128 protein-coding genes, 3 tRNA genes and 3 pseudogenes are annotated in these 196,704 nt (G+C 39.7%); 52 read left to right on the forward strand and 82 right to left on the reverse strand.

The annotated features are described in order from the left end of the window. The first annotated feature begins 605 nt into the window (after positions 1–605). The 12 genes from PHO71_RS03135 to PHO71_RS03190 all read left to right on the forward strand — a co-directional run bounded on the left by PHO71_RS03135 (position 606) and on the right by PHO71_RS03190 (position 18,265). Entirely contained in the window at positions 606–2,060 is a 1,455-nt protein-coding gene (locus tag PHO71_RS03135; RefSeq protein WP_300198781.1) for an IPT/TIG domain-containing protein, read from the forward strand. Between the two features lie 21 nt (positions 2,061–2,081). Beyond that, on the forward strand, positions 2,082–5,195 hold the full coding sequence (locus PHO71_RS03140; protein ID WP_300198784.1) for a TonB-dependent receptor: 3,114 nt from the start codon (positions 2,082–2,084) through the stop codon (positions 5,193–5,195). A 12-nt stretch (positions 5,196–5,207) separates the two neighbouring features. Further along, a complete protein-coding gene (locus tag PHO71_RS03145; protein ID WP_300198787.1) occupies positions 5,208–7,244 on the forward strand; it encodes a RagB/SusD family nutrient uptake outer membrane protein in 2,037 nt (678 codons plus the stop codon). Between the two features lie 33 nt (positions 7,245–7,277). Further along, positions 7,278–8,288 carry a DUF4973 domain-containing protein gene (locus PHO71_RS03150; protein WP_300198790.1) on the forward strand — a complete coding sequence of 337 codons (1,011 nt, stop codon included), beginning with the start codon at positions 7,278–7,280 and terminating at the stop codon, positions 8,286–8,288. A 386-nt stretch (positions 8,289–8,674) separates the two neighbouring features. Further along, on the forward strand, positions 8,675–10,714 hold the full coding sequence (gene metG, locus PHO71_RS03155; RefSeq protein WP_300198793.1) for a methionine--tRNA ligase: 2,040 nt from the start codon (positions 8,675–8,677) through the stop codon (positions 10,712–10,714). Positions 10,715–10,718: 4 nt separating this feature from the next. Continuing rightward, positions 10,719–12,164: a lipopolysaccharide biosynthesis protein gene (locus tag PHO71_RS03160; RefSeq protein ID WP_300198796.1), complete on the forward strand. Its 1,446-nt coding sequence runs from the start codon at positions 10,719–10,721 to the stop codon at positions 12,162–12,164. A 7-nt stretch (positions 12,165–12,171) separates the two neighbouring features. Beyond that, on the forward strand, positions 12,172–12,987 hold the full coding sequence (locus PHO71_RS03165; RefSeq protein ID WP_300198799.1) for a hypothetical protein: 816 nt from the start codon (positions 12,172–12,174) through the stop codon (positions 12,985–12,987). Between the two features lie 4 nt (positions 12,988–12,991). After that, a complete protein-coding gene (locus PHO71_RS03170; RefSeq protein WP_300198802.1) occupies positions 12,992–13,897 on the forward strand; it encodes an alpha-1,2-fucosyltransferase in 906 nt (301 codons plus the stop codon). Positions 13,898–13,902: 5 nt separating this feature from the next. After that, complete coding sequence (locus PHO71_RS03175; protein WP_300198805.1) at positions 13,903–15,003, forward strand: glycoside hydrolase family 99-like domain-containing protein; 1,101 nt, start codon at positions 13,903–13,905, stop codon at positions 15,001–15,003. Positions 15,004–15,265: 262 nt separating this feature from the next. Next, positions 15,266–16,177: a glycosyltransferase gene (locus PHO71_RS03180; protein ID WP_300198808.1), complete on the forward strand. Its 912-nt coding sequence runs from the start codon at positions 15,266–15,268 to the stop codon at positions 16,175–16,177. A gap of 71 nt (positions 16,178–16,248) precedes the next feature. Continuing rightward, entirely contained in the window at positions 16,249–17,514 is a 1,266-nt protein-coding gene (locus tag PHO71_RS03185; RefSeq protein ID WP_300198811.1) for a glycosyltransferase family 4 protein, read from the forward strand. Then, positions 17,507–18,265, forward strand: a complete 759-nt coding sequence (locus tag PHO71_RS03190) for a glycosyltransferase family 2 protein (protein WP_300198814.1) — start codon at positions 17,507–17,509, stop codon at positions 18,263–18,265. The genes PHO71_RS03185 and PHO71_RS03190 overlap by 8 nt, the downstream gene beginning before the upstream one ends. 617 nt (positions 18,266–18,882) lie before the next feature. On the opposite strand, the gene PHO71_RS03195 is transcribed toward PHO71_RS03190, so the two are convergent. Genes PHO71_RS03195 through PHO71_RS03210 form a run of 4 tightly spaced genes read right to left on the reverse strand, consistent with a single transcriptional unit; the run spans position 18,883 to position 26,534 of the window. Then, a complete protein-coding gene (locus PHO71_RS03195; protein ID WP_300198817.1) occupies positions 18,883–19,893 on the reverse strand; it encodes a DUF4973 domain-containing protein in 1,011 nt (336 codons plus the stop codon). 32 nt (positions 19,894–19,925) lie between these two features. Beyond that, entirely contained in the window at positions 19,926–21,995 is a 2,070-nt protein-coding gene (locus tag PHO71_RS03200; RefSeq protein ID WP_300198821.1) for a RagB/SusD family nutrient uptake outer membrane protein, read from the reverse strand. Between the two features lie 11 nt (positions 21,996–22,006). Further along, complete coding sequence (locus tag PHO71_RS03205) at positions 22,007–25,069, reverse strand: TonB-dependent receptor (RefSeq protein WP_300198824.1); 3,063 nt, start codon at positions 25,067–25,069, stop codon at positions 22,007–22,009. A 22-nt stretch (positions 25,070–25,091) separates the two neighbouring features. Beyond that, positions 25,092–26,534: an IPT/TIG domain-containing protein gene (locus tag PHO71_RS03210; protein WP_300198827.1), complete on the reverse strand. Its 1,443-nt coding sequence runs from the start codon at positions 26,532–26,534 to the stop codon at positions 25,092–25,094. Positions 26,535–27,230: 696 nt separating this feature from the next. On the opposite strand from PHO71_RS03210, the gene PHO71_RS03215 reads away from it, so the two are divergent. The 4 genes from PHO71_RS03215 (at position 27,231) to PHO71_RS03230 (ending at position 34,861) form a co-directional block, all read left to right on the forward strand. Continuing rightward, positions 27,231–29,300 carry an acetate--CoA ligase family protein gene (locus PHO71_RS03215; RefSeq protein WP_300198830.1) on the forward strand — a complete coding sequence of 690 codons (2,070 nt, stop codon included), beginning with the start codon at positions 27,231–27,233 and terminating at the stop codon, positions 29,298–29,300. 300 nt (positions 29,301–29,600) lie between these two features. After that, positions 29,601–30,782, forward strand: a complete 1,182-nt coding sequence (locus tag PHO71_RS03220) for an FN3 domain-containing metallophosphoesterase family protein (protein WP_300198833.1) — start codon at positions 29,601–29,603, stop codon at positions 30,780–30,782. A gap of 65 nt (positions 30,783–30,847) precedes the next feature. Beyond that, positions 30,848–32,842: a glycoside hydrolase family 97 protein gene (locus PHO71_RS03225; RefSeq protein ID WP_300199133.1), complete on the forward strand. Its 1,995-nt coding sequence runs from the start codon at positions 30,848–30,850 to the stop codon at positions 32,840–32,842. 24 nt (positions 32,843–32,866) lie between these two features. Further along, positions 32,867–34,861 carry a hypothetical protein gene (locus tag PHO71_RS03230; RefSeq protein WP_300198835.1) on the forward strand — a complete coding sequence of 665 codons (1,995 nt, stop codon included), beginning with the start codon at positions 32,867–32,869 and terminating at the stop codon, positions 34,859–34,861. Positions 34,862–35,140: 279 nt separating this feature from the next. Here PHO71_RS03230 and PHO71_RS03235 read toward each other — a convergent pair whose 3' ends face one another. Then, the gene (locus PHO71_RS03235; RefSeq protein WP_300198838.1) at positions 35,141–39,118 is read right to left on the reverse strand and encodes a hybrid sensor histidine kinase/response regulator transcription factor; all 3,978 of its coding nucleotides are present in this window, start codon (positions 39,116–39,118) and stop codon (positions 35,141–35,143) included. 350 nt (positions 39,119–39,468) lie between these two features. Between PHO71_RS03235 and PHO71_RS03240 the strand changes: the two genes are divergently transcribed. From PHO71_RS03240 to PHO71_RS03250, 3 genes are all read left to right on the forward strand, one after another. After that, on the forward strand, positions 39,469–41,502 hold the full coding sequence (locus PHO71_RS03240; protein ID WP_300198841.1) for a hypothetical protein: 2,034 nt from the start codon (positions 39,469–39,471) through the stop codon (positions 41,500–41,502). Between the two features lie 62 nt (positions 41,503–41,564). Continuing rightward, positions 41,565–43,598, forward strand: a complete 2,034-nt coding sequence (locus tag PHO71_RS03245) for an arylsulfatase (RefSeq protein WP_300198843.1) — start codon at positions 41,565–41,567, stop codon at positions 43,596–43,598. 56 nt (positions 43,599–43,654) lie between these two features. Further along, positions 43,655–44,647, forward strand: coding sequence for a glycoside hydrolase family 43 protein (locus PHO71_RS03250; protein WP_300198845.1), 993 nt, complete (start codon positions 43,655–43,657; stop codon positions 44,645–44,647). A 268-nt stretch (positions 44,648–44,915) separates the two neighbouring features. Here the strand turns inward: PHO71_RS03250 and PHO71_RS03255 are convergent, their stop codons facing one another. The 6 genes from PHO71_RS03255 to xerD form a co-directional block, all read right to left on the reverse strand. Next, on the reverse strand, positions 44,916–46,124 hold the full coding sequence (locus tag PHO71_RS03255) for a 6-bladed beta-propeller (RefSeq protein WP_300198848.1): 1,209 nt from the start codon (positions 46,122–46,124) through the stop codon (positions 44,916–44,918). A 636-nt stretch (positions 46,125–46,760) separates the two neighbouring features. Continuing rightward, the gene (locus tag PHO71_RS03260; RefSeq protein ID WP_367279876.1) at positions 46,761–48,557 is read right to left on the reverse strand and encodes a hypothetical protein; all 1,797 of its coding nucleotides are present in this window, start codon (positions 48,555–48,557) and stop codon (positions 46,761–46,763) included. Next, positions 48,481–50,019 (reverse strand): YifB family Mg chelatase-like AAA ATPase, encoded by a 1,539-nt coding sequence (locus PHO71_RS03265; RefSeq protein ID WP_300198851.1) that lies wholly within the window; start codon positions 50,017–50,019, stop codon positions 48,481–48,483. The genes PHO71_RS03260 and PHO71_RS03265 overlap by 77 nt, the downstream gene beginning before the upstream one ends. A gap of 12 nt (positions 50,020–50,031) precedes the next feature. After that, complete coding sequence (locus tag PHO71_RS03270; protein ID WP_300198854.1) at positions 50,032–51,099, reverse strand: TlpA disulfide reductase family protein; 1,068 nt, start codon at positions 51,097–51,099, stop codon at positions 50,032–50,034. A 107-nt stretch (positions 51,100–51,206) separates the two neighbouring features. Beyond that, entirely contained in the window at positions 51,207–52,901 is a 1,695-nt protein-coding gene (locus PHO71_RS03275; RefSeq protein ID WP_300198857.1) for a hypothetical protein, read from the reverse strand. A 136-nt stretch (positions 52,902–53,037) separates the two neighbouring features. Then, positions 53,038–53,997 (reverse strand): site-specific tyrosine recombinase XerD, encoded by a 960-nt coding sequence (gene xerD, locus PHO71_RS03280; RefSeq protein ID WP_300198860.1) that lies wholly within the window; start codon positions 53,995–53,997, stop codon positions 53,038–53,040. Between the two features lie 146 nt (positions 53,998–54,143). Between xerD and aroQ the strand changes: the two genes are divergently transcribed. Genes aroQ through PHO71_RS03305 form a run of 5 tightly spaced genes read left to right on the forward strand, consistent with a single transcriptional unit; the run spans position 54,144 to position 58,277 of the window. After that, positions 54,144–54,566, forward strand: coding sequence for a type II 3-dehydroquinate dehydratase (gene aroQ, locus PHO71_RS03285; RefSeq protein WP_300198862.1), 423 nt, complete (start codon positions 54,144–54,146; stop codon positions 54,564–54,566). A 30-nt stretch (positions 54,567–54,596) separates the two neighbouring features. Beyond that, on the forward strand, positions 54,597–56,054 hold the full coding sequence (gene pyk / locus PHO71_RS03290) for a pyruvate kinase (protein ID WP_300198865.1): 1,458 nt from the start codon (positions 54,597–54,599) through the stop codon (positions 56,052–56,054). A gap of 12 nt (positions 56,055–56,066) precedes the next feature. Then, positions 56,067–56,705: an O-methyltransferase gene (locus PHO71_RS03295; RefSeq protein WP_300198868.1), complete on the forward strand. Its 639-nt coding sequence runs from the start codon at positions 56,067–56,069 to the stop codon at positions 56,703–56,705. A 16-nt stretch (positions 56,706–56,721) separates the two neighbouring features. Beyond that, positions 56,722–57,054 (forward strand): 30S ribosome-binding factor RbfA, encoded by a 333-nt coding sequence (gene rbfA / locus PHO71_RS03300; RefSeq protein ID WP_077152867.1) that lies wholly within the window; start codon positions 56,722–56,724, stop codon positions 57,052–57,054. Further along, positions 57,051–58,277 carry an FtsX-like permease family protein gene (locus PHO71_RS03305; protein WP_300198874.1) on the forward strand — a complete coding sequence of 409 codons (1,227 nt, stop codon included), beginning with the start codon at positions 57,051–57,053 and terminating at the stop codon, positions 58,275–58,277. Before rbfA ends, PHO71_RS03305 begins: the two co-directional genes overlap by 4 nt. Positions 58,278–58,542: 265 nt before the next feature. Here PHO71_RS03305 and PHO71_RS03310 read toward each other — a convergent pair whose 3' ends face one another. Both PHO71_RS03310 and PHO71_RS03315 read right to left on the reverse strand, forming a co-directional pair. Further along, on the reverse strand, positions 58,543–59,553 hold the full coding sequence (locus PHO71_RS03310; protein WP_300198877.1) for a 2-oxoacid:ferredoxin oxidoreductase subunit beta: 1,011 nt from the start codon (positions 59,551–59,553) through the stop codon (positions 58,543–58,545). Between the two features lie 3 nt (positions 59,554–59,556). Next, positions 59,557–61,407, reverse strand: coding sequence for a 2-oxoacid:acceptor oxidoreductase subunit alpha (locus tag PHO71_RS03315; protein ID WP_300198879.1), 1,851 nt, complete (start codon positions 61,405–61,407; stop codon positions 59,557–59,559). 203 nt (positions 61,408–61,610) lie between these two features. On the opposite strand from PHO71_RS03315, the gene PHO71_RS03320 reads away from it, so the two are divergent. Then, a tRNA-Arg gene (locus PHO71_RS03320) sits at positions 61,611–61,685 on the forward strand. Positions 61,686–61,857: 172 nt separating this feature from the next. On the opposite strand, the gene secDF is transcribed toward PHO71_RS03320, so the two are convergent. The 5 genes from secDF to PHO71_RS03345 all read right to left on the reverse strand — a co-directional run bounded on the left by secDF (position 61,858) and on the right by PHO71_RS03345 (position 69,832). After that, on the reverse strand, positions 61,858–64,881 hold the full coding sequence (gene secDF, locus PHO71_RS03325) for a protein translocase subunit SecDF (RefSeq protein ID WP_300198882.1): 3,024 nt from the start codon (positions 64,879–64,881) through the stop codon (positions 61,858–61,860). A gap of 164 nt (positions 64,882–65,045) precedes the next feature. Continuing rightward, positions 65,046–67,130 (reverse strand): M3 family metallopeptidase, encoded by a 2,085-nt coding sequence (locus PHO71_RS03330; RefSeq protein ID WP_300198885.1) that lies wholly within the window; start codon positions 67,128–67,130, stop codon positions 65,046–65,048. A gap of 28 nt (positions 67,131–67,158) precedes the next feature. Next, complete coding sequence (locus PHO71_RS03335) at positions 67,159–68,244, reverse strand: endonuclease/exonuclease/phosphatase family protein (RefSeq protein WP_300198888.1); 1,086 nt, start codon at positions 68,242–68,244, stop codon at positions 67,159–67,161. A gap of 3 nt (positions 68,245–68,247) precedes the next feature. Then, the gene (locus PHO71_RS03340; RefSeq protein WP_300198891.1) at positions 68,248–69,150 is read right to left on the reverse strand and encodes a rhomboid family intramembrane serine protease; all 903 of its coding nucleotides are present in this window, start codon (positions 69,148–69,150) and stop codon (positions 68,248–68,250) included. Then, the gene (locus PHO71_RS03345; RefSeq protein ID WP_300198893.1) at positions 69,131–69,832 is read right to left on the reverse strand and encodes a rhomboid family intramembrane serine protease; all 702 of its coding nucleotides are present in this window, start codon (positions 69,830–69,832) and stop codon (positions 69,131–69,133) included. The genes PHO71_RS03340 and PHO71_RS03345 overlap by 20 nt, the downstream gene beginning before the upstream one ends. Positions 69,833–70,047: 215 nt before the next feature. On the opposite strand from PHO71_RS03345, the gene PHO71_RS03350 reads away from it, so the two are divergent. Together PHO71_RS03350 and argS are read left to right on the forward strand one after the other, a co-directional pair. Then, entirely contained in the window at positions 70,048–70,320 is a 273-nt protein-coding gene (locus tag PHO71_RS03350) for an HU family DNA-binding protein (RefSeq protein WP_300198896.1), read from the forward strand. Between the two features lie 83 nt (positions 70,321–70,403). Continuing rightward, the gene (argS, locus tag PHO71_RS03355) at positions 70,404–72,197 is read left to right on the forward strand and encodes an arginine--tRNA ligase (protein WP_300198899.1); all 1,794 of its coding nucleotides are present in this window, start codon (positions 70,404–70,406) and stop codon (positions 72,195–72,197) included. A gap of 331 nt (positions 72,198–72,528) precedes the next feature. On the opposite strand, the gene PHO71_RS03360 is transcribed toward argS, so the two are convergent. Together PHO71_RS03360 and topA are read right to left on the reverse strand one after the other, a co-directional pair. Then, positions 72,529–74,562 (reverse strand): LruC domain-containing protein, encoded by a 2,034-nt coding sequence (locus tag PHO71_RS03360; protein ID WP_300198901.1) that lies wholly within the window; start codon positions 74,560–74,562, stop codon positions 72,529–72,531. A 183-nt stretch (positions 74,563–74,745) separates the two neighbouring features. Further along, complete coding sequence (topA, locus tag PHO71_RS03365; RefSeq protein ID WP_300198904.1) at positions 74,746–77,169, reverse strand: type I DNA topoisomerase; 2,424 nt, start codon at positions 77,167–77,169, stop codon at positions 74,746–74,748. A gap of 255 nt (positions 77,170–77,424) precedes the next feature. Here topA and PHO71_RS03370 point away from each other — a divergent pair, with 255 nt between their 5' ends. After that, entirely contained in the window at positions 77,425–81,345 is a 3,921-nt protein-coding gene (locus PHO71_RS03370) for a hybrid sensor histidine kinase/response regulator transcription factor (RefSeq protein WP_300198907.1), read from the forward strand. A 116-nt stretch (positions 81,346–81,461) separates the two neighbouring features. Here the strand turns inward: PHO71_RS03370 and PHO71_RS03375 are convergent, their stop codons facing one another. The 22 genes and pseudogenes from PHO71_RS03375 to PHO71_RS03480 form a co-directional block, all read right to left on the reverse strand. Further along, positions 81,462–82,502: a glycosyl hydrolase family 18 protein gene (locus PHO71_RS03375; protein ID WP_300198909.1), complete on the reverse strand. Its 1,041-nt coding sequence runs from the start codon at positions 82,500–82,502 to the stop codon at positions 81,462–81,464. Between the two features lie 17 nt (positions 82,503–82,519). After that, positions 82,520–83,215, reverse strand: a complete 696-nt coding sequence (locus PHO71_RS03380) for a hypothetical protein (protein WP_300198912.1) — start codon at positions 83,213–83,215, stop codon at positions 82,520–82,522. A 159-nt stretch (positions 83,216–83,374) separates the two neighbouring features. Beyond that, positions 83,375–84,496 (reverse strand): DUF4971 domain-containing protein, encoded by a 1,122-nt coding sequence (locus PHO71_RS03385; RefSeq protein ID WP_300198915.1) that lies wholly within the window; start codon positions 84,494–84,496, stop codon positions 83,375–83,377. Between the two features lie 82 nt (positions 84,497–84,578). Then, a complete protein-coding gene (locus PHO71_RS03390; RefSeq protein ID WP_300198919.1) occupies positions 84,579–86,054 on the reverse strand; it encodes a BACON domain-containing protein in 1,476 nt (491 codons plus the stop codon). A gap of 28 nt (positions 86,055–86,082) precedes the next feature. Next, a complete protein-coding gene (locus PHO71_RS03395) occupies positions 86,083–87,567 on the reverse strand; it encodes a BACON domain-containing protein (protein ID WP_300198922.1) in 1,485 nt (494 codons plus the stop codon). A 31-nt stretch (positions 87,568–87,598) separates the two neighbouring features. After that, positions 87,599–89,323 carry a RagB/SusD family nutrient uptake outer membrane protein gene (locus PHO71_RS03400; protein WP_300198925.1) on the reverse strand — a complete coding sequence of 575 codons (1,725 nt, stop codon included), beginning with the start codon at positions 89,321–89,323 and terminating at the stop codon, positions 87,599–87,601. Between the two features lie 22 nt (positions 89,324–89,345). Continuing rightward, positions 89,346–92,123 (reverse strand): SusC/RagA family TonB-linked outer membrane protein, encoded by a 2,778-nt coding sequence (locus PHO71_RS03405; RefSeq protein ID WP_300198928.1) that lies wholly within the window; start codon positions 92,121–92,123, stop codon positions 89,346–89,348. A 26-nt stretch (positions 92,124–92,149) separates the two neighbouring features. Further along, entirely contained in the window at positions 92,150–93,904 is a 1,755-nt protein-coding gene (locus PHO71_RS03410; protein ID WP_300198931.1) for a RagB/SusD family nutrient uptake outer membrane protein, read from the reverse strand. Positions 93,905–93,916: 12 nt separating this feature from the next. Continuing rightward, entirely contained in the window at positions 93,917–97,093 is a 3,177-nt protein-coding gene (locus tag PHO71_RS03415) for a TonB-dependent receptor (RefSeq protein ID WP_300198934.1), read from the reverse strand. Between the two features lie 333 nt (positions 97,094–97,426). Further along, a complete protein-coding gene (locus tag PHO71_RS03420) occupies positions 97,427–97,585 on the reverse strand; it encodes an AraC family transcriptional regulator (protein ID WP_300198937.1) in 159 nt (52 codons plus the stop codon). Further along, positions 97,582–97,905: a hypothetical protein gene (locus PHO71_RS03425; RefSeq protein ID WP_300198940.1), complete on the reverse strand. Its 324-nt coding sequence runs from the start codon at positions 97,903–97,905 to the stop codon at positions 97,582–97,584. Before PHO71_RS03425 ends, PHO71_RS03420 begins: the two co-directional genes overlap by 4 nt. Before the next feature lie 621 nt (positions 97,906–98,526). Next, entirely contained in the window at positions 98,527–98,982 is a 456-nt protein-coding gene (locus PHO71_RS03430; protein WP_300198944.1) for a hypothetical protein, read from the reverse strand. Positions 98,983–99,068: 86 nt separating this feature from the next. After that, positions 99,069–100,292: an RHS repeat-associated core domain-containing protein gene (locus tag PHO71_RS26150; protein WP_367279877.1), complete on the reverse strand. Its 1,224-nt coding sequence runs from the start codon at positions 100,290–100,292 to the stop codon at positions 99,069–99,071. Between the two features lie 292 nt (positions 100,293–100,584). Beyond that, entirely contained in the window at positions 100,585–101,067 is a 483-nt protein-coding gene (locus PHO71_RS03440; RefSeq protein ID WP_300198947.1) for a hypothetical protein, read from the reverse strand. Next, positions 101,057–101,671 (reverse strand): HNH/endonuclease VII fold putative polymorphic toxin, encoded by a 615-nt coding sequence (locus PHO71_RS03445; protein ID WP_300199138.1) that lies wholly within the window; start codon positions 101,669–101,671, stop codon positions 101,057–101,059. Before PHO71_RS03445 ends, PHO71_RS03440 begins: the two co-directional genes overlap by 11 nt. Next, positions 101,651–102,500, reverse strand: a pseudogene (locus tag PHO71_RS03450) (RHS repeat domain-containing protein); the annotation flags it as partial. The pseudogene PHO71_RS03450 and the gene PHO71_RS03445, both read right to left, overlap by 21 nt. Before the next feature lie 503 nt (positions 102,501–103,003). Continuing rightward, the gene (locus PHO71_RS03455) at positions 103,004–103,390 is read right to left on the reverse strand and encodes a hypothetical protein (protein WP_300198950.1); all 387 of its coding nucleotides are present in this window, start codon (positions 103,388–103,390) and stop codon (positions 103,004–103,006) included. Positions 103,391–104,109: 719 nt separating this feature from the next. Further along, positions 104,110–104,694, reverse strand: a pseudogene (locus PHO71_RS03460) (RHS repeat domain-containing protein); the annotation flags it as partial. A gap of 186 nt (positions 104,695–104,880) precedes the next feature. Beyond that, positions 104,881–105,411 (reverse strand): hypothetical protein, encoded by a 531-nt coding sequence (locus PHO71_RS03465; RefSeq protein ID WP_300198953.1) that lies wholly within the window; start codon positions 105,409–105,411, stop codon positions 104,881–104,883. A gap of 161 nt (positions 105,412–105,572) precedes the next feature. Further along, on the reverse strand, positions 105,573–108,944 hold the full coding sequence (locus PHO71_RS03470) for an RHS repeat domain-containing protein (RefSeq protein WP_300198956.1): 3,372 nt from the start codon (positions 108,942–108,944) through the stop codon (positions 105,573–105,575). 136 nt (positions 108,945–109,080) lie between these two features. Then, positions 109,081–112,245, reverse strand: a complete 3,165-nt coding sequence (locus PHO71_RS03475; protein WP_300198959.1) for a hypothetical protein — start codon at positions 112,243–112,245, stop codon at positions 109,081–109,083. Positions 112,246–112,476: 231 nt separating this feature from the next. After that, entirely contained in the window at positions 112,477–112,572 is a 96-nt protein-coding gene (locus PHO71_RS03480) for a smalltalk protein (RefSeq protein WP_300199141.1), read from the reverse strand. An 848-nt stretch (positions 112,573–113,420) separates the two neighbouring features. Between PHO71_RS03480 and PHO71_RS03485 the strand changes: the two genes are divergently transcribed. Beyond that, positions 113,421–114,023, forward strand: a complete 603-nt coding sequence (locus PHO71_RS03485) for a DNA-binding protein (protein WP_300198962.1) — start codon at positions 113,421–113,423, stop codon at positions 114,021–114,023. A 143-nt stretch (positions 114,024–114,166) separates the two neighbouring features. Then, positions 114,167–117,025, forward strand: a complete 2,859-nt coding sequence (locus PHO71_RS03490) for a sugar-binding domain-containing protein (protein WP_300198965.1) — start codon at positions 114,167–114,169, stop codon at positions 117,023–117,025. A 62-nt stretch (positions 117,026–117,087) separates the two neighbouring features. Here PHO71_RS03490 and PHO71_RS03495 read toward each other — a convergent pair whose 3' ends face one another. From PHO71_RS03495 to PHO71_RS03520, 6 genes are all read right to left on the reverse strand, one after another. Then, positions 117,088–117,216 carry a hypothetical protein gene (locus tag PHO71_RS03495; RefSeq protein ID WP_300198968.1) on the reverse strand — a complete coding sequence of 43 codons (129 nt, stop codon included), beginning with the start codon at positions 117,214–117,216 and terminating at the stop codon, positions 117,088–117,090. Between the two features lie 143 nt (positions 117,217–117,359). Further along, entirely contained in the window at positions 117,360–119,021 is a 1,662-nt protein-coding gene (locus PHO71_RS03500; RefSeq protein ID WP_300198970.1) for a fimbrillin family protein, read from the reverse strand. Between the two features lie 42 nt (positions 119,022–119,063). Further along, complete coding sequence (locus PHO71_RS03505; RefSeq protein WP_300198973.1) at positions 119,064–120,050, reverse strand: fimbrillin family protein; 987 nt, start codon at positions 120,048–120,050, stop codon at positions 119,064–119,066. A 25-nt stretch (positions 120,051–120,075) separates the two neighbouring features. Further along, positions 120,076–120,927: a fimbrillin family protein gene (locus PHO71_RS03510; protein ID WP_300198976.1), complete on the reverse strand. Its 852-nt coding sequence runs from the start codon at positions 120,925–120,927 to the stop codon at positions 120,076–120,078. 16 nt (positions 120,928–120,943) lie between these two features. After that, positions 120,944–121,819, reverse strand: a complete 876-nt coding sequence (locus PHO71_RS03515; protein ID WP_300198979.1) for a FimB/Mfa2 family fimbrial subunit — start codon at positions 121,817–121,819, stop codon at positions 120,944–120,946. 8 nt (positions 121,820–121,827) lie between these two features. Next, on the reverse strand, positions 121,828–123,093 hold the full coding sequence (locus tag PHO71_RS03520; protein WP_300198981.1) for an OmpA family protein: 1,266 nt from the start codon (positions 123,091–123,093) through the stop codon (positions 121,828–121,830). A 335-nt stretch (positions 123,094–123,428) separates the two neighbouring features. On the opposite strand from PHO71_RS03520, the gene PHO71_RS03525 reads away from it, so the two are divergent. The 3 genes from PHO71_RS03525 to PHO71_RS03535 all read left to right on the forward strand — a co-directional run bounded on the left by PHO71_RS03525 (position 123,429) and on the right by PHO71_RS03535 (position 127,847). After that, a complete protein-coding gene (locus tag PHO71_RS03525) occupies positions 123,429–124,541 on the forward strand; it encodes a helix-turn-helix domain-containing protein (RefSeq protein WP_300198983.1) in 1,113 nt (370 codons plus the stop codon). A gap of 279 nt (positions 124,542–124,820) precedes the next feature. Then, positions 124,821–126,410, forward strand: coding sequence for a glycoside hydrolase family 31 protein (locus tag PHO71_RS03530; protein ID WP_300198986.1), 1,590 nt, complete (start codon positions 124,821–124,823; stop codon positions 126,408–126,410). 342 nt (positions 126,411–126,752) lie between these two features. After that, positions 126,753–127,847 carry a hypothetical protein gene (locus tag PHO71_RS03535; RefSeq protein WP_300198989.1) on the forward strand — a complete coding sequence of 365 codons (1,095 nt, stop codon included), beginning with the start codon at positions 126,753–126,755 and terminating at the stop codon, positions 127,845–127,847. A gap of 237 nt (positions 127,848–128,084) precedes the next feature. On the opposite strand, the gene PHO71_RS03540 is transcribed toward PHO71_RS03535, so the two are convergent. The 3 genes from PHO71_RS03540 to PHO71_RS03550 form a co-directional block, all read right to left on the reverse strand. Next, a complete protein-coding gene (locus PHO71_RS03540; RefSeq protein WP_300198991.1) occupies positions 128,085–129,770 on the reverse strand; it encodes a TonB-dependent receptor in 1,686 nt (561 codons plus the stop codon). A gap of 13 nt (positions 129,771–129,783) precedes the next feature. Beyond that, on the reverse strand, positions 129,784–132,795 hold the full coding sequence (locus tag PHO71_RS03545) for a tetratricopeptide repeat protein (protein ID WP_300198994.1): 3,012 nt from the start codon (positions 132,793–132,795) through the stop codon (positions 129,784–129,786). 100 nt (positions 132,796–132,895) lie between these two features. Then, entirely contained in the window at positions 132,896–133,414 is a 519-nt protein-coding gene (locus PHO71_RS03550; RefSeq protein WP_300198997.1) for an NUDIX domain-containing protein, read from the reverse strand. Positions 133,415–133,659: 245 nt separating this feature from the next. On the opposite strand from PHO71_RS03550, the gene ahpC reads away from it, so the two are divergent. From ahpC to PHO71_RS03565, 3 genes and pseudogenes are all read left to right on the forward strand, one after another. Next, a complete protein-coding gene (gene ahpC / locus PHO71_RS03555; RefSeq protein WP_300198999.1) occupies positions 133,660–134,226 on the forward strand; it encodes an alkyl hydroperoxide reductase subunit C in 567 nt (188 codons plus the stop codon). Between the two features lie 84 nt (positions 134,227–134,310). Beyond that, a complete protein-coding gene (gene ahpF, locus PHO71_RS03560; RefSeq protein WP_300199002.1) occupies positions 134,311–135,861 on the forward strand; it encodes an alkyl hydroperoxide reductase subunit F in 1,551 nt (516 codons plus the stop codon). Positions 135,862–135,965: 104 nt separating this feature from the next. Then, positions 135,966–136,724 (forward strand): annotated as a pseudogene (locus PHO71_RS03565) (endonuclease/exonuclease/phosphatase family protein); the annotation flags it as partial. 412 nt (positions 136,725–137,136) lie between these two features. Here the strand turns inward: PHO71_RS03565 and PHO71_RS03570 are convergent. The 13 genes from PHO71_RS03570 to PHO71_RS03630 form a co-directional block, all read right to left on the reverse strand. Beyond that, positions 137,137–138,186 (reverse strand): nucleoside hydrolase, encoded by a 1,050-nt coding sequence (locus tag PHO71_RS03570; RefSeq protein ID WP_300199005.1) that lies wholly within the window; start codon positions 138,184–138,186, stop codon positions 137,137–137,139. 36 nt (positions 138,187–138,222) lie between these two features. Next, a complete protein-coding gene (locus tag PHO71_RS03575) occupies positions 138,223–139,227 on the reverse strand; it encodes a GRP family sugar transporter (RefSeq protein WP_300199008.1) in 1,005 nt (334 codons plus the stop codon). Positions 139,228–139,253: 26 nt separating this feature from the next. Then, entirely contained in the window at positions 139,254–140,165 is a 912-nt protein-coding gene (rbsK, locus tag PHO71_RS03580) for a ribokinase (protein WP_300199011.1), read from the reverse strand. Between the two features lie 31 nt (positions 140,166–140,196). Beyond that, on the reverse strand, positions 140,197–141,126 hold the full coding sequence (gene rbsK, locus PHO71_RS03585) for a ribokinase (protein WP_300199013.1): 930 nt from the start codon (positions 141,124–141,126) through the stop codon (positions 140,197–140,199). Positions 141,127–141,386: 260 nt separating this feature from the next. Continuing rightward, positions 141,387–142,925: a hypothetical protein gene (locus PHO71_RS03590; RefSeq protein ID WP_300199016.1), complete on the reverse strand. Its 1,539-nt coding sequence runs from the start codon at positions 142,923–142,925 to the stop codon at positions 141,387–141,389. A 129-nt stretch (positions 142,926–143,054) separates the two neighbouring features. After that, positions 143,055–143,528 carry a DNA-binding protein gene (locus PHO71_RS03595; protein WP_300199019.1) on the reverse strand — a complete coding sequence of 158 codons (474 nt, stop codon included), beginning with the start codon at positions 143,526–143,528 and terminating at the stop codon, positions 143,055–143,057. Between the two features lie 194 nt (positions 143,529–143,722). Continuing rightward, positions 143,723–144,418: a M48 family metallopeptidase gene (locus PHO71_RS03600; protein ID WP_300199022.1), complete on the reverse strand. Its 696-nt coding sequence runs from the start codon at positions 144,416–144,418 to the stop codon at positions 143,723–143,725. Beyond that, complete coding sequence (locus PHO71_RS03605; RefSeq protein ID WP_300199025.1) at positions 144,415–147,633, reverse strand: type I restriction endonuclease subunit R; 3,219 nt, start codon at positions 147,631–147,633, stop codon at positions 144,415–144,417. Before PHO71_RS03605 ends, PHO71_RS03600 begins: the two co-directional genes overlap by 4 nt. Before the next feature lie 57 nt (positions 147,634–147,690). After that, positions 147,691–148,167, reverse strand: coding sequence for a phosphatase (locus PHO71_RS03610; RefSeq protein WP_300199028.1), 477 nt, complete (start codon positions 148,165–148,167; stop codon positions 147,691–147,693). 5 nt (positions 148,168–148,172) lie between these two features. Continuing rightward, the gene (locus tag PHO71_RS03615) at positions 148,173–149,354 is read right to left on the reverse strand and encodes a restriction endonuclease subunit S (RefSeq protein ID WP_300199031.1); all 1,182 of its coding nucleotides are present in this window, start codon (positions 149,352–149,354) and stop codon (positions 148,173–148,175) included. A 4-nt stretch (positions 149,355–149,358) separates the two neighbouring features. Further along, a complete protein-coding gene (dinD, locus tag PHO71_RS03620; RefSeq protein WP_300199034.1) occupies positions 149,359–150,198 on the reverse strand; it encodes a DNA damage-inducible protein D in 840 nt (279 codons plus the stop codon). A gap of 19 nt (positions 150,199–150,217) precedes the next feature. Continuing rightward, a complete protein-coding gene (locus PHO71_RS03625; protein ID WP_300199037.1) occupies positions 150,218–151,747 on the reverse strand; it encodes a type I restriction-modification system subunit M in 1,530 nt (509 codons plus the stop codon). Continuing rightward, positions 151,737–152,303, reverse strand: a complete 567-nt coding sequence (locus PHO71_RS03630) for a restriction endonuclease subunit S (RefSeq protein ID WP_300199040.1) — start codon at positions 152,301–152,303, stop codon at positions 151,737–151,739. Before PHO71_RS03630 ends, PHO71_RS03625 begins: the two co-directional genes overlap by 11 nt. Before the next feature lie 373 nt (positions 152,304–152,676). Here PHO71_RS03630 and PHO71_RS03635 point away from each other — a divergent pair, with 373 nt between their 5' ends. The 5 genes from PHO71_RS03635 to PHO71_RS03655 all read left to right on the forward strand — a co-directional run bounded on the left by PHO71_RS03635 (position 152,677) and on the right by PHO71_RS03655 (position 157,788). After that, the gene (locus PHO71_RS03635; RefSeq protein ID WP_300199043.1) at positions 152,677–153,276 is read left to right on the forward strand and encodes a type IV toxin-antitoxin system AbiEi family antitoxin domain-containing protein; all 600 of its coding nucleotides are present in this window, start codon (positions 152,677–152,679) and stop codon (positions 153,274–153,276) included. Between the two features lie 155 nt (positions 153,277–153,431). Then, complete coding sequence (locus PHO71_RS03640) at positions 153,432–154,235, forward strand: inositol monophosphatase family protein (protein ID WP_300199046.1); 804 nt, start codon at positions 153,432–153,434, stop codon at positions 154,233–154,235. Positions 154,236–154,279: 44 nt separating this feature from the next. Next, positions 154,280–154,987, forward strand: a complete 708-nt coding sequence (locus PHO71_RS03645; RefSeq protein ID WP_300199144.1) for a ComF family protein — start codon at positions 154,280–154,282, stop codon at positions 154,985–154,987. A gap of 106 nt (positions 154,988–155,093) precedes the next feature. Next, positions 155,094–155,726 (forward strand): RyR domain-containing protein, encoded by a 633-nt coding sequence (locus tag PHO71_RS03650; protein WP_300199049.1) that lies wholly within the window; start codon positions 155,094–155,096, stop codon positions 155,724–155,726. Between the two features lie 25 nt (positions 155,727–155,751). After that, positions 155,752–157,788: a hypothetical protein gene (locus tag PHO71_RS03655; RefSeq protein ID WP_300199052.1), complete on the forward strand. Its 2,037-nt coding sequence runs from the start codon at positions 155,752–155,754 to the stop codon at positions 157,786–157,788. 218 nt (positions 157,789–158,006) lie between these two features. On the opposite strand, the gene PHO71_RS03660 is transcribed toward PHO71_RS03655, so the two are convergent. Continuing rightward, positions 158,007–158,080 (reverse strand) — tRNA-Asn (locus tag PHO71_RS03660). Between the two features lie 28 nt (positions 158,081–158,108). Continuing rightward, a tRNA-Asn gene (locus tag PHO71_RS03665) sits at positions 158,109–158,182 on the reverse strand. Positions 158,183–158,259: 77 nt separating this feature from the next. On the opposite strand from PHO71_RS03665, the gene PHO71_RS03670 reads away from it, so the two are divergent. Beyond that, the gene (locus tag PHO71_RS03670) at positions 158,260–159,249 is read left to right on the forward strand and encodes an adenosine kinase (RefSeq protein WP_300199054.1); all 990 of its coding nucleotides are present in this window, start codon (positions 158,260–158,262) and stop codon (positions 159,247–159,249) included. Between the two features lie 44 nt (positions 159,250–159,293). Further along, entirely contained in the window at positions 159,294–160,982 is a 1,689-nt protein-coding gene (locus PHO71_RS03675) for a S41 family peptidase (protein ID WP_300199057.1), read from the forward strand. Positions 160,983–161,206: 224 nt separating this feature from the next. Here PHO71_RS03675 and PHO71_RS03680 read toward each other — a convergent pair whose 3' ends face one another. Next, positions 161,207–162,376, reverse strand: a complete 1,170-nt coding sequence (locus tag PHO71_RS03680) for a PAS domain-containing sensor histidine kinase (protein ID WP_300199060.1) — start codon at positions 162,374–162,376, stop codon at positions 161,207–161,209. A gap of 184 nt (positions 162,377–162,560) precedes the next feature. On the opposite strand from PHO71_RS03680, the gene ahcY reads away from it, so the two are divergent. Together ahcY and PHO71_RS03690 are read left to right on the forward strand one after the other, a co-directional pair. Then, on the forward strand, positions 162,561–163,979 hold the full coding sequence (gene ahcY / locus PHO71_RS03685) for an adenosylhomocysteinase (protein WP_300199063.1): 1,419 nt from the start codon (positions 162,561–162,563) through the stop codon (positions 163,977–163,979). Positions 163,980–164,035: 56 nt separating this feature from the next. Further along, positions 164,036–166,537, forward strand: a complete 2,502-nt coding sequence (locus PHO71_RS03690) for a YfhO family protein (RefSeq protein ID WP_300199065.1) — start codon at positions 164,036–164,038, stop codon at positions 166,535–166,537. Between the two features lie 277 nt (positions 166,538–166,814). On the opposite strand, the gene PHO71_RS03695 is transcribed toward PHO71_RS03690, so the two are convergent. Together PHO71_RS03695 and upp are read right to left on the reverse strand one after the other, a co-directional pair. Beyond that, the gene (locus PHO71_RS03695) at positions 166,815–167,408 is read right to left on the reverse strand and encodes a hypothetical protein (protein ID WP_300199068.1); all 594 of its coding nucleotides are present in this window, start codon (positions 167,406–167,408) and stop codon (positions 166,815–166,817) included. A gap of 353 nt (positions 167,409–167,761) precedes the next feature. Further along, positions 167,762–168,415, reverse strand: a complete 654-nt coding sequence (upp, locus tag PHO71_RS03700) for a uracil phosphoribosyltransferase (RefSeq protein ID WP_300199071.1) — start codon at positions 168,413–168,415, stop codon at positions 167,762–167,764. A 283-nt stretch (positions 168,416–168,698) separates the two neighbouring features. Here upp and pckA point away from each other — a divergent pair, with 283 nt between their 5' ends. The 5 genes from pckA (at position 168,699) to PHO71_RS03725 (ending at position 174,739) form a co-directional block, all read left to right on the forward strand. Further along, entirely contained in the window at positions 168,699–170,306 is a 1,608-nt protein-coding gene (gene pckA, locus PHO71_RS03705) for a phosphoenolpyruvate carboxykinase (ATP) (RefSeq protein ID WP_300199073.1), read from the forward strand. A gap of 176 nt (positions 170,307–170,482) precedes the next feature. Next, positions 170,483–172,273 (forward strand): alpha-1,3-galactosidase B, encoded by a 1,791-nt coding sequence (locus PHO71_RS03710; RefSeq protein WP_300199075.1) that lies wholly within the window; start codon positions 170,483–170,485, stop codon positions 172,271–172,273. A gap of 43 nt (positions 172,274–172,316) precedes the next feature. After that, positions 172,317–172,874 (forward strand): chromate transporter, encoded by a 558-nt coding sequence (locus tag PHO71_RS03715; protein ID WP_300199078.1) that lies wholly within the window; start codon positions 172,317–172,319, stop codon positions 172,872–172,874. Continuing rightward, positions 172,871–173,395 (forward strand): chromate transporter, encoded by a 525-nt coding sequence (locus PHO71_RS03720; protein ID WP_300199081.1) that lies wholly within the window; start codon positions 172,871–172,873, stop codon positions 173,393–173,395. Before PHO71_RS03715 ends, PHO71_RS03720 begins: the two co-directional genes overlap by 4 nt. Positions 173,396–173,437: 42 nt before the next feature. Next, positions 173,438–174,739, forward strand: coding sequence for a DNA mismatch repair protein MutS (locus tag PHO71_RS03725; protein ID WP_300199084.1), 1,302 nt, complete (start codon positions 173,438–173,440; stop codon positions 174,737–174,739). 77 nt (positions 174,740–174,816) lie between these two features. Here PHO71_RS03725 and PHO71_RS03730 read toward each other — a convergent pair whose 3' ends face one another. From PHO71_RS03730 to PHO71_RS03775, 10 genes are all read right to left on the reverse strand, one after another. Continuing rightward, positions 174,817–175,947 (reverse strand): aldose epimerase family protein, encoded by a 1,131-nt coding sequence (locus PHO71_RS03730; protein ID WP_300199087.1) that lies wholly within the window; start codon positions 175,945–175,947, stop codon positions 174,817–174,819. A gap of 47 nt (positions 175,948–175,994) precedes the next feature. Then, positions 175,995–178,403, reverse strand: a complete 2,409-nt coding sequence (locus PHO71_RS03735; protein WP_300199090.1) for a beta-L-arabinofuranosidase domain-containing protein — start codon at positions 178,401–178,403, stop codon at positions 175,995–175,997. A gap of 325 nt (positions 178,404–178,728) precedes the next feature. After that, a complete protein-coding gene (locus tag PHO71_RS03740; RefSeq protein ID WP_300199093.1) occupies positions 178,729–180,051 on the reverse strand; it encodes a sugar porter family MFS transporter in 1,323 nt (440 codons plus the stop codon). A gap of 41 nt (positions 180,052–180,092) precedes the next feature. Then, entirely contained in the window at positions 180,093–182,162 is a 2,070-nt protein-coding gene (locus tag PHO71_RS03745) for a pyruvate formate lyase family protein (RefSeq protein WP_300199096.1), read from the reverse strand. Next, entirely contained in the window at positions 182,159–182,917 is a 759-nt protein-coding gene (locus PHO71_RS03750) for a glycyl-radical enzyme activating protein (RefSeq protein WP_300199099.1), read from the reverse strand. Before PHO71_RS03750 ends, PHO71_RS03745 begins: the two co-directional genes overlap by 4 nt. A 249-nt stretch (positions 182,918–183,166) precedes the next feature. After that, on the reverse strand, positions 183,167–184,162 hold the full coding sequence (locus tag PHO71_RS03755; protein ID WP_300199102.1) for a DUF4973 domain-containing protein: 996 nt from the start codon (positions 184,160–184,162) through the stop codon (positions 183,167–183,169). Positions 184,163–184,197: 35 nt separating this feature from the next. Further along, complete coding sequence (locus tag PHO71_RS03760) at positions 184,198–186,189, reverse strand: RagB/SusD family nutrient uptake outer membrane protein (protein ID WP_300199105.1); 1,992 nt, start codon at positions 186,187–186,189, stop codon at positions 184,198–184,200. A 24-nt stretch (positions 186,190–186,213) separates the two neighbouring features. Next, complete coding sequence (locus tag PHO71_RS03765) at positions 186,214–189,321, reverse strand: TonB-dependent receptor (protein ID WP_300199108.1); 3,108 nt, start codon at positions 189,319–189,321, stop codon at positions 186,214–186,216. Between the two features lie 17 nt (positions 189,322–189,338). Then, the gene (locus tag PHO71_RS03770) at positions 189,339–190,604 is read right to left on the reverse strand and encodes an IPT/TIG domain-containing protein (RefSeq protein WP_300199111.1); all 1,266 of its coding nucleotides are present in this window, start codon (positions 190,602–190,604) and stop codon (positions 189,339–189,341) included. A gap of 124 nt (positions 190,605–190,728) precedes the next feature. Further along, on the reverse strand, positions 190,729–190,872 hold the full coding sequence (locus PHO71_RS03775) for a hypothetical protein (RefSeq protein WP_300199114.1): 144 nt from the start codon (positions 190,870–190,872) through the stop codon (positions 190,729–190,731). Positions 190,873–191,263: 391 nt separating this feature from the next. Here PHO71_RS03775 and PHO71_RS03780 point away from each other — a divergent pair, with 391 nt between their 5' ends. Beyond that, complete coding sequence (locus PHO71_RS03780; RefSeq protein ID WP_300199117.1) at positions 191,264–192,241, forward strand: GntR family transcriptional regulator; 978 nt, start codon at positions 191,264–191,266, stop codon at positions 192,239–192,241. Positions 192,242–192,409: 168 nt separating this feature from the next. Here PHO71_RS03780 and PHO71_RS03785 read toward each other — a convergent pair whose 3' ends face one another. The 3 genes from PHO71_RS03785 to typA all read right to left on the reverse strand — a co-directional run bounded on the left by PHO71_RS03785 (position 192,410) and on the right by typA (position 196,386). Further along, on the reverse strand, positions 192,410–193,432 hold the full coding sequence (locus PHO71_RS03785; protein ID WP_300199120.1) for a hypothetical protein: 1,023 nt from the start codon (positions 193,430–193,432) through the stop codon (positions 192,410–192,412). Positions 193,433–193,462: 30 nt separating this feature from the next. Then, the gene (locus PHO71_RS03790) at positions 193,463–194,473 is read right to left on the reverse strand and encodes a hypothetical protein (RefSeq protein ID WP_300199124.1); all 1,011 of its coding nucleotides are present in this window, start codon (positions 194,471–194,473) and stop codon (positions 193,463–193,465) included. Between the two features lie 113 nt (positions 194,474–194,586). Continuing rightward, positions 194,587–196,386, reverse strand: a complete 1,800-nt coding sequence (typA, locus tag PHO71_RS03795; RefSeq protein WP_300199127.1) for a translational GTPase TypA — start codon at positions 196,384–196,386, stop codon at positions 194,587–194,589. Positions 196,387–196,542: 156 nt separating this feature from the next. On the opposite strand from typA, the gene PHO71_RS03800 reads away from it, so the two are divergent. After that, on the forward strand, positions 196,543–196,704 hold a 162-nt coding region (locus PHO71_RS03800; RefSeq protein ID WP_300199147.1), incomplete at its 3' end, for a 30S ribosomal protein S15.

A 196,704-nucleotide genomic window follows, 5' to 3' on the forward strand; every position in this document is an offset into this window, starting at 1 on the left:
ATCAAGCTTTATTTCTTTTGTTTTATAAATAAAGTATTGCAAAAACGAAAAAAAACGATTTTTCTTTTGATTTATATATTTTTTGTTCTATTTTTGTAGCAACAATAGAAATGAAATAAAACGATTTGTTAGCCGAATTTTTTTTAAAAAGAATATTATTATGAAAAAGTCACATCTATCCGTAATATTCATGATTTTAAAAGTAGCAAAACTTTTAAAATCCATATTCGTTGTATACAAATTAAATCCAATATTCGTCAAATTCTTAGAAATATTTAATTTACATATAATTCGTAGATTAAGTCTTGTTATGCACAGCTTTGATTTTTCAAAATCAAGTTTACATAATTTGCCTTATGTCATGTTGGCAAGAAAAACAGCCTTACAATATGCCGGAAGCTACTCAATCAAAGAAAAAAAACAATGTTAGTGTGGATGTTCATTTAAAACAAATAAGATTGGAGAAAGAATAGAATATTTAATTGACAAGTTAAATATAAGTCTATTTAGTTTATCTTATATACTAAGATAGCCGATATTTTTAATGTAATCATTATGATATATATATAATATACCTTTTTATTAACCTTTTAATTGTTTAATTTATGGATAAACACCTGCTTCACACATTTGCAATGTGTAGTATGTTTTTAGCTAGTTGTGGTAGTGATGATGTTGCGCCGGGGACGTGGGTGACTACACCGGTCGATCCATCAAAACCAACGGAATTTGCAGACTTCACTCCTAAAGAGGGTGGTGTGCGAACCCGAATGTACATTACCGGATCAAATTTTGGTACGGATGAGTCTAAGATTCATGTTACTGTAGGCGGACAAAAAACACCAGTTATCGGATCGAACGGTTCGAAAATCTTTTGTATGCTACCACCACGTGCCTATGATGGTGACATTAAAGTAGTCATCGATGACAAAAATGGTAATGCTGTAGTAGAATATGCATTTGAGGAACGCTTTACTTACATTCCCAAAAAAGTAGTAGGAACATTATTAAGAAATTATAATGCTAGTACCGGATCAGCACCGTTCCAGGACGGTGCTTTTGCTGATGGTGCCGGGCTTCCATGTAGTGACTGGATGGTGTTCGATCCCAAACCGGCTGGGGGGGATAAAATAATCTTTACCAGTAACTTTCAAAAAGGAAGTGAAGGCCTTCGTACGATTAACCTTACTAAAAAAGAGGTAAGAACACTTTCTACTGGTGTTCGAGGTAATAAGCAACAGTGTTTTACATTTTCTACTGATGGTGATACTTTGTTGATTGCCGATGATAATGGTAAGGGTAATTTAGGAGATATCACAATGGCTAATCTTTTCTATGCATTACGCACAGAAAACTTTACTAAATTCCGTCCATACAACTACCAAGCGTGCGCTTACGGTGTTGTCTATATGCCCGATGGAACAGTCTTTTATACAACTTATCCAGGAGGACGTATTATGAAAATGGTACGTAATGGTGGAATACCGAACATCGATACCAGAGCATTTTCTTGTTTCAGTTTCCAATCTCTCGAGGGTATTGGTGGCCGACAGATAAAGATGAAGGCCCATCCTGATGGAAAATACGTCTACGTATTTGGTATTTATAGTGGTATCATCTGGAAAAGTATGTATGATCCTGTGGCAAAAGTACTTTTGACTCCGACAACTGTCGCAGGACAATCTGCATACAATAATGAAAAACTTCTTGCTGAAGGAACTGGATCATTGGCCCGTTTTGGAAATATCTGGAGTGGTACATTTGTGAAAAATCCGCAATATGTGAAAGATCAGACTTATGGTGATGATTACTATGATTTCTATTTTGCAGATCAAAAGGGACATTGTATCTGGAAAGTCACTCCAGACGGAATTGCTTCCATTGTTGCAGGACGTAGTAATTATACGGTAGATAGCAAATATACCGGTTATGTTGAAGGCGATCCACTGATGGAAGCTCGCTTTAATGGTCCTCGCTCTATAACCTACGACGAAGAGGAAGAAACCTTTTATATTGGTGATGAGGGAAATAAGTGCATTCGTTATTTAAGGACTGAGTAATACTATAAAACACATATTAATATGAAGAAAATATTTTTTCTATTCTTGTTGGTGGTAGGAAGTATCAGTGCCTCCTATGCTCAAGAACAACAGCAGGTAGAAGTAACGGGTACTGTTACTGACATAAATAAAGAGCCTCTTATCGGTGTGAATGTTACAGTGAAGAACAACCCCGGATTTGGTACTATGACTGATATTAATGGTAAATACAAAATAAAAGTTCCAAACTACTCTTATTTGGTATTCTCCTATGTTGGTTTTGATCCTCAAGAATTGATTGTGAAGGACAAAACTGTGATTAACGTTATTATGAAAGAGAGTGAGGCCAATGTATTGGATGAAGTAACCATTACAGGTACCGGGGCACAGAAGAAAATTACAGTGACAGGTGCAGTAACAACAGTTGATGTGTCTCAGTTAAAAACTCCTTCTTCGAGCATTACAAATGCATTAGCAGGTACTGTTCCGGGAATTATGGCGCGTCAAACTTCAGGACAGCCGGGTGAAAACATTTCCGAATTCTGGATTCGTGGTATTTCCACGTTTGGTGGTGGATCGAGTGCTTTAGTGTTGGTTGATGGATTCGAACGTGAACTGAGTGATATCAATGTAGAAGATATTCAAGACTTCTCTGTATTGAAAGATGCTTCTGCGACAGCTATTTATGGTTCTCGTGGTGCTAACGGCGTTATATTGATTACAACTAAACGAGGAAAAGAAGGAAAGACGAAAGTTAATGCTAAAGTAGAAGCCTCATACAGCACCCGCACTCAAACACCTGAATTTGTAGACGGTTTGACTTATGCCTCAATGTTGAACGAAGCCCTAACGACTCGTAACTTGCCTGCAGCATATTCGGAGGATGATCTTAACCTTATCGAGAATCAGCTTGACCCTGAACTCTTTCCAAACATAGACTGGATGAACATGATTCTTAAGAAAGGTGCGCCTATTTATCGTGCAACGGTTGATTTAAGTGGTGGTGGTACTACAGCGCGTTATTTTGTTTCTGCCAGTTATGTAGACGAAGGAGGTATGTATAAGACCGATGATGGGTTGAAAGATTACAATACCAATGCCAATTATCGTCGCTGGAATTATCGTATGAATATTGACTTGAATCTGACAAAGACTACTCTACTTAAAGTTGGAGTATCAGGTTCATTAGATAAGAAGAATCAACCTGGAGGATCAGCCGATCAGATCTGGATTTCTACATTAGCATACAATCCAGTTATGACTCCTGTGAGATATAAGAATGGATATTGGGCCGGACAAGGACCAGACTACTACGAGGATAAACCACTAAACAACCAAATCAATCCATGGGTATTGGTTACACAATTGGGATATAACGAAACTTGGAGCAACAAAATACAAACCACTGTTAATCTGGAACAAGATCTGAAATTTATCACTGAAGGATTGAAGTTTTACGGACGGTTTGGGTATGATACCAATACGAGGAATAATAATATACATAGGAAATGGCCTCAAATGTGGCAGGCAGAACGCCAACGAAATTCTGAAGGGGCATTGGAGTTTAAGAAGAAGTATGAAGAGCAAATGATGTTTATAGTTCCAATCTCAAGTGGTGACCGAAGGGAATATCTCGAAGCTGAACTGCACTATAATCGTTCATTTGGTGCCCATATGGTAAGTGGAGTAATGAAATATACACAAGACAAGACCGTTAACACTTCGGAGAATTTTAATGCAATTGCCATTCAAGCTATTGATGTTCGTCATCAAGGATTAGCCGGACGTTTTACTTACGGATGGAACTATCGTTATTTTGTTGATTTCAATTTCGGTTACAATGGATCGGAGAACTTTGCTACCGGACATCAATTTGGTTTCTTCCCTGCTTATTCTGCTGCATGGAACATTGCTGAGGAACCTATTATTAAAAAGAATCTCAAGTGGATGAATATGTTCAAACTACGTTACTCATACGGTAAAGTAGGTAATGATAATTTAATGGCTGGTGGCACTAAGGTTCGTTTCCCTTATCTATCAACATATAAAAACGAGAATAAATATGGATATTATTATGGGGACTTAGGCACGAGTAGCTCTCCTGGTGCTTTCTATCAAGGACTGACATATCAAAATTTTGCCTCAGAAGGTATTACATGGGAAATAGCCAAGAAACATGACGTTGGTATCGATTTCTCCATGTTCAATGATAAGTTTAGCGGTACTATAGATTATTTTAATGAACGCCGAGACGGAATTTATATGCAACGTACTCATTTACCTTACAGTACCGGTTTGTTGGAATACTCCCCTTATGCTAACATAGGATCTGTAGTATCAAAAGGTTTCGATGGTAATATCGCTTACAGTCAAAAGCTGGGAGAAGTCAATCTTACATTCCGTGGCAATATGACCTATAGCAAGAATGAAATTAAAGAATACGATGAAGCATATAGCCATTATAGCTATTCAAGTAACAGAGGATTTCGTGTAGACCAGCTAAGAGGATTAATTTCAAAAGGTTTATTTGTGGACTATGATGATATCCGCAACAGCCCTAAGCAGACATTTGGGGATGTGGCTCCGGGTGACATTAAGTACAAAGATGTAAATGGTGATGGAAAAATAGACGATAATGATAGAGTACCTATCGGTGCAACAACTAAACCAAACTTGATCTATGGATTCGGACTCTCAGCTCAATGGAAAGGGTTTGATTTCAATCTGCATTTCCAGGGAGCAGGAAAGTCTTCTTTCACTATGTACGGAGCAACTTCTTACCCTTTCACTTCAGGGTATTGGGGTAATATTCTGACTGATGTAGTTGATAATTATTGGTCGCTGGGTACTAATGAAAATCCGAATGCAAAATACCCACGTCTGAGCTTTGGAGGTAATTCGAACAACTACCGTACTTCTACTTTCTGGATGCGTGATGGTTCCTATCTCCGTTTGAAGAACTTGGAAGTCGGTTACACTTTACCTAAGAATTGGACAAGAAGTCTGTTCTTAAACAAAATGCGTATCTATTTCATGGGAACCAACTTATTGACTTTCTCCAGTTTCAAACTGTGGGATCCAGAAATGGGAAGTGGAACAGGGGAAAAATATCCTTTGTCTAGAACCTATACATTGGGATTGACAATTAATTTATAAAAAAAAGGAACTATGAAGAATATATATATTTTATTAGGAGCGATAGCTATCGCTTTCCAATTGTCCTTCACTTCCTGCTCCGACTATCTGAGTGTAGATAAGCATTTCAGAGATGTACAAACGGAACAGAAGATTTTCGAAGATGATCTGTATACCTTGCAATGGCTGTCTTATTGTTATTGTCGGTTGTTAGGTGACAATATTGAAATAGGTCATACTCGTTTCGCTCCTCAGAATTTTGCGGATGATCAGGTTTTTAGTGAAACCTATGGTCGGTACAAAGCATATAAACTTGGAGAAATTGGATATGGATATGGGTACAGTGGCTATTATCAGAATACTTGGAAATGGTCGTATGCCGCCATTCTTCAGGCATCTATCCTGATTAATAATGTAGATATAAACAAAGACTTTACTCAGGAGGAAATTCAGGATGTGAAGGGTCAGGCACGTTTCCTGCGAGCTTATTTTTATTGGATATTACTTAGAAGATTTGGTCCGATACCTCTTATGCCAACTGAAGGTGTTGATTATGCCAAGACTTATGATGAATTGAGTTACCCGCGTAATACGTATGACGAATGTGTTGATTTTATTGCTTCAGAGATGGCACAGGCAGCGAAAGAATTACGGGAGAAACGGGATAACCTAAATCTTGCCCGTCCTACCCGTGGAGCAGCTTTAGCAGTACGTGCCAAAGTCTATCTTTATGGGGCCAGTCCACTAGCAAACGGAAACACAGAAATGGCTGACTTTGTGGATAAGACTGGACGCATCTTGATTCCGCAGGAATATGATGAATCTAAATGGGCGAAAGCTGCTGCAGCCGCAAGAGACGTGATAGAAGGTGGGTGGTACAAACTGTTCACGTTACCTAGACGTGATAAATCTAGTGATATCGCTAATCCGGTAACTGTAAAACCACCTTATAATGAGAAGTTCTCAGATAAGAATTTCCCTGAAGGATGGGCAGACATCGATCCATTCGATTCTTACCGTACATTGTTTAATGGTGAGGTATACTTGTATAATAATCCGGAAATTATATTTGGTCGTGTTACAAATGATGCAGCATATGATAAAGATTATTTAGTAGATGCTTGTGACGTTGCCGATATGGCGAAACATCAGATGCCTCAATCCATTGGAGGATGGAATATCCACTCCATGACTATGAAGCAATGTGATGCTTATGATATGGCAGATGGAAAACCATACGACCGCGAAACAGGTCTGACAGGCTTTACAAACAGTACGAATAAAGACCTTCATCCCTATGATAATCTGGAGAATAATGTTTGGTTAGGATATGCCAATCGTGAACCACGTTTTTATGCTTCTGTAGGCTATAACGGTGCTACATGGTATTGCCAAAGTGCTACAGCAACTGGTTCTACCGAGATAGTAAACAAACAAGTATGGTATTATCGTGGTGATACGGATGGACGTTCTAACGGTACTGAACGTTGGCTGGTTACAGGTATCGGTATTAAAAAGTATATCAATCCGGCAGATTGCGATAAATATTCAGGAAGCATTGTGAAAAAAATAGAACCGGCACTTCGCTATGCGGATATACTAGTCTCTTATGCAGAAGCATTAAATAATTTGACGACAACTTATGAAATACCTTCATGGGACGGAAGTAAGACCTACACCATTAGTCGCGATGTTGAGGAGATGCGTCGTGGTATAAAACCTGTCCGTATGCGTGCCGGAGTACCTGATTACGAAGATGATGTATATGCTGATCGTGATGCGTTTTTTGAGAAGATCGTGCATGAACGCCAAATTGAATTCTTCAATGAAAGCCAGCGTTACTATGATGTACGTCGTTGGAAGATTGCCCCGGAACATGAAGGAGCACAAATTTATGGGTGCAATATTATGATGGATAAAACACATAGGGAGGCATTTTATACACCGGTCAGAGTCACAGGAATACAAACTGCATTCTCTAGGAAACAGTATTTCTGGCCTATGAATTATGATGAATTGCAACGGAACAAAAATATGACCCAGGCCCCGGGATGGCAGGATTATGATTAAGGGTATATAACATAAATAATGAAGTAATATAATATGAAAAAAGTATATATTTTAGGAATCATATTGGGTGCATGTACTTTATTTAGTTCATGTAACGACGAATGGACAGACGAATTATTTAGTCAGATGATTTCATTCAAAGCACCGATAGGTAGCAATGGTGTATCTGATATTTATATGCGTTACCAACCTGACGGAAGCGGATCCTACCAGTTGCCGGTAATTGTTAGTGGTTCGCAAACAAATGGACGGGATTTCAATGTAAAAATAGGAGTGGATAACGATACACTCGAAGTTTTGAATACAGAGAAATACTTAAGTCGTAAGGATTTGTGGTATAGACAATTGCCTGAAAAGTTTTATTCTTTTCCTATGGGGAATACCTGTCACATTCCAGCAGGAACAGATGTACAATCGTATAATATTGACTTTCATCTGGAAGGATTGGATCTGAATGAGAAATGGGTGCTTCCACTAACTATCGAGAAGGATCCTTCTTATATGCAGAATGTCCGTAAAGGAATTTATAAGGCTTTACTTAATATACATCTTTTTAATGATTATTCAGGTACTTACTCCGCAACAGGTATGAATGTCTATTTGGGAGAAAGTAATAATGATCCAGCTACCACAAGTACCCGTACTGCTTTTGTAGTCGATGATAAATCTGTCTTTTTCTATGCCGGTACATGGTGGGAAGAAGAAGAAAATCGTAGCAAATATAAAGTTATCGTTGAATTCGGTGAAGGAGTGAAGGATGATGCGGGAGTAATCACAGGTCTCATTAATCTAAGACCGGGTGATGTAGCTAATGAAGCACAAATCGCACCTTATGGTGAATGCAGGTATAGAAGAGAGTTCAAGAAACACGATACCAAACCGTATCTGGAACTTGAAACCACAACAATGTATTTAAATTATTATTTTACTGATTTTACTTCGGATTCCGCTAATCCAATTCTTTATCGCGTTACCGGTAATATGTCTATGCAACGTCAAGTTAATACATTGATACCGGATAAAGATCAAGCTATTCTGTGGTAGATCATGTTTGCGATATAACATAATTTAAATTTATAGAAAGAGGATGTCTGTGGTTTACCAGACATCCTCTTTTATTTAATAGAAAACTTTCCGACTATTTGTAGAAAACTCTTTTGCCTTAATAAAAAACATATTTTTTATTAAGCCCAAACTATGACCGAAAACTTTGAATATATAATCAGAATATTCGTATATATATTTAGAACTTCCGGATTTATATTCGAAACTTCCAATTAAAACTCTTCTTCCTTTAAATATAAGATTTATTTCGGAGGTAAAGAAGTATTCTTCCCTTCGAAGACGTTTAATGATGTCAGATTTTCCTTATCTTTGCACATTATTATAAAGGCAAGTATTGCAGAGAGTAACAAAATACACACTATATAATGGAAAATAAATTCAAAAGAACCACCGTCACATCGGCGTTGCCGTATGCGAACGGACCTGTCCACATTGGTCATTTGGCAGGCGTATATGTACCTGCGGACATCTATGTACGCTATTTGCGACTGAAAAAAGAAGATGTATTGTTTATCGGAGGTTCGGACGAACATGGAGTACCTATCACCATCCGTGCAAAAAAAGAAGGGGTCACTCCGCAAGATGTAGTAGACCGTTATCATTCGCTGATTAAACAGTCATTCAAAGATTTCGGCATCTCATTCGACATATATAGCCGGACGACTTCGCCTACCCATCACCAACTGGCTTCCGATTTCTTCAAAACACTCTACAATAAAGGAGAATTTATCGAAAAAACTTCCGAGCAATATTACGATGAAGAGGCTCACCAGTTTCTTGCCGACCGCTATATTACCGGAGAATGTCCTCACTGCCACGCAGAGGGTGCTTATGGTGATCAATGCGAAAAATGCGGTACTTCTTTATCACCGACAGATCTGATTAATCCGAAAAGTGCCATCAGTGGCAGCAAACCGGTAATGAAAGAAACCAAGCATTGGTATCTTCCTCTCGACAAGCATGAAGGATGGTTACGCCAATGGATTCTGGAAAATCATAAAGAATGGCGTCCGAACGTATATGGACAGTGCAAAAGCTGGCTTGATATGGGGTTGCAACCACGTGCCGTAAGTCGTGACCTTGAATGGGGTATTCCTGTTCCTGTAGAAGGTGCGGAAGGTAAAGTACTGTATGTATGGTTCGATGCTCCTATCGGTTATATCTCCAACACGAAAGAGCTTCTGCCGGATAGCTGGGAAACCTGGTGGAAAGATCCCGAAACCCGCCTGGTTCATTTTATCGGAAAAGATAATATCGTGTTCCATTGTATCGTATTTCCTGCTATGCTGAAAGCAGAAGGTAGCTATATCTTGCCTGACAATGTACCAAGCAATGAATTCCTGAATCTGGAAGGTGACAAAATCTCAACTTCACGAAACTGGGCAGTATGGTTGCACGAATACCTGATTGATTTTCCCGGTAAACAAGATGTGCTCCGTTATGTACTAACTGCCAATGCACCGGAAACCAAAGACAACGATTTTACTTGGAAAGACTTCCAAGCACGCAATAATAACGAGTTGGTAGCCGTTTATGGGAACTTCGTAAATCGTGCTATGGTACTGACTCAAAAATACTTTGATGGGAAAGTCCCAACTTGTGGCGAACTGACAGATTATGACAAAGATACACTGAAGGAATTTGCTGATGTAAAAGCAGAGGTTGAGAAACTACTCGATGTTTTCAAATTCCGTGATGCACAAAAAGAAGCGATGAATCTGGCGCGTATTGGTAATAAATACCTCGCTGATACTGAACCTTGGAAATTAGCCAAGACAGATATGGAGCGTGTAGGAACCATCTTGAATATTGCTCTTCAATTGGTAGCCAACCTGGCTATTGCCTTCGAACCATTCCTGCCGTTTAGTTCGGAAAAGCTTCGTCGGATGCTGAATATGAATAATTTCGATTGGGCAGAGCTGGGACGAAGCGATTTGCTTCCGGAAGGTCATCAATTAAATCAACCGGAATTACTGTTCGAGAAGATTGAAGATGCAACGATCGAAGCTCAGGTACAAAGATTACTTGATACGAAGAAAGCAAACGAAGAAGCGAATTATAAAGCAAACCCAATCCGTCCGAACATCGAGTTTGATGACTTCATGAAGCTGGATATCCGTGTGGGGACTATTCTTGAATGCCAAAAAGTGCCAAAAGCAGACAAACTGTTACAATTCAAGATAGACGACGGACTGGAAACACGTACCATCGTTTCGGGTATTGCCAAACACTACCAACCGGAAGAATTGGTCGGCAAGCAAGTTTGCTTCATTGCTAACTTGGCTCCACGCAAACTGAAAGGCATTGTCAGCGAAGGCATGATTCTAAGTGCTGAAAACAATGACGGTAGTCTGGCGGTGATCATGCCGGGGCGTGAAGTAAAACCGGGTAGCGAAGTAAAATAAGCGCATGCCGGAACAGTCACTGAAGCAGAAAGCAGCAAAAGGAATATTATGGGGAGGATTCAGCAGTGGACTACAGCAACTGCTGAGTGCCCTCTTCGGAATTGTTATTGCCCGTTTACTGGACAGTACCGATTATGGAATGTACGGGGTGCTCGCTATCTTTATCGCCATAGCCAGTACGCTTCAGGACAGTGGATTTGTAACAGCTTTAGTCAATAAACGACACGTTACCCAAGAAGACTACAATGCTGTTTTCTGGTGCAGTTTAAGCATTGGAACAACCATTTATATCATATTCTTTTTCTGTGCTCCGCTTATTGCCGACTTTTTCAAGGCTCCCGAGCTTATACCGCTTTCCCGCTATGTGTTTCTAGGCTTTCTGATGTCAAGCACCTCCGTTGTCCACAATGCCTATTTTCTTCGCAACTTGATGATAAAGCAGAGAGCAATGGCACAATTACCTGCGCTCGTTATATCCGGTACGATAGGAATCATCATGGCATACAATGGAATGTCGTATTGGGGTATAGCAACACAAAATCTGGTATACATTGCTGTCATTAATCTTTGGTATTGGTACTTTTCGCCTTGGAGACCGACTTTCCATATTGATTTTCGCCCATTAAAAGGGATTTTCGGATTCAGCAGTAAAATACTCGTTACAAGCATATTCCAGCAGATTAATAACAATCTGGTATCAACCATACTTGGTGCATTTTACACCAAAGCGGAAGTGGGTAACTATACACAATCCAGTAAATGGAATTATATGGGATATAGTGCTATAGATGGAATGATAAGCAGTGTGGCGCAACCTGTTCTGAGAGAAGTTGCCGACGATCCGGGACGACAACAAAACGTATTTCGTAAAATGTTACGTTTCACTTCTTTCCTTTCTTTTCCTGCCATGTTTGGTCTGGCATTGATAGCCAAAGAATTTATTATTATTACCATTACCGATAAGTGGCTGTCATGTGTCCCTATTCTGCAAATTCTTTGTGTATGGGGAGCGTTTATGCCTGTTATTTCTTTGTATTCCAGACTGATTCTCAGCAATGGGAAGCCTAATATATTTATGTGGAACTCAATCTTGTTGTGTATCCTGCAACTTATTATCATGTTACTTGCCTATCCATACGGTATTCATGTCATGTTGATGATGTTTGTCGCCCTTAACGTCATCTGGCTCGGTGTATGGCAATATTTTATATGGCAAGAGATACGTCTCAGTCTGTGGAACGCACTGAAAGACACCGTACCTTTTGCCGGAATTGCGGCTGCTACTATGATAGCCACTTACTATATAACGATAGAAATCAGCAATATCTATCTCATGCTGATTGCAAAAATAGGACTGGCCATCACTATCTATTCACTTATCATGTGGTTTAGCAAAGTAGCCATTTTTAAAGAGAGCATTAAATACCTCTCCGGACGTTTTAAAAAATAAAAGACACATGGATAAACTAACTTTAATTCCCATCGGAGGACTTGCTAACAGAATATACGCAATCACTTCTGCCATAGCATATTGTCAGGCACACACCATCCCGTTAAAGATAGTGTGGTTCAAGGATTGGGGTATGGGAGCTGATTTCCATTCTCTATTCAAACTTTCCCCTGCAATCGAAAATGTGGAAATAAAAGACGGTAAATGGTATGATTACCTGATGCTCGATAAACCCCGACGTAGGAACTTTTGGTTTCCTATTCTCTGGCAAATGATAGCTTACGATTATCGTATTTATGAAAAGGATATCTACAGATATAAAGATCCGAAGGACATCTTCAACGATTTTAAAAAAGGGAAGTTTATCTATCTCATTCATTTGGCAAAGTTTTATGATACTCCCGATATGCTGAAAGCCGTTGAACCTAATGAACAGATACAGGGCCGGATTATGGAACGCATAAAAGACTTCCCCGACTATACTGTCGGAATTCATATCAGGCGGACGGACAATATCGCTTCTATTCAGCATAGCCCTCTCACTTTTTTCATTGAAAACATGGAAAAGGAAATCAGACTGCATCCGGAGGTTGCCTTCTATGTGGCTACCGACTCGGAAGAAGACAAAGCGATACTGAAAGAGCAATTCAAAGAACGTATTATCACTTCGCCCTATAAAGCGGAACGTTCAACGAGTGAGGGGATTATTGAAGCGATTACAGAAATGTATGCATTGAAATCTACTCAGAAGATATACGGTTCTTATCGTAGTAGTTACTCTATACTTGCTGCCCATCTTTCGAACATTCCACTTATTATTTAAGATCATGAAACAGATTGTTGCCATACAAAACGGGTTGGGAAACCAGATGTTCGACTACGCTTTTTATCTGGCGTTGAAAAGGACCTATCCCAAAGCCGGAATAACTACTTATCTGCTTGCCAGACGTTGTGACCACAACGGACTGGAAATAGATAGGATATTCTCGCTCCCTCTATCCGAAAAGAAGAGCGATCGGATCGTGATGAGAATGTACAGAAAGCTATATTATCTAAGCAAGAAACAGACCTTCACGGGTATATTCGGCAGATATACGTTAAAGCTACTCTATGCGCTTCATCTGGGATTATGTATGGATAAGCCCGAAATACCTTATCAAGGCGCACAGTCATATATCTGGAAAAGAAACTACAAGGTATATTGGGGAGGTTGGATGTCCGAGAAATGGTTCTTACCCGTAAAAGAAGAGGTACGCAAATGCTTCTCATTCGATTTTGGGAAACTATCTCCCAAATCTGCCGGGCTGTTGGAAGAACTTTCGCAAACCGGGACTGACAGTATATCTATTCATGTACGCCGGGGCGATTATCTGAAAAATCCACAATATTTCGATATCTGCAACACGGCTTATTACCGTGAAGCGATTAATTTAATTAAGGGAAAAACCGATAATGCGCGATTCTATGTATTCTCTGATGATATACAATGGGTAAAGGAGAATCTGGAACTTCCCCAAAATACGGTTTACGTGAATTGGAATACAAAAACTGATTCTTGGCAGGATATGTGTCTCATGTCACACTGCCGGCATCATATTATCGCTAATAGTACATTCAGTTGGTGGGGTGCATGGCTGAACAGGAACGAGGAGAAAATAGTAGTCTGTCCCAAGATGTTTTCACGGACGGAGAACCTCGTAAACGTCATGCCCGATGAATGGATCAAAATATAAAGAATATGGAAGAGAAGGAAATTCGTGTCATTGCATTTTATTTGCCGCAATTCCATCCCACGCCTGAGAACGACCAATGGTGGGGAAAAGGATTTACGGAATGGACCAATGTAGGCAAGGCAAAGCCATTATTTCGTGGACACTATCAGCCACGGGTTCCGGCAGACTTGGGATACTATGACTTGCGAGTATCCGAAACTCGCATCGAACAAGCAGAAATGGCAAGAAAGTACGGAGTGGAGGGATTTTGTTACTGGCATTATTGGTTTGGTAATGGTCGCCAACTTCTTCAACGTCCTTTTCAAGAGGTACTTGCTTCCGGACAGCCGGACTTTCCCTTCTGTCTTTCCTGGGCTAATCATAGTTGGGAAGACAAACAATTCAGTAAGGAAGGTACACACAAAATGTTGATGGAGCAACTATATCCCGGAGAAGCCGATGAAACAGCTCACTTTAACTATTTGCTCCCTGCATTTAAAGATCATCGCTATATACGGGTCGATGATAAACCTGTATTTATGGTATATGCACCGTTCAGCCTTCCTGATGCGAAACGTTTTATCCAGTTATGGCAGAAACTTGCCCGTGATAATGGATTGAAAGGTATCCACTTTATCGGTCAGACAAATAACGCCGGAGATGTACAGACATTGAAAGATATGGGATTTGATGCTGTGAATATCGTCAGACTATTCGAATTCTTTAAACAGGACTATTCTATCTTTGAGAAGATACACATGAAAATCATGCGCATCGTTTTCAAAAGAGGACGTATCGTTGAATATGCCAAAGCGGCCAAATTCTTTTCGGGCAGTGAAGATCGGGAAACGGATTGTTATCCCACCATTATCCCTAATTGGGATCATTCTCCGCGTTCAGGACGCATGGGGCATATTCTGGTCCATTCCACTCCAGAGAAGTTTAAGAAGCACGTGCTTGAATCCTTCTCCAATGTAGTAGATAAACCTGCGGACAAACGTCTGGTATTCCTCAAGTCATGGAACGAATGGGCGGAAGGGAATTACATAGAGCCGGATTTAAAGTTTGGCTTGTCCTATCTCGAAGCACTGAAAGAGGCAATCAAAGAAATTAAGTATGAGGTGTAAATTGGAAAATAATAGATTCTAATGATGAACAAGTACTTAATCATAGATAAATTAAGATTCACAATGATTGAAATTATAAATAAATAACAACCCTATAACGGACTATAGGTAAGTACCCAAACTACCTAGTAGTAATGACTCAATTACCCAGTAGTAGTTGCTCAATTACTACTGGGTAGTTGGTCCACTACTACCAGGTAGTTGAAAACCCTTTAGTAATGTATCCTTGCGGAATTCGTTATTGATTATAAATGAATAAGTTATGACTAAAGCACCTGTTTTGTTATTCGTATACAATCGCCCCGTTCATACACAGCAAACCATCACTTCCTTGTTAAGAAATGAGATGGCGGCTGAAAGTCCTTTGTATATCTACTCCGATGCCGCTAAAACGGATGCGGATCAGAACGCGGTAGAAGAAACCCGTAGTTTTGTCCGTCAAATAACAGGCTTTGCATCCGTTACTATCATCGAACGGAGTGAGAATTGGGGATTAGCCCGCAACATCATCGACGGAGTTACTACACAAGTGAATCGTTTTGGTCGTGTCATCGTATTGGAAGACGATCTGATTGTGGCGCCTTATTTTTTGCAGTTCATGAATGATGCACTCGAAACTTATAAAGACGAACCACGTGTCGGACACATTCAAGCTTGCGATTTCACCAATGATTCTTCTTTACCGGATACTTTCCTTATCAAGTTTACCGGAAGTTGGGGCTGGGCAACCTGGGATAGAGCTTGGAAATACTTCAATCCCGACGGAGAAGCACTATTGAAAGAAATGGAAGAACGAAAGCTCACATATAACTTCGATTTCAATGGTAATTACCCATTCACCCGGATGTTACGTCGTCAAATCGAAGGGAAGAACAATTCCTGGGCAATTCGCTGGAATGCAAGTTTGTTTCTGAATAATATCCTTTCTTTGAATGTCGGTCGGTCGCTGGTACAAAACGACGGATTCGATGGAAGTGGCACCAATTGTGGAGGTGGAAATTTATACCGATCCTCTCTTTGGCTCGAACCACTACCTGTAGAACATCTGCATCCGATAGAGGAAAATCAGCAGGCGCGCAATTCCTTTGCCCGTTATTATCACCGCACCAATTGTTTCATGGCAAAGGCTATTCGACGCTTAAAACGAACATTAAAAGGAGATTTTGGTGCTTAAAAAGAAGCGGTTTGCCGAGAAATACATACTTTTGCAAAAAGTTTCTTTTCCACGATAGTAAATGATAGGGCATGAGAATACTGATTATCAATACTTCCGAGCGAATAGGTGGGGCTGCTGTCGCTGCCAGTCGCCTGACGGAGTCGTTGAAGAACAACGGCATTAAAGCAAAAATGTTAGTACGCGACAAGCAAACTGATCAAATCAGTGTTGTCGGCCTAAAGCGTAACTGGATGCATGTATGGAAATTTATTTGGGAACGCGTTGTCATCTGGAAAGCCAATTGTTTTAAGAAGAACAATCTATTTGCTGTAGATATAGCTAATACCGGGACAGACATTACTTCTCTTCCCGAATTCCAACAAGCGGATGTTATCCATTTACATTGGATCAACCAAGGGATGTTGTCACTCAAGAATATTCGTAAAATACTGGAATCTGGCAAACCGGTAGTCTGGACAATGCACGATATGTGGCCTTGCACGGGTATTTGCCATCATTCACGCGAGTGTGTGAACTATGAAACAGAATGTCACCACTGCCCTTTCATCTGTGAAGGAGGCAGAAAGAAAGATTTATCCACCCGTATCTTCCGAAAAAAGAAAGAAATATATAGCACCGCTTCTATCACTTTTGTAGCTTGCAGCAGGTGGTTGGAGAAAAGAGCTAAAACCAGTGCATTATTCTCCGGTCAGACTGTTACATCTATTCCGAATCCTATTAATACCAATCTGTTCAAACCTCGGAATATGCAAGAAGCCCGTAGCAAATGCCGGCTTCCTCAAGACCGTAAATTGATGTTATTTGGCTCCGTTAAGATCACAGATAAACGGAAAGGGATTGATTACCTGATTGAATCGTGCAAAATATTGGTAGAGAAACATCCGGAATGGAAAGAGTCATTGGGGGTAGTTGTATTTGGCAACCAGTCACAAGAACTACAGAGCTTGCTCCCTTTCCGGGTTTATCCACTCCCTTACATTAAAAATGAGCATGAGCTGGTTGATATATACAATGCAGTGGATATTTTCGTTACCCCTTCTCTTGAAGAAAATCTTCCCAATATGATTATGGAAGCAATGGCGTGCGGCGTGCCTTGCGTAGGATTCAATATCGGTGGTATTCCTGAAATGATTGATCATCTGCACAATGGTTATCTGGCACAATATAAGTCTTCAGAAGATTTTGCTAACGGTATTCAATGGATACTGACCGAACCGGGATATGATGAACTTTCTGAACAGGCTTGTCGGAAGGCTGTTGCCAATTATTCTGAAAGTGCTATAGCTAAGAAATACACAGATATCTATAACAAAATAACTGGAAAGTATGCATAACGGTCATCCAACACCTAAGTTCTCGATTATCACTGTAACCTACAATGCCGGGAAAGTATTGGAGGATACGATTCAGAGTGTTATTTCGCAGACTTACCATCGTGTGGAATATATCATTGTAGACGGAGCTTCCACGGATGCTACTTTATCTATTATTGATAAATACCGTGCACAGATACATACGGTTATCAGTGAGCCGGACAAAGGATTGTATGATGCCATGAACAAGGGAATATCACTTGCCACCGGAGATTACATTTGTTTTCTTAATGCGGGAGATTGTTTTCATGATGATGATACCTTGCGAGAAATGGTACATACGATGAATGGGAACGAACTTCCCGACATTCTATATGGTGAAACAGCAATTGTAGATACCGAAAGGCATTTCCTGCATATGCGCCGGTTATCTACTCCTGAAAAGCTGACTTGGAAAAGCTTTAAACAGGGAATGCTGGTTTGTCATCAGGCCTTTTTTGCCAAGTGTACTCTAGTAGAGCCATACGATCTGAAATATCGCTATTCTGCTGATTTTGATTGGTGTATACGTATCATGAAGAAAGCGCATAGTTTGCACAATACTCATCTCACTATTATTGATTATCTGGAGGAAGGGCTTACGACTCAGAATCACAAAGCTTCTTTAAAAGAGCGATTCCGCATCATGGCAAAGCATTATGGTTTGTTTAGTACCGTGATGTGGCATATTTGGTTCGTGATACGAGCAGTTACGCATCGCAAGAAGGTATAATCCTCTTCATTAGCTTCGCCATGTAGTAACTAATTGCTAATCTGTCGATTGAGGTGAGACTATAGTCGATTTTCACTCTTCTTTCGCCTTCATTCTCTTCACCTTTATGTTCTTCTTTATATGTTTCTTTCTATACTCTAATATCTTCCTTCCTGTCTTTTCTGTACCTGATTCATTACTTTTGGTTCCAAGTGATAAATAGCAAGCCGATTGTAATTGTCTAATTAGCCAACTTGTGTTGTCTGATTATTTGATAATAGTCATCTAATCAGCCGACCTCAGTTGTCTGTCATAATAAGAAAACTTAATTTGAAAGATAATAATGATTTTTATATTCAACTAGCATGAAAATACAGACAAGTGTTCTCTTTATAATATTGTTTATTGGAACGTTTTTATGGTGAAGATAGTGAATGAGTGAAAAATACATATTCACCTTTTGCTGTCTCTATAAATATTTGATAAACAAAACTTTAAATCTTGGTGAAGCAGGTAAAGAGTAGATATGGAATAGGTTTATGGAATAGAAAGAAAATGGAATATAAAAGAAGAGAATGCGCTGGCACATCCTCTTCTTTAATTTATGCATCAAACTTGTGATACTTACAAATAATGTATTACCAAAGAATTGCCTGATCTTTATCCGGTATCAATGTATTGATCTGACGTTGCATAGTCATACTACCGGTAACGCGATAACGAATAGGGTTATTAGGATCAGAAGTGATGTCCGTGAAATAATAATTCAAATACATTACTGTTGTATGCAATTCTATATACGGTTGAGTTTTATGTGGTTCCACGCTTCTCATATACTTACATTGACCATAAGACTTAATCTGCGCCTCATTAGCCGTATCTCCCGCTTTCACAGTAAGCTGACCTGTGACTACTCCATCTTCATCAGTTACTCCATCGCCAAATTCAACGATAACTTTATATTTGTGGCGATTTTCATCTTCTTCCCACCAAGTGCCTGCGTAGAAGAAGATAGATTTGTCATCTACTACACGAACACTGCGAGTATTCACGGTAGCCGGATCGTTGTTACTCTCTCCTAAATAAACATTCATTCCTGATGCGGTGTAAGTACCCGAGTAATCATTGAAGAGGCGAATATTTAATAAGGCTTTATAATATCCTTTACGAATATTTTGGGTGTAAGAAGAGCTTTCTTCTATAGTGAGTGGGAGCACCCATTTCTCATTCAGATCCAACTCTGCCAAATGAAAATCAATATCATACGTCTGCACATTCTTTCCGGCAGGAATGCGACAAACATTTCCATTAGGAAACGAATAAAATTGATCGGGTAATTGCTTATACCATAAATCTTGCCGATTTAGATATTTTTCCGTATTCAAGATACTGAGTGTATCATTATCTACTCCAATTTTTACGTCTATGTCCCGATTGTTATCTTGGGAGCCACTGACAATAACCGGTAATTTGTATAAACCGCTACCGTCAGATTGATAACGTATGTAAATATCATTCACCCCATTACTCGCTATTGGGGCTTTGAATGAAATCATCTGGCCGTACAGTTCATCCTTCCATTCATCGTTGCATGAGCTTAATAAGACACATACCCCAAGTGCAATCCCTAAAATATATACTTTTTTCATATTATATTCATTCGTTAGTTATGTTCAATCCCTTAATCATAATCCTGCCATCCAGGAGCCTGAGTCATATTCTTATTCCGTTTGAGTTCATCATAACTCATGGGCCAGAAATATTGTTTCCGAGAAAAAGCAGTCTGTACTCCAGTCACTCTGACAGGGGTGTAGAAGGCCTCTCTATTTTCTGTATCCATCATGACGTTACAACCAAAAATCTGTCCTCCCTCATGTTCCGGTGCGATTTTCCAACGGCGTAGGTCGTAATAGCGCTGACTCTCAGCAAAGAACTCAATCTGGCGTTCATGCACGATCTTCTCAAAGAACTTCTGGGAGTCTCTATACACATCATCCTCATAATCGGGTACTCCGGCACGCATACGTATGGGTTTCACACCGCGACGCATCTCTTCAACATCACGACTAATGGCGTAGGTTTTACTTCCGTCCCATGAAGCAATATTGTAAGTGTTGTTTGAAGTCAAATTATTCAATGCTTCCGCATATGCCAATAGTATATCTGCATAGCGAAGTGCCGGTTCCGTCTTTTTTACGATCGTTCCTCCGTAATTCGTACAATCAGACGGATGAATGTATTTCTTTATACCGATACCGGTAACCAACCAACGCTCAGTGCCATTGGCACGTCCATCGGTTGCACTGCGATAATACCATACCTGTTTATTTATAATTTGATCGGCTCCGTTTCCGGTGGCACTCGTGCAATACCATGTTGCGCCATTATAACCTACGGATGCGTAGAAACGTGGCTCACGATTGGCATATCCCATCCATACATCGTTTTCCAAATTGTCATAGGGATGAAGGTCTTTGTTCGTACTGTTTGTAAAGCCTGTCAGACCTGTTTCGCGGTCGTATGGTTTTCCATCTGCCATATCATAAGCATCACATTGCTTCATGGTCATGGAGTGAATATTCCATCCACCTATGGATTGAGGCATCTGATGTTTCGCCATATCGGCAACGTCACAAGCATCTACCAAATGATCTCTATCATATGCCGCTTCATTTACGACACGGCTAAAAATAATTTCCGGATTATTAAATAAAAAGACTTCTCCATTGAACAAGGAACGGTAAGAATCAAACGGATCGATGTCAGCCCATCCTTCGGGGAAAGGTTTATTAGAGAATTTTTCATTGTAAGGAGGTTCGACAGTCTTCGGGTAAGATAAGTCACCAGCCACAGCTGTCTCTCTCTTTTTTACTGTATACAATTTGTACCATGGACCACTTGCTCCGCCCTCTATCACATCTCTTGCCGCTGCGGCAGCCTTTGCCCATTTCGATTCATCAGGTTCCTGCGAAATCAACACACGTCCGCTCTTATCCGTGAAATCAGCCATTTCCGTATTTCCGTTCATTAATGGGCTAGCGCCGTAAAGATATGCTTTGGCACGTACTGCCAATGCAGCTCCACGGGTAGGGCGGGCAAGATTTAGGTTATCCCTTTTTTCTGGAAGCTCTGCAGCTGCCTGTGCCATCTCTGAAGCGATAAATTCCACACATTCGTCATACGTATTACGCGGATAACTTAACTCATCATAAGATTTTGAATAATCAACGCCTTCAACCGGCATCAAAGGGATGGGGCCGTATCTCTTCAGCAACATCCAATAGAAATATGCACGTAGAAAACGCGCCTGCCCTTTTACGTCAGTAATTTCTTGTGGAGTAAAATCTTTATTTATATCCACTTTGTTAATCAAAACAGTAGCTTGATATATGGCGGCATAAGACCATTTCCAAGCATCTTGGTAAAAACCACTATAGTCATAACCATATCCGATTTCACCTAGTTTGTATTTACGATAACGGTTTAAATTGTCACCTTCGCTAAATACTTGATCATCCGCAAAGTTTTGGGGACAAAAACGGGTATGTCCTACTTCAATGTTATCACCCATTAAACGGCAATAACAATAAGAAAGCCATTGTAAGGTATACACGTCATCTTCGAAAATTTTATCCTCAGACTGCATATCTTTAAAATATTTTTCCACACTTAAATAGTCGGAACAAGAGGATAAGGATAGCCCGCAAACAATAACTATTGCTCCTAATAATAGATATATTTTTTTCTTCATAATCTTCTGTTTTATAAATTAATGGTCAATCCTACTGTATAGGTTCTAGATAAAGGATATCTTTCACCCGATCCGCTTCCCATTTCAGGATCCCACAGTTTGAATTTGGAGAATGTCAGCAAATTGGTTCCCATCAAATAAATACGCATTTGGTTTAAGAACAGACTTCTTGTCCAATTCTTAGGCAATGTGTAACCTAATTCCAAATTTTTTAGGCGAAGATAGGAACCGTCGCGCAACCAATAAGTAGATTCACGGAAGTTGTTACTGTTGCCTCCAAAACTCAGACGCGGATATCTCGCGTTCGGATCTTCGTTGGTTCCCAGTGACCAATAATTGCCGGGAATATCAGCTAGGATATTACCCCAATAACCATCCACTAAAGGATAAGCAACTGTTCCATAAAGACCGAAGGTAGATTTTCCAGCCCCCTGGAAATGCAGATTGAAATCAAACCCATTCCATTGAGCTGAGAGTCCGAATCCGTAGATCAAGTTCGGTCTGTTAGTAGCACCGATAGGTACTCTGTCATTATCGTTTACCAATCCGTCTCCATTTACGTCCTTATATTTAATGTCGCCCGGAGCCACTTCACCAAACTCTTGTTTAGGGCTGTCCCGAATATCGTCATAATCTACAAATAATCCTTTCGCAATTAATCCTCTCGACTGGTTTACACGGAACCCTTTTTCACGGGTATAACTATAATGACTATACGATTCGTCGTACTCTTTGATCTCGTTTTTGCTATACGTCATGTTGCCACGGAATGTAAAATTGATTTCACCCAGCTTCTGATTATAAGCAATATGACCATCGAAACCTCTTGATAAAACAGCCCCTACATTGGCAAATGGAGAATATTCCAGCAAACCGGTACTATATGGTAAAGAACTACGCTTTTGATAAATTCCGTCACGTTGTTCATGAAAATAATCTACAGCACCACTTAATTTATCGTTTAACAGAGAAAAATCAATTCCGACATCATGCTTCTTTGCAATTTCCCATGTAATACCTTGTGAAGCAAAATTATCGTACGTCAGCCCCTGATAGAAGGAACCGGTAGAATTATTAGTGCCTATATCCCCATAATAGTAACCGTATTTATTATCAGTCTTATATCTGGATAGATAAGGGAAGCGTACACCCAAATTATCATTACCTACCTTACCGTATGAATAACGGAGTTTGAACATATTTATCCATTTAAGGTTATTCTTAACAATGGACTCCTCAGCAATGTTCCATGCTGCAGAGTAAGCAGGGAAGAAACCGTACTGGTGACCGGGAGCAAAGTTCTCGGAACCATTGTAACCAAAGTTGAAATCAAAGAAATAACGGTATTTCCATCCATAGGTGAAACGTCCGGCTAACCCTTGATGGCGTCCTTCGATAGTTTGCATCGCATCTCCGCTTTGAGTATTCACTATTTTATCCTGCGAATATTTCATTACTCCACCTACCATATGGTTGCCAAACGTACGGTTATAGTGTAACTCCGCTTCCAGATATTCTCTACGACCACCGGATGATCCCGGAGTAACCGTCAGTAGCTTCTCTGTTTCTACTTTGTCAAACTCTAATTCTCCTAAAGCATTACGTTTATTTTGTGCTTTCCACATATCAGGCCATTTGATACGGGAGTTACTATTATTTGCACTGTTATCAAACCCGAACCGTCCATAAAAATTCAATCCGGGGGTGATAAACTTCAGGTCTTGCTCCAGATTAACAGTAGTCTGAATATTATTACTCCAGTTTTCAGCATATCCCATTTGCGTAACTAACATCCACGGATTTCTTTGGTTATTTGTTCCTTGTGCAGCCCAATATCCATTTTTATATCTTACTGGTGTAGAAATTGGATTGTATGAAAATGTAGAAATCCATATTTGGTCAGCAGATCCTCCCGGCTGATTCTTTTTATCTAGCGAACCGGATACTCCGACCTTTAGTAAAGTACTCTTTGTCAGATTCAAGTCTACGTTCATACGATAATTCCAACGCCTATAATTGGCATTAGTATTGTAATCTTTTAACCCATCGTCGGTCTTATACATACCTCCTTCGTCTACATAGCTGGCAGAAACGAAATAGCGTGCTGTAGTACCACCACCACTTAAATCAACTGCAGCATGATAGATAGGTGCACCTTTTTTTAGGATCATGTCCATCCAGTTCACGTTCGGATAAAGTTCGGGGTCAAGCCCGTTAGTGAAAAGCTCTACTTCAGCTTCTGTATAAGGAACAGGTTTACTACGTGTTGCGAAAGCTTCGTTCACCATATTAACATATGTCACACCGTCTACAAATTCAGGAGTCGTAGTTCGTGTACTATAAGATGTTTCTACTTTTACATTTACTTTTGTCTTTCCTTCTTTTCCTCGTTTAGTAGTAATCAATATAACACCGTTTGCACCGCGAGAACCATAAATTGCTGTTGCAGAAGCGTCTTTCAATACAGAGAAGTCCTGAATATCCTCTACGTTAATCTCATTCAGGCTACGTTCGAACCCATCAACTAGTACTAATGCACCCGATCCCGCACCAAACGTGGAAATACCACGGATCCAGAACTCTGAAATGTTTTCCCCAGGCTGTCCGGAAGTCTGGCGTGCTAAAATACCAGGTACAATACCTCCTAGTGCATTTGCTATGCTAGAGGTCGGAGTGCGTAATTGGGACACATCTACCGTAGTTACCGCACCTGTCACCGTAATTTTTTTCTGTGCGCCGGTACCCGTTATGGTAACTTCATCTAACACCGTTTTTTCATCTTCTTTTAAAACAATATTAACCACCGGTTTATCCTTCACCAAAGCTTGTTCTGATTTGAACCCTACATAAGAGAATACCAATGTCGAGTAAGCCGGTATTTTTATTTTGTATTTACCATTAATATCAGTCATCACGCCAAACCCCGGATTATTTTTCACGATAACGTTTACACCGATGAGTGGCTCTTTATTTGGGTCAGTAACGATACCCGTTACTTCTATTTGTTGCTCTTGGGCATAGGAAGCACTGATACATCCTATCACTAACAAAAATAGAAAGAATATTTTTTTCATATATTTTATGTCTTTTATAGTATTACTCAGTCCTTAGATAACGAACGCAATGATTTCCTGTATCACCAATATAGAATGTTTCTTCACCTTCTTCGTAAGTTATAGCACGTGCTCCATTGAAGCGTGCTTCATGTAATGGATCACCATCAATATATCCAGTAAAACTGTTGTCTACTGTATAATTACTACGTCCTGCAATGATAGTAGCAACTCCTTCAGGAGTGATTTTCCAGATACAATGTCCTTCCTGATCCGCTAGATAGAAATCGTAAACATCGTCTCTACCTTCCTGAACATATTTAGGATTCTTCACGAAATTTCCTCCCCAAGGACGACCGAAACGAGCCAACGCACCGGGGCCTTCTTTAACTAATCCAGCGTTTTCGTAGTTGTCATATTGTCCCACTAAAAGTGTAGGAGCCTTAAGATCTTTAGCTATAGGATCATATTCACTTTTATAAATAGCACCATTATACCGACCAAATATATAGACGTACTTTCCTTCCGGATGAGCTTTCAATTTTATTTGCTGACCTCCTCCTGTAACAAAATGGAAACAAGTAGTGGCACTCCCGTCTATAAAAGGAACTCCGCCTTTACGCATCAGTTTCATGACAGCTCCGGTTTTCCAACTTGTAAAGAACGTTGTACCATCCGGCATATAAGCTATAGCATAGGTACATGAACTATAACAGTACGGACGTAATTTCTGAAAACCTTCTGAACGTAGTAGATAGTGGATGTTAGGCATTGAAACATTACCCAGATCACCTTGACCGTTGTCATCTGCGATCAGCAATGTATCACCATCGGTAGAAAATGTAAAAGTCTGCATCTTATCTGCTCGAGAGCCCGCATAGAGTGTTTTTACTTCTTTTTTGGTTAGATTAATAGTACGAAGACCATGACTTCCACCTTCATAATTGCAAGTGAATATTATCTTGTCTCCATTTTCCGGTTTAGGATCGAACATCATCCAGTCGGATGTTGGCACTCCGGCGCCTTCAGAAAATAAACCGTCTTGAAAAGGTGCAGCTCCGGTTTGGGAATTAAAATTCCTCAACAACGTTCCAACTACCATTTTAGACAAATAATTAAAGCGTTGGTCAAATGTGTAATCTACCGCTTTATTACCGTCTTTGTCGTCGATAATAATTTTAATGTCGCCATCGTAAGCACGTGCAGGAAGCATACAATGGATTTTTGAACCGTTCGACGCAATAACCGCTGCTTTTTGTCCACCAACAGTTACATGAATCTTAGACTCATCGGTACCAAAATTTGATCCGGTGATGTACATTCGAGTTCGTACACCACCCTCTTTAGGAGTGAAATCCGTAAACTCTGTTGGCTTTGATGTATCAACCGGTGTGGTTACCCACGTCCCCGGAGTGACTTCATCGCTACCGCAGCTAGCTAAAAACATACTACACATCACAAATGTGTAAAGCAAGTGTTTATCCATAAATTAAACAATTAAAAAGGTTAATAAAAAGGTATATTATATAAGTATTTAGTATTCTACAGAGCTTGCATTATAACACCAACTGTTTGCAATTTTTCGGATAACTAAAGTGACCTGTATTTATTGTATCCAGTAGGTATTTTATGTTACTAGTTCTCAAATAATATTTAAGTTTAACATCCACACTAACATTGTTTTTTTCTTTGATTGAGTAGCTTCCGGCATATTGTAAGGCTGTTTTTCTTGCCAACATGACATAAGGCAAATTATGCCATCTTGTGCTGAAAAATTAAATGAATAGATAACTGGTATTAATACGTTGATTACTTGGTGTGTATATATTATATTGTAAAATATATATTATGCAATAACTATAGATTGACGATGTAACAATTACTCAAAAAAGTACATGGATAAATGAAGGAACATTTTTAATATTGTGTACTACATAAAATATACTGCATTAGAAATTTATAAAGATTTTATAAAATCAATTAGAAAATGAGTAAAAAGAAACCGTAATGTTGTTGTTTGTGTAATAAGAAGAAATTCAAGGATATGATAGTGACAAAAGATTAATTGAGATATGATATAAATAGCTAAATAAACAAGTATATCAATCTTTCTGCATATTTTTTCATATTTCTTTCAGAAAAAGATATATTTGTACCTAGTTAAATAAAACCTGTATATGATATGATAACAACCCAGTTGCTGTGTCCCGAAAGTATCGTAGTTGTAGGGGCTTCGAATAATGTACATAAGCCGGGTGGCGCTATATTAAAGAATTTGATAAATGGAGGATATCGTGGTGAGCTTAGAGCTGTGAATCCGAAAGAAAAAGAAGTGCAAGGAGTTCCGGCTTTTGCCGATGTAAAAGATATACCTGATACGGATTTGGCTGTATTGGCTGTTCCGGCAGCCTTATGTCCGAATGTAGTCGATGTGTTGGCAAAGGAAAAAAAGACGAGAGCATTTATCATTCTTTCCGCCGGATTTGGTGAAGAAACACAAGAAGGGGCATTACTTGAACAAAAGATATTAGAGACTGCTAATCAATATGGGGCATCTTTGATTGGTCCCAATTGTATTGGATTAATGAATACTTGTCATCATAGTGTGTTTAGCCAGCCTATTCCGAATTTGAATCCTAAGGGGGTGGATTTAATTTCCAGTTCCGGTGCTACAGCTGTATTTATTCTGGAGAGTGCGGTAACGAAAGGTTTGCAGTTTAACTCTGTATGGTCTGTAGGAAATGCCAAACAAATTGGGGTAGAAGATGTACTTCAGTTTATGGACGAACATTTTGATCCGGAAAGAGATTCTCATCTTAAATTACTTTATATTGAGAGCATCAAAAAACCGGATAGATTGTTGTTCCATGCCTCATCTTTAATCAGGAAAGGTTGTAAGATAGCGGCTATTAAAGCTGGAAGTTCGGAAAGTGGAAGCCGTGCAGCTTCTTCGCATACAGGAGCAATTGCTAGTTCGGATTCAGCAGTTGAAGCTTTGTTCCGTAAGGCGGGAATTGTTCGTTGCTTTTCCCGTGAGGAACTCACTACTGTGGGATGTGTTTTTACTTTACCGGAACTAAAAGGAAAAAATTTCGCAATCATTACTCATGCCGGTGGCCCCGGAGTGATGCTGACTGATGCCTTAAGTAAAGGTGGTTTAAATGTTCCCAAGTTGGAAGGAGCGCAGGTGGAAGCGCTGAAAGCCCAACTTTTTCCCGGTGCAGCAGTAGGCAATCCGATTGATATTCTTGCTACCGGAACGCCGGAACATCTCCGTACTTGTATTGATTATTGTGAGGAGAAATTTGAGAATATTGATGCTGTGATGGCTATCTTTGGTACACCTGGCCTAGTGACGATGTTTGAAATGTACGATGTACTTCATGAGAAAATGCAGACTTGCCGCAAACCCATTTTTCCGATCCTCCCTTCTATAAATACTGCCGGAGCAGAGGTTGCTGCATTTCTGGCAAAAGGACATGTGAACTTTGCGGATGAAGTGACCTTGGGAACTGCCCTTTCTCGTATAGTGAACGCTCCCAAACCGGCGGCACCGGAGATTGAACTTTTTGGAGTAGATGTTCCGAGGATTCGTCGTATCATTGATTCTATCCCGGAGGATGGTTACATCGAACCTCATTATGTACAAGCTTTGCTCCATGCAGCCGGAATTACGATTGTGGATGAATTTGTATCTGATAAGAAAGAAGAAGTTATTGCTTTTGCTCATCGTTGTGGATTTCCGGTTGTTGCTAAAGTAGTAGGTCCCGTACATAAGTCGGATGTCGGGGGAGTTTCTCTCAATATTAAAGGAGAACAATATTTAGCTTTAGAATTTGATCGAATGATGAAGATTCCCGAAGCTCGTGCGGTAATGGTTCAGCCAATGTTGAAAGGAACCGAACTGTTTATCGGTGCCAAATATGAAGAAAGATTTGGTCATGTAGTACTTTGTGGATTGGGAGGTATTTTTGTAGAAGTACTGAAAGACGTATCTTCAGGTTTGGCTCCCCTTTCTTATGAGGAAGCCTATTCTATGATTCATTCTTTGCGTGCTTATAAGATCATTCAGGGAACTCGTGGACAAAAAGGAGTGAATGAAGATAAATTTGCAGAGATTATAGTCCGTTTGTCTACACTTCTCCGGTTTGCAACAGAGATAAAAGAGATGGATATCAATCCACTTCTGGCCACAGATAAATCTGTGATAGCAGTAGATGCACGCATTCGGATTGAGAGAACAGATCAGTAATTGTATTGATTGGGATGCAAGCTATATCGTTATGAAAATGATGTTTACAGCTTGTGCTTTTTAATATTAACCGTTTCACTTTCGTGTTTGATATTTTGGTATTTGAAACGAACAAATGTTGCGGTTTTTATTAGAATAGGTAGAATAAAGATGAAATATGAACGAGTATAGTGTACTATTTGTTTGATTCAATTTTTTTAGATTTTGATTCAAATGTTGCATTTGTGTTAAAAATATCAAGTTAGCTTTGCAACAATTAATCGAAATTCTTTTAAGTAACTATTGTAAACTGAAAATGTAATGATAAACACACTTTTACATCTTAAACGATTAACTTTGGCTTTTTCGCTCATAACGGGGCTTGTTTTTAGCCTATCTGCCAAACAAACCGAGATCTTTAAAATTTGTCATGGACCTTATTTACAAGAGATTACTTCCGATGGTGTAAGTTTTATTTTTACTACGTCACTTCCTGCTTTTTCATGTATCGAACTACAAAAGCAAGGAGAAACACAATCTAAGATATATCGTCATACAGAATATGGTTTGCATGATGCATATAATACTTTCCATTCAATTCGGGCGGGGAAATTAGAACCGGGCACTACTTATAAATATCGCATCCGCACTAAAGAGATACGTGAATTTAATCCTTATAAGATTGTTTTTGGTGATAGTATTACTTCTCAATGGTACTCTTTTCAAACTACCGACCCTCAAAGTAAAGGAGGTTCATTGTTCATTGTGAGTGATACTCATAACGATGCCAAAAAGTTGGAAACATTACTGAATCTTTGTGATTATAAGACCTGCGATGTTTTTCTTTATGCAGGTGATCTTATGAATTATATGGAGAATGATGAAACACCGTTCGAAGCATTCATTGATACCAGTGTGAAACTTTTTGCAACTTCTATCCCTTTTGAGATGGTGAGAGGTAATCATGAAACGCGAGGAAAGCTGGCACGTACTTATCCGAAATTATTTCCGAAGACGACAAACAAAATATATAGTAGCCGTTTGGTGGGAGACATCATGATAGTGATGTTGGATTGCGGAGAAGATAAACCTGACAAAACTCCTGTTTATGCCGGATTAAATGATTTCGACAATTATCGCACTGAACAGGCAAAATGGTTAAAAGAACTGGTGAAAACAAAAGAATTTAAGAAGGCTAAATATCGAATCGTAATATCACACTTCCCAATGGTTAATTCTATTTCCGAAGGTCAGGATACTGATCATGGAATAGATGATCTGGCAGCTAAAATGTTACCAATTCTAAATAAAGCGAATATTAATATTATGATTTCCGGACATACTCATCGCTATGCTTTCTTTGAAACGGGTAGTGGAGGGAATAATTTTCCGGTTATTGTAGGAAGCAATCAAAGTGCTACTCGATTAGATATTCAAGATGGAGAGATTAAAGCAAAAGTAATAGATAAAGATGGAAAGATATTACTGGATACTAAGTTTTAATGAGATTGATAAAGTTATATCGTAAATTCTAAATATAAATTATACTTTTTATGAAAAATAATAAAATGAAGAAGCTGATACTAATGATCACATGTGGAATGCTAGTGCTTTCCGCTCATGCACAGAAAGTGTTTAAACTTAATTCTCCGAGTGATAACTTGTGTGTAACAATTACTCCCGGCAAACAGTTGGCATATGATATCACCTGTAATGGAAGACAAATACTTGCTCCTTCTCCAATTTCTATGACATTGGATAACGGACAAGTTTGGGGAAAGAATGCTCGTTTATCCGGCAGTAAACTAAAAAAAGTCGATCAGGTCGTTCCTTCTCCTTTCTATCGTGCAAAAGAGATAAAAGATCGCTATAATGAATTGGTACTGCGTTTTAATGGTGATTATTCGGTTGAGTTCCGTGCATATGACGATGGAGTGGCTTATCGTTTTGTCAGCCAAGTGAAAAAGCCGTTCAATGTGGTGAATGAGCAAGCGGACTTCTGTTTTCCTTTTGATGCGTCGGCAACTGTCCCTTATGTAAAAAGAGGAGATGACGGTGATTTTAATTCACAGTTTTTTAATTCGTTCGAAAATGAATACGCTACAGATAATCTGTCGAAGTTGAATGGAAAACGTTTGATGTTTCTCCCTTTAGTGGTAGATGCCGGTGAGGGTGTTAAAGTGTGTATTACTGAAACTCATTTGGAGAATTATCCGGGACTTTACCTTTCTACAGCGAAGGGTGGCAACAGTTTGAGTGGTGTATTTGCTCCTTACCCCCAAAAAATGGTACAAGGCGGACATAATAATCTTCAAATGCTGGTGGAAGAACGCGAAGCGTATATTGCTAAAGTAGATAAGAAAAGGAGTTTTCCGTGGCGTATTGCTATTGTTACTACTTCGGATAAAGAGCTTGCTGCTAGTAATCTGAGTTATCTTCTGGCTGCTCCTTCCCGATTGCAGGATCTCTCTTGGGTTAAACCTGGAAAAGTTGCCTGGGACTGGTGGAACAATTGGAATCTGGAAGGTGTCAATTTTGAAACAGGTGTAAATAATGCTACTTATAAAGCGTATATTGATTTTGCTTCGAAAAAGGGTATCGAATATGTGATTCTTGATGAGGGTTGGGCTGTAAATAAAAAAGCAGACTTGATGCAAGTAGTGAATGATATTAATCTGAAGGAACTGGTGGGTTATGCTAAAGCACAAAATGTAGGAATTATTTTGTGGGCTGGTTATCATGCTTTCGATCGTGATATGGAGAATGTTTGCCGTCATTATGCCGAGATGGGTGTAAAAGGTTTTAAAGTGGACTTTATGGATCGTGATGACCAGTTGATGGCGGATTTCAATTATCGCGCCGCGGCCATGTGTGCCAAATACAAATTGATCCTCGACTTGCATGGCACTTCTAAACCTGCGGGGCTGAATCGTACTTATCCCAATGTACTTAACTTTGAAGGTGTAAACGGATTAGAACAATTGAAGTGGAGTCCCGCTACGCTTGATCAGGTCAAATACGATGTGATGATTCCTTTTATTCGTCAGGTGTCGGGGCCGATGGATTACACGCAAGGTGCTATGCACAATGCGGCTAAAGGAAATTACTACCCTTGCAATTCGGAGCCAATGAGCCAAGGTACTCGTTGCCGCCAGTTGGCTTTGTATGTTATATTTGAATCTCCATTTAATATGTTATGTGACTCCCCGAGTAATTATATGCGTGAACAAGAATCTACTAATTTCATAGCAGAGATCCCTACCGTATGGGATGAAACTAAAGTTTTGGATGGTAAGATGGGTGAATATATTGTAACAGCACGGCGTGACGGTGATGTATGGTATGTTGGAGGAATCACTGACTGGAATATGAGAGAAATGACAATCGACCTTTCTTTCTTACCGGATGGAAACTATCAGGTAGAAGAATTCCGTGATGGATTGAATGCCCACCGTAAAGGTACAGATTACTGTAGGGAAGAGAAAAGTCTATCTGCGGATAAGCAGTTGAAAGTGAAGATGTATCCGGGTGGAGGATATGCCGCTAAAATTCAAATCAAGTAATTTTGTAATATTTGAAATATAATAATGAAGAAGATAAGTTTGTGGTTACTTTTCTTGTTTTGTTTGAATTCCACTAAGGCGCAACAATTCTGGAAGATTGATAGCTTGGGTAGCAGTATTACGTGGCAGGTAAGAGCGGGAGAGGCTCATTTTGATCATATTGAGATGGCAGGTAAACAGCTAGCTACAGTGTTGCGGTATGGAGTAAATAAAGAAGGAACTTTCAAGCTGAATAAGAGTTTGGTCTGGCCAATGCTTCGTACAATACCTAATAACACACATGGTAATGTGATTCGTCGTTTCGACTGGAACCCGTTGGATGCCGTGACAGTGAACGGTAACAGTATTCGTGAGCAAGTGAAGACTGTGACTTTGAACGGAACTATGGAGGTAATCAGTGAGATTTTGTTAGGGAGAAATGCCTCATTATCTCTGAAACGTACTTATTTCCCGTCTGTGGATTCACCTTCCTTGGTGGAAATCTATGAGTTTACCAATACAGGGAAGGATATGGTGAATCTAGAAATTCCTGAGATCCATTCTGTACTTTCTACAGATCCCAATCAGGGGGTAGAGGGTGCTTATACGATACACTTACAGACTTGGAACTCAGGTTATGTTGCTTTAGCACCCGGGAAAACATATATGTTTCCTGCATCTATTTCAGCCTGTAAGTCTTCGGAAAAAGAACAACGGATAGATGGATTGGTAGAAATGGCAAAACGTAAAGAACTGGTAGCGGGATGGATGAATAATCTGGTTTTGGAAACTCCGGAACCTATACTTAATGAAATGTTTGCTTTTTCGAAGATACGTGCATGCGAAAGTATTTATGAAACGAAATCAGGACCGATGCATGGTCCGGGTGGTGAAGCATATTATGCTGCTATCTGGGCTAACGATCAGGCTGAATATGTTGATCCTTATTTCCCTTTTGTAGGTTATCCCTATGGAAATGAGTCTGCATTAAATTCATTCAGATTGTTTTCGAAATACATGAATGATGAGGGTAAACCTATGCCTAGCTCAATAATTGCCGAAGGACTTGATCATTTTGGAGTAGCGGGTGACCGTGGAGATGGTGCTATGGTTGCCTATGGGGCAGCCCGTTATGCTCTGGCCAGAGGGAATAAAGAAGAAGCTGAAGAATTATGGCCCTTGGTAGAATGGTGTCTGGAGTTTTGTCGTCAAAAGCTGAATGATCGAGGAGTAGTAACTTCTGATTCAGATGAATTGGAGAATCGTTTTCCTGCTGGCAAGGCAAATCTATGTACCTCTTCTTTATATTATGATGCGTTGGTTTCAGCTGCTTATTTGGCGGAAGACTTAGGAAAAGGAAGTGCTATAGTGAAAAAGTATCGTGAACAGGCTGCTCAAATGGAAAAGAATATTGATAGCTATTTTGCGGCAACAGTAGAGGGATTTGATACTTATGCATATTATGAAGGGAATGACATTCTGCGTTCGTGGATCTGTATTCCTTTGGTGATGGGGATTGATAAACGTGCTTCAGGTACAGTTGAGGCACTCTTTTCACCGCGGCTGTGGACTGAAAACGGTCTACTGACACAGGCGGGTACAAATACTTTCTGGGATCGTTCCACGTTGTATGCATTGCGTGGAGTGTTTACGGTTGGTGAGATAGAGAAGGCTTTGACATTCTTGAAACGCTATTCTGTTGCACGTCTGCTGGGTGGTCATGTCCCTTATGCAGTTGAGGCATGGCCGGAAGGTAATCAGCGTCATCTTTCTGCAGAAAGCGGATTGTATGGTCGTATTTTTACCGAAGGAATGTTTGGCATTCGCCCTACCGGGCTTCATTCATTCTCTTTAAATCCACGCTTGCCCAAAGACTGGGATCATATGGCATTTCGAAAGATTAAAGCTTTTGGGGCTGATTTCGATATTGTGGTAGAACGTGTGAAAGGAGAAACAATTAGGGTCAAGGTAGAGAAAGGTGGAAAAACGATTCTGAATAAGAAGGTGAAAAGTGGTACGACAATCTTGTGTAAACTTTAAATAGTGAACATTCAAAAGTGCTATTAATAGTCCTAAAGATGTGGACTATTAATAGCATTGAATAAATAATATTATATATGTCACACTGACGATTATGGATATTAAAATTAAGGATGGAAAATTTGAAGTTCTTGATAATAATCCGGTGTTTGGAGAGAATGTCCCCAATTCATTTTTAGAAGACTGAGAGAATAAAAATATGCTGTAACCCGGGATAAGATTCCTAAATCAGATGTGGCAATGTTTTGATTTTCAAATAAAGCAATGTCCCATATAATTTTAGAAATCCTTAGGCAAAGTACCAAATTGTTTCTGGAAACATTTTGCAAAATAGGATGGAGTATTGAAACCTACCATATAGCATACTTCATTAATCCTATATTCCCCTTTCTTCAGAAGAAGTGCAGCTTTTTTAAGCCGTTCCAGACGTATATAATCATTGGGAGTCATGTTCAAGATCCCTTTAATCTTACGGTTCATACTTGACCGGCTCATGTTCATCCATTCAGCCATTTTGTCTAGGTCGAATTCCGGATCTTGCATATTTGCTTCAATAGTTTGCGATAATGTTTGTAGGAATTTCTGGTCCGCTTCGGTCATTCCTGCCGAGTTTGTTGGAATAAAAGGTGAATTTGCAGAAGCTGCATATAATCGTTTGCGGCTTTCCAGCAAGTTATCTATGGAAGTCTTTAAAAGTTCCAGAGAAAAAGGTTTCTCAATATAGGCATCTGCCCCAGATTTTAAACCATCTATTTTAGCTTGCAACGATACTTTGGCTGTTAATAATATGATAGGTATGTGACTGTAGTTTACATCTTCTTTTAGTCTATTGCATAGTTTCAGTCCATCCATTTCAGGCATCATCACATCACTGATTACTAGTTTGATTTCCTCATGTTTAAGTACTTCTAACGCCTCAATACCATTTTTCGCAGTCACTACGTTATACCACGAAGATAGTTGTCGGGTAATAAACGTTTGCATATCTATATTATCTTCCACAACCAATATGGAAAGCAACTTTTTATTGTCTGCATCAACTTCAGCCATTTTTATAGTAATAGGCGCTTCATTTCTTTCGACAATTATATTTTTCTTTTCGCTTAAATCTTTTACATCGGACTGATGATGAGTAATGGGAATTGAAAGGATAAAACGGTTACAATCCATAGATTGGTCTATGATTAAAGTGCCATAATGCAATTCCGTTAGAGAACGGGCTAATGCTAAACCTATGCCCGTACCTGATATCAGGTGGTTCTGCTCATTTTTATATTGAATGAAAGGTTTGAAAATTTCTTCTTTCATATTTTCAGGAATAGGTTTTCCGTCGTTACATACAGATAGTAGAAAGCAATCTTTTTCAGTCCATAGTCTGATGTGTATGTAAGTCTCTGAATATTTAATAGCATTTGTCAGTAGGTTGCTAATGATTTTGATTAGTGCTTCCTGATCGACTGATGCACTGATTTGTTCGTTTCCCTCAATGGTGTATTTTAATTTTTTCTGTAGTGCTAATGATGTGAACCTTTTATTAGTTTGCTGTAGGATTTCTGTAATATTACACTCTTCAAACTTTAGCCGGAAACCGTGGATTTCTGCTTTTCGGAAATCAAGGAGTTGATTGACTAATTCCAATAATCGATTGGTATTCAGGTTCATAATTTCGAGATCTTCACGAATTTCATCGGGAAGCTTTTGGTAGGATAGAACGTTTTCCAATGGTCCTTTGATTAAAGTAAGAGGAGTACGAATCTCATGAGTCACATCTGTAAAGAAGTCAATCTTTGCTGAGTACAGATCTCGTTCCTTTTCTTGCTTAATTTTCTCTATTAGTTTAATTTGTGTTTCCTTATTTCTTTTCTGGAAATAATAGAGCAATAAAAAGACAGATACTAAGCTGAATAAACCATAAATGAAATAGGCCCATTTTGACAGATAGAAAGGAGGAAGAACTTCAATCTCGAGGGTACGTTCTATGTTTGCTCCGGAAATGTTTTTATTCTTAGCTAGTTTTAGCCGGAGCGTGTAAGTGCCATATGGCAAATTTGAGTAATTGATGATAAAGTTATTTTCTACCGGAGTCCACTTATTGCTGAATCCGTCTAATTGATAAATTAATTGTTGCGTTGAGGGTGATTGGTAATTCAAAGCAGCGACATGAAGTGAGAAAGAATTCTGATTTGGTTGTAGTTGAATCTTATCGGAGAACAAAATACTCTTTTGTAAGGGAGAATTTTCGTCACCCACAACTACCCGGTTGTTAAATAAGGAAAGATCAGTTATTATTATAGGAGGATTAAAAGGATTTTCCATTAACATATCAGGTGCAAAAGCAATGAATCCATTAATACATCCGAAATAAATACGACCTTTTTTGTCTTTGAAACTTGATTGATAGTTGAACTGATTGCATAATAATCCGTCATCAGTGGTATAAATGCGTTTTTCATTAGTTTCCGGATTTAAACAAACCAATCCGTTGTTCGTTGTTAGCCACAAGTTGTGCATATCATCTTCTTCCATTCGATAAATGGTGTTACTTGGAAATCCATGTGCCATACCATAACGGATGAAGCTTTCATTCTCAGGGTTATACCGGCAGAAACCTCCTCCCTGAGTCATAATCCATAATCTATTCCGGCTATCTTCATAGCAGCCGGTTACTTTATTGTAAGGAAGAGAATTTGGGTCGCTTGCTTGATAACAGAAATTTTTCCATTCCTTTAGCTTGATATCGTAACGGAATATTCCACTGGCATAGGTTGATACCCAGACATTGCCGTGTGAATCCTCTAGAATATGATAAATATTCTTGTTAGCTAGCTGTGGTATTGAAGTGAAGTTGTCCAGTTCATGATTGTAAAGCATCAGCCCATGAATAGTCCCCAGCCATAAATCTCCGGAAGTTGATTTGCATATGGACATAATATCGTTGGCGTCTAAAGAATTGGAAGTCGTCCCTTTCTGATAGTGTTTCACCTGTTTTGTACGCAAATCTATACGGCTCAATCCACCCAGATAGTTTCCTAACCATAAAAAATCTCCATCCAGACACAGTCCGTGCACATTGTGAGAAATGGCAGGATGCCGGAAAGGTTTTATTTCGCCACTGATCGGGTTGTAGTTAAACAGACCGCAGTCTTCTGTACCGATCCATATTGTACCATCATTACTTTCGCAAAATTCGCGTACTCTTTTACCAAAGTCTCCGATTCTTCCGGAATAGAATTTTTCAAAATAAGTATAGGGATATGGCTGGTAGTTGATTCCTCCAAAAAAAGAACCCATCCACATTCCTGCTTCCCTGTCGCGGTAAATGGAGTAGATAGCATTGTCTGCTAAAGAATACAAGTCATTTTCATTCGAGTCTGTCAGGTGTTCGGTGGTCCCATTGTCCAGGTGACAGATGTACAATCCGTTTTCTGTACCTACCCATAATTCTTTATCAGAACTGAACTCCAGATCGCGTACATAACAGTCAATCAATCGTCTGGTTTTCAGTGTTGTTAAGTTGATCTCTGTTAGTCCGCTGGAAGACCCGATATACCAACAATTATGTGATCCAATTAGTCGTGCAGTAATTATTTCATTTTTGAAAGTTTCTTTTCCATCGGCATCTCTAAAAGGAAGAAGGGTTTTGAAATCATCATTTGTGAAATAGAGATTGTCGGCGAATAATCCCATCCAGCAAGTTTTGCCATCAAACCAGAAATGGCTGATATTTGCTAACGTTTTCTTGGACTTTTTGGGGGATAAATAGTTGGATAATTTTTCTTTGGCTATATCGTATTGAAACAGTCCCTGATAGTCCACAGAAATCCATATGTTATTATCCCCGTCGCTTCCTATTTTTGTTACGGCTTGTGAAATTACTTCTCCAGTATTACTGGACATATTGAAAGCAGTAAATTTCTCTTGAATTGGATCATATATGTATACTCCGGCATCTGTCCCCACCCAGATTTTTCCTTTTCTATCTTCGAATAAAGCAGTAATGAAGTCATTTCCCAGACCGGATTCTTCTTTCTTGAAGACGCGGAAACTCTGTCCGTCAAATCTATTCAGTCCTTCCTTTGTACCGAACCACATGAACCCTTGCCGGTCTTGCAGAATGGCGAATATTGTATTTTGCGACAGTCCGTTTTTAATATCCAATGTTTTGAAGTAATGTTGAATATTATCTTGTGCATACAACGGAAAGCCATAAAGAAATACAATACAGAGGAGTAACAATAGAACTTCTATTTTCTTCATAACACAAATGATAGTATAATTTTGGATTGGCTAGTTTTTAAAGTTTAAGGTCATGCAAACTTAGATAAAAAATCCGAGATTCGTGTATATGTGTTTTGAAAATGACTTTATTCCTGTTGTTTTTATATAGATTTGCCCGTTTTCGTTTCCAAAGTATCTTAATGAAAGGAAAATATAGTCTCTTTGGAACAAATTTTTTATTTATTGACCAGTTTGTTATGTTGTGGGCAGATAATGTTCGCTAACTTTGCCTACGTCACATATCATGTGATAACGAGACATGAAATGAACAACCCAATTTAGTACTAACGGAATCAGAGCTTATTACTGATTTAAATAATTTAATTTATATGCGTTTGAAATACTTACTTTTAGGGATAGTTATCGGAACATTTGCAGGAACTGCTAAAGCTATCGATTATGTACCACAACACACTACTGCATCTATTTCTTTGAAGGTGCCTGGAAACATGGCGAAACAATATCCGTTGAATATGCAGAAATTGCAGAATGATGGTTCTGCTTATTTATTGGAAGCTTCTGAAAGCATCCCTTTGACCATTTCACAAAGAGTAGAAAATGTTGATGGCAAAGTAAATATCAATGTGTGTATTACTGCACTGGAAGATATTTCTTTTAATTATAGCCAGCAGGTTTCTACAGGTTTCCGACACGATGACTGCCAGTTCTATATGCCGGGTTTTTGGTATCGCCGCAATCTTCGTTCGCCAAAAGATGCACCTTCTTTTCATACTTCAGACAGTTGGTTGGTTCGCGAAGACAGATTGAGTGCCCCTCTTACGGGGATTTACAATGAGAAAGAAAAGCGTTTTATGACTGTAAACCGGATAGATGCGTTTACAGATGATGCTTTGACTACCCATCGGGAAGGAGAAATCATTCTTTCCGGCAAGACTTCCATTGGCTTTACAGGATTTGAAAACAAGAACGGAACGGCTACTCTTTCTTTTGGTTTCCCCTATCGCGAAGCTCCTAAAAGTTATATTCGTAAACTTACTTTAGCACCGGAAGTAGAAGCTTTCCAGTTCCTTAAAAAAGGAGAATCTGTATTATTGACGTGGGAACTTACTGAGAATAAAGCAGAAGACTTCTCTGACTTTATTCGCCATGCGTGGGAATATTGCTATGATACATATGCTCCGAAACCGGTTGAAACTCCTTACTCTATAGCAGATATGAAGGAGACGCTAAGTGCTTTCTTCGTAAATAGTCTCGTAGAGAATCATCCATTGGTATTTAACTCGGGTATTCATCTTAGAACAGACGAATGCCATAAAAATGGTCAAGCTGAAGTTGGTTTTATAGGACGTGTGCTTTTGAATGCATTCAATGCATTAGAATATGGATGGGAAAATAACCGGGAGGATTTGAAGAATAACAGTACTAAGGTATTTGAAAGCTATCTGAAGAATGGTTTTACACCGGCGGGTTTCTTTAAAGAATCGGTAAACTTCGATCGTAATACTGAAGACCCGGTTCATAGTATTCGTCGTCAGTCTGAAGGAATTTATGCAATGCTTCATTATCTGGCTTACGAGAAACAAAACGGTCGGCGTCATCCGGAATGGGAACAACGAATGAAGACAATGTTGGATATGCTGTTGCAACTACAAAATGCCGATGGTAGCTTCCCGCGTAAATTCAATGATGACTTTACAATTGTTGATAAGAGTGGGGGAAGTACCCCTTCAGCCACATTGCCTCTTGTGATGGGATATAAATATTTCAAGGATAAACGTTACCTGACTAGCGCTAAACGTACGGCTGATTATTTGGAAAATGAGCTGATCTCTAAATCTGACTATTTCTCTTCCACACTCGATGCAAACTGTGAAGATAAAGAGGCTTCTCTTTATGCAGCAACCGCTACTTATTATCTTTCATTGATTACCAAAGGAGACGAGCATCGTCATTATGCCGATTTGACAAAGAAAGCTGCTTATTTTGCTTTGTCTTGGTACTATTTATGGGACGTTCCTTTTGCTCAAGGACAGATGCTGGGAGATATTGGTTTGAAGACTCGTGGTTGGGGTAATGTATCAGTAGAAAATAATCATATTGATGTCTTTGTATTTGAATTTGCATCTGTATTGGAATGGCTGTCGAAGGAATACAATGAACCGCGCTTCTCTAATTTTGCAGAAGTTATCTCAACTTCTATGAGACAGTTATTACCTCATGAAGGTCATTTATGTGGAATTGCGCTGACTGGTTATTACCCGGAAGTAGTTCAACATACAAACTGGGATTATGGTAAGAATGGAAAAGGATATTATAACGATATCTTTGCTCCGGGATGGACAGTTGCTTCTTTGTGGGAGTTATTCACTCCGGGACGTGCAGAAGAACTCCTGACGAAGTGATACTTTTGAGTAATGAAAAGATTGAGCAAGAATACTATGGATTTGCATAAAAGACAAATTGCATGAGAAGATTTCCTTATTTCCTAACAGCCGCAACTGCGGCTGTTGGTGTTTCTGCACTAGCTCAAACTCGCCATGCAGAACAACCAAACATCATTGTAATTTTGACCGATGATATGGGATACTCCGATATAGGCTGTTATGGAGGAGAGGTGGAGACCCCTAATTTAGACCGGTTGGCAAAGAACGGACTCCGTTATCGACAGTTTTATAATGGTGCGAGAAGTTGCCCTACTCGTGCCAGCTTATTGACCGGGCTGTATGCTCATCAGGCGGGGATGGGATGGATGGCTGCTGCCGATATGCAACGTCCATCTTATCAGGGATACTTGAACAAAGAGTGTATGACAATAGCAGAAGTATTGAAGTCTTCTGGATATAGCACTTACATGAGTGGAAAATGGCATGTAAGTAGTGATCGTCAAAACAATGGTGGTGTTAAAGATAATTGGCCCAATCAACGCGGATTTGACCGCTTTTATGGTATTGTGGGAGGAGCTGCCAATTATTTTAATACCACTTATAACTATAATAATGAGCAATTCAAATCTCCTAAGGATGGGAGTTTCTACTTTACTCATGCTATTAGTGACAGTGCGACTGTTTTTGTTCATCACCATGATTATGAAAAATCTCCTTTGTTCCTATATCTTGCTTATACAGCTCCGCATTGGCCTTTGCATGCTTTGCAACAGGATATAGATAAATATGTGGAAATATATGAAGCTGGTTGGGACCGTTTACGCGAAGAACGTTTCCGCAGGCAGAAGGCTATGGGATTATTTTCGGAAGATGTGAAATTGCCTCCTCGTGATTCTAGAGTTCCTGCATGGGACAGCCTTTCGGAAACTCAACAGAAAGAGTTTGCCATGCGTATGGCGATTTATGCCGCTCAGATTGACGCGATGGACCAAGGCATAGGTAAGGTGATTGATGAACTTGAAAGAAAAGGGCAGTTAGAGAATACTGTGATTATGTTTTTAAGTGATAATGGTGCTTGTGCCGAATTTGTCAGCGGTGGTAGGAGGAAGGCCGTTGATGGAAAGGAGGATACTTATGAAAGCTACCGTATTAACTGGGCAAACCTGAGCAATACTCCTTATAAAGAGTATAAGCATCACACAAATGAAGGAGGAATTGCCACTCCTTTCATTGTACACTATCCTAAAGGTATTAAGAGTAAACTGCGTAATTCGTTTATTGACCAATATGGACATATTACAGACATTATGGCTACTTGTGTTGATTTGGGAAAGGCGGATTATCCTCAATCTTATAAAGGACATAAAATAATTCCTATGCAGGGAGTTAGTTTGACTTCTGACTGGGAAGATAAGATTGCGAAGAGAGGTAAAACATTCTGGGAGCATGAGGCCAATATTGCTGTGAGAGATGGGAGATGGAAGATTGTCACCAAAGTGATGGAAGGAGAGAACTTTAATGAGGACTCTATCAAATTATATGATATAAAAGCAGACCCTACGGAGGTAAATGATCTTTCTTTGAAGTATCCGGCAAAAAGGAAGGAACTTTATGCAGCTTGGAAACAGTGGGCAGCCGAGGTTGGAGCACTTCCTATGGATACCCGTTTCTATGGAGAACGTCAGCGTGATTACAAACGTGATTGCATGAATGGAGAATTTCAAGATAATCTTGGAGGTTGGGAATATTCGTCCGGTGAAAAAGCGGATATTAGGTTTTCTATAGATACGGTACAGGTTATATCAGGTGATATGCCCAGAATGGGATTCTTGAAATGGGAATTCAATGCGAATAAAGGTGAGAAGGTATCTGTTCGTCTTAAAGCGAAATCATCGCGAAACATAGATATGATTGTCAGGCTGGAGACAATGAGGGATTTGTCTATTAAGTATATTGATAAGGTAGTTCCACTTACAGAGGACGTTCAGACTTTTGAATTTGAATCAGAGGAGTTACCTTCGAAGGGGAGTTACCAATTGGTGTTTTATGTAGGTAAATCAAAAGAAGGTACTATTTGGCTTGATGATATCAAACTGGATATCGGACGTGAATAGATAGAAAGCGGATTAAAAATAAAGAATGTTGTATATGATATTTAAAATGAAAGTTTATGCGTTGTAATTTGAGAAGACTATTTAATTTGTTGCTGTTTTGCAGTTGTGTGCCGTTCGTCTGTTATGGCGCAAATAATGATGAAACATCTCGGGTGGATGAATCTTATGACAAGGTAGATCCTAATCTTCCTATCGCGGATCCTTATGTATTAACTTATAATGGTACATATTATGCCTATGGTACTCGTGGAGATGGTTTTGAGGTATATATATCAAATGATTTGAAACATTGGAAACGGGGAGAAAAGCTAGCATTATCTCCTGAAGATTCTTGGGGGACAAAATGGTATTGGGCTCCTGAAGTCTACTATGTGAAATCGAAAAATAAGTTTTATATGTTCTATTCCGTAGATGAACATATTTGTGTTGCCACCTCCGACAGTCCGGAAGGTCCTTTCGTACAAGATAAGAAGAAACCTGTTTGGGAGGAAAAGAGCATTGATACTAGCTTGTTTATTGATGATGACGGTACTCCTTATCTGTACTTTGTCCGTTTTACAGGCGGAAATGTAATCTGGGTGGCTGAAATGAAATCAGATTTGAAAAGTATTAAGAAGAAGACTCTGAGACAATGTATAAGTGCTGAAGACGGGTGGGAAACCATTCGTGATAAAGTAGCGGAAGGTCCTTCTGTACTTAAAAAGAACAATATGTATTATTTAATTTATTCCGCTAATCATTATCAAAGCCAAGATTATGCCGTTGGATATGCTACAGCCACATCGCCACTAGGTCCTTGGAAAAAATATGCCGGCAATCCTGTTTTGAGAAGAGATCAAGAAACTGTCACCGGATTGTATGGCACTGGTCATGGCGCACCGTTTGTTAGCAATGATGGAAGTTATAAATATATATTTCACGCTCATTGGAGCGAGAATAAAATAGCTCCGCGTACTTCTTTTATTACTGATTTCACATTCTCAGATGATGGAATTATTTCCATCGGTGGAGAGCTTATCAGTCCTGAAGTAGTGACGACCCGTAAGTGAAAGTATACTATCTATACTTGTGCCACTTCATTGGTACAGTTCTGCCAACGTATTGTATTGGTATAGCTGTGTCAATGAAGTGGTACAAGAGTCCTGAAAGCGAAAGCGTGGTGCTCTAGAGTAACTCCTTTTTCCTCTCTCCACCGACTCTTTGGAGAGAGGAAAAATGCTAAAGAGCCAATTTCATTCATGAAAACTGTTTTGAGATCTCTGCTTGTTCAATCGGTTTGAGAAAACAAGGTTTTGGCACCCCCTCTTTGAATGTTATTTATCGCTTCATTTTGGCGAGGAGAATAACATTGTTTCCTTCCTCATCCAGCGATTTAACTAAATCTTGCGTACGTTTCCGTACTTCGGCAGGAATATCTTTCCGTGCAAGTTCTTTTTTTAAGTTCTCTTTCAACTGGCTTGGCTCCATGTTGGTAACGTAGTAACCATTTTCGAACGAAGGCCATATCTCCATTTTTTTAGTACCCAGAAAATCATTATATAAGCGGAAATAGTTGCCATGCAGTGTCTTTTTGTCTACGATGTAATTGGCAGGTTTACTACTGCTCCATGTGTGCTCTGAAACTTGTATCGGCCACGAAACATCGCCAATGAAGTGGCGGGGATACTCTGAATAGCCATGCCATGGGATTTTCTCTTTATTGGGATACTCTGCTGTGAACCTGGCTTCCAGACGGTTCTTTACCACATTGTAATGGTATAAACTATCTATACGTGGAGATGGCATAATAGTCAGTAACATAACCGTATAATCAGAAGTATTATTGCCCATGAGAACTTCGTTACTGAAATCTTGCGGAAGTGTAAGATGCCCGGACGGGACATAACTTTTGCGTTTCCCCTTTAAATCCTGTGTCCATACTACAGCAGGACCCCCCTTGAAAGGCAATGTAGTGACAGTGACCTCCATTTTTTTGGTATCCACTCTGAATTGTCCTTTAGGGACCCGCATACACAAAGGAATAGGAGGTTGAGGCTTCCCTTTCAAATCAAATACCAGTAATTTATCACTTTGCCAGGGTAAGATATAAATACGGTTGTTAGCCTCGTCCAACTGCTCGGCGTATGTATTGCCATACTCGTTGGGTCCTTGTCCGTAAGCACCGATGCTGGCAATATATTTGCCGCTTCGTGTGAAAAGTTTGTAAGGAGTCTGTTTTCTGTTGCTTACCAGAATGTAGTTGTTGCTGATTTTAGTACGTGTGCCTCCTCCTACTAATGCTTCATCCCGACCGTCGAGTTTGACAACTTCGAGATTTTCCGTCAGGTAACTAAGTGGGAGATCAATGGTGTCTTTAAGCATTTTTAGATTACAGGAAATTAGCGTTCCATTAGGAGTAGTGGTCTGCTTGGCTACAATGGGCGAAAGAGCCAGGGGATCTTGCTCCACTTCATTGTTTTGCGTAAAAGCAAGAGTTGCTAATAGGCAGCACGAAGATAAGCCGAGAATAGTGATTTTACTTTTCATACTGATGTTTTTTAGTGAGTACTTTTTAAAAGTTAATGGTACAAAAATAGGTTGAAACAGGCAGGTAAACAAAAAAACAGGCGGACAAAAATTGCTTATTGACTATTGCTTATATCTCTGATTATTAGTTGTATATATGTTTGTTGCTTTAAATATAGGCGGACAACATCTGTATTATAAGTGTTATTTATTCAAATCAAGCTATTTTTCAATTGATAAATAGCTCCTTTCGTGTTTTTTAATACCCACTTGTGCCCAGAACTGACAGCGGGCAGTTAATAAGAATCAGGAGGAATCTTGCTGGTTGTTTGGCTCTATATGTGTTCTCTTCTTGTAGGCTATTAATAGATAAGTTCTGTTTCATTAGAGATGAACTTTCTTTGCTCTAATAGTAAACTTCTTTTTTCTTCATTGCAATCTATAAATGGAAGTTTCATTTGTATAAATGCAAGTTTCATTTATATAAATGCAACTTGTATTTATACAAACAGAAGTTTCGTTTATAGATTATGCTTAATAGAGAAGATCTTCTGCATTAAAGAAGAAAAACTTTGGAAAGGACCAAGAGAAACTTTTCTACTAATCCCCCTGCTCTTGTTCGATAGTCACCCGCAAAACATGAATTAGAATTAGTAATCAGAAAGCCTTGAGGAAACTATCCAGGCTTATATTTTCATCAGTAAGCCCTAATTTATCGGTTTTGATTCGATACTTGCGCTTGGTTATAGCCGCCTTGCTTACACAATAGATATCTGATAGATCCTGTATATTGACATTGATTTTGACCAGACAGCAAAAGCCTACTTCTTTATCTCCTAATAGCGGGTAGGCCTGGCGTAATCGCATTACGAAATTGTCAAAAGCATCATTTACTGCCGAAGTTATTTCTGTCCATTCCGCATCCGTTACTATAATCTTGTGATTGCAAACGGAGTTTTCCTGAATATCGTCGGTATGAAGAGAGGGCAATTTATAAAAGAAAGAGATTCTTCGAAAGAGCGCTTCGCGTAATTCAGCCTCTTTCCTTCTCAGACTGATTTCCTTTTCTTTCATCTCCCTTAGTTCTGTATCTCTATGTAATAACAGGTTTTCCCTTTGCAGCCGTTTCTTTTTTTCCCGTTGGTAGAAGAAAAATGCGATGAAACTGATACTTAATATGCTGATAAGGACTCCCATCATCCATAATTCTTTCTTCTGTTGTTTCAGGTGCGACAAGAATAATTCATTCTGCAATTTGATCTGATTGAATTCCCTTTGCCGGATTTCGCTATTGATGCTCCTCAATATGTTGTTTCTTATAGTATTTTCCTTTTGCTTCGTATAAAAAGCTTGTTCAGGATATTCTTTTCTGTTGATGAGCTTGTAGAGGAGTGAATTGGCTTCCATGGCAATGAACTCCGAAGATGAAGTAGCTGCCTGCTGGTAGTAATACCTGGCAGAATCAGTCTGGTTCAATGCAGCATGGACCTCTCCGCAAAGAAGCATATACTGGGGAATATCATTCCGACTATGTTTTTGGTTAGATAGCAATAGGAGATATTGCAATGCCTGCTGAAAATCCTTTCTTTTCAAACTGGTATTTAGTAAACTCTCAAGTGCATAATAATTGAGCCATTGAAAATTAGAAGAATTTTTCAGTTCTTCGATGAGCTGAAGATATTCCTGGGTATACTGCTCATCTCTCTTCATATTCTCAAGTATATTCAGATATATCTGAGAACTGTGAAAATAGGAGAGTGTATCTTGTATTTTTCGAGCTAGCTGTCTGCTGCTATCTGCCATAGCCAGGGCCTCAACGTAATTTCTTTTTCTGAAGAACGTAGCTCTTCTGAGTCCATATAACTGTATTTTTACAGTATCGTTTAATGGAAGTTCTTTCTGTAGCTTATCGGTTAGCAGTAATACAGAGTCCGGCAAATTACGGTATAAATAAGAAGCACTCTGTTCTATATATGCCTTATAACACTTTGATGATTGATTGTTTTGTTCGTAATGCCGGATAGCAATGTGCAGCAATGAATCATTGGGCTTTCCTGTTTTTCGCAAAGTCGTTCTATAGGATAAGAAGTAATAGTCTCCCCGCTCTTTAGCAGGTAACTTTTCGGGATGTTCAATTTGTTGAAGGTAGAAAAATACACTGTCGATTGAGGTATATTCCACCTGCATCGCTTTGTGCAATATGGGGGATGAATTGGGTTGGCAGCCACTCATTATCAGGAGGCATCCGATTAATAAAACATAAGAGTAGCTTGTACGTGTATTCATATATCCGATTCTATATGGCGAAAATACGATTTTACGGTTAATAAAGAATCTTTTGTTAGGGTATTTTATTGATTCAAGGCTATTGGGCTTTTTATCCTGCCCAGTTTTCTCTGTCCAAGTTCCGGTAGCCAATCGCCTCTGCCAGATGATTGGAGAGTATCTGTTCACAACCCTCCAGATCAGCAATCGTACGAGCTACTTTCAATATCCGGTCATAAGCCCGGGCAGACAGATTGAAACGGTCCATGGCAGTCCGTAGCAATTGAAGCCCTTTCTCATCCGGACGGGCATATGTAGTTAGCAATTGACTGTTCATTTGTGCATTGCAATGAATCCCGGGATAATCGGCATAACGCTTTTCTTGTATCTGCCGTGCTTTGAGCACTCGTTGCCGGATCACAGCACTCGCTTCTCCTTGGCGATGATCGGATATCTTATCAAAAGGAACAGGAACGATTTCTATCTGGATATCAATCCTGTCGAGCAGAGGACCGGAAATCTTATTTAGATATTTTTGCACTTGTCCCGGGCTACATACGCATGCTTTTGTCGGATGATTATAATATCCGCAGGGACAAGGGTTCATGGAGGCGATTAGCATTAAGCTGGCCGGATAATTAATACTGCTTTTTACTCGTGAGATAGTGATACATCTGTCTTCCAATGGTTGGCGCAATACTTCCAATACACTTCTCGAAAATTCAGGTAGCTCGTCTAAGAACAAAACACCGTTGTGTGCCAGACTGATCTCCCCGGGTTGCGGGAAGCTGCCACCTCCTACCATTGCCACTTGTGAGATGGTGTGATGTGGTGACCGAAACGGGCGTTGTGTAATCAGGGAAGAATTGCGGCTCAACTTTCCTGCTACGGAGTGTATTTTTGTTGTTTCCAGACTTTCGCTTAGCGATAGTGGAGGTAAGACGGAAGGCAAACGTTTCGCCATCATTGATTTTCCACTTCCCGGAGCACCTACCATAATCAGGTTGTGTCCGCCCGAAGCAGCTACCTCTAAGGCTCTTTTTACATTCTCTTGGCCTTTTACGTCGGCAAAGTCAAATTCAAAATTGTTTTGTTGAGCATAAAACTCTTCCCGGGTATTGACAATGGTCGGTTCCAATTCCCGTTCGTTATTGAAGAATTCGATAACCTCTTTAATATTACTTACTCCATAAACTTTTAACTGATTGACGACAGCCGCTTCTCTCGCATTCTGTTGAGGAATAATCAGCCCTTCGAACCCATCTTCACGGGCTTTGATAGCAATAGGCAAAGCTCCTTTGATAGGTTGAATTGTACCATCCAGACTAAGTTCGCCCATTAATAGGTAATGAGGGAATTTTTCTGGAGAAATAGTTTCACTAGCTCCCAGTAGCCCTATGGCAAGGGGTAAATCATAAGCAGAACCTTCTTTACGGATATCAGCAGGAGCCATATTCACCACCAAATTACTGGTAGGCATCTTATAGCCATTGACTTGTAATGCGGAAATAATACGTTGATGGCTTTCCTTTACTGCAGAATCCGGAAGTCCGACGAGATAAAACATACAGCCACGAGAACTGTTTACTTCAATTGTGATGAGTGTTGCATCAATTCCTTGAACAGCTGCTCCGAAAACTTTAATTAACACGATGACAAGTAATTATTTCTTTTTCTTATTATTTTTCTCTTTTTCTTCTGCTTTAGCAACGACCTCTTCTATTTTTTTCTTCAATTCTTGTCCATGCAGGTTCCTGGCAACAATTTTTCCTTCCGGTGAGAGTAATACATTCGAAGGCAAATATTTAATGGAGTATTCTTTAGCAATTTCTGAATTCAGCCCACCGAAGTCGCATACTTGTTCCCAGTTTAAACTATCACGTTTGATAGCATCTTTCCATTGTTGCTTGTCTATATCAAGTGAAACGCCAAGCAACCCCAAGTATTTACTTTTTTTATAAGTCTGATAGAGTTTCTTTAATTCTTTATTGTTTTGTTTGTTAGAAATGCTATCTCCCCATGAAGCCCAAAAATTGATCAAGATATTCTTATTTTTGAATCCTTCTGATGAGCGGGTAATTTTCACACCTTTTTCATTAGGAAGTGTGAAAAAGGGAGCATATTTACCTACTTCTGTCTTTTCAATCTGAGTGATTGCTTCATTTAAACGTTCAATATATGATTTATCCTGCAATACACCGGTCATGACTTCGGTTAGTTCTTTGATCTTATTAAAATCGGGTGTGTCTTTTTGTACAAAGTATTTGTCTAAAAGATAGAGGCTTACGTATGAAGAATGATGTTGTTGTATAAATTCCTCGGCTTTCTGTTCCATAACTTCTTCGGAGGGATTCCCTAACTCTCCCAATTTCTTTTGGAAGTTAGAAAATTCTTCATTATATGTATTTCCATTGATAGAAATAACATCCAGGTTAGTTATATCTCCTTGTATAGTGATCTTATTACCTTTATCAAAGAATATTGGATATTCTGTCTGATTCTTGAATAGCAGGAAAGCAGAAGTGATCGTATCCACTTTGGTAGTGAAAGAAAATTTATCATTTTCGGAATAAATGGTATCTATCCGGTCATATGATTCATCCATACCGTACAGGTAAATTGTATCAGTTCCCAGTCCTTTAATCTCTCCGGTGATGCTGACCTTATCCGAAGTCTTTTTGCAACCGGCTAAACAGATGATTATGAGGATTAAAATACTACTCTTTTTCATTACTTTGATTACTTTTCTGCGAAAGTACGGTTTTTTACAGATAAAAAAAAGAATTGCCTGTACAAATGACAGGCAATTCTTTATATTTAAAATAAGTGATAAATCTCTTATTTAGCGATGCTCATGAAATCTGCGTTAGTGAAGAATTTTACAAATTCCAAATCTGTAGCAGCTTTCTTAGCCAATGCAGGTTCTTTAGCAACAGCGCTCTTCAAGCTGCTGGTTACCATAGAAGCATTGTTAGTTCTAGCGCCCAGAACTGCCATCAGGTAGTCTGTGTAAGCGTCCGGTCTTTCTACGTTAGCCAAAGTGTTTTTAGCTTTGTTGTAATCTTTAGCTAAGATCTGAGCCAAAGCAGCACTGTTAGTCTTAGAATCACCGAAAGAGTTTACTGCTTTTTCGTATTGACCTTGAGCGATGTACAGGTTACCCATAGATTCGCCAAGTTCTTTAGTACCGGCAGCTTTTCCAAAGTAAGCTTCAGCAGCACCCTTGTCACCCTTCATCAAAGTGATCAGACCTAAGTTCATATTAACTTCAGGAGAAGCATTTACACTAGCAGCTTTCTTGAAGAAAGTTTCAGCTTTGTTGATGTCACCTGCCTGATAAGCCAATTTACCAAGGTTGTTGAATGCACGGTAATCGCTTGGGAATTGTTTTGTAGCCTGAATATAGATAACTTCTTGTTGAGAAGGATCGTTAGTCAATGTAGCAGCATACAGCAATTCTTCAACATTCAGTTCAGAAGGTTTAGAAGAAGCCAATTTAGTGATTTCTTCGTCAGATTTGCCAATGATCTCATAGTTCAAAGTCAAACGAGAACGACGCAATTGAGGCAAAATAGTGTTAGCCAATTCTTTGTATACAGCAGAGATGTTCTTGATTTCGCTTTCTCTTTGAGCAGGATCCTGATACATAGAGATTACACGAAGGATCAATTCTTTATCTTGGATGTTAGATTTAGAAACCAGTTCTTGGAATCCTTCCCAGTCCTGAGCTGTATATTTAGCATCCATAGGAACGTAAATTTTGTCTTTCTTCAAATCTTTGTTCAACAACTTAGTTGTGTTGCCTTCACGATTTTCAGCAAGAGTAGTATTCAAACTAACACCACCATCAGGAGAAGCATAAGCAGAAACTTCAATGTTGCTAATCTTCTTGTTTTCAGCACCGTTTACATTAGCAACTTCCTGATTGAATTCTTTAGCTTTTTTCAACTCGCTTGCACGGATGTTAGCTTGTTGAATAAGGAACATGATGTTAGATTCATGTTTTTCTTTGATGATACGTTGGAAAGCGTCTTCGCCCAAAGCCGGGTTAGCGTTAGCCAAAGTATTGTTTACCAACTCAGAAGTAGAAATCACACCGTCGGCGATTTTTACAGCAGGAATAGTAACCACTTTCTTACCAATAGTAGCCTTGAATTCGAGATACAGTTCTGACTTAGCCATTGCAGGAACATAGTCGAAAGAGGTTTTCATTGTGTAGCTACCGCCCATCTTGTAAGAGATAGCCTGAGCATTACCTTCCACTTTTTCACCTTGGAATGTAGCAGGCTGGCCTTTAGCTTCGCCACCGTTCCATCTCAAAACCGGAGTAACTTCTACTACCGCTTTCTTGTTGAAATACTTTTCAGGGAATTTACCATTGATAGTAGCAGGAACTTTACCACCAATTACCTCCAGCACTTGCGGAGTTACAGTGAAGTAATCTGCTGACAATTCACCCATTTTTTTGCTGCAAGAAGAGAATAATGCAACAACCATTGCCATGAGTAAAGGCAAGTACAACTTCTTAGTCATTTTAGGTATAAAATTAAATGTTTGTAATTGAAATTTCGTCTATTCAATCACTTTTCCTGCCTAAGGTAGAAAAAGTAGGGCAAAGATATTAATTCTTAATATAATTATATAGATAACCTCCTGATTTTATCATAATTTAATAAAAGCTTCCACCTTTTTCTTGCCGATACTTAATATTTCGGGGATGATGTTCAATTATCTCACTACGAAGCATATTGCGGTCGATGTGTGTATAGATTTCCGTGGTTGCTATGGACTCGTGCCCGAGCATACATTGAATGGCTCGTAAATTGGCACCGCCTTCCAGCAAATGAGTGGCAAAAGAGTGGCGGAAAGTATGCGGACTAATGTTTTTGGTAATGCCTGCTTCTTGTGATAATTCTTTTATCATGTGAAAAACCATAATTCTCGAAAGAGATTTGCCTCTACGCTGGCTGACGAAGACAAAATCTTCGTAATCTTGCTTAACTTCTATTTGGTTGCGGTCTATAAAATAAAGTTTTATTTCGTTAATAGCCCGTGGAGAGATGGGGACAAGGCGTTGCTTGCTGCCTTTTCCTTCTACCTTAATAAATCCTTCGTCAAAATAAAGGTCAGAAAGCTTGAGATTGACAAGCTCGGATACACGCAGACCACAACTGTATAAAGTTTCCAGAATAGCTCTATTTCGTTGTCCTTCTGTTTTGCTACGATCTACTGCGGAAATAATGGCATCAATTTCTTCGACAGTCAATACTTCGGGGATTTTGAAACCTATTTTAGGACCTTCCAGTAGCTCGCTGGGGTCAGCTTCCAGATAATCGGATAGAATCAGGAAGCGGAAAAAAGATTTGATACCTGATAGAATACGTGCCTGAGAACGGGGATGAATACCGATATCGTGCAGTCCCGCGGTGAAACGTTGGAGGTCTGTCAGACATACGTCCAACACCTCAATACCTTCAAGGGTAAGGAAGCTCATAAGTTTGTTCAAGTCGGTAAGATAAGCATCCAGCGTATTGGGTGATAAAGACTTTTCCAGCTTCAGATATTGCCGGTACTTTCTGATTATCAGCGCTTGTCGCTCCTTCTTTTGTATTTTTTCGTTGATTTCCATTTCTTTTTTCTACCTTTGCTCCGCGAAGATAGACTGCAACTCAGCAGAATACAAAAAAATTTGCTACTGCATTCGGTTTGCATTATCTTTGCACCTTGAAATATTGTTCTTTGGATGCAAAGGTATTAAAAAAATAGGATTACGTGATGAGGATACAAATTATTAACGGCCCGAATATTAATCTGCTGGGTAAGCGTGAACCTTCCATATACGGAAGTGTTACATTTGAGGAATATCTAAATGAACTTCGTAAAAGATATGCTGACGCGGAGATCGACTATTTTCAATCGAACATCGAAGGAGAGATGATTGACTGCATTCAGCAAGTCGGATTTGATGTTGATGGGATTATCCTGAACGCAGGTGCATATACGCATACTTCTATTGCTTTGCAAGATGCCATTCGTTCTGTGACTTCTCCTGTGATAGAGGTGCATATTTCTAATGTGCATAGTCGTGAATCCTTCCGGCATGTGTCTATGATTGCCTGTGCCTGTAAAGGAGTGATTTGTGGTTTCGGGTTGAACTCTTATCGTTTAGCTTTGGAAGCTTTGTTGGAGAATAAATAAGATAATAATATATAACTAGGTAAAAAGATTATGTTACTGAAACAGACTAAAATTGTTGCTTCTATTTCGGACAGGCGTTGTGATGTGGATTTTATTAAACAATTGTTCGATGGCGGTATGAATGTGGTGCGTATGAATACGGCTCATGCCAGTCGTGAAGGATTTGAAGCTTTAATTGCAAACGTGCGGGCTGTATCTAAACGTATTGCGATTTTGATGGATACAAAAGGTCCGGAAGTGCGTACTACTGCCAACGCTGAACCGATTCTATATAAAATAGGCGAGAAAGTTAAAATTGTAGGTAATCCCGATTTAGAGACTACCCGTGGATGCATTGCCGTTTCATATCCGAATTTTGTGTATGACCTGAATATAGGCGGTACTATTCTGATTGATGACGGTGATCTGGAATTGGAAGTTATTGATAAAACAACCGATTATTTGCTTTGTGAAGTGAAGAATGAGGCTACTTTAGGAAGTCGTAAAAGCGTGAATGTACCGGGTGTTCGTATCAATCTTCCTTCATTGACAGAAAAAGACCGAAACAATATTTTGTATGCTATCGAAAAAGATATTGACTTTATAGCTCACTCTTTTGTACGCAACCGTCAGGATGTACTTGATATTCGTGCAATATTGGATGCTCATAACAGTGACATCAAGATTATTGCGAAGATTGAAAATCAGGAAGGTGTTGATAATATCGATGAGATTCTAGAAGTGGCTGACGGCGTGATGGTTGCCCGTGGTGACTTAGGTATTGAAGTTCCGCAGGAACGCATTCCGGGTATTCAGCGTGTGTTAATCCGTAAGTGTATTCTTGCGAAGAAACCTGTAATCGTTGCTACTCAAATGCTTCATACAATGATTAATAATCCTCGTCCGACTCGTGCTGAAGTGACTGACATTGCCAATGCTATTTATTATCGTACAGACGCTTTGATGCTAAGCGGTGAAACGGCTTACGGTAAATATCCTGTGGAGGCGGTGAAGACTATGGCTAAAATAGCTGCTCAGGCTGAAAAAGATAAACTGGAAGAAAACGACATACGTATTCCATTGGACGAAAATAGCAATGATGTTACTGCATTCCTTGCTAAACAGGCTGTGAAGGCTACTTCTAAGTTGAAGATCCGGGCTATCATTACAGATAGTTATAGCGGACGTACAGCTCGTAACCTGGCTGCTTTCCGTGGTAAATATCCTGTGTTAGCTATCTGCTATAAAGAAAAGACAATGCGTCATTTGGCTCTTTCTTATGGTGTGGAGGCTATTTATATGCCGGAGCTTGCCAACGGGCAGGAATATTATTTTGCTGCTTTACGCCGTCTATTGAAAGAGGGGCGTTTGTGTCCGACGGATATGGTGGGTTATCTGAGTAGTGGAAAAGAAGGCACACAGACATCTTTCCTTGAGATCAATGTAGTAGAAGATGCATTGAAGCATGCTCAAGATACTGTGTTACCTAATAATAACCGTTATCTGTAAAGAATAGTTTTTATGCAGGAGACTGAATCTATTGACGAATATATTTTGCAGCATATCGACGGGGAGAGCGATTATCTGAAAGCACTTTATCGAGATACGCATGTGAAACTACTTCGTCCCCGTATGGCTTCCGGGCACTTGCAGGGGAGGATGTTGAAGATGTTTGTGGAAATGATTCGTCCTCGGCAGATTTTGGAGATCGGAACGTATAGCGGGTATTCTGCTCTTTGCCTGGCAGAAGGTTTGCATGAGGGTGGAATGTTGCATACGTTTGAGATTAATGATGAGCAAGAAGACTTTACCCGTCCGTGGCTGGAGAATTCTCCGTTTGCAGATAAAATCCGGTTTTATATAGGTGATGCTTTGGAGTTTGTTCCCAGTTTGGGCATTACGTTTGATTTGGCTTTTATCGATGGAGATAAGCGCAAATATATTGAATATTATGAGATGACGTTGGAGTATCTTTCAGAGGGCGGGTATATCATTGCCGATAACACTTTGTGGGACGGTCATGTACTTGAACAACCCCGGAACACCGATGCGCAGACCATTGGTATCAAAGCATTCAATGATTTGGTTGCCGCAGACGGAAGAGTGGAGAAAGTGATATTGCCTTTGCGTGACGGATTGACAATTATAAGAAAAAAGTAAAAAAGAAGTAGATTTTATGGAAACGACCAGACAGAATAAGATTTCTCGCCTGTTACAGAAAGAACTAAGCGAGATATTCCTGCTGCAAACCAAAGCGATGCATGGAACATTAGTATCGGTCAGTGCTGTACGTATCAGTCCTGATATGAGTATCGCACGTGTTTACCTCAGTATATTTCCCTCTGAGAAGGCAGAAGACATGGTAAAGAACATCAATGAGAATATGAGGTCCATTCGTTACGAACTTGGAACGCGGGTGCGTCACCAGTTACGTATTATCCCCGAACTGAAATTTTTTGTGGATGATTCTCTGGATTACATCGAAAAGATTGATTCACTGCTAAAGTGAATTTCCCTTTCTATATAGCCAAGCGTTATCTTTTCTCTAAAAAGAAACATAATGCTATCAATGTTATTTCCGGCATTTCTGTGTGCGGAGTAGCCCTTGCTACGCTGGCTATGGTCTGCACTCTTTCTGTTTTCAATGGATTTCAGGATATGGTGGCAAGCCTTTTCACTGCATTCGATCCGGAATTGAAAATTACTGTTCGTGAAGGCAAGGTATTCGATGGACAGGATGAAAGGATTCGTGCAGTATTTGCATTGCCCGAGGTAGATATCTTTACCGAAACACTTGAAGAGAATGCGATGGTACAGTATAAAGACCGTCAGGCTATGGTGGTGTTGAAAGGAGTGGAAGATAATTTTGATCGGTTAACTGAAATAGACAGTATTCTTTACGGAGCTGGAGATTTTCTACTCCATGATTCTATTGTGAATTATGGGATCATGGGAGTCGAACTGGTGGCAACGTTGGGCACTGGATTGCAGTTTGTAGACCCCTTGCAGGTTTACCTTCCCAAACGGAATGTCAAAGTGAATATGGCAAATCCCGGATCTTCTTTCAATCATGATTATCTTTATTCTCCAGGTGTTGTTTTTTCTGTCAATCAGCAGCAATACGATGCTAAATATATTCTAACTTCTCTTGATTTTCTTCGTCATCTGTTGGATTATACAACAGAAGTCTCGGCTATTGAATTGAAATTGAAACCAAATGCGAATCTTTCTTCTGTGCAGGATAAGATAGAGAAAATGTTGGGTAACGGATTTGTGGTACAAAACCGTTATCAGCAACAAAAGGATGTATTCCGTATTATGGAAATTGAAAAATTAGTGTCTTATCTTATGCTTACTTTTATCTTGATGATTACTTGTTTCAATGTGATTGGCTCACTTTCTATGTTGATTTTGGATAAGAAAGAAGATGTTGCTACGTTACGTAGTCTTGGAGCAAATGATAAGTTGATTTCCCGGATATTCTTACTTGAAGGACGGCTTATCTCTCTCTTCGGTGCAATTTCCGGTATTATTCTGGGATTGATTTTGTGCTTCATTCAAGAGAAGTTTGGGGTCATTACCCTTGGAGGCGGCAACGGTACTTTTGTGGTTGATGCTTATCCTGTAAGTGTACACGCATGGGATATTGTGTTGATTTTCATAACTGTATTAGCTGTGGGATTTCTTTCTGTATGGTATCCGGTCCGTTATCTGAGTAAGCGGATTTTATAATATTTCTTTTATCTGAATCTGATATAGTTATTTTGTAGTCTCAAATGATTGGGATATCCACATAAAAATATTACCAATCGGATAAGGGACGGTTGTATACTATGATGATTATTTATTCACTATAATATCCTTTTCTTTTTCGTTGAATGGCAATATATCCCTATGCCAAGTAGCTAATCCACAATATTTAAAAATAAAAAAGCGTAAGAAGAGTTTTATCCTCTACCTACGCTTTTTTATATGATCTATAAAAGTGGAATGTGGATTACTTCACTTCCCAAGTATCATTTGTCATTAACAGCTCTTGGAAATTGTGGTATTTCTTTTTGCCTTTGATTTCTTCGATCTGTTCTACTATTGCATCATTATAAGTTGGAGCTTCTACTTCGCGGATCACACCCAATGCGATTGGGAAATCCGGACCTTCCATCAACGCAAGTTTTAATTGTAGTGTATTGTCTTGGCAATGAGCGTCGTGTACTAAAATATCTTTTTTAGTAACACCGTTCTCTCCAAGTTTTACCACTTTCAATCCGAAACCTTCCTGCATTAATCCGAACTCTTTGTTTTCACCAAATAACATCGGTTTGCCATGTTCCAAGTAAATAGCATTTTTGGCACGTCCTTCTTTCGTTGCTACGGAAGCATGTGTGCCATCGTTGAAAATAACACAGTTCTGAAGAACTTCTACAACAGAAGCACCTTTGTGATTAGCGGCTGCCTTTAATACTTCCACTGAAGCAGCACCATCCACTGCAATGCAACGGGCAAAAAAATGACCGCGTGCGCCAAAGGCCAACTCTGCCGGATGAAATGGATCTTCTACAGTTCCATAAGGAGATGATTTTGTAACTAATCCACGTTCGGACGTCGGAGAATATTGTCCCTTTGTCAAACCGTAAATGCGATTGTTCAATAGGATCATATTTAGATCAATATTACGGCGTAATGCGTGGATAAAGTGGTTGCCACCAATGGCCAGACCGTCACCGTCACCTGAGATTTGCCAGATAGTCAAATCCGGATTGGTCACTTTTGCACCTGTTGCAACAGCTGCGGCACGTCCGTGAATGGTATGGAACCCATAAGTATTCACGTAGTATGGCAGACGGGATGAGCAACCGATACCCGAAATTACGGCAATATTGTGTGGAGCTACTCCCAATTCAGCCATAGCCTTATGCAGTGAATTCAGGAAAGCATGATCACCACATCCCGGACACCAACGAGGCTGACCTGATTTATAATCTTGCATGGTATATACTGTATCGCTCATCTCTTATTCCTCCAATAATTTAGTGAATGCATCTATCAATTCTCTCGTAACGAAAGGCTGTCCTTTCACTTGGTTGAACTGGCTGATGTTCAGTCCGGGTATCTTCATACGCAGGTAACCGGCAAACTGTCCCAAGTTCTGTTCTGCCACGATAATTTTCTTGTATTTACGCAGTACATCGGCTGTATTCTTTGGCAGCGGATTAATGTATTGGAAGTGAGCAAGAGCCACTTTCTTTCCATGATCGCGCATAAAGTCCATAGCCAGACGTAGATGCCCGTAAGTACCTCCCCAGCCAACAATTAGCAAATCAGCATCTTTATCACCCAATACTTCCAGTTCTGGGATAGAATCTGCGATCTTATCTACTTTTGCTTGGCGAAGGTGAACCATTTTGTCATGGTTTTCCGGTTCAGTGGAGATAACACCTGTTTCATTGCTCTTTTCAAGGCCACCGATACGGTGCATGAAACCTTCTGTACCTGGAATAGCCCAATAGCGTACTCCTGTTTTTTCATTACGTTGGTATGGAGTCCATTTGCCCGCCATATCCGGTGTAACGTATGGAGGATTAATTGCCGGGTATTCTTCTAAATCAGGAAGTTTCCAAGCAGCGGAACCGTTAGCAATAAAGGCATCAGTCAGCAATACCACTGGAGTCATATGTTCCAATGCTATTTTAGCAGCCATATATGCAGAGTCGAAACAATTAGTTGGTGAAGTTGCAGCAATGACGGGCATCGGGCTTTCTCCGTTGCGTCCGTAAAGTGCTTGCAATAGGTCGGTTTGTTCCGATTTAGTAGGCAAACCGGTAGAAGGACCGCCACGTTGTACATTGACAATAACCAATGGAAGTTCTCCGATTACAGCAAGGTTCATCGCCTCACTTTTCAGGCACACGCCCGGACCGGAAGTTGTTGTTACTGCGAGTGCGCCAGCAAACGCAGCACCTACAGCCGAAGCACAACCTGCGATTTCGTCTTCACATTGTACAGTTTTTACTCCCAGTGATTTATGTTTGGATAATTCGTGTAGAATATCAGTTGCCGGAGTGATGGGATAGGAACCCAGATAAAGTTCCAGACCAGCCTTCTCCGCAGCAGCAATCAGTCCGTAAGAAGTAGCTTTATTCCCATTAATATCTGTATAAAGCCCTTTTGCTCTTGAAGCCTTGCTCTCAATTTTATAAGTAGAAGTAGAAGCATGTGTATTAGCTCCGTAGTTGTAACCATCGTTCAAAACCTTAATATTAGCTTCCGCAATCTCAGGTTTCTTGGCAAATTTCTCACGCAACATATTTTCTGCTGCTGACAAGTTACGGTTGAACAGCCAGCAAACCAATCCGAGTGCGAACATATTCTTACAACGGAGAATTGTTTTATTGTCCAGCCCGGAGTCTTTGAGGCTCTCTTTACACATAGAAGAAATAGGAACTTCCAGAACTTCTTGTTTGATGCCTAATTCTTCAAAAGGATTGTTGGTTGTGAATTTAGCTTTTTCCAGATCTTTGGCTTCGAACGAGTCGGAGTCGGTAATGATCAGTCCTTGCGGTTTACAGAATTTGATTTGTGTTTTCAGTGCCGACGGGTTCATTGCTACCAATACGTGGCAACGGTCTCCTGGAGTATAAACTTGTCCGGCACCTACATGGATTTGGAAACCGGAAACACCGGTCAGCGAACCTTGCGGGGCGCGGATGTCTGCCGGATAGTCAGGAAATGTACAGATGTCATTACCAACTGTTGCCGACACGTTCGAGAAGATGTTGCCGGCCAGCTGCATACCGTCGCCGGAGTCGCCGGAGAAACGTACTACTACTTCCTCCAATTCTTTAACCATCATTTCGTCTGCCATAACTTTAATTACTATATTTTATTTAAAAATTGATTTTGCTTTCAATTTGTGAGTACAAAGGTCGGAAAGTTAATCGAATTATCAAAATAAATCGAGCTTTATTGTCCAATTGATGCAAAAGATTTGAAATAACTGAAAGGAACCTGTATTTTTATTCTTGTAAAATCAACAGAAACCGTTATCTTTGTAACCAAAATAGAAACGGCCTTGTAGTTCAACGGATAGAATAGAAGTTTCCTAAACTTTAGATAGGGGTTCGATTCCCCTCGAGGCTACCAGAAGGAAATTTATAGGTGCTAGTATTGTTACTTTCATACTGTATTTAGTTTTAAGTTTTACAAAGTGCTTCTCTATAAATATGAACGTCCAATAGCTTCTATTTGTTTGATTAATCAATAGAAAAAGCCTCTCCCGACTCTCGGAAGAGGCTTTTTCTATATTCAAAATATATTATTCTTCTGTGCTTACTTTCTTGTCTTTCATCATGTTATATGCGATCGGAGAAGCAATGAACAATGAAGATAATGTACCGATTACTACACCGAGGATCATTGCGAATGCGAAGCTGCGGATTGAATCACCACCAAGGATGAAGATACACAACAATACAATCAATGTACTTAATGAAGTATTAATAGTACGTGCCAATGTAGTGTTTAAAGAATCGTTGAATAACTGACGCTTATCACGTTTCGGGTACAATCCGAAGAATTCACGTACACGGTCGAAGATTACCACCTTATCGTTAATAGAGTAACCGATTGCTGTCAGGATGGCACCGATGAATGTCTGGTCTATTTCTAATGAGAACGGAACGAATCCCCACAACAGTGAGTAAGCACCGATAATCATAATAGTATCACAAGACAATGCAACAATAGAGCCTACACTATAAGCAATGTTACGGAAACGGATTAAGATGTACAGACCAATTGCAAACAATGCCAGAACAACTGACCAAATTGCACCTGTTTTAATATCGTCTGCGATACTTGGACCTACTTTCTGAGAACTGACGATACTACCACCTGTATGGTTATCACGGTCAATAAAGGTATCTAGGTCAATGTTCTGAGTGAGCAACGGTTTCAGCGTTTCATATAGGAAACTTTCGATTTGAGAATCGACATTATTGCCTTCATCTTCGATACGGTAGTTAGTGCTGATACGTACTGTTTTCTTATCTGTACCAATAGCGATAACACTAACGTTAGCGTCACCAAACTTACTGGAGATCAGTTCACGAACTTGTTCCGGCTCTACCGGATTTTCAAACTGCACCTTAAAATTACGTCCACCGGTAAAGTCGATACTCTGGCTTAAGCCGCGGTACGCGAATGAAGTGATACATACAAGGATGATCGCACTTACGATGATCAATGATTTCTTATTGGTACCCATAAAGTCGAAGCGAGTATTTACCAATAAGTTTTTGGAAATCTTAGAAGTAAATGTCAGATTCAACCACTTATCTTTACTCATGAAGTGTTCATAAACCAAACGAGTCATGAATACAGCTGTAAAGAAGGATATCAGGATACCTATAATCAAAGTCGTAGCAAAACCACGAATCGGACCTGTACCGAAGTTGAACAGGATAATACCTGTGATAATAGATGTCAAGTTAGAGTCGAAGATTGCAGAGAAGGCGTTGGAATAACCGTCAGCAAGTGCTTTCTTTACTCCCTTACCAGCTCTCAACTCTTCTTTTGTACGTTCGTAGATAAGTACATTTGCATCCACTGCCATACCCAATGACAATACCATACCGGCAATACCTGACATTGTCAGTGCAGCCTGGAAGGAAGAAAGGATTCCCAGCGTAAAGAAGAAGTTGAGGAACAATGCTCCGTTGGCAACCATACCGGGTATCAAGCCGTACATAGAACACATATAAATCATCAACAGGATCAAAGCCACAGCGAATGAGAAGATACCTGCGTTAATTGACTCTTGCCCTAACGACGGACCAACAATATCTTCTTGTACGATGTGAGCCGGAGCCGGCATCTTACCAGATTTCAATACGTTAGCTAAGTCCTTTGTCTGTTCCGGAGTGAAGCTACCGGAGATTTCAGAACGTCCGCCTGTAATTTCATTCTGTACGGTTGGAGCAGAGTATACATAATTATCGAGCACAATGGCAATACTTCCTTTTGAAGGAGCAACTTTCTTGGTAAGTTGTGCCCAACGGCGAGCGCCATCATTATTCATTGCCATAGTGACAATTGGCTTGCCGTATTGGCTGAACTCATCTTTAGCATCAACAATTACATCACCTTCTAACGGAGCTTTTCCATTACGTTCAGTCAGCTTGATACCATATAATTCGAATGTCTGTTTCTTTTTATCGAAATCGGCTGCCGCTACACCCCATTTCAAACTAAGATCTTTCGGAAGCTCTGCTTTCACTGTTGGCATGGCCAGATATTTGTTGATCTCAGCAGTATCTTTGTAGTTTGCATAACCAATAACCGGACCTTGGCCACTTGTGTTTAATTGAAGAAGAGCTAACAATGGATATTGCTTTTTGATTTCTTCTAAATTTGCAGCAGTTTTTTCTTCTTTTTTGTCTCCCTTCAAAGCAGCTGCAAGGCTGTCGGCAGCACTAACTGCTTTTTTTGTCGGAGTTGCTTCTGTCAGTGTAGCTGCCGGAATTGTATCACCTGTAGTTACAACAACAGTGTCTGTTACTGTTTCTTGTGTTAATACACCACGCAACTTAGCATCAGCTGTCTGGATACCCGGAAGAATTTCCTGAGCTGTGTAAGTTTCCCAGAATTCCAGATTAGCAGAACCTTGGAGAAGTTTTCTTACACGTTCGGGCTCTTTGATGCCCGGTAGTTCCACCATGATACGGCCCATTTTATCTTCCAGACTTTGTATGTTTGGTTGAACTACACCAAAGCGGTCGATACGGGTGCGAAGTACGTTGTATGAGTTCTCTACTGCAGCTTTAACTTCTTCTCTTAATACTTTTTCAACGTCTGTATCCGATGATTTCTGGTTGATCTTATCTTTCAACTGTTGTGTTGCGAAGAGTTCGGATAGTTTTGCATCCGGAGCAGCTTTGTGGTATTCTCTAACAAATAGAGTGATGATATCGTCCTGACTATTGACAGCTTGTTTAGCAGCTTCAGCCAATGCTTTGTTGAAAGTTTCATCCGGCTTATTGTCGGCCAATGCTTTGATTACATCGGGTACAGAAACTTCAAGGATAACGTTCATACCACCTTTTAGGTCCAAACCTAAACTGATCTCCATCTCACGACATTGTTTCAGCGTCCAGTTACCCAGCCATACCTTCTCGTTTGAGATAGAATCGAGGTAGTCTTGTTCTACTTGCACGTCACCTTTCGCAATTTCTTTCGCCTTATTGGCATAATGGCGAGTCACGAAGGAGAAGGAGAGGTAGAACACGCATACCAGCGTGAGTAATACCGCAAAAACCTTTATAAATCCTTTGTTTTGCATTTTACTTTTAATTTATGATGATTACTTTTTTAATTTAATTTTCGTTTAATTCTGTCGTATACAAGTTCATTCTGCCGTATACAAGGCTGCAAATATAGTTTTTTTTTCACATTCGTGTGTTATAAGCCCTCAAATATTTGATGTTGAACGGCTTTTTTGCCGAATTATTTCATTCCTCTGTTTTTTAATAATGGCTCTAAGCTCGGTTCTGCTCCACGGAAATTCTTGTAAAGCACCATCGGGTCTTCACTGTCTCCCTTCTCCAAAATGTTGTAGCGAAATAAATCAGCAGTGACTTTGTCAAAAATACCGTGTTCTTTGAAGGCTTCAAAGGCATCATTATCCAATACATTTGCCCAAAGGTAGCTATAATATCCGGCTGCATATCCGCCGATTATATGATTGAAGTAAGTCGTACGATAACGTGGCGCAATTTCCGGTATCAAACCGAGCTTGCCCATTGCTTCTTTCTCATATGCAAGAATGTCTAAATTCGTTACATCCTTCAAGGTGTGCAAGTTCATGTCGAGGATAGCTGCCGCGAGTAATTCGGTAGTCATAAATCCCTGATTGAACGTTTTTTGTTTTTGAATCTTTTCGATGATTTCATCGGGGATTACTTCGTCGGTCTGGTAGTGTTTAGCATACATTTTCAAGACTTCCGGTTCAGTTGCCCAATGTTCGTTGATTTGAGATGGAAGCTCTACAAAATCGCGTACAACATTGGTACCGGAAGTGCCTTTATATTCACATTTGGTCAATAAACCGTGCAGGCCATGCCCGAATTCATGGAATAATGTTTCTACTTCGTCCATGGTTAGTAGAGATGGAGTATCACCTACGGGTTTAGTAAAACTGCCCACATTACATACCAACGGTCGGGTTGATCCTTGTTGCTCACGATAGTTGCTCATCCATGCACCGCCACTTTTTCCCGGGCGGGGAAAATAATCTACATAGAAAATACCTAATTGAGACCCGTCGGCATCTTTTACTTCAAATACTTCTACGTCCGGATGGTAGGTTGGGATACCATTCAGTTTATTCAATGTAATTCCATATAGCTTGTTTGCTACGGTGAAGGCACCCTCCCTTACATTTTCTAGCTTGAAATAGGGCTTGGTTTCTTCTTCAGATAAGTTGTACTTTTCTTTTCGTAATTTCTCTGTATAATACCACCAGTCCCATGCTTCTAACTTTTCCTCTTTACCTTCTTTGTCCATTAATTTCTGAAGATCGGCGGCCTCTGCTTTCGCTTTTGGAAGGGCGTAACTCCATAGATTGTTCAAGAGGTTCATCACATTATCTGCATTCTTCGCCATCGTCTCGTCAAGGACAAAATTAGCATAGGAGTCAAATCCTAACAGATTTGCTTTTTCCAGGCGGAGAGATACGATTTTTTTGATTATTTCTTTGTTATCATTAGAATCGTTGTTGTTTCCCCGGTTAGTATAAGCTTTGTATATTTTTTCACGGAGAGGACGATTTTCTGAATATTGCAAAAAAGGCAGTCGGCTGGCATTGTGTAAGGTGAATAGCCATTTACCGGCTTGTCCCGCAGCTTTTGCCTCTTCAGCGGCACTTTGACGAAACCAGTTCGGGAGTCCGGCTAAATCTTCTTCTTTGTCCACAAAGAGCTGGAAAGCATTATTTTCATTCAGTATGTTGTTACTGAAAGTGATGCCGAGTGTAGACAATTCTTTGTTGATGTTACGGAGACGGGCTTGTTTGTCTGAACTGAGGTTTGCTCCGGAGCGTACAAATCCTTTATAGGTCTTTTCTAATAAACGTTTCTGTTCGGATGTAAGATTCAAGGAATCTTTTTGCTGGTATACTGCATTTACACGTTTAAATAAATCCTGATTTAATGAGATGTTATCTTCGTGTTCGGAAAGTATGGGGGCCAATTTGATGGAAAGCTCAGTTAGCTCATCGGTGGTTTCAGCATCTGTCATATTGAAGAAGATAGCACTTACACGATCTAGGATAGGAGCGCTATTGTCCAAAGCTACAATTGTATTTTCGAAATCAGGTACTTCAGTGTTATCAATGATTGACCGGATCTGTTGGTTTTGCTCTTCGATACCTTTCAAAAAGGCCGGTTCGTAATGTTCTAATTTAATCTTATCGAAAGGAGGAACTCCATTTTCTGTTTGAAACTCAGTGAAAAAAGGGTTGTTTTCTGTTTTCGTAGAACAAGAGTAAATCATACAACTTATTGCTAAAATGGTTAGTGTTTTTTTTATCATTGTAGGGGATATATTAAAAATTCAGTGTTTAGCGTTTGCTTATATGGCACCATATAGGGTAGTGATCGGAGTCTTTGATAGACCGGTCTACCGTGCAGTTATAGGCTTTCAGATTAGGGCTGATGAGGATATTATCTATTCGGAAATAAAATTTATTTTGATTGTAGGAGATTCCTAAGCCTTTGCCGGATTGAGTAAAAGCATCATCCAAATGTTGGGTGAGAATACGGTGGGTGTATGAAATAGACACATCATTGAAATCACCGCAGGTAATAATAGTCGGGTATTTACTCTCCATAATGACATTGGCTACAGAATCGGCTTGTACGGAACGGATGGCTGATGCCTCTGCTAACTTTTTGACAAGTTGCCGAAGTCCTGTCTTTACTTTTTTTGCGTTTGGATCATTGATCATATCTTCATATATCCCTCGGTCTTCCTTGGTTAATTTGTTAGATTCCAGGTGATTATTGATCAAGGTGATGGTGTCTTCATTCACTTTCAGTGTGTACAGCATGGAGCCGTTATAGGAACTTTCATATTTGATAGAGCTTGCTGTGAGTATGGGAAACTTTGAAAAACAAGCAAGTTGGGAATCGCCTATTCCGGGTCGGCGTATTGAATAATAAGGATAGGCTTTAAGAGCTTTTTTTATATCCTTTTCTGTTACATACTTTTTATTTCCGGAAGCATTATATTCTTGTAAACAAATAATATCTGCTCCGCTGTTAGACAAATAGGTAAGTATCGGATTTTGTCCATCCTTCTTTTCCATGTTATTAAACCCCATTACATTATAGGAGAGAAGTTTGATGCTTTCTTCCGGAATAGATTTATCGGGAAAATTAATAGGTATATAAGATTTTATCTGCGGATAACAGATAAGGAAACCTATAATGGTTAGAATGGTGTAACGGTAATTGATGATTAACCAAAAAATAAAGAAGCAGATATTTACTGCCAGAAAAATAGGAAATGCAAGTCCTAAGCAAGAAGCAAGTGGATGTATTTTCGGATGAAGATACGAACTATAGGCAGTTAAAATCAACATTCCTATAAAAAATGCATTGATTGCCAATATTAAATATGAGACGATTTTGCCAAAGTGTTTCATATTCTATCTTTTACTTGCATCAAACAAGCTTTTCTTTTCTTCAGTTGTCAGACTTTCGTAACCGGATTTTTTCAGCTTTTCCAGAATACGGTCTACTTCGTCCGATTGTGCTTTTTTGTGGGCGTTGTAATTGTAATCTTTATCACGGGAAGTTTGACCACCGTAATGTACTTTCATTTTCGGTTTACGCTTCCATGTTTTTTTCTGAAACAGAGACATGAAGCCGTCCAGCAATCGGTTGATCCAAATGGTCAAGTCCTTTCCTTTGCTTAGGCTTGCTGCAAACCAAAGTCCGCCGAGAGCACCGCCTAGATGAGCGATGTGTCCTCCGGCATTACTTGAAGTAATAAATAATAAATCGGTTCCTATTACGATTAATGCCAGATATTTTAGACGGACAGCACCGAACAGAAACAGTTGTACCCGATAATTGGGTTCCCGGTAAGCCGTGGCTGCTACAATAGCCAATACGGATGCAGAGGCTCCTACTAAAGTGGAATTGGAAACGGCCTGACTGAAATAAGGAAAAATGTTGTAAGCAACCATATAGAAAATACCACCACAAATCCCTCCTAAAATATATAGTCCACGCAAGTGTTTTCCCGAAAAGAAATAGAGAAACAGACTTCCAAACCAGTATAACCAAAGCATATTGAACAGGATATGCAGGAATCCGGCGTGCATGAACATATAAGTGAACAAAGACCATGGTTGGAAAATAAACCGGTTAAGAGAAGCCGGTAATGCGAATTGATCAAATATTCCTGTGGCACTGAAATTAAACAGTTGCAGGAATATGCTTATTAACGTACCAATAATAAAGATAGCTACGTTAATGAAAATTAGTTGAATGAAGATGTTTCCTCTTCTGAATGTTTCTTTTAAATCAGCTATAATATGTCCCATTTCCTCTACTTTTTTTTCTCCAATATAGAATAAAGATTAGCCCGAATAACATTCCTCCTAAATGGGCGAAGTGGGCAACATTGTCTCCCGGATTATTAGACAAACCTAACCATAACTCAATTGCGGCGTATCCAATTACAAAAAACTTTGCTTTGATAGGGAAAGGCAACGGGAAGATAAACATTCGATTATTGGGATACAACATACCAAATGCGAGCAAAATAGCATATACGGCTCCCGAAGCACCTACCGTAGTCCAGATGTTCAGATAACTTTCTACAGGCATATTAGTTATACTTCCTGCCAGATCTCTTACAGGGATTATATCTGATAACTGTAACTGTGAAAGATTACCGGCCATATAGGTAGCAAACTGGACTCCTTCCTGAATAAGTCCTGAACCGATACCACAAGCAATATAGTAAAAAAGGAAACGTTTAGGTCCCCAAGTTTGTTCGAGGATCGGGCCGAACATAAATAAGGCGAACATATTGAAAAAGATGTGGGGGAATCCACCATGCATAAACATATAAGTAATAAGCTGTGCCGGATTGAAGTCACTTGCAAGAAAAAAATGCAGTCCCAAATAATTGGTTAAATCGATGCCGTATTTTTGAGCAACGATTGTTCCAAAAAATATTAGTACATTGATAATTATCAGGTTTTTAGTTACAGTTGGCATAATTTTAATTTCTGAATATTTATAGTTGAAATGCAAAAGTACGAATAATTTCTGTTTTAAAGCATGAAAATGACATCCTATTAGCTCTTTTTCAATAATTTGCTGCGTTTTTTTGATGTTTTTATTTGATATGTTGTTTTGTTCATCTATATTTGTAATGTTCTTGTAGGGAATCTTTTATGTAACATATATATTAATTAATCATTTTACGTATCATGAATAAATCTGAACTTATTAGTGCAATGGCCGCTGAAGCTCAAATGAGTAAAGCCGATGCTAAGAAAGCCCTCGAAGCTTTCATTTCTTCAGTTACTACTGCTATGAAAGCTGGTGACAAAGTATCTTTGGTTGGTTTCGGAACTTTCGCTGTTAGCGAAAGAGCTGCAAGAACCGGTATTAACCCATCTACGAAAGCAACTATTACTATTCCTGCAAAGAAAGTAGCTAAGTTTAAACCAGGTGCTGAATTGTCTGCAGCTGTTGAATAAGATATATAGTTGAAAGAAATTAAAAGAGGAGGCGCGACGCGTCTCCTTTTTTTGTATCTTTGCGCGCAAGAAACAACTTGATTATGAAGATTGAAGATAAACTTGTAGCGTCCGTTATTAGCGGACTAAAGGCACTCTACGGTCAGGAAGTCCCTGAGAAGATGGTGCAGTTGCAAAAAACCAAGAAAGAATTTGAAGGACATTTGACATTGGTCGTATTTCCTTTTCTGAAAATGTCAAAAAAAGGGCCGGAGCAAACAGCCCATGAAATTGGTGAATATCTGGAGGCAAATGAACCGGCTGTGGCGGCTTTTAATGTAATAAAGGGTTTTCTGAACCTAACTATTGCTTCGGCTACTTGGATTGAGTTACTAAATGGGATTCAAGCTGATGAACAATATGGTTTGGTGAAAGCTACTGAGACGTCTCCGCTAGTAATGATTGAGTATTCTTCTCCGAATACGAACAAACCGCTTCATTTGGGTCATGTGCGCAATAATCTTTTAGGAAACGCATTGGCTAACATTGTTGCAGCGAATGGAAATAAAGTAGTGAAAACAAATATTGTGAACGATCGTGGTATCCATATTTGTAAGTCAATGCTGGCATGGAAGAAATATGGGAATGGCGAAACCCCTGAAGGATCTGGTAAAAAAGGTGATCATCTAGTAGGCGATTATTATGTTTCTTTCGACAAGCATTATAAAGCCGAAATTGCAGAACTGATAGCAAAAGGCATGACGAAGGAAGAAGCGGAAGCTGCTTCTCCATTAATGCAGGAGGCTCGTGAAATGCTTGTGAAGTGGGAAGCCGGTGATTCGGAAGTGCGTGCTTTGTGGACCATGATGAATAACTGGGTGTATGCCGGATTTGATGAAACCTACAAGAAGATGGGGGTTAGCTTCGATAAAATATATTATGAATCCAATACATATCTTGAAGGTAAAGAAAAGGTAATGGAAGGTTTGGAGAAAGGTTTCTTTTATAGAAAAGAAGACGGTTCTGTCTGGGCTGACCTTACTGCAGAAGGATTGGATCACAAGCTTCTTCTTCGTGGTGACGGAACATCTGTCTATATGACTCAGGATATTGGCACTGCTAAACTTCGCTTTGCAGATTATCCGATTGATAAGATGATTTATGTTGTAGGTAATGAACAGAATTATCATTTTCAAGTGCTTTCTATTCTGCTTGATAAATTAGGTTTTGAGTGGGGAAAAAGCCTCGTACATTTCTCTTACGGAATGGTGGAATTGCCGGAAGGTAAGATGAAGTCCCGTGAAGGAACTGTAGTAGATGCAGACGATTTGATGCAGGAAATGATTGCTACGGCAAAAGAAACATCAGAAGAACTTGGTAAGTTGGATGGTCTCACGAAGGTCGAGGCGGATGATATAGCTCGTATTGTAGGTTTGGGGGCCTTGAAGTATTTCATTCTTAAAGTGGATGCTCGTAAAAATATGACCTTCAACCCGAAAGAATCAATTGATTTTAATGGTAATACAGGTCCGTTTATTCAATATACTTATGCTCGTATTCAGTCTGTGCTGCGCAAGGCTGCTGAATCGGGAATTGTGATTCCAAAAGAAATACCTGCGGGTATTGAATTGAGTGAGAAGGAAGAAGGATTGATTCAGATGGTTGCTGATTTTGCAGCTACTGTAAAACAAGCCGGTGAGGATTATAGTCCGTCAATCATTGCAAATTATACATATGACTTGGTAAAAGAGTATAATCAGTTTTACCATGATTTTAGTATTTTGCGTGAAGAGAATGAAGCGTTGAAAATATTCCGTATTGCTCTTTCTGCCAATGTAGCTAAAGTTGTTCGTTTAGGTATGAGCTTATTGGGTATTGAAGTTCCTTCCAGAATGTAAGTCTTTTCTCTGAATAAAATATGCTTATGCGGGGTTTCTTTAATGCAATTATTAGGGGAATCCCGTATATTTTTGTTCAATTCTTTGTCTCAGAAAAGAAGAGTAAATGTGGTTTCCGTCTCTTATTTCAAATTGATGTTTGACTTGATTTGCTCTTTTCGGTTAGGTAACTTTCTTGTTATTGGTTACATTCTGTGACTTGAGTTATAGCGTATGGTTCGCTGTTTAGATATTATAACAACATACAATAAAAAAAGGCTGTCTTTGTATAGAACCTGCTTATTAGCACTTATCTATATCTGAGACAGCCTATTTTTATATAGTTGTTATTCTACTTAGTTATCACCTTTGACATATCAGGATCCTTCCACCAGTTCGAATTTTGTACTCCGAAACTTGATGCCCAACTTTCGAACTTAGGATATGCTTCCTTAATGCTTGCTTGTTCCATTGGAATTAGAAAGTTGGTTTTCTTCACGATTCCAATATTTACTCCACTAATTTGAAGTCCTGTCGGTAAATTCTCATTATTTACGTAATATAACCCTTCATCCGGTCTGGATGCATCAGGAGCTTTCCCGAAATATGAATAGTCCATCTTTTGAGTTGGTGGGAACTTTACAATATGAGCTTCTCTTCCACGTTCTTTATTACTGGTGATGATGATGAAAGGATTCATGTTAAACTTGTATAGCTGATTCCAACTCGGATTATTAAAGAAAGGGGTGAATACTTGTTCTGAGAATTTTTCCTTCGCAACTTCTATTGTTACAGTAAAAGTCTTGTTTAAAGCAGCTTTTATGTCATCGAATAGTATAATGGTAGGATAATTTTGTCCGGGTTCCAGATTTTGTCCTTCCATGAATCGTGAAGGAGATAGATCGGACTCAATTGTTACTTTTTGTATGTCACTGCTAGATATGCCGGTAAGTTGGTAGCCAAATCCATTTTGTGTTGTAGCACCGTTATGTTTGGGAACAAATGTATCTACTATCTTTTGAACTTTACCAGTTAGAACACTTTTATAAATGTCACGTTTATATTCTACAACCATATCATTCATGTCATAATCTCCCTTAGCAGGCCAATAATCTTCAAATGATAATACACCTTTGTGGGAAGTATACAGACTCTCAAGTGGAGTATCAGGAAGCTCTTCTACGCCACCTGTTTCGATTGACTCTCTATCAGAAAAATCAAGATAGAATACTGCGTCACCAAAATTTCCTAGCCTGGTGTTGTCAGTTGGTGTAAAAGTTGTGGCGTCTTCCATTCCAAAAGCCACTACTTGTCCGGACTTGTCTTTTAGAGCTATAGTACGGTGTTCGCCACTATTGTTTAACTCACGAATAGAATAGAAAGTACGTCTGTCGCTCTGTATTTTAGAACTTTTCTGATCGAAAGAAGAATCCATCATGAACCATGCAATACTTACTCCCGCAGGAAACTCATCGACGAATTTTGTTCCGTCCCAGTATTTCAATTCTACCCTATCTCCTGCATACATACTACCTGGTGTATTGCTGGAGTTACATACGGCAGTTGATATACGTGGATATACGATCACTGGAGTGATATTTGAAGTGTTAGTTGGCTTTTGATTGGTTGGATAAGTAAAGTATCCTACAGTGTTCTGTTTGGATGCTGTACTGGTAAGCATGACTAATCCAATTTTAGCAGGCTTGATGATGTTGATTTCTATATTTACATTATCGTCTATATATTGTGGGAATTCATTTTCCATTTTTGCACTGCCCCCTGGCTTGATGAATACAGAGTGGATGTTGTACAAAAGCTGGGCATCTATTTCTGTTGTTACAGGAGAAAGATAGGTCGGACAACCTATGTTGTCCCAGTCGCCTAAAACCTTGCAATAGTCCGGATATTCGTAGCCATTTTCTGTAACGCTTCTGAGTGTACCCTTAGCTTTTTGTAAATTCTGTTTAAAAGTATTCTGGTCAAAAGAAATTTTTCCGTTTTCAATTGGTAGTTTGATAGGGCTGATTGTTCCTAAGAAATCAGAATAAAGATATAATTCCGTAATATATGATGGGATGGATATGTCTTGGTTGAAAACTCCATTAGCATCTGTACTTCCCCGATATACCGGTTCTTCTTCCGTCTTGACGAAATTGCCGGTTTCATCTTCTGATATTGGATTTTCGGCATACAGTTCAAAAACTACTTGATAGTTTTTGAATCCATAAGATAGGTTTACGTTGCAATTAGAGGATGTTGTAAATCCGAAGAAGGTATCAGCCGGTTTAGCCTCCGGAGCTTGATACAAATCTTTTTCCGCGCAACCTGACAACGAGAATAAACATAGTATCCCGTAAATTGCTGATTTGGTTTTGTTTGTTTGCATAATTATGTGGTTTTTAACGACTTCGTCATTTAGAATACAAATGTAGAAATAATAATGCAATTAAACAAAAAAATAGTTCGTAAAAGATTAAGAGAGAGAGAAATAACTGAATAATTAAAATAGTCCGGCAAAATAGGATTGATCCTTATCTGCCGGACTATTCATAGATATGCTGCTTAATTATTATTTCTTTTTGGTCGTAGTGGCTTTAGCTTTCGATTTTGTTTTAGCTTTTGGTTCGGATTTTGTCTTGGCTTTAGGCTCAGCCTTCGGTTTTGCCTTTGCCTTTGCAAATGCTGTGGTCTCTTTTTCGTCTTGTATTTTAATAAGCCCCATGCAGCTTTCTAAACTCAAATCTTGTGGAACAATATCTTTAGGAATTTTATAGTTATTACCTTTATAGCTAATGTAAGGTCCATAACGTCCGTTCAGGATTTCGAGTTCTGGTTCCTCTTCAAACTTCTTGATATGACGTTCCGCTTCTTTGGCACGTTTTTCCAGAATCAGCTGTTCAGCTTCTTCCAGTGTGATTTTCATCGGGTCGAGTGTTTTCGGAAGAGATACATATGCCTTATTATGCTGTACATAAGGACCGAAACGACCTATACCAACAGTCACTGTGAGTCCTTCGTACTCACCTAAAGTTCGTGGCAATTTAAATAATTCCAGAGCTTCCTCCAGGGTAATTGTTTCTATCGACTGTCCTTTCTTCATAGAAGCGAAACGAGGTTTTTCTTCATCATCGACTGTTCCTATTTGTACCACAGGACCAAAACGACCAATTTTTACAGAGACTGTTTTACCTGTTCCCGGTTCTTCTCCTAAAATACGTTCTCCTACTTTATGTTCTGTTTTGATAGACAATGTCTTTTCTACTGAAGGATGAAATTGCTCATAGAAATTCTTCATGATAGAAGTCCATTGTACACTTCCTTCAGCTATCCCATCAAATTCCTTTTCTACGCTGGCAGTAAAGTTATAATCCAGAATATCAGGGAAATACTCGGTAAGAAAATCATTTACTACTGTTCCTGTATCTGTTGGGAAGAGTTTGGATTTTTCCGTGCCGGTAATTTCAGTATTGGTTTCATCTTTAATCTGACTGTCTTTTAGAGTCAGTACATTAAAAATACGTTCCTCTCCATCTTTATTACCTTTCTCTACATATTCGCGTTGTTGAATGGTAGAAATCGTAGGAGCATATGTAGACGGACGTCCGATACCTAGCTCTTCCAACTTACGTACAAGACTTGCTTCGGTATAGCGAGGCGGTCGTTGTGTGAAACGTTCAGTTGCAACAATCGGCCCTTGTTCCAATTTCTGACCTTTTTTTAATGGAGGCAACAGGTGGCTTTCATCTTCTTGCTCATTATCGTCATCATAAGATTCACGATACACACGTAAAAAACCGTCGAATTTGATAACTTCGCCGGTAGCTGTGAAAAAATCGCTGCTATCGCTGATTGAAATGTTGGCTGTAGTTTTTTCAAGTTCTGCATCTGCCATTTGTGAAGCGATAGTTCGTTTCCATATTAAGTCATATAGCTTCTTCTCCTGAGAGCTTCCTTCTATGGATTGATTCTCCATATAAGTGGGACGAATTGCTTCATGAGCTTCCTGGGCACCTTTAGTTTTTGTCTCAAAATGGCGAGAATACACATAACGTTCACCCATCATTTGGATAATGGCTTCCTTACTACTCGTAGTTGCATACTCTGAGAGGTTCACAGAGTCAGTACGCATATAAGTGATAAGTCCCGATTCATATAGACGTTGTGCGACCATCATTGTCTGCGCTACGGTATAGCCTAATTTGCGTGCAGCCTCTTGTTGCAACGTAGAAGTTGTAAAAGGAGCAGGAGGTGTTTTCTTTACTGGGCGTGTACTAATGTCATCAATAGTAAATGTTGCTCCTTGGCAAGCATCGAGAAAAGCCTTTGCTTCTTTTTTGGTTTTAATGCGGCGTGCTAACTCAGCTTTCATTTCTACTAGTTTCCCGTCAGTATCCGGAACCAGAAAAACAGCCATGACACGGTAAGATGCTTCTGTCTTAAAAGCATGAATTTCACGTTCACGTTCTACAATCAGACGAACGGCTACGGATTGTACGCGTCCCGCTGATAAAGCCGGTTTTACTTTTTTCCAAAGTACAGGAGACAATTCGAAACCTACAATTCGGTCCAAAATTCTTCGTGCCTGTTGGGCATTTACAAGATTGAGATCAATATCACGTGGGTGTTCTATTGCTTTTAAAATGGCTGACTTCGTAATCTCATGGAAGACGATTCGTTTGGTGTTTTCCGGTTTTAGTTTTAAGACTTCATACAGATGCCATGCAATGGCCTCTCCCTCGCGGTCCTCATCGGATGCAAGCCATACTGTATTTGCATTTGCAGCTTCTGCTTTCAGCGTATCAACCAGAGTCTTTTTGTCTGCCGGAATTTCGTAGTGAGGATTAAAATCTTTTTCTACGTCAATACTGAATTCCTTTTTCTTCAGATCGCGTATATGTCCATAACTTGAGAGAACTTTGAAATCTTTCCCCAGAAACTTCTCAATTGTTTTAGCTTTTGCCGGAGACTCGACTATGACAAGGTTTTTTTGCATAATTATATCTTTTATAATAGCTTGTACTATAACATTCGGTGGCAAAAGTAAAAAAAAAGATTTTCCTTACCTTATATTATAAGGAGAAACTATTATTTTTTTAGAAAAAAGAGGTTTGTTATGAAAGAAAGTTGTTGGTTTGAGAAAGAAAAATGGAAAATTTCAATGATTTAGGGATAGATTTTAATATAATACATTTTTCTTTAAAGAGAATTCTTTATATTTACGTCTCGAATATAATATTATTGTTTCCTTATGGTTAAGATACTATTTAAAATTTATGCTCTGTATTTATTGTTTGCCGGTTACACGCAAATTGTTGAAGCTCAGTCTACTCCTTATTACTATAAACAGCTGGGAATAAAAGAAGGACTCTCACAATCAAGAGTGCAATGCATCTTAAATGATTATAGAGGATATTTATGGATAGGCACAGAATCTGGTTTGAACTGTTACGACCGTGATCATTTGAAACAATACCTTCATCAGCCCGGAGATAGTACGACACTTATTTCTAATAATATCACTTTTATAGCGGAAGATTCAATTTGTAATCTTTGGGTGGGAACTTCGACCGGTATTTGTTTGTATAACAGAGAAAATGATAATTTTACAACTTTTGTGAATGATGGAAATCCTGTATACGTTGCCTCTTACTTATTGGTCGAAGGAGGAATTTTATTTGGAGGTTCAGGTGCTATTTATAAGTATGTATATAGTACTAAACAACTGGAGCCCCTCTATTATGCACAGGACCCTGCTTTATATAATCCTTTCTGGGAAATGATACGTTATGATGAAGAGAATATTCTGCTTAATTCCCGTTGGCACGGAATTTATTCGTTTAACCTGAAAACCAGAGAATTTAATAAAGCCACTACATTCGATGAGAAGAATTATACGAGTATCTACTTTGATTCTCGTAAACGTTTATGGCTTAGTGCCTACGGTAATGGTTTATATTGTTATCAGAATAAAGAACTTCTCAAGCACTTTACCAAAGCCAATTCTCCATTGACGTATGATGTGATTCATGATATTACCGAAAGAGATAACCAACTTTGGGTGGCAACTGACGGTGGGGGAATTAATATGATTGATTTGGATGATTTCTCATTTTCGAACATACAGCAAACTGAGGGGGATGTTCATTCATTTCCTGCAAATACAATTTATCGCTTATATGTAGATCCGGTAGATAATATGTGGGCAGGAAGTATACGAAATGGTTTGATAGGTATTAAGAATGTATATGCCCGATCTTATGAATATGTACCTTTCGGTAACTCTTATGGTTTAAGTAATCAGACAATCAATTGTTTCTTTCAGGATAGTGATGGAATTATCTGGGTGGGTACGGACGGAGGTGGTATCAACCGTTTTGACGCAGTATCATCAACTTTTAAGCATTATCCTTTTACAAAGTATGAGAAAGTCGTTTCTATTGTGGAATATAGCCCGGACGAGTTATTATTTTCCTCTTTTAATAAAGGGCTTTTTATCTTTAATAAGCATACTGGACAATTGCGTCCTTTTATACTTGTAAATCAAGAGATGAATGCTCAGACCTGTATCAATGGTTTCTCGGTTTATATTCAGCGAATAGCGGAAAATAAAATTCTTTTTAGTGCTCAGCATATATTCATTTATGATATTTCTACCCGGAAATTTGAAATTGTTGCGACCATGGGGAAAGAATATGAGCGTAATTCTCCATCAATTATTGCAACTGTGGGGCAGAAAACTTATTTTTCAGATTTGAAAAATATTTGCGAGTATAATTCTTCCGAGGGTACTTTTAAAACACTTTATCAGGGAAAATATGAGATCAATGATGTGTGTATGGACCCGAGTGGTACTTTCTGGATAGCTACAGCCGAGGGAGTGATACATTACATCCCCCTAACAGGAAAAAGTGATTTTGTGAAAACCGGTTTATTTCGAGAAGCGACTTCCGTTGTAGCCGATAATCAAGGGCGTATTTGGATTGGTACACGGCGTCACCTATTTGTATACTCTTCCTTGACTCAGAATTTTGTTATTTTGGATGAGGTTGATGGTGTTTTGCCTAATGAATACCTTTTCAATGCTTCCCTTCTTGCAGAAAATGGAGATATTCTGATAGGAGGTACCGAAGGAATGACTTTGATAAATCCGGCAATTCATTTTGAGGCTAATGCTGTATATACTATTGAACTGTTGGATGTATTATTAAATGGTTTGCCTGTTTCATTGGCAGAAAAACAGAATGGTACGGTTGAAACGATTGAGGTTCCCTGGAATTTTTCATCCCTTCAGTTGAAGGTATTGTTGAATGAGAACGATGTATTCCGTAAGAATAGATTTCGCTTCCATATAGAGGGTTTCGAACAGGAACTTACACGGTCTAATTCCAATTCTTTAGTGATCAATTATCTTCCTATTGGAGAATATACGATAACAGCATCCTATTATACTCGTAAAGGAGAATGGGGTCCTGAACAGCAAATTCTTCATCTTATTGTTACCCCTCCTTGGTGGAAAACAGATTGGTTCTACGTAGGGTTAAGCATATGCCTTTGTTTATTGGTTTACGGAATTTTGTATTCTTTTTATCGTAAGAAGAAGATTAAACAACGTCGGGAAATCATGCGGTTGAAAAATAAGATGTATGAAGAGAAGATTAATTTCCTAACGAATATCAGCCATGAACTTCGTACGCCATTAACGCTGATTTGTGCGCCATTAAAACGCATTCTTAATCAAGAGACAAAAGAGGGTGATGTGAATAAGTTATTGGTTTCTATCTATAAGCAGGCGCATCAGATGAAAGGTATTATTGATATGGTACTGGATGTGAGAAAGCTGGAGGAGGGAAAAGAAATGTTACATATCTTGCCACATTCATTGAATGAATGGGTGTGTTCGGTAGGTGATAAGTTTACCCTTGAATTTGAGTCTAAGGGGGTTAAGATAGAATATGCGTTAGATGAAAATATTAAGGACGTTCCTTTTGACAAGAATAAATGTGAATTTGTTCTTTCCAATTTCTTGATGAATGCACTGAAATTCAGTGAATCAGGAACCACTACAACTATTATTACCAGCCTTTCTCCGGAAAAAGACTGGGTCAGAGTATCTGTGCAAGATGAAGGTATGGGATTGATTTTGGTAGATACGAATTCACTGTTTTCCAATTTTTATCAGGGATCTCATGAAAAGGGAGGTAGTGGTATCGGTTTGTCATATGCTAAAAGTCTGATAAATCATCATAAAGGAAGAGTAGGAGCATCAAATGCTTCTGGTCATGGAGCTATTTTCTATTTTGAGCTTCCGCTTTTCACCAATGCGTATGGTCATTTAGTTCCAACTTCTGCAGAAATTCCGGGGGATGTTCTTACTAAGGAAACAGATAGTATTGATTATACATTCTTACAGAAATACTCGGTGATAGTAGTGGAAGACACTGCTGATTTACGGAATTATTTAAAAGAAACCTTGAGTAATTACTTTGCACGGGTATATGTGGCTAAAGATGGAAAAGATGCTCTGGAAATTATCAAACAACGTTTGCCAGACATTATTATTAGTGATGTGATGATGCCCCGATTGAATGGATTTGAACTCTGCAGGGAAGTGAAAACTAATCTGGATATCAGTCATATACCTTTTATCTTATTGACTGCTTATCATAATCCTCAGAATATGTATACCGGATATAAAACTGGGGCGGATATATTCTTGCCAAAACCTTTCGAGATAGATAGTTTGTTGGCATTGGTCAATAATCAGCTCAAACTACGTGAACAGATACGGACAAGATATATGGATGATAAACTCTTATCTCATAAAGAGATGAGTTTTAGTAATGCAGATGAGGCTTTCCTTTTGAAATTGAATACAATTATTGAGGAAAATATGAGTAATCCGGAGTTGGATGTATCGTTCATGGCTACGAATATGTGTATCAGCCGTTCCTTATTATTCAATAAGATAAAAGCAATTACAGGAATGGGAATTATCGATTATGTCAATAAAATGCGTATTGATAAATCCGTTGTTTTATTAACCACTACTTCTATGAATATTACTGAAATTTCCGAAGTAGTAGGTTTCTCCTCTTTACGTTATTTCAGCAAGGTGTTCAAAGCTATAAAAGGCGAGATACCTTCAACCTATAGAAAACAAGATAAGTAGATTACGAATATATAAAGTGTGTTTATTCTCATTGCTATGAGTGTTTCTCTCATAACAGTGAGAATGATTAGAGAATTAGTTTACTTAATTTTCAGGCAAACAGCTATATGTTGTGTTTAGCGCGAAAGTGTAATTGTTTCGCCTACCGCTTTTATTAATTTCAGATTTTGATTGTCGTTGTGAGCATCCTGAAATAATTGCCAGATCATTACTCCCGCATATCCGTTTTCTTTTACGAAATTACATTTCTTGCGTATAGTTGGTTGTCCGTTATAATATGTCTGATCTATTGCATCCAGTTTCGCTGCTTTGTTACCGAAATGCTCTAAAATAGTATGATAGCGTATTCCGCGGACATCATCTACTATCTCTTTCAGATCTTCATCCCAGGAATATCCATAAAAAGGTAATCCACCGACAATTTTATCTTTAGATGCCATGCATACTGTATTCCAGTATTTCAGATCTTTCACAAAGTCATCATAAGAAGCATGTTGAGTAGGGGTATCTGTAAATGCTCCGCGGTCGTAACTCATAAGATTGATATAATCGAAATATTGTTGCCATTCAGTCCCATAGTTCAGCCATCGACTGTTTACGGCACAGGTCATAAGCATCTTTTCATCTTTTGCATCGTGTAAACTCTTGGCGAAGACCAAGAGTGAAGGGAAATATACATCCCACTTATCGTACTCTTCATAATCAATGTCAAATCCATCCAATTCATACTCTTTGGTGAATGCTACAATTTGCTTAACCAGCTCTTTTCTGGCTTTCGGATCATTAATGGCAGCTGTGAATTCACCTTTCCCGTTTTTGGCAAGTGAAATCAAAACCTTAACGTTATGCTTACGAGCTGTTTCACGTACTTCCCGGATTCTATCTTGGATCGATTCAATATTGAGCGTGCCATCAGCCTTTACTCTGGCGAAGCTCATATTGATATGTGTCAGATACTTCCATTCCACAGAAGCAAATTGAGTTTTAAACTCCCAATCGTCTAGTGGCAGATAACCGATGACGACCTGCTGTACTTTTTCCGGCTGAGTATCCGGAATCTCCGGAGTTGGTAAGATGTTGGCACCGGAAGACGTAGAAGTACAACTCATAAGAAAAATGTAGACTGCAATTGATAATGTTTGTAATAAACGTCTCATAATAAATGTGTATTAAGTTAATATTTATCGTATTTAATTCTTTCCAACCTGATAATTTCCCCGTTTTTATAAATAAAAATACGACTATGTTCTTGAGCTGCTTTTTCAGTATTTGGAGACAAATATTGTATGGTAGCATCTGTTTTTAATAAGAAGAGAATCTTTGCGGGTATATTCATCCCTTTTGTGTAATAGGTGGGAAGATAAACCATTTTATCAAAGGTCATAAACTTGTTTTCTATTTTGCCCCATTGAATAGGCGTCCGGTTTTGAAAGTTGCTCTTATTTATCTCATTATTGTACTTTTCGCACACATTATAATAAATCTGATAAAAGGCGGAGTACGCTTTTTGCATACCTGAATCGATTGCATACGATTCGGTCATGTTAGAAATCAGGTATTTCGCAGCCTTAAGTTTTAAATAATCATTCTTATAATATTCTAATACTTTTTGTAGCTCTGAACGATTTTCTTTGGCTGAAGACAGAACAGTTTCTATTAAAATGAATAATAAATCAATAACGGTCAGTTCCTTAATAAGTCGGTTCTCAGAGAAAAGAGTTGAGATCCCAATTAGTATTGATAGTGATACACACGTAAACAGGCTTGATTGATGGGGAATATCAAGTATTTCTTTCACTGGATTGAACAACAAGCCCACTATAATAATTCCGGTGAACAAAGACAGTATGTTTTTCCTGATTATTATCATAGATGTTTCCATCTTAGTTTCTTATGAAAACAGGATAGAGTTTAGCTCTGTGTGAGTTTTTATTTATAGAAATAGAAGAATGAAAGTCATTGGAAGAATCTCCATGCTCTCATTCCTCTAAAATTGAGAGTTCCTAAAACAATAGTTTCGACCTTAAACCTATTTATCTAATTTGGACACTTTTACATAGTCAATTTCCATAATAGCAGGTAAGTTATTATCGTCAATAGGACCTGCCCATGAACCTTCTCTGTCTCCTCCTAATCCCATATTTAAAATAAGGTAGAAAGGATTATTTTCCGTGAATGGCCATTGCTTCATTTCTGCCTCATTTTCCAGATTCTGGTTCGAGTATGAGAAAGTTTCTTCTCCATTGACATAGAAAGTCAGCTTATTTTGAGTCTTCTCTACCGTATAGATAGTCCAATCTTTAAAATCACAAGGCACTTGTGCAGTATTTATTGGATCTTTGAGATTTAAATCATACGTGTAGTGAGTATGTATGGTATGATGGATCACGGATTCTTGCTTGATGTGTTCCATAATATCAATCTCTCCACTTTGTGGCCAACCTCCATAAACAGGTGTTTTCGGCATCATCCAGATAGCTGGGAAAGCACCATTCGGGTAGCTGGTAAGCCGGGCTTTTACTTCCACTTTTCCGAAGGCAAAATCAAACTTACCTTGCGTTTCGATACCGCCGGCTTTGTATTCACCGCCTACTTTTTCTGCTTTTAATATCAATTTACCGTCTTCTACATATGCCTGGTCATAGCTTTCAGACATTTCATCATTCCAATCCGAACCTGATTTTTGGCAAAGTACCCATTTTGTTTGGTCCGGATGACCGTTTACATTGAAATCATCAAAGAAGAGTACATCACTGTCCTGTTCTTTAAATTTAGTTAGGATGATGGTATAGGTTGTCGTTTTATGATCTTCAGTCGTCACGGTTACCGTTTGTTCTTTGTTCCACTTACCAACAAATGTTGCTGGGTCCGGTGAGATGGTTGCTCCGTCATTCATCAATGTATATTCTACACCTGAAATGACATTGGCATTCTCAATAACTCCAATTTCTACTTTGTGAGTCGTTTGGTCAATCTTCCCATGATAATAGGATATATTATCAGCCTGCGCACCCTTTACTGCTACTGCAAAGGTTGTTAGCGGATATCTCTTCTGTGAGGTGATATCATTAGTCTCATCATCTGAGCAGGCAATGCTGGAGATGCCCATAAGTGTCATGCTCAGTAATAGTAATATTTTTCTTTTCATCATACTCTTTTCTTTTAATTGATTAATGAGTTTATTAGAAGCGATTGCCCGATTGGGGGCTCAGGCAATCACTCTTATTGGAGAATTAATCTCCCCATACTAATGGGGCGATATATTCCCACTTAGTAAATCCAACACTGCCTTTAGATGCTGACATCTCAAAAGAAGTACCTGCTTTTGTTCTTTCGAATGGAATTTTATAAGTGTCACTCGTACCATTACTGTCAATTACGCCATCGCTGGTAGCCTTGGCTATTACTACATTATTTAATATCCATTCGGAGTAAATCCAAGATTTTGTTGGATCTGTAGTATCTACTGCTTCTCGTATTTCGAATGATAATACATTCGGTTTGCTGGTATCTACTGCATGACCACTATTTTCGTTGTATACATCACCGTTCCACGGTCTTGTACTCAATACTGTTTTTTGACCCTCAATGTGGAAACGAAGTTCTGCATTTCCTCCGTCATCTGCTTGCCCTTTCCACATGATGAAGAGGTTAAGACTTGCACTGCCGAATGGCTCAAAGTAGAAATTATAATGTCCTACTGATAAGTCGCCCGGACCGTAGTAAGCACCTGTTAATACTTGGTTCACATTATGCACTTCTGCTCTCTGTGGATTCGCTTGTTTAATCTTTATAGTTTTCACTAATGGAGTAGCACCTTCGTCAGCCTTAGTTGTCAGTAAGATAATTCCTGTACGGACACTAGTTCCTGTGTGTTCGTTTACATTGATCACAATGTCACCATTACCATTAAATGATGTCTCTTCGAAATTATACCAAACGTCATCAGCTTCGTTTTCTTTCGATACAATCCACTCTGTATTAGATTCTACGTGAATGGTAAGCTTCTGTGCTTTTTCATACATTTTGAACCATTTTCCATTCTCTGGAGTCTCTGGATTTAATACTACACCGTCTTGAACGCATTTTACTTCTTGGGCAACTACACCATGTCGGTCGTATATTGTTACTATACCTGTACGTTGTTCACCTGTATTAGGAGTTGCTTCTACAGTGATTTGTCCATCCAGCTCACCGGATGCACCCAATTTAATAGATAACCATACATCTCCTTCTGTAACCTTGGCCGTCCACTTCTGGTTGCTAAGTACGTCAAATGTTTCATCATCTCCCTCTTGGTTGATCATATCAACGTTCTCTACATTCAAATAGGCAGTACCTTTTTGTGTCAGAACGAATGTTTTACCTATCCAGTAGTCACTCTTGATGTTGATCGTATCTATACGATCGTCCAATGAAGTGTTTTCTTTGCAGGTGATAGTCACCGTGGAGGTTTTGTCACTAGCCTCACCCTTACTGGGTGAGATAGTGTACCAATCATATTTTCCGAATACTTCCCATGGATCAGTCGATTTGACCTGGAAAGAGAAAGGCTCCGGATTTTTCGCCTCAACCAAGTAAGAATCTTCTGCTCTGTAGCGCAGATCTACCCATTTCGCGGCTTCGTCGTCATTGCATCCCGAGAATGCTGTGAGAACGGAAACGCCGATGAAGCTATTGTATATTAGTTGTTTTAAATTGAATTTCATACTCTATATTTATTTAGAGGTTATTTTATTACTCAATTGGTTCCCAAGTCATAGAATTTACATGCATACTTGAGTCTTCAGCACCTGCCTGTAATCTATAATATATTGTTTGGGGATAATATTTGTCATCTCCCGTAGCATAAACATCTTGAATGTTATTGTCTAATATAGCAACTTCTTTACCATTAAATAACAATCTGATGACAAGATAATTGTGATCTTCCGGTTTGTAAGTTACTTCAGCTATAATCTGACGGATGGCATTACATTCTTCCGATGTCATAGTGAAGAGTTTCTGTTGCCAGAAATAACCACCGCCACATGTGAAATTGCTCTCTCCGTTTGGTTTTAGGTGTAAATGGAAGTTGGTATCTCCTCTATCAGGCCAGTAATTTAGTTCAATCCAACTGTTTCCGGTTAAATTGAGGGATTCCAGATCAATTGTCAAACGTCCTTTTTTACTTGTAAAGTTGGAAACAATCTGAGATGTTCCGGTTCCGCTAAGAATAATTGAGCCATTTTCTTGAACTTGAGCCGCAGTACCTCCTCCGTTCCACCAGAAGGATTTACCCTGTTGTTCCACGTCGAAAGTAATTCCATCGAATCCATCGATTACTTCTTTTGTTTTGATTAAGACTTGACCTTTGCGTGATGCAAACAAAGGATTGTAACTGGTAGTAGTCAGTTTTAGTTCAGAATCACTGATAGCTTCTGCTTGTAACCAGCTCTGATATTCTTTCGGAACTTCTACTTTCCATTCTTTATTGGCACTCATCTTTATAATAGTTTCAGATGGTCCGGCACCGGCTATTGCCATTGTTGTGTTAGACGGATCTTCTTCCTGTACAATGGTAATACCATTCTGTGTAATAGTGAAAGAATATGTTTCAAACTCAGTTCTTACAGTAATGGTACCTTCACGGCGTGCGCCTGCATTTGCAGGTATCTTAACAGTGATGATTTCTTCCTGACCATTTTCATTTCCATTACCCGACTTCTTGTCAATATCGCCTACATAAGAGATAGAAGGAATGATTTCCCACGGCTTGTTAGAAATGATAGAGAATTGGATCTCTTCACCTTCTGTTGCAACTAGTTCTCCGTAAGGAACGACAACAAGGTTCTCTTTTGATACTTGTTCAATAGTAATCACTTTTGCATTTGAAATCCCTTCTGCCTTGATAGTCAGTTTAGCAGTGCGTTTTTCTTTACCTGTGTTGCTTTCCATTGCTACCACAATCTCCGAAACCAGTGAACTGCTTGCACTCATTGAAGGAGTTGGCACGCACCATTGTGCATCACTCTCAATGGTCCAAGGAGTATTGGAACTAATGTTGAAAACGACATTACTTGGAGATGTAGCCAACGCAGTATAAGAGTCCAAAGCGTCAATTTGAATATTGAGCGGACCTTCCGGCTGAGAGTCGATATTGTACTCCTGGCATGCTACGAAACTGAATGTGCACAGAGCAAGAATCAGTTGCATTAATGTATTGTTATATAACTTTTTCATATACTTTTTTAATATTAGATTAGACAATTAATTACCATCCTGTGTTTTGAGGATTTAAGTTAGCATTCTTGTATAGTTCACTTTGAGGAATCGGATACAGATACATGGCATCTCTCCAATTACGAGTTTCGTAAAGGTTCTTGTAGAAATTAAGAGTACCGTCAGGTTGTTTCTCGATTTTTACTCCGTAAAGTTCACGCTGGGTCGAATCAGCAATTCTCCATCTACGTACATCCCAGAAGCGGTGGTCCTCAAAAGCAAACTCTACGCGCCATTCATTGTACAAGCGTTCCAGAAAAGCCTCTTTTCCCGAAGAGGGGATTACCGGCATATTAGCATTCTTTCTTACTTCATTGATAGCCCACAATGCAGAATATTTATAAGTTTCATCTGTATAATTCACATCGTTGAAAGCATTTACCATAGACTCCGCATAAGTAAGCAATGTTTCTGCGTAACGGTAAATCACCCAATGATGTTTATTTGAAGATTCCTCTCCGTCGGTGAAAACAGTTCCCTCCTGAATGTATTTGCGCAGGAAGTAACCCGTTGGAGAACCTCCATTCGATACAGTTCCGTCATCGGTACCACCTTTAAAAGTTTCTATCGTTTTTTTCTGGAATTCCATACCATTGGCTAAAACAGCACGGTAGAAACGTTTATCGCGATTTTCGTAAGGCGACTGTGGGTTAAATGCCGGATCTTGAGAAACCCATCCTGTGTTTTCCAAGGTCACTTTGTAACCATTGACTGTTTCGAATGCGTCCACAAGGTTCTGAGACGGGAAGTTACTATAAGGAATCTGACTTGAGTTACGCTTGCCTGCCGTGAGGCGAATAGGAAAGTTGAATAGCTCGAAGATTGTGTTATTATCGTTGATTCTCATTAGTACAGTCTCTTTGGATTCGAGATTGTTGGCACTCTCTTTGGTGTCCAGAGAGTATAACCCTGTGTTGATAATATCTAATGCTGTTTTTGCTGACTTTTTCCATAAATCAGTGTTCATGGAAGGATTGTGTAACTTACTTGCAGCATATAAAAGTGCTTTCGACTTTACTGCCATGGCAAATCCTTTGGTGACTCTACCAATTTCCGCATTCGGTTCGTTCACATAACTTTCCGGAAGGTGATTATCGGCAATAGCCTCATCACATTCGCCGACAATGAAATCAATTACATTGTTGAACGATGTCTTACCAATAGTATTAGCCTCTTCTTCCGTCAGTACTTCTAATGGCATAGCGATGTCACCATATCGGCGTGCCAGTTCAAAGAAGTAGTGTGCCCGTAGCACTCTGGCTTCATAAGGGAAATATTTTAATTGTTTCATCCAATTTGTATATTGCCCATTATGTTCATAGCGTGTGAAGTCTACTTGAGCAATTTCTGCAATAAAACTATTGGCTGCACGTATACCTTCGTAAAGTGACCAAGAATCATCAAAAGTCTTGATGGCAGACCAGTTTCCGTTATTTGCATTTTGGATATTGGAAGCTACTGCTCCAAATTCGCCGTCATCGCTCGCACAATCACGCATGGCAAATTCGTCCGGAGTAATCATACCGGATGTTGCAAACCCTTTATATCCTTGCGGCATGAATGAGTATACATACGTAAGCATTGATTTGCTCGTATCAAAATACTTGTACATGTCCTCTTTTGTCTTCAAGTTGTTCGTCTCGTCAAAATCGAGGTAATTGCAGGAGGCAAGGACCAGCGAAGACAAAAGGGTTAAGATTATGTATTTAGTTCTCATAATATTCATTTGTTACTTTGAATTAAAAATTAAGTTTGACACCTGCCCAATAGCTTCTTGTCGATGGATATGCAATACCGAGTTGTTCAGGATCAGTGAAATGTAGGTTGTCCAATGAGAACAGATTGGTTCCCTGTACAAATACTTTCAGATCAGCAAAGCGAGTCTGTGATTTTGGGAAAGTATAAGATACCAGCAAGTTACGCAGTTTCAGGAATGAACCGTCCCGATACCACAATGAGCTGGCGCGATAGTTGTTCAGGTTTTCCTGAGTAGTCAGCCTTGGCATAGTTGCGTTGGCTTTGTTCTCCGGAGTCCAATAGACTTCTTCGTTTAAGAAGGTATTCGAGATATTTCCATTGTTCACAAGCGGCTGATACAATGGACTGTTTAGCAAAGAGACTGTAATGCCGGTCATTCCTTGGAAATCTGCGGAAAGCTCGAATCTCTTGTAAGCGAGGTTCAGGTTAAATCCGAAGTAGAAGCGCGGGATGGACGAACCGAACATTTTGACAACATCTTTTTCGTCAATGCGGTTATCTCCATTTTGGTCTTTGTATTTCACATCACCCGGAGCTACGTTCGAGAAGGTTTGCTGAGGGCTATTGTTGATTTCCTGTTGGCTATTGAAGAAGCCGATAGCTTCCAGACCATACATCTGTCCCACACGATTACCTTTGGTATACAAGTAATTGTATTCCTGATATGCCTGATTTACATTGACTACCTCTGAATTCAGGTATGACATACTGGCTCCTATATCATAATGAAGTTCACCAATTTTATCATTCCAGTTCAGAGAAGCATCCAGTCCTTTGTATTTATAGATTCCTTCATTCACCTGTCCCACTGTGATACCGATGATACCGGAAGTTGAATTGGCACCTGATACAAGCATATCCGAACGCTCTTCGTAGAAACCTTCTACAGTTGCACTTAAGCGATTATCAAAAGCAGCAACGTCAAAACCGAAAGTTGCTTTCGTCGATTTCTCTGCTACTAAGCCAATAACCGGCAGGTCACCCTCGCTACCACCACCTAAAGCACCGGCATTTACTCCGAAGTTATAGCCATTATTACCAATGTAAGATTGGCGCCACAATTCATGACTTAAATTACCATCCCAACCGGATAAACCGTAAGAAGCACGAATCTTGAGGAGATTGATTGGGGTTATCTTTTCCATAAATGCTTCGTTGGATACGATCCATGCAGCGGATACTGCCGGATAATTTGCAAATTTATCTCCATCCGGTAAGTAAGCGGAACCCGAATGATTGATTACTGCATTAACGCTGTAACGGTTATCATAGGTATACGTTGCGTTCAGTATTATGGATTGATTCTTCCGCGATCTGTTTCTGCCATTTTCCACGGTAGATTGCATATCGTAGATCAATGCTCCACCTACTTGGTGCTTTCCAAAATCACGGTTATAATCTACTTTAGCCTGAAAATTGCTGCGCATAATCAGTCTCTCGAAAGGTTGGCTGTGTCCCAATGTTTCAGAGTCTGTTCCCCAGATAGTGGGAGTGGTTATCAAAGTACCATCGCCGGCTATACTTGCCGAGCTATTCATGTAGCGATAGCTTTTGTTGGTAGTTTCGTACATTCCTCCCATATTGTCAAAAGAAACAGCCACTTCGGCTCCCAGTCCTTTGGTCAGTACATCTAAATCTTGGCGTAAGCTTAAATTGGCAAGCAATGTGCCGTACATATTTCTGATATGACCGTAGTTCTTCAATAAAGCTACCGGGTTGTTGGCTCCATATACAGAGCTGCCTCCGTAAATACCATTTTCATAACGAATGGGGAATGCAGCCGATGGTGTATTGTAGATATTGCGGAAAATAGCATCCCGTCCATAGCGAGTACCTCTGAATTCCTGTAACTTTCCTACCAGACCTATCTTCATATGTGTACTTTCAGTAATATCCGCATCAATATTGGTGCGTAAAGTAAGGCGTGTGTCTGTCGGAGTCGTATCGTAACGCGTATCTTCCGTATTCTTTTTCAGCATAGAACGGTCACGGTAATAATCAATCACTGTGAAGTAACGGAATTTTTCACCACCTCCGTTGAAAGACATTTTCAGATTGTGCGTAAAACCGGATTTATTCATCGTCTGATCCCACCAATCTACATTTGGAAAGTCATATGGGTAGATTCCTGTGCGGAAAGCATCCAATTCTTGCGAATTATAACGTGTACCCAGACCGTCACTCTTAAAGGCTGTATTGAAACTATTTGCATAAGTGTAAGCATCAGCAAATTCCGGTGAACGGAATTGGGTATTGACACCGAAATTATAATCTACATTCACTTTCAGTCCACTTTTAGCACCGCGTTTAGTAGTGATAAGTACTACTCCATTTGCGCCACGTATACCGTATAGTGCTGCTGCGGCGGCATCTTTCAGGACATAGCACGATTCAATTTCCATAGAAGTAACTTCTGTGATATCACGTGGAAATCCGTCAATCAGTATCAGAGGAGTATTTCCATGCAGAGAAAAAGAGGAAACGTTGTCAGTTGATGCGCCTTTGCCTTGGTATACATTCAGACCTGCAATTTTTCCATACAATGCTTTACTTACATCTACATACGGAGACTTTTCAAATGCAGAAGCATTGACCCCGTTGATAGAATAACTGCTTGTCTGAGAAGATACGTTCATCTGGTATCCGACGCTCAGTGTATCAGCAAGCTGTGTTTCCGAAACAGCTTTCGATGTCTGTGCGTTCAGCGAAACCGAACCTCCCAGAAGCAGGGTCATTAATATATAATTTAATTTATTCATTGTTCGATTGATATTAGTTAAGATATTTACCAACCCGGATTTTGGGTCATTCCATATTTCTTGTTGATTTCATTCTGAGGAATCGGAGTCAGATACCATTTAGTATCCCAATTCGCAGCCCAGAAACGTTCGCCCAACTCAACTTTCTCAAAAGTGAATGAAGTAGGATTGTGCAGGTCATTACCTCTACTTCTCAGACCATACAACTTTTTCTTGAAATCACTTTGGCGGTCTCTGCGTACGAGGTCGAACCAACGTACTTCTTCAAATCCTAATTCCAGTGCTCTTTCTCTCAAGACTGCTTCCAGAAACTTATCGTGATCCAGTCCTTTTAGTTCAGAGAGTCCCACTCTTTTCCGTACATCATTTATCATTTTATAGGCTTCGTCGTTTGGACGTCCATTCACTTCATTCAGTACTTCTGCATATCCCAACATGATTTCCGACAGGCGGGTATGTGCCCACTGTACCGGACCGTTCCGATCGCTGTTTTCCTGCAAAATGTATTTCATAATCAGGAATCCGCTACCATCTTTGTAATCTTCATGGTTGATATAAACAGGAGCAGTGGTTCCGGTACAATATTTATCTCCCGGGCAGGCTACATTTTCATACAGACGCGGGTCACGTGTCGGCACCATTTCACCGGTTGTAAAGAATGGCTGTGTAGACGGATTTGCCCAGTCAAAATTTTCCGGAAAATCAGAACCATCTTCCCAAGGGAACATATTTACATAATTCAGCGTTGGACCGGTATAGTAACGTTGGTTGATATAATCGGAATGGATACCTACATCATAACCTTTGCGTGTAGAAATCAAGATTTCCGTTCCACCACGGTTGTAATACGCCTTGCGGTAAGCCAAGCGTCTTGCCCGATGAGTGTCTTCTGTCGGTTGAATTAATTCAAATCCCCCTTTGCTTTTCACTTCTGTGAAGAAAGCTGCTCCTGCTTGTGCTGCATCTTTCCAACGTTGATCACTATAATTACCGTAGCAAGTGTACTCATCTGCTTTTGAATTCCATTTTGTATTGGAGTTGAATGTTGGACTGGCAGCCCATTGCAGAACTTTGAATTTTAAAGCCATGGCTCCCGCTTTTGTCATGCGTCCGTCATTCTGGTCATTTTGTTTCCATTCTAAATTCGCATTGATGGCATCGTCCAATAATCCCACAATTTTTTCCACTGATTGAGCGAAGGTGATACGAGGGAATTCCATCTTTTCATTTACATCCACTGCGTGATCCAACCAAGGTATACCACCTATATATCTCAACATTTCGAAGTATGAGAGTGCAATCAATACCTTTGCCTCGGCAATTCGTTGGGTTTTCTCACTTTCGGTCATGTCGGGCACTTTGTTTACATTTTCAATAAACAGCCATGCGTAGCGGATGGTAGTCCAGTCGGATTTTCCTGCATATAGATAGGCGGCACTTCTTGGAACATTATTGGCACTTAGCGCTCCATTATAATATAGTTTCATGGGACCATCACTGATATTATCACGAAAACTTTGGCACAAATCGGTGATTGATTCAAGGATATTACCTCCCAGTTTGAAATCCCCGCCGGTTGGCAGTCCATAAGGTACGCCGGTATAAGCTTTAGTCAGTACTTTTTCGGCATTTATTTTCGAAGAAAACATTTCTTCGGTGGTTGCTCCGGAACTTTCGGGTTGGTTGCCCAGGAAGTTATCCCCAAAGCTGATTTCAGCACAAGAGGATGCAATCAGCATACAACCAAACGCAATTCCGAGTCCTTTTATTATGCTATTCATAAATTGTCTTTTTTAGAAGTTAAGATTTAAACCGAAGCTATAAGTTTTGATGAGCGGATAATCTCCGAATCGGTCGGGATTACTTTCCGGATCAAGATACTTAAGCGGTGAGAAGGTCAGTAAATTGTAACCGCTGAAATTCAGACCGAGTGAACTGACTCCTAATTTCTTCAGGAATTTCTTTCCGGTTATGGTATATCCGAAGTTCAAACTCTTTAAACGGAGGTAAGAAGCATCTACCAACCATAAAGTTGAGGGTTCGGAGTTCCAGCTTTCCGATTCTTCTGATGGACGCGGATAAACAGCTCCCTGTTGATTCTCGGGAGTCCAGCACCCGTCATAGAAATAGGTTAGCAAACCACGTTTTCCGGCATTGGTGTACGGAATCCGGTACTCAATATCATACATACGGCTGACGTTTGTTGAGCCTACCCATTGCATGGATAGACTAAATCCTTTCCAGTCGAATCCCATATTCATACCAAATGTATATTCCGGACGGTTAGCATAACCCGCTACACTTTTATCATTTCCGTCTACGATTTCGTCTCCATTGAGGTCGGCATACATCGCATCACCCGGATAAACCTTCTGGTAAGGCTGGGGAAGTTTTGGGTTTAGTTTTAGTTCTCCATTTGCTCCTTCGATGAAATCGCTGTACTGATAGAGTCTCAGGTATTTATACACGTCAGTCTGACGTCCCGTTGAACCGCCCGTTTGATTCATGTAACTGAACTGCTTGGGAACTTCATCCATATTAATGATCTTGTTGCGCGCGAATGATACGTTTGCATTAGCAAAATAGCTGAAGTCTTTTCCGATTCTATCATTCCAACCAACGGAAATTTCATAACCATGATTGTTTACCTGACCAATATTCAGATTAGGTAAAGACATTGCAATAATGCCGGGAGTCGATAATGGAGAAATCAGGATACCTGTACGGTGTTCTCTAAAGTAATCGAACGTAGCAGATAAACGGCTGTCTAAGAGCTTGATATCGATACCGTAGTTCTGCTTATCGGCTGTTTCCCAGGTCACTGCCGGGTTCCCGATAGAAGAAATACCGGCAGCAGTTTGATTATAGGAGTTATCTATACCGAAGCTGTAACCACCTGAATCTCCCCATACGGCAGGCATATACATAAAGCGGGAATCTACCCCTTTATCGTTACCGACACGTCCCCAGGAAGCTCTGATTTTTAAGTAATCGATTACCTTTTGGTTTTCCATAAATTTCTCGGCGGTTGGTATCCAGCCTGCAGAGAATGATGGGAAAACACCAAAACGAGTACTACCCGGAGCGAAGTTTTCCGAACCGTTGTAGCCAACATTTACGTCGAGCAAATATTTGCTTTGATAAGCATAAGTGGCACGTCCTACCAATCCTACATAACTACGTGGAATATATACGAAAGTTTTCGGGTAATAACTGCGTGACTGATTGTATAGGAATAGGCCGGATACTCTGTGATCGCCGAATGTACGGTCGTAGTTGATACGCCCTTCCAGATACCAATTCTGTCCACGTCCATTATTTTCTGAATAGTTCAGCGGAGTATCGCTTCCATTGGGCACATAGATATATGTCTTGTCATAATCCGGATCAGTCTGTGCCATAGAGCCATTTGTGTCAAAATAAGATTTGTAGTATACGGTTTGTGATTCAATGGCACCTCCGGTACGTATTTTTTCCAATTTAAAATTATTGTCATAAGCTCCTTTTACAGATACGCTCAAGCCCGGAGTCACAAAATCCAGTTTCTGTGTGATGTCCAAGTCCAGATTTAAATTCGTATCGTAATTCTGATTGTAACCTTGTCCATAGAACACGAACATACCGTCGCGCATTACTTCTCCCAGAGGAACCATGTCTTTAGGAACTAATGTACGTACTCCGTTGATAAAACCCGGTCCTGCGAACGGATGTGACCAGATCTGTGCGATGACCCAAGGATTCTGGTCTTCTCCGGAACCGGAGACAACACTGCGTGGTTCTTGTATCTTACCTAAAATACCACTAATACCAAGTTTCATTAGCGTAGTCTTGGTCAGGTTGGCATCGATATTAGCACGATAATTGTATCGGTTGTAACGGTAGTTGTTATCATACATCTGTCCCGGAAGTTCCTTTAAAAGTCCGTTCTGATAAGTATAGCCGACTGAAATGTAGTATTTTACATTTTCGCTGCCACCGGAAATATTAAGGTTGTTCTGGCTTTGAAGATAGAGATTATTAAAAATGTACTTCTTCCAGTCCATACTCGGATACATAATGGGGTCTGACCCCGTGCGATAGGCTTCTACTTGTTCCGGTGTGAAATAGAGTTTAGGATTAGTTACATTGTCCATATTCTGCTTTATATTCCAAAAACGGGCAAATTCGTAACTTCCGGTTTGTTCAACTAACGAAATAGGTTGTTGCAGACCCAGTTTAGTGCTGGCAGATATTTGCGTTTTGCCGGCTTTACCTCTTTTGGTAGTAACCAATACTACCCCATTAGCACCTCGTACACCGAATACGGCTGTTGAAGAAGCATCTTTCAATATAGAGATGGTTTCAACTTCGTTCGGATCGATCTGCGAAAAGTCACGTTCAATACCATCCACCAAGATCAATGGTTTAGCTTGTGAATCGTTCAGTGTACCCACACCGCGTACGTAGATTTCAGCCGCATCCTTACCCGGTTGTCCGGTAGTCTGTATGGACGATACTCCGGGCAATGCTCCGGCGAGGACATTGGTGATGCTGATTGCCGGTGATTTGATCAACTCTTTGTTGTCAATGGAAGATACGGCACTGGTAAGCATTTTCTTGTCCTGGTTACCATAAGCGATAGCTACGATTTCCACTTCTCCAAGAATTTGCGAGTCTTCCTTTAAAGTTACGTTGATGGTTTCCTTGCTTCCGACTACTATCTCCTGAGATGTATATCCCATAAAAGAGAAGACCAATACGGATTCTTTGCTTGGAGCGACGATCGAGTAGTTACCGTCAAAGTCTGTGATTGTCCCGATGGTGGTGCCCTTTACGGTCACGTTTGCTCCGGGAATGGCTTCTTTAAGTGCTTCGTCCATTACTTTACCTTTAATAGTAATTCCTTCCGGCGGAAGTGCGTACATTATTAAAGGTATGAATGAAAGAAACGTAATAAGAAAGCAGATTCTTAATTTGAGCGCGTTTCTCATACTGTTTAATTTGTAGGTTAATAATTATATTTAGTTCTGTCAATGAATGACCTTCGTTTTATTCTAAAGATTGTGCTTCTATGTATAAAAGCCTGACATTTTTGTTCTCTTTCTTGCAAAGTTAGTTGGCATCTATATGATTGACGTGTAATATTCACTTTTTTAGGTATAAAAATAGCTATAAACGCTATCAATAGCGATTGGTGAGCATTTTCTTTAATTTTGTAGACAGGGCGTAGATGATAGAATTTGCTACCTGTAAAAACAGTTTCCCCCTCGGATAAAAGCTTATACGAGGGGGAAACGAGGAGGTAATATAGAAAATTTTATTGACTATTCCATTATGCTGTTAAAGTTCTCTTTTGCCTTTTTTAGAAATTCGGTTGATAACATACCGAATTGTTTCTGGAAACATTTTGCGAAATAGGACGAAGAACTGAACCCTATCAGATAGCCGATCTCCGTCACTCTATATTCTCCTTCTATCATCATTTGGCAAGCTCTTTTAAGCCGGGTAATTTTAATGAAGTCGTTAAGGATTGATACCGATGATACCTTTTTGGGGTAAATACAGAAGTCCGGCTCATGCCCAAATCTTGCGGCAGCGTGTTTACCGAGAATTCCGTATCTTCGATGTTACTCAAGATAATTTCAGTGCACTTATTCATAAATTCTTCATCCAGTTTATTATCAACGGTCGCATGAAGGTAGGGCAATGGGGTAGAGGCATACTCTTTTTGTTGGTTCTCTCTTCTCTTGAGCAGATTTCTCAGTTGGGCTTTCAGGAGGAAAGGTGAGAATGGTTTTTCCATTAGGTTCTAAAAAGAAAATACATAAAGCCTAATATGATTAATATCGCTTCCACAATCCCAATAGTTCTCTCAAATAAAAGTGAACCTTCTTATCCGGGAAACTGACATACCCCGCCTCATTAAGCAACATCTCCAACATCCCATTCTCATAGACCATATTCCCACAGTAATCCGTAGTCAAGGTAACAGCCCTCGTTTTATGTATTGTACGAAGCTTCGTAAAATCCGCCGCATATTCTACAGGATACTGTTACCGCGACATACTGCTGATATTCCCCCCATAACAAGGCGTATTTCCCGATATCGCTTCCTGATAATTCAGCGTCTGACTAAACAACGGTCCCGTTATACCCTTCGCCTACGAACGCACATTATACGCATACTCCGTTTTCAGTTTCGCATTTCCATTACGGCTATCCGATTTGACGGAAGAAACCGAAAGCCCCCTGTTATAATTAAACTTGTAAACGAGCGTCTCTGCTCCAATAGAGGGACAAAAAAAGAAGACTGTAACTTAACTGTGTTAGCAAAGTGAATACGATTTTGCTTTCCTGACACAGTTAAATTACAGTCTTGATATAAATAGCCTTTTAGAAAGCTTATATCAGGGTATGATAAATATTAATTGAGCTGAGACTCACTTCTTAATACTTTTCTTAAAGTTGCATTTTTATCAAAAATAAATAAATATCCATATGATATTCCCCACATATATTGTTCATATTTAAATTTGTTTGAAATATATCTTTTGTCGTAAATTTCCACATCAGCCCTTAGCATCAAATCTTCAATATTCGAAAAGAACAATATGGCAGACGCCCGTTCGATGTCCTGACCACGAAAAAGAAAAGCCAATAATGGAGAATAATAGGTATAAAAATAAGAGTAATAAGTGTGCAAATATGGATATTTCTTATTTTTTCGATAGACCTTCAGCTTTTCATATTCTTCCGGAAATTCCTCTTTAAGACAATCATATTCATACCTATCCAAATCCACAATTGAATCTGCTACTGCAACCAACTTGCCTGAAAAAAATGAATCATTTTTAATATATTGATATGCTGTCATATACATTGTTGAATCTCTTAGCCATGTATTTTGGCAAACTGCGTATTGGAAACAATAACAAAGCATAAAAACTGAGATACATCTTTTCATAATTATTTATATTTTATATGTTTATTGACGGGTAATGGAGGTAAGCCTAATGACAATTGTCCTTGAGAAGCTCTATCAAATGGTATATATATAGAACTGTTTATTTCCATTGATTTATAACCCATACGTTGACCATAATTTCCACCCTGACTGTTTAATTCAGCGCGAATGGTATTCATTTTGCTGACAACGTCTCCAGGATAATTTCCACTATAATTATCTTTTAAGCCACCACCAACTTGTGTATGATGAAGTTCATGCGTCATAGTCATTCCCCAACCTAATGTACGATTATCCATTCCTACGGTTCCATTAATGAATCCTTCTATTTGTCCTATCCCTAATTGTATAGTATTATTGTCTTTAGGATTCACTCCAGACGATCCCGCATTTACAACCGTTACCATATCAGAATGGTCTAAAGCATTTGTTATTGCACCTCTTGCTGTGGCACTACCCACTTGCGTCATATTACCGTTAGCGTCGGCAACCGTCGCAATCATAGGATTTCCATTAGCATCTTTAGCATAAGTCATTATACCATTATTATCCAAAGCTAGACTCAAACCTGTGTGGGATTGCAGATCATCTACTATTTTTTGCATAAAATTAGTACCTATCCCTTTATCTAGCTTTTGTATATCCGCAAATGAAATACTATCTCCTTTCAAATCCACATAGTTTATAGAATTATTGTTACAATAGTTGTATGGACTCATTGCTTTGTATTTTTCAGCTCGCATATCTACCATATGCCACCTACCTATCGCCGCATCATAATGCCTCGCCCCATAATCAAGCCAATTCAGCCCATTCTTTTGATCCAACTCCTTCCCATTATACTTATAAGGCTGAACACTAGCCGTAGAAGTAAACGTACCCCCAAAAGGATAATAAGCATTTGTCTCCTCAACGTTTCCATCCTTATCAGCCACCACCCGGGTATTCCCCTGATGATCCCTCAAATAGAAATGAACCTTCTTATCCGGGCAACTCACATACCCCGCCTCATTAAGCAACATCTTCAAGACCCCATTCTCATAGACCGCATTCCCACAGTAATCTGTAGTCAAAGTAGTGGCACCCGTTTTGTGTACTGTACGCAACTTCGTACCATTCGCTGCATACTCATACAGGACACCGTTACCACCCGTAAAGCTCACCAGATTAGGCAAATTTAAAACATTGTATCCAATATTACTAATATACTTGTTTAAATCCTTCATCAGATTGCCATTTTTATCATACGTATATTCAATCGTCTGGTTAGCCCCGTTCTTAAACTCCGTACCATTACCGAATACCCCACTCGTGACAGTATCCCAGGCTTGCCTTACGACACTAACAGAATACAGTGATAAAGAAAAAAAGACTGTAACTTAACTGTGTTAGCAAAGTGAATTTGATTTTGCTTTCCTGACACAGTTAAGTTACAGTCCTCTTTTTAGCGGTTTAACCCTCTTTGCTATTCACAAGTTTTGATTAGACCAAAATATAAACCTACTGACAGACATTACTTCATTTATTTAATTTAGCAATTAGATTCTTTAAATAATTAATGTCTGGACTTATTATGGGAGCATAATCAATAGCCCCTGGCATCTCTAACTCAAACAAATAATCAATCTTACTTTTTAGCAAATCATATTTCCCTTTTCCAGATAAATTCTTAATGTTCAGATAATAAGGAGGAACAATATTTGTCTGAATAATATGAACTGCCTGATGTATATGAGGTATCAAATCTAAAAAATCTGAAGTATTTAGTAGAAACTCCATTTCAATATTCCTTGCGAATATATTTTTTGACTGAATACTTTCTCCATATAATGAATAATTATATTCTTTCCACTCCAATGGAATTTCATAATGTTCAACGCCCCACACATATTTATAAGAAACGTCTATGATATCTTTCAAATTACTTTGATCTGGAAAGTCCAAAATAACCTGATAATGTCCTTTATAAATTTCACTAATTTTATTTGTCTCAATTTCCATAATAATGATGTTGTTTCAATTTTTCATTTTTTTCTGCATTGTAATGAGGTGATTGATCTCCTTTTCCACCCTGACCATATGTTGCTGGCTTATCTTGACGTATTGTTACTTTCTCTCCTTTAGAATTAGTATACTCATACTGCCTAACATTTCTGTTATTCAAATTTGCAGTAGCTCCTTCAGGTGTATTAGGCTTAATAGTTTTATCAGGTTGTTGTCTTCGAGGAATTCCATTTTGATCTTTCGCATTTCTTAAAGCTTCATTGCCAGATACACTTTTTGTGTCTAATCCTCCATCAAATTTTTTGGCAGCTTGTCCCGCATCGTCTATTTTACCTATTGTTTTCGTTGCATCAGTAGCTTTATCCACTCCTCTTACAGCATCAACCGCCTTATCAACTGCACGAACTCCTTTTATAGTAGCACCTACTCCTTCTGGTACGAGAGGTAGAGCAAGGGCTACACCGTTTGCAACAACTCCAAGCCCATCTACAATCGCGGCACCAACATTACCTTGCTTAACATTGTCTACAAAACTTTGGGCTCCTGTAACAAGACTAAAAACATCCCAAGCCGATTCGATCCATTCTCCATTTGGATCTATATATTTTACTGGATTGTTTGCGCAATATGCATAAAGACTCATCGAATTATATTTCTCCGCCATCCGATCCACCACATGCCACCTACCTATCGCCCCATCATAATGCCTTGCCCCATAATCATACCAATTCAGACCATTCCTTATCTACCACCACCCGGGTATTCCCCTGGTGATCCCTTAGATAAAAATGAAACTTCTTATCCGGAAAACTAACATACCCCGCCTCATTAAGCAACATCTTCAACACCCCATTCTCATAGACCGCATTCCCACAGTAATCTGTAGTCAAAGTAGTAGCACCCGTTTTGCGTACTGTACGCAACTTCGTACCATTCGCTGCATACTCATACAGGATACTGTTACCACCCGCAAAGCTCACCAGATTAGGCAAATTTAAAAGATTGTATCGAATATTACTAATATTCTTGTTTAAATCTTTAATCAGATTCCCATTTTTATCATACGTACACTCAATCGTCTGGTTAGCCCCGTTCTTAAACTCCGTGCCATTGCCATAAACAGAACTCGTGACGGCATCCTGCACAGCTTGTAACTGATTGCCATTGTAAGTCATGGTCAAGTTGTCAATCAACCCGTAGCTGCTTGCAGCAGTCTGTCCGTAACGCTTCAATCCCAGGATATTTCCCATCTTATCATAGCTCGTGATCTGCTCATTGAAACGATTCGGATTCGTTGCAAGCGTAGTGCCTTCCCCATAAGTAGCATCCTTCAATCTTGACAGTCCGTCATACGTGGAACGATAACCTCTTTCACTGGTTTCCGTCCCCGCCTTCCACGACATACTACTGATATTACCGCCATAACAAGGAGTGTTCCCCGCTATCGGCTCCTGATTCATCTGGAGTTCCAAGTAATGGAAGGAGATGAAGATATGCGGAGGATATTCAGATATTTTGTTACTCAGATATAGGGTAATTCGAATTTAAATGGGATGTTTTTTACAGCTTTGTTATAGAATCATCCATAGCCTAACTTTAGTTATTCAATAATCATTATTTCTATCAGTAGAAATCAAAAAATATAAATCTCCTTTCTCTCTAATTATAATATTCTTGTTAACTCGAATCTATAGCCTATTTGCCTAAAACTTTAATTTTACACTTTAACTCTTGACATTCTTCCTGAGTCAAGCCTAGAATATTTTGCAAAGTATCCACATTCTCCTGCAAGTTTGGACTATGTTGTTTCTCTCTTATTTTATGCGTTTTAGTCCGACTCAAACTAAAAATCCCGTTAGCCATTACAAACCAACGGGATTTTACTATTTAATCAGTTTTGGGATGACCAAAATATAAACTTGCTCTGCTAAAATTATTTTCGCTTCAAAACGCTTTTGTCAAGTTTTAACTTGTTTTTGTTTAAAATTATAACTTTGATATTTTCTTCGATGTAAATCCCGCCTATCAATGCTTTTTCTATGTTGCTTAAAGCAGGATTATTGTTACACTTAATTTCAATTACATTGTCGTTTATAATAGACCATTCCCCTATACATAAAGTTGATCCCAAATCAACTGTTTTCTGCAAAACACAAGTTCCATCCTGCTTCAATTCCAATTCAACATGAAAAGAAAATTGATTTTTATAAATCACCTCTTCGCCTTCATATAATCCACTTAGTGTACTAAAGGTAGGTTGCTGGCTCTTACAGGATAACAACAAAGGCAAAATAGCAATAGATATTATAAGTTTTTTCATCGTTTATAGTATATATTAGGATATGAAGTTCTCAAAATAAAATTAGCGGGCAGTGCTCTAACACCTGGACTATTTGGATAGGCATTTATAAAATCTGCTCTTGTAGAATTTATATTTAAAGGTGCTATGCCTGTATTTACAGTACTTCCCGGAACATAAAACGTTCCTCCGGATAATCCATGTACCCATGAGGGTGTAATTGTGCCAAAAGAATTTGCAACCGAAGTTGAAGCTAAACCTGATACCGAAGAAGGATTATAAGCAAATTGTGCCTTATAAGCGGCAACTTCATCAAACACATCTTGGGCCAAAGAAAGCCCCTTTTGCCTTTCAAAAGCTATATCTCCTGTTTCGAACTGTCCTGCGTGGGTCATTTCGTGTACAAAATTATCCGTACCGCTAAACTTTATATCAATTACATTCGTACCTGCGTTTAATTTTAGTCCGCCATCCTTTCCATAAACTGCATGTGATAACCTATAAACTTGCGCGCTACCTTCCAAAGTTCCCATAGTGCCAATACTTGAATTTAGACTGGCTATCCTTTCCGTTTTATCTCCGATTTTGCTTGCCAATTTTTCAGCATTCCAGCCTTTCGCTTCGGCTTTTGCAGTTAACTTATCAACGCTGGATTGAAGTTTATTTCTTTGACTTTCAACTTGTCTTTTTAGTTTTTCCCATTCTTTTAAACTTCGCTTCTCTATCTCCATACCAGTTGGGTCAATAAACTTTATCGGGTTATTTGCACAATAAACATATGGACTAATTGAATAATACTTCTCCGCCATCGGATCCACCACATGCCACCTACCTATCGCCGCATCATAATGCCTCGCCCCATAATCATACCAATTCAGCCCATTCTTTTGATCCAACTCCTTCCCATTATACTTATAAGGCTGAACACTACCCGTAGAAGTAAAAGTACCACCAAAAGGATAATAAGCATTCGTCTCCTCAACGTTTCCATCCTTATCAGCCACCACCCGGGTATTCCCCTGATGATCCCTCAAATAGAAATGAACCTTCTTATCCGGGAAACTAACATACCCCGCCTCATTAAGCAACATCTTCAACACCCCATTCTTATAGACCGCATTCCCACAGTGATCTGTAGTCAAAGTGGTAGCACCCGTTTTGTGTACTGTACGCAACTTCGTACCATTCGCTGCATACTCATACTCAACACTATTCCCACCCGTAAAGCTCACCTGATTAGGCAAATTTAAAAGATTATATCGAATATTACTAATATTCTTGTTTAAATCTTTAATCAGATTGTTGTTTTTATCATAAGTATATTCTACCGTCTATTTAGAGTTTTTTTTAACTTTAATCCATCACCGAATATTTTTTAGTCTTAAGACTAGCACTTTCATTAAAACAATATTCTTCAAATGAGGATAAGCCCTCATACACAAAATAATACCCTGATGTAAACTATCTTCATGAGACAACCTATATCAGGGTAATACCGTTACTATACTAAATTATTGCTTCAAATACAATTTGTTTTTTCGCCCTTTATCTCGGAAAATAATTTTTCTGTTCTTCAATTCTATTTTTTTATCTTTAAAAACTTTATAGCCAAACAAAGAATCGATAATATTAACTGTTACATCAAGAGTTTCTCCAATTGACAAATGAGGATGTATTGTTTCTGTCCTAATATCATCATAACACATAGCATACCCTGTTCCTCGTAATACAAAAGGTCTTTTAGCTACTAAAAAATAAAGACTATCCACAGGGACTTTAGTATCAAAGGAATATGAGCCCTGCACATGAGGTTCAAGTAGAGATCGTTCATCCAATAAGGGTTTCCCATTTATATATGTAAAACAAATATAGTCTGTCTCTGGCTTTTCCAAAATATTGATTTTTATTTTAACAATAGATTTTCTTTGGTTATTTTTTGTTTTCACATATTCGATAGGTATTTTATCTCTCTGTTCAAAACTTGTTAGATATATTAAATTTCCTTTTTTTCGCCAACTTCCAGATGATTCACTGTACCACATAGCGTGATATTCATATTTGAAAGTAGAATCCTCGAAAAAAACAAGAGTATGCGGATTTTTCCCACTATATTTCCCATTTATGAAGGGGGGTAGGGAAATACAGCCATTCAACAATATACTTAAACACACAAGTCCGATATACACATATTTCATAGATATTATTATTTTATAATTCTCAATATATCTTTCGGGTTCTTATTTGGATATACATATTTTATATACAAATAATCTCCACCACTATTTAGTCCTAACACCCAACGAGGGTTAATATCACTCAAAGAATTCGCTCTTCCAAAATCAGAAATAGGCATACTTGATTTATCAAATGAAAATTGACGACTATAAGCTTTCACCTCTCCAGGAATTATTGAGCTTTTTGTATACCTTCCATTTTTCCATAAATCATATCCATGTGATGATTCGTGTATTCCATTTGATTCGGCTCCGTTACCTGCAATATCCATTACAATAATTCCATCTTTAATACCAGTACCTCCAACATCTCCATCAATTTTATTGTAAGTAAATATTTGATTTTTTATTTCTCCCATAGTAGTTAATTCAGTAATTCCTGTTTCAAGATTATCAATGTTATTTTGTATTCTTGCAGCCTTTGTTTCATCTTTAGAGATATCCTTCCCCATTTTTTGTTTTTTAGCTATTTTAGAATTTAGTTTATCAAGACTGTTTTGCTCTGAACTTATACGATCTGTCATTGCATGAGATAGTGATTTAGCATATTCTTCATCTTCTTTGGTTTTCCATTCTTTCCCATCTGGATCAATAAACTTTATCGGGTTATTTGCACAATAAACATATGGACTAATTGAATAATACTTCTCCGCCATCGGATCCGCGACATACCATTTTCCTATCGCCGCATCATAATGCCTCGCCCCATAATCAAGCCAATTCAGCCCATTCTTTTGATCCAGCTCCTTCCCATTATACTTATAAGGCTGAACACTAGCCGTAGACGTAAACGTACCCCCGAACGGATAATACGTATTCGTCTCTTCCAAATTTCCATCCTTATCAGCCACCACCCGGGTATTCCCCTGATGATCCCTCAAATAGAAATGAACCTTCTTATCCGGGCAACTCACATACCCCGTCTCATTAAGCAACATCTTCAACACCCCATTCTCATAGACCGCATTCCCACAGTAATCTGTAGTCAAAGTGGTAGCACCCGTTTTGTGTACTGTACGCAACTTCGTACCATTCGCTGCATACTCATACTCAACACTATTCCCACCCGTAAAGCTCACCTGATTAGGCAAATTTAAAAGATTATATCGAATATTACTAATATTCTTGTTTAAATCTTTAATCAGATTCCCATTTTTATCATACGTATACTCAATCGTCTGGTTAGCCCCGTTCTTAAACTCCGTGCCATTGCCATAAACAGAACTTGTAACGGCATCCTGCACAGCTTGTAATTGATTGCCATTGTAAGTCATGGTCAAGTTGTCAATCAGTCCATAGCTACTTGCGGCAGTCTGTCCGTAACGCTTCAATCCCAGGATATTTCCCATCTTATCATAGCTCGTGATCTGCTCATTGAAACGATTCGGATTCGTTGCAAGCGTAGTGCCTTCCCCATAAGCAGCATCCTTCAATCTTGACAGTCCGTCATACGTGAAACGATAACCTCTTTCACTGGTTTCCGTCCCCACCTTCCACGACATACTGCTGATATTCCCCCCATAACAAGGCGTATTCCCCGCAATCACCTCCTGATAATTCAACGTCTGACTAAACAACGGTCCCGTTATACCCTTCGTCCACGAACGCACATTATATGCATACTCCGTTTTCAGTTTCGCATTTCCATTACGGCTGTCCGATTTCAAACGACCTACCTCATCATATGTGTTGCTTACTAAGGTTACAGCAGTTGCACCGTTCAACTGGTAAGTGGTAGTGAGTAACCGTTCGGCATTATCGTAAGTGTAGGTATAAACTTCCGTCTGCGTCTCCTTCCCAGATGCCGTATGCACCTTCTTCACCTTCATCGGATTCCCCGTAAAGTCATACAGAGTAAACACCTGTTCCGTTCCCACCAACGCATTATTCCCCTTCTGCTGAATCAACCGCCCCCGCTCGTCGTAATACATCACCAAGTATAGATACCCCGATATCACTCCGCTGCTGTTCATCCTCGCAGTCAGTGTTCCTGTGAGTAACCCTTTGTTTCCAAATGTCCGCTTTGTGCCGTAACCGGCTACCGTCTCATACGCCGTCACCGCCGTATTCGGAATATCATTGTATCCGATAAACCCATACTGATCATAGTAATTCACACTCAACACCGTAGGAGATACCAATGAAACCATCGGCAACTCATACCCCTTCAACACATTCGTCTGATTCGTACCACCCAATTTAGTAGCCTTCACCACCACATTACTCAAGGGATCCGTAGTATAAGTCATGACATTCTTGCACGTACCCGTTAGTACAATCCGGTTAAAGACATCCGGAATACTGAACGACCATTCCCCTTTCACACGCTGCTCCCCATCCTGCACAAAAATCGGTCTGTCCGCCGCGTCATACACCGTATAAACAGGATCACATCCCGGCAGTTTCTTATAAATACACCGGTTTCTCCCGTCATACTTGTATATATACCCATACTTCTGTATCGCCTCGACGGTTTCCGCCCAGGAAGCCGGAAGAGTAGTAGCCGTCAGTATATCAGACGCTGCCGGGGGCAACACCATCCTTACATTCCCGTAATTGTCATAGACATAATACGTATCGTGCATCGTCTCCCCCTCCAATATTCGGGATAACAACACTCGCCCTACACGATCTTTGAACTCCAAGCTTACTTGTCCATCCTCATTGGTAGTTTGCGTGCAATCCATCGTGCCCGTAGCGTAATTCTGCTGATACACCAGATTATCTCCCGACAGCGCATAGGTACGCACACTCAACTTGGGATAAAACGTCTTAAACGTTGGCAAATCCTTCTTATTCTGATTGGTCAGCATCAGTGTACTTACCGGATGCTCCGCCCACGCCGCTCCCGGTCCGAACTGTTTCTCAATCCTGTTCATAGGCGAGTTTTCATAAACGGGGTAACTGTAGGGTGAAGAGTCATTGCCGTAATAGGTCGCTGCACGAGCCAGATTACCAATCTGGTAAGGTTGGATATATCCACCTCCGGAAGTGTTCGTCTTGAAAGGTAACCAACTTACAAACTCTCTATTCAGAGGATCATACTCCTGTAACTTCACCAAATCACTTCCGTCAGGTGCTAACCCGTGCAGAATATTGAGAGTCGGATTACCGAAGCGGTCATAATACTGAATCTCCCGTCTCATTTCTTCCTTGTTCAATTCCGAAAGTTCCGTTGTTCTGGTCCTCGGAATCACCTTAATCATGTGTGGCTGCCCTGCTGAAGTGTGCATATACAGTGTGTCGCGGGATTGCCCGGAAACATCCACCGAACCCATCAAAAGCAGGAGGCATGACAACAAAGTGCCTATTGTCTGTCTATTTATTATTATTGTTCTCATTTTTACGACTTTTTTAATTCATGATTTAAATCATCGCGCCTATTAAAAGCCGGAGCCGTCTTGCCCTTTAAAAAGATACGTGTCCTGCTATCCGCCAAACGATCTTCCGCCTTTATCGTCGCTATTTGTTTACTGTTTACTTCTCCCCAAAGTGATACAAGAATCTTTGCAGCAATACCTTATTCGCGCTAGCGTCCAGATAATAACTTCCCGTTAATCTGTTCCAGCCGTCATACTCGTGGCGGGTGGTGACATTGTTCGGGTCTGTGACGGCTACTACTCCTTTGAGTGGCTCGTACTCGCAACTGTACACGTTGGCATTCGGCAAAGTCTTTACCTTTTCTATCGCTATCCTCATCCCTTCAGGAGGGGTGGAAGCCTCGGACCATTTCTTCAGCGAGTCTTTCATCGCCGTGACAGGTCCCATTGCTGCCAACACCTGGTCCCGCGTCGTGTTCTCAATCATCGCCACTGGAAATCGGCCTTGATATCCCCAGAGATAGGTCGTAGGCGTCCCGTCCTTGCCTCGAACCTCAGCAACATTATTATAATTATCATACTCCATATACACTACCTCATCCCTGAGCTCCGGTTTCTGATCCGTTGCCGATACCACCTTATCCGGCAGACTCGTTCCCGGTTTAAAGACAATCCGGCTCTCCTTCCAGTTGCCCCCTTCCGTATGGCGGTGCTTCGACAGAATCCCCGGAAACGTCCCATCCAGATAATCATACTCGTCAATCACTGTGCTGCCGTCGCTACGAGTCGTCGTCACCCGGCGGGGCTCCAGCGAAGAGCCTTGATTATAAGAGAGTATATGCTCGTAAGCCTTCTGAGTCTTGTACTCATCTCCCATGATGCTACTCATCGAACGATATTCATCGGTACGCTCCCCCTTAAGGAAAGTATATGAACCGATATGCAGATAAAAAGTGGACTGCGCCATTCCCCCGTCCTGGGGTGGATAAAACCTCCCGGTCGAGAACATACTACTCCATGAATATTCCCCCGGATTATTCAGGCAAATTTCCGTACTCGCCGATATATGTCTTGCTGGGATATCGATACTCACTACAGATCCCACGTCTGCGCGTTCATATTCATACTGAGTCGTTGACAATATAAAGTTCGATCCCCGGTAACGCTCTACCCTTGCCAACTTACCCGCTAACCAATGCGGGTCGGATATGTCGCTATACTCATCCGAATGCTTTCCCTGATTATTGGGAAGAGGGCAGACAAGCCCCTGCAACTCACTGAACGAATGAGTGAGAAGAAAATCATTCACTCTGCTTTCCTTCTTTCTATAGTCCAAATCATCGACGTCCCATGTGAGGATACCGGTATGCTTATGAAAAGGCACATGATATATATAAACAGTTTCCTGCTTAGTACCAGCCCCTTCTATCTTCTCCCTGACATTACTGTACAACACTGCGCTGCCGTTATGAAACGTAATCTGAGATACGGGCATCGTATGGAAAATTGTTAGTGCCCTCTGATATCCCGATTTCTGCACCTGCAACATATTCGTCTGATAATCTCTCTCCGTAACAATATGCGGAATAGCGCCTCCGCCCCAAGTCACTCCGTTGCCGATAGAGCGCTCCAGACCATACGTGTACCTTTTGAAAATAGTTTTCTGAACCTTAGGCTCGTATGTACGAATGGTTTTCACTCGTAACCCTCCTACCGGACGAAGATATTTTTGTCCCTCCTCCCGTGGGTCCGAAGTATCGCAAGCGAAAGCCGCGTAATTCCCCTCATACTCAAAATGAGTTTCCAGCCCTTGCGGATCGGTAATTTGAATCAACATCCCCGAATTAGCCCAGAGCGGATTGGCCTCACGGTTTGTTCCTTTATAGTCCAATAGGAGACGCTCATTCTTACCATATTTATTCAATAGCAACACCTTACGGAAATTTGGAATCGCTGAATGAGCATATTTATTCTCCGGTCCGTTACAGAACCCCCAATGATCCACCTCCTTCGTATTTACGGAAGGAACGGAAGGTCCCCCGTTATAATTAAACTTATACACGCGTTTCTCCACCCCCGGTGCGGTGATACTCACCGAATCCAGCTTAGTCAGCGAAGTATTAGCGTTAAAAGCACTAAGGTAGAAACGGATACTTCTTACCAACTTTCCTTTCTCGTCCGTCACCTCCAGCCTGTCATATACCTCCGAATAGTGATTTGGACCACCAACCGCTGTATAGCTCACGTTCATCGTATTTCCCATGAAATGAATATCCGTCAGGCGCGAAACATTCATCTCTTGACTCATACTGGAAGACGAGGTAAACTCCAGACCCACTTTCCCTCCATAAGTATCTCTAAGCGTCGTTTTATAATCATAAAAAGAAGCGTCCGGCTTGGTTACATAATCGGGTATTACTTCAAGATGTTTGTCTGAATTCGGCGTATGGCATGTCAGATAATAGACATCTCCCGACTCAGGCTTGCTCAATATTACTTCTTCGTTACCCATATCCCCTTTATTTACTCCCGACAATATGTGAGTCATTGTCTCGTAGCTAAACGTAACCGAAGGCGTGACCCTGTGCGGCGAACGAATACTGGTACATAGCCAGCGATTCACTGTCTGGGAAACAAATATCTTCTCAACTGCCCCGTTGAACTCATAATAATACCCTTTATCATCGGTGATAGTCATTTTTTCGTTTTTCTCCCACCGTACCACGTCATTCGTTCGCGGGCAAGTGACCATCGGGCTGCTCGGATAAAGCATATATCCGCTTCCGCCCCCATGAGGAAGTCTGTAAGTAAACTTGTCGGGCTGGCTGTCCCGCACCCCGTTTACCACATCCTCCATGAATTGAATCTGTTCCATTCTGGTAGCTCCCCCAGGAATGCCGCGATGATAACTACCCTCGTACAACCAGCCATACATGCCACCGTCGTCAGCCCCACGAACCTCTCTACTGACAGATGGTTCGAGACTGAGTGACCAATTTGTGCCGACCAGTCCGCTACCCTCCTGCGGCTTAAGTCCCGAAGCATGATAAGACAAAGTTACCGGGATAGTGACGTCCCCGGCCACAATCTCATATAGCGGGATACTAATCTCAGGAACCCCCGTACAATAATTCATCGGATATGATTGGAATCTATCCATGATAGCTGCTTGTGGTGAAACCGGAAATAGCTGAGGCTTTTCCAGTTTTACCGTAGTAATTTCTTGACTCCCTACTGATAAAGACGAAGTCATGCACAACAAAAGAGCCCCAAGTAATCTGCCGGCCATCCTATGATGGCTTTTTAAATATAAAATACTCATACTAAATTGTTTTTTTAATAATTCTTATTTTGAATAAGGCATCAGGCAAACCGGTAAACAGTGTACCTGCTTCCCCATTCAATTCAAAATCTTGCTAAATACCGCTTTTTGTGTAAGCGCCCGAAAACAATCCCCCTGACCGAACAGGGCCCTTGCTCATGAAGGGGATTGCATATTGTTTGCATATCGAATCCGTTTGCAGGATTCATCTATAGGGTATGTATACCAACCTTATAAATTCATAGCATTGCCGCCCAGTGCTCCCAGCACCGCCGAAGCCACCGCGATAATCGCTTTGAGGATAATATCCCATACTGATTTCTTTATAGCCATAATCTCTACACCTCCTTTCCGGTCCTTTACTATCGTTATTTACTCTGCGTTTCCCGTCTCCTCCATGGCGGAGCGAAATATTCTTTTATCAGCAAAACTATTTTTAAAAATTGTCCATCCATCTTTTTGTTTTACCCAATTCATGACTATCAACTGGAAGTCACAAATTCGTTGTAAAAACACTCTTTTTATGGCTCAAAAGCTATAATTGAACCTTATCTTTGAAAGCTTTCCTACTAACAGTACTAATGAGGAAGAAGGAAAGTCAAAAGGCAAAGCGTTTTTAACTAATATTAAATATCAGCTCTGTAAAAAGCTTGCGTGGTATCGGTAGCAATTGCCGACGTTTTTGTTTTCTTTCCACACATCAAAAGTATCACATTCAAAGGAGGGGTAGTTGCATAATTCGTCTTAGCACGTCTTAGCTTGCCTTAATTTGCACTAATTCGTCTTAGTGATGTTTTAGTCGTCTTAGTTTACTTTAGGCTACCTTAATTTGCCTAATTGGTGTTTACTTTGATATGGGGACCGATAATACCTTTGTTCGTGCTTATCCATAAAAAATTTCCTTTGTAAGTCATACCATTTACATCATTGAGTTCAATTACTGATTTGTATGAGTATTCCCAATAAAAAATTGGTAAGCATAGATTAATATGTATTTATTCTGCGTATATTTGTTTCATTAGTACTTCAGTTTTCGTTCTACTTAAGTGGAACGAAAGAACCAGTTTATTAGAACGATCGATCTACTTAAGTGGAACGAAAACTGGATTGTACACAAATTAATTAATAGATGGTAGGGAATTAATTAATCTTTCCTACTGAAAAAATTATAGGCAATGAGCGTATATTATGATCTTTACGAAACCCCGGATCTTGCTAAGAGTGGGGAAAAACAACCTTTACACGCACGCGTTGTTTTGAAAGGCAGCTACACGGCAGAGGAGTTTATGAAACAGGTAGTTATGTGCCAACATGTGGCCCACGCACAATTGGTGGGAGTGTTGGATGCTGTGGCAAATGAGCTGAAAGATTTGCTGCTTAATGGATTTTCAGTGGAATTGGGCGAGATCGGTTATGTTTCTCTTTCGCTGAGTGTGGATAAAAAGGTATTAAATCCAAAAGAGATTCGTTCTCCGTCTATATCTCTTAAAGACATTAATATACGGATTAATCGCCAGTTTAAAAAAGATATAGAGAACAGGATTGAGTTGCAACGTTTTCATTCGCCGCTGCGGGTGAAAAATCCGTTGGACGAGGGGCGGTGTCTGCTGCGGTTGAATAAGTTTCTGGAGGAACATCCGTGTATTAATAGACGAGATTATGCAATGCTCGTGGGGAAAACAAAGAAACAGGCATTGCAGGATATCAATGCTTTTATTGAGCAAGGAATTTTGAAAAAATATGGGGTAGGGCGTTCGGTCGTATATATTAAAGGTTAGCGATCAAAAAAAACAACCTATTTGTTACTATAAACGTTGTATTTTACTATTTTATTGTTTTTTTTTATGGGATTCGTCTAGGTGGTTTGTTTTCCGCTTTATCTTTGCGATGGATAAAACTAATCATACTAAAATCGTATATTATGCATGGAATAACACATCATCGGAGAGGCGCAATTCTTTTATTGTTATTGACATTTTTATGTTCGTCGTGGGGACAATCGACGAGCAAACGTTGTATTATCGATTTGAGTGGTACTTGGAACTTTGCGTTGGACCCTCAGGAAAAAGGAGAGCAAGAGAAATTATGGAATGTCAATTTGTCCGAGAATGTAGTGTTGCCGGGTACAACCGATACGAACCGAAAGGGAAAGGAAAATACCAACAAGTCGGAAACTACTTTTTTGTCGAGGTATTATAAATATGAAGGTGCGGCATGGTATAGCAGGAATGTAGAAATTCCTGCTGATTGGGAAGGAAAGCATATGGTGCTTTTTCTGGAACGTACCCGGCCGACTACCGTATGGATTGATGACCGGGAAGTAGGGAAAAACAATTATTTGTCTACTCCGCAAGAGTACGATCTTTCGCACTATTTGTCTCCCGGTTTGCATAAACTAACCATCCGTGTAGATAATGGAAAGAGTATTCCCGGGCAGATTCGTTCAAGCTCTCATGCCTGTACGGAATCAACCCAGACTAATTGGAATGGTATGATCGGACGGATGGAACTGCAAGCCATGAACCCGTTGTTTATAGAATCTGTTCAGACTTTCCCACAACCGGCGCATCACTCTGTTAAAGTGAAAGTCACTCTGTCCAAAGCCGACGGTATCCATGGAAAAAAACTTCAGCTTTCTGCTTCTGCATTCAATACTACTAAAAACCATCGTGTGAAAGCAGTTGAATATGAACTAAAAGAAGGTTGCCGCGAATATGAATTTGATTATCAGTTAGGTGAAAAGGCTTTGATGTGGAGTGATCTTCAACCGGCTCTGTATCAACTCAGAACGGAAATAAATGGCATAGATGAAAAATCTGTTTCTTTCGGATTGCGTATTTTCCGGTCGGAAGGGACCCACTTTACTATTAACGGTGTTAAAACTTTCCTCAGAGGAAAACACGATGCTTGCGTATTTCCTTTGACGGGTTATACGGCAATGGATCTGGAACAGTGGCGACGTTATTTTAGAATTTGCAAAGAGTATGGGTTGAACCATTGCCGTTTTCATTCCTGGTGTCCTCCTGCCGCTTGTTTTGAAGCTGCGGATCTGGAAGGTGTCTATTTGCAGCCGGAACTTCCTATATGGGGTGGCTTCAACAAAGAATCTGTCGAACTGATGGATTTCTTGATGAAAGATGGTGAAAATATAATGCGTACCTATAGCAATCATCCTTCTTTCGTTCTTTTTGCTTTGGGAAATGAGTTGGGTGGAGATATTGATATAATGAAACGCTTTGTAAACAGCTTCCGGGCGGTGGAACCGAGACATTTGTATACGTATGGTTCGAACATCTTTTTAGGTTCGAGAGGACATATACCGGGAGAAGATTTTCTGGTGACTTGCCGTGTGGGTAGTGGTGAAGGTTATTCTACCCATGCGCGTGCTTCTTTCTCTTTTGCCGATGCGGAAGAAGGAGGATACCTGAATCATACGTATCCCAATTTGGTGATGAACTTCGATGAGGCTCTGAAAAAATCTCAGGTTCCGGTAATTGGTCATGAAACGGGACAATATCAAATTTATCCGAACTATAAGGAAATGGAAAAATATACAGGCGTATTGGCTCCCTGGAATTTTGAGATATTTCGGAAACGTCTGGAAGAAGCGGGTATGTCCAATCAGGCGGAAGATTTCTTGAAGGCATCCGGTGCATGGTCTGTGGAGCTTTACCGGGCAGATATAGAGATGAATTTACGTAGCGGACGGATGGCAGGCTTTCAGTTGCTCGACTTGCAGGATTATCCGGGACAAGGTTCCGCTTATGTCGGTATTCTGGATGCGTTTATGGATAGCAAAGGACTGATTGAACCTCGAAAATGGAGAGAATTCTGTAGTGAAGTCGTTCCTTTATTGGTTACGCCGAAGTTCTGTTGGACAGGGCAGGAGGCTTTCACAGGTGATATCAAGATTGCTAATTACGGAGGAAGTTCATTGAAGGGACAGAGTGTGGTATGGGAATTGAAAAATGATAAAAAAACTCTCCGGAAAGGGAAAATGATCATTCCTGCGGGGGAAGGTTTATTAAATGCAGGTGCAATTCATTTGACATTGCCGAATGTTGAAAAGGCGTGTAAAGCAGAATTGTCTTTAAAAATTTCCGGCACTGCTTATCAAAATAGTTATCCGTTATGGATATATCCCGTCAGAAAAAAACTGAATCCGGGTGAAGTGATGGTTGCCCGTCAGCTAACAGACAGTTTGCTGGAAACGTTGAAGCAAGGAGGAAAAGTCTTGTTGATGCCTTATAAGGAAGAATGCAACGATGTGACGGTAGGAGGGCTTTTTCAAACCGATTATTGGAATTACCGGATGTTCAAGAGTATTTGTGACCGTATTAAGAAACCGGCTTCTCCCGGTACTTTGGGTATCCTCACCGATCCCGGTCATCCTGTTTTTGCTGATTTCCCGACAGAATATCACACGAACTGGCAATGGTACTCAATAATAAAAAACAGTTATCCGCTGATCTTAGACCGTATGCCTAAGGAGTATCGCCCACTTGTGCAGGTGATTGATAATGTGGAGCGTAACCATCGTCTTGGATTGGTGTTTGAATTGAAAGTAGAAGGTGGTAAACTGTTAGTCTGTATGGCCGATCCGGAAGCTGTACGTAATACTCCGGAGGGATCGCAGTTTTATGCAAGTTTGCTGGAGTATATGAATTCTCCGAATTTTAAACCTACTACATCCGTATCGGTAGAATCGTTTAAGAATCTGTTTATAGAAGGTACACAAAGTGAAGGCATCAAAGTGCTGAACAATATTTCGTATGATTAGCCAGTTGTTTTTAAAAGATAATGATTGTAAAGAAAGGAGATAAATGGTAATTGATGAAGGTACTAGCCATTGTTTGTAAGAAATGATGTTGTTTTGATAAAGTTGATAAATCGGTTTCGATGCGATTTAGCCTCCCACTTGGCATAATCAGGCTTATGCGGCACTGCCGCTACCAGTATTCTGCGATCCATACCTATTTATATTATTACAATCTTTTGGGTCGATAAAAAGCCCCGCAAAACGTACGTTTTGCGGGGCTGATTCGTTGCTTGAATACCTCTTTCGGACACCTTATCCTCCCGTCCGGCTTGGGAGGTTTTTATTCGTGTGGCTACTAATTTACTACATTGAGTTCAACTGAAGAGTTGCTTGACTGATCTTTATCTTTTTCCCACATCTCCAATTGAGCGGCTGTCAAGGTCAAGGTAAGTTGAAGTTCTTCTTTTTGTGCGCCACACCACATGGTTTCCAGTGCTGTATTGGCACTCACATCGAGGGCGGTGAGTTGATTCTGGTAACAAAGCAAGTCGGTCAGCGCTGTATTCACCTGCACATCGAGCGTGGTGAGCTGATTGCCAGAGCAGTCTAAGACGGTCAGCGCCGTATTTTTGCTCACATCGATCACGTCGATGGAGCTACTCCTGCAGTTTAAGACGGTTAGCGCCGTATTTTTGCTCACATCAATGGCAGTGAGGGAGTTGAGTCCGCATTGCAGAGATTTGAGCTTGGTATTCATAGTCACATTGAGTGCAGTGAGTTGATTGCCTTCGCAATTCAAGATGGTCAGCTCTGTATTGGCCTTCACATCGAGGGCAGTGAGTTGATTGACGGTGCAAACCAAATCCGTCAGTGCAGTATTGGCCTTCACATCAAGGGCGGTGAGTTGATTGTTGCTGCAGTACAATATGGTCAGCGCTGTATTCTTGCTCAGATCGAGGGCGGTGAGTTGATTTCTGTCGCAGTCCAATTTGGTCAGCCCGGTCATATACTCAATGCCTTTGAGCGAGGTGATACCTTTGCTACCTACATTAAGGTTGGTGATTTTTTTGAGAGCGACCAGTGTTTCGGCATTTTTGAAGTCGATCTTGTTGCCTGTGTGTGGGACAGAATGATTATTAATCAATACTTCCACAAATTTGGGATCTTGGAAAGGCAACTCAATCGCTTCGCCTTCGGGAATTACCACTTCCGAGCCCCAATCCTTCACCGTTACGCTGCCGATGGTGATGCGGTTTTTGCCCACGGTGACGTTGTAGGTATAGCTCTTGCCGGCTTCGAGGGCGGGGATGCCTTTCACGGTAAGTGGGGTGGGGGTTGTGCCGTCGGTTACGGTCAGGGTGATGAATGTGGCTCCCCCGTCAGCAGTGGTTGGGGTGAGCAGGGCGTAGAAGTCGGTGTCGGTAGCTTTACAAGCCGATACGGTGACTGGACCTGTTGTCGTCCCTCCGGTGTTGTATCCGCTGGTGTTGCCCGATACGCTGGCGGCACTCACCGAGTAGCCCGTGGCGTACTGGTCGTTGAAACCTGCAATGTGAACGATGACGCGTGCCGTCTTGCGCTGCATAGCTATATCAACGGTGTTGGCTTCGGTCTTGGCTTTGTCGCCGGAGAAGGTCATATAGTCCGCTGCAGCAATCTTCGCAAGGTCGCTCTGGTCGGTGGGCAGGGTGAAGCTCTGCGCATCGGTTCCTGCTGTTGCGGGGTAGTAGGCGGTAAAGGTCATCGACGGAGTGTTCCACTTGAGGTATTTATTTGCCTCCGGGTTCCACGTTCCGTTTGTGAAGGTATAGATCACTGCTGACTGCTCGTCTGCCGACACACTGATTTTGTCGCCTGCGTTGAACACTTTCTGTGTCGTTGCATCGCCCGCTGGGTTGCTACGGGTAATATTGATACCCTCGCCCACGGTGGCATTGACGCGAACTGCCGAGGGGTCGGTGTTGAAATCTATGTCTAAGTTCTCATTCTGACACGCGGTGAAGGCAAGCGTTGCCATTGCACCTATTATATATATGTATCTTTTCATTATTTTGTCCTATTATTCTGTTTCTACTCCTACTCCTGTACCATTACCCTCGCCCCATTCCGAAGAGGTTATTCCGCTCGGAGTTACCATATCTTTACCAACGGTGAGGTCTAAGCGATATAGCTTGCCGCTCTCGAATGTGTAGTTTGATGGGTAGGTGTATTCATATACCACGCCGTTTACGGTGATTCTAACGCTGAACTTAGCATCCTGCGGAACAAGGATTGCCTCGCAGATGGCAGCGAAGTTGCTGTCGTCGGTCGTCTCGTGGTGCATCGTGATGTCCTCGGGGTTGGTGTTGTTCGGATCTAACGTTACCACGCCTTCATTCAGGTCGAAAGTGTAGTTGCATCGCGTATCCGACAATACCACATTGCCCAACGTGGGAGTCACTCCGCCTTGAGTAAGCTCGTTTCCGTACTTGATGTTTACCCGCAGCTTACTCAGCTTGTGGCTCATCTGAACGGTGAGTGATCGATCAGAGGTGTTGTAGTAGATGTCGTTGGTTGGATTAGGGTTTGAAGGGGTAACCTCACTCTTTGCCCAAAGCAAGTCGGAACTGGTGCTAGCCTCCGCGGCAGTCTGGTCTTTCGCAACATAATTATTTGCTGACATACTCGTAATGTTCTCTAAGTAGGGAGAATAGGCCGTAACGGTCACCTTCTCGCTGGCTCTGTTCCACAGCAGAGGCGTGGAGAGGGGGAGGCCGGTGCTTATTTCGGAAGGTGTCCATTTACCACTCTCGGGGGTTTTCTTCATATATATATTCTCGTAGGTATAGTCCGCCGGCGCGCCTTCGTTGGAGTTAATGATATACAGACCGAATTGGTTGAGGGTCGCATCATCCACCCCGGCTCGAGTAGCGAGGTTGTTCACCCCGGCCGTCACACGTATCACGCCATCTTCGGGCAGTACATTCACTGCCACATCTTCACTTTTCGAGCAACTTGCCAACGCTATGGTTGCCACGGCTGCTAATGCCAAAAATCCTGTTTTCATATTGTTTTTACTATTTAGTTATCAATTAGTTCATTGCTTCACCGTCGTCGATGGTTTCGCCGGTTCCCCAGTCGTTGATCGTTACGCTGCCCAAGGTGATTTCGTCGCGACCTACAATCAGGTTCACCGTCTGAATTTTTCCCCCGGCCAAAGCAAAACCTGCTGTATTATTATAGACATATGCCTTGCCGCCGATGTTGATGGTGATTTTATGGATACTCTGCGGAGAGACAATCTGAGAGTATGCCGTGTTGGCGGTAGTAGCCGTCATCGCTACTTCTGTTGCCGTGCCGTCTGCGGTAGCCACTTTGGTGAGGTAGTTTACCACTGCTTCGGGTTGTGCGTTCACCGTCACGCTCTCAACAGTTGGAGTAGTAGCGCCAAACTCTGTACGGAAGGTGAGATTCACCATCAGTTTTGCCATCACGTGGTCGAACACCATAGGCACTATGCCATCTGTTGCCACACGTCCACTGCCTAATACCGTAGCAACCAACAGGTCGGGAGTAGTGGCATAGCTATCGGCCGTGAAATCGCTGATCTCCTTCATAGGATAGACACCGATAAAATAGTGGGCCGTGATTTGGTCTTTCCACAGCATTTGCGGTACGGCTGTCCACTTGGTTCCGTCGTAAGTGTTCACGGAGTTATTTACCACAAGCGGTGTCTGTACGGCAGTGGTGCTGCCTGTCCATGCATAGATACTTACTGCGTCGTCCGCCTCGAAAGCCGTTGACGTAGCACGGATCAGCGAGCCAACTCCGGCATCGATCGTGATATACTCCGATACCTCCGAAGGGGTGTCATTGTTGGTGCAACTTGTGATTGAAGCTGCCATCGCGATTGCGGAAATCGCTAAAATCAGATTTTTTCTCATCGTTTTTTCTTATCTGTTAATTAATTGGATTTAATATTTCGCCGCCGATAGGGGGTAATTCCACCCAACCGTTGATGTCGTTTAGCTCGATTGTGATGCCCGAACGAAGAATGGAATACTCCACAACGGGATTATAGGTACCCCCGTTTTGCAAAACAGGCGCCTCAATATTGAAGGTAATCATGCCTCCGTTGGAATAATGGAAGGTTAGTGCAATCAATGTCTTTGCCTCACCGCTACGGATAGTAGGTGCAATAATAGGCATCAACTTCACCATAGGAAAGGTCAGAACACCCTTTTGGGGAGATATTTTTTCGCCAATGGTAGCTGTCGCCGTGTTGGAAGAGAGTTTACCAAGCCCCGGGTAGAAACCGTCGGCACAGTTGGTCACCACAGCCGTGACGTGAAGCACCTCGTCGGGAACATTATTAAATGTAAGATTCATCTCGGCAAGCACCCTGTTGAGTGTGATTGCCACATGGGTAATACCTGTGGGCTTTACCGTTATCTTCTGCGTTCCGTAATGCGCATGAGCAGGCGATGCCGAAGCGTTGGTGAGCTTGACAAAGAGGTTTTCAAGATCGGTAGCTCCCGTGTTGAGCTTCTCCACTCGGAATGGCTCTATGATATTGGTCGCTACAACCACTGTATAATCTCCTGTTGGAAAGTCCAATAGGCTATTTGCGATTTCGGCATAAGTACCGTATCGGTATTCGTCTATCTGATTCCCCGCATTGTCATAGATCCACACACGCAGGTCGGTTGCGGCATCTCTGTTCGGATTGGTCAGTGCAATGGCAATGCCTCGTTCGCCATCGTGGACATCTTTGTGGCAACTATTCAATCCTGTGAGCAGACATATTATCGATAGTATATAAAGTATCTTTTTCATCTTCACTATTATTTATTCGTTGTTTCCACTCTGCGTGCCTTGGCGGGGTCGCTCAGAGTTGTGTCCGAACCCATACCTTTGACCGTTATTCTATTACCTGCTACTCCGTGTTTAATAAGTTGATAACGTAGCTCAACAGCCCTTTGCAGCGATATTTTTGCATTTGCTTTGTGACTGCCACTCGTATCGCACCAGCCCTTTAGCTCAACCTTTATCTGTGGATTGGATATAAGAATCTCGGCTATCTGTTTTACTTTCGGCAACTGCTCATTGCTTATTTCCAACGAATTAAAGTCAAAGTATATGGCCGGGAAAGTGATTACGCTATTTATCGTCTTCGTTTGTACAGCATTAACCTCTGCTCTGTTTTCTGTTTGCGGCTCTGCACAATCAGATTGAACATCTGGTTTAACGGCAGGCGTTACCTCTTTTATGATAGGCGACTTTACCTTTTGAGGCTCTTGTGGGACAGATTGCTGCACGCTCTGCTGCTGTTTGGTGGCTGTTTTCTTCCCGCTCTTACTTCCTTTACCAAATTGCCAGCCGATACGAATGCCACTTTGCCACAACATATTGTCTTTGTGAAGATATTCCGGCACGCCGTCCATCTGCTTTCCGGTCAGATAGGTCAAACCGGAATAGATGCCCACTGATAGGTGTCGGGTGACGCGGTACTCCGCCATCAAGTCGCCACCCAATCCGAGGTGCCAATTATTGCTTCCTTTGCCGATTTCGGCATTGTCGGAGATACTTTTCAAGGTGGCTTTCGTACCTATGGCATAGAGTGCCGGTGATAGACTGACCGACCACCGGCTCTGGCGTGTTGAAGCGAAAAGTCCCAAAAGGTTGACATTGAGATGCAATCCGTAGTGTTGCATAAATACACTGCTCTTAATATCGGCATAGGCATATCCGTTCATCCCCGCAACGGATGTATTGTAACGAACGCCATCTACCCCCAGCCAATATCCCTTGTCGATGCAGCAATCTTGATCACTTAGTCCTACCTTACCCCATAAAGCCGATGCTTCTATTGATAGCACAGGGTTGAAACGGTAGCCGCCATACACTCCCGCATCAATCCCCACATGGGTTTTATCCGCTCCGAAAGAGCTGAATGTACTGATGCCAAAAGGCACACCACCCCGAAGTCCAACGTACCACGGCGAAGTTTTTTTGAATTCTTGTGCCACCGCCCGTCCACTCATTCCCGTAAGGAGTAGCAGCGCAAGGAGTGCGTAAGCGTAATTAATATTATACTTCTTTTCTTTCATATCGCTAAAATCTATTTTTTTTCTTTTTTAGTTACTATTGACTATTGGATACGCAAGCGTCTATGTGGAAAAGAATGGCTAAAGAGCCAGGTGATTTGTGGCTTGAAGATTGTTCACCATTGAGTTGATTTTTATTTTTTTTTGTTTTTTTAGATCCGAGCTACGGATATTTGTGTGTATTTTAATGGTGCGAAATTACATCCATGCTTTTAAGTGTAAAGGACAAATACGTAAAATATTGGAGGACAAATACGTCAATTTTATGTATTTATTCAATTGTTTTTTGCGCTCAGATAAAAATATACTACCTTTGTCCTACTTGATTAGAAAGCAGAATGATAGAAGAATATTATAGCCAAATACAGGTCATTGTATGGGTGCTTTTGTTGGTAACCGGGAATTATCTCCTGTTTGGAAAAGTGCCTGATAAAACAGTTATTGACGTATACCGTAAATCAAGAAAGATAATGGGATTTGCGTTTCTTGTTTACTGTGTGCAGTTCTTTCTGCAATGGAAATTCAGTGTAAGAGATGAATTTCCACAGGCAGCATCGGCTCTCAATATCACTTTCTTTTATTTGGCGAGTGTGTTGCTGGGATTCTCCTTTATTTCACTACTGGACAGAAAGTACCTGAGCCGGAAACGTGTGGTCATTGATTTGTCCGTTTGCGCGGTGGTAGCTGTTATGGTGTGGGGCAGCATTGTCTTTATGTCATATACCGTCTCGTTTTGGGTGCTGATGCTTGCTGCTTTATGGCTATTTATATATGTAGCGCACATCTCCTTGATTTTCTTTCGCACGTACTATAATGTTGTAAAGAAAATAAAGAACTACCATTCCGATAATGTGGATATCTTTATACAGTGGATGAGCAAAAGCGTATTTCTGGCTATCATCATGGGTTTATTGTGTTCCACCATGGCGTTTGCCCCCAAATGGATGATTACCATCTATCTCATTGCCAGCATTCCCTTTTTCTTTTATATCTTTTGCTGCTTCATTGATTATCTGGTGTACTACGAAGAGGTGGAAGATGCGATTGTCAATGAATTGCCCGTGACAACCGATGAGAATTTGTCTACGGAGAGCGAAACGGAGAAATCGCTAAAACTTCAGCTACTGAAAGAACATTTGCAAGTGTGGATTGAAAACAAGGGATACTTACAGCCCAAAATAAATCTGACAGAATTAGCCAGGAAGATGGGCTCTAATCGTTCCTATCTGTCAGATTATATCAATTCAAATTACTCTTGCTCATTCTACCAATGGATTGCACGTTTACGCATAGAAGATACCAAAAAACTGCTACTCGAGGAGCCTGATCTTCCCATATTGTTGGTAGCCGAAAGGATGGGGTTCTCATCCGGGTCTCATCTTACCCGACTATTCACCCAGCAGGAGCAACAGTCGCCTGTCTCTTGGCGCAAAGAGCATACCGGCAAATAGTCCGCCTATCTGCCCCGTTTCATTTTGGATATACTCTCTTTATTTCGTGTATTTGTGGTAGCCAAATAGGAAATAATGAACGGAATTTGTATAAAAATAGAGACATAAATAATGAAAAGATGCACTACTGTGCGTCTTAAAAGGTGTTTTGTATAAAATCTGCTTGTGAAATCCTGCAAAGAGTATGTTTTTATAATCTATAGAATTTTCTTTATTGTTTTGAAAAGTGTAAATTTGAAGCGATAGAAATTATAGTAACCTTTTATACAAATTACAAAAATGAAAAATCGTGTTTTACTTTTTGTTGCTGTTTTATTTATCCCATTTTATACATTGATAGCACAAGATATAGAAAGTACAGTGAGCAATCTCCCTGGTGAAAAATGGTGGGGAGGCTTGGTTGCAGCCGGAAATCGTATGCCTTTTGTGGCTGATGAGCGAATCTATGACTTGAATAAAGAAAACTGGAATAATCAGATCGTTCCTTTTTTGTTATCATCTAAAGGACGATTCATCTGGAGTGAAGATCCTTTTAAGTTTCAGATAAATGATCAGGGTGTGAGGCTTTGGTCAAAAACAGAAGAAATTGTTGCCAAGCAAGGTGGCAGGAATTTACGCGATGCTTATCAGGCGGCGGTTGCTCAACACTTTCCTTATGAGAAAAATATTCCGGAAGAATTGTTTTTCAGTAAACCTCAGTATAATACATGGATTGAATTGATGTATAATCAAAACCAGAATGATATTTTGAATTATGCGCACAAAGCTTTAGAACATGGTTTTCCCACAGGAATCTTGATGGTGGATGATAACTGGCAACGTTATTATGGTAACTTTGATTTTAAAGAAGAAAAGTTCGCGAATCCTAAAGCCATGACTGATGAACTACATCAATTGGGTTTTAAAATTATGCTTTGGATCTCTCCGTTTGTCTCACCCGATTCGCCTGAATTCAGAGAGTTGAGAAAAAAAGGATATTTGTTGAAAGATAAGAAAGGGAATCCTGCTATTATAAATTGGTGGAACGGATTTAGCGCTTGTTATGACATGACAAACCCTGAGGCTGTCAATCATTTCAAGAATGTATTGAAACAAACAATGGAACGTTATGGTGTAGATGGTTTTAAGTTCGATGCCGGAGACATTGCTAATATGAATGGTGATTACTCTTTTTGGGATGAAAAAGCAAACGCACATATTTTCTCTCAGCGATGGGCTGAATTTGGAGCCGAATTCCCCTTTAATGAATTACGTACTACCTGGAAGACGGGAGGGAAATCGATTATTCAACGTTTAGGGGATAAGGAATATTCGTGGGGGGCAATATCCTCACTCATTCCCGATATGATTGCGGCTGGCCTGTTAGGTTTTGCTTATACTTGTCCGGATATGATAGGGGGAGGACAATTTGGTAGCTTTCTCAATATTGATCCGGATAAATTTGATCAGGAACTCATTGTACGTTCATGCCAGGTTCATGCTATGATGCCAATGATGCAATTTTCTGTTGCTCCATGGCGCATTTTGAATACTGAGAATATCGCTATTTGTGCTAAGTATGCTAAATTGCATGAGGAAATGGGACCTTATATTCTGGAATGCGCTAGACAAACGGCTTTAACTAATGTTCCTATCTTGCGTAGTTTGGAGTATGATTTTCCGGAACAAGGCTTTATAGATTGTAAAGACCAGTTTATGCTGGGCGATAAATATATGGTGGCGCCCATGCTAACAAGTGGGACAAAACGCTCAGTGCGATTACCTAAAGGATTGTGGAAAGATGATGAAGGTAAAATAATAAAGGGAGCTAAAACTTTGGAGATAGATGTACCTTTGTCGCGTTTACCTTATTATGAACGATTGAAATAATGAAGCTGAAGATAATACTATGTTGGAAACAACTTATCTGTTCGGATTATCCGGAATGAGGTGATTAAAGTTGGCATTCATAGAGCAAAGATTAAGTTTTTGAATAATAATATACGATGAATGGGTGGAAGAATAAAATGATACAAATTCAGGCTAGAAACAGGTCGGAATGATAAAAAGATGGAGTAGCTTTTATGATATTATTGTCCTTTTTACGTAATTCGTTTTAGAGTATTGACTAACCACCTATCTTTGTGGGGTGAAGTTTGTCTCATTTTCAGGTAGATAATAACACTGACAAATAATTTAATTCCAATATGAACAATCTTATAATATAAGGTGATGAAAAGACTGATTACATATGTATGCATGGTGATTTTTGCATTATGGGTTGGTGCAAAAAATGCGCAGGAGTTTACTGTTCAGACACAAGAGTCTGTTGTTCAACCTTTAGATACGATTGAATACAGAGTATTTGTAGCTGTGGACAAAGCCGCAGTAGAACACTGGGGTGGAAGAGAGGCTTATCAGACAAAGTTAAATGCTTTCTTCGATCAGATGAATGATTACTGGAATAAAGCCGGGGTGGGACGTTTCAAATACTATTTCCGTTATATTCCCGATTTTCAGGTGGTCTATGATTGCTCTTCCCGTCAATTGGAGAATATTTATAGAAAAAGTGCAGGTTTCCCCAATCACGATGTGTTGCTGATTATTGATTCGTTACTCGATTTTGATGATGAAGAAGGAGCAAAGGGTTGGTATTGCGGAGGCGGTGCGGATAATCTGAGTATGGTTGTTTGTCGTAGTCGTAGTAAGACTGAACATGAAGATTTGTTTGGCATCGATTATTTTCACAGAGGTTTGGCGCATGAGTTCGGGCATTATCGCGGAGTGACAGATTTGTATGCTGATAGGATACAGGCAAAGAAGAATCCCGTGAATCATCTCGAATATGAACCGGATTCTTGTGTGATGAATAGTCATTATAAAACATATACATGGAGTTCGTACGCTGTTAATATCATTAATCATACGGCTAAGTCGAAACGGCCGGGTCTTGATTTCTCCGGTTTATTCAAACAAATGTTTCCGAAAAACATACAGGTTTCTGTAAAAGTGAAGGGTAAAAATAAGAAAGGAGTAAAGTTGAACTTATACGGTTCGCGTGCGCAATTCAATGATTTGATTGCTACTCCTTACCGTACTTATGAAACGGATAAAAAAGGAGGTTACCTGATAACCGATGTTCCTAATTTGTATGATAATCCGGCAAAGCCTTTGAATGTGGATGAATTGCCTTATAATCGTTGGTTCACTTTTCTGCTCGAAGCAGAATACAAGGGAGAAAAGAAGTATGTATGGCTTCCCGAATACGAAGTGCAACAATCATTTTTTGAGAATAAGGATACTTATCAGGTCATAATTGATTTGTAGAATTGATTTCTGTGGTAGCTTTATATGATAACCTATTGTAAAGGATATCTCTATTAAAAGATTTAAGCCTGTCTAACAAGTATTATAAAGTATCTGAGAATTGAATATTTGAAAATGATCCTGTATAGGAGTATGAGTTAAAATATAGAAAAAGGGACTGCCTACGTAATGTAGACAGTCCCAAAGTGTTTTTAGAGCTTTTATTCTCTTAAGTTTCTTACTAAGAATGTGTTTTGTTTAGAAGCTGAAACTCACCCCTGCGACAAAATTAAATCCTTCTGTAGGGTATCCAAGATAGTATTGGTATTTCTTGTTCAACAGATTATTGATTCGCGCATAAATGGATATCCCTTTGTATGCATTGTAAATTGCTCCTGCATACAGATTGCTGACAGCAGAGAGTTTTTCGAAGTCTTTTACTTCTTCCCGACCGATATAGTCGTATCCGATTTGAATGCCCAATTCTTTCATTGGTTTGAAAGTAGCGTTGAAGTTAAATTCACAAGCAGGTTTGAGCAACAGTGCATAATCTTCTTTCGCATCCCAGTTGCGATAGATGCCTGATGCGGATAAAGCGACGATGTCTTTGTATTCATAGCTCACCTTCATTCCTGCATAAAAGTTATGAGAATTTGTCATAGCTAAGTTTAAGAACTGATAGGGCATCGGTGCGCTGTCGGGACCGGCATTGTTATCTACTTCCTCACTTACCTGAAATAAATCGTCTTTCAAGTCCTGATATCCACCGTATAGGTTAAACCACAATCCCGGATAAGGACTTGCCTTAAAACCTAGAGAAGCATTGAATTGCTCGTAGGTATCCTGAATGGCATTTACAGGGAGTGCGTATGGGCAAAGAACTTCCAGTCTGCGGAAATCATTTACCAGTTTACCTCCGGTAGCCTGGGCATAAAGCACATAGCTTTCTGAAAAGATAAATTGGGCAACTACATCCGGAGAGACGCGGAGAGTCTTTCCGCTGCCGAAAGATAAGTCTACATTCGCTCCTATGTGTAAGTTCCAGTTGTCATTGTGAAGTTTATAATAAGGATTCAGGTTCAATGCTGTACGGTCTTCATAAACAGGTATCTCGTTCAATTTAAGATCCTTGTTGTAGAAGATATTGCGCATATCCAATCCGATGTTGATACTCTGTTCATCACTGATGGTTCCACCAATAAAGCCCTTTGTATGTATTTGGGTTTCTCCTAATGTTTCGGTGAAGAACAGGCTGTTATTATTCTGACGGTTATACATCATGAAGTTTGTCTCGGCATTGAATAATACCGGAGAACTCTCATCCGTAGATTTTACTCCTAAATGAAAATCTCCTTCGGTAAATTTCTGTTTACCCGGTTCGTGAGGAGCGAGGTTGAAGTTGCTGAGTCCGAAGTTTGCACCGATGTTGAGATCCACCTTGTTGAATTGGTGGGTATAATCCATGTTGGCACGCGTACGGTAATAGTATGCTTTCCACTTCTCTTCTTGCGTCGGTACGGTCAGTTTCCCGTCCATGCCATCCATTTGAAACCGAAGGTTTAATTTATCTCTGTTCGATATGTTGAACAGATAATTGGCAAGTACATCCAGATTGCCATAATTACCATATCCGGCACGTACGTAGCCGGGTTTGCTGTTAGGTTCGATTTCCATTCCGGTATAAGGACGCATCAAATCTGTCGGAATAGAACTTGCCGGAAAAAATCCGATAGCATATTCCACCTCTTTTTTAGTGATGGTCGGTTCTTCTACTTTGGGGAGGACGTTTACTTTGGAAGCGTCCATAATATCGGGATTATATTCTTGTTCTACCACTACTGTACGGTTCATGGTAGTATCTTTAGGTTGAGTCTGGGCGTGGAGGCCAAATGGCATTAAAATAGCTAGAGTAAGCCCTCCTGTTATATAAAGAGATCGTTTCATATTCTTCAAACTTTTACTTATTTAGTTTCTGTAGTCTACTTTCAATCATGCTCTCGATGTCGTCATCACCTTTGTAATTCTGCTGCAAACTTAACAGATATTGGCGTGCATCCAGGTCTTTACCCATAGCTACGTACACATCAGATAAAAGGACGAAACTACGTGCAAGCCAGTAGGCATGAGGGGTACTCTGTTCGATATAACCGAGTAGCTCTTTCTCAGCTGCCGTATATTGATGCGTATCGTAAAGTGATTGTGCAACAAGGTATTTGGCTTCTGCACCATACAGATTACGGGTGTCTTTGGCAAGCTCACGCAGGTCAGCCAAGGCTTTCTGATCAGCTTTTTGCTTTATATACGCTTTGCCACGATAGTAAAGTGCTTCGTTTTTCAGTTCAGGGCTTAGTTTGGCTTCAGCCAAGAGGTCTGTTGCTGCCTGAATCGTTTCTACATCGTCTCTCAACGCATATGCGCAACGCAGGATACCTGTTTCGGCAAGTTGGCGGCGCTCTACGTTACTTGCTTTTTCTTTCAGCATCTTGTAGCTAGCCAATGCTTCCGCCATCTGTAACTTATTGAATTGTACATCTGCACGCATCATCAATGCTTCTTCGGCAAATGGGTTATTAGGATATTCAAGTAACTTGCCGGAGTGTTGCAATACCATATCATAATTCTTTTGCTCGTTCCAGATGAGACAGAGGTAGTAATGCGCATTCAGGCTCAAGGCTCCTTCCGGGAAGGTTTGCAGATATTTCTCAAGGCTTCCCTTAGCTTCTTCTGTCCGTCCTTTCATATAAATCTTTTCGGCAGCAACGTAAGTCAGCGAGTCCTGCTCGTTGGCGTCGAAGCGAATATTTCCCGGCATTGCATTGGCTAAAGCAGCAAATTCGTCGATGCGGTTCATATCAACATAGATTGACTTCAAGTCGCGCATAGCCAGACGAGCTTCTTCACTGCCCGGATATTTCTCAACGACTTGTTTGTAAGCTGGGATAGCCTGATTGAAATCTCCGTTCTGGTAATATAGTAAGCCGATTTCTGTAGCTGCTTTCCGGCTGACAGGACTTTCGGGGTATCTGTTAAGTAATTCTTTGAAAGCGTTAATTGCCTGACCGTTGTTTTCCATCAACACATAGGAACGTCCCTTTTCATATAGGGCATTCACTGCATAAGGGGAAGACGGGTACTTGCCAACCAGACGATTTAAAAGAGTAATCTTACCAGTGTAGTCTTTTTGCAGACCCGAAACAAGGGCTAGTTGATAGAAAGAATAGTCTCCGGAAGGAGTATTCATTTGCTCAGCCTGTGAATAATAACGTTTGGCTTCTTCAAAGTCACGTATATTCAAATGGCAGTCACCGATACGGTTGTAAGCATCTGCCAAAGCAGTTGTGTTTTCACCTTTCTCCAACTGAACGTATTTCTGGAAATAATTGCTTGCTTGGTGGTAGTCTTTGCGGTGGAAAGCAATGTATCCCAAGTTGTAGTTGGCGAGCGCATACATTTCATTATTAGGTTGTGACGTAAGTTGCAGATAGGCGTTGAAGTCACGGGCAGCTTCGGTCATTCGATTCAGACGGTAGTATGATTCGCCACACCAATAATAAGCATCCGCTTTTGTCTGGCGATTGTATTGACCAAGGGCGATGGATTGGTTCAGATAGCTGAGTGCTTGCTCAAAGTTGGCATTGGCAAACGCTTGTGTACCTAGCTGGAACAAAATTTTCTGTTTAGCTTCCAATATTTGTGCGCTTGGGCGGGTGATACGGTCGATTGACTTTAAAGCGGCTTCATAGCTGCGGGTAGTCATATAAACTTCCACCAGATAGCTACTCACTTTTTCGGCATACGGAGAAGTCGGGAATTCATTCAGGAATTTCTCAAATGCAGTAACTGATTCACCGAAAGCAGAGAAAGAGGTTTCGTGCAGACATAGTGCGTAATTGTAAGCTGCCTGTTCCTTCACTTGAAGGTCAGCGTCAGAAGCAGCCGCCTGTTCGAAAGCCATACGGGCTTTGTTTTTCTCTGCTAATTGCAGGTAAGAAAGTCCCATATGCAGGTTTGCATTTTGTGTCAGGGCATCGTTGATTGTGGTAACTCTACCCAGCGTTTCAGCAGCTTTGGTATAAACTTTCGTCTGATAATAAGAAAGACCTAACATATAAAGAGCATCGCGCCGTGGAGCGGATTGATCTCTGTCCAGGTAATTGTTGAATGCTTCTACTGCCTCCTGATATTGTCCGAAATGATAATAAGCATCTCCTAAAATACGATACATCTCAGCAGCGTGCTCGTTATTGGGATAAGCCGACAAATAGTTTTGTGCTACAATCTGCGCCTTATCATAGTTTTTCTTGATTGCGTATATTTCTGCAATATAATAAGGCACTAATGCTTTGTACTTCGGATCGTCCTGTAAAGGGAGGAAGTCTTTTAATGCTTCATCGTAGCGTTTTTGTGAATATCGGATGTATGCCAGATAGTAGCTGCAATCCTTGGCATATGTAGAACTGCTGGCACGCAATGTTTCAAACCAGATAGCCGCTTCCTTCAGGTTATCGGTTTTCAGGTAACAAGTGGCCAACTGATAGGTGAAATCGTCACGTTCTTCATTACTCAATAAGTCGAGTCGGGCGGAGTTGAAAAGAGCCAGTGCTTCGTCATACTTCCCTTCGTAGAAATAGCAAGAGGCTATAAGTGCATAAATACGGTTGGCGTAAGGCGTATCCGGATAATGGTCGAGATACCCACGCAGCAGTTCGATACGGTTTTTGTCTTTCAGTTCATAAGCCGAACTGACCAACATATATTCAGCTTCCTGAAGAAGACTTGCTACTGGTTTTTGTTTGACAAAAGCTTTCAGGGCAGGTACGGCTGCCGCATAATTCTTTTCAAAGAAAAGTTCTTTTCCTTCTTTGTAAAGGTTGTCAGGAGAAGTGATTTGTTCACTCGTCTGAGCCAATCCTATGATTGGTGTGCAGCAGATGGCTGTACAGATTAGTCTGGTAATTTCTTTTTTCATAAGCGGGTATTTATGCAAAGGTGCCATTATCGTTATTAAACAAATGGCGGTTACAAAGATAATGATAAAAATAAAATATGCCTGTATTTTAATGCTTTATCTATATAGATAAGAACTTTTTAAGCCCCTGACGGATAGAATTCAGCCCGAATTCCTCGGGATTGATCTCCGGCAAAGGTATAAAAAACGAGTCGGATACATCGTCCATTGCAGAGATGTGTTCCGTATTTTCTACGGTACAACGGAAAAACATATCCAGTGTATGAACCGGAAAACCGGAATAAATATAGATATTGGGCAGTGAAAATAAGTAAGCGGTCTCTTTTACTTTCAGGCCGGTTTCCTCCATGACTTCGCGGGCAACACCTTCTTCGCCTGTCTCGTTCATATCAATAAAACCTCCCGGAAGATCGAGCGTTCCTTTTGCCGGCTCTTTGGCACGACGGCAAACCAATAACTCGTTTTTATCATTCAGAATAAGTGCAACCGTTGCCGATGAAGGATTGAAATAGTAAACAAAGCCGCAAGTTGCACATTTTTTAGACTTCTCATTATGGATATCAAAATGAGAAGAGCCACATTCCGGGCAATATAGGAATTGGGAAAGAGGATGTTTCATCACTACCTAAAATAGTTTTTTGTATTATTGGTACAAAAATACACAGAATTAGTTATTAATGGGCATTACTTATATAACTTTAAGTAAATCATTAGTTTCATCTATCAGGGCATAGATTTATTCGATTGGACTTTTCTTGCAAAGGCACCCACTCTGCCTTTATCTTTGCATCAGAAACGAAAAACAAAAAAACGTTTCTACTGTTATAAGTCAATCAATTAAAAATAATAAAAAGTAAAAAGATTATGGAACCAATATTAAATTCTCAACTTCCCGAATTCAGTGTTCAGGCTTTTCACAACGGAGTTTTCAAAACTATCACTAACAAAGATCTGAAAGGTAAATGGGCGATTCTTTTCTTCTACCCTGCCGACTTTACTTTCGTATGTCCCACAGAGCTGGTGGATATGGCTGAGAAGTACGACAAGTTCAAGGAGATGGGAGTGGAAATTTATTCGGTAAGTACTGATTCACATTTTGTACACAAAGCTTGGCATGATACTTCTGAAAGTATCCGTAAGATTCAGTATCCGATGCTGGCAGACCCGACCGGTGCGTTGAGCCGTGCACTGGGTGTTTATATTGAAGAGGAAGGAATGGCTTACCGTGGCACGTTCGTAGTAAATCCGGAAGGAAAGATTAAAATCGTTGAACTGAATGATAATAATATTGGTCGTGACGCCAGCGAATTACTTCGTAAAGTAGAAGCTGCTCAGTTTGTAGCGACTCATGTAGGAGAAGTTTGCCCGGCTAAGTGGAAGAAGGGTGAATCTACTCTGAAACCGAGTATTGATCTGGTAGGTAAAATTTGATAAACTGCCTTGAATATGTATACGAAAGGTCGGTAACGGGGAACGCTGCCGACCTTTTTTTAAAGAAATAAAAGGAGAGAAGATATGTTAGATTCAGCATTAAAAGAACAATTAAAAGGTATATTCGCCGGATTGGCGGCGAATTTTACCTTCGCCATAAATGTATCGTCACAACACGAAAACCGGAATGAGCTACTGGAGCTTCTGGGAGATGTAGCTGCTTGTTCCGATCACCTGACTTGCACTGTGGAGGAAGGAGACGGGTTGCAGTTTACGATCTTGAAGAATGGTGCCCCTACCGGTATTACTTTTAGAGGAATCCCTAATGGACACGAATTTACTTCTTTGCTACTTGCTATCCTGAATCTCGATGGTAAGGGCAAAAACTTCCCCGACGAGGGGGTATGTAGCCGCGTAAAGGCACTGAAGGGGCCCATTCGGCTGACTACATATATATCGCTGACTTGTACCAACTGTCCGGACGTAGTGCAGGCTTTGAATGCCATGACTACGCTGAACCCGTCTATTTCGCATGAGATGGTGGACGGAGCTTTGAATCAGGCAGAAGTAGAGGCCTTGAAGATTCAAGGAGTGCCTTCTGTATTTGCTGACGGAAAATTGATTCATGTTGGTCGCGGTGAGTTTGGCGAATTACTGGCGAAACTTGAAGAGCAGTATGGCGTGGATGAGGCTTCGCTTTCGACAGAGGAGAAGCAATATGATGTAATTGTAGCCGGAGGAGGACCTGCGGGTGTTTCTGCTGCTATCTATTCTGTACGGAAAGGACTGAAAGTTGCAATTGTTGCAGAACGGATAGGCGGTCAGGTGAAGGAGACAGTAGGAATCGAGAATCTGATTTCTGTTCCGGAAACTACGGGAAATGAGCTGGCTGATAACCTGAAAACTCATTTACTCCGTTATCCGGTAGATTTGCTGGAACATCGGAAGATTGAAAAGCTGGAAATTGCGGGGAAAGAAAAACTAGTCACTACCTCTGTAGGTGAGAAACTGGTTACTCCTGCATTGATTATTGCAACGGGGGCAAGTTGGCGTAAACTGAATGTTCCGGGAGAAACAGAATATATCGGGAGAGGTGTTGCTTTCTGTCCTCATTGTGACGGTCCTTTCTACGCAGACAAACACGTAGCGGTAGTTGGCGGTGGAAATTCCGGTGTGGAAGCAGCTATTGATCTGGCAGGGATATGTTCCAGGGTTACCGTATTCGAGTTTATGGATGAACTGAAAGCTGATCAGGTCCTTCAGGAAAAACTCAGAAGTTTGCCGAATGTAGAGGTGTATGTAAGTTCGCAGACTACCGAAGTTATCGGTAATGGAGATAAACTGACTGCCCTGCGTGTGAAAGACCGTAAAACGGAGGAAGAACGTTTGGTAGAGCTGGACGGAGTATTCGTACAGATCGGATTGACAGCCAATAGTGGAGTATTTCGTGAACTGGTGGAGACTAATCGTGCAGGTGAGATCGTGATCGATGCTTTTTGCCGTACCAATGTTACGGGGATTTATGCGGCGGGAGATGTGTCTACCGTGCCCTACAAACAGATTATTATTTCTATGGGCGAAGGCGCAAAAGCTGCACTTTCTGCCTTTGATGATCGGGTCAGAGGAAACATCTGATAAATATAAAAAGTTGATAATAAAAGCTATAAAGGTATGACTACATATCTTTGTAGCTTTTTGTTTTTTTCTTACCTTTGGGAAGTCTAATAATTATAAATTGAATGAAAAACATGAAAAGTATCTTTTTATTGATTCTTACGAGTCTCTTTATTCTTTCGGCACAAGCCCAGCATACATTGAAGCTGATGAGTTATAACGTCAAAAATGCAAATGGCATGGATAATGTCTGTAATTACCAGCGTATAGCAAATGTAATTAATAAAGCTGCCCCCGATATTGTAGCTGTGCAGGAATTGGACAGTATGACTAACCGGAGTGGGAAGAAATATGTATTGGGTGAACTTGCCGAACTTACCGGGATGCACGCGTATTATGCTCCGGCTATAAATCATGATGGAGGAAAGTATGGAATCGGACTATTGTCTAAAAATGTTCCGATTCGTTTGCAGACTATGGCTTTACCGGGAAAAGAAGAAGCGCGTATGCTGATTCTGGCAGAATTTAAAGATTACATTTATTGTTGCACTCATATGTCACTTACAGAAGCGGATCGTATAAAGTCCTTACAGATACTCAAGGATTTTGTTTCCTCTTCTAATTCTAAGAAGCCATTGTTTCTGGCAGGGGATATGAATGCCCAACCAGATTCTGAGTTTATAAAGGGGTTACAAACAGATTTTCAGATCATATCCAATCCTCAGCAATATACTTTTCCCTCTTCTAAACCTAAAATTACTATAGATTATATTGTAGCTTTAAAGCGGAACATGAAAGGATTTACTGTTAAATCTGCCGAAGTTCTGAATGAGCCTGTGGCATCCGATCATCGTCCATTGATTGTAGAACTACGTATGGCAAAATAGTTTCTCATATAATTCTGTTGTTGGTGAGGTAATTCAATCGCTATTCATCCGATTATTCTTATGCCTATTCATATATGAATAAGGTAGTTTTTTGTAAATTCAGATATATTTATTTTGTATTGTAAATATATAAAATAGGTTTTAAATAGTCTGTTTATTGCATTATATGGTAGTAAAACGATAGTGATGCTTGGCGATGTAAAAGATGAAACTATAAAAAAAGAGACTCTTCAAAAAAAATGAAGTAGTCTCTTTTGATGGAATATTATAATATTATCTAGTCGGAATAGATGATATAATTTTATGACTTTAGCGGAGCATTGGAGCCATCCTCTATCTTTTCAACTTTCACTTGATTTTTATTTATCGGTACAAGCTATTAGCTTTAATCCTTGTTTTTTATCCTAAGTTATTGCTTTATATGCATATTCTTAGGCTTTTGGGTGATTAATCTGATGAAATAATCTTTTATCCTTTGTGCCTGTTGATTATCAACGGAAAGATAGATGTGCTGACCATTTGATGAAGGATTGAATTGGGTGATACCTTCATTGGTTACTACTATGTTGCCTCGTTCGGATTGATTGAAAAATACACTGTCCGGTTCAGTCGCATAGAGTGTTGCTGTGAGATCCCATGTTGCTCTGTCATAAGGCATGGGACGATAGTGCAGATATCCTTCAACCATTGGATGGCTGACTCCCCAGTTGAAATCATTTTCTATTACTTTAGCCGGAAATTGAATTTTTGAACCTACGCCAAATGGTGAGACCACAATTTGTCCGGGCCATTCTGCGAACAGCTTTTGAGCAGAAGGTATATCATTGACGATATTAAACTCTTTTATAGGATTTGTATTGAAACATCCCGCCATAACAGAAAGTAACTTGACTTTCTTGGCAACTAGTTCTTTTCCTGTCAGAGAGGAATATTTGTCTGCCGGAGTTTCTAATAAGCGTGCTAAGTTTGTAGAAAAACCTACAGAGATAATTGTGACAGAGTGATCCGGCTGCTTAGCTAATAACTTGCGGTACAGAATGTGCGCATCGGGCAGCTCGCTGTATTTTTTTCGACTCCTTTTGAATAAAGGAATTCCATTTTCTTCGAGCTTACACACATTCTGTGCATAGTTTACATAATCATCAATGGTAACTCCATCTTTAAGTTTTCCAATGGGAATTTTAGGATAGCCATACCAGGTATTCATGATATCTATGAACTCGGTTGAGTATTGACTATCTTTGTTGTTCATGATACCCAGTATTTTTAACCGACCGGAATCCGTGTATTTATACAGCATGTCCAGAGCCAAAACATCGTCAATGTCATTACCAATGTCGGTATCAAAGATTACATTGATTATTCGATTGTTTTGCTTCTCATTTTTTGCATATCCTTTACCGGAAGTAAACAAGAATATGGCAGAAATGAAACTGAATAAGAATAAAGTGTTTTTCATGTAGTTTGATCTTTTTAGTAAACAGTATGTAAAATATTAATTTCCTCCTGATAAAATGATAAGAATCAGTCCCAGAATGAACAGAATGAACATGATGGTCAGCAGTAAGTCGATCTTTTTGCTGGAACCACTGAATTCTTTCCAGATGAATACCCCCCATAGGGCAGCAATCATAGGAGCACCTTGTCCTAACGCGTAGGAGATAGCTGCTCCGGCTTTCCCGGCTGCAATATAGCTTAGTGCTGTTCCCAATCCCCAGATACAGCCGCCTAAGATTCCGACTAGATGCGTACTGGCTTTTCCGGCAAAGTATTCTTTGTAAGTGACCGGTTTTCCGACAAAAGGATGTTTCATCACTAAGGTGTTGAACACAAAATTACTAAGAAAAATGCCGATGGTAAAGATGAAAAATGCTGTATAGGGAGTTGCCATTCCCGCAGTCGGTGATTCGAAGTTATTTAAATCCATGGAAGCAGCTACAAAACGGTAGAAGAAAGACATCAGTATGCCGGCAATTGCTGCCAGAATGATTCCCTTTTTGCTGCTGCTTGCGCTTTCTTTTTGTTTTTGTCCGGCGGCTATTCCATTACAGATAATGGCTATGACAATCAGTAGTACTCCTGTGAATAACCAGATCGGATCTCCTTTGGGAGCACTTAAATAGTTGATGAATACTCCCAATACCAGTGCTAATCCTACACCAAGAGGGAAAGCTACAGCCATTCCTGCTATAGATACGGAAGCCGCCAGGAGAATATTGGAAGCATTAAAGATGATACCTCCGATCAAGGCACTAACTATGTTCTCTGTGCTTACTTGTCGTATGTTTTCAAGAAAACCTACACCGGAACTTCCGAAGCTGCCTAAAGTAAATACTGAAAGAAGGGCAAATAATAGAATACCTATGGTATAATCCCAATAGTAAAGTTCGTAGCGCCAATTCTTACTGGCTAGTTTCTGGGTATTTCCCCAGGAACCCCAACAGATCATTGTGATGAAGCAGAATATGACTGCTAATGTGTAACTGTTTACGATAAACATGGTATTGTGGAGTTTAAGGATTTTATTTAATGGTTTTGCATGAAGGTATTTACTTCGTCGAGAGTCGGAATTGAGGGTTGTGCCCCTAGTCGGGTTACTGCAATTGCTGCTGCTGCATTTGCAAAATTAAGTGCCTCCTTGTCTATTTCCTTTTTCGCACAAACAACAGCTAATGCTCCACAGAAAGTGTCGCCTGCTGCTACTGTATCAATAGCCTTTACTTTGTAACCCGGAAGTTGCATGGTTTCCCGTTCGTTTTTCATGTAGACTCCTTGACTTCCCAAAGTAATCACAATATTACGTGCTCCGGATCTTAATAGGGTTTGAGCAATATCCTCCAGATTATTCCCTGTATATTCGATTCGGGAAATGAAAGATGCCTCCAGTTCATTGACTACTAATATGTCAATGGCTGTCATCAATTCCTCGTCGATCAGACAGGCGGGTGCAGGGTTAAACAATACTTTTTTGCCTTTTTGTTTGGCTAATAAGGCTGTCTTTTTTATTGTTTCATAAGGGATCTCAGCTTGCATCACAATGATATCTGCTTCCTCTATTACTTCAGAGAATTGAGTGATGCATTCGGGTAGTAAGGAAAAATTAGCTCCGGGAGCTACTGCTATACAGTTTTCACCACTATTGGCAACATAGATAAGTGCAGTTCCTGTGGGGTGATTGGCATCGTCGATGATATAATCTGTCATGATCCCTTCTGCTTTGAAATGCTTTTTCAGAATATCTGCATACATATCATTGCCTAAGGCGGTAACGAATGTTACAGAACCTCCAAGTCTTCCTGCTGCAACGGCTTGATTGGCACCTTTTCCGCCAAATGACTGAATAAAGCTGGCATTCCCTACTGTTTCTCCGGGTGCCGGAATATGGCTGACTTGCGCTACCATATCGATATTTGAACTTCCAACAACTACAATTTTCATTTGATTATAGATTTATTTATTCGACTTAGGTTTATTCTTGTAATATCACTTCTCTCTTATACGGAATGGCACTTTGAGCACCAATGCGAGTTACAGCAAGTGCTGCTGTGGCATTGGCAAATCTGACTGCTTCCGGCAAACTGTGTCCCTCGGACAAATGAACGCTGAATGCTCCACAAAACACATCTCCGGCTCCGGTTGTATCAATTGTTGCCACCTCTTTAGCCTGAATCATGGTATATTCGTCTTTTTCTTTTACGTAAGCCCCGTCTTTTCCCAATGTGATAACAACGTTCTCGATTCCTTTCTCTCCAATGGCTTCGGCAGCCCGGTGCGCACTTTCAGTATCTATAACCTTGATCCCTGACAACATTTCTGCTTCGATACGGTTGGGGAGTATAGTATGTACATTTTTTAAAAAGGAGTCACTTAATGTAGAGGCCGGTGCAGGATTGAGGATGACTTTTTTACCATATTCAAAGGCAATGGATGCTGCATATTCTACTGTCTCTAAAGGAACTTCCAGTTGCATAAGTACGATGTCAGCTTCTCTTATTTTTTCTTTGGCTTTATCTATGTCCTCCAAAGAAAGTGAACGGCTTGCTCCCGGCGCAACGATAATACTGTTTTCACCAAAAGAATCGACCGATATAAGTGCAACTCCTGAAGGGCTTTTCTGATCGGTGAAGATAAATTCGGTATTAATCTTCTCCAATTTATATATTTCCAAGGCCTGTAGCCCGAATAAATCATATCCTATTTTGGAGATAAATGTGACTTCGGCTCCTAGTCTCGAAGCGGCAATTGCCTGATTGGCTCCTTTACCACCCGGATTCATGTAAAAAGTCCCTCCCAGAATAGTCTCACCGGGCACAGGTAGTCTGTTGGCTTTGACAACCATATCAGTGTTGCAACTGCCGATTACTACAATCTTGGGTCTATGAATGGGAGTTATTTCCATGGTATTTAAAATTAGGATTGTACAAAAGAAGAAAATAATAAAATACTGTTTTCTACATTAATCTTCTATTTATATAATTTCAAACTGATTATATGTCCCAATAATCCTTGTATGTTTCGAGAATTGAATATGAACTCTATTCTATGATTAAACAACTACATTTAACGAATTGTTCTTTTTTCTTCAGGATACGTCAAGTATCTATTTCTTTTGATAATTTATATAATTTCAATGCCACTCTTATCAGATAAATTTCTTTCTCAAAGTCTTTTTGCATTGATATGCTGTTGGAGAGTTTCGGTCAGGCTTTTTTTGAGTATTTTCGATTCGATCCATGCCGTGAAGTCGAAAATGTGGAGTAGCTGGTTTTCATATTTGTCATCGTGTAAATGATTGATTTCAGGAGTTAGTTTCTCCCAGAATAGTTCCCGTTCATTTCGTAGGATTGGGAGGTTCTTCTTGTTCAGAAACCATAATATAAGATGTTCTGTTTTGAATGACTGTTCTTTGGGAGATGACAGACCTCGTGTGATAGATCGGGATTCATAGCGGATTAAGTCAAATTCCTGCATTTCGTAATAGGCGATCAGGCGGACCAACCGGATGGTCCTCATTAAAGGCAGGTATTTGATGTTATGGTCTACAATCGCATTGCTAATGTATTTTTTAGCAGCTTTGTAATCCTGGTTCCCGATATGAATTAGTGTAGTATAAAGCAATAACTCACTTTTACGGATGGGACTGAGCCATACTTCTTTGTCATAGAGTGATTCGTGATAATGATTCATTAGTTTGGTGCATTCCGGGAAATCTCCTTTATCAAGTGACGGAAAAAGTTCGTATTGAAAAAGCAGGCAAGTAGCATTGACTTTAAATTCGAGTGAAGTGGTTGTAATCAGCTTTTTCAGCTTTTCGAGGAAATAAGGCATTTCTTCATAGTTGCCTACAGATCGTAGACTGCTAAGTACTCCTTCGAGGACGGATAGGTAATAAATGGGGGGATTCGACCAGAATTGTTGGTTCTTCTCAAATAACAAATCAAGTTCTTTGTATGAGTTCAAAGCAGCTTTGTCATTTCCTGTCATCATTAAGTAGTTGGCCTGAAAAAGCTTGTGATTCCGCGTTAATTCAAAGTTCCCTTCAGACTCGGACGAGGCTGCGATATAAAGCTCATTAACCATGAGATCGTTCATGTCTTGCTTTTGTTGGGCTGTCCGGATAGAACCGATGTGAGTCAGGCGGTATTTTAGAAGATTGTGCAAAGAAGATTGTTCAGTGATTTTCCTGATTTTCTTTAACGCTTCGTTCTGCATAAAGTGTTTGTGAAAAAGCTCTTGTTCGGTTATATTGGGAAAGTTCAGACGGAGTAAATATTCCAGTTCTAGCTTGAGGGCAATGATCAATATCTCATTATTTTCATAATATTGTGCCTGTTCAATGGTGTTGGATAGTATTTCGAAGCATTCTTCAAATAAAGAACGTTCGTAAAGCATACGGGCTTTACAAAGATTGTTGAACAGGTCATAGTAAGTATCTTTCTTCTTCCGAAGAGTGAGTAAGGTATCTGTCAGCTTTTCATATAGATATTGAATGGAAACTTCAAAAGCTCCGTTCGGTCTGCGTTTATGAAACTCCTCCTTTATTGTATTTCCATTTGGTTGTTTACTCTTTGTGATGATATCATAAATCACCAGATAATCTTTTTCATCCTTGTCTTTTACGACTAAAAGGGAGAAATGTTTTTTTTCAGCTTTTGACAGTGAATATATCAGGGATATAACGGAATCGACTCTTTTCATGGGAATTTCATTAGTATTAGCCTCGCAATATTCGGGAATTTATATGGAAAATGCAAATCATAGGAAAATAAAAATCCGACTTGAACGAAATCAAGCCGGATTTTCTGATACTAATGAAGGAAGCTAACCTTACAAAGTTGGGTCCGGTGATTCTCCACCACCTTCTTCTTCACCACCGCCTTCTCCGCCGCTCGGAGGGACTGTGCTATTTTTACTTGTTGTATCCAGCTTTTGAATGCTGACCTTGTTTATCATATCTTTTAATAAACTGCCGGGTGTGAAAATAATCTTGCGATTCCTTAGCGTATCTGTGCCCACTTCTCCCTCCTCATCCTGACTTTTACATCCGAAAGAAGGACGGAAAGTTCCGAATTCTCCGAGACTGACGGAGGCCCCTATTTCCATATATGTTTTCAGGGAATCGATTAATCCGTCGAGGACAGACTTTACTACACCGCGTGGGACGAATCCTACAGCTGTTACTTGGTTGCATAGCATCTTAAAATCAACACTCACTACATTGAACGGACGTGCTACATACTTTTCGGCTTTTTCCTTATCAAAGCCAAAGGTGGTTTTTTTGACTACATATCTCAGTGCCATAATCTTTAATAGTTTTAATAGTTAATACTTCTAGTTTTTATTTTGTGATCACGATGCAAAGATATGAAAACTAAAATTAGTGGGCAAGTAATTTTGAGAATGTGCGTTAATAAAATAGTTAATATGGTTATCCAGTCCACTTTCCAATAATCAAAACCTGTTGTATTTGCTGCTTTGATAGGCTCTGTTTCCCTCTAAACCATAAATTTCTCCAATTTGTTTTTCCAACGTTTCCAATCGGGCATTTCTGATTCGAGAAGTTCAAAAAATGCTTTGGTGTGGTCATGGTGTAATAAGTGGCATAACTCGTGTGTTATCACATACTCAATACATGGTTTAGGAGCTTTTATCAATTCTGTATTTAAGATGATTTTCCCTTTTGGTGTACAACTTCCCCATCTGTTTCCCATTTCTTGTATATAAATAGAAGAAGGTGAGATTCCATATTTGGCGAAACGAGTGATAATAGGTTCTGCTATTTCGGCAAACTTTATCTTTGCATGTTCTCTGTACCAACTTCTCATTAATTCTTCTGCCTTATATTGTTGCGAACACACCACTTCAAAATAACGTCCTTTGTATTTGGCACTATTGGGTTTTCCATTCATTACTTTGAGCATATATTGTTTACCCAGATAATAATGTGATTCGCCACTTACATATTTTTTAGGAGGTGTGTGTGTCCCGAACGAAAGGAAGTACGATTGTTGTTTTACAATCCATCTGGCACGTTTTAGTAATTTTGACTCAATTAGTTCCTGTGAGGAACCCAAAGGAGCATTAAGTAAAACCTTTCCTTCGGGCGTGACGATAATTCCCAACGTTTTTCGTTTGGTAAATTTTATGCTATACTGAATTGATATTGTGCCATATACTATTTCACCATTCATTGTTTAAACCATAATTTTGCTACTTCTACACATCGGTCTATTATTAAATCCATATCGTCAAATGAAATTGGAAGGTTATACTTTCTTTTCACTTCATCGATTAGATAATCTTCAATTTCAATTTTCATTTTTCCGATAATGTTTCCTTTATTAGGCCAATCGATAATAACCATCTCATTATCCATTATATGTTCTTTTATAATAGCGTCTATAGCATTAGCGGTATACAATGCTATTTCTTTCAAGTTTATCTCAGTCTCATCCTTCAGGATCATTTTATAGACTTCAAGACTTAATCCGAAATAAGCTCTTGCGGCATTATTATTTTGAATAGATACAGGAATGTCGCTGTCTGTGTGGGAAAGTACCTTATTCATACATTCTGTCACACGTTTAAGATATTCTATTTCATCAATTCGGGCTTGCTCGTAGGCGGCGATGGTTTCTTCAAGCAATTGCGAAAACTTTTTGTAGAAGGCAGGGTCGGCATCCATATTCTCTGTAATGTGCTTGGCTGTTCTTGATGCGATGGTGTCAGCTTTGGCTACGGTGCCTGTCACTTTTTCCACTTCCTGAGCAAACTTCTCTTTATCAAAGATATTCACCAGTTCTGTTATGATTTTCACTTCTCCACTTTCTATGTGGGTATTAATCAATTTCTGTATTTGGCTTTCGTACTGTTTGAAGTTAATGGTGTCAGAATAACGCTCTTGGACTGCACTTCTAAGTTTTAAGAACATGGTTAAGTCATTCTTGTAAACTTCGATTTCATTTTCGGCCGTGTTTTTATGGAAATAGATTGCCGATAGTGCAATTTTTAGCGTTTTGGCATAGGCTGTGAGCTTCTCATAAAACTCTTCACGAATATTATCCGCACGTAGCAGTTCTCCATAGGCTTCTAAATCTTTTTTGTTACCAATCTCCTTAAAGATGTTCCAGATGTCCGAATGCTTTTGTGGTAATTGGAATATTTCTTCGGAAATATCAGTAAATGTACCTTCTAAGTCTTCGGCATTGAAATTCGAGTATAGTTCAAGAGCTGAATTCAGATTACTTAATACGCCATAGTAATCTATAATATAACCGAAATCTTTGTCATCACAAACGCGGTTTACACGCGCTATAGCTTGCAATAGCGTATGATCAGTCAGTTTTCGGTCAAGATACAGAACTGTATTCTTCGGTTCGTCAAATCCTGTTAATAACTTATCAACTACAATTATGATTTCGGGTTTCTCACTCTCTTGGAAACGGTTGATAATATTCGTTTCATATTTTTTGGCTGTCCCATGTTCATCCATCATGCGTTTCCAGAAGGCGATCTCGGTGTCGGATGTATCCCCATATGCAGCATCTTCTCCTTCACGGGTATCAGGAGAGGTTATTAAGACTTCTGAAGAAACAATTCCTATTTCATCTAAGAACTTTTTATAAAGAATTGCTATACGTTTACGAGATGCCACGAGTTGAGCCTTAAATTTAGTTCCTTGCCAGTTTTCTTTAAAATGGATTGAAATATCCCAAGCGATGGCGTAAATACGTTGCTCCGTTTGGTTTAGCTGGTCGGCACGACTGAATTTCTTTTTCATGTCTGCCCGCTGGTATTCGTTTAAGGGTTCACAGACTTTCTCAAAGTAAAGGTCGATCGGTTTTTCGTGTACAATCTGTGGAATCATGCGTCCTTCGTAAAGCAGTGGAACTATTGCACCATCTTTCACTGCCTGGTCTACTGTGTAAACAGGCAGAATGATACCTCCAAACTTTTTGGCTGTACTTTTCTCTTTTTTCATCAATGGTGTTCCCGTCATAGCTATGAAACAGGCATTCGGTAATGTCTTTTCCATTTTAGTTCCCATTTCGTCATATTGTGAACGGTGCCCTTCGTCGATGAGTACGAATATATTAGGATCAGCGAGTGGTTTCTTTATGCCTTTTACTGCTGTTTGAAATTTATTGATGACCGTTGTAATTACTGCGTTACTTTTACTTTCGAGCAATTCAGTCAGCTTGCTACCGGTGCGTGCATTTTCAACATACGTACCGCACTTTGTGAAAGTTTTTGTTATTTGTCTGTCAAGGTCGGTCCGGTCAGTTACTAGAATGATTTTAGGATTACGGATGTTTTCATCTAAAACAATAGCTTGTGCCAAAAGTACCATTGTTAATGATTTACCGCTTCCTTGGGTATGCCATATTACACCTCCATGCCGTTTGCCACCTTCGATGTTACGGATTCTGTTTATGGTTTTGCAAACGGCAAAATATTGCTGATAACGGGCTATTTTTTTGATTCCATCATGATAAAGCGTATAACGATACATTAATTCTAGTAACCGTTGGGGACGGCATAAGGAGTATAGACATTCATCTTGTACAGAAGGGGTAATTGGCGCAAGATATATTTCCTCAAAATGCTGTCGGACATAGTGAAAACGTTCAGAGAAGAGTTTGTTGTTAATATGTTTGATATTAACTAAATTGTAAAGTGCTTGTTTATGTGCATTCTCTTCTTTACTATCGGCAAATTGCTCTGTCCATTTTGCCCAGAACTTTTCAGGGGTAGCTGTTGTTGCGTAACTTGCTGATTGGGTTGCAACTGAAAGCAGGAGGGCTGAGTAGACGTATAGTGAGCGTATCCCGTCATCTTTTTGATTTCGCAAATGTTGTGATATAGCTTGTGCGATAGAATCTTTTATATCAGGACGTTTGCATTCTATCACACATAGTGGTATACCGTTTACAAACAAAACAATGTCCGGACGATAAGTCTCAGTTGTTCCCGTGCGTGTTACTGCAAACTCTTCGGTTACGTGAAAAACATTGTTTTCAGGATGCTTCCAATCAATATATTGCATTGTGAAACTTTTCTTGTCTCCATCCACTATTTGTTCGAGTGTTTTTCCTGCTGTTAGCAGATCATAAACAACTTGCGATGCCGACATGAAACCTTCATTCAATGGTACGTTTCGGAGTGCTTCAACACCAATTGTAATGTTCTGCGGTGTAAATAAGGCAGTCTTTGTAGAACTTACTTGTATGGTGTTGATATGTTCCAACTGGCGGCGCAGAATTGATGTCAGCAATACATTGGAGGTATTACCTTCACGCAATTCCAGAGCTTCATCTTGAGTGAGATAAATATAGCCTAGCTTTTCAAGTAACATGAGAGCGGGGATTTGGCTGATGTGGTCTTCTTTGAAAGATATTCCGTTCATAGTGAATGTTTTTTATAATCAGCTTTAATTATTCTTTTGGAGTTCGTAGATTCTATTTTAATAATTATCCCAATTAGCTGCTGCAAACATTTTCATTCCATTAGCAGGATTGTACCAAGGATACAGTTTTAAAAACTCTTTTTCTGCATCGACAAAGTTATTATTGATCACTCTTATATGATGTAAATATAATAATCCTATCGTAGCAGAACGAGACATTCCTTGATTGCAATGTACAAATACTTTCATGCTAGGTAGATGTTGGTCAATTGCTTTAATTGCTTCGTCGATAATTTGTTTTGGAATATATGCAGGATTAGGAGCATCTACCAAATTTAATATTAAGTGATTTTCACGATAAGCTATTAAGTATTCAGGATGGGTTTTAGGTGCACCTTGTCCTGAATATCCTAATGCTTGTCGATGATACGGTTCTTTACAGGCATGTATAATAAACCAACCATCTTGTTGTTTGATAATATTCTCATAATCATCTTGGGAACCAATGTGTAAATTGGGATAAATTTCTTTCATGTTATTTATGTTTTTATTCTTTTTTTTCCAGTTAGTAATTGTTGCATAAGGCTACGTTTCTGAGTGCCGAATTGATCAAGACGTTTTTTCACTAGTTCAATTTCCAGATCAGCTGTTGCTAGAATAGTAGCGATTACTTGCTGCTCTGTAAAGTGCGGAAAAGGAACAGTTGTGTTGAAAAAATCTTTTCTATCTACATTTAATAAACCATCACCTCTTGCACCAGATGTAATTATTCGTTTAAGCTGTTTGTCTAATCCATGATTAATAAACCATTGTTGATAGAAACTAATGTTTATTTTGGCAGTTTTTTGAAAACAAATATAGACAAAAGGAACAAGGGCATATTCGTATTCATCTAGTTTATAAATGCATCCCATTGGATATGTTTTAGAATTTCCTTTGTTATATGCGAAATCATCTTTTTTTAATAGTGTGTATTTATTAAGACTATTCCCCGCAATGATTCTGTCGAATTTATTTTGCTGAGAAACTAATCCTAATTTTGCAGAAATCGTCATTACTGGGTAGTTCTGTTGCTTGTCATTTATTGCATTAACTTCACAGAATATATTTCCGAGTCTTACTTGTTTCCATGGTTCAGTATAATAAAGAAGCCGTTTTTTTCCCGTGAGTAGTTGTTGCATTAAAGCACGTTTACGACAGATGAGTGCATCAATTAGTCTTGTTTGCTTTTCAATAGCATCATCCCATACACTGAGTATTTCTGCTATTTTTTTCTGCTCATTAATCGGTGGAACTATGAGCTTGTACCGAACTAATTTCTCGACAGATAATCCTGGTTGAGCTGAAGATTCTGAGAATTTGTTTAGATTCCAATAATCAAGTTTATATTTTAGCCATTGTATATTTTCGAAAGATTGAACTGCAATTGCATGTTCCGAAATATAGTTTCTGCCTTCAACATAGTTTATATTTCCACATAGTGCTCCTTGGCGACCTATTAATATATATGCTCCATCATGTGTGTAAGTATCAGAATAACCTCGTAATCCATTACCACCATATACGGGATATTTCCCTTTTTCGGATATTTGTTTTGAGGTTATTGTTGTTCCGCTCTTAAAGTGAGAACATATCTCCCCTAATCTTTTAATCTCCCATTCCTTCGGAATAACTCCCAATGTTGAATCTTTATATCCTTCCGGTATATCTTTCTCTTTCATATTCCTAGTCTTGGTTAGATGTTTTTTTATTCAACACCTTTTTCTGTTCGCTCGCCAATCTACGCTCTACCTTTTTAATATCTTCTGCTGCTGGCAAATCTTCCGGTACAATGCCTCTTTCCAGAAGCATTTTTCTTACGGCGAGGTTATTATCAACATGTTCTTTAGATATAGATGTTTCACCATGCAGATCTTTCGCTTGCACATTGACACTTGTCATTTCGGCGGCAAAATCTTTTGCTTTTATGCTGATAGTCGGCAAAAAGTCTGCTATGGGGCGTTTTTCGGGTACTCCCATTTTGTGTTTCATGAGTGCTGTATTCAATCGAAACAGAGCCTGATCTCCTTTGGAGCGAATGATAGCGAACCCTTTATCATTTACACCGCGCTCATATAAAACGCCGGAAAGGTGCTTTTCTGTTTCTTGTAGTTTGATGCGAGCTTTGATACGTTCTACTTCCAATAACCGTTGCTCTATTAATTCTGCCCTTCGCGTTTGGACGGCGAAATATGTCTGTGCAAAAGCGACTTGCTCCTTTCGAGAATCTCCATTTTGAGCAATCAGATAACAAGCATAGCGTGTCAGAAGGATATCATCGATCTCTTTTTCGGCTCCTTTGGGCATAGCGATCGTTTTCCTGACGTCAGGAAAATGATCAGCAGTATCCTGTCCGGCATTTCGGCACGATTCTTTTGCTTTTTCAATTACTTTAGAGAAGTTTTCCCACTTACTGTATCCAAACAAATGTTGTATTTCTCTGGCGCTCCAACATTCTACTCCTTCTAGTTCTGAAGCAGCTGCCTCGAAGTCGGAAAATAAACGCTTAATTTCTTCTGTCTTCATTTTCAATCAGTTCCTTTTGTCAATAACCTAATTCTTTTAGATAAGCTTTCATCTTTGTTTGTACTTCGGCAAGTTCCGCTTCAAGCGAATCGATCTCCTTTTGCACGGCCACGATATCAATTTCCTCTTCTTCTTCGTAGGTATCTACATAACGAGGTATATTAAGGTTATAATCATTTTCAACAATTTCTTCTCGCGTTGCCACATAGGCATATTTATCCTCCGCTACACCTGATGATAGTTCTCCTGCCGTAAATTTACGATAGGTAGAAACGATATGATCAATATCCTGATTACGTAACCTGTTCTGGTTCTTACCATTCTCATATTGACGGCTGGCATCAATGAAGAGTACATTGTCTGTCTTTTTTCCTTTGTTGAATATTATAATCGTTGCCGGGATACCAGTACCAAAAAATAGATTAGCTGGAAGACCTATAACTGCTTCCAAGTAGTTTTCTTCAATAGTCTTTTGGCGTAGTTTCCCTTCGCTTGACCCTCGGAATAGCACGCCATGGGGTGCTACCACACCAACTTTACCATGCCCTTCATATGCAACTTCGAGCATGTGACTGATAAATGCCCAGTCTCCTTTGCTTTTGGGAGGAACGCCTCTCCAGAAACGTTTATATTGATCATTTGCAGCTTCATCGGCTCCCCATTTGTCGAGAGAAAACGGAGGGTTGGCTACAACTGTATCAAACTTCATTAACGCATCGCCTTCTTTAAGTTTCGGATTTCGAAGTGTATCACCCCAACGGATGGTAGCACTGTCAAAACCATGTAACAACATATTCATCATTGCTAAAGCCCATGTGCTACCGTTAAGCTCTTGTCCGTAAAGTGAGAAGTTGTCTCCTCCAACCTCTTTCCCCGCTTTAATCAATAAAGAGCCGGAACCACAGGTTGGGTCACAAATTCTGGCTCCCGGCTTGCTCTTAGTTAGTTTGGCCAATAAAGTCGATACTTCTTTGGGAGTGAAGAATTCACCCGCTTTTTTCCCGGCACCACTTGCAAAATACTCGATTAGATACATATAAGCATCTCCAATTACATCGTTATTCTCCAAATGTGATTCATCAAATTGTAACTTTTCGTCAGAAAAATCGATGAGCAGGTTTTTCAGACGGGTGTTTTTATCTTTGGCTTCTCCGAGATTACTACTATTAAAGCTTATATTACGGAATATGCCACTACCATCTTCGCTACTCAGTTTTTCTCGATTAGCATTTTCCAGGTCGGCAAGGGCGATGTCTATCAGTTCTCCGATATTTATTTCGTTGCGACGTTCGTATAAATAGTCAAAAGTACTGTTCTCCGGTACAATAAAGCGTTCATGCCGCATGGCTCTTCTGGCACGTTCTTCATTACCTTCATATCTTTTAAGATATTCCTGATACTTTGATTTATTTACATCGCTTACGTATTTTAAAAACAGCATGGTGAGAATGTAATCCTTGTATTGGCTGGGGTCAATCACCCCTCTGAATGTGTCACAAGCCTTCCAGATCACTTTGTTAATATCGTCCTGAGTAATTTTAGATTCCATTATTTATAATATTTTTTAGTTTGTATTCTGTTAATAGGTTACGTTTGCGGATAATTTCCTTATATAACCTTTCTTCCTCTTTTTGAAGTTCGGCTATTGCTAAAATTGTTTTTTGTTTGTCAATAGAAAGAATCGGAATGTTTAGTTCTTCCATTGTTGCCTTTGATATGGAACGGATTGCGGTCCCTTTTGCATTTAGACTCAAATATTGCAGTGTTGTAGGCAAATTGAAAAACCAACATAGATATTCCGGGAGCACTCTGTTTTTATTAGTGATTTTAATAACGAGAAATGATGATGAGGCTACCGCATTATATTTCTGGGTCTCGAAAATGGCACAAAAAAGATTTGTTCCTTTTGCCACAAACAACAAATCCTTTTCTCTGAGAAGATATTTGATATTTGTGTTGTCAAGTGCAATAGTGGGCTTTTGCCTTGAGTGCATACAGCCATTACTGTCGAAGTTATTAACTTGCAGATATAAGGTGTTGGCTGCTGGCGATGGCTTGAGGTATACGCCTGTTTGCACTTCTGCTATATCTTTTAATTTAGTCATTATATTTAATTTTGTACTCGATCTACAAAGAAATAAACTATTCTTTAATTATCAAAATTATTTTCAGTAATAATTCTACAAAATATCACTGCTTGTTTTTTTATGTTTATTTTTGTTGCCTCTTTTATATATTCCTTATCCTCTTATAGAAATTTCAATTATGAAGTTTAATTCCAAAAGCTTAGTTATTTCTCTGAATAAAGTAATACCTTTGGGTGCACAAATTAATTCGTTGAACTATAGTCTTCCTTTCGTTGAACTATAGTCCAACGAAAGGAAGGCTATAGTTGTCGCTTCGAAGGACTATAGTTCAACGAATTAATTTGTATACAGAAAACTATTAATTGTTGAACCATTATATATTAATTATAGTATGAGCATTTATTATGATCTTTACGCAAGTGGCAATCCGCTGAAACGGGAGGAACAACAACCGCTTCACGCGCGTGTTATTCCATCAGGAACCCTTGACGCCAAGAAATTTATCGAACTGGTATCCAAGTCCAATGGTTTCAGTCAAGCTACCATTGAAGGTTGCCTGCAAGCTGTGACGGACGAATTGCAGCGTTGGCTCTCACAAGGATGGACCGTAGAAGTTGGAGAGTTGGGCTATTTCTCTTTGTCATTAAAGTGTGATCGTTCGGTGATGGAGAAGAAAGAAATCCGTTCGCCTTCTATCCGGCTTAATAAGGTGAACCTGCGTGTTAATAAGAAATTCAGCGAAGGGTTGGAGCCGTTACAGTTAGAACGCATCGCATCTCCATATCGTACAGACAATACTCGTGGGGAAGATGAATGCCGTGCACTTCTTATGCGGCATATAGATGAACATGGTTGCATTACCCGTGCTGATTTTGTGAGATTGGCAGGTATCAGTCGTGATAAGGCAGTGGAATTTCTCAGAAAATATTTGGATGAAGGTATTATCCGGAGATATGGGGCAGGTAAGACGGTGGTGTATTTGAAAAAGTAATGAAGTAAGATGTTCATAATAATAGAACGAAGTTAGACTATTTTAATAAGACATCCAAGTTTGTCAAGTTAATGAACTGAAATATTGTTCTTTTGGTATGGTTTTTTATGTGAAAAGCTATATCTTCGAAGCACTTTTAATAGTTGAAGAACAAAATGTTAGATTTAAAACAACTTACAGCTGATGTTTGCCATATCGCGACGGAAGCCGGACATTTTCTGAAAGAAGAACGGAAAAGTTTTCGGCGTGACCGTGTGGAAGAGAAACACGCGCATGATTATGTATCCTATGTGGATAAAGAGTCTGAAAAGAGAGTGGTAGCAGCGCTTTCTGCTTTACTGCCCGAAGCCGGATTTATAACGGAAGAAGGTTCTGCTATTTATCAGGATGAGCCCTATTGTTGGGTGATTGATCCGCTGGACGGAACGACAAACTATATACATGATGAAGCTCCTTACTGTGTATGCATTGCTTTGCGTAACCGTACGGAATTACTTTTGGGAGTAGTCTATGAGGCCTGCCGGGATGAGTGTTTCTATGCCTGGAAAGGAGGTAAAGCCTATATGAATGGTAAAGAGATTCATGTCTCCGATGTAAAGGAAGCAAAAGATGCCTTTGTTTTTACCGAGCTACCTTATAATTATAGTCAGTATAAACAGACAGCTCTTCATCTTATTGATAAGTTGTATGGCAAGGTAGGAGGGATTCGTATGAATGGATCTGCTGCTGCGGCAATTTGCTACGTAGCTATGGGACGTTTTGACGCTTGGGCGGAGGCTTTTCTCGGAAAATGGGATTATTCGGCTGCGGCACTGATTGCTCAGGAGGCCGGTGGAAAAGCTACCGACTTTTATGGTAATGATTATTTCATAGAAGGACATCATATTATTGTTAGCAACCGATATTTGCATCCCTTATTCCAAAAATTGTTAGAAGAAGTTCCTCCATTGGATATGTAGGGCTATGGATTTATTGAATTGTAACGATACAAATTACCACTATGATGGAACACACTTTGCTTATTAAAGGCTGGCTCAATTCATTTCTGTCTCTCTTTTTTCCCCGTTGCTGCCTTACTTGTGGCAAACCACTGGCAAAAGGAGAGGAGTGTATTTGCACGATGTGTAATATAAACTTGCCACGTACAAATTATCATCTTCAGAAAGATAATCCGGTGGAGCAGCTTTTCTGGGGAAAGATCCCCTTGGAGCGGGCGACTTCTTTTTTCTATTACCGGAAAGGTAGTGATTTCCGTCAGATTCTTCATCAACTAAAATATGGCGGACAGAAGGAACTCGGAGCAATTATGGGGCGTTGTATGGCATCAGAACTATTGTCGTCCGGTTTCTTTAAGGGGATGGATGTCATTATTCCGGTTCCGCTACACAAGAAGAAACAACAACTACGTGGCTATAATCAGAGTGAATGGATAGCTCGTGGAATTACAGATGTGACGGGGGTTCCTATAGATATGGAATTGGTTGTACGCCGAAAGAATACTGAGACTCAGACACGTAAGTCTACTTTTGAACGCTGGGAAAATGTAGATGGGATTTTTGAGCTCCATTCTTCCCGAAATCTTCAAGGAAAACATGTGTTGATTGTGGATGATGTGCTGACGACGGGTGCTACTACTGTAGCGTGTGCTTCTGCATTGATGGAAATAGAAGGATTACAAATCAGTATATTGACTTTGGCAATAGCAGAGTGATAATAAATAATGTGCATAGGAGTATATTTTATAATAAAATAATATATCTTTGTTCAACATCCTATCTTTTGGAGGCATAGAAATATTTATATGAAAAAACACAAATATGGAAACGAATAAGTACATACCTTGTCCGCGAGATACACATAGTGTTGAGTTGCCGGAATCTTTAAAGGAATTGTCTGAAGCAATGGCTTCTAATGAACATGAGTTGTGGGCGTATGAGCAATATATAGAGGGTTGGAGATATGCTTCGGAAGGTAATGATAAAAGCAAGAAAACACCCGATATGGTGCCTTACAGCGAATTGTCAAATTCGGAAAAGAAAACTTCTCTTGCGACTACTGCAACTGAAGTTTTGAAATTCATTTATTTAAATGGGTATGAAATACAAAAGAGAGATACTTCATCTAAAAATAGGGTGAATTATAATCCCGTAAGGGGAGGCTGGAAAGTGGTGACTGTAATTCTTATATTCCTTTCCCTGTTGATAGTTGCCTTTATTGCATGGGGAGCAATTAAGGTGTGCACAGGTGCATTCCCTTCATCAAATGAAGTTTATATGAGTATTATCTATTTAGTGATAGCCTGTGTATTTTTGTTTGGCATAACGAAAATTGTTTTAAAACTGATTGCTTTATTTGCTGATGTTTTGCATAAAGATCATCAAGTGTTGAGTGAGCTTTATGCGGAAGAACAAAAGAAAGAAATTATTCGGAGAAGTAAGAATAAAATTTGAACCACTGCTAAATTATTAAAATCCAATGAACTCTATATTCCGGCTTTTGTCTTTACATTTTGACCGTTCTTTCTCTGGAAAAGGATGGAAACAATTATCGTGGTTGTTTGGCATCATTCTATTTGTATTTGGGCTTATCTTTATTTTGAGTTTGGCTTATAATTTTGCTAACCCTTCGGTTGAACAACTTGCGTCTGATGAAGTTAATGCACCTTTAGGAAGATTTTTTCAATTAATTTGTCTTTTCATTGATCCCGGTAATATTAATAATGTACCTCCTTCTCTTCGCTGGTTTGCATTATTGGTAGTTGTGATTGGTATGCTGCTTTTTACCGGATTACTTATTTCTGTGGTTTCCAATATGTTGGAAAGAAGGGTTGAGCGTTTTCGTGAAGGTGATATTGACTATCGGTTGAGAGATCATGTAGTAATCATTGGTTTTGATGAGATGGTGCCGACATTAATTCAACAAATATGTTCGGACCCACATTATCAACAATGCTATATATTAGTACAAAGTATTTGTCCGGCTGTGGAGATCAGAAATAAAATACATACTCTGTTGGATGTCAAGAATGAAAATCGTATTGTAGTGTTACATGGACGGAGAGATTCAAAAGAAGATCTTTCGAAACTTCACACAACTCATGCTCGTGAAGTATTTCTTATAGGTGAGCGGGATGAACATGATCATGATTCGCTCAATATCGACTCTCTTAAAATAATTGTTTCTATTCATAGAGAAGAAGAAGGTTGTCAGATGATTCCTTTCACTGTCATGTTTGAATATCAAACTACATTTGCAGCTTTTCAGCTAACCGATTTATCTGCCGAATGGCGAAAATACATTGATTTTCACCCATTTAATTTCTATGAGGAGTGGGCTAAGAAACTTCTCGTTAGCCGTTGCTACAAAAAAGGAGACGAGGTTATTGTTTATCCTTCTTTAGACAGAACTCCTATCACGGAAGATAGCGTGAAGACAGTACGTTTTGTCATCATTGGTATGAGCCGGATGGGAGTTGCTCTTGGGGTGGAGGCTGCTCATTTACTGCATTTTCCCAATTATTGCAGAGATAATAGATATAAAAGTGTTATAACTTTTATTGATGAACAAGCTGATAGGGAAATGAACTATTTCCGTGGGAGATATCAACATTTCTTTGAGATAGCACCAACTGTATATCAGGAGGTCAATCAGGAAGGAGAGCTAGAAATTCAGATACTTCCTCCTACAAAGTTTGAAGGGACAGATGCTGATTTTCTGGATATTCAGTTTGAGTTTATCAAAGGCCGTGCTGAAAGTGAAGTTATACAGAAGCAATTGAATGAGTGGGCTTCACCGGAAAGTAATGAAATACTTACCATTGCAGTCTGTTTGAATTATCCCCCACAAAGTGTCGCCATAGGGCTTTATCTGCCTGATAGTATTTTCGAGAACAATATTCCGGTATTTATTCGTCAAGAAACGTCAAGTGCATTGCTTAGTATGCTCAGTAGCAGGAAGGATGAAGAATGCGAATATCATAAATACTCTCATATTTATCCTTTTGGTATGATGGACAACTGCTATGACCTTGATCGTAACGGGATGCAGAAAGGAATGGTTATTCATTATATCTATGATTTCTTCAATAATTATGGCGTTTTGCCTGAAAGTTGTCCGGATGTTAAACGCTTGGAGAAAAGCTGGAATAAACTTCCTGTTGCACAGCGGTGGTCCAATTTGTATAGTGCCTGTTCTATTGATTATAAGCTGCGTTCCGTGGGCTGGGACGGCAAGAGTGGTATAGAACTGACTTCCAAACAAATTGAACTTCTCTCACAGGTGGAGCATAACCGTTGGAATGTGGAGAAGCTGCTTCTTGGTTTCAGGAAACCGACGGCTGCTGAAAAGAAGATTATTGATAGTAGTAAAGAAAAAAAGAAGGAGTATAAGAATGAACGGTTTGTACACCCGGATATTTGTTCCTATGAAGAATTACCCCAAAGCTCTAAAGATTATGATAGGTGTATCGTCGGTGGAGTATCCCTTGTGGTAGATTACAGACAATCTACCTGATAAAATTGCTTTAACAGTAACGAAGCCTATATGAAAGGATTTATACCGATCTCTTTGCTGTAATAGAAGCTTTTACTTTTCGGACAAAGAACGATCAGAAAATATGAATATGTTCCCCAATTAGAAAACATGGGATGAATATGTTCTTTTGTCTAGAGATGATCTTTGAAAAAGTAAAGCGGATAAAATAAAAAAAAGCCAGCAAAAATGCTGGCTTGCTCTTCCTCTTGGACTTGAACCAAGGACCCTCTGATTAACAGTCAGATGCTCTAACCGACTGAGCTAAGGAAGAATATTTGCAATTGAGATTTTGAACTTTGCTCTTCCTCTTGGACTTGAACCAAGGACCCTCTGATTAACAGTCAGATGCTCTAACCGACTGAGCTAAGGAAGAATGTTTTTCTCAATTGCGATGCAAAAGTAATAGGATATTTTGAAATATGCAATATCTTTGCAAAAAAAATATTGAGAATGGATAAAATAATAGGATTGGGCAACGCCCTGGTAGACGTACTTGCAACCCTGGAAGATGATACACTCTTAAATGAAATGGGCTTACCTAAGGGGAGTATGCAACTCATTGATGACGCTAAGTTACAACAGATTAACTCCAAATTCTCTCAGATGAAAACCCATTTTGCAACGGGTGGATCGGCAGGAAATGCCATGCTAGGGTTGGCTTCACTAGGGGCAGCAACCGGTTTTATTGGAAAAGTGGGAAATGACCATTATGGAAATTTTTTTCGTGAAAATCTGAAGAAAAATACAATTGAGGACAAACTTTTGATATCTGAACAACTACCTTCGGGGGTCGCATCGGCTTTCATTTCTAAGGATGGAGAACGTACTTTTGGAACTTATCTGGGAGCAGCTTCCAGTCTGAAAGCAGAAGAACTGACATTGGATATGTTTAAGGGTTACGCGTATCTGTTTATTGAAGGGTATTTGGTGCAAGATCATGAAATGATTCTTCATGCCATTGAATTGGCAAAAGAAGCCGGATTACAGATTTGTCTTGATATGTCGAGCTACAATATCGTAGCTAATGATTTGGAATTCTTCTCCTTATTAATAAATAAGTATGTAGATATCGTTTTTGCCAACGAAGAAGAAGCAAAAGCGTTTACGGGTGAGGAACCGGAAGAAGCACTGAGGACAATAGGCAAGAAATGCAGTATTGCTATCGTTAAGGTGGGAGCGAACGGCTCTTATATTCGTAAAGGAACGGAGGAAATAAAAGTTTCTGCAATTCCTGTTGAGAAAGTGGTGGATACTACCGGTGCCGGTGATTATTTTGCATCCGGATTCCTGTATGGTCTTACTTGCGGATACTCGTTGGAGAAGTGTGCTAAAATAGGTTCTATTCTCTCGGGAAATGTTATTCAAGTGATTGGAACTACGATCCCACAGGAACGCTGGGATGAAATTAAGTTAAATATTAACAAGGTTCTGGCGGAATAACCAAGGATTGAGTTATTTTTACGTCTCATTTTAATGAAAAGAATATGAAAAAATTGCTGAATAAGCGGATAATTGCCGGTTTAGTGGCTGTAATTGCAGTGGCTGCTTTCTTTAGTTTCAAGAATGGAGACGATCGGAATTTCCAGCTTGCTAAGAATCTGGATATATTCAATGCCGTTGTGAAGGAGTTGGATATGTTTTATGTGGACACTATTGATCCCAACAAAACAATTCGTGAAGGAATTGATAATATGCTACTGTCTTTGGACCCATATACGGAATATTTTCCCGAAGAGGATCAGAGTGAACTGGAACAGATGGTCAAAGGGAGTTTCGGAGGAATTGGTTCTCTGATTACATATGATATGAAAATGAAGCGATCTATGATTGCTGAACCGTTTGAAAACACTCCGGCTGCCAAGGCAGGATTAAAAGCCGGAGACATCTTGATTGAGATTGACGGTAAAGATCTTGCAGGAAAAAATAATGCGGAAGTAAGCCAGATGTTACGTGGAGAAGCAGGTACAAGCTTCAAACTGAAGGTAGAACGTCCCAATGAAAAAGGAGGGCGTACACCCATGGAATTTGATATTGTGCGTGAGTCAATCCTGACTCCTCCTATTCCTTATAGTACTTTAATGGATAATAATGTAGGATATATCAGTTTGAGCACATTCTCAGGTAATCCTTCAAAAGACTTTAAAAAGGCATTTCTGGATTTGAAGAAGCAGGGAGCTACTTCTCTGGTAATCGATCTTCGTAATAATGGAGGTGGTTTATTGGATGAAGCGGTAGAAATAGCTAACTATTTCTTGCCTCGTGGAAAAGTGATTGTGACTACAAAAGGCAAGATAAAACAAGCTAGTAATACTTATAAAACTTTGCGTGAGCCGTTGGATCTGGATATTCCTATTACAGTATTGGTAAATAGCGGAACCGCTTCTGCGTCTGAAATTCTATCAGGTTCTTTGCAGGATTTGGATCGTGCCGTGATTGTGGGTAACCGTACTTTTGGAAAAGGATTGGTTCAGGTTCCTCGTTCACTGCCATATGGAGGTACGATGAAAGTAACTACTTCTAAGTATTATATTCCAAGTGGACGTTGTGTGCAGGCTATTGACTATAAGCATCGCAATGAGGATGGAAGCGTGGGTACTATACCGGATAGTCTGACTAATGTATTCCATACGGTGGCAGGACGTGAAGTTCGTGATGGTGGTGGTGTAATGCCGGATATTGTTGTGGAACAAGAGAAACTGCCGAATATATTGTATTATCTGGTGCGTGATAACCTGATTTTCAATTATGCTACTCAATATTGCTTGAAGCATCCTACGATTCCTTCTCCCGAAAAGTTTGAAGTGACGGATGCTGATTATGATAATTTCAAAGCAATGGTCAAGAAGGCTGATTTCAAATATGACCAGCAAAGTGAAAAGATTTTGAAGACTTTGAAAGAAGCAGCAGAGTTTGAAGGTTATATGACAGATGCTTCTGAAGAGTTTACTGCTTTGGAAAAGAAGCTGAATCATAATCTCGACCGTGATTTGGATTATTTCGCTAAAGATATCAAACCGATGATTGCTTCTGAGATTATCAAACGCTATTATTTTCAGCGCGGAGGTATCATTCAGCAGTTGAAAGATGATAATGATTTGGAAGCTGCTTTGAAGGTTCTGAATGATCAGGCGAAATATAAAGAAATACTAAGTACGCCGGTGGCAAAGAAATGATGCTGTTGTTGCTATATAAAAGAAGGTAACAAAGGTTTATAATCGCTTCTTTTAGACGCGGATGACACGAATAACGCGGATTTTAGGAATTTAGATAATAAATTTAATCTTAAAAATCCGCGTTATTCGCGTCATCCGCGTCTGAAAATTACATATTGATAGCTTGTTTTATTCTTGATAGATTTCTGCAAATGTCATTTTCTCATTTTCTCACTTTACAATGACTATTGATGTGCTTTAGGTAGTGTAAAATAAAATGTGGTTCCTTGTCCTTCTTTGGAGCGTAACCAGATACGTCCGCCCATTCTTTCTACCAACATTCTACAAAGAGTTAATCCGAGTCCTGTTCCCTGCACGAAATTGTTGATTTTACCGAAACGTTCAAAGATACTTGCCGCTTTTTCGGCTGGAATGCCGATACCACTATCTTTCACATAAAACTCCACGAAGTCTTCTTTCTCTTGAAATCCGAAGTGGATTTCTCCTTTGATGGTAAACTTTGTAGCATTGCTGAGCAAATTGCTAATCACTTGAGAGATACGTTCGGAATCTCCGATTACGTATGTGCTTGAAATTTCATTGTCTAGAATTAAATTTACACCTTTATGAACCTTGGGACTGTATAGTTGTTGTAGTTGTACACAATTATCTAATAATTTGATAGGGCGAATCTTAAATTTAAGAGAATCAGATTCTAATGCGGAAATATCCAAGATATCACTAAAAAGATTGAGTAGCAACTCTGAATTTTTTTCGACGATTGCAGAATATTGTTTCTTATCTTCGGTGTTACTGGACGTAGCGATTAATTGCGAGAATCCTACGATCGCATTGAGAGGAGTACGTATCTCATGGCTCATGTTGGCAAGAAAAGCAGACTTCAACCGGTCGGCTTCTTCCGCTTTGATGCGCGCTTCATCTAAAGCCTTTTCCATTTCATATTGCCGTGAAATGTCGCGACATATACATAGTAAATATTTGTTGTCTAACGGGAAAATACGATTCTCAAAATGATGCAAAGTGCCATTGACCATTAGATTATGCCTGGAGATAGAGCTTTGTTTTGTATGTATTACTTTCTCCATGTTCTCGTGTACGCTTTCATAAGCATCTTCCGGAATAATATCTTTTACTTTTGAATGAATGATGCTTTCTGCTGTCGTACCTTCAACATGGTTTGTAGAAGGAGAAGATACCAATTCTATAATATTACCGTTGTGATCAATAACAGTTAGCATATCGGGCAACGCATCCAATATGCGTGTGCAATATTTATCGCGGAAACGTTCTTTTCCGGAAGAAGGCAATTTGGAAGAAAGGTTTTCTATCTTTCTTTCTAATTGATGTATTATTATTAATAGCTCTTCTTTCGTTTTATTTTCGTAATTCTCCATAGATGATGAATAAAAACTGTATAAATGTTGCAAAATATGTGTAACTTGTTGCAAATATAAAACAATATTTTAATAATACGCTGTTCGTTCCAAGTTATTATTTGATAAAAAAGATGGATAGCTTTTGCCCTACTAATCAGAATATTCTATCTTTGTGGTCATTATATATTAAATGATTTACAATATGTCTACAGAATTGTTCTCTACTCTGCCTTATAAAGTGGCAGATATTACGCTTGCTGACTTCGGACGCAAGGAAATCGAATTGGCAGAAAAAGAAATGCCCGGCCTTATGGCTCTTCGCGAAAAGTATGGAGAATCCAAACCCTTAAAAGGTGCCCGCATTATGGGGTCATTGCATATGACCATTCAAACGGCTGTTTTGATTGAAGCTCTGGTTGCATTGGGAGCTGAAGTTCGTTGGTGCTCTTGTAATATATATTCAACGCAGGATCATGCGGCAGCTGCAATTGCTGCTTCAGGAGTTGCTGTATTTGCCTGGAAGGGTGAAACGTTGGCTGATTACTGGTGGTGTACGTTGCAGGCATTGAACTTTGCAGGTGGTAAAGGGCCGAATGTAATTGTGGATGATGGTGGCGACGCTACTATGATGATTCATGTAGGTTATGATGCCGAAAACAATGCGGCTGTGTTGGATAAAGAGGTGCACGCTGAAGATGAAATAGAGCTGAATGCTATTTTGAAGAAAGTTTTGGCAGAAGATAATACTCGTTGGCACCGTGCTGCTTCAGAAGTTCGTGGTGTATCCGAAGAAACGACTACCGGAGTACATCGTCTGTATCAGATGCAGGAAGAAGGAAAACTTTTGTTCCCTGCCTTTAATGTAAATGACTCGGTAACAAAATCTAAATTTGATAATTTGTATGGGTGTCGCGAGTCATTGGCAGATGGTATCAAGCGTGCTACGGATGTGATGATTGCCGGTAAAGTGGTTGTGGTATGCGGATATGGTGATGTTGGAAAAGGTTGTTCTCATTCTATGCGTACTTACGGAGCACGGGTGTTGGTGACAGAGGTTGATCCGATTTGTGCTTTGCAGGCAGCCATGGAAGGCTTTGAAGTGGTAACAATGGAAGAAGCATGTGATGAAGGTAATATTTTTGTGACAACTACCGGAAATATTGATATTGTTCGCATCGACCATATGGAGAAGATGAAGGACCAGGCAATTGTTTGTAACATTGGACATTTTGATAATGAAATTCAGGTAGATGCTTTGAAGCACTATCCCGGTATCAAGTGTGTCAATATCAAGCCGCAGGTAGATCGTTATTATTTCCCGGATGGACATAGCATAATTTTGTTGGCAGACGGTCGTTTGGTAAACTTGGGCTGTGCTACCGGTCATCCGTCGTTTGTGATGAGTAACTCTTTCACTAATCAGACGTTGGCTCAGATTGAACTGTTCAGCAAGAAATATGATATCAATGTATATCGTTTACCGAAGTACTTGGATGAAGAAGTGGCGCGTCTGCATCTTGAAAAGATCGGAGTGAAACTGACTAAATTGACTCCGGAACAAGCTGCATATATCGGTGTATCGGTAGATGGACCATATAAGGCTGAACATTATAGATATTAATTTAGCGGATGCCGGAAAATCAAAATCTCCGGCATCCGTTATCAATTTTCATTATTATGAAGAAAATCCTTCCTGATTTAATTGCCATTCTGGCTTTCGTCATTCTTTCTTTTGCTTACTTTTTCCCTGCGGATATTGAAGGACGTATTCTTTTTCAAAATGATTCAGTTGCCGGAGTAGGTGGTGGCCAAGAAGCTACAGAGTATCTGGAACGTACCGGAGAACGTACTCGTTGGACAAACTCTCTTTTTGGAGGTATGCCTACCTATCAGATGTCTCCTAGCTATGATTCAACCAAACCATTGAAATGGGTGGAAGCTGTCTATCATTTGTATCTCCCGCCTTATGTAGTACTGACTTTTATCATGATGATTGGTTTCTATATCTTGCTGAGAGCGTTTGGAATATCAGTTTGGCTGTCGGCTTTGGGAGGTGTCATATGGGCTTTCTCTTCCTATTTCTTCATATTGATATCAGCAGGGCATATTTGGAAATTTATAACGTTGGCATATATTCCACCTACGATTGCTGGTGTTGTGCTGGCGTATCGTAAGAAGTATTTGCTGGGAGGAATCGTTACCGCTTTGTTTATAGCTCTTCAGATTCAGTCGAACCATATACAGATGAGTTACTATTTTATGTTTGTCATCTTATTCATGGCAGGGGCATATTTTGAAGATGCGTATAAAAAGAAAGAATTACCTCATTTTTTTAAAGCTAGTGCCGTTTTGTTATTGGCAGCAGTGATAGGAGTCTGTGCAAATCTATCCAATCTTTACCATACTTATGAGTATAGTAAAGAAACAATGCGTGGTAAAAGTGAATTGAAACACGAGGGTGCTGCTGCGGAGAATCAGACCGGTAGTGGACTGGACCGTGATTATATTACGCGATGGAGCTACGGTATTGATGAAACACTGACATTGCTCGTTCCCAATGTAAAGGGAGGAGCTTCTGTTCCTCTGTCGAGAAGTGAGACGGCAATGAAAAAGGCAAATCCAACCTATAGTAGTCTTTATTCTCAATTAACGCAATATTTTGGTGACCAGCCAATGACCTCCGGTCCGGTTTATGTGGGAGCTTTTGTGATGTTTCTTTTTATTCTGGGCTGTTTCATTGTAAAAGGACCCTTGAAGTGGGCTTTGCTGGGTGCAACTATTTTTTCCATTCTACTTTCGTGGGGAAGGAATTTTATGGGGCTGACGGACTTTTTTATAGATTATATGCCGATGTACAATAAGTTCCGTGCAGTTTCTTCTATTCTGGTGATTGCTGAATTTACGATTCCGTTATTAGCTATTTTTGCTTTGAAGGAGGTGCTGGTAAAACCGGATATATTGAAATTGAAAGAAAACCGTACGGGGATGATTATCAGCTTGGTATTGACAGCAGGTGTTGCCTTTATCTTGGCAGTAGCACCCGGGATTTTCTTTTCAAATTATATTCCGGCTCAGGAGATGGCTGCTTTGCAACAAGGCATTCCCGGAGAACAACTGAGCCCGATTCTGGCAAATATAAAAGAAATGCGTGAAGCATTATTGACTTCGGACGCATGGCGGAGTTTCTTCATCATTGTGATAGGATGTGCGTTGTTATTCCTTTATGTGCAAGAAAAGTTAAAAGCTTCTTTGACGGTGGCAGGTATTGCTATTCTTTGTCTGGTGGATATGTGGGGTGTTAATAAGCGCTATTTGTTTGACGAGGAGTTTATTCCGAAGTCTCAGCAGACAGATGTTTTTCGCAAGAGTCAGGCAGATGAAATCATTCTTCAGGATACTACATTGAATTACCGTGTGTTGAATTTTGCAACCGATACATTTAATGAAAATAATACTTCTTATTGGCATAAGAATGTAGGTGGTTATCATGCTGCGAAGTTGCGCCGTTATCAGGAGATGATAGAGCATCACATCTCACCGGAAATGCGTGAAACTTATCAGGAAGTGGCTACTGCTAATGGAGCAATGGATAGTGTGGATGCTTCAAAGTTCCGTGTATTGAATATGCTGAATACGAAATATTTTATCTTTCCCGCCGGAAAACAAGGGCAGACGATTCCTGTCATGAATCCTTATGCTTATGGCAATGGGTGGTTTGTAGATAAAGTTCAGTATGTTGATAATGCTAATGAAGAGATTAATGCACTGGGTCATATTCTTCCGACTGAGACTGCTGTGGTCGATGCAAAATTCAAGGAAGTGCTGAAAGGAGTAACCGAAGGTTATAAAGATTCTCTGTCTACTGTTAGGATGATAAGTTATGAACCGAATCGTTTGGTTTATGAAACTTCTTCTGCTAAAGATGGAGTGGTTGTCTTTTCTGAAATCTACTATCCGGGTTGGCAAGCAACTATTGACGGACAACCAATAGATATAGCACGCGCTGATTATATTCTGCGTGCAATGAATGTTCCTGCCGGTAAACATATGATAGAAATGTGGTTCGATCCGCAGAGTCTGCACGTAACAGAAAATATAGCTTATGCTGCAATGGCTTTGCTGTTGATTGGTGTGATGCTGTTTGTATGGTTAAAGAGGAAACAATGCATTAAAAAGTAATTCACGAAGTAATGCAATTGTAATTAATTGATGATGTGCAAGAGTCTTTGTCATTCGGAACGTAGTGAAGAATCTCTTTTTTGATACATTCAAGAACAGATTCTTCGACAAACTCAGGATGACAAACCAAAATGATAGCATATAATTCTTTTGGGACATCCCCAATAGATTAAAATAGAAAAGAAAGCGGCTCCCTTCCTCACGAAGAGAGCCGTTTTTATTCACTAAAAAATCATGAAAAACAAACACTGTTTTCTACTTATCTATAGAGTGTGAATTATATGTTATTTTGATTTTGTTCTCTTCTTAAATGATTATCATTTGACTTTCTCATTTGAGTAGCTTTGGCGCGACCTGCTTCTTGCTCAGCTTTCCATTTTTCGTATTGTAATTTAGTCAAAATCTTTTTTATTTTTTTCTCTTTGGCTTCGGCTTCTTTCTTTAAAGTTTCAGCCAAATCATTGTCTAATTGCATACGTGGTCTTTCTGCCCCCATTCTGTTGGAGAATCCGCCTTCTTTCATCATAAGAGGTTCACCTTCACCCATTGGCGGACGCCCTTTTCCCCTGCCAAAACTATTTCTTGTGAAGGAATCTTGATTACTTGCGTTTTGCATTATATTGAATCGTTTCTTCTCCTCTTTCAAATTTATTTTGTAAATCTTGTTGTATTGCTTTTCGGTTAGCTGCAATGATCTTTGCATCTGTTCTGTTATTCGTGTCGCAATCTTTTCCGGATTAGGAACCTCACGAGGAAGGCGTTTCTTCTGCTGTTGCTTTTCTTGAGACTCCGGTACTTCTTGTGCTATAACAAGATTGGTAAAAGTCAGTAAGCATAGTATAGCTCCAACAAGTTTCATTCTATTTTTCATATCTGTTGTCCTTTTAATTGATTTTATTGATTCAAAGTTAAGTATATGTAGGAACTGAGAAAAATAAAATCGACCAGAAACGGTGTTTTGTCTATCAAGGGTTACAGAAATGATTCGTTTGGATCTCTTTATCAGTTATTTTATTAAACTTGATTTGCAGTGTAGTCAATATGGGCTTTGCCTTTAAAATAATTTTGATAAAGATTCCGGGAATTTCTAATGGCTTTATTTTTTTCCCAATACTTCTCAAATAGTAGATACTAAATAGAAGCATTGGGAAGGGAATATAACTTTCTATTAATATTATATCTTTATTTTACTCTGAACCATAAGGTACCAGTTTTGACAGGAAATTATTCTTTCTCTCCGTATGCCAGGTCACCTGCATCTCCCAGCCCAGGTACTATATAAGAATGATCGTTGATTTCCGGGTCGATAGCTGCACACCAGATCGTTGTCTTATCTTGAGGGAATACATTTTTTATATGCTCAATGGCCTGTTGGCTAGCAATAATGGAAGCTATGTGGATTTCAGAAGGATGTCCTTTAGTCAGCATCGCCTGATAACTTAATTCCATGCTACTGCCGGTGGCTAACATCGGGTCAGTGATTATTAATGTTTTTTCATCAATACGGGGCGAAGCTATATATTCAATGTGTATATCAAATTTCAGCTTATCTTTGTATTTTCTATATGCAGAAACGAAAGCATTTTCAGCTTGGTCGAAGTAACTTAAAAAGCCCTGGTGAAAGGGTAATCCGGCACGAAGAATGGTACTGATTACTAATTTATTATCCGGAGTGCTGACCGGAGCAATTCCCAGTGGTGTCTGGATATTCTTTACCGAATATTGCAGTTCCTTGCTTATTTCATACGCCATAATTTCCCCAATTCGTTCGATGTTGCGGCGAAAGCGTAGTCGGTCATTCTGAACTTCTACATTTCTGATTTCAGATACGTATTGGTTTAAAATAGAATTTTCTTGGCTAAAATCAATTACTTTCATACTATAATTTAATCATTATTTAATCTCATTTTCATCGAGTTGATATCATACTGACTTGCAAAGTAAATGATAATCTTTCAAATTGCAATATTCAGTTTGCAGATATTGTTAGGAATTTATAAAAGAGATTCGATTAGGGAAAAATTTCTCTAATAGCTTCTTCCTTTTCAAAGAAAGTATTACTTTTGTACCCGGATTTACAAGGGAGTACCCAAAACTCCTCCATGTTAAGGTAAAAGAGATAATAAAACGAAATACCAATTTTTAATTAATTCAAAAGAAAATGGCAAATTTAGATTTAAGCAAGTACGGTATCACAGGTGTGACTGAGATTGTGCACAATCCGTCTTATGACGTTTTGTTCGCTGAAGAAACAAAACCGAGTCTGGAAGGTTTTGAAAAAGGCCAGGTAACTAACATGGGCGCTGTAAACGTAATGACTGGCGTTTATACAGGACGTTCTCCTAAAGATAAATTCTTCGTAAAAGACGAAACCAGCGAAAATACAGTATGGTGGACTTCTGAAGAATACAAAAACGACAATAAACCGGTTGATGCAAAATGCTGGAAAGCTGTTAAAGAATTGGCAACTAAAGAACTTTCTAACAAGAGATTGTTCGTTGTTGATGCTTTCTGTGGCGCTAACGAAAATTCTCGTCTGAAACTGCGCTTCATCATGGAAGTTGCTTGGCAGGCTCATTTCGTAACAAATATGTTCATCCGTCCGACAGCTGAAGAATTGGCTAACTTTGGTGAACCTGATTTCGTTATCATGAACGCTTCTAAGGCTAAAGTTGAAAACTACAAAGAACTGGGCTTGAACTCAGAAACTGCAGTTGTATTCAACTTGAGTGAAAAGATTCAGGTTATCCTGAATACTTGGTATGGTGGTGAAATGAAGAAAGGTATGTTCTCTTACATGAACTATTTGTTGCCTTTGCAAGGTATGGCTTCTATGCACTGCTCTGCTAACACAGACAAAGAAGGTAATAGCTCTGCTATTTTCTTTGGTTTGTCCGGTACAGGTAAGACTACTTTGTCTACTGACCCGAAACGTCTGTTGATCGGTGATGATGAACACGGATGGGATGACGAAGGTGTATTCAACTTCGAAGGTGGTTGCTACGCTAAAGTTATCAACTTGGATAAAGAAAGCGAACCGGACATCTGGAATGCTATCAAACGCGACGCTTTGTTGGAAAACTGTACTGTTAATGCTGAAGGTGAAATCAACTTCGCTGACAAATCAGTAACAGAGAATACTCGTGTTTCTTATCCTATCTACCACATCGAAAACATCGTTAAACCGGTGTCTAAAGGTCCTCATGCTAAACAAGTTATCTTCTTGTCAGCTGACGCATTCGGTGTATTGCCTCCGGTATCTATCCTGAACGCAGAACAAACTAAATATTACTTCTTGTCTGGATTTACAGCTAAATTGGCTGGTACAGAACGTGGTATTACTGAACCGACTCCGACATTCTCTGCTTGTTTCGGTGCTGCTTTCTTGTCACTGCACCCAACTAAATATGGTGAAGAACTGGTGAAGAAGATGGAAAAGACTGGTGCTAAGGCTTACTTGGTAAACACTGGTTGGAATGGTTCCGGCAAACGTATCTCTATCAAAGATACTCGTGGTATTATCGACGCTATCCTTGATGGTTCTATCGACAAAGCTCCGACTAAGGTTATTCCTTTCTTTGACTTCGTTGTTCCTACAGAACTTCCGGGTGTTGATCCGAAGATCCTTGACCCACGTGACACTTACGAATGTGCTTGTCAATGGGAAGAAAAAGCAAAAGATTTGGCTGGACGTTTCCAAAAGAACTTCGCTAAGTTTACAGGTAACGAAGCTGGTAAAGCTTTGGTTGCTGCTGGTCCGAAACTCTAATTTATTAGATTCAGATATTCAAAAGGCGGTTCCTATAAGGGACCGCCTTTTTCTGTATTTATCTTTCATTTCTATAAGATAAACCTCTACAAACAAGGAATGAAAGTAATAACTTGTAAATATGTCAGTTATATTGTATCTTTGTGTAGATATGATATGAATCAAACTACTGAGATATGAGAAAATTACAATCATTTCTTTGCTGCTTTATTCTTTTGTCGGTGGGGCTGTGTACAAATGCAGAAGAACGTGTATATGCTGTGTCTGAATTTGGACTGCAAGCTAACAGTAAAAAAAATGTCGGTCCTGCTCTCCGGAAGGTGATTGCTAAAATAAGGAGAGAGTACGAAGCAGGTGATAAAATAGTCTTGAGATTCTCTGCCGGAAGATATGACTTTTATGAAGCCGGTGCTGATGAATGCGAATACTATATATCTAATCATGATCAGAGTAATCCCAAAAAGGTAGGAATGGCTTTGGAAGATTTATCCAATTTTACATTGGACGGACAAGGTGCTGAATTTGTTTTTCACGGAAGAATGATTCCATTGTCTCTATTGCGTTCTAGCAATTGTACGTTGAAAGATTTTAGTATTGACTTTGAAAATCCGCATATCGCACAGGTAGAAATTATTGAGAACTCTCCGGATAATGGAATTACCTTTAAACCGGCTTCATGGGTGAAATATCGGATTAATAAAGATTCTGTGTTTGAAAATTATGGTGACGGATGGCAAATGCAACCTGGTAGTGGCATTGCCTTTGAGAAGAAAACGAAACGGCTGGTATATAATACCAGTGATTTGAATTGCCCGACTAAAGGTGTCAGAGAAACGTCTAGTGGTAGTCTGAATGCTCCTCAATGGAAAGATAAACGTCTGATTCCGGGGACAGTGGTTGCAATGCGAACCGGAGAACGTCCTACACCCGGTATTTTTCTATCTCATAATAAGAATGTTACTTTACAGAAGGTGAAAATACATTATGCCGAAGGCATGGGAGTATTGGCACAGCTTTGTGAGAATATTACTTTAGATGGATTCGATGTTTGCCTGAAAGGGGAACAAGATCCGCGCTATTTTACTACACAAGCAGATGCTACACATTTTTCCGGTTGTAAGGGAGTGATTGTTTCAAAAAATGGGCTTTATGAAGGAATGATGGATGATGCAATCAATGTGCATGGTACTTACCTGAAGGTTGTTAAGCGGCAGGATGATTACACATTGGTGGGACGTTATATGCATAATCAAGCTTGGGGATTCGATTGGGGATTTCCGGGTGACAGTGTGCAGTTTATCCGTTCGGAAACTATGGAAATAACGGGTGAAGCAAATCATATTGTTTCTATTCGTCCTTATGATAAAGAAAGGGTACAGGGTGCCTGTGAGTTTTCTATCACTTTTCAGAAACCTGTTGATCCGGTGATTGATGAAAAGGAAGGCTTTGGTATTGAAAATCTGACATGGACACCTGAAGTTGTATTTACCAATAATGTGATTCGTAATAATCGTGCTCGCGGAAGTCTATTTAGTACTCCACGGAGTACAATCGTAGAAAATAATCTTTTTGATCATACTTCAGGAACTGCGATTCTTTTCTGCGGGGATTGTAATGGATGGTTTGAGACAGGAGCTTGCCATAATGTGCTAATCCGTGGGAACCGCTTTGTGAATGCTCTCACTAATATGTTTCAATTTACAAATGCTGTTATTTCTATTTATCCGGTAATTCCTAATCTGAAAGATCAACAGAGATATTTTCACGGAGGAAAAGAAGGAGGGATTATTATTGAAAATAATGAATTTGAAACCTTTGATGCACCGATATTGTATGCCAAATCAGTAGATGGCTTGATTTTTCGCAATAATATAATAAAGAAGAATTTTGATTATAAGCCATTTCATTGGAATCAGAGCCGTTTCTTGCTGGAGCGGGTGACCAATGTGAAGATTTTGGAGGATTGATAACAGATAACAACATAAATATTGATAGAACTTTGACTAGAACATGATTGTTGATTACTTGAAACTTTTTTTTACGTTTGCTAAAATAGGAATGTTTACCATTGGAGGTGGATATGCCATGATTCCGTTAATAGAACGGGAAATAGTAAACAAACGTTGGATGAGTAAGGAGGAATTTATGGAAATGTTTGCTCTGACTCAATCCTTACCCGGGGTTTTTGCTGTAAATATATCTATTTTTGTTGGGTATAAACTTTATAAAGTAGGGGGAAGCCTTGTTTGTGCGCTGGCTACCATTTTGCCTTCTTTTGTTATTATGATGCTGATTGCCATGTTTTTTTCACGGTTTCAGGACAATGAGATTATGATTCGTATTTTTAATGGCATACGTCCGGCGGTAGTAGCGTTGATTTTATTCCCTTGTATTTCTGCAGTTAGAGCTTTGAAACTGAAATATGTGCAATTACTTGCTCCGGCTATAGCGACAGTATTGATCTGGCAGTTTGGTTTGTCACCTGTTTATATTGTGTTGGCGGGGATTGTGGGTGGAATGGTATATACATTGTGGTTGAAGCAAAAACTTATAGATAAACAGGTATGATATATTTGCAATTGCTTTGGGTATATCTAAAGATCGGAACTTTTGGCTTTGGAGGTGGTTATGCAATGCTTTCATTGATACAACATGAGATTGTAGATCGTCATCATTGGCTGACTTCTCAACAGTTTACTGATGTAGTGGCAATTTCTCAAATGACTCCGGGACCAATTGGGATTAACAGTGCGACCTATGTAGGATATGCCGTGACACAGAGTGTTTGGGGAGCTGTTCTGGCTACTGTTGCGGTTTGTTTGCCTTCATTCTTTTTAGTATTGCTCATTTCTTATTTTTTTGTGAAATGCAGGGATAATAAATATATTAAAGCTGCTATGTCGGGATTGCTCCCCATGTCCGTTGCTTTGATTGCATCCGCTTCATTGTTGATGATGAATAAAGAGAATTTTATCGATTATAAAAGTATTGGTATTTTTGCCACAGCTTTTGTGGTAACGTGGAAATGGAACCTTCATCCTATTTTATTGATTTGTTTAGCGGGGGGGATGGGATTGATTTTGTATTAAGGCTTGGGAATTCGTAATTTTCGTACTATAATATAATTGCATATGAAATATCTGGATACTGATAAACAAACTTGCATCGATCTCAGCATAACGGATGGTGTGCAGGACGAGCAGGCTCTTTCCTCTTTGTTTTTGAAAACAGAAACGAAGCAGGGGAAATCTTTAATGTTGGAATGGATCATGTATCCGCTGAGTGATTGGGACATGATTTGTAAAAGACAGCAACTTGTTGCTTGGGATACTCTGCCGGAGCTTCCTTTAAATGAGGAAGAATTGGACTTTATAGAGTATTACCTGAGTTATCGTGACCAGATCAGAGAAGCCAATGTTATCATGTCTTGTGCTACGATTATTGACCGGCTCGTGAGATATGATTCTAAGCGTTATGTCATTTGTAGGGGAGTAGAGCTTGTTGTTTGTATGCTACATCATTTGGAGAAGTGGATAACAGGTTTACAAGAAAATGTACCGCAACTTTGGAGGGAAACCGTCAATCTGGTAAATGATACTCTGCATGGAAGTGAGTTGGAAAGTGTTTTACAACAGACGTCTGAAGAGGATACCCGATTCTCTAATTATGTGATAGATAAATATGATTATTTATTCCGATGCACCCGCTTGTTATCTTTAAAGGAATTGTTGTCTGTTATTTATATGTTAGATGTTTGCCGTACTGCCCATCGGGTAGCTAAAGAAAGAAATCTTTGTTGTAGCCCGAATATTGTGTGGAGTATGGATTTTTCAGTAGAAGGAATAGTGCATCCTTTTGTGAAGAATGCGCAAGAAAACAATTGGGAAATGTATCAAGGCAATATCTGCCTTTTTACTGGGTCTAATATGGCAGGGAAATCGACTACGCTGAAAGCTTTAACTATGGCAGTCTGGTTGGTACATTGTGGATTGCCTGCCCCTGTGAAATCAATGATTTGTCCTCTTTATGAAGGGATATATACTTCAATTAATTTACCTGATTCTTTGAGGGACGGGCGAAGTCATTTTATGGCGGAAGTTCTTCGTATTAAAGAGGTATTGGAAAAAATGGGAAAAGGAAAAAGGTGTTTGGTGGTATTGGATGAAATGTTTCGCGGTACAAATGCGAAAGATGCTTTTGAAGCCTCTGTTGCAGTGAACGAAATATTAAAGGACTTCACTAATTGTCATTTTCTTGTTTCTACGCATATTCTTGAATATGCAAAAGCCTTTGAGAGAGATAATTCCTGTTGTTTTTATTATATGGAAGCAGAAATTAAAGAAGATCGTTTTGTGTGTCCGCATCGGTTGCAAAAAGGAATATCAGAGGCTAGAGTAGGTTATTGGTTAGTGAAAAAACTATTGATGTGCTAACACTAATAATGTCACAGTAAGAGACTGTTTTTATTGCTCTCACTGTGACATGTACTTTTAATGTTGAATCCTGGAATTTATTTTACTGTTACCTTATAAACGCAAACGTGGTGGTACTCTTCTCCCGGAGATAAAACAGTAGACGGAAAGTCCGCATGGTTGGGGCTGTCCGGGAAATGTTGCGTTTCCAATGCCAGACTGGCTCTGCGTTCATAACTTTTTCCTCCTTTGCCAATCTCAGTTCCGTCGAAAAAGTTTCCACCATAAAATTGAATTCCGGGTTCGGTGGTGAATACCTCTAAGAATCTGCCGGACTTTGGTTCGTAAACCGTTGCAGCCAGTTCCAGATTATTCTTGCTTTGTCTTGTCAATATCCAGTTATGATCGTATCCGTGTCCGAATTTTAATTGTTCATAGTCATTGTCTACACGCTCGCCGATAAGAGTCGGTTTCCGGAAATCCATAGGAGTTCCTTCGACAGTCAGTTGTTCACCCGTAGGAATCAATACGCCATTGACCGGAGTGAATTTATCTGCGTTCAGCATCAGTTCATGGTCGTTGATCGTTCCGTTACCGGCTCCATGCAGGTTGAAGAATGAGTGGTGAGTGAGGTTAATAACTGTGCGTTTATCTGTGGTTGCATGGTGAGTTACGATAAACTCATTGTTTTCCGTCAATTCGTAAGTCATCTTTACATCCATATTTCCGGGATATCCTTCTTCACCATCTTTAGACAAGTAGGTGAGTTCGAGTTTTCCGGGACTAACTTGCTTTACATCCCAAACTACCATATCGAAACCCTTTGTTCCGCCATGCAGACTGTTTGGTCGGTCATTCGTCGGCAATTGATATTGTACACTGTCCAGTGTGAATTTTCCTTCGGAAATTCTGTTTCCGTAACGACCGATGGTTGCACCGAGAAATCTCTCGCCGGTGAAATTGACGTATTTGTCAATGCAGTCGTGACCTAAAACAATGTCTTCGAAGTGACCGTCTTTGTCCGGTGCGAAGAACTCTACTACTCTTGCGCCGAAATTAGTGACTGTTATTTCGAGACCGTTTTTGTTTTTGAGTGTATATAAGTCTGTATTCTTTCCATCAACGACTGACTGGAAATTCTCTCTCTTCACTTTTGAGTGCAAAGCAGGTTGTTTTGAGCATGCGCTGGTCATCATAATGATTACTAAAGTTATTATTATATTTTTCATTGTTAGTCTACTTTGTTGCTTGGATTCCGTTTACTTATATCCCTCGTCTAATAGCTTTGGTGTATGCGAGTTTTGCATCCGAAGATACCGCCTGCAATATTTCCCGGAAGAGCTTTCAGTTTTACTGTGATCTTATTCTTTTCTTTTGTAAGCGTTGAGGGAATAGGATAACACTTGTCCATCAGGATGTCGAAAGTTTCGGTACGCAGACTTTGTTCGGCAATCTTAAAGTCGTCGATAAAGATTTCGAAACTTCGGTTTCCACCATCTGTACTATGGTAGGTCAGTACCAATTCGATGGACTGTTCCGGTTTTACTTCGAGGTCGTATGAGAACCATCCGTTATCAGCGTCCCGCCATCCGGCGTTTGCATCGGAGCGTGTCTGCTCTCCTTGCAAGTTGTGGCTCTTTTCGGATGCTTCATTACCTATAATCACTTGGTCGATTACTCTGGACTCATCGTGTAAGTTCTTTTTAATGGCTTCGCCGTTTGACGGTAGCCATACTTTCATTTCTCCTGCCCCCCGATAGGCTCTTGCATAGTAGGGAATGAAATTGATTGTCGCAGGTTGTTCTTCAATACTCTTTTTGTCCGGCGAGATGGAATATTTCTCTCCTGCACCGCGAATGACGTAAGCTCCGTTGAGGAAAGTAGTAGTTTTATCTACCTCGAAATTCGCCTTTTCCGGCAAGGAAAGGTTGAATACACTTCCATCGTTGTCGGCAAACTCGGCACAATAAACGATTGGGCCTCTTTCTACTGCCACCAGATTATTATTTGTTTTTACTGCTTTATTCGTAATGACCTGATGTACATCCATCGGTAAGGAGATACTAATTTTATCTCCTTTTTCCCATTGGTGGTTGATAACTGCATAACCGTTTTCTTTTTTGAAAGAGTAGGGAACATCATTGATATTAATCTTTATTTCGTTCTCTTTTCCGTTGATATATTCGTATAAGTCGGAAGGTACTGCTTTGTTCTCTGCCCATCCGGGGATTCTAATTTTGAGATCGAATTTATCTGTTTCCAAGTCATTTACAACAAGGTGTATCTCTCCGTCCCAAGGATAATTTGTGTTTTGTTGGAGTACTACTTTTTTGCCGTTGAAGTCAATCTCGCTGGTGCTTCCTACAAAGAGGTTTGTATAAATGCTTTTTTCATCAGTTGCGTAAACGTAACCCGGAATGGCAGGTATGAAACGCGCAAGATTAGTAGGGCAACAAGAACAGCCAAACCATAAACTGCGTTCCTGTCCCTTTTTATTTGCTTCCAATACATTCGGATAGAAGAATTGGTCACCACTTAGTGAAATACCGCTTAAAACGGTGTTGTAAAGTGAGCGTTCCAATACATCGAAGTATTTTGATTCTCCATGTAATCTGAACATACGCAGGTTAAACATACAATTGGCAATAGAAGCGCACGTCTCACAATAGGCAGTGGCATTGGGCAACTCGTAATTCTCTCCGAATGCTTCATTTTCACTTCTGGCGCCTAGTCCTCCGGTTAAATACATCTTTTTACTTACGATGTTATCCCAGATGGTGTCGATGGCGTTAAGATAGTCTTTGTCGTTTTTATGAATCGCTATGTCTGCCATACCCGAATAGAAATATAAGGCACGCACCGCATGTCCGAAGGCTTCTCTTTGTTGTACGGCAGGCAAGTGGTCTTGCCAGTATTTTCCGTTTTTACGAAGATCGTTGGATGATGGATCAAATTTGCGATGACCTCTGCATTCCAGAAAAAAGCGAGCTTGATCCAAATACTTCTTATCTCCGGTTGCTTCATAAAGACGAACAAGAGCCATTTCGATAACAGCGTGTCCCGGTGACATGATGATTCCGTTTTCGTTGAAGACACTGCATACTAAATCTGCGTTCTTGATAGCGGCGTCTAACAGTATACGTTTGCCGGTAGCATAATAATAAGCAACACCCGCTTCGTACAATTCTCCTGCATTGAAAGTTTCGTGGCTCAAATCCCAATCTTTTTCCCATCTGTTTTCTCCTACCCAGGGATGAAGAGGATTATTGATAGTTTTGTTGGTAAAAAGATAGCCATCCGGTTCCTGAGCAGATACAACAATCGTGATGATGCTGTCCAGATATGATTCCAATTCCGGATCTTTGTGTACGCTCAACAGATATGAAGCACCTTCTATCATTTTGTATACTTCGGCATCATCAAAGGGGTATATCGACTGATACTTGCCTTCTTTCAGACCTCCTGCAATGGCAAAGTTGTCTATATATCCTGCTTTTTCACTTTTCTCAAATGCATAACGAATTGTTTTTGTGCGGAGAGTATCGAGACGTTGGCTCCAGAATTTGTCATTGAAGTGAACGTTAGTAAAAGAAACCGGCTTTATAGGATATCTGTCTTTTTGGCAGGCCGAAGTACAAAGGAGGATAAAGAGTAATGCTATAAAATTTGGATTTATTTTCTTCATAATTTATATCTTTAAATGTGTTCTCTTATTAATATTATCGGTATCTGTCATTAAGTACTTAGTGAAGAATATCTTTTCTTTATAAACACGTAGAGAGTAGATTTTTCACTACGTTCTGAATGACAAATTGTATAAGTTAATTGTACTGATTTACTTAATATAACATCATAATTAGTCTATAAAATGTAGGTGCAGATTATGCCGATTAACGCTGTTTATTCCTCTTGCAATGATACGAAAAACCTTGAAATCCGTGTAATCCGTGCCTAATAATACAAAGTAATGCCGTAAAAGTACTTATAGTTGAGTCTATTGCAAGCAATTATTATGTCGTAAGCTCTTTCTGTATCTGTTCCAATGTTTTATTCTTTGTTTCAGGAAGCTTTAAAGCGAAAAAGAAACTAAGAGCCATCATCACAGCAAAGAAACCAAAGATAAATGTACCTCCCGTTTTGATAAAGACGGGAAACATCCAAGATAACAATGCAGACCATACCCAATGAGTCATACTGCCGAAAACCTGTCCTTTGGAACGTACACTGTTAGGAAATACCTCGGAAATGATTACCCAGATCGTGGCTCCCAGGGAAATAGCGAAGAATGCTATAAATCCCATCAAACATACCAACATATAATATCCGGAAATAGTTTCTGTAGAGAATCCCCGGGCTACTAATGCCAATGCAATGGTCATTCCGATGGAACCGATATAAAGTAATTTTTTCCGTCCTACTTTATCAATCAGTATCATTCCGATCATTGTAAAGACTAAATTGGTCAATCCGATAACGATAGACTGCATCATTGCCGAATCTCGGAATAATCCCGACATCTCGAATATGCGTGGAGCATAGTAAAGTATTGCGTTGATACCCGATAACTGATTGAATGTTGCAATAAAAAAAGCATATAGAAGGGGCTTCATGTATCTTTTCTGGAAAAGTTTTTCTCCATTGCCCGAAGTAGAAACCAATGATTCTTTGATAGCGGTTAGTTCCTTCTGTATATTGTGTTCTCCTATTCTTTCAAGTGTTTTCCTTGCATCTCCTTCCCTTCTTTGTTGCATTAGCCATCTGGGACTTTCGGGAACCGTATAGAGCAATATGCCGAACAATAAGGCCGGTATTGCCAATACTCCGAGCATCCAGCGCCAATCATCGGGGATGCCATTAATAAAATAATTGGAGAGATAAGCCAATACGATACCCAGTACAATGTTGAACTGGAAAAACGCTACAAATCGTCCTCGCCAGTGTGAGGGTGAAATCTCGGCAATATACATAGGGCCTACTACCGAAGATGCTCCGACAGCTATACCTCCCAAGAATCTGAAAAATATAAAAGAGTACCAATTGACAATCAGTGCGCTGCCCAAAGCAGAAAAAAGATATAAAAAAGCAATTACTTTCAGTGAATTGAGCCGGCCGTACTTATCGACCGGTTTGCTACAAACGAGTGCACCAACGATGGTACCTATCAAAGCAGTTGCAATTGTAAATCCGTGGGCAAAATCCGACAATCCGTAAATCTGTTGGATTGATTTTTCTGCTCCGGAAATTACTGCTGTATCAAATCCAAAGAGTAAACCTCCTAACGATGCCACAAAAGCGACATAGAACATAAAACCTTTAACAGAATTCTTTTTCATGGTATATGATGATTAAGTTTATAAATGAATCGTGTTTGCGTTTATAATCCAAATTCTATTCTGTTGATAACATGGTCCTGATAGCATTCGTCCAATTCGACAAAATAACCACTCCATCCCCATACACGAACAATCAGATGTTTGTAATTCTCAGGATGTTTCTTGGCGTCCAACAGTTTTTCCCTGCTTACGGTATTGAGTTGTAGTTGATGTCCTCCGAGTGTGATAAAAGTCCTAACTAACATACCGAGTTTCCTTACACTTTCATTGTTGTTGAAGACCGATTGGTCAAATTCCAGTGTCAGAGGCCCTCCATTGATTACATTCTTCAGATGAGGTTTGGTAAAGGATTTAATTACAGATACTGGACCTTTCTGCTGCATGAATAAAGTAGGCGAATAATTGGCCGGGATCATCTCTTCCGCTTTACGCCCGTCCGGAGTCGCTTTTAAATCATTCGCATGGAAGATGTAATACATGGCAGTACCGGTGCCTGCACGATATACACCTCCGCGCTCGTTTTTCTTGTTGCTTAATGCTTTGTCGAAAGAATCTAATAAGGTAGTACATATAGAGTCTACGTAATCATCATCTTGTCCCATCTTAGGAGCTTCTTTACGTAATAAATTCTCTAGCTCGGGTTCCTTCTCGAAATTATCTTGCAAGGCATCCAGCAAAGTTTTAGCATCAATGCGTTTTTCTTCAAAGTAATATTTCTTAATGGCGGCCAGTGAGTCGGCTGCTGTGGCAATTCCCGTACCGTGAATTCCGTAGTTATTGTATTTGCTTCCAAAGGATATATCTTTAGCTCGTTCGATTGTTCCCTCCATGAGTAGAGACATCATGGGAGCAGGAATGATATATAGATTTTTGTGTTCTTCGCAAATTTCGTCTGCTCTTTTCTGTATTTGTTGCTCTACCAACCGATAGAAAGATTCATAATCCGGGCAACTCTCAAGTTTGTCGAGACATTCTTTTACGCAGAGTATCAGGGATAGCCCCGCAATATTAGGGATATCTAAAGCATATTTGGGTATAATGAACTCCCAGCAAGCTGCAACTACATAATTATATGCGTCTTTATTTTCGTATCCTTTCCGTAATAGTCCGGGTATGACAATATCGTCATTGCTATATTGAGGGAATCCCAGCCCTTTCTTGGTGAGATGTGAACCGAGTTCGTAAATCTCTTCCGGCGTATTTTTATCTACACGAATGTTTATTTTAGGGTCTATCAACTCCAACTCATAGCTGGCTTTCAGACACATTCTGGATAATTCGTTGAACATATATTCGCCATTTGCGTTGCGTCCTCCCAATACCATACTTTGTCCATTGTCACCTTGCTGCATACCCGGATAAAGATCGCTATCCTTATTGCAGGTCAGGAAGAATTCCTCCAACAAATCGAATGCTTCTTCTTGTGTCAGGATACCTTTTTCAATATCGTTCTTATAATACGGATACATATATTGATCGAAACGTCCGAACGTGTTGTGGTAATTGCCTGCTTCCCAAATGGCGAAGTGAAGGATGCGTAGGATTTGCAATGCTTCTCTGAAGCTGCTTGCGGCATTCGTTTGGATTGTTTTCAGTACATCTGCCGTATCGTTTTCGCCTATGTAACGTGCGTGCTCTTCGTACTTACTAATCAGTGACTGCAAGGATGTGAGACAAATGTGAGTTGCATTTAGAAAAATAGTACCTTCTTCATCAAGATCAGAATCTTTTAGTCTTTCTTCGATCTCTTTTTTACGAGCTGCTAATCCTACTTTAATGGTCGTTTCGTAGTCGGGAGAAATATTGCATACCGTTCCACGCTCGTGAATATAATGAGCAACTTTTATTTTATCCCATTCTTCTTTTGTATAGATTTCCGGCACTTCGTTGATAGTTCTGGTAAAAACAATCTTTTCACCTGGTAAGATAACAGGCACTTCTTTTGATAATAAAGTAGAAAAACACATTGCCGAACGTAGTACCGGTGGCATATCTTTTTTTACAAAAGAGTTACTCATATCGGTCACTTCTAATTCTTCTATACTTCTTCTGAACGAATGATGCTTTTTATCCAGAATATAATTTCTAAGGTTTTTTATTCTTGCATTCATAAGGTAATGACTTTTATATTTGCTTTTTCGAATACATTTTTATAGATAGCAGGTTTCTTTTCTGTATCAAACAGAGGTTTATACTCCTGTCCAATCATCGTATATTTAGCTCCGGCAGTTTGGTGATAAGGCAACAGTTCTACACGTAGCAAAGACGGGGCGTCTTTTATCAATGATGCAACTTTTCTCATATTGTCTTCCGAATCATTGACTCCGGGTATTAATGGTATTCTTATGATAAAATCTATGCCTGATGAACATAAGAATTCCAGATTCTTTAAGATAACTTTATTGTCTGCACCTGTATATTGTTTATGTATCAACGGATTGGTATGCTTGATATCCATCATAACTAGATTGAACATAGGAGCGACCTTACGAAAGGTATCGGTATCAATATATCCGCTTGTTTCTATGGCAACGTGTATGTCCGGCTTAACTCTTTCCAGAACATCTATCATAAAATCAGATTGTAGTAGAGGTTCGCCTCCGGTAAATGTGACTCCTCCTTCGTTTAATTGGTAGATGTTTTGATTTCTCAATATTTGGTTGGCCAGTGCTTCGGAAGATATTTCGTAACCACATATACTTTGCTCTTTTTTCTTGATCATGTATTGAGGTTGGGGAGAAATGCCTTCCGGGTTGTGGCACCATTTACATCGCAAAGGGCAACCTTTAAGAAATATAGTTGTCCGGATGCCGGGTCCATCATGGATGGCAAACTCTTCTATACTAAAAATAGTTCCCTTCTTCATTGTGCTTTATTTATCTGCTGCAAAGATAAAGTTTTTATCCCAAACTGGTACGGTCTGGTACGCTTATTTTATGTGTTTTAAAACATAGACTAAAGTGTATCGTGTATTAAGGGGTAAATAAAGGTAAATCAGAGATTTATATATTATGTTATTGCATTTGTAAATATGTTATAGTAATTATTTTATAAGTTAAATCGCCCTTCTGCTTAATAGAGCAGAAGGGCGATCATATCAAAGTAGGTAGTCAGTTTAGTTCATTACTTTGCCTGTTTCTTTATCTACACTCTGTGTATGAGATAAGGTTCCTTCAAAAAACTTTTTCACAGGATAAGTAGGATCATTTAAATCCATATACGAATACTTCATGTAGACTCTTGTCACTAGATTTTCCAACTTATTATCATATGGGTCGTCTGTACGTTCTTGTTCAACCCATGCATCACCTTCGGAGTGCAATTCCTTATCCGTATTCTTCGAACCAAGAGTGATATTGGTATATCTACGAATTTCTGCACCTGTAGAGTTATCTACACGGTCTTCGTAAGCTGCTTTATCGACTTCTATGGTCATTGTATACAAAGCTCGGTTGATGTTATCTTCTGCAATATCGCCCATATAGAGGTAGCACTTATTAGCTCCAAGTGTGAACAAGGAACTGGAAGAAACAGCTAATTTTTGGTCCGGCATGGATGCTTCCCAAACATTACCACTAACAGTATATGAACCTGAAATAAAATTGCTGATATTAAGGTTGATCAACAATTTACTATAACTACTCCATGCAATTTCATAAGCCGATACCTTGTTTATCTGTAACGGAAGGATGTAATTGTTGTATAAATCAAAATTGCGCAGATCGATAGTTAGGGGAATAATGCTATAATCTACTCCTGCAGGAATAGTGACCGTTGCTCCTTTCGGAAAATGATACATATTTTCCGAAGGCAATTGATAATACAATGCTTGGTTATTACGATAACGCTCAAAGTTGTAATTGGCCAATGTGTCAGGGTCTAAAGCTATTGTTACTTCAATATTCTGATCGTTCTTTGAGGTTCCGCTTACCAATACCGGAATATTCAGATCGAGTATTCCTTCATCTGTAAAGTCAATATTGTATTTCTGCATTCCATTTTTAGTCAAAGACACTTTTTTTGCAAACTGCTCATCAGGAATGTTATTGTCGCAGGAGGTTACTGCGCATACCATCAAAAGTGATGCTGTATATACATATAATTTATTCATAAGATTTATATTATCTATGTTTAGATGCTATGATTTTATTTCCATCCCGGTGCTTGAGTCAGACGAGGATTGCGTTTCATCTCGTTTGTATGAATCGGCCATAAATATTGTCTTTCAATAAATGACTTTTTCATGGAAGAGATTATCACCGGAGTATAGAAGCGTTGTTTTTGCTCATTAGAGCTGGACATTTCCATATTGCAGCCTCGGATTGGTTCATTTTGTTCTTTCATGGAATCTAGCCAGCGGTTAAGGTCAAGATAACGTTTGGCTTCACCAAACAATTCAACTTGGCGTTCATGTTTAATAGCTGCTTCAAATGCCGATACATTTTCATATACATTATCCTCGTAATCGGGTAAACCGACACGAACCCGGATAGGACGAATACAGTCGTGCATAGCTTTCGGATCTCGGCTCACAACGATAGCAGACTCACCTGTAAAATTGGGAATTGAATATTCTTTCGTCAGATGATTCATTGCTTCAGCGTACCATAAGAGTACCTCGGCATAACGAACTATCGGTTCGAACTTATTACAGATTTTTGCTCCTGTCTTGTTATTAGCATCTTCTTCGAAATAGAATTTGTACATGGTACAACCAGTATATACATGATTGTCTATCTGTGCCAGGTTTTTTCCGTCTCTCTCACCTTTGTAGTAGATTGCCGGTTGGTTATGAAATTTAGTCCCACCTTCAGTAATGCTGGTACATCCCCATATTTTTCCGTTGTATCCTATAGAAACATAGAAACGTGGTTCACGATGTACATAACGCATGGAAATGTCATTTTCAGCATAGTTACATGGCTTTTCAGCCTTTGCCGGATCGTAGAATCCTTCCGTAATATACGGATACTCAGTAGATGAATTGGTAATATCCCGTCCGTCTGCCATCTGATAAGCATCTACTTGTTTCTGAGTAACGGCTATACAATTCCAGCCCCCCTGATAATATGGAATACAGTGTTCAATAAGAGGCACAATCTGATCTTTGTTGGCATTGGCCCAGATGATTTCTTTAATCTGGCTTTGTACAACGTCTCCGTTGAACACTTGCTGATAGGACAGGAAGGGGTCTATGTTTGCCCAACCTTGTGGGAAATCTGCATCTGAGTAACCTGCTTTGCTTGGCGGTACTACTGTTTCATTGTTTATTTTTGCTGTATAAAGTTCATATATACCCATGTCGATGACTTCTTTAGCAGCAGCTGCAGCTTTTGCCCATTTTTCTTCGTTCATCACGTTTTCTACTAACTGACGGCTCTTATCATCTTTGAGTTGGTATAGTGGTGTTTTTTCACTATTGTAGAGTGGGCTGGCTGCCAGAATCAACATTTTGGCGCGAATGGCTAAAGCAATACCTTTGGTAGCGCGCATGATATCCGATTTGTTACGTGTCTCAGGTAGATTCGTTGCTGCTATTGCCAGCTGTTCAGATACATAGTCGGTACACTCTTGCATGGAATTTCGAGGAGTAGAAAGTTTTACGTAAGATTCTTCTACATCTAGTCCTTCTTCCGGTAGAATAGGTACCGGACCAAAACGTTCGATTAGTTTATAATAAATATAGGCACGTACAAAACGAGCTTGTGCTTTTGCATCGGCACGCTCTTTTTGTGACATTTCCATACACTTGTCTATGTTGGTTATGAAAAGGGAAGTGCGGCGAATACCTTCATAGAAACGTCCCCAAGGATCATTTTCTCCCTGATCGCTAGGAGTATATTCTCCATTTTGATAAAATTGATTTCTGTTAGTCCGTTGTTCTAGCCAGTCGCCATAAATGAGATCGTCTGCCATAAACAAAAAACCACAGTTGTCTTTGCGCATATCTATTTTGCTAATATGATCGAATATAGAACTATAGCATGTTGCCAGCCAGCCTTCTGTATATCCTTTATTGACCCAGATGGAGTCGAACATCAATGTATCATTGAAGTATTTGTCGGTGTCCAGGTAATCACTGCAAGAAGCAAGTGAGAGCCCCAAACCACAAACCACTGTATATATTATCTTTTTCATGTACGTTTTATGTTTTTTCATGCGTTAGAAACTTAATTGAACACCTACTGTATAGGTTTTATTGATAGGGTATCCCATACCATCGCCTCTACCGGCTTCTGCATCCCACCATTTGAATGGGCTGAAAACTGCCAAATTGTTGCCCAAGAAGAAGAAACGTGCTCTTTCGATGAAACATTTGCGGGTTATTATCCCCGGGAGAGTATAACCAATTTCTAAAGTTTTCAGTCGGAGGTAACGTGAACTGCGCAACCAGTAAGTGGAAGATTGGTTGTTGTTGGCATTATCTCCGTAGGTCAGGCGTGGGAAAATAGCATCTGCTCTTTCCGTATCTGCCGAACCGGAATACTCTCTGGAAATCCAACGATTGTTTGGGTTAGCTACGTAAGTCAGTATATTTCCAGTTTCGCCACCACTGAATGGACGGGTCCAGCCTTCGAGCATGAATGAACTTTTACCCGATCCCTGGAAGAGAATGTTGAAATCAATATTTTTCCAAGTAGCATTACCACCAAAACCATATGTCAGGTTGGGAGTATCTGTATAGCCCAAAGGAACAATATCATCTTTGTTTATAATTCCGTCACCATTCACATCTTTGTATTTGATGTCGCCTGGTTTGCAAATGCTCCCAAAGTCCTGTTTCGGTCTGTTGTCTATTTCTTCCTGGCTTTCGAAAAGTCCTTCTGCAATTAAGCCTTTCATTTGATTGTGCCGATAGCCTTTTCTCATTTGATATGTTAAAGCATTGGCAGCCTCGTCACTATCCAGCACTTCGTTGATTGCATACGTCAGATTACCTCGTAAGGTTATATCCACTTCACCTACCTTTTTATGAATTGCAAAGTTACCATCTATACCTTTCGATTCCATTTCTCCGATATTAGCCCAAGGCTTCAGGTGTTCCACGCCAACGGTAAAAGGAATCTGTCCGCGTTCCATGAAGATGTTTTTACGGTGATCTTTAAAAATATCGGCTGTTAAAGTAAACAAACCATCCCATAAACTAAGGTCGATACCTAAGTCCCATTTGACAGCGGTTTCCCAAGTCAGTCTGCTGGCGCCTAATTTCTCAATGACATATCCACCGATATGGTTAGAGCCGGACTCACCAAAGCTGAACCCCTTCTCATTATCACTTATTATGGTAGAGATAAATGGAAAACGATCGGCATCATTATTACTGATTCTGTCGTTACCTACTTCGCCGTAAGATGCACGAATTTTAAATACTTCCAGCCATGAGGAAGTACGTTTCTTTATCCATGGCTCTTCGGAAAGTACCCATCCCAAGGCAACTGCGGGGAAAAATCCGAATCGATTCTTTTTTTGAAAGTTCTCCGAACCTGTATAACCGAAGTTTCCTTCTACCAAATAACGGTCTTTGTATCCATAAGTGACACGACCGGACAGAGCCATATTTCGTTTTGGAATACCCATTTTAATATTTGTTCCTACATCGTTGGCATTAGCTATTTCCTCTTGGTAGTAGAGTAACAAACCGCTTACGCGATGATCGTTTCCAAATAAACGTTCGTAATTTAACGAAGCCTCTGTGTAATAACGACGATTACCATTGTTATCGCTTGATTGGGATAATGGACTGGATGACCTTACGCGACGCATTACCAGATCTCCGTTGCTGTTCCGCTGAGGTTCGGCATAATACATATTCGGGCTTTTGCTGCGTTTAATAACTTGATTATTGTAAGTATCGAAAGCAAAACGGCCGGTAAAAGAAAGACCTTTAGTGATAAAACCTAATTCTTGTTTCAATGTTACATTGGTCTCCATCTTACTTTCCGTGCCTTGTCTATAACCTACACGATTGATTACTGCATCTGGATTCATCTGAAAACCATCGCCATAAGTTGGAACCATACCATTGGAATACATGATAGGAACACGTACCGGGGCTAAAGCTCCCAAAGAGTTCCAGATAGCGTCCGAATCACTTGTCGGACCATTGTTTAATGCAATCCAACCGCCAATACCCAACTCTACAATAGTGCTCTTTGTAATATTTACATCTACGTTTGCACGGTAGTTATAACGTTTATAATCTACGTTTGTATTGTATGAGTTATAATCACGTGTTTTGTACATACCCTGCTCGTTGTAGTAGCTACCCGAAATATAATAACGAGCCGTGCTACCGCCGCCGCTAATATTCAAAGAAGCTTTGTAACTGGGAGAAGTTTTTCTCATGGCATAGTCGCGCCAATTTACATTGGGATATAAATCAGGGTCCAAACCATATTGAATGACATCAATCTCTTCATCTGTATATAAAGGATCTTGATTACGCGAAAATTTGGCTTCATTTACTAATCTGGCATATGTTACTCCGTCTACGAATTCAGGCATATTCGTATGTGCTAATACTCCATATTCTCCTTTAAAGTTAATATTTACTTTACCTTCTTTACCCTTTTTAGTCGATACAAGTATTACGCCGTTTGCACCACGCTGACCGTAAACTGCGGTGGCAGAAGCATCTTTTAAGACAGAGAAAGATTCAATGTCTTCTACATTTATCTCGTCGAGATTGCGTTCGATGCCATCTACCAAGACTAGGGCAGAAGCGTTTGCACCGAAAGTCGAGATACCACGTATCCAGAATTCAGATACGTTTTTGCCTGGTTCTCCAGTTGTCTGCATAGCAATAATCCCTGGGACATTACCTGCCAAAGCATTACTTACATTGGCAGAAGCCACTCCTTTCAGTGTTTCGGGGTTGATAGTCGTAATAGCTCCTGTTTGCGTAATCTTTCGTTGTACACGGTTACCTGATACAATAACGACTTCTTCAATCTTTTTACTAGCCTCCTGCATGACGATATTTCCCAACTTGGATTTTCCTTGAACAGGAACTTCTTTGTTGTCGTAGCCAATATACGTGAATACCAAAATATCATAAGCATTTGCTTTAATAGAGAATGCACCATTCATGTCAGTGGTAGTACCCAAACCCGGTTGGTTTTTGATGGTAATGCTGGCACCAATTAACGGTTCGTTGGTTTCATCTTTAACGATACCTGTAACGGTGAGTTGCTGAGTCGTTTCCTGCGCAAAAGCAAAGCCTATGACTAGCATTACTGTGATTAATATGGATTTCTTTATATAATTCATAACTTAATAGCTTTTCATTATTCGATTACGATTTTGCGGATAACTCGGTTGTCGCGGTCGGCTACATAAATGACGCCATCCTTATCCATTGTAATACCTTCAGGGTGATTGAAAGAAGCTCTTAACGGTAAACCGTTTACCAAACCCTGTTGGTGACTACCTGCATAGATACTAACTACTTTTTCAGGAGTAATTTTGCGGATAACGTGATTGCCGCGATCGGCTACATATACGTTACCATCTTCATCATCTACGAGCTGCCATGGATCCCAAAAACGAGCTTCTTCTCCGGAACCGTTTTCGAAGCCTGCTTCTCCCCATTTGCCGGCAAGTACTTCTTCATTGCCAACAAACTTATGAGCAACAGGATCGTAAGCGCATCTATAAATCATATGTCTTCCTTTTACGATACGATAGAATATTCTACCATTTCTTCCCCAACAACAAAAAGATTCAAGTCCATTGGCTCTGTTAAATGTGTCTGCTAATTTGTAATCACTCGGATTCTTAGGATCACAATAATATACCATTCCGTCATTCCATTGAGTCCAGAATATGTATCCGTCTACCGGATTAACAGCCACACCATTACAATTTTCAGATACACCACGAACTACTCCCCGCGGATTAGAGAAACCGTTATCACGAATCATATAATATACAGGAGGATTATCTTTGCCATTTTGGTCGATACCCATATATAAGGTATCCTTGGTGACAGAAAAATCAATACCACGTTTACGCCCAATAGTATGTGCGAAGAGCGTATTCACACTTCCATCTTGACCGATTGCACGGAGACCACCGTACTCCTCGATAACATATAGAGTGCCATCATTGTCGAGAGTCATCCAAGTAGGACTATCAAAAGTAGCTGTCAATGGACTACCATCGGCCTGGCCTTGATCTCCTTTTCCGGCAAAGGTAGACACCATTTGCATTAGCTCGTAATCAAATTTTTTTTCAAAAGTGTAGGGCTTATTATTACCTATGGTAACTTGAATGTTGGTTTCTCCGCTTTCATCTACCGAACGTGCTCTTACTACAGCATAGATTTTGGTAGGGCTTACTCCTACAACTTTTGCTTTGCGATTGCCCACTTGTACTTTAATTAATGTGGTGTCATTGCCGAAATTAGAGCCCGTGATAATTAATTGAGTAGTAGATCCCCCTTTCTCAGGAGAAAACTTCTCAAATAATACAGGCTTTGATGGATCGTGTTCTGCTGTTGTATCATCATTACTACAACTAATGCAGAAGCCAAAAGATAATAATAGTAACAAAATACTCCAGTGCTTTTTTCTATTTATTACGTCTTTGTACATAATTAAAATATAATTAGATAATAAGATTCTGAATTAATTTTCTTTCTCAATTACATGGCATATTTATATAAATAATAGGTGCTTAGTAATCTAGAATATAATTAGAAAAATTAATTGCCGGTGCTCTGGAAAGGGCAGTTTTGCCTGGGGCAAATGTAATAGTAGCCTTTTTGTGTTGAATAGGCTTTGCTATTATTTGAGCCACTGATTTAATTAAGTGTTCCATAATAATTGATTTTTAGTATTCTCGGTGAGCCCTGAATTCTATTTTACATCAATATATGAGGAGAGGGCCCTTTTAACCTCAGTTATGATGTTGTTATTTAGTTTTCTAAATCATGTTTCTTTATTTAGTATCCGCTTAAAATGTGAAAGTAGTTATAGACCGGTTTCGGAAGGGAATAATTACAACTACTAAGTATTTATGCAGTTTTGTACTTGTCATGTTTTTGCTATAATATTTGATTTAACTTTCTGATTGTATGGATATGAATACGCTGCAAAGATAAAATAAAATTTTATACTAGTACGGACTGGTATGTATGTTGTAAAACACGTACTAGTCCGTATCAGTGTGCGAGTAATATTTGTATCTTTGCGCAAAAATTGATAAAGTAATGATAGGTAATAAATCAAAGTATAAATTAGTCGTTGATTATGTGATTGACGGAATTAATGAAGGTAAAATGAAAAAGGGTGATTGGATACCTTCTATTAATGAATTTAGAGAGATGTTTAGTTTGTCTCGAGATACCGTCTTTTCAGGGATACGGGAATTAAAATCGAGAGGAATTATCGAATCAAATCCAGGTGTTGGTTACTATATTGTAACTACTCGTGTTCCGTTTAATCATAATATATTTTTGCTTTTTAACGAGTTCAACGAGTTTAAAGAAGATCTTTATAATTCCTTTATAGGCTCAATCGGCAATTCAGCAATTGTCGATCTTTATTTCCATAATTACAATCGGAGGGTATTTGAGACTTTGGTAAATAACGCCAATCATAAATATACTACTTATATAATTATGTCGGGTAAGTTTGCAGGTATTGGCCCTTTGCTGGAGAGCCTGTCCGGCAACGTATTTCTTTTAGATCATTTTCATTCCGAATTGAAAGGCAAGTATTCATCTGTATTCCAGAATTTCGAGAAAGATACTTATGAGGCGTTGGTATATGGCTTACCTAATTTGAGGAAATACAAACATATTATTATGGTTCAGAAGGACTCGAAAGAACCTTTTGAACGATATAATGGGTTGTGCACTTTCTGCGCTGAATATGACTTTACCCATGAATGTATTGAAGAAACTCAAGGAAGGGAGATTGCTCCGAAAGAAGTTTATATGGTGGTAAACGACAGGGATTTAGTTGATCTGTTAAAGCAGGCTGAGCGTCAGCAGTTTATTCCCGGAAAAGATTTTGGTATTATCTCCTATAATGATACACCTCTGAAAGAAGTGTTGGCAGGAGGGATTACTACTCTTTCTACTGATTTTAAATTAATGGGCCGTACAATGTTTTCTCTAATAAACAAGAAGACGATTGAAACCATTGAAAATCCTTGGAATTTGAATATTCGCGGGTCGTTATAAGCGTGTTTATTTAGTGGTCTTAGTTAGTAATTTATCAATTTTTCTTTGTATATATAAATGAAGATATGCCAATAAGGTGGCACAACTGTGTTACCTTATTGGCATATTTGTAGCACTTTGGCACAATTATAGAATTAAAATGTTCTCTTTGTGAATGAGTACTTGCGATTAATCTTGCCAGGGGATATCTTGTTGGTAGTCGTCTTTCATTTCTTCTTCGTCAATGTCAATGCTTACATTGCCAGGGGTTCCCATGTGGTCGATATTAGTGAGTACAATAGTATGCATATAGTTTCTTTTGAAGGTTAATGAAGTGGCGAGGATTATTTTCTCCTGTTTGCCTTCCTGGCAGAGATATACTGTAACTTTTACTCCTTCGGTAAGTGGAGAGTTGGCGGGAATGGCAGCAGTTATATTTTTCATGCTGACCATCTGCGCTTCTGTTTCAGTAGTGCCTAAGTTTGGATTTGGAGCTGCAGGAAGGTAAATAGCCGGAGCACCATCCATCTCTATTCTCAGTTTACCGGCTTGCAAACCTGCTTGTTTGAATTTTACTCCGAAGAATCGTCTATATATTTTAATAATATTTGTTTTCCCCATTTTAATATCTCCTTTCTCAAGGACACCATGATAACGTTCAGCAAAGGGACGAGTATAGTTGTCCTGATTACCTGTTTTTATTTTGGTACTTTCGAGATTGTAGAGAGTCTTCTGTTGTCCGTCAGGTTGCTCGGCAGTAATGAATTTATCGGTAACTGTACCTAGTATTTTACCATTTCGTTCTAAATCCAAGGGGCATTGAATCTCGTTTCCAACCATGATTGAGTCTTTGGCACGTTTAATCATTGTACACGAAATACGATATTGATATCCGTCTATCAAGTTTAATTTTAGTTTATCATTTAAAGTAGTCCCCACATTGAAAATACCATAAGCATAAGGCTTTGATACAGTTGTCCCATCATTTTCCGCCAGCATTGTGACCGTAATTCCCAATAAATCTCGGGTATAATTAGGTACTGCACGTTCTAAGGGACGCTCGGTACTGAAACATTCACCTCCAAGATCTAGTTGTACTTCAGAATAAGTGATTTCCGGCTCTTCAAATAGATTTTTATCTTTGACGCAAGAGCTTAGGGAAAATGTTAGATACAGGTATCCGAAAATTGAGACACATTGTTTGAGTTTCATATTATCTGTGTTTTTGAGTTAATTAATCTATTATATTTCTTGGTTGTTATCTTCAGTAAGTTCGTTTTCATTCAGAGAAAAGTCTATATCATTGATATGGTCATTGATCTTTTTAATCTTAATGATGTTTTTCTTATTTCTTTGTAATTCTATTGCCTGGTTTGTGAACAGATTTTTCCATTTACCGTCAGCCGGTCGATAATCAATTGAAAAAAGAACTACTTCTTTACTATTTATTGTGCCATAAAATGAACCGGCTACTTCTGTCATTGTTACCACTTTCGCTTCAGTTTTTGATGTGCCGTTGTCGGAGTATAACAAGTAAAGTGGTGCAATATCTTTTGTTTGGATTTTGATGGAATCGCCATTGTGTAAGTCATCTGTTGTAAATTGTAACGAATAATAAGCCCGTTGTAATTGAATAGTAGTTTGCAAATAGGAATTACTCCCAACAGGAAAATCCAATTCATTACTGCCATAAAGATAATGTACAGTTGGATGAGAACTGATACTGTCCGACTTGATGTGCATACTCCCTTGATAAATTGACTGATAAAAGCATTCGTTCGCGTTTAATGGATTGATTGAGACAGATAGTTTGTTAGTAACTGTTCCATCTATACCCTTTTGGAGGGTAGATGAAAAGGGAAGTCCATAAAGTATTTGGCCATCTTGAGTTCTGTGAAATGGCAGTTCGCTCTGTTCGAGAAATCCGCAATCAAAGCGATATTTATAACCTTCTATCAAGCCTATATTGATATCTGAAATGTTGTCGAAAAGCCCGGAAGCATAAGGCTGATAGTAAGTAATACCCTTACCTTTCCAAAAAACATTGATTGCATACAAGCCGGATTTGTTAAATGAAGTGCGTATTAATGGCTCTGTATCTTGTTCTAATGTCGGCGAGACTATTAAACTTACATTAATCTCTTTCCCAATTGGGAAATTGGGAAATGGATTTTCATTTAATTCATTGTTGTCATTATTGCAAGAAACTATTACGATGACAAGAATATATAAATACCAATTTTTTATTTTCATAAGTACTGTTTGTTTGCTCATTGCAAATATATATTTTTTTCTTTAAAGAAAAAAATAACGGGAGATAGATTCTTTTCTATCTCCCGTTGCTTGTATAATTTCTTATTGTTCTGTTATATCTTATTGGCGCGCTTACGTTCCATTTCGTCCAGAATCACTTTGCGCATACGCATTGCTTTCGGAGTAACTTCTACATATTCGTCTTCTTTGATATATTCCAACGCCTCTTCGAGTGAGAACTGAACAGGGGGGATTAGACGAGCCTTGTCATCAGTTCCGGAAGCGCGGGTATTGGTCAGCTTTTTCGATTTGGTAACGTTTACTACCAAGTCTTTGTCATGCGCATGCTCACCTACTACTTGTCCTGCGTAAACTTCTTCCTGCGGGAAGATAAAGAATTTACCACGGTCCTGTAATTTGTCGATAGCATAAGCAAATGCTGTTCCACTTTCCATTGCGATGATGGAACCATTGGTTCTACGTTCTATTTCTCCTTTGTAAGGTTGGTACTCTTTGAAGCGGTGAGCCATGATTGCTTCGCCTGCCGAAGCTGTCAGTACATTGGTACGGAGGCCGATGATACCGCGTGATGGCATATCAAATTCAAGATTAATGCGTTCACCTGTATTCTCCATTTTCACCATTTCACCTTTGCGGCGAGTCACCATATCGATAATCTTGCTTGAATATTCTTCCGGTACATTAATTGTAAGTTCCTCAATCGGTTCACATTTTGTACCGTTTATTTCTTTATAAATAACCTGAGGTTGTCCTACCTGTAACTCATATCCTTCGCGGCGCATCGTCTCGATTAATACAGAGAGGTGCAGTACTCCACGACCGGAAACAATCCATTTGCCATCCTCTTCGCTCTTTCTTATGCGAAGAGCCAGATTTTTGTCGAGTTCCTTGGTGAGTCGATCGTGGATATGGCGTGACGTTACAAACTTACCATCCTTGCCGTAGAATGGAGAATCGTTAATTGTAAAGAGCATACTCATGGTAGGCTCGTCAATCGCGATTGGTGGCAATGCTTCGGGGTTTTCGTAATCGCAGATTGTATCTCCGATTTCAAATCCATCAATGCCTACTAATGCACAGATATCTCCTGAGGAAACTACGTCGGTCTTTATGCGGCCTAAACCTTCGAACACATGAAGCTCTTTTATTTTGGTCTTGAACTTATCACCATTACGTTTCACGAGTGTTACATTCATGCCTTCTTTCAGCATACCGCGATGAACCCGTCCTACGGCAATACGACCTGTGTATGAGGAATAATCTAAGGAAGTGATCAGCATTTGGGGAGTACCTTCCAGTTGTTCGGGAGCCGGAATATTTTCGATAATACAATCCAATAGGGGAGTGATATTGTCAGTCTGTTGTTTCCAATCAGTACTCATCCAATTATTTTTGGCAGAACCATAGATAACGGGGAAGTCAAGTTGTTCTTCTGAAGCATTCAGGCTGAACATCAAGTCGAATACCATTTCATAGACCTCTTCGGGACGGCAATTCGGCTTATCGACTTTGTTTACCACTACAATGGGTTTCAAACCGATTTCCAGTGCTTTTTGCAATACAAATCGCGTCTGAGGCATCGGACCCTCAAAAGCGTCGACTAAAAGAATACAACCATCGGCCATATTCAGCACGCGTTCTACTTCACCACCGAAGTCACTGTGCCCCGGAGTATCAATGATATTAATTTTAGTACCGTTGTAATTGATGGATACGTTTTTGGAAAGAATCGTTATACCACGCTCACGTTCCAAATCGTTGTTATCCAGAATGAGTTCACCACTATTTTGGTTACTGCGGAACAAATTTCCCGCCAATAACATCTTATCTACCAGCGTTGTTTTCCCATGATCGACATGGGCAATGATTGCAATGTTTCGAATATTTTGCATATAATACCTATTATTTGGGCGCAAAGGTACTAAAATTGGATTAGAAATATATGCTATATCCACATTTTTTTCCTGTAAATCATTGTAGGATATAAAGATAATATCTATCTTTGCACGCTCAAAAGAATAATTTACTATATCAAAATTCTAAAAATTATGTATTTAGACGCAGCTAAAAAGCAAGAAATCTTCGGAAAGTACGGAAAGTCTAACACTGATACTGGCTCAGCTGAGGCGCAGATAGCTTTGTTTTCCCACCGTATTTCTCATCTGACTGAGCACATGAAGCTCAACAGAAAAGATTATAGTACAGAGAGA

It is taken from the genome of Bacteroides sp., from assembly GCF_028690125.1.
Lineage (GTDB): Bacteria > Bacteroidota > Bacteroidia > Bacteroidales > Bacteroidaceae > Bacteroides.

Excerpts from the sequence above, each read along its gene's own strand:
- PHO71_RS03545 (WP_300198994.1), bottom strand. The coding sequence starts at position 132,795 with ATGAAAAAAGAAATTACCAGACTAATCTGTACAGCCATCTGCTGCACA.
- PHO71_RS03675 (WP_300199057.1), top strand. The coding sequence starts at position 159,294 with ATGAAAAAATTGCTGAATAAGCGGATAATTGCCGGTTTAGTGGCTGTA.
- PHO71_RS03640 (WP_300199046.1), top strand. The coding sequence starts at position 153,432 with ATGTTAGATTTAAAACAACTTACAGCTGATGTTTGCCATATCGCGACG.
- PHO71_RS03500 (WP_300198970.1), bottom strand. The coding sequence starts at position 119,021 with ATGGCAACGCTTGCCTTCACCGCGTGTCAGAATGAGAACTTAGACATA.
- PHO71_RS03140 (WP_300198784.1), top strand. The coding sequence starts at position 2,082 with ATGAAGAAAATATTTTTTCTATTCTTGTTGGTGGTAGGAAGTATCAGT.
- PHO71_RS03160 (WP_300198796.1), top strand. The coding sequence starts at position 10,719 with ATGCCGGAACAGTCACTGAAGCAGAAAGCAGCAAAAGGAATATTATGG.
- PHO71_RS03710 (WP_300199075.1), top strand. The coding sequence starts at position 170,483 with ATGAGAAAATTACAATCATTTCTTTGCTGCTTTATTCTTTTGTCGGTG.
- topA (WP_300198904.1), bottom strand. The coding sequence starts at position 77,169 with ATGCAAAAAAACCTTGTCATAGTCGAGTCTCCGGCAAAAGCTAAAACA.
- PHO71_RS03180 (WP_300198808.1), top strand. The coding sequence starts at position 15,266 with ATGACTAAAGCACCTGTTTTGTTATTCGTATACAATCGCCCCGTTCAT.
- pyk (WP_300198865.1), top strand. The coding sequence starts at position 54,597 with ATGTTACTGAAACAGACTAAAATTGTTGCTTCTATTTCGGACAGGCGT.
- PHO71_RS03205 (WP_300198824.1), bottom strand. The coding sequence starts at position 25,069 with ATGAAAAAAATATTCTTTCTATTTTTGTTAGTGATAGGATGTATCAGT.
- PHO71_RS03630 (WP_300199040.1), bottom strand. The coding sequence starts at position 152,303 with ATGACTAAATTAAAAGATATAGCAGAAGTGCAAACAGGCGTATACCTC.
- PHO71_RS03145 (WP_300198787.1), top strand. The coding sequence starts at position 5,208 with ATGAAGAATATATATATTTTATTAGGAGCGATAGCTATCGCTTTCCAA.
- PHO71_RS03190 (WP_300198814.1), top strand. The coding sequence starts at position 17,507 with ATGCATAACGGTCATCCAACACCTAAGTTCTCGATTATCACTGTAACC.
- PHO71_RS03165 (WP_300198799.1), top strand. The coding sequence starts at position 12,172 with ATGGATAAACTAACTTTAATTCCCATCGGAGGACTTGCTAACAGAATA.
- PHO71_RS03540 (WP_300198991.1), bottom strand. The coding sequence starts at position 129,770 with ATGAAACGATCTCTTTATATAACAGGAGGGCTTACTCTAGCTATTTTA.
- PHO71_RS03440 (WP_300198947.1), bottom strand. The coding sequence starts at position 101,067 with ATGGAAATTGAGACAAATAAAATTAGTGAAATTTATAAAGGACATTAT.
- rbsK (WP_300199013.1), bottom strand. The coding sequence starts at position 141,126 with ATGGAAATAACTCCCATTCATAGACCCAAGATTGTAGTAATCGGCAGT.
- PHO71_RS03455 (WP_300198950.1), bottom strand. The coding sequence starts at position 103,390 with ATGAAAAAACTTATAATATCTATTGCTATTTTGCCTTTGTTGTTATCC.
- PHO71_RS03655 (WP_300199052.1), top strand. The coding sequence starts at position 155,752 with ATGAACTCTATATTCCGGCTTTTGTCTTTACATTTTGACCGTTCTTTC.
- PHO71_RS03515 (WP_300198979.1), bottom strand. The coding sequence starts at position 121,819 with ATGAAAAAGATACTTTATATACTATCGATAATATGTCTGCTCACAGGA.
- PHO71_RS03530 (WP_300198986.1), top strand. The coding sequence starts at position 124,821 with ATGAAAAATCGTGTTTTACTTTTTGTTGCTGTTTTATTTATCCCATTT.
- PHO71_RS03735 (WP_300199090.1), bottom strand. The coding sequence starts at position 178,403 with ATGAAGAAAATAAATCCAAATTTTATAGCATTACTCTTTATCCTCCTT.
- PHO71_RS03225 (WP_300199133.1), top strand. The coding sequence starts at position 30,848 with ATGAAGAAGCTGATACTAATGATCACATGTGGAATGCTAGTGCTTTCC.
- metG (WP_300198793.1), top strand. The coding sequence starts at position 8,675 with ATGGAAAATAAATTCAAAAGAACCACCGTCACATCGGCGTTGCCGTAT.
- PHO71_RS03135 (WP_300198781.1), top strand. The coding sequence starts at position 606 with ATGGATAAACACCTGCTTCACACATTTGCAATGTGTAGTATGTTTTTA.
- PHO71_RS03785 (WP_300199120.1), bottom strand. The coding sequence starts at position 193,432 with ATGAAACTCAAACAATGTGTCTCAATTTTCGGATACCTGTATCTAACA.
- PHO71_RS03420 (WP_300198937.1), bottom strand. The coding sequence starts at position 97,585 with ATGATGATAGAAGGAGAATATAGAGTGACGGAGATCGGCTATCTGATA.
- PHO71_RS03270 (WP_300198854.1), bottom strand. The coding sequence starts at position 51,099 with ATGAAAAAGAGTAGTATTTTAATCCTCATAATCATCTGTTTAGCCGGT.
- PHO71_RS03615 (WP_300199031.1), bottom strand. The coding sequence starts at position 149,354 with ATGAAAGAGAAAGATATACCGGAAGGATATAAAGATTCAACATTGGGA.
- PHO71_RS03485 (WP_300198962.1), top strand. The coding sequence starts at position 113,421 with ATGAGCGTATATTATGATCTTTACGAAACCCCGGATCTTGCTAAGAGT.
- PHO71_RS03430 (WP_300198944.1), bottom strand. The coding sequence starts at position 98,982 with ATGTATATGACAGCATATCAATATATTAAAAATGATTCATTTTTTTCA.
- PHO71_RS03335 (WP_300198888.1), bottom strand. The coding sequence starts at position 68,244 with ATGAAACACTTTGGCAAAATCGTCTCATATTTAATATTGGCAATCAAT.
- typA (WP_300199127.1), bottom strand. The coding sequence starts at position 196,386 with ATGCAAAATATTCGAAACATTGCAATCATTGCCCATGTCGATCATGGG.
- PHO71_RS03550 (WP_300198997.1), bottom strand. The coding sequence starts at position 133,414 with ATGAAACATCCTCTTTCCCAATTCCTATATTGCCCGGAATGTGGCTCT.
- ahpF (WP_300199002.1), top strand. The coding sequence starts at position 134,311 with ATGTTAGATTCAGCATTAAAAGAACAATTAAAAGGTATATTCGCCGGA.
- PHO71_RS03350 (WP_300198896.1), top strand. The coding sequence starts at position 70,048 with ATGAATAAATCTGAACTTATTAGTGCAATGGCCGCTGAAGCTCAAATG.
- PHO71_RS03775 (WP_300199114.1), bottom strand. The coding sequence starts at position 190,872 with ATGGAACACTTAATTAAATCAGTGGCTCAAATAATAGCAAAGCCTATT.
- PHO71_RS03275 (WP_300198857.1), bottom strand. The coding sequence starts at position 52,901 with ATGACTAAGAAGTTGTACTTGCCTTTACTCATGGCAATGGTTGTTGCA.
- PHO71_RS26150 (WP_367279877.1), bottom strand. The coding sequence starts at position 100,292 with ATGAAGGATTTAAACAAGTATATTAGTAATATTGGATACAATGTTTTA.
- PHO71_RS03170 (WP_300198802.1), top strand. The coding sequence starts at position 12,992 with ATGAAACAGATTGTTGCCATACAAAACGGGTTGGGAAACCAGATGTTC.
- PHO71_RS03490 (WP_300198965.1), top strand. The coding sequence starts at position 114,167 with ATGCATGGAATAACACATCATCGGAGAGGCGCAATTCTTTTATTGTTA.
- PHO71_RS03245 (WP_300198843.1), top strand. The coding sequence starts at position 41,565 with ATGAGAAGATTTCCTTATTTCCTAACAGCCGCAACTGCGGCTGTTGGT.
- PHO71_RS03535 (WP_300198989.1), top strand. The coding sequence starts at position 126,753 with ATGAAAAGACTGATTACATATGTATGCATGGTGATTTTTGCATTATGG.
- PHO71_RS03215 (WP_300198830.1), top strand. The coding sequence starts at position 27,231 with ATGATAACAACCCAGTTGCTGTGTCCCGAAAGTATCGTAGTTGTAGGG.
- PHO71_RS03395 (WP_300198922.1), bottom strand. The coding sequence starts at position 87,567 with ATGAAAAAGTTATATAACAATACATTAATGCAACTGATTCTTGCTCTG.
- PHO71_RS03690 (WP_300199065.1), top strand. The coding sequence starts at position 164,036 with ATGAAGAAAATCCTTCCTGATTTAATTGCCATTCTGGCTTTCGTCATT.
- PHO71_RS03575 (WP_300199008.1), bottom strand. The coding sequence starts at position 139,227 with ATGTTTATCGTAAACAGTTACACATTAGCAGTCATATTCTGCTTCATC.
- PHO71_RS03790 (WP_300199124.1), bottom strand. The coding sequence starts at position 194,473 with ATGAAAATAAAAAATTGGTATTTATATATTCTTGTCATCGTAATAGTT.
- PHO71_RS03605 (WP_300199025.1), bottom strand. The coding sequence starts at position 147,633 with ATGAACGGAATATCTTTCAAAGAAGACCACATCAGCCAAATCCCCGCT.
- PHO71_RS03470 (WP_300198956.1), bottom strand. The coding sequence starts at position 108,944 with ATGAGAACAATAATAATAAATAGACAGACAATAGGCACTTTGTTGTCA.
- PHO71_RS03635 (WP_300199043.1), top strand. The coding sequence starts at position 152,677 with ATGAGCATTTATTATGATCTTTACGCAAGTGGCAATCCGCTGAAACGG.
- PHO71_RS03465 (WP_300198953.1), bottom strand. The coding sequence starts at position 105,411 with ATGTGGTACAGTGAATCATCTGGAAGTTGGCGAAAAAAAGGAAATTTA.
- PHO71_RS03230 (WP_300198835.1), top strand. The coding sequence starts at position 32,867 with ATGAAGAAGATAAGTTTGTGGTTACTTTTCTTGTTTTGTTTGAATTCC.
- PHO71_RS03390 (WP_300198919.1), bottom strand. The coding sequence starts at position 86,054 with ATGAAATTCAATTTAAAACAACTAATATACAATAGCTTCATCGGCGTT.
- PHO71_RS03235 (WP_300198838.1), bottom strand. The coding sequence starts at position 39,118 with ATGAAGAAAATAGAAGTTCTATTGTTACTCCTCTGTATTGTATTTCTT.
- PHO71_RS03410 (WP_300198931.1), bottom strand. The coding sequence starts at position 93,904 with ATGAATAGCATAATAAAAGGACTCGGAATTGCGTTTGGTTGTATGCTG.
- PHO71_RS03505 (WP_300198973.1), bottom strand. The coding sequence starts at position 120,050 with ATGAAAACAGGATTTTTGGCATTAGCAGCCGTGGCAACCATAGCGTTG.
- PHO71_RS03720 (WP_300199081.1), top strand. The coding sequence starts at position 172,871 with ATGATATATTTGCAATTGCTTTGGGTATATCTAAAGATCGGAACTTTT.
- PHO71_RS03595 (WP_300199019.1), bottom strand. The coding sequence starts at position 143,528 with ATGGCACTGAGATATGTAGTCAAAAAAACCACCTTTGGCTTTGATAAG.
- PHO71_RS03570 (WP_300199005.1), bottom strand. The coding sequence starts at position 138,186 with ATGAAAAACACTTTATTCTTATTCAGTTTCATTTCTGCCATATTCTTG.
- PHO71_RS03405 (WP_300198928.1), bottom strand. The coding sequence starts at position 92,123 with ATGAATAAATTAAATTATATATTAATGACCCTGCTTCTGGGAGGTTCG.
- PHO71_RS03725 (WP_300199084.1), top strand. The coding sequence starts at position 173,438 with ATGAAATATCTGGATACTGATAAACAAACTTGCATCGATCTCAGCATA.
- PHO71_RS03680 (WP_300199060.1), bottom strand. The coding sequence starts at position 162,376 with ATGGAGAATTACGAAAATAAAACGAAAGAAGAGCTATTAATAATAATA.
- PHO71_RS03360 (WP_300198901.1), bottom strand. The coding sequence starts at position 74,562 with ATGCAAACAAACAAAACCAAATCAGCAATTTACGGGATACTATGTTTA.
- PHO71_RS03415 (WP_300198934.1), bottom strand. The coding sequence starts at position 97,093 with ATGAGAAACGCGCTCAAATTAAGAATCTGCTTTCTTATTACGTTTCTT.
- PHO71_RS03645 (WP_300199144.1), top strand. The coding sequence starts at position 154,280 with ATGGAACACACTTTGCTTATTAAAGGCTGGCTCAATTCATTTCTGTCT.
- PHO71_RS03295 (WP_300198868.1), top strand. The coding sequence starts at position 56,067 with ATGCAGGAGACTGAATCTATTGACGAATATATTTTGCAGCATATCGAC.
- PHO71_RS03345 (WP_300198893.1), bottom strand. The coding sequence starts at position 69,832 with ATGCCAACTGTAACTAAAAACCTGATAATTATCAATGTACTAATATTT.
- PHO71_RS03730 (WP_300199087.1), bottom strand. The coding sequence starts at position 175,947 with ATGAAAAATATAATAATAACTTTAGTAATCATTATGATGACCAGCGCA.
- PHO71_RS03175 (WP_300198805.1), top strand. The coding sequence starts at position 13,903 with ATGGAAGAGAAGGAAATTCGTGTCATTGCATTTTATTTGCCGCAATTC.
- PHO71_RS03755 (WP_300199102.1), bottom strand. The coding sequence starts at position 184,162 with ATGAATAAATTATATGTATATACAGCATCACTTTTGATGGTATGCGCA.
- PHO71_RS03385 (WP_300198915.1), bottom strand. The coding sequence starts at position 84,496 with ATGATGAAAAGAAAAATATTACTATTACTGAGCATGACACTTATGGGC.
- PHO71_RS03400 (WP_300198925.1), bottom strand. The coding sequence starts at position 89,323 with ATGAGAACTAAATACATAATCTTAACCCTTTTGTCTTCGCTGGTCCTT.
- PHO71_RS03240 (WP_300198841.1), top strand. The coding sequence starts at position 39,469 with ATGCGTTTGAAATACTTACTTTTAGGGATAGTTATCGGAACATTTGCA.
- pckA (WP_300199073.1), top strand. The coding sequence starts at position 168,699 with ATGGCAAATTTAGATTTAAGCAAGTACGGTATCACAGGTGTGACTGAG.
- PHO71_RS03760 (WP_300199105.1), bottom strand. The coding sequence starts at position 186,189 with ATGAAAAAGATAATATATACAGTGGTTTGTGGTTTGGGGCTCTCACTT.
- PHO71_RS03220 (WP_300198833.1), top strand. The coding sequence starts at position 29,601 with ATGATAAACACACTTTTACATCTTAAACGATTAACTTTGGCTTTTTCG.
- ahcY (WP_300199063.1), top strand. The coding sequence starts at position 162,561 with ATGTCTACAGAATTGTTCTCTACTCTGCCTTATAAAGTGGCAGATATT.
- PHO71_RS03340 (WP_300198891.1), bottom strand. The coding sequence starts at position 69,150 with ATGGGACATATTATAGCTGATTTAAAAGAAACATTCAGAAGAGGAAAC.
- PHO71_RS03625 (WP_300199037.1), bottom strand. The coding sequence starts at position 151,747 with ATGGAATCTAAAATTACTCAGGACGATATTAACAAAGTGATCTGGAAG.
- PHO71_RS03255 (WP_300198848.1), bottom strand. The coding sequence starts at position 46,124 with ATGAAAAGTAAAATCACTATTCTCGGCTTATCTTCGTGCTGCCTATTA.
- PHO71_RS03715 (WP_300199078.1), top strand. The coding sequence starts at position 172,317 with ATGATTGTTGATTACTTGAAACTTTTTTTTACGTTTGCTAAAATAGGA.
- PHO71_RS03695 (WP_300199068.1), bottom strand. The coding sequence starts at position 167,408 with ATGAAAAATAGAATGAAACTTGTTGGAGCTATACTATGCTTACTGACT.
- PHO71_RS03590 (WP_300199016.1), bottom strand. The coding sequence starts at position 142,925 with ATGAAAAGAGTCGATTCCGTTATATCCCTGATATATTCACTGTCAAAA.
- PHO71_RS03600 (WP_300199022.1), bottom strand. The coding sequence starts at position 144,418 with ATGAATGGTGAAATAGTATATGGCACAATATCAATTCAGTATAGCATA.
- upp (WP_300199071.1), bottom strand. The coding sequence starts at position 168,415 with ATGAAAGTAATTGATTTTAGCCAAGAAAATTCTATTTTAAACCAATAC.
- PHO71_RS03425 (WP_300198940.1), bottom strand. The coding sequence starts at position 97,905 with ATGGAAAAACCATTCTCACCTTTCCTCCTGAAAGCCCAACTGAGAAAT.
- PHO71_RS03250 (WP_300198845.1), top strand. The coding sequence starts at position 43,655 with ATGCGTTGTAATTTGAGAAGACTATTTAATTTGTTGCTGTTTTGCAGT.
- xerD (WP_300198860.1), bottom strand. The coding sequence starts at position 53,997 with ATGGAAATCAACGAAAAAATACAAAAGAAGGAGCGACAAGCGCTGATA.
- PHO71_RS03650 (WP_300199049.1), top strand. The coding sequence starts at position 155,094 with ATGGAAACGAATAAGTACATACCTTGTCCGCGAGATACACATAGTGTT.
- aroQ (WP_300198862.1), top strand. The coding sequence starts at position 54,144 with ATGAGGATACAAATTATTAACGGCCCGAATATTAATCTGCTGGGTAAG.
- PHO71_RS03750 (WP_300199099.1), bottom strand. The coding sequence starts at position 182,917 with ATGAAGAAGGGAACTATTTTTAGTATAGAAGAGTTTGCCATCCATGAT.
- rbsK (WP_300199011.1), bottom strand. The coding sequence starts at position 140,165 with ATGAAAATTGTAGTTGTTGGAAGTTCAAATATCGATATGGTAGCGCAA.
- PHO71_RS03375 (WP_300198909.1), bottom strand. The coding sequence starts at position 82,502 with ATGAGACGTTTATTACAAACATTATCAATTGCAGTCTACATTTTTCTT.
- PHO71_RS03310 (WP_300198877.1), bottom strand. The coding sequence starts at position 59,553 with ATGAGCGATACAGTATATACCATGCAAGATTATAAATCAGGTCAGCCT.
- PHO71_RS03740 (WP_300199093.1), bottom strand. The coding sequence starts at position 180,051 with ATGAAAAAGAATTCTGTTAAAGGTTTTATGTTCTATGTCGCTTTTGTG.
- PHO71_RS03315 (WP_300198879.1), bottom strand. The coding sequence starts at position 61,407 with ATGGCAGACGAAATGATGGTTAAAGAATTGGAGGAAGTAGTAGTACGT.
- rbfA (WP_077152867.1), top strand. The coding sequence starts at position 56,722 with ATGGAAACGACCAGACAGAATAAGATTTCTCGCCTGTTACAGAAAGAA.
- PHO71_RS03745 (WP_300199096.1), bottom strand. The coding sequence starts at position 182,162 with ATGAATGCAAGAATAAAAAACCTTAGAAATTATATTCTGGATAAAAAG.
- PHO71_RS03200 (WP_300198821.1), bottom strand. The coding sequence starts at position 21,995 with ATGAAGAAAAAAATATATCTATTATTAGGAGCAATAGTTATTGTTTGC.
- secDF (WP_300198882.1), bottom strand. The coding sequence starts at position 64,881 with ATGCAAAACAAAGGATTTATAAAGGTTTTTGCGGTATTACTCACGCTG.
- PHO71_RS03370 (WP_300198907.1), top strand. The coding sequence starts at position 77,425 with ATGGTTAAGATACTATTTAAAATTTATGCTCTGTATTTATTGTTTGCC.
- PHO71_RS03380 (WP_300198912.1), bottom strand. The coding sequence starts at position 83,215 with ATGATAATAATCAGGAAAAACATACTGTCTTTGTTCACCGGAATTATT.
- PHO71_RS03210 (WP_300198827.1), bottom strand. The coding sequence starts at position 26,534 with ATGGATAAACACTTGCTTTACACATTTGTGATGTGTAGTATGTTTTTA.
- PHO71_RS03670 (WP_300199054.1), top strand. The coding sequence starts at position 158,260 with ATGGATAAAATAATAGGATTGGGCAACGCCCTGGTAGACGTACTTGCA.
- PHO71_RS03475 (WP_300198959.1), bottom strand. The coding sequence starts at position 112,245 with ATGAGTATTTTATATTTAAAAAGCCATCATAGGATGGCCGGCAGATTA.
- dinD (WP_300199034.1), bottom strand. The coding sequence starts at position 150,198 with ATGAAGACAGAAGAAATTAAGCGTTTATTTTCCGACTTCGAGGCAGCT.
- PHO71_RS03495 (WP_300198968.1), bottom strand. The coding sequence starts at position 117,216 with ATGGATCGCAGAATACTGGTAGCGGCAGTGCCGCATAAGCCTGATTAT.
- PHO71_RS03520 (WP_300198981.1), bottom strand. The coding sequence starts at position 123,093 with ATGAAAGAAAAGAAGTATAATATTAATTACGCTTACGCACTCCTTGCG.
- argS (WP_300198899.1), top strand. The coding sequence starts at position 70,404 with ATGAAGATTGAAGATAAACTTGTAGCGTCCGTTATTAGCGGACTAAAG.
- PHO71_RS03780 (WP_300199117.1), top strand. The coding sequence starts at position 191,264 with ATGATAGGTAATAAATCAAAGTATAAATTAGTCGTTGATTATGTGATT.
- PHO71_RS03185 (WP_300198811.1), top strand. The coding sequence starts at position 16,249 with ATGAGAATACTGATTATCAATACTTCCGAGCGAATAGGTGGGGCTGCT.
- PHO71_RS03765 (WP_300199108.1), bottom strand. The coding sequence starts at position 189,321 with ATGAATTATATAAAGAAATCCATATTAATCACAGTAATGCTAGTCATA.
- PHO71_RS03525 (WP_300198983.1), top strand. The coding sequence starts at position 123,429 with ATGATAGAAGAATATTATAGCCAAATACAGGTCATTGTATGGGTGCTT.
- PHO71_RS03610 (WP_300199028.1), bottom strand. The coding sequence starts at position 148,167 with ATGAAAGAAATTTATCCCAATTTACACATTGGTTCCCAAGATGATTAT.
- PHO71_RS03150 (WP_300198790.1), top strand. The coding sequence starts at position 7,278 with ATGAAAAAAGTATATATTTTAGGAATCATATTGGGTGCATGTACTTTA.
- PHO71_RS03195 (WP_300198817.1), bottom strand. The coding sequence starts at position 19,893 with ATGAAAAAAGTATATATTTTAGGGATTGCACTTGGGGTATGTGTCTTA.
- ahpC (WP_300198999.1), top strand. The coding sequence starts at position 133,660 with ATGGAACCAATATTAAATTCTCAACTTCCCGAATTCAGTGTTCAGGCT.
- PHO71_RS03330 (WP_300198885.1), bottom strand. The coding sequence starts at position 67,130 with ATGATAAAAAAAACACTAACCATTTTAGCAATAAGTTGTATGATTTAC.
- PHO71_RS03510 (WP_300198976.1), bottom strand. The coding sequence starts at position 120,927 with ATGAGAAAAAATCTGATTTTAGCGATTTCCGCAATCGCGATGGCAGCT.